General features: G+C 72.4%; 158 protein-coding genes and 3 pseudogenes. 86 read left to right on the forward strand and 75 right to left on the reverse strand.

What is annotated here, in order from left to right:
• Positions 1–564 precede the first annotated feature (564 nt).
• The 7 genes from AB0J88_RS31285 (at position 565) to AB0J88_RS31315 (ending at position 5,675) form a co-directional block, all read left to right on the forward strand.
• Positions 565–1,593 carry a hypothetical protein gene (locus AB0J88_RS31285; RefSeq protein WP_364348195.1) on the forward strand — a complete coding sequence of 343 codons (1,029 nt, stop codon included), beginning with the start codon at positions 565–567 and terminating at the stop codon, positions 1,591–1,593.
• Positions 1,594–1,665: 72 nt separating this feature from the next.
• Positions 1,666–1,962, forward strand: coding sequence for a DUF3303 family protein (locus tag AB0J88_RS31290; RefSeq protein ID WP_364348198.1), 297 nt, complete (start codon positions 1,666–1,668; stop codon positions 1,960–1,962).
• Between the two features lie 21 nt (positions 1,963–1,983).
• Positions 1,984–2,487 carry a DUF2199 domain-containing protein gene (locus AB0J88_RS31295; protein ID WP_364348201.1) on the forward strand — a complete coding sequence of 168 codons (504 nt, stop codon included), beginning with the start codon at positions 1,984–1,986 and terminating at the stop codon, positions 2,485–2,487.
• Between the two features lie 15 nt (positions 2,488–2,502).
• Positions 2,503–3,081 (forward strand): tetratricopeptide repeat protein, encoded by a 579-nt coding sequence (locus AB0J88_RS31300; RefSeq protein ID WP_364348204.1) that lies wholly within the window; start codon positions 2,503–2,505, stop codon positions 3,079–3,081.
• A 39-nt stretch (positions 3,082–3,120) separates the two neighbouring features.
• Entirely contained in the window at positions 3,121–3,363 is a 243-nt protein-coding gene (locus tag AB0J88_RS31305; RefSeq protein WP_364348207.1) for a hypothetical protein, read from the forward strand.
• A 166-nt stretch (positions 3,364–3,529) separates the two neighbouring features.
• Complete coding sequence (locus tag AB0J88_RS31310) at positions 3,530–4,579, forward strand: tetratricopeptide repeat protein (RefSeq protein WP_364348210.1); 1,050 nt, start codon at positions 3,530–3,532, stop codon at positions 4,577–4,579.
• Positions 4,542–5,675, forward strand: coding sequence for a tetratricopeptide repeat protein (locus AB0J88_RS31315; RefSeq protein WP_364348213.1), 1,134 nt, complete (start codon positions 4,542–4,544; stop codon positions 5,673–5,675). The genes AB0J88_RS31310 and AB0J88_RS31315 overlap by 38 nt, the downstream gene beginning before the upstream one ends.
• On the opposite strand, the gene lipA is transcribed toward AB0J88_RS31315, so the two are convergent.
• Positions 5,672–6,604 (reverse strand): lipoyl synthase, encoded by a 933-nt coding sequence (lipA, locus tag AB0J88_RS31320; RefSeq protein WP_364348216.1) that lies wholly within the window; start codon positions 6,602–6,604, stop codon positions 5,672–5,674. The two genes, AB0J88_RS31315 and lipA, sit on opposite strands and share 4 nt — an antisense overlap.
• 341 nt (positions 6,605–6,945) lie before the next feature.
• Between lipA and aspS the strand changes: the two genes are divergently transcribed.
• Positions 6,946–8,205, forward strand: coding sequence for an aspartate--tRNA(Asn) ligase (aspS, locus tag AB0J88_RS31325; protein ID WP_364348219.1), 1,260 nt, complete (start codon positions 6,946–6,948; stop codon positions 8,203–8,205).
• Positions 8,206–8,265: 60 nt separating this feature from the next.
• Here the strand turns inward: aspS and lipB are convergent, their stop codons facing one another.
• Complete coding sequence (lipB, locus tag AB0J88_RS31330; protein WP_364348222.1) at positions 8,266–8,904, reverse strand: lipoyl(octanoyl) transferase LipB; 639 nt, start codon at positions 8,902–8,904, stop codon at positions 8,266–8,268.
• A gap of 136 nt (positions 8,905–9,040) precedes the next feature.
• Positions 9,041–9,487 (reverse strand): MarR family transcriptional regulator, encoded by a 447-nt coding sequence (locus tag AB0J88_RS31335; RefSeq protein ID WP_364348225.1) that lies wholly within the window; start codon positions 9,485–9,487, stop codon positions 9,041–9,043.
• A gap of 76 nt (positions 9,488–9,563) precedes the next feature.
• Here AB0J88_RS31335 and AB0J88_RS31340 point away from each other — a divergent pair, with 76 nt between their 5' ends.
• On the forward strand, positions 9,564–10,160 hold the full coding sequence (locus AB0J88_RS31340; RefSeq protein WP_364348228.1) for a maleylpyruvate isomerase family mycothiol-dependent enzyme: 597 nt from the start codon (positions 9,564–9,566) through the stop codon (positions 10,158–10,160).
• Here AB0J88_RS31340 and AB0J88_RS31345 read toward each other — a convergent pair.
• Positions 10,153–11,937 (reverse strand): DUF2079 domain-containing protein, encoded by a 1,785-nt coding sequence (locus AB0J88_RS31345; protein ID WP_364349352.1) that lies wholly within the window; start codon positions 11,935–11,937, stop codon positions 10,153–10,155. The two genes, AB0J88_RS31340 and AB0J88_RS31345, sit on opposite strands and share 8 nt — an antisense overlap.
• An 89-nt stretch (positions 11,938–12,026) precedes the next feature.
• Between AB0J88_RS31345 and AB0J88_RS31350 the strand changes: the two genes are divergently transcribed.
• The 3 genes from AB0J88_RS31350 (at position 12,027) to AB0J88_RS31360 (ending at position 14,671) form a co-directional block, all read left to right on the forward strand.
• Positions 12,027–12,989: an ATP-binding protein gene (locus AB0J88_RS31350; protein WP_364348231.1), complete on the forward strand. Its 963-nt coding sequence runs from the start codon at positions 12,027–12,029 to the stop codon at positions 12,987–12,989.
• 10 nt (positions 12,990–12,999) lie between these two features.
• A complete protein-coding gene (locus tag AB0J88_RS31355) occupies positions 13,000–13,383 on the forward strand; it encodes an SCO5389 family protein (RefSeq protein WP_364348234.1) in 384 nt (127 codons plus the stop codon).
• Positions 13,384–13,525: 142 nt separating this feature from the next.
• Positions 13,526–14,671 carry a PHB depolymerase family esterase gene (locus tag AB0J88_RS31360; RefSeq protein WP_364349355.1) on the forward strand — a complete coding sequence of 382 codons (1,146 nt, stop codon included), beginning with the start codon at positions 13,526–13,528 and terminating at the stop codon, positions 14,669–14,671.
• Positions 14,672–14,679: 8 nt separating this feature from the next.
• Here AB0J88_RS31360 and AB0J88_RS31365 read toward each other — a convergent pair whose 3' ends face one another.
• Positions 14,680–16,368 carry a hypothetical protein gene (locus AB0J88_RS31365; protein ID WP_364348237.1) on the reverse strand — a complete coding sequence of 563 codons (1,689 nt, stop codon included), beginning with the start codon at positions 16,366–16,368 and terminating at the stop codon, positions 14,680–14,682.
• Between the two features lie 47 nt (positions 16,369–16,415).
• Complete coding sequence (locus AB0J88_RS31370; protein ID WP_364348240.1) at positions 16,416–17,309, reverse strand: TIGR01777 family oxidoreductase; 894 nt, start codon at positions 17,307–17,309, stop codon at positions 16,416–16,418.
• A 64-nt stretch (positions 17,310–17,373) separates the two neighbouring features.
• Here AB0J88_RS31370 and AB0J88_RS31375 point away from each other — a divergent pair, with 64 nt between their 5' ends.
• Entirely contained in the window at positions 17,374–20,109 is a 2,736-nt protein-coding gene (locus AB0J88_RS31375; RefSeq protein ID WP_364348243.1) for an AAA family ATPase, read from the forward strand.
• On the opposite strand, the gene AB0J88_RS31380 is transcribed toward AB0J88_RS31375, so the two are convergent.
• The 6 genes from AB0J88_RS31380 to lpdA form a co-directional block, all read right to left on the reverse strand.
• On the reverse strand, positions 20,074–23,385 hold the full coding sequence (locus tag AB0J88_RS31380; protein ID WP_364348246.1) for a hypothetical protein: 3,312 nt from the start codon (positions 23,383–23,385) through the stop codon (positions 20,074–20,076). The genes AB0J88_RS31375 and AB0J88_RS31380 overlap by 36 nt on opposite strands.
• A 7-nt stretch (positions 23,386–23,392) precedes the next feature.
• Complete coding sequence (locus tag AB0J88_RS31385) at positions 23,393–24,565, reverse strand: MFS transporter (protein ID WP_364348249.1); 1,173 nt, start codon at positions 24,563–24,565, stop codon at positions 23,393–23,395.
• Entirely contained in the window at positions 24,565–25,755 is a 1,191-nt protein-coding gene (locus tag AB0J88_RS31390) for an MFS transporter (protein WP_364348252.1), read from the reverse strand. Before AB0J88_RS31390 ends, AB0J88_RS31385 begins: the two co-directional genes overlap by 1 nt.
• A 38-nt stretch (positions 25,756–25,793) precedes the next feature.
• A complete protein-coding gene (locus tag AB0J88_RS31395; RefSeq protein WP_364348255.1) occupies positions 25,794–26,969 on the reverse strand; it encodes an MFS transporter in 1,176 nt (391 codons plus the stop codon).
• 70 nt (positions 26,970–27,039) lie between these two features.
• Positions 27,040–28,869, reverse strand: a complete 1,830-nt coding sequence (gene sucB / locus AB0J88_RS31400; RefSeq protein ID WP_364348258.1) for a 2-oxoglutarate dehydrogenase, E2 component, dihydrolipoamide succinyltransferase — start codon at positions 28,867–28,869, stop codon at positions 27,040–27,042.
• A 36-nt stretch (positions 28,870–28,905) separates the two neighbouring features.
• Positions 28,906–30,333 carry a dihydrolipoyl dehydrogenase gene (lpdA, locus tag AB0J88_RS31405; RefSeq protein ID WP_364348261.1) on the reverse strand — a complete coding sequence of 476 codons (1,428 nt, stop codon included), beginning with the start codon at positions 30,331–30,333 and terminating at the stop codon, positions 28,906–28,908.
• A gap of 104 nt (positions 30,334–30,437) precedes the next feature.
• On the opposite strand from lpdA, the gene AB0J88_RS31410 reads away from it, so the two are divergent.
• Positions 30,438–30,761, forward strand: coding sequence for a hypothetical protein (locus tag AB0J88_RS31410; RefSeq protein ID WP_364348264.1), 324 nt, complete (start codon positions 30,438–30,440; stop codon positions 30,759–30,761).
• Between the two features lie 51 nt (positions 30,762–30,812).
• Here AB0J88_RS31410 and AB0J88_RS31415 read toward each other — a convergent pair whose 3' ends face one another.
• On the reverse strand, positions 30,813–32,381 hold the full coding sequence (locus AB0J88_RS31415) for a leucyl aminopeptidase (RefSeq protein WP_364348267.1): 1,569 nt from the start codon (positions 32,379–32,381) through the stop codon (positions 30,813–30,815).
• Between the two features lie 147 nt (positions 32,382–32,528).
• On the opposite strand from AB0J88_RS31415, the gene gcvT reads away from it, so the two are divergent.
• Positions 32,529–33,638: a glycine cleavage system aminomethyltransferase GcvT gene (gene gcvT / locus AB0J88_RS31420; protein WP_364348270.1), complete on the forward strand. Its 1,110-nt coding sequence runs from the start codon at positions 32,529–32,531 to the stop codon at positions 33,636–33,638.
• Here gcvT and AB0J88_RS31425 read toward each other — a convergent pair.
• Complete coding sequence (locus AB0J88_RS31425; protein ID WP_364348273.1) at positions 33,635–34,381, reverse strand: adenosylcobinamide-GDP ribazoletransferase; 747 nt, start codon at positions 34,379–34,381, stop codon at positions 33,635–33,637. The two genes, gcvT and AB0J88_RS31425, sit on opposite strands and share 4 nt — an antisense overlap.
• A gap of 385 nt (positions 34,382–34,766) precedes the next feature.
• A pseudogene (locus AB0J88_RS31430) lies at positions 34,767–36,530 on the reverse strand (bifunctional adenosylcobinamide kinase/adenosylcobinamide-phosphate guanylyltransferase); the annotation flags it as partial.
• Positions 36,531–36,624: 94 nt separating this feature from the next.
• On the opposite strand from AB0J88_RS31430, the gene AB0J88_RS31435 reads away from it, so the two are divergent.
• Positions 36,625–36,825, forward strand: a complete 201-nt coding sequence (locus AB0J88_RS31435) for a hypothetical protein (protein WP_089251232.1) — start codon at positions 36,625–36,627, stop codon at positions 36,823–36,825.
• Positions 36,822–37,616 carry a site-2 protease family protein gene (locus tag AB0J88_RS31440; protein WP_364348276.1) on the forward strand — a complete coding sequence of 265 codons (795 nt, stop codon included), beginning with the start codon at positions 36,822–36,824 and terminating at the stop codon, positions 37,614–37,616. Before AB0J88_RS31435 ends, AB0J88_RS31440 begins: the two co-directional genes overlap by 4 nt.
• Positions 37,617–37,655: 39 nt before the next feature.
• Here the strand turns inward: AB0J88_RS31440 and AB0J88_RS31445 are convergent, their stop codons facing one another.
• Positions 37,656–38,684, reverse strand: a complete 1,029-nt coding sequence (locus AB0J88_RS31445; protein WP_364348279.1) for an aldo/keto reductase family protein — start codon at positions 38,682–38,684, stop codon at positions 37,656–37,658.
• A gap of 53 nt (positions 38,685–38,737) precedes the next feature.
• A complete protein-coding gene (locus tag AB0J88_RS31450) occupies positions 38,738–43,363 on the reverse strand; it encodes a WG repeat-containing protein (RefSeq protein WP_364348282.1) in 4,626 nt (1,541 codons plus the stop codon).
• A 250-nt stretch (positions 43,364–43,613) separates the two neighbouring features.
• Between AB0J88_RS31450 and AB0J88_RS31455 the strand changes: the two genes are divergently transcribed.
• Genes AB0J88_RS31455 through AB0J88_RS31465 form a run of 3 tightly spaced genes read left to right on the forward strand, consistent with a single transcriptional unit; the run spans position 43,614 to position 46,157 of the window.
• Entirely contained in the window at positions 43,614–44,393 is a 780-nt protein-coding gene (locus AB0J88_RS31455) for an ABC-2 family transporter protein (protein ID WP_364348285.1), read from the forward strand.
• 10 nt (positions 44,394–44,403) lie between these two features.
• Positions 44,404–45,195 (forward strand): ABC-2 family transporter protein, encoded by a 792-nt coding sequence (locus AB0J88_RS31460; protein WP_364349358.1) that lies wholly within the window; start codon positions 44,404–44,406, stop codon positions 45,193–45,195.
• Positions 45,195–46,157: an ATP-binding cassette domain-containing protein gene (locus tag AB0J88_RS31465; RefSeq protein ID WP_364349361.1), complete on the forward strand. Its 963-nt coding sequence runs from the start codon at positions 45,195–45,197 to the stop codon at positions 46,155–46,157. Before AB0J88_RS31460 ends, AB0J88_RS31465 begins: the two co-directional genes overlap by 1 nt.
• On the opposite strand, the gene AB0J88_RS31470 is transcribed toward AB0J88_RS31465, so the two are convergent.
• On the reverse strand, positions 46,141–46,707 hold the full coding sequence (locus AB0J88_RS31470) for an XRE family transcriptional regulator (RefSeq protein ID WP_364348288.1): 567 nt from the start codon (positions 46,705–46,707) through the stop codon (positions 46,141–46,143). The genes AB0J88_RS31465 and AB0J88_RS31470 overlap by 17 nt on opposite strands.
• A gap of 55 nt (positions 46,708–46,762) precedes the next feature.
• On the opposite strand from AB0J88_RS31470, the gene AB0J88_RS31475 reads away from it, so the two are divergent.
• Together AB0J88_RS31475 and AB0J88_RS31480 are read left to right on the forward strand one after the other, a co-directional pair.
• Entirely contained in the window at positions 46,763–47,449 is a 687-nt protein-coding gene (locus AB0J88_RS31475; RefSeq protein WP_364348291.1) for an AzlC family ABC transporter permease, read from the forward strand.
• Positions 47,446–47,754, forward strand: coding sequence for an AzlD domain-containing protein (locus tag AB0J88_RS31480; protein ID WP_364348294.1), 309 nt, complete (start codon positions 47,446–47,448; stop codon positions 47,752–47,754). The genes AB0J88_RS31475 and AB0J88_RS31480 overlap by 4 nt, the downstream gene beginning before the upstream one ends.
• A 274-nt stretch (positions 47,755–48,028) precedes the next feature.
• Here the strand turns inward: AB0J88_RS31480 and AB0J88_RS31485 are convergent, their stop codons facing one another.
• The 3 genes from AB0J88_RS31485 to nadA all read right to left on the reverse strand — a co-directional run bounded on the left by AB0J88_RS31485 (position 48,029) and on the right by nadA (position 51,445).
• A complete protein-coding gene (locus AB0J88_RS31485) occupies positions 48,029–48,619 on the reverse strand; it encodes a DUF3043 domain-containing protein (protein ID WP_364348297.1) in 591 nt (196 codons plus the stop codon).
• 102 nt (positions 48,620–48,721) lie between these two features.
• Positions 48,722–50,077, reverse strand: a complete 1,356-nt coding sequence (murA, locus tag AB0J88_RS31490; protein WP_364348300.1) for a UDP-N-acetylglucosamine 1-carboxyvinyltransferase — start codon at positions 50,075–50,077, stop codon at positions 48,722–48,724.
• A 198-nt stretch (positions 50,078–50,275) separates the two neighbouring features.
• Entirely contained in the window at positions 50,276–51,445 is a 1,170-nt protein-coding gene (gene nadA, locus AB0J88_RS31495) for a quinolinate synthase NadA (RefSeq protein WP_364348303.1), read from the reverse strand.
• A gap of 68 nt (positions 51,446–51,513) precedes the next feature.
• Here nadA and AB0J88_RS31500 point away from each other — a divergent pair, with 68 nt between their 5' ends.
• The 4 genes from AB0J88_RS31500 (at position 51,514) to AB0J88_RS31515 (ending at position 54,778) form a co-directional block, all read left to right on the forward strand.
• Positions 51,514–52,638, forward strand: coding sequence for a glycerate kinase (locus tag AB0J88_RS31500; RefSeq protein ID WP_364348306.1), 1,125 nt, complete (start codon positions 51,514–51,516; stop codon positions 52,636–52,638).
• Positions 52,639–52,799: 161 nt separating this feature from the next.
• Complete coding sequence (gene erpA / locus AB0J88_RS31505) at positions 52,800–53,165, forward strand: iron-sulfur cluster insertion protein ErpA (RefSeq protein ID WP_364348309.1); 366 nt, start codon at positions 52,800–52,802, stop codon at positions 53,163–53,165.
• 132 nt (positions 53,166–53,297) lie between these two features.
• Positions 53,298–54,275, forward strand: coding sequence for a carbohydrate kinase family protein (locus AB0J88_RS31510; protein ID WP_364348312.1), 978 nt, complete (start codon positions 53,298–53,300; stop codon positions 54,273–54,275).
• Positions 54,272–54,778: an AAA family ATPase gene (locus AB0J88_RS31515; protein WP_364348315.1), complete on the forward strand. Its 507-nt coding sequence runs from the start codon at positions 54,272–54,274 to the stop codon at positions 54,776–54,778. Before AB0J88_RS31510 ends, AB0J88_RS31515 begins: the two co-directional genes overlap by 4 nt.
• Here the strand turns inward: AB0J88_RS31515 and AB0J88_RS31520 are convergent.
• Together AB0J88_RS31520 and AB0J88_RS31525 are read right to left on the reverse strand one after the other, a co-directional pair.
• Positions 54,775–54,990: a sulfurtransferase TusA family protein gene (locus tag AB0J88_RS31520; RefSeq protein WP_364348318.1), complete on the reverse strand. Its 216-nt coding sequence runs from the start codon at positions 54,988–54,990 to the stop codon at positions 54,775–54,777. The two genes, AB0J88_RS31515 and AB0J88_RS31520, sit on opposite strands and share 4 nt — an antisense overlap.
• Positions 54,987–56,126, reverse strand: coding sequence for an aminotransferase class V-fold PLP-dependent enzyme (locus tag AB0J88_RS31525; RefSeq protein WP_364348321.1), 1,140 nt, complete (start codon positions 56,124–56,126; stop codon positions 54,987–54,989). Before AB0J88_RS31525 ends, AB0J88_RS31520 begins: the two co-directional genes overlap by 4 nt.
• 121 nt (positions 56,127–56,247) lie before the next feature.
• On the opposite strand from AB0J88_RS31525, the gene coxB reads away from it, so the two are divergent.
• Both coxB and AB0J88_RS31535 read left to right on the forward strand, forming a co-directional pair.
• A complete protein-coding gene (coxB, locus tag AB0J88_RS31530; RefSeq protein WP_364348324.1) occupies positions 56,248–57,162 on the forward strand; it encodes a cytochrome c oxidase subunit II in 915 nt (304 codons plus the stop codon).
• Between the two features lie 10 nt (positions 57,163–57,172).
• Positions 57,173–57,598, forward strand: coding sequence for a cytochrome c oxidase subunit 4 (locus AB0J88_RS31535; RefSeq protein WP_364348327.1), 426 nt, complete (start codon positions 57,173–57,175; stop codon positions 57,596–57,598).
• Between the two features lie 418 nt (positions 57,599–58,016).
• On the opposite strand, the gene trpD is transcribed toward AB0J88_RS31535, so the two are convergent.
• From trpD to AB0J88_RS31550, 3 genes are read right to left on the reverse strand one after another with little or no spacing between them, the layout of a single operon-like run.
• Entirely contained in the window at positions 58,017–59,078 is a 1,062-nt protein-coding gene (gene trpD, locus AB0J88_RS31540) for an anthranilate phosphoribosyltransferase (RefSeq protein WP_364348330.1), read from the reverse strand.
• Positions 59,079–59,117: 39 nt separating this feature from the next.
• Positions 59,118–59,534 (reverse strand): hypothetical protein, encoded by a 417-nt coding sequence (locus AB0J88_RS31545; protein WP_364348333.1) that lies wholly within the window; start codon positions 59,532–59,534, stop codon positions 59,118–59,120.
• Positions 59,535–59,552: 18 nt separating this feature from the next.
• Positions 59,553–60,479 (reverse strand): cytochrome c oxidase assembly protein, encoded by a 927-nt coding sequence (locus tag AB0J88_RS31550; protein ID WP_364348336.1) that lies wholly within the window; start codon positions 60,477–60,479, stop codon positions 59,553–59,555.
• A gap of 103 nt (positions 60,480–60,582) precedes the next feature.
• Between AB0J88_RS31550 and AB0J88_RS31555 the strand changes: the two genes are divergently transcribed.
• The 5 genes from AB0J88_RS31555 to AB0J88_RS31575 all read left to right on the forward strand — a co-directional run bounded on the left by AB0J88_RS31555 (position 60,583) and on the right by AB0J88_RS31575 (position 65,174).
• Positions 60,583–61,182, forward strand: a complete 600-nt coding sequence (locus tag AB0J88_RS31555) for a heme-copper oxidase subunit III (RefSeq protein WP_364348339.1) — start codon at positions 60,583–60,585, stop codon at positions 61,180–61,182.
• A gap of 73 nt (positions 61,183–61,255) precedes the next feature.
• Positions 61,256–62,086 (forward strand): c-type cytochrome, encoded by an 831-nt coding sequence (locus tag AB0J88_RS31560; protein WP_364348341.1) that lies wholly within the window; start codon positions 61,256–61,258, stop codon positions 62,084–62,086.
• Positions 62,083–63,219 (forward strand): Rieske 2Fe-2S domain-containing protein, encoded by a 1,137-nt coding sequence (locus tag AB0J88_RS31565; protein WP_364348344.1) that lies wholly within the window; start codon positions 62,083–62,085, stop codon positions 63,217–63,219. Before AB0J88_RS31560 ends, AB0J88_RS31565 begins: the two co-directional genes overlap by 4 nt.
• Positions 63,216–64,820, forward strand: a complete 1,605-nt coding sequence (locus AB0J88_RS31570; RefSeq protein ID WP_364348347.1) for a ubiquinol-cytochrome c reductase cytochrome b subunit — start codon at positions 63,216–63,218, stop codon at positions 64,818–64,820. The genes AB0J88_RS31565 and AB0J88_RS31570 overlap by 4 nt, the downstream gene beginning before the upstream one ends.
• 168 nt (positions 64,821–64,988) lie before the next feature.
• Positions 64,989–65,174: a hypothetical protein gene (locus tag AB0J88_RS31575; protein ID WP_364348350.1), complete on the forward strand. Its 186-nt coding sequence runs from the start codon at positions 64,989–64,991 to the stop codon at positions 65,172–65,174.
• Positions 65,175–65,282: 108 nt separating this feature from the next.
• Here the strand turns inward: AB0J88_RS31575 and AB0J88_RS31580 are convergent, their stop codons facing one another.
• The 7 genes from AB0J88_RS31580 to AB0J88_RS31610 all read right to left on the reverse strand — a co-directional run bounded on the left by AB0J88_RS31580 (position 65,283) and on the right by AB0J88_RS31610 (position 71,875).
• On the reverse strand, positions 65,283–65,708 hold the full coding sequence (locus AB0J88_RS31580) for a hypothetical protein (protein WP_364348353.1): 426 nt from the start codon (positions 65,706–65,708) through the stop codon (positions 65,283–65,285).
• Positions 65,705–66,487 carry an alpha/beta fold hydrolase gene (locus AB0J88_RS31585; protein WP_364349364.1) on the reverse strand — a complete coding sequence of 261 codons (783 nt, stop codon included), beginning with the start codon at positions 66,485–66,487 and terminating at the stop codon, positions 65,705–65,707. Before AB0J88_RS31585 ends, AB0J88_RS31580 begins: the two co-directional genes overlap by 4 nt.
• Before the next feature lie 37 nt (positions 66,488–66,524).
• Complete coding sequence (locus AB0J88_RS31590; RefSeq protein WP_364348356.1) at positions 66,525–66,812, reverse strand: Lrp/AsnC ligand binding domain-containing protein; 288 nt, start codon at positions 66,810–66,812, stop codon at positions 66,525–66,527.
• A 33-nt stretch (positions 66,813–66,845) separates the two neighbouring features.
• A complete protein-coding gene (locus AB0J88_RS31595) occupies positions 66,846–67,658 on the reverse strand; it encodes a sugar phosphate nucleotidyltransferase (protein ID WP_364348359.1) in 813 nt (270 codons plus the stop codon).
• Positions 67,651–68,196: an NUDIX domain-containing protein gene (locus AB0J88_RS31600; protein WP_364349367.1), complete on the reverse strand. Its 546-nt coding sequence runs from the start codon at positions 68,194–68,196 to the stop codon at positions 67,651–67,653. The genes AB0J88_RS31595 and AB0J88_RS31600 overlap by 8 nt, the downstream gene beginning before the upstream one ends.
• A 68-nt stretch (positions 68,197–68,264) precedes the next feature.
• The gene (locus AB0J88_RS31605) at positions 68,265–70,046 is read right to left on the reverse strand and encodes a RelA/SpoT family protein (RefSeq protein WP_364348361.1); all 1,782 of its coding nucleotides are present in this window, start codon (positions 70,044–70,046) and stop codon (positions 68,265–68,267) included.
• 155 nt (positions 70,047–70,201) lie between these two features.
• On the reverse strand, positions 70,202–71,875 hold the full coding sequence (locus AB0J88_RS31610; RefSeq protein WP_364349370.1) for a DEDD exonuclease domain-containing protein: 1,674 nt from the start codon (positions 71,873–71,875) through the stop codon (positions 70,202–70,204).
• 167 nt (positions 71,876–72,042) lie between these two features.
• On the opposite strand from AB0J88_RS31610, the gene AB0J88_RS31615 reads away from it, so the two are divergent.
• The 4 genes from AB0J88_RS31615 (at position 72,043) to AB0J88_RS31630 (ending at position 76,149) form a co-directional block, all read left to right on the forward strand.
• Entirely contained in the window at positions 72,043–73,419 is a 1,377-nt protein-coding gene (locus AB0J88_RS31615) for an NYN domain-containing protein (protein WP_364348364.1), read from the forward strand.
• Positions 73,420–73,491: 72 nt separating this feature from the next.
• Positions 73,492–73,725, forward strand: coding sequence for a hypothetical protein (locus AB0J88_RS31620; protein ID WP_364348367.1), 234 nt, complete (start codon positions 73,492–73,494; stop codon positions 73,723–73,725).
• Between the two features lie 35 nt (positions 73,726–73,760).
• Entirely contained in the window at positions 73,761–75,020 is a 1,260-nt protein-coding gene (locus AB0J88_RS31625; RefSeq protein ID WP_364348370.1) for a M48 family metallopeptidase, read from the forward strand.
• Between the two features lie 4 nt (positions 75,021–75,024).
• Positions 75,025–76,149: a glycosyltransferase family 4 protein gene (locus AB0J88_RS31630; protein ID WP_364348373.1), complete on the forward strand. Its 1,125-nt coding sequence runs from the start codon at positions 75,025–75,027 to the stop codon at positions 76,147–76,149.
• Between the two features lie 300 nt (positions 76,150–76,449).
• Here the strand turns inward: AB0J88_RS31630 and AB0J88_RS31635 are convergent, their stop codons facing one another.
• A complete protein-coding gene (locus tag AB0J88_RS31635; RefSeq protein WP_364348376.1) occupies positions 76,450–77,103 on the reverse strand; it encodes a methyltransferase domain-containing protein in 654 nt (217 codons plus the stop codon).
• 72 nt (positions 77,104–77,175) lie between these two features.
• Here AB0J88_RS31635 and AB0J88_RS31640 point away from each other — a divergent pair, with 72 nt between their 5' ends.
• Together AB0J88_RS31640 and AB0J88_RS31645 are read left to right on the forward strand one after the other, a co-directional pair.
• Complete coding sequence (locus AB0J88_RS31640) at positions 77,176–77,775, forward strand: thioredoxin family protein (protein WP_364348379.1); 600 nt, start codon at positions 77,176–77,178, stop codon at positions 77,773–77,775.
• Positions 77,776–77,897: 122 nt separating this feature from the next.
• On the forward strand, positions 77,898–78,335 hold the full coding sequence (locus tag AB0J88_RS31645) for a DUF4395 domain-containing protein (RefSeq protein WP_364348382.1): 438 nt from the start codon (positions 77,898–77,900) through the stop codon (positions 78,333–78,335).
• Here the strand turns inward: AB0J88_RS31645 and AB0J88_RS31650 are convergent.
• From AB0J88_RS31650 to AB0J88_RS31660, 3 genes are read right to left on the reverse strand one after another with little or no spacing between them, the layout of a single operon-like run.
• Positions 78,332–79,000, reverse strand: a complete 669-nt coding sequence (locus AB0J88_RS31650) for a response regulator transcription factor (RefSeq protein WP_089251312.1) — start codon at positions 78,998–79,000, stop codon at positions 78,332–78,334. The two genes, AB0J88_RS31645 and AB0J88_RS31650, sit on opposite strands and share 4 nt — an antisense overlap.
• A 7-nt stretch (positions 79,001–79,007) precedes the next feature.
• Positions 79,008–80,711, reverse strand: coding sequence for a GAF domain-containing sensor histidine kinase (locus tag AB0J88_RS31655; RefSeq protein WP_364348386.1), 1,704 nt, complete (start codon positions 80,709–80,711; stop codon positions 79,008–79,010).
• Positions 80,708–82,501: an AMP-dependent synthetase/ligase gene (locus AB0J88_RS31660; protein WP_364348389.1), complete on the reverse strand. Its 1,794-nt coding sequence runs from the start codon at positions 82,499–82,501 to the stop codon at positions 80,708–80,710. The genes AB0J88_RS31655 and AB0J88_RS31660 overlap by 4 nt, the downstream gene beginning before the upstream one ends.
• Before the next feature lie 121 nt (positions 82,502–82,622).
• Here AB0J88_RS31660 and AB0J88_RS31665 point away from each other — a divergent pair, with 121 nt between their 5' ends.
• Genes AB0J88_RS31665 through AB0J88_RS31690 form a run of 6 tightly spaced genes read left to right on the forward strand, consistent with a single transcriptional unit; the run spans position 82,623 to position 87,659 of the window.
• Positions 82,623–83,078 carry an SRPBCC family protein gene (locus tag AB0J88_RS31665; RefSeq protein WP_364348392.1) on the forward strand — a complete coding sequence of 152 codons (456 nt, stop codon included), beginning with the start codon at positions 82,623–82,625 and terminating at the stop codon, positions 83,076–83,078.
• Positions 83,079–83,106: 28 nt separating this feature from the next.
• Entirely contained in the window at positions 83,107–83,745 is a 639-nt protein-coding gene (locus AB0J88_RS31670; RefSeq protein ID WP_364348395.1) for a hypothetical protein, read from the forward strand.
• Positions 83,746–83,792: 47 nt separating this feature from the next.
• Positions 83,793–84,740 (forward strand): ROK family glucokinase, encoded by a 948-nt coding sequence (locus tag AB0J88_RS31675; RefSeq protein WP_364348398.1) that lies wholly within the window; start codon positions 83,793–83,795, stop codon positions 84,738–84,740.
• The gene (locus AB0J88_RS31680) at positions 84,737–85,405 is read left to right on the forward strand and encodes an endonuclease/exonuclease/phosphatase family protein (RefSeq protein WP_364348401.1); all 669 of its coding nucleotides are present in this window, start codon (positions 84,737–84,739) and stop codon (positions 85,403–85,405) included. Before AB0J88_RS31675 ends, AB0J88_RS31680 begins: the two co-directional genes overlap by 4 nt.
• Positions 85,406–85,437: 32 nt before the next feature.
• Positions 85,438–86,853, forward strand: coding sequence for an NAD(P)-binding domain-containing protein (locus AB0J88_RS31685; RefSeq protein ID WP_364348404.1), 1,416 nt, complete (start codon positions 85,438–85,440; stop codon positions 86,851–86,853).
• Entirely contained in the window at positions 86,850–87,659 is an 810-nt protein-coding gene (locus AB0J88_RS31690; protein WP_364348407.1) for an alpha/beta fold hydrolase, read from the forward strand. The genes AB0J88_RS31685 and AB0J88_RS31690 overlap by 4 nt, the downstream gene beginning before the upstream one ends.
• A gap of 1 nt (position 87,660) precedes the next feature.
• On the opposite strand, the gene AB0J88_RS31695 is transcribed toward AB0J88_RS31690, so the two are convergent.
• Together AB0J88_RS31695 and AB0J88_RS31700 are read right to left on the reverse strand one after the other, a co-directional pair.
• Complete coding sequence (locus AB0J88_RS31695; RefSeq protein WP_364348410.1) at positions 87,661–88,701, reverse strand: LacI family DNA-binding transcriptional regulator; 1,041 nt, start codon at positions 88,699–88,701, stop codon at positions 87,661–87,663.
• 114 nt (positions 88,702–88,815) lie between these two features.
• Positions 88,816–92,205 carry a discoidin domain-containing protein gene (locus AB0J88_RS31700; protein WP_364348413.1) on the reverse strand — a complete coding sequence of 1,130 codons (3,390 nt, stop codon included), beginning with the start codon at positions 92,203–92,205 and terminating at the stop codon, positions 88,816–88,818.
• A gap of 170 nt (positions 92,206–92,375) precedes the next feature.
• On the opposite strand from AB0J88_RS31700, the gene AB0J88_RS31705 reads away from it, so the two are divergent.
• Complete coding sequence (locus AB0J88_RS31705) at positions 92,376–93,692, forward strand: GH1 family beta-glucosidase (protein WP_364348416.1); 1,317 nt, start codon at positions 92,376–92,378, stop codon at positions 93,690–93,692.
• On the opposite strand, the gene AB0J88_RS31710 is transcribed toward AB0J88_RS31705, so the two are convergent.
• Entirely contained in the window at positions 93,679–95,094 is a 1,416-nt protein-coding gene (locus AB0J88_RS31710; RefSeq protein ID WP_364348419.1) for a trehalose-6-phosphate synthase, read from the reverse strand. The two genes, AB0J88_RS31705 and AB0J88_RS31710, sit on opposite strands and share 14 nt — an antisense overlap.
• 601 nt (positions 95,095–95,695) lie before the next feature.
• Positions 95,696–96,541, reverse strand: a complete 846-nt coding sequence (locus AB0J88_RS31715) for a DUF308 domain-containing protein (RefSeq protein WP_364349373.1) — start codon at positions 96,539–96,541, stop codon at positions 95,696–95,698.
• Positions 96,542–96,712: 171 nt separating this feature from the next.
• Between AB0J88_RS31715 and AB0J88_RS31720 the strand changes: the two genes are divergently transcribed.
• On the forward strand, positions 96,713–97,441 hold the full coding sequence (locus AB0J88_RS31720; protein WP_364348422.1) for a lysophospholipid acyltransferase family protein: 729 nt from the start codon (positions 96,713–96,715) through the stop codon (positions 97,439–97,441).
• Here the strand turns inward: AB0J88_RS31720 and AB0J88_RS31725 are convergent.
• A complete protein-coding gene (locus AB0J88_RS31725) occupies positions 97,438–100,968 on the reverse strand; it encodes an adenylate/guanylate cyclase domain-containing protein (protein WP_364349376.1) in 3,531 nt (1,176 codons plus the stop codon). The genes AB0J88_RS31720 and AB0J88_RS31725 overlap by 4 nt on opposite strands.
• Positions 100,969–101,127: 159 nt before the next feature.
• On the opposite strand from AB0J88_RS31725, the gene AB0J88_RS31730 reads away from it, so the two are divergent.
• On the forward strand, positions 101,128–101,394 hold the full coding sequence (locus AB0J88_RS31730) for a hypothetical protein (protein ID WP_364348425.1): 267 nt from the start codon (positions 101,128–101,130) through the stop codon (positions 101,392–101,394).
• Between the two features lie 47 nt (positions 101,395–101,441).
• On the opposite strand, the gene AB0J88_RS31735 is transcribed toward AB0J88_RS31730, so the two are convergent.
• Positions 101,442–102,134 (reverse strand): Crp/Fnr family transcriptional regulator, encoded by a 693-nt coding sequence (locus AB0J88_RS31735; protein ID WP_089251346.1) that lies wholly within the window; start codon positions 102,132–102,134, stop codon positions 101,442–101,444.
• 299 nt (positions 102,135–102,433) lie between these two features.
• Between AB0J88_RS31735 and AB0J88_RS31740 the strand changes: the two genes are divergently transcribed.
• Positions 102,434–103,309 (forward strand): phosphotransferase, encoded by an 876-nt coding sequence (locus AB0J88_RS31740; RefSeq protein ID WP_364348429.1) that lies wholly within the window; start codon positions 102,434–102,436, stop codon positions 103,307–103,309.
• Here AB0J88_RS31740 and AB0J88_RS31745 read toward each other — a convergent pair.
• Positions 103,306–104,133, reverse strand: coding sequence for a DUF1028 domain-containing protein (locus AB0J88_RS31745; RefSeq protein ID WP_364348432.1), 828 nt, complete (start codon positions 104,131–104,133; stop codon positions 103,306–103,308). The two genes, AB0J88_RS31740 and AB0J88_RS31745, sit on opposite strands and share 4 nt — an antisense overlap.
• 50 nt (positions 104,134–104,183) lie before the next feature.
• Between AB0J88_RS31745 and AB0J88_RS31750 the strand changes: the two genes are divergently transcribed.
• From AB0J88_RS31750 to AB0J88_RS31765, 4 genes are all read left to right on the forward strand, one after another.
• Positions 104,184–104,702 carry a polyadenylate-specific 3'-exoribonuclease AS gene (locus AB0J88_RS31750; RefSeq protein WP_364348435.1) on the forward strand — a complete coding sequence of 173 codons (519 nt, stop codon included), beginning with the start codon at positions 104,184–104,186 and terminating at the stop codon, positions 104,700–104,702.
• A 154-nt stretch (positions 104,703–104,856) separates the two neighbouring features.
• On the forward strand, positions 104,857–105,885 hold the full coding sequence (locus tag AB0J88_RS31755) for a 6-phosphofructokinase (RefSeq protein ID WP_364348438.1): 1,029 nt from the start codon (positions 104,857–104,859) through the stop codon (positions 105,883–105,885).
• Positions 105,886–105,912: 27 nt separating this feature from the next.
• Positions 105,913–106,725 carry a pyrroline-5-carboxylate reductase gene (proC, locus tag AB0J88_RS31760; RefSeq protein ID WP_364348441.1) on the forward strand — a complete coding sequence of 271 codons (813 nt, stop codon included), beginning with the start codon at positions 105,913–105,915 and terminating at the stop codon, positions 106,723–106,725.
• A gap of 108 nt (positions 106,726–106,833) precedes the next feature.
• Positions 106,834–107,217 (forward strand): hypothetical protein, encoded by a 384-nt coding sequence (locus AB0J88_RS31765; RefSeq protein WP_364348444.1) that lies wholly within the window; start codon positions 106,834–106,836, stop codon positions 107,215–107,217.
• An 83-nt stretch (positions 107,218–107,300) separates the two neighbouring features.
• Here the strand turns inward: AB0J88_RS31765 and AB0J88_RS31770 are convergent, their stop codons facing one another.
• The 4 genes from AB0J88_RS31770 to AB0J88_RS31785 form a co-directional block, all read right to left on the reverse strand.
• Positions 107,301–107,612 (reverse strand): hypothetical protein, encoded by a 312-nt coding sequence (locus tag AB0J88_RS31770; protein ID WP_364348447.1) that lies wholly within the window; start codon positions 107,610–107,612, stop codon positions 107,301–107,303.
• A 24-nt stretch (positions 107,613–107,636) separates the two neighbouring features.
• Complete coding sequence (locus AB0J88_RS31775; protein ID WP_364348450.1) at positions 107,637–108,368, reverse strand: class F sortase; 732 nt, start codon at positions 108,366–108,368, stop codon at positions 107,637–107,639.
• 7 nt (positions 108,369–108,375) lie between these two features.
• The gene (locus AB0J88_RS31780) at positions 108,376–109,245 is read right to left on the reverse strand and encodes a DUF4397 domain-containing protein (RefSeq protein ID WP_364348453.1); all 870 of its coding nucleotides are present in this window, start codon (positions 109,243–109,245) and stop codon (positions 108,376–108,378) included.
• 215 nt (positions 109,246–109,460) lie between these two features.
• Positions 109,461–109,946 carry a glutathione peroxidase gene (locus tag AB0J88_RS31785; protein ID WP_364348456.1) on the reverse strand — a complete coding sequence of 162 codons (486 nt, stop codon included), beginning with the start codon at positions 109,944–109,946 and terminating at the stop codon, positions 109,461–109,463.
• 122 nt (positions 109,947–110,068) lie between these two features.
• On the opposite strand from AB0J88_RS31785, the gene AB0J88_RS31790 reads away from it, so the two are divergent.
• From AB0J88_RS31790 to tuf, 4 genes are all read left to right on the forward strand, one after another.
• The gene (locus AB0J88_RS31790) at positions 110,069–111,694 is read left to right on the forward strand and encodes a glycosyl hydrolase family 18 protein (RefSeq protein WP_364348459.1); all 1,626 of its coding nucleotides are present in this window, start codon (positions 110,069–110,071) and stop codon (positions 111,692–111,694) included.
• A gap of 156 nt (positions 111,695–111,850) precedes the next feature.
• Positions 111,851–112,264, forward strand: a complete 414-nt coding sequence (locus AB0J88_RS31795; RefSeq protein ID WP_364348462.1) for a YciI family protein — start codon at positions 111,851–111,853, stop codon at positions 112,262–112,264.
• Positions 112,264–113,484: a DUF6596 domain-containing protein gene (locus AB0J88_RS31800; RefSeq protein ID WP_364348465.1), complete on the forward strand. Its 1,221-nt coding sequence runs from the start codon at positions 112,264–112,266 to the stop codon at positions 113,482–113,484. Before AB0J88_RS31795 ends, AB0J88_RS31800 begins: the two co-directional genes overlap by 1 nt.
• A 262-nt stretch (positions 113,485–113,746) precedes the next feature.
• Positions 113,747–114,934 (forward strand): elongation factor Tu, encoded by a 1,188-nt coding sequence (gene tuf, locus AB0J88_RS31805; RefSeq protein ID WP_364348468.1) that lies wholly within the window; start codon positions 113,747–113,749, stop codon positions 114,932–114,934.
• 220 nt (positions 114,935–115,154) lie between these two features.
• Here the strand turns inward: tuf and AB0J88_RS31810 are convergent, their stop codons facing one another.
• Positions 115,155–115,820 carry a DUF4389 domain-containing protein gene (locus tag AB0J88_RS31810; protein WP_364348471.1) on the reverse strand — a complete coding sequence of 222 codons (666 nt, stop codon included), beginning with the start codon at positions 115,818–115,820 and terminating at the stop codon, positions 115,155–115,157.
• A gap of 138 nt (positions 115,821–115,958) precedes the next feature.
• Here AB0J88_RS31810 and AB0J88_RS31815 point away from each other — a divergent pair, with 138 nt between their 5' ends.
• From AB0J88_RS31815 to AB0J88_RS31830, 4 genes are read left to right on the forward strand one after another with little or no spacing between them, the layout of a single operon-like run.
• Positions 115,959–116,450 carry a hypothetical protein gene (locus AB0J88_RS31815; RefSeq protein WP_364348474.1) on the forward strand — a complete coding sequence of 164 codons (492 nt, stop codon included), beginning with the start codon at positions 115,959–115,961 and terminating at the stop codon, positions 116,448–116,450.
• Between the two features lie 24 nt (positions 116,451–116,474).
• On the forward strand, positions 116,475–117,881 hold the full coding sequence (locus AB0J88_RS31820) for a class II 3-deoxy-7-phosphoheptulonate synthase (protein ID WP_364348477.1): 1,407 nt from the start codon (positions 116,475–116,477) through the stop codon (positions 117,879–117,881).
• On the forward strand, positions 117,874–118,902 hold the full coding sequence (locus AB0J88_RS31825; protein ID WP_364348480.1) for a GntG family PLP-dependent aldolase: 1,029 nt from the start codon (positions 117,874–117,876) through the stop codon (positions 118,900–118,902). Before AB0J88_RS31820 ends, AB0J88_RS31825 begins: the two co-directional genes overlap by 8 nt.
• 53 nt (positions 118,903–118,955) lie before the next feature.
• Complete coding sequence (locus AB0J88_RS31830) at positions 118,956–120,476, forward strand: GGDEF domain-containing protein (protein ID WP_364348483.1); 1,521 nt, start codon at positions 118,956–118,958, stop codon at positions 120,474–120,476.
• Here AB0J88_RS31830 and AB0J88_RS31835 read toward each other — a convergent pair.
• Positions 120,453–121,427 carry a helix-turn-helix domain-containing protein gene (locus AB0J88_RS31835; RefSeq protein ID WP_364348486.1) on the reverse strand — a complete coding sequence of 325 codons (975 nt, stop codon included), beginning with the start codon at positions 121,425–121,427 and terminating at the stop codon, positions 120,453–120,455. The two genes, AB0J88_RS31830 and AB0J88_RS31835, sit on opposite strands and share 24 nt — an antisense overlap.
• A gap of 59 nt (positions 121,428–121,486) precedes the next feature.
• Between AB0J88_RS31835 and AB0J88_RS31840 the strand changes: the two genes are divergently transcribed.
• Positions 121,487–122,671, forward strand: a complete 1,185-nt coding sequence (locus AB0J88_RS31840; RefSeq protein WP_364348489.1) for an MFS transporter — start codon at positions 121,487–121,489, stop codon at positions 122,669–122,671.
• A 49-nt stretch (positions 122,672–122,720) separates the two neighbouring features.
• Here the strand turns inward: AB0J88_RS31840 and AB0J88_RS31845 are convergent, their stop codons facing one another.
• From AB0J88_RS31845 to AB0J88_RS31855, 3 genes are all read right to left on the reverse strand, one after another.
• Positions 122,721–123,554, reverse strand: coding sequence for a deoxyribonuclease IV (locus AB0J88_RS31845; protein WP_364349379.1), 834 nt, complete (start codon positions 123,552–123,554; stop codon positions 122,721–122,723).
• Positions 123,554–125,551, reverse strand: a complete 1,998-nt coding sequence (pknB, locus tag AB0J88_RS31850; RefSeq protein WP_364348492.1) for a Stk1 family PASTA domain-containing Ser/Thr kinase — start codon at positions 125,549–125,551, stop codon at positions 123,554–123,556. Before pknB ends, AB0J88_RS31845 begins: the two co-directional genes overlap by 1 nt.
• Before the next feature lie 73 nt (positions 125,552–125,624).
• Positions 125,625–126,314 carry a hypothetical protein gene (locus AB0J88_RS31855; protein ID WP_364348495.1) on the reverse strand — a complete coding sequence of 230 codons (690 nt, stop codon included), beginning with the start codon at positions 126,312–126,314 and terminating at the stop codon, positions 125,625–125,627.
• A 92-nt stretch (positions 126,315–126,406) separates the two neighbouring features.
• On the opposite strand from AB0J88_RS31855, the gene AB0J88_RS31860 reads away from it, so the two are divergent.
• The 3 genes from AB0J88_RS31860 to AB0J88_RS31870 are packed head-to-tail and all read left to right on the forward strand — an operon-like array spanning position 126,407 to position 127,428.
• Positions 126,407–126,748 carry an Rv2175c family DNA-binding protein gene (locus AB0J88_RS31860; RefSeq protein ID WP_364348498.1) on the forward strand — a complete coding sequence of 114 codons (342 nt, stop codon included), beginning with the start codon at positions 126,407–126,409 and terminating at the stop codon, positions 126,746–126,748.
• A gap of 3 nt (positions 126,749–126,751) precedes the next feature.
• A complete protein-coding gene (locus AB0J88_RS31865; RefSeq protein ID WP_364348501.1) occupies positions 126,752–127,075 on the forward strand; it encodes a lycopene cyclase domain-containing protein in 324 nt (107 codons plus the stop codon).
• Complete coding sequence (locus AB0J88_RS31870) at positions 127,072–127,428, forward strand: lycopene cyclase domain-containing protein (RefSeq protein WP_364348504.1); 357 nt, start codon at positions 127,072–127,074, stop codon at positions 127,426–127,428. The genes AB0J88_RS31865 and AB0J88_RS31870 overlap by 4 nt, the downstream gene beginning before the upstream one ends.
• Here AB0J88_RS31870 and mptB read toward each other — a convergent pair.
• The 3 genes from mptB to AB0J88_RS31885 form a co-directional block, all read right to left on the reverse strand.
• Positions 127,365–129,221, reverse strand: a complete 1,857-nt coding sequence (mptB, locus tag AB0J88_RS31875; RefSeq protein WP_364348507.1) for a polyprenol phosphomannose-dependent alpha 1,6 mannosyltransferase MptB — start codon at positions 129,219–129,221, stop codon at positions 127,365–127,367. The genes AB0J88_RS31870 and mptB overlap by 64 nt on opposite strands.
• 122 nt (positions 129,222–129,343) lie before the next feature.
• Positions 129,344–130,429 carry a polyprenyl synthetase family protein gene (locus tag AB0J88_RS31880; protein ID WP_364349382.1) on the reverse strand — a complete coding sequence of 362 codons (1,086 nt, stop codon included), beginning with the start codon at positions 130,427–130,429 and terminating at the stop codon, positions 129,344–129,346.
• A gap of 233 nt (positions 130,430–130,662) precedes the next feature.
• Positions 130,663–132,048 carry a helix-turn-helix transcriptional regulator gene (locus AB0J88_RS31885; protein WP_364348510.1) on the reverse strand — a complete coding sequence of 462 codons (1,386 nt, stop codon included), beginning with the start codon at positions 132,046–132,048 and terminating at the stop codon, positions 130,663–130,665.
• Between the two features lie 239 nt (positions 132,049–132,287).
• On the opposite strand from AB0J88_RS31885, the gene metF reads away from it, so the two are divergent.
• Together metF and AB0J88_RS31895 are read left to right on the forward strand one after the other, a co-directional pair.
• The gene (gene metF / locus AB0J88_RS31890) at positions 132,288–133,205 is read left to right on the forward strand and encodes a methylenetetrahydrofolate reductase [NAD(P)H] (RefSeq protein ID WP_364348512.1); all 918 of its coding nucleotides are present in this window, start codon (positions 132,288–132,290) and stop codon (positions 133,203–133,205) included.
• A gap of 30 nt (positions 133,206–133,235) precedes the next feature.
• On the forward strand, positions 133,236–133,913 hold the full coding sequence (locus tag AB0J88_RS31895) for a CDP-alcohol phosphatidyltransferase family protein (RefSeq protein WP_364348514.1): 678 nt from the start codon (positions 133,236–133,238) through the stop codon (positions 133,911–133,913).
• Between the two features lie 154 nt (positions 133,914–134,067).
• On the opposite strand, the gene AB0J88_RS31900 is transcribed toward AB0J88_RS31895, so the two are convergent.
• From AB0J88_RS31900 to AB0J88_RS31930, 7 genes are read right to left on the reverse strand one after another with little or no spacing between them, the layout of a single operon-like run.
• Positions 134,068–134,655: a GrpB family protein gene (locus tag AB0J88_RS31900; protein WP_364348516.1), complete on the reverse strand. Its 588-nt coding sequence runs from the start codon at positions 134,653–134,655 to the stop codon at positions 134,068–134,070.
• A 9-nt stretch (positions 134,656–134,664) separates the two neighbouring features.
• Positions 134,665–136,116, reverse strand: a complete 1,452-nt coding sequence (gene crtI / locus AB0J88_RS31905; RefSeq protein ID WP_364348518.1) for a phytoene desaturase family protein — start codon at positions 136,114–136,116, stop codon at positions 134,665–134,667.
• A gap of 15 nt (positions 136,117–136,131) precedes the next feature.
• Positions 136,132–137,256 (reverse strand): glycosyltransferase, encoded by a 1,125-nt coding sequence (locus AB0J88_RS31910; protein ID WP_364348520.1) that lies wholly within the window; start codon positions 137,254–137,256, stop codon positions 136,132–136,134.
• The gene (locus AB0J88_RS31915; RefSeq protein WP_364348523.1) at positions 137,253–138,002 is read right to left on the reverse strand and encodes a carotenoid biosynthesis protein; all 750 of its coding nucleotides are present in this window, start codon (positions 138,000–138,002) and stop codon (positions 137,253–137,255) included. Before AB0J88_RS31915 ends, AB0J88_RS31910 begins: the two co-directional genes overlap by 4 nt.
• Complete coding sequence (locus tag AB0J88_RS31920; RefSeq protein WP_364348525.1) at positions 137,999–138,553, reverse strand: GNAT family N-acetyltransferase; 555 nt, start codon at positions 138,551–138,553, stop codon at positions 137,999–138,001. The genes AB0J88_RS31915 and AB0J88_RS31920 overlap by 4 nt, the downstream gene beginning before the upstream one ends.
• Complete coding sequence (locus AB0J88_RS31925) at positions 138,550–139,245, reverse strand: monooxygenase (protein ID WP_364348528.1); 696 nt, start codon at positions 139,243–139,245, stop codon at positions 138,550–138,552. Before AB0J88_RS31925 ends, AB0J88_RS31920 begins: the two co-directional genes overlap by 4 nt.
• 48 nt (positions 139,246–139,293) lie before the next feature.
• On the reverse strand, positions 139,294–139,785 hold the full coding sequence (locus AB0J88_RS31930) for a YbaK/EbsC family protein (protein ID WP_364348531.1): 492 nt from the start codon (positions 139,783–139,785) through the stop codon (positions 139,294–139,296).
• Between the two features lie 472 nt (positions 139,786–140,257).
• Between AB0J88_RS31930 and AB0J88_RS31935 the strand changes: the two genes are divergently transcribed.
• From AB0J88_RS31935 to AB0J88_RS31950, 4 genes and pseudogenes are all read left to right on the forward strand, one after another.
• Positions 140,258–140,707, forward strand: a complete 450-nt coding sequence (locus AB0J88_RS31935) for an SAV_6107 family HEPN domain-containing protein (RefSeq protein WP_116074896.1) — start codon at positions 140,258–140,260, stop codon at positions 140,705–140,707.
• Positions 140,708–140,771: 64 nt separating this feature from the next.
• A pseudogene (locus tag AB0J88_RS31940) lies at positions 140,772–141,413 on the forward strand (hypothetical protein); the annotation flags it as partial.
• A gap of 452 nt (positions 141,414–141,865) precedes the next feature.
• A complete protein-coding gene (locus tag AB0J88_RS31945) occupies positions 141,866–143,515 on the forward strand; it encodes a DNA polymerase Y family protein (protein WP_364348534.1) in 1,650 nt (549 codons plus the stop codon).
• 170 nt (positions 143,516–143,685) lie between these two features.
• On the forward strand, positions 143,686–147,042 hold the full coding sequence (locus tag AB0J88_RS31950) for an error-prone DNA polymerase (RefSeq protein WP_364348537.1): 3,357 nt from the start codon (positions 143,686–143,688) through the stop codon (positions 147,040–147,042).
• A 489-nt stretch (positions 147,043–147,531) separates the two neighbouring features.
• On the opposite strand, the gene AB0J88_RS31955 is transcribed toward AB0J88_RS31950, so the two are convergent.
• Positions 147,532–148,272 carry an SDR family oxidoreductase gene (locus AB0J88_RS31955; RefSeq protein ID WP_364348540.1) on the reverse strand — a complete coding sequence of 247 codons (741 nt, stop codon included), beginning with the start codon at positions 148,270–148,272 and terminating at the stop codon, positions 147,532–147,534.
• 82 nt (positions 148,273–148,354) lie between these two features.
• Between AB0J88_RS31955 and AB0J88_RS31960 the strand changes: the two genes are divergently transcribed.
• Positions 148,355–148,966 (forward strand): TetR/AcrR family transcriptional regulator, encoded by a 612-nt coding sequence (locus AB0J88_RS31960; RefSeq protein ID WP_364348543.1) that lies wholly within the window; start codon positions 148,355–148,357, stop codon positions 148,964–148,966.
• A 195-nt stretch (positions 148,967–149,161) separates the two neighbouring features.
• Here the strand turns inward: AB0J88_RS31960 and AB0J88_RS31965 are convergent, their stop codons facing one another.
• Positions 149,162–149,839, reverse strand: a complete 678-nt coding sequence (locus AB0J88_RS31965) for a helix-turn-helix domain-containing protein (RefSeq protein WP_364348546.1) — start codon at positions 149,837–149,839, stop codon at positions 149,162–149,164.
• A 4-nt stretch (positions 149,840–149,843) separates the two neighbouring features.
• Positions 149,844–150,299 carry an ester cyclase gene (locus AB0J88_RS31970; protein WP_364348549.1) on the reverse strand — a complete coding sequence of 152 codons (456 nt, stop codon included), beginning with the start codon at positions 150,297–150,299 and terminating at the stop codon, positions 149,844–149,846.
• 160 nt (positions 150,300–150,459) lie between these two features.
• Here AB0J88_RS31970 and AB0J88_RS31975 point away from each other — a divergent pair, with 160 nt between their 5' ends.
• From AB0J88_RS31975 to AB0J88_RS31995, 5 genes are all read left to right on the forward strand, one after another.
• Entirely contained in the window at positions 150,460–151,203 is a 744-nt protein-coding gene (locus tag AB0J88_RS31975; RefSeq protein WP_364348552.1) for a methyltransferase domain-containing protein, read from the forward strand.
• Positions 151,200–152,345: a nucleotide pyrophosphatase/phosphodiesterase family protein gene (locus AB0J88_RS31980; RefSeq protein ID WP_364348555.1), complete on the forward strand. Its 1,146-nt coding sequence runs from the start codon at positions 151,200–151,202 to the stop codon at positions 152,343–152,345. Before AB0J88_RS31975 ends, AB0J88_RS31980 begins: the two co-directional genes overlap by 4 nt.
• Before the next feature lie 495 nt (positions 152,346–152,840).
• A complete protein-coding gene (gene dinB / locus AB0J88_RS31985) occupies positions 152,841–154,127 on the forward strand; it encodes a DNA polymerase IV (RefSeq protein ID WP_364348557.1) in 1,287 nt (428 codons plus the stop codon).
• Positions 154,128–154,205: 78 nt separating this feature from the next.
• Positions 154,206–154,589, forward strand: coding sequence for a DUF3040 domain-containing protein (locus AB0J88_RS31990; protein ID WP_089251441.1), 384 nt, complete (start codon positions 154,206–154,208; stop codon positions 154,587–154,589).
• Positions 154,590–154,693: 104 nt separating this feature from the next.
• Complete coding sequence (locus AB0J88_RS31995; RefSeq protein WP_364348560.1) at positions 154,694–155,317, forward strand: GNAT family N-acetyltransferase; 624 nt, start codon at positions 154,694–154,696, stop codon at positions 155,315–155,317.
• Between the two features lie 76 nt (positions 155,318–155,393).
• On the opposite strand, the gene AB0J88_RS32000 is transcribed toward AB0J88_RS31995, so the two are convergent.
• Genes AB0J88_RS32000 through AB0J88_RS32010 form a run of 3 tightly spaced genes read right to left on the reverse strand, consistent with a single transcriptional unit; the run spans position 155,394 to position 160,172 of the window.
• Entirely contained in the window at positions 155,394–157,820 is a 2,427-nt protein-coding gene (locus AB0J88_RS32000; protein ID WP_364348563.1) for a DUF3488 and transglutaminase-like domain-containing protein, read from the reverse strand.
• Positions 157,817–159,124, reverse strand: a complete 1,308-nt coding sequence (locus AB0J88_RS32005) for a DUF58 domain-containing protein (RefSeq protein ID WP_364348566.1) — start codon at positions 159,122–159,124, stop codon at positions 157,817–157,819. The genes AB0J88_RS32000 and AB0J88_RS32005 overlap by 4 nt, the downstream gene beginning before the upstream one ends.
• Before the next feature lies 1 nt (position 159,125).
• Complete coding sequence (locus AB0J88_RS32010; RefSeq protein WP_364348569.1) at positions 159,126–160,172, reverse strand: MoxR family ATPase; 1,047 nt, start codon at positions 160,170–160,172, stop codon at positions 159,126–159,128.
• Positions 160,173–160,579: 407 nt separating this feature from the next.
• On the opposite strand from AB0J88_RS32010, the gene AB0J88_RS32015 reads away from it, so the two are divergent.
• From AB0J88_RS32015 to AB0J88_RS32035, 5 genes are all read left to right on the forward strand, one after another.
• Positions 160,580–161,935, forward strand: coding sequence for an APC family permease (locus AB0J88_RS32015; RefSeq protein ID WP_364349385.1), 1,356 nt, complete (start codon positions 160,580–160,582; stop codon positions 161,933–161,935).
• 34 nt (positions 161,936–161,969) lie between these two features.
• Positions 161,970–162,983: an acetamidase/formamidase family protein gene (locus AB0J88_RS32020; RefSeq protein ID WP_364348572.1), complete on the forward strand. Its 1,014-nt coding sequence runs from the start codon at positions 161,970–161,972 to the stop codon at positions 162,981–162,983.
• Positions 162,984–163,001: 18 nt separating this feature from the next.
• Positions 163,002–163,628: a GPP34 family phosphoprotein gene (locus AB0J88_RS32025; protein ID WP_364348575.1), complete on the forward strand. Its 627-nt coding sequence runs from the start codon at positions 163,002–163,004 to the stop codon at positions 163,626–163,628.
• A 199-nt stretch (positions 163,629–163,827) separates the two neighbouring features.
• Positions 163,828–166,689 (forward strand): leucine--tRNA ligase, encoded by a 2,862-nt coding sequence (gene leuS / locus AB0J88_RS32030; protein WP_364348578.1) that lies wholly within the window; start codon positions 163,828–163,830, stop codon positions 166,687–166,689.
• 386 nt (positions 166,690–167,075) lie between these two features.
• Positions 167,076–167,291 (forward strand): hypothetical protein, encoded by a 216-nt coding sequence (locus tag AB0J88_RS32035; protein WP_364348581.1) that lies wholly within the window; start codon positions 167,076–167,078, stop codon positions 167,289–167,291.
• Positions 167,292–167,358: 67 nt separating this feature from the next.
• Here the strand turns inward: AB0J88_RS32035 and AB0J88_RS32040 are convergent, their stop codons facing one another.
• Complete coding sequence (locus tag AB0J88_RS32040) at positions 167,359–167,793, reverse strand: VOC family protein (protein WP_364738090.1); 435 nt, start codon at positions 167,791–167,793, stop codon at positions 167,359–167,361.
• 104 nt (positions 167,794–167,897) lie between these two features.
• On the opposite strand from AB0J88_RS32040, the gene AB0J88_RS32045 reads away from it, so the two are divergent.
• Positions 167,898–168,761, forward strand: coding sequence for a helix-turn-helix transcriptional regulator (locus AB0J88_RS32045; RefSeq protein WP_364348587.1), 864 nt, complete (start codon positions 167,898–167,900; stop codon positions 168,759–168,761).
• A 231-nt stretch (positions 168,762–168,992) separates the two neighbouring features.
• Here AB0J88_RS32045 and AB0J88_RS32050 read toward each other — a convergent pair whose 3' ends face one another.
• A complete protein-coding gene (locus AB0J88_RS32050; RefSeq protein ID WP_364348590.1) occupies positions 168,993–169,658 on the reverse strand; it encodes a VOC family protein in 666 nt (221 codons plus the stop codon).
• Positions 169,659–169,765: 107 nt separating this feature from the next.
• Here AB0J88_RS32050 and AB0J88_RS32055 point away from each other — a divergent pair, with 107 nt between their 5' ends.
• Complete coding sequence (locus AB0J88_RS32055) at positions 169,766–170,521, forward strand: SDR family NAD(P)-dependent oxidoreductase (protein WP_364348593.1); 756 nt, start codon at positions 169,766–169,768, stop codon at positions 170,519–170,521.
• Entirely contained in the window at positions 170,518–170,967 is a 450-nt protein-coding gene (locus AB0J88_RS32060) for a GNAT family N-acetyltransferase (RefSeq protein WP_364348596.1), read from the forward strand. The genes AB0J88_RS32055 and AB0J88_RS32060 overlap by 4 nt, the downstream gene beginning before the upstream one ends.
• Here AB0J88_RS32060 and AB0J88_RS32065 read toward each other — a convergent pair.
• The 3 genes from AB0J88_RS32065 to AB0J88_RS32075 form a co-directional block, all read right to left on the reverse strand.
• Positions 170,900–171,529 carry a VTT domain-containing protein gene (locus AB0J88_RS32065; RefSeq protein ID WP_364349388.1) on the reverse strand — a complete coding sequence of 210 codons (630 nt, stop codon included), beginning with the start codon at positions 171,527–171,529 and terminating at the stop codon, positions 170,900–170,902. The two genes, AB0J88_RS32060 and AB0J88_RS32065, sit on opposite strands and share 68 nt — an antisense overlap.
• Before the next feature lie 134 nt (positions 171,530–171,663).
• The gene (locus AB0J88_RS32070) at positions 171,664–172,374 is read right to left on the reverse strand and encodes a glutamine amidotransferase (protein WP_364348599.1); all 711 of its coding nucleotides are present in this window, start codon (positions 172,372–172,374) and stop codon (positions 171,664–171,666) included.
• Positions 172,364–173,584, reverse strand: coding sequence for a MurT ligase domain-containing protein (locus AB0J88_RS32075; RefSeq protein ID WP_364349391.1), 1,221 nt, complete (start codon positions 173,582–173,584; stop codon positions 172,364–172,366). Before AB0J88_RS32075 ends, AB0J88_RS32070 begins: the two co-directional genes overlap by 11 nt.
• Before the next feature lie 524 nt (positions 173,585–174,108).
• Here AB0J88_RS32075 and AB0J88_RS32080 point away from each other — a divergent pair.
• Positions 174,109–174,900 (forward strand): NlpC/P60 family protein, encoded by a 792-nt coding sequence (locus tag AB0J88_RS32080; protein ID WP_364348602.1) that lies wholly within the window; start codon positions 174,109–174,111, stop codon positions 174,898–174,900.
• A gap of 38 nt (positions 174,901–174,938) precedes the next feature.
• Here the strand turns inward: AB0J88_RS32080 and AB0J88_RS32085 are convergent.
• Positions 174,939–175,032 (reverse strand): annotated as a pseudogene (locus tag AB0J88_RS32085) (CDP-alcohol phosphatidyltransferase); the annotation flags it as partial.

A 175,032-nucleotide genomic window follows, 5' to 3' on the forward strand; every position in this document is an offset into this window, starting at 1 on the left:
AGGGAGCTTGCGCGGTAAGGGCGGCGGTGGCGATTACACGCATGCTCTTGACGCGAGCACTGTGGGTGACAGCGGCGGTACGCCCTAGGCGGACCCAAACGCACACCGCTGGAGGGAGAAATCTGGGAGACGATCTTCCTACCCGACGCCACGCCAGCCGTCTGAGGCCGACGACCACCCAGACCACGAGCAGCGCGTATAGGCAAGAGTCCATGTCGCGCAGGCGGATTGACCTAGTTGACACGGAAGGGGTCGCCGGTTCACGGCCAGCCGTGATCCACGGGCACAACGCCGGTACAAGTCGCGCTCGAAACCACCGGAAACTGATGACAATTGATGCGTAGCGTCTGCCCAGCTCAAGGGCCATTCCCGACAGAGCGAACCAGCTCCCGGCACCCGCGCCATTAGAACTACGACGTCTGATCCACGCAGCGACCGGCGAGCCGCCGACCAAGCCCCGGAGGGGGCGGTCGGCGGCTCGCCGCTTTCGCGCGCCGATCCGCTGTCGCCATTGGACCGACCGGCCACTACCGCCGATTTGTCGGGCTCTGCGACCGTGGGATCGTGACCGACAAACGCACCGACTGGCCGGCCCGGCTCGCCACCGTGCTGCTCGGTGGGGCCGGCGGCATGGCGGTCAACCTGCTCAGCGACGAGACGGGCTACCGCGGTCTCGCCGTCGCCCTGGCGACCGCGGGGTTGCTGACGGCCGCGGTGTGGCTGCGTGGGAGGCGGCGCGCGCCGATCGTCCGTTACAGCAGCCGCGGGCTGCTGACCGTGAGCCTGGTGTCGGTCGTGGTCTCCGCGATGAGCCCGGCTTCCGTCGTCCCGTACGCGGTTTTCGTGGCGGTGGCGTGCACCGCCGCGGTCCTGCTGATCACCAGCGACCGCACGTGGTGGCAGGTGCTCGGCGGGCTGGCGCCCGTCGGCGGTGGCGTGGCGTTGATCGGTGGCGGGGCGACGTTGGTCGTCGACGGACACCGGCTGGCCGGGATCGGGCTGATGGGGATCGGCGTCGGGTTGCTCGGGGTCGGCGTCGGCGTGGCGGCGGCTCGGGAAGGGTGGCTGGGCGTGGCCGGGATCGCCGTCGGGGTCCCGATGATCGGCATGGGGGTGGCCTTCCTCGTCGACGACTACGGCCTGCTCGGGATCGGCGCCCTCGGCGGCGGGCTGGCGTTGATCGGTGTCGGGCTGGCTGTCATCCTCCGCCGCGAGATGTTGCTGAGCGCCGCGTTCGTCGGGGCTGGCGTGGCGGTGGCCGGCGTGGGGGTGGCCGCCATCACCGCAGGGTTCGTGCTGCTCGGCATCGGAGGCATCGGCGTCGGCCTGTCGCTGAGCTGCGCGTGGGTGGCGTACTCCGCGGACCGGCCGTTGCTCCTGGGGTCGGCGTACATCGGACTGGGTGTGTCCGGGATCGCTGTCGGGGCCGCGTTCATCGCCGGCGGCCTGCTGCTGCTCGGGATCGGGACCATCGCGTTGGGCGCGTCGTCCATCGGCCTGGGCGCGGTGGACGTCACCGGCGATCCGCGGTGGGCGCGCGTCCGCACGAGGCTGGCGTCGGTGACGCGGGAGCCCGGCCGAGAGGAAAGCTGACAAATCACAACGCATCCCCGGGCGTACGCGGGAGACTGGTCTGGATTTTGGTGGCTGGACGGGGGAACCGCGATGCGCATGGTCATGACGATGCAGATGGACACCGAGGCGGCCAACGACGCCATCGCCGACGGCAGCATGGCCACGGTGATGGACTCCACGATGGACCGGTTCAACCCCGAGGCCGTCTACTTCACGACCCGCGACGGCCTGCGCACCATGTACATGTTCTTCGAGCTCGACGAGCCCGCCCGGATGATCGACGTCGCCGAGCCCTTCTTCGCCGGCCTCAAGGCCAGGATCGACTTCGCTCCCGCCATGACGGCCGACGACGTACGCCAAGGGCTGAGCAGGCTGTCGAAGCGCTGAGTCGCGCTGTACTGTGCCGCAGTGATCGAGACGAGTTTTCGTTGTGGTTCCTGTGCGCAGGACCACGCCGGGCCGCCGTTCTCCTACGGCTCGGACGCGCCCGCGGTCTGGAGCGACCAGTTCGCCGCCGACGACGACAGCGAGCTCGGCGACGAGCGGTGCGTCATCCGCGGCGAGCATTTCTTCGTGCGCGCCCGCATCCTGATCCCGGTCGTCGACGCGGACACCACCTTCGACTGGGGTGTGTGGACGACGCTCAGCGAGCCGAACTACCGGCGCATGACCGAGCTGTGGACCACGGAAGGCCGCGAGCGGGAGCCGCACTACTTCGGTTGGCTGTCGACGGACCTGCCCGGCTACGAACCCTCGACGCTCTGGCTCAAGACCCACGTGGTCACCCAGCCGGTCGGCGAGCGCCCGATCCTGCGGCTCGAGCCGACCGACCACCCGCTGGCCGTGGAGCAGCGCGAGGGAATCACCACCGCCCGGGTACGGGAGTTCGCCGAGCTGCTTCTGCACGTGTGAGCGAGGATGGGGAGCATGGCGGGTGCGGAGCGGTGGCTGCGACGGGCCGCCGAGGGTGGGGACGCTGACGCGATGGCCGCCGTCGGGCAGATCATGCAGGACCGGTGGGACCTGGCGGAGGCCGAGGAGTGGTACCAGCGGGCCGCCGACGCCGGGCACGCCGGCGCGATGGTCAACCTCGGCGTCCTGCTCACGATGCGCGGCGAGCTGGCCGAGGCCGAACGCTGGTACCGGCAGTCGGCCGAGACCGCCGACACCGACGCGATGATCAACCTGGCCGGGCTCCTGGCGGACCGCGACGACCGGGCCGGCGCCGAGCAGTGGCTGCACCGCGCGGCCGAGGCGGGCGAGACCGACGCGTTGGTCAACCTCGGCATCCTCGCCGGCACGGGCGGCGACGTCGACGAGGCCCGGCGGTGGTTCGGCCTGGCCGCCGACGCGGGCAACGCCAGCGGCATGTTCAACCTCGGCGTCCTGGCCGAGGAACGCCGCGACCTGGCGGCGGCGGAGGAGTGGTACGAACGCGCCGCCGCGGCCGGCAACCACCACGCGAAGGTCAACCTCGGCAGCCTGCGCGCGTCCCGCGACGACTGACTCTCGCGCACGCGGCACGCGGAGGTCTAACCTGCGACGATGGCGGACGAGTTCGCGCGGGCCCTGCTTCTGATGCGACGCCGTGACCCGCAGCTGGCCGAGGACGGTTTCCGGCGGCTGCGCGCCCTGGCGGCCGAGCACGTCGACCGGCTGATCGACGCGTTCCGGGCCGAGACCGACCACGACGTCCGCAGCCGGTTGTTGGAGCTCATCGCCGAGACCCGTGCACCGCGCGCGCTCGACCTGCTGGCCACGCGGGCCGGCGAAGAGAGCCATCCATAGCCGGTCCCGGGTCCGTCGTGGGCGCGACCGTCGCTCCCGCCGGAGACCGCTCCGCTGCGCTGCGCTGCCACGTCCGCGCCGGGTCGCGGTCACGGCACGAGCGGTCCGGAAAGTCGAGCCGGTCGGCGGCTCGTCCCGGCTGGACCGGATGGCCGACCATGTGGCCATGCGTCGACGATGGCTGATGTGGGCGACAGCCGGCGCCGGCCTCATCGTGGTGGTCAGCTACCTCGCCCGTGACCTGAGCGGCGGCGAGGCCGAGGACTGGCTCGGCGCACTCGGCGGGCTGCTCGTCGTCGGCGGGCTGGTCGGCGCACTGGCCTGGCCCGACGAGGGCCGGAGCGACCCGACCGCGTCCACTGCGGACAGTGGGGTGCCCGCCCAGGAAGAGGATCCGGCCGAGACCGCCCGCCGGATCGAGCGGGCCGCGGACGCGGGCGACACCGGCGCGATGGCCAAGCTCGCCATCCTCCTCGAACGCCGGGGCGACCGGGCCGGCGCCCTGCGCTGGGGCCGCCAGGGCGCCGACGCCGGTGACACCGACGCGATGGTGGTGCTCGGCCAGCTGCTGCGCGCGACCGGCGACGTCGCCAGGGCGCGAAAGTGGCTCCGGCGCGCCGCGGACGACGGGGACTCCGTCGCCATGCACTACCTCGGCGAGATGGGCGAGGAGCACGGCGACCCGGCCGAGGCCGAGCGGTGGCATCGACTCGCCGCGGATGCCGGCGACCCGGACTCGGTCGTCTGGCTGGGAAGCACGCTGGAGCAACGAGGTGAGCCGGCCGAGGCCGAACGGTGGTACCGCCGCGGCGCCTCGGACGGCCAGCCCGAGGCCATGACCCGTCTCGCTCGCGCCCTCCTCGACCGCGGCCGGCAGGACGAGGCCGTGCGGTGGTTCCGCCGCGGTGCCGAGGCCGGCGACACCGACGCCATGGTCCGCCTCGCGAACCTGCTCGACGAGCGCGCCGACCCCGCCGGTGCCGAGCACTGGTACCGGACCGCGGCCGAGGCCGGCGATGTCGAGGGGATGGTCAACCTCGGCGTCGTGCTCGACCATCGCGGGGACCACGCCGAAGCCGCACGGTGGTTCCGCCGTGGCGCCGACGAGGACGACCCCGACGCGATGTTCCACCTGGGCCGGCTGATCCGCCAGGACGACGCCGCGAGCGCAGTACGCCATGCTCCAGCTGGGCCACCTGATGGCGGGTCGTGGTGAGCCGGCCGAGCCGTGGTTCCAGCGGGCCGCCGACGCCGGCAGCATGTGGGGGATGTGCGAGCTCGGCGCCCTGCTCCAGGAGCGGGGCGAACGCGACGAGGCCGAGCGGCTGTTCCGCCGTGCGGCCGAGTCGGCGCACCCGACCGCGCTGTTCAACCTCGCCGCCTTCTACGACCGCCAGGACGAGCGGACGGACGCCGAGCGCTGGTTCCTGAAGGCGGCCGAGGCGGGTGACACCGACGCGATGAGCCGGCTGGGCGACTTCTGCCGGGAGCGCGGCGACACGAAGACGGCCGAGCGCTGGTACCGGCACGGCGCCGAAGCCGGGAACGCCACGGCGATGGGGAACCTGGGTCGCTTCCGATGGGAAAGCGGCGACCGCGCGGACGCGGAACGGTGGTGGCTACAGGGCATCGAGGCCGGCGACGCGATGTCGCTCTACGGCCTCGTCGAGTTGACGACGCGCACGGTCGACGAGGAGGCGGTCGAGCGCTGGTTCCGCCGCGGAGCGGCTGAGGGCGACGCGGACGCGATGCACATCGTCGGTTGGTCGCTGCGTGAGCGGGATCCGGCGGACGCCGAGCGGTGGTTCCGGCGTGCGGCCGAGGCCGGCAGCGACCGGGGGATGCAGGCCCTGGCCGTCCTGTGCAAGACCAGGGGCGACCGCGCGGAGGCCCGGCGCTGGTTCCACGCCGCGGCCGAGGCCGGCCACCACAACGCGATGTTCAGCGTCGGGCTCTTCCACCAGGAGGAGGGCGACCTGGACAGCGCCCGGCTCTGGTACGAGCGCTCCGCCGACGCCGGGAACGTCTTCGCCGGCTACAACCTGGGCCGGTTGTACGAGAGGGCCGGCGAACTGACGGAGGCCGAACGCTGGTACGGGCACGGCGCCGAGGCCGGCGACCCGCTGGCGATGAACGGCCTCGGCATCCTCGCGCAGCGGCAGGGCGCGCAGCGGCGGGCGAACCGGTGGTACCGCCGCGCGGAGCGGGCCGCCACCGCCGACCAGCTGGTCGAGCTCGCTGACGACGCCGACGAACGTGGTGACCGGTCGGCGGCCCAGCGCTGGCGCGCCCGGGCCACCGAACAGAGCTAGACGGCCGGCGTACGCGCGGCCAGGGCCTGCTGGTAGAGCCGACCAGCCCGGTAGCTGGAGCGCACCAGCGGGCCGCTCATCACGCCGGCGAAGCCGATCTGCTCGGCCTCCTGGGCCAGCTCGACGAACTCCTCCGGCTTGACCCAGCGCTCGACCGGGTGGTGCCGCGGCGACGGGCGCAGGTACTGCGTGATCGTCACCAGCTCGGTCCCGGCGGCGTGCAGGTCGCGCAGCGCCTGCGAGACCTCGGAGCGCTCCTCGCCCATGCCCAGGATCAGGTTGGACTTCGTCACGAGGCCGAACTCGCGGGCCTGGGTGATCACGTCGAGCGACCGCTCGTAGCGGAAGCCCGGCCGGATCCGCTTGAAGATCCGCGGGACCGTCTCGACGTTGTGGGCCAGCACCTCGGGCCGCGACTCGAAGACCTCGCGCAGCAGCGCGGGCGTGCCGTTGAAGTCCGGGATGAGCAGCTCGACGCCGCAGCCCTCCTGGAGGGCGTGGATCTGGCGGACCGTCTCCGCGTAGAGCCAGGCACCGCCGTCCGGCAGGTCGTCGCGGGCCACGCCGGTGACCGTCGCGTAGCGCAGGCCCATCGTGGCGACCGACTCGGCGACCCGGCGGGGCTCGTCGGCGTCGAACTCGGCGGGCTTGCCCGTGTCGATCTGGCAGAAGTCGCAGCGGCGGGTGCACTGGTCGCCGCCGATCAGGAAGGTGGCCTCGCGATCTTCCCAACACTCGTAGATGTTGGGACAGCCAGCCTCCTGGCACACGGTGTGCAAGCCTTCGCGCTGAACCAGACCGTGGAGCGAGGTGAACTCGGGGCCCATCTTGGCCTTGACCTTGATCCACGGTGGCTTGCGCTCGATAGGCGTCTCGGCGTTCCGCGCCTCGATGCGCAGGAGCCGGCGGCCTTCTGGAGCGATCGTCACGAATCCGAGCGTATCCCGGTGTTCATCCTTCCCGCATACAGGGCGACACGGAACACATGTGCAACCAGAGCTGTGACGGCGGTCACGCGTCGAACAGTTTGCCGGCATCCGGTAATCTCTGCCGCAACGGCGCAGACGGAACCAAGTAGCGATCGACCACGCCGGCAGAGAGAGCCACCAGCTGCTGTGACGGTGGCCCGGCGCCGGTCGCGAAGACACTCCCGAGCCAGCAAGGAAAACGAGGCCCCGGAACACCTGGGGCGAAGGTGTGGTGGCACCGCGAGGAACCCGCTCGCCCACACCTCCCGGGGATCGCGTTGCGACCGACGAGGAGGCCCACCATGCAACGCATCCTGTCCAGCGAACTTCCCGCCCACGCCGGCAGAACCGTCACCGTAGCCGGCTGGGTCCACCGCCGCCGCGTGCTGAAGGCGGTCGCCTTCCTTATTCTGCGCGACCGGGCCGGCCTGGTGCAGATCGTCGTCAGCGACGAGAAGACCCGCGAGCAGCTCGACGGGCTGACCGAGGAGACGGTCGTCGAGGTCACCGGTGTGGTCACGATCAACAGCGCCGCGCCGTTGGGGGTCGAGCTCACCCAACCGGTGGTACGCGCGTTGAGCGCCGCCGCCGCCCCGCCCCCGTTCGACCTGTACCGGCCCCTGCTCACGGCGAACCTGCCCACCCAGCTCGACCACGCGTCCGTGGCCCTGCGGCACGCGACCCGACGCCGAGCGGTCACCGCCGCCGCGGCCGCCGCCGAGGGGTTCCGTGCCACCCTCGACGCCCGCGGCTTCACCGAGATCTTCACGCCGAAGATCGTCGCCTCGGCCACGGAGAGCGGGGCCAACGTCTTCGGCATCGACTACTTCGGCAGCCGGGCCTACCTGGCCCAGAGCCCGCAGTTCTACAAGCAGCTCATGGTCGGCGTGTTCGAGCAGGTCTACGAGGTCGGCCCGGTGTTCCGCGCCGAGCCGCACGACACCGCCCGGCACCTGGCCCAGTACACGTCCCTCGACGTCGAGCTCGGCTTCATCGACGACCACCGGGACGTGATGGCGGTGCTGCGCGACGTCGTGGCCGGCATGACGGACGCGGTCTCCGACCGGCTGCCCGGTGTGAAGATGCCGGACGTGCCGGCCGAGATCCCGGCCGTCCACTTCACGACCGCGCTGGAGATCGCCGGTGCGCCGGAGGACGAGCCGGACCTGGCCCCCGCGCACGAGCGGGCGCTGGGGGAGTGGGCGCTCCGCGAGCACGGCTCGGACTTCCTGTTCGTGACCGGCTACCCGATGCGCAAGAGGCCGTTCTACACGCATCCCGAGCCGGGCCGCCCGACCCACTCGAACTCGTTCGACCTGCTGTTCCGCGGCCTGGAGATGGTCACCGGCGGGCAGCGGCTGCACGAGTACGCCGACTACGTCGCGGCGCTCAAGGGCGACCTGACCGGCGTCGAGACCTACGTCGAGGCGTTCCGGCACGGCATGCCGCCGCACGGCGGTTTCGCGATCGGCCTGGAGCGCTTCGTGGCCCGCCTGCTCGGCGCGACCAACGTGCGTGAGGTCGCGGTCTTCCCGCGCGACCTGCACCGCCTGACGCCGTAGACGACGCGGAGAGCCGGCGCTCCTCGCTCAGCCGGGCGGCAGCGGAAGCCGCCGCACCGTTCAGCCGAGGAGCGTCGGCAGGCGCCGCTCGACGATCGGCAGCACCTCGTCGACCGTGACCTGACGGCCGAGCTCCGCGGTCAGCGAGGTCGTGGTGGCGTCGCGGATGCCGCAGGCCACGATGTGGTCGTACGCGGCCAGGTCGCAGTCGGCGTTGATCGAGAACCCGTGCTGGGTGACGCCCCGTGAGACCCGGATGCCGATGGCGGCGACCTTGCGGGCCGGCCCTCGGTCGTCCTCGGCCACCCAGACGCCGCTGCGGCCCTCGATGCGGGTGGTGGCCAGGCCCAGCTCGGCGCACGTGTCGATGAGCAGCTGCTCGGTGCGCCGGACGTAGGCGACCACGTCGATCGGGGCGGGCAGGCGCAGGATCGGGTAGCCGACCAGCTGACCCGGCCCGTGCCAGGTGATCTTGCCGCCGCGGTCGACGTCGATCACCGGGCTGCCGTCGGTCGGCCGGTCCCAGGGCTCGGTGCGCTTGCCTGCGGTGTAGACGAACGGGTGCTCCAGGAGCAGCACGGTGTCGGGAGTGACACCGTCGGCCACCTCGTCGTGGAGGCGACGCTGCTCGTCCCAGGCGACCTGGTAGTCGACGGTGCCGAGGCGGCGGGCCTGGAGCTTGGGAAGCACGCTGGTCACGCCCCAAAGCGTAGCCCTCGCCCGGCCGGGGGACCGCCTGACATGATTCGCGTCATGGTGACCCGGGCGCTGGTCCTCGTCCATGCGGGGGTCGCCGCGCTGGCGATGTTCGCCTTGGTCGGCACCGCCTTCGCGATCAGCTATCTGCGGTGAACGGGTCGGTGATCTCCCGTAGCCGGGTGAGCGTGCCGCGGAGCCGCTCGGTGGCCTCGACCCCCAGGTGGGCCACCCACTCCTCCTCCACCTCGGCGACCGCCGCGGCGGCGATCGGGATCGCAGCGGCACCCCGCGCGGCGATCCGCACCAGCCGGGCGCGCGCGTCGGCCGGGTCGGGGACCCGCGCGACGTAGCCCGCCTTCTCGAGCTGGTCGACCAGGAAGCCGGCGGTCTGCTTGGTCACCTGAGCCCGCTCGGCGAGGTCCGTCAACCGTGTTCCGCCCGGGGCGATGCGCTGGAACACCCGCGCCTGCGCCGGGGTGAAGTCCGCGAAGCCCTGGGCGCGCAACGCGGCGAAGACCCGGTTCTCCAGCGCCCGGTACGGGATGAACAGCAGCAGTCCCAGGTTGAGCGAGTCGTCGGCCACCCAGCGCTCCTTGACGATAGTCAGAGAGTCTGACTTAATTGGTAAGATACTCTGACTAAGTTAGCGGGTGCGGGCGATGGATCGCGAGACGAGCTGGCAGGTGATCACCGCGCAGCGGCTGGCCCTGGTCGACCTGCTGACCGGTTTGACCCCTGAGCAGTGGGAGACGCCGTCGCTGTGCGCCGGATGGCGCGTGCGGGATGTGGCCGCCCATGTGGCGATGGCGCCGAACCCGCCCGGCCCGTCGGCGATGGTTCGGGCGGCCATCGCGGCCCGCGGCAGCTTCGACCGGCTCAACCACGACGTGGCCGTCGCGCACGCCGCAAAGAGCGACACCGATGCGCTCGTCGAGGAGCTCCGCACCCACGCCGCCTCGCGGAGACTGCCGGCGGTCACCAACTACCGCAACGCCCTCTTCGACACCTTGATCCACGTGCAGGACGTGGCGATCCCGCTGGGTCTGTGCCGACCGATGCCCGTCGACGCGGCCTGTGCCGCCGCGACCCGGATCTGGGAGATGGGCTGGCCGTTCCACGCCCGCCGCAGGCTGGCGGGCCACCGCTTCGAGGCCACCGATGCCGACTGGTCGGTGGGCAGCGGCACCGTGGTCAGCGGCCCGATCGAAGCCCTCGTGCTGCACCTGTCCGGGCGCCGGGACGGCCGGCTTACGTGAACCGCCACACCCAGACGTCGTCGATCCGCTCGCCCGGGCCGAACAGCGCCCTGGTCGCGGTCAGCAGCGCGTCGTGCTGGACCGGCCACTTCGAGCCGTGGATCCGGTCGGCCAGCACCAGGGCGTCGAGTCGCCAGTAGGCCACGTCCGCCCGCGCCTGGGCCTGCTCGGCCGGCCCGATCGCCGGGACCACGCCCGTCCGCGCCACCTCGTAGAGCATCCCGTCGGTGTAGCGCGGCACCGGCCCGATCCGCCCACGCCCGTCGGGGCCGCCTGGGCCGAGATAGAAGCCGGACGCGAGCGAGAACTCACCCTGACCGTGCGTCCACGCGTACGCCTGCCAGCGTTGCCCGTCCGGCACGGTGTCGAGGGTGAACGGCACGGTCGCGATCACCCCGTCAGGAGGGACGACCGAGGTCCACGCACCCGACGTGATGAAGGTCGGAATCGGCTCGCGGGCGACCGTCAGCAGGTTGACCGGCAGGATCGGCACCAGCGCCACCGCGAAGGCCGCCAGCCAGGCCCGGCCCCGCGGCCGCGCGTCGACGAGCAGGGCGAGCAGCAGCCCGACGATCGGCGTGACCACCAGGGCCAGCCGTTGCGGCAACGCGGCGTTGAAGACCGGGAGCGGGTTCAGCAGCGCGTACGGCAGCGGGATGTCGGTGTAGTTCTTGAAGATCTTCACCGCCGGTCCCCAGGACAGCACGGCGAAGACCAGCGCGGTCACCCCGAGCGCGCGCAGCGTGGCGCGGCGGCCCGGCTCGGCGACCCGCCAGAGGTACCAGAACGCTCCCACCGCCAGCAGCACCAGCGGCAGGCCGAAGAACGAGTTCTCCTCGGTCTCGTTCGGGGCCAGCGAGGTGTCGAGGCCGAGGACGCCGGCCAGCGAGCGTTGCGGGAACGCGAAGTACCCCGCGATGTCCTCGCTGTGCACGCGCGCGTCGAAACCGGTGCCGTGGAACCGCTGCGGACCCAGGAAATGCATCCAGATGGGGTACGCGAGCAGGGCGAAACCCACGACCGCGGTGACGCCGAGGCCGCGCAGCATCGACGGCAGAGCGGCGCGCGCCTCGGCCCGGGTGGCCTTCGACAGTGACCAGACGCCGAGGAAGACCAGGCAGGCCAGGGCGATGAAGAACAGGCCCTCGGCCGCGATCGAGAACGCGATGGCGACCAGCACGCCGAGGATCGCGCCGTCGCGCAGCCAGTGCCCGTCGCGCAGCCGCAGCACCCGCCAGACCACGATCGGCACGAGCCAGCCGGCTGTCCAGTTCAGGTGGGCGTTGGCGTGCGAGACCATGCTCGGCGCGAAGGCGATGAACAGGGCGCCGGTCGCCGCCGCCGGCCTCGAGGTGACCAGGTGGCGGGAGAGCAGCCAGAACCAGGCGTACGCCGTCGCGACCAGGTTGAGGGTCAGGACCACCAGGAAGGTCGCCGGGGCGCCGAGCAGGAACGTCAGCGGCGCGAACAGCACCGCGTACACGGTGATCGACGTGTTGACGGCCAGGTTGGCGCCGTCCGGGAATCCGATCAGGTGGGTGAAGAACGGGTTCTCCCCGTGCGTGATCGCCCGCGCGCCGTAGGAGAGCAGCCACTCGAACAGGGCCTGGTCACTGGAGTTGACCTTGATCGCGCGGCCGTTCGGGTCGATCCACAGGCCGCTCGTCACCCACACCGCGAGGACCAGCGCTATGCCGGTGACCAGCAGGTCTGCCCGCCGGCGGGAGGTGCGTGCGGGTGCCGCCTCTGCGACGTCTGGGGGAGCGGGGGACGCGATCGACACGGGCGGAGGCTACCAATCGGGACGACACGCCCAGGAAGCGCCCGTTGTTTGCGATCTTATTGAAAATGACTTCCAATGTCACCATGAAGATCGCCTTTGTCGGAAAGGGCGGGAGCGGGAAGACCACACTGGCCGCTCTGCTCGCCCGCCACCTGGCCGCGGCGCCGGACCGCCCACCGCTTCTGGCCGTCGACGCCGACATCAACCAGCACCTGGCCGCCGCACTCGGCGGGGGTGAGGACGCCGTGCTCCCGGCGCTGGGTGACCACCTGGCGGAGATCAAGGAGTACCTGCGCGGCGACAACCCGCGGATCGCGTCCGCCGCCGCGATGGTCAAGACCACGCCGCCGGGTCGCGGCTCGCGGCTGCTCACCGTCGGCGGCACCAATCCGGTGTACGACGCCACGGTCCGCGAGGTCGACGGGGTGCGGCTCGCGGTCACCGGGCCGTTCGGCGAGCAGGACCTCGGCGTCGCCTGCTACCACAGCAAGGTCGGCGCGGTCGAGCTCCTGCTCAACCACCTGGTCGACGGCCCGGGCGAGTACGTCGTGGTCGACATGACCGCCGGCGCCGACTCGTTCGCGTCCGGCCTGTTCACCCGCTTCGACGCGACGTTCCTGGTCTGCGAGCCGACCCTGCGCAGCGTCGGGGTCTACCGGCAGTACCTCGGCTACGCCCGGGACCACGACGTGCGCGTCCACGTGGTCGGCAACAAGGTGACCGACGCGTCGGACGTGGAGTTCCTCCGCACGCACGCCGGCGCCGACCTGCTGACCTGGTTCGGCCGCTCCGACTGGGTCCGGGCCGCGGAGCGCGGTGAGGTGCGGCCGCTGGACGCCCTCGAACCGGACAACCACGCCGCCCTCCACCTGCTGCGGCGCGCGGCTGACGCCGCGGAGAAGGACTGGCCGCGCTACGCCCGCCAGGCCGCCGAGTTCCATCGCCGCAACGCGACCGCCTGGGCCAACGACCGGGCCGGAGCGGACCTGACCGACCAGATCGACCCGGACTTCGTGCTGGGTGACCACCACCTGCTCGTCCACTGAGGAGAGAGACATGTCCCTGACCGTTCCCGCCGACCTGCTCGACCGCGCCGAAGCCGGCCCCGTCGACGACGCCGACTTCGTCGAATGCGTGCGCACCTCCCTGCCGTACGCCTGGGAGGTCGTCTCCGACGTCGCCTCCCGGGCCGGAGCCGACGTGGCCGAGCACGCGGTGCCGCCGCCGAGCGAGGCCGAGCGTGGCCAGTTGCTGCGCGCGCTGGCCAGCGACGCGATCCGGGGCGCGCTGGAGCGCCACTTCAGCGTCAAGCTGGCCTTCCAGAACTGCCACCGCGTCGCCGCGTTCCCGCCGGGCGCGGTCGACGGCGCGGTCTACCGGGACTTCGTCTCGCCGCGCGCCCAGCTCCGCAACCAGTCTCCCGAGCTCCGGGACTGTTAACTCCGCCACATCGATGACCGGCGAAGTGTGGGCTCGTCGACCATGTCAGATCGATGGTCGCGAATCGTAGCCTCCCTGAAACACCTCCAGGGAGGTCGCCGTGACGAAACGAATCCTGTCCCTCTGTGCCGCCGGCGCGGCGCTGGTCGTCGCGGCTGTGCTCGCGCTGGCCGCGCCCGCGCAGGCGGCACAGCTCTCCCAGGTCAGCGGCTTCGGGTCCAACCCCGGAAACCTGGCCATGTACGCGTACCGACCGGACGGCCTGCCCAGCGGCGCTCCGGCCGTGGTGCTGCTGCACGGCTGCGGCCAGGACGCCAACGGCTACTTCACCAACAGCGGCTGGCGTACGTTCGCCGACCGGTGGCGGTTCGCGCTCGTCATCCCGCAGCAGAACAGCGGCAACAACTCGTCGTCGTGCTTCAACTGGTTCGAGACGGGCGACACCGCGCGGGGGCAGGGCGAGGCGGCCTCGATCCGCAACATGGTCGCGTACGCGGTGAGCACCTGGGGCACGGCGGCCAACCGCGTCTACGTCAGCGGGCTGTCGGCCGGGGGAGCGATGAGCGCGGTCATGCTCGCCACCTACCCGGACGTGTTCGCGGCGGGCTCGGTGATCGCGGGCATCCCGTACCGCTGCGCCACCAGCATGGTCAACGCGTTCAGCTGCATGAACCCGGGCGTCGACAAGACACCGGCGCAGTGGGGCGACCTCGTCCGCGGCGCGTACTCCGGCTACACCGGTCCACGGCCGAAGGTGGCCGTCTGGCACGGCAGCTCGGACTTCACCGTCGCGACCGCGAACGCCAACGAGTCGCGGGACCAGTGGACCAACGTGCTCGGCATCTCGGCCAGCCCGACCAGCACGTCCTCGCTGACCGGTGGGACCACGGTGGAGCGTTACGGCAACGACCAGGTGCGGGTCTACCGGGTGTCCGGGATGGGGCACGGGACGCCGGTCGACCCGGGCGGCGCGGCCGACCAGTGCGGCACGGCGGCGGCCTACTTCCTCGACACCATCTGCTCGGCGTACCACGACGCGACGTTCTTCGGGTTGAACACCGGCGGGCCGACCACGCCGCCGACTTCCGGGCCGCCGACGACCCCGCCACCGACGTCGGGTCCCTGCGTCACCGCGACCAACTACGCGCACGTCTCCGCCGGACGGGCCTACCAGCAGCTCGGGTACGTATACGCCCGAGGCTCCAACCAGGCGATGGGCCTCTACAACGTGTTCCAGACGAACGCACTTCGCCAGACGGGCCCGGACTTCTGGGTGGTCGGCTGCTGATCCGCTTTCTAGGCCGCGCGGTCCCGGTCTCTGGTGCCGGGGCCGCCGAAGCGGCTGCCGTAGGGGCGGCCCGTCCGGTCCGGGGCGTGCACGATGCCGCCGAGCAGGGCGGACTCGAGACCCTCGAGCTCGGGAGCTGACCAGCGTTCGACGTCGGCCCGGGCCGCGGCCAGCGACTGGTTCGCCAGCGACTCGGCCGCGCGGGCGGCGGCCAGCGCCTCCACCGGCTCGGCCTCGGTGGCCACGGCCGCCTGGCCGAGCTCACAGCGGGCGGCGAAGAGCCGCGTGCGCGCCCGCGCCCCGACCGCGCCGCGCCGGGTCACCAGGAAGCCGGCCGCCGCGTCGATCGTCGCGCGGGCCGCGAACATGGCCTGGTCGAGCTGCTCGCGGGCGTGCGCGACCCGGGACGAAGGGTCGCGGACCGCGCCCAGCGACTCGCCCAGCGGTCCGGAGACCGCCTCCAGCCGCCGCAGGCCGGCCACCGGGTCCGGTCGGGCCTCGGCGAGCTCGGTGGCCAGCGCGCTGGCGGCCTCGTCGGCCCGGGTCACGTCGGCGGCCAGGCCGACCTTGTCACCCCGCGCGTTGCCGGGCGGGCGGCCGGCCATCGCGAGCACGGCCTTGCCGGCCGCGACCTCCGCGTGCAGGTCGGCGAGCAGCTCGGCGGCGGCGTCCTCGGCCGTGGCCAGGTCGGCGGCGTACGTGTCCAGCGCGTCCAACAACGCCTCGGCCTGGCCGAGCGCCTGCTGGGCGGTCCGCAGGCCGGTCCGGCGGCCGTCCTGCTCGATCTCCGCGCTGGCGAAGTCGATCCTGGCGGCCGCCTGCGTCAGGTTGTCCGCGATCGGGCGCAGCGCGCTCTCGGCGTACGCGGCGGTCAGCTCCTTCCAGGTCGTCCCCGCGACCGTGAGCCGTGCCCTGGCCTCGTCGCGGCGGACCGTCAGCCGGCCGCCGAGGCGCGCCTCCTCGCTGGACCGGAGCAGCTCGAACGGCTCGGCCCGGGCGTCCAGGCGCTGGCTGGCGGCGGCGCAGTGCTCGACGATCGCCCGCAGCACCCGCCGCCGGCTGAACTCGTCCTCGGGCTCGTGGTCGTCGAGGTGCTGCCGGATCCGGAACGCCTCCGCGACGTCGGCCCGCGCGGCCGTGACCGCCTCGACGAACGCCACCGTCGCGTCCCGGCCGTGCTGGGCCTGCGCGAACGCCAGCTCCTGCTCGCTTGTGCACAGGGCGTTGTCGGCGGCGACCAGTGCCGCGTCCGCCTGCGCGAGCAGGCGGGCCGTGGGCAGGTCGCCGCCGAGGTCGAGGGTGTCGGCGTCGTCGCGCGGACCGGCGCGTTCGGCCGGACCGGCGGGACCCGCCGGCCGCGTCGTGCCGCCGGTCTCGTCGCTCGGTGCCCAACCGCCCTGGTCCGGGGGCGCCCACGCCGAGGCGGGCGGCTCGTCGAAGACGCGCACCGGCTCGGGCGCCGGCGGCGCCGGCTCAGCCTTGGCTGCTTTCTCCGCCCGCTCCCGCTCGCGCCGGAAGAGGTTCCTGCGGCGGCGGTGACTGGTGTGACCGGAGTCCCGATCGAGGCGGTGTCGGGGCTTGGCGCGGTCGCCCGCGCGACGGCGGGCCACCGCCAACGCGACTATCACCAGTCCCAGGACGAACAACACGCACGCCAACAGCGAAAGCGCGTTGTTGTCGCCCGATGCCGCCGACATGCGGTCAGGCTATTCGGGCGCGGATGCGCAGTCTGCCGAATCGGCAGTCACCGATCCGCGAGGGCCTCGCTGAGCGCGGAACGGACGTCCCGGTGACGGAAGGCGAACCCGGCCCGGCTCAACACGCCCGGCACGGCACGCGTGCTCATGACAGCTAGTTCGGCCACCCCGCCGACCACCAGCCGCACGCCGAACTCGGGCACCGGCAGCACCGCGGGCCTCTTGAGCGCGGCGCCGAACGCTTTGGTGAACTCGGCGTTGGTGACCGGCACCGGAGAGCAGACGTTGACCGGGCCGGCGATGTCGGTGCGCTCCTCCAGGACGAAGCCCACGGCGCGCAGCCAGTCGTCCAACGAGATCCACGGCACCCACTGCCGACCACCTGCGATCGGGCCGCCGATGCCGAGCCGGAACGGGAGCATCTGCGGCTTGAGGAAGCCCTCGTCCTTCTCCAGGGGTACGCCGCTGCGCAGCAGGACCACCCGCACGCCCGCCTCCTCGGCGGGCCGGGTCGACGCCTCCCAGACGCGGCAGAGGTCGGGGAAGAAGCCCTCGCCGGGCGTGGCGGTCTCGTCGACGACCCGGTCGCCGGTGTCGCCGTAGATGTTGATGCCGCTGGAGCTGATGAAGGTCTTCGGGCGGCTGTTCTTCGCAATGGCTTCCGCGAGCGTCCGGGTCGGCTCGACGCGGCTGTCGCGCAGCAGCCGCCGGTAGGCCGGGGTCCAGCGCTGGTCGCCGATGTTGGCCCCGGACAGGTTGATCACCGCGTCGACGCCGTCCAGGACGGCCGGGTCGAGCTGGCCGGAGGCCGGGGTCCAGCGGATCTCGTCAGCGCCGCGCGGCGCCCGCCGCACCAGCCGGACGATCTCGTGGCCGCGCAGCGGGCCGGTGATGAGCCGGTTGCCGAGAAAGCCGGACGCGCCGGCCATGAGAATCCGCATGCCCGCATTCTCCCTGGTTTTCGGGCGCTGCGGAGTTGTCGGTGGTCACGGGTAGCCTGTCCGCGTGCGGACGACGCGGGGAGGCGCCAGCCCGGTGATGATCGGGCGCGATCGCGAGCTGCGCCAGCTACGCAAGCTGGTCGCGGCCCGCCGCTCCGGCGTGGCCATGATCGCCGGCGAGCCGGGCGTCGGCAAGACGCGGCTCGTCCGCGAGCTGCTGTCCACTCTCGACGCCGACACCGTGGTGCTGGTCGGCCAGGCCGAGCCGGGTTCGCTGTCGCGGCCCTACGAGGTGCTGATGGACGCGCTCGACGGCCGCGACGGAGTCGACCCCGTGCTGCTCGGCGAGCTGGGCGACTCCGCCCGCAGCCCCGTCGAGCGCCTGCACAGCGGCGTCCGCCTGGTGACCGAGCTGATCGCCGGGCGCCCGGCGGTGATCGTCTTCGAAGACCTGCACTGGGCCGACTCCGAGAGCGCGGCGCTGTTCGAGCGCATCGCCGACCTCGAGGGTCCGCTGGTGTTGATCGGCTCCTTCCGGCCCGCCGAGGTGACCGGTCGCGACCCGGTGACCGCGCTGTTGGCCCGGCTCGGCCGCCGCCACGCGCTGACCCGGCTCGACCTGCATCCGTTCGACGAGGCCGACACCGCCACCCTGCTCGCCGCCGTCACGGGCCGCCCCGCACCGCCGCGCGCCGTCGCCGCGCTGCACCAGCGCACCGGCGGCAACCCGTTCTTCCTCGAAGAGCTGCTCCGCGGCCACGAGGGCGACGACCTCGAAGCCGTCTACGAGCAGCCCCTGCCGTGGAGCCTGGCCGAGGTGCTCCGCCGCCAGGTCGACGACCTGGAGCCCGAGCAGCGCCGCATCGTCGAGGCCGCCTCCGTGCTCGGCCACCGGGTGCACTTCGACCTGCTGGCCGCGGTGACCGGTGCCGGCGAAGACGAGCTGATCCGCGCGCTGGGCGCCCTGGTCGCCCGCGACGTGCTGGTCGAGACCGGCGACGACGAGTTCAGCTTCCGGCATGCCCTGCTCCGCGAGGCGATCGCCGGCCACCTGATCGGCCGGCAGCGTCGTCGGCTGCACGAGGCGGCCCTGGAGGCCCTGCTCGCCGACACCGAGGGCCGGCTCCCGCACGACCCGGCGATGCTCGCGCACCACGCCCAGGCGGCCGGGCGCTACGACGACATGCTGGCGGCGGCCCGGCGCGGGGTCGCGCTCTACCTGTCGATCGGCTCGGCCTACCAGGCGCTGGAGCTGGCCGAGATGGGCCTGGCCGAAGACGCCGAAGACCCGTCGCTGCTGGCCGGCGCCGCGCGCGCGGCCTGGCTGGCCGGCCTGCTGCCCGACGCGATCGGCTACGCCCGCCGTTGGCGCGACCGCGCCCGCTCGGCCACCGACCGCAACGACGCGCTCTACCTCATGATCCGGCTCGCCTGGGAGGCCGACGAGGTCGCCGAGATGGACGAGCTGACCCACGAGGTCGAGCTGCTGATCGCCGAGCTGCCACCGGGCGCCGACCAGGCGCTCGCGATGACCGCCGTGGCCCAGTCTTCGATGCTGCGCGACGAGACCGCCGAGGCCATCGCCTGGGCCGACCGCGCGCTGGCGCTGGCGTCCGAGCTCGACCTGCCCCGGGTCCGCCTGGCCGCCCTGGTCGAAAAGGGCCTGGCGATGACCGAGTGGCCGTCCACGGCGGCCGAGGGCCAGGCCATCCTGGCGGGCCTGGTCGACGAGGCCGAGAAGGCGGGCGAGTGGGTGCTGGCCGCCCGCGCGCTGAACGAGCTGGTCCAGGGCGTGCCGCCCAACTCTCCGGCCGAGCACGCCGAGCTCCTGGAGCGCATGCGGGTCGACGCGGAGCGAGCGGGCTTCGAGTCGCTGGCGGTGGCGGCCTACTACCAGGGCCAGGCGCGGATCGCGGTCCGCGAGGGCGATCTGGGGCGCGCGATCGCCGCGCTGGAGCAGGGTCGCGAGCGCGACCGGAGCTATCTGCGCCGTGGGCGCTGGGCCGACTACCACGCGGTCTTCCTGGCGGGCCTCTATCTGGAGTCCGGCGCCCACGACGGCGTCGCGACCATCATCGAGTCGCTGCGCTCGGGGCCGACGGTCGAGCCGCTGACGGTGCCGGGACTGGCCTTCCACCTGGCCTGCCGGAGCGACGGGGACACGTCCGCCTTGTTCGACGAGGTGCTGGCGGCGGTGGCCGAACAGAGCTGGCGCAGCGGCTCCCAGGCCCACGACCTGCTGGCCGCGGCCATCGAGGGCGGGCTGCCGGAGGAGCGCTTGGCGCAGCTGACCCACGCCCTCCTGGACGACAGCGTCTGGGACGATTACCGCACGCTCGTCGACGCCCAGCTCGCCGAGGTGGCCGGGCGGCTGCCCGAGGCCCTGGCCGGCTATCAGGCCGTCTGCGGGTCGTTGATCCTGCCACCGTCCGTGCGGGGGACCGCGGCGGTGGGTGCGGCCCGGTGCGCGCTCGCGCTCGACCGCCCGGCGGAGGCCGCGACCGAGGCGGCTCGGGCCGGCGAGCTGCTGGCGCGCTGGGGCGGATGGCGGGTGGCGGCGCTCGAGCGGGTACGCGACCAACTGGGCCTGACCCCGCGCGACAAGGGCGTCACGGGAGCGGCCGCGTTGACGCCGCGCGAGCGCGAGGTCGCACTGCTGATCGCCGACGGCCTGACCAACGCGGAGCTGGCGAAGCGCCTCTACATCTCACCCAAGACGGCCGCGGTCCACGTCAGCAACATCCTGCACAAGCTCGGCGTCACCTCACGCACCCAGGTCGGCGACGCCGTCGGCCGTTAACGCTTCGAGCCGCCGTGCCAGGTCCGGACGGCCGGCCAGCGTCTCGTCCCAGTCTTTCCGCCGCGCGTTGCCGAGGAGCTGCTCGTCCGCGAAGCCCAGCTCGTGGAACCGCAGCACGGCTTCGATGATGAGGTGGTCCGCGGGCGGGCTCAGGACGTAGGCGTAGCTCCGCACGTAGCGGGTGAGGATGTCGAAGAGGATCGGGTCGGTGTCGCCGTCCCTGCCGGTCAACGCGAGCAGGCATCTCACGAAGGGGTTCGGCAGGGACTGCTCGAGGTCGAGATCCAGGTCGGCGGCAAGCCTTTCCACCACCTTCGCCGCCAGCGGAGTCGGCACCTCGTCGTCGGTCGTGAGGCGGTCGAGGAGAAGCCTGGCGACGTTCGACCGTTGTTGGTCGCCCCACATCGGCCAGTCGTAGGTCGCCGCCGTGGCAACCCGTTCGTAGACCGCTTCCCGCTCGCCCGTGGTGAGCTCCCGCGTCGGGATCAGCCAGGCGTCCAGCAGCAGGTGGGCGGCCGATGCCAAGCTGTCCGGCCGCTGGGCGGCGAAGCTGTGGATGCTCGCGCCGAGGGGGAGCAGCAGTGGTTCGATCGCGTGGCCGATGACGTCGTCGATGCGATCGCACTCGAACCGTGCCCGGTCCAGGAACGCGTCCGGACCGTCGTTCCAGTGCGTGAAGGCGTGGTGTTCGCCGGCGTCGCCGGGTGGGAGATCGTAGGTCCAATATGGATCAATGCGGTCGGCGCTCAGCTCGGCGGCCCACGTGAGGCGGATCTCGCGGCGGCCCTCGCTCCAGAGGCGTTCCACCCGGACGACCGCGACCAGGCTGCCCCACGGGTCGGCCGGGAGCTGGGAACGCCACAGCAGTGCCTGGCGGCGCCAGGTCTCGACCACGTCCGCACCGGCAGGGCAGAGCTGCGAGTACCAGATCTCGCGGACCGCGCAGAGCTGCAGCAGCAGGAGGTTGGCGCTGTAGGCGGCGAACCGGGCCGCGTCCGGCAGGCGTTGAGGGCGGTAGTCGCCGTAACGACGCGCGGCGGGAGCGGTCCCGGCCGCCAGGTACAGGCGGGTCGTGAGGCCGGCCAGCCCCTCGTCCGAGGCGAGCCTCTCCTCGATGAACCCGGGAATGGCGGTCGAGAACGTCAGCGGCGTGTACGAGAGCAGGGCGTGCAGCAGGTCGTCGTCGACGGGAGCCGCGGCCAGCGACATCATCGTCGCCCTCTCCTGCGCCGCCATGTTCTGGAGTACCTGGCAGGTGAGGCGGGCGACCAGGAACTCGCCGAAGGTCGCGTGCAGGAACTCGTAGGTCTCGCGGCGGTCCTCACCACCGGCCTCCGCCCGCGCACGGTGGACGAAGAAGAACCGGCCGACCATCAGCTCCGCGGCGCGCAGCGGCACCCGCAGGTCGGTGCCGGCCGTTGGGACCCGGGGGATGCCGAACAACGCCGGCAGGTCGGACTGCAGCTCCTCCTCGGTGACCCAGAGGTTGCCCCTGTTGTGCATCGCGAAGGCCACCACCGACAGCGTGCGCAGCTCCTCCTCGACGGCCCGGTGGAGCTCGGCTTGCGACAGACCCGCGCGGTGCTTCTCGACCTCGCGGCGGGCGAACGTGGTGAGCAGAGCCTCGTAGAGCTCGTACCGGCCGATGTCGGGACCGAGCTGCTGCAACGCGTTGGCGTCCGCGTCGTAGATCGCGAGCATCAGCAGGAGCAGCGGCTGCTCCGCCAGCTCGCGCTGGGCCAGGACCGCGGAGGCCGACAGCGGTGCGACGCCCGTCGCCCGGTAGGAAGCCGCGTTCAGCTCGTTCCAGATGTCCAGCCACGCTTCGATCCTCGGCTGGTCGAACGGCTCCAACCGCAGGACGACCGTTCCCGCCGGCACGTAGGCGCGGTCGGCCACCGCGGTGCGGCTGGTGACCAGCACCGCGACCGGACGGCCCTGCACGGCCTCGCGGCGTTGGAACTCGGCCACCTTGCGCAGGTAGTCCGTGTGACTGACGCCGACCGCCTGAAGCAACTCGTCGAAACCGTCGAGCATCACGACCGGGAGGGCGCCCTCGGCCGACGCGGTGAAGGCGGGCCACTCCAGGCGTTCGCCGGTCTCCTTGCGAATCGCCTGTTCCAGCTGCTCCTGGAGGTCGGCAGCCGCGTGTACCTCACGGAGCGGGACCCTGACCGGCATGAAGTCAGCCGGTGGCAGGCGGGCGGCGAGCACTTTCGTGAGAACCGACTTGCCCGAGCCCGGTTGGCCGAGCACCAGAAGGGGAGCGGAGAGGGCGACGTTCGAGGTGAGGTGGCCGACCAGGAACTCGTCGAAGTCGTCGCGAACCTCGTGCCCGTCCCACCAGCCTTCCTCGTTCGGCTTGTCCGCGGTGCCGCCATCACTGACCCGAAACCGCGGGGCGAGGTAGGCGGCGCCGAGCACGGGCACCCGAAGGTTGTCGGGCACCTCTCCACCGCTCACCACCGGCTTGTCCAGCTCGTCTCGGTATGCGCGGGCCAGCGCGCCTCTGCGTGTGCGGGGGGAGTGCCCCGTGGAGCTTCGGGTGAGCGCGTCTTCGAGCCGCGCGAGCCCGGCGCGCAACGCGCGCACCTCGGTGCGGGTCTCCGCGTGCTGACCCAGGTTGATCCAGAAACTGACCTCGGGAAAGTCTGCGGCCAGTTGCCGCAACAGCTCGGCGTAGCGGTCGACGGCCGCGTCGGGCAGCGCCTCGAGCCGCGTGACGAAAGCCGTCCGGCCGTGCTCGGGTAACCGCTCCCAGATCGCGAGCTGACCGACGAACTGGCTCAGGCGCTGGCCCATGTCCCGATAGAACCCGTTCACGGCGGCGAGGTTGACGTCGTGGCCGTAGTGGGCCAACGGAACGGGCGGCGCGCTCGTCAGCAGGCCGCGCAGCTCGTCCGTCACGGTGGTGCCCGTGGCGATGGTCACCTGTTCGCCCGCGGTCAGTTCGAGATCGGCGAGGCGGAACGGGAGGTCGTCGTCCCGCAGCGCCTCGAAGAAGGCCGCGATGACGATGACCGTGTGAGCCGCCTCGAAGCGTTGGGTGCGATCGTAGCGGGACAGGCCGCTGCGGTGTTCCGATGCCTTGCGCACCAGTTCGTGCGACAGGCGGATGAACTCGGACTTCGCGTCGAACAGGCTCAGCACCCCGGGCACGGGGCCGGACAGGCCGAGCAGCAGGCCGCCGGTCGCCGCGTCGAGGGCCTTCACCAGCCTGCTCTCGCCGCCGCCGAGGAGGCGCGCCGCGTACGCGTAGCTCAGCTTCTCCGCCATCCGTCGACTATGGACCAGTCAGCGCGGCCCGAGAAGCCCCCTGTCCGATCGCCCAGACGGTCAGGGCCGCGCCGCTCAGCAGCAGGCCCGCCGTCGTGATGGCGGACCAGCCGCCCGCCGGCCAGAGCGTGGTGGCGAGGGTCGAGCCGGCCGCGCCGCCGGCGAAGCAGGCGACGACGTACGCCGTGTTCAGGCGGCTGCGGGCCGTCGCCGAGGCCGCGAGGATCCGGATCTGATTGAGGATCGACGCACTCTGGAAGGCCACGTCCAGCGCCACGATCGCCACGACCAGCAGGACGGCCGAGCCGCCAGCGAAGGCGGCCACTCCGAAGGCGACCAGGATGACCAGCCACGCGGCCCCGGTCGCCGGGACCGAGCGGCCCGCGTCGTGCAGGCGGCCGGCGTTGCGGGCGGCAAGAGCGCCTGCCAGTCCCGCCAGCCCGAACAGGCCGATCACCGAGACCGGGTAGTCGAACGGCGGGGAGGAGAGCAGGAACGTCAGCGCCGTCCAGAACATCACGAAGGCGGCGAAACCCAGCGCGGTCAGGGTCAGCGTCCACCGGACCGTGCGGTCGCGCAGTGCCACCCTGGGGATCGACGCGATCAGTGCCGGGTACCCGATGGACAGCTTCGGCGGCAGGGGTGGCAGGGCGCGGTGCAGGACCACCCCCAGGGCCGCCGCGACCACGGCGGCCAGAGCGAAGACCGAGCGCCAGCCTGCGACCGCGGCCAGCAGGCCGCTGATCGTGCGGGCCGCGAGAATGCCGGCGAGCACACCCGACACGACCGTGCCGACCGCCCGACCGCGGCGGTCCGGATCAGCCAGATCGCCGGCGAGCGGAATCAAGACGGGCGCGGCCATCGTCGTCAGACCGAGCAGCGTCGTGGCGACCAGCAGGACGCCGATGCTCGGCGCGACCGCGCACAGCAGCAGCGCGCCCGCACAGCCGAACAGCAGAGCAGGCAGCAGCCGGCGGCGGTCGCGCACGTCGCCGAGCGGGACGATCAGCAGCACCGCCACCGCGTAGCCGAGTTGGGTGGTGGTGACGAGCCACCCGGCGGTCGCGGTGGAGACGGAGAAGTCGTCGGCGATCAGGTCGAGCAGCGGCTGCGCCCAGTAGAGGTTGCCGACCGCGACGCCGGCCGTGACGGCGAAAAGGACAGTCAGCCGGCGGGTCATCAGCGGGTCGCCACGACGAGGGCGCCGCGGCGTCCGACCGCCCAGACGGTCAGGGCAAAGACGCTCAGCACGACGCCGGTGGTGGTCACCGCGGACCAGCCGCCGGCTGTCCACAGGATTGTCGCGGCCGCCGAGCCGATGGCGGCTCCGACGAAGTTGCTGACGACATACGCCGTGTTGATCCGGCTGCGGGCCTCGTGGGAGACGGCGAAGACCCTGGTCTGGTTGAGGATCTGGAGTGACTGCAGCGCGACGTCGAGGACGACGACCACGACCAGGACGAGCGTGACGGATCGGCCGGCGAATCCGGCCGCCACGAACGCGACCAGCACGAGCAGCCAGGCGGCGCCGGTGGCGGGCAACGACCAGCCCCGGTCGTGCAGGCGTCCGGCGCGCTGCGCGGCGAGCACGCTGGCCAACCCCGCGAGTCCGAAGAGGCCGATGACCGATACCGGGTAGCCGAAGGGCGGTGCGGACAGTAGGAACGTCAGCGACGTCCAGAACATCGAGAAGGCCGCGAAACCGGTCGCCCCGAGGACCAGCGTCCAGCGGACCGTGCGCTCGCGGAGGGCGACCGTCGCCACCGAGGCGATCAGGGCGGGGTAGGGCAGGTGGGCCTTCGGGGCCAGCGGCGGCAGGGAACGGTAGAGCAGAAGAGCGAAGAGGACCGCGACCGCCGCGGCGAGGGCGAAGATGGCGCGCCAGCCGGCGGCGTCGGCGATCAGGCCGCTCACCGTACGCGAGGCCAGAATGCCCGTGAGGATGCCGGACGCGACGACGCCGACCACCTGGCCGCGGCGCTCAGGGCGAGCCAGGTCGCTGGCCAGCGGGGTCAGGATCTGGCCCGACACGGTGGTCAGCCCGACCAGGGTGACCGCGGCCAGCAACAGGCCGATGGTCGGCGCCAGGGCGCAGAGCAGCAGCGCGGCCGCGGAGCAGAGCAGCATCGCCGGCACCAGCCGGCGGCGGTCGAGGATGTCGCCGAGCGGCACGACGAACAGGACGCCGGTGGCGTAGCCGACCTGGCCGGCGGTGACCAGCCAGCCCGCGCTGGTCGTGGACGCGCCAAGGTCGTCGGCGATCGCGTCGAGCAGGGGCTGTGCCCAGTAGAGGTTGGCGACGGCGGCGCCGGCGGCCACGGCGAACAGGAACGTCAGGCGGCGGTCCATGACCGGCGGCGGCGGTTGCACCCCGCCATGCTCGCGTGTCCGCGCCCAACGCGAAAGTTTCACGCCGGAGACGGCTCCACCACGAGCGCACCGCGACGGCCGGCCGCCCAGACCGCCAGGGCCAGGCACGAGAGCACCACCCCGGCCGTCGTGATCGCGGGCCAGCCACCGGAGGACCACAGCATCGTCGCCGCCGCCGATCCGAGGCCGCCGCCGATGAAGTTGCTGACGACGAAGGCCGTGTTGATGCGGCTGCGGGCCTCGTGGGAGACGTCGAAGAGGCGGGCTCGGTTGAGCAGCGAGGCCGTCTGCAGGGCCGCGTCCAGGGTGATGATCCCCGCCACCAGCAGGACGACCGAGCGGCCCGAAAAACCGACGAGGACGAACGACAGCAGGGCCAGCAGCCATGCCGCGCCCTGGGCCGGGAGGGACCAGCCACGGTCGTGCAGGCGTCCGCCCCGCTGGCCGGCGATCACCCCCGACAGGCCGGCCAGGCCGAAGAGGCCGATGACCGGTGCGGAATAGAGAAACGGTGGCGAGCTCAGCCGGAACGTCAGCGCCGTCCAGAACATCGCGAACACCGCGAAGCCGATCGCGCCCAGCACGAGGGTCCAGCGGACCGCACGCTCCCGCAGGGCGACGGTGGCCACCGAGGCGATCAGGGCCGGGTAGGGCAGCGCCGTCTTCGGCACCAGCGGGGGGAGGGCGCGGTGGAGAAGAAAAGCGAGCAGCACCACGACGACCGCGGCGCCGGCGTAGATGGTGCGCCAGCCCGCGGTGCCGGCCACCAGCCCGCTGACCGTGCGCGCCGCCAGGATCCCGGTCAGGATGCCGGCACCCACCTTGCCCACCACCTCGCCGCGCCGTGCGGGATCGGCCAGGTCGGCCGCCAGCGGGGTGAGGATCTGGCCCGCGACCGTGGTCAGGCCGAGCAGGGTGGTCGCCGCCAGCAGCGCGCCGGCCGTGGGTGCGACCGCGCAGAGCAGCAACGCCACGGAGGAGCAGAGCAGCATCCCGGGTACGAGCCGGCGCCGGTCGACCACGTCGCCGAGCGGTGCGATCAGCAGGACGCCGAGGGCGTAGCCGACCTGGGTCGAGGTGATGAGCCAGCCGGCGCCGGACGGCGACGCGTGCAGGTCGTCGGCGATGAGGTCGAGCAGGGGCTGCGCCCAGTAGAGGTTGCCGATCGCGACGCCGGCCGCCACGGCGAACAGGAACGTCAGTCGCCGGGACACCCGCACATGCTCGCGCGTACTCCGGAAAAGCGAAAGGCCCGGCCGAAGCCGGGCCTTTCGCGCGAACAGGTCAGGCGAGACCGAGGTCCGCCTCGAAGTTGCCGGCCTCCAGCCGCTCCTTGATCGCGGTCAGGAAGCGGGCCGCGTCGGCGCCGTCGACGATCCGGTGGTCGTAGGACAGCGACAGGTAGACCATCGAGCGCGGCACGATGACCTCGCCCAGGTCTGGGTCGTTGATGACGGCCGCCCGCTTCACCACCGCACCGGTGCCCAGGATGGCGACCTGGGGCTGGTTGATGATCGGGGTGTCGATCAGCGCGCCGCGGCTGCCCGTGTTGGTCAGCGTGAACGTGCCGCCGGACAGCTCGTCCGGGCTGATCTTGTTGCTGCGGGTGCGGTCGGCCACGTCGGCGATCCGCTTGGCCAGGCCAGCCAGGTTGAGGTCGCCGGCGTCCTTGATGACCGGGACGACCAGGCCCTTCTCGGTGTCGACCGCGATCGCCAGGTGCTCGGCGTCGTAGTAGGTGACCTCGCCTGCCTCCATGTCGATCTTCGAGTTGACCGACGGGTGGGTGCGCAGAGCCTCCACCGACGCGAGCGCGAAGAACGGCAGGAACGACAGCTTGACGCCGTGCTGCTGCAGGAAGTCGTTCTTGGCCCGCTGGCGCAGCTGCGCGATGCGGGTCACGTCGACCTCGACGACCGTGGTCAGCTGGGCCGAGACCTGCAGCGACTCGACCATGCGGGTCGCGATCGTGCGGCGGATCCGGCTCAGCTTCTCGACCCGGCCGCGCAGCGGGCTCGGCGCCGCCTTCGGGGCCGGGGCCGCGGTCGGCTTGGCTGCCGCGGCGGGAGCGGGTGCGGGTGCGGCCGCGCGGGCCTCCGCCTCGGCCTTGGCCCTGGCCGCGGCGTCGAGCACGTCCTGCTTGCGGATGCGGCCACCGACGCCGGTGCCGCTCAGCGTCGACAGGTCGACGCCCTGGTCGCTGGCGAGCTTGCGGACCAGCGGGGTCACGTAGCCGTTGCTCTCGTCGCCGCTGGGCGCGGCGGACGGGGCCGGACGGGCCGGAGCGGCCGCGGCCGGAGCGGGCTCGCGGGCGGGCGCCTGACGCGGTGCCGGAGCCTTCGCCTGCGCGGGCTCGGGGGCCTTCGCGGGCTCGGGGGCCTTCGCGGGAGCCGGCTCGGCCTTGGGCTCCTCCTTCGGCTTCGCCTCGGGCTGCACGGTCTCGGCCGGCGCGGAAGCGCTGGCACCGGCCGCACCGATCACCGCGAGCGCGGCGCCGACGTCGGCGGTCTCGTCCTGCGGGACCTTGATCTCGAGCAGCGTGCCGGCGACCGGCGACGGGATCTCGGTGTCGACCTTGTCGGTCGAGACCTCGAGCAGGGGCTCGTCGACCTCGACGGTGTCGCCGACCTCCTTGAGCCAGCGGGTGACCGTGCCCTCGGTGACGCTCTCGCCCAGCGCGGGCATCGTCAGCGTGGTGGACTCGCCACCGCCGGAACCGGAGTCGCCGGACGCGGACGCCGAGGCGGCGGCGGGCTGCGGCTCGCTCTCCTCGGCCGGCTCGGCCTCGGGCTCGACGCCCTCAGGCTCGGCCGCGGCGGCGGGTGCCGCCTCTTCCGCCGGAGCCGACTCCTGCGCCGGGGCACCGCCACCGGAGCCGTCGCCGTCGATCACCGCGAGCTCGCTGCCGACCTCCGCGGTCTCGTCCTCGCGGACGACGATCCGACTGAGCACGCCGGCGGCCGGCGACGGGATCTCGGTGTCGACCTTGTCGGTGGAGACCTCCAGCAACGGCTCATCGACCTCGACGGTGTCACCCTCCTGCTTCAACCAGCGGGTGACCGTGCCCTCGGTGACGCTCTCGCCGAGGCGAGGCATGGTGACCGATACCGGCATCTCTCTCAGGACTCCTTTGTCGTGCGACCGAGGTCGTCAGGCGTGCGCGTGCAGCGGCTTGCCGGCCAGGGCCAGGTGGGCCTCGCCGAGTGCCTCCGACTGCGTCGGGTGCGGATGGATGAGCTGGGCGACCTCGGCCGGGTAGGCCTCCCAGTTGTAGATCAGCTGCGCCTCGGCGATCAACTCGCCGACCCGTGCGCCGACCATGTGAATACCCACAACGGGCCCGTCGTCCACCCGGACGACCTTGATGAAGCCCTGGGTCTTGAGGATCGCGCTGCGGCCGTTGCCACCGAGGTTGTAGTTGTAGGCGGTGACCTTGTCGTCGCCGTAGCGCTCCTTGGCCTTCGCCTCGGTCAGCCCGACGGACGCGAGCTCCGGGTCGGAGTAGGTGACCCGGGGGATGCCGGCCTCGTCGATGACCGGTGGGTGCAGGCCGGCGATCTCCTCGGCCACGAAGATGCCCTGCTGGAAGCCGCGGTGGGCGAGCTGCAGGCCGGGCACGATGTCGCCGACCGCGTAGACGTTGGGGACGCTGGTGCGCAGGCGCTCGTCGGTGGTGACGAAGCCACGGTCGAGCGTGACGCCCTGCTCCTCGTAGCCGAGGTTGGCGGTCGTCGGGCCGCGGCCGACGGCGACCAGCATGATCTCGGCCTCGACGGTCTCGCCGCCGGCCAGCGTCGCGCGTACGCCGTTCTCGGTGTGCTCGACCTTCTCGAACGGCTTGCCGACCTTGAAGTTGATGCCGCGCTTGCGGTAGGCCCGCTCCAGCGCCTTGGACAGGTCCTCGTCCTCTGCGGCGACCAGGCGGGGCAGCGCCTCGAGGATCGTCACCTCGGCGCCGAACGACTTCCAGGCACTGGCGAACTCGACGCCGATGACGCCACCACCGAGCACGATCGCGGAGGTGGGCACCCGGTCGAGGGTGAGCGCGTGCTCGCTGGAGATGACCCGCTTGCCGTCGAGCTCGAGGCCCGGCAGGCTCCGCGAGTAGGAGCCGGTCGCGAGAATGACGTTGCGGCCGGTGTAGCGGGTGCCGTCGACCTCGACGGCGTTCGGCGCCACGAGCGTGCCGTGACCCTCGACGTACGTGATCAGCTTGGAGCCCTTGACCAGGCCCTGGAGGCCCTTGTAGAGGCGGCCGACGACGCCGTCCTTGTAGGTGTTGACGCCGGCCATGTCGACGCCGAGCAGCTCGGCCTTGACGCCGAACGCCTCGGACTCGCGGGTCTGGTCGGCGATCTCGCCGGCGTGCAGGAGCGCCTTGGTCGGGATGCAGCCACGGTGCAGGCAGGTGCCGCCGAGCTTGTCCTTCTCGATCAGCACCACGGACAGGTCGAGTTGTGCGGCACGCAGCGCGGCCGCGTAGCCGCCGCTGCCACCTCCGAGGATCACGACGTCGAAGGTTGCGTCGTTCGGCTGGCTCACAGTCATCTCCCAGGTCGCGCGGGCTACCTCGGCCATCTTGTCACTTGTGGAGCCAGGCCGCGTAACGAGGTACCCGCCGATGTTGCCTTGGGACGTACGCTTGCCGCAGTCTTCGATGTCCGTTTCGTAGGGGAGGGTCGGTGTCCTGGTTCCGGCGCCGGAAAGGAACACCCGGTCGGCAGGCGGAAAGACCGGCCGCACGAGCCGATCTCGACCATCTTGAGAACTTTGTCCGCTCACGTCGCGGCGTCGAGGCGTTCATCGAGCCGAAGACGACGGTCACGGAGACCACAGTGATGCTGATCGCACACGACGGCGAGTGGACCCGCCGCCGCGTCGACAGCCCCGAGGGCGCTCGTCGCTTCGCGCACCGGATGGCGATCCCGGTCTACGACGTGCGTCTGGTCGGATACCCGCAGCGCATGCGTGACTACAACGAGCGACGCAAGCGCGCCGCCAACTGAACCGGGAAAACGACAGGCCCCACCGCGTACGCGATGGGGCCTGAACTCGTCTTATTCGGCGGCGATGCGGTCGACCAGTTCCAGCAGGGTGCGGACCGGCACACCGGTGCCGCCCTTCGACCAGTGCCCGGTCGGCTCGCCGGAGTGGTAGCTGGGGCCGGCGATGTCGATGTGCGCCCACGGCACGCCCTCGGCCACGAACTCGCGCAGGAACACGCCGCCCTGGAGCATGTGCCCGGCGCGGTCCATCACGGCGTTGACCTGCGAGATGTCGGCCACGTCGGAGTCCATGCCGGTGCGCACGTCGTCGGGCAGCGGCATCGGCCAGGCGGCCTCGCCGACCGCGTCGCCGGCGTCGCGGACCCGCTCGCACATCTCCTGGGTGCCCATCACGCCGGAGACCCGCTTGCCGAGCGCGATCACCTGGCCGCCGGTCAGCGTCGAGGTCTCGAACAGGTAGTCGCAGCCGTCGGCGCAGGCCCGGGCGATCGCGTCGCCGAGGATCATCCGGCCCTCGGCGTCGGTGTTGAGCACCTCGACGTTCTTGCCGTTGAACATCGTCACGACGTCGCCGGGCCGGTAGGACGTGGCCGACGGCATGTTCTCCGCCATCGGCAGGTAGCCGGTGACCTCGACGTCGGGCTTGAGCTCCGCGACGGCGAGCAGCGTCGCGGCGACGGCGGCCGCGCCGGCCATGTCGCTCTTCATCTCCCACATACCCTGCGCGGGCTTGATCGAGACGCCGCCGCTGTCGAAGGTGATGCCCTTGCCGACCAACGCGACCCGCTTGCGGGCACCGTCGCCGACCGGCTTGTAGGTCAGCTTGACCAGCCGCGGCGGGGCCGACGAGCCCAGGCCGACGGCCAGGATGCCGCCGTAGCCGCCCGCCTTGAGCTGCTCCTCGTCGAGCACCTCGACCTCGAGGCCGGCGGCGCTCGCGGCCGCGTCGACCGCGTCGGCGAACTGCGGCGGCCGCAGCTCGTTGGGGGCGCTGTTGACCCAGTCGCGGCAGAGCCCGACGACGCCGGCCACCACCTGGGCGCGGGTGATCTCGTCCTGCGCGGTCTTGTCGGCGGCGTCCGGCACGTGCACGGCGATGTCACCGACCGGGCCGCGCGGCGCCGGCTTGGTCTTGTAGCCGGCGAACTTGTAGGCGCCCAGCAGCGCGCCCTCGGCGACCGCGCGCAGCGCGGCCGGCCCGTCCTCGTCGTCCGGCAGCGGCAGGGAGACCGCGACCGACGCGTTGCCGGCCAGGGAGCGGATCGCGGCGGCGGCGCCGCGCCGCAGCGTCTCGGGCGCGGGGGCCGCCCCGGTCGGCTCCGGGCCGAGCCCGACGACCGCGACCACGGGAGCGGCGACGGTGCCGAGGGTGGCGACCTTGGTCACCTCGCCCGCCGAGCCGGACGCGCCTAGCCGGGCCAGCGTCTCCGTGAGCTTGCCGTCGAACGCCGCGGCGATGCTCTCCGCGCCGCTGGCCAGCAGCAGCGTGCCGGCCAGACCCGGCGGGCCGTCGCCACCCGCGTCGGCGACGCTGTGCACGCCGATCACGATCGCGTCGGTGGTGAGCTCGGCGGGGTCGGTGTCGACGAGGCGAAGTTCGGTGGTCAAGGGCGCGGTCACGCGGCGGCTCCGGGCTGGGCTGCGGGGCGGCCGCTCATGACGGCCGGCCGGTCGAGGGACGGTCTCCGCTGCCGAAACCTACCGACCCGGAGCCGTCTTGTCCCGCCGATGCTAACCATCCGGACCGATCCCGGTAAGTTGCCACCCATGACCGACGCCGTACCGCTCCTTTCACCCGTCCACGACCGGCACGTCGCGCTCGGCGCGAAGTTCGCGCCGTTCGGCGGCTGGGAGATGCCACTGGAGTACCCGGGCGGCGGCGTGATCCGCGAGCACACGGCGGTGCGCACGGGCGTCGGCATCTTCGATGTGTCACACCTGGGCAAGGCCCGGGTACGCGGCGCGGGCGCGGCGGCGTTCGTCAACAGCTGCCTCGCCAACGACCTCGACCGGATCGGCGCGGGCCAGGCGCAGTACACGTTGTGCTGCGAGCCGTCGACCGGCGGCGTGGTCGACGACATCATCGCCTACCGCTACGCCGACGACCACGTCTTCCTCATCCCCAACGCGGCCAACACGGCCGAGGTCGTCCGCCGCCTGGCCGCGGCCGCTCCGGCCGGGCTGACCGTGACGGACGAGCACACCTGGCACGCGATCTTCGCGGTGCAGGGTCCGTCGTCGGCGGCGGTGCTGGGGGCGCTGGGCCTGCCGACCGAGCACGACTACATGAGCTTCGAGCCGGCCACCCTCGACGGCGTCGACCTCGTCGTCTGCCGCACCGGCTACACCGGCGAGCACGGCTACGAGCTCGTGGTGCCGGCCGACGGCGCCGGCGCGGTCTGGGACGCGGTGCTCGCCGCCGGCGACTCGTTCGGCATCCTGCCGTGCGGTCTCGGCGCCCGGGACACGCTGCGCACCGAGATGGGGTACGCGCTGCACGGCCAGGACCTCGGCCCGGACATCACGCCGCTGCAGGGCCGGGTCGGCTGGGCCGTCGGCTGGAGCAAGCCCGAGTTCTGGGGCCGCGAGCCGCTGCTGGCCGAGAAGGCCGCCGGGCCGCGCCGCACGCTGCGCGGTCTGGAGGCGGTCGGCCGGGCGATTCCCCGCCCGCACATGACCGTGTACGTGGGTGACCAGGCGGTCGGCGAGATCACCAGCGGGACGTTCTCGCCCACCAAGAAGGTCGGCGTCGCGCTGGCCCTGCTCGACACGGCCGCCGGGCTCAAGGACGGCGACACGGTGGAGGTCGACATCCGGGGCCGCCGGGCCGAGATGAAGGTCGTCAAGCCGCCGTTCGTCACGCCCTCGGTGCGTTAGCGCAACACCAGCACCACGAGGGCCACGCTGGTGGCCGTTTCGACGGCCGCGCCGAGCACGTCGCCGGTGATCCCGCCGAAGCGGCGCACCGCGTGCCGCACCAGCAGCAGGCTCGCCGCCAGCCCGGCGGCCACCGCGAGCGGACCCTGCCACGGGCGGCCGGGCACCGCGGGCAGCGCGACCGCGGCGGTCAGCAGGGTTCCGAGGGCCAGCGCCGGCGTGCCGACCGTGCCGGCGACGAGGGCGCCCAGCCCGTCCGGCCGGGCCGCCGGCACACCCCGGCGGCAGGCCCAGCTCACCGCGAGCCGGCCGGTGGCGAACGCCGCCGTGCCGGCCAGCACGGCCGCCGCTCCGGACAGTCCGCCCAGGGCGCCCGCCTGCAGCAGCACGGCCACGACCAGGGCGACGACCCCGAACGGGCCGATGTCCGGGCGCTTCATGATCTCCAGCGCGGCCGGGCCGGACCGGTAGGAGCCGAGGCCGTCGACGGTGTCGGCGAGGCCGTCGAGGTGCAGGCCACGCGTCAGCAGGGCGGCCAGCCCGACTCCGGCCGCGCCCGCGACCAGCCCGGGTGCGCCCCCGGCGTGCAGCAGGGCGGCCGTGCCGCCGGCGGCGGCGCCGAGTCCGACGCCGACCAGCGGGGCCAGCCCCATCGCGGTCGCTGCGGCGGACCGGTCGACCCGGCCGGCGCGGACCGGCAGGACGGTGAAGGTGGTCAGCGCGAGCCGCAGGCCGTCAGGCACCGCGGGTCGGCTGGTCCGTTTCGGTGTCGGCGGGCTTGAACCAGGTGTCCAGCGCCGACGGCCTCGGCTCCGGCTCGGCCGCCGCGGTGCCGTTGCCGGCCGCGTGGTCGTCGCCGGCGTCGCGCGGCGCGGGCACCGGGTCGGCCGCCTGGGTGGGCCAGGTCGTGGCGGGCTCGGCGTCCGGGTCAGAGCCACCCGGCCAGGTCGTGGCGGACTCCGCGGCAGGGGTGGCCGGCCAGGCCGACGTCGGCTCCGCGGCCGGGGCCGACCAGGTGGCGGGCGAGGGGTCGACCGGGTCGGGGTCCGGGTGGCCCTGCCAGGCCGACGCCGGCAGCTCGGCCGGGTCGGCCGGCTCGTCGAAGGAGTCCGCGGCGGCCAGCGTCTCGTCGTCGGGCGCCACGGCCGGGTGCACCGGCAGGCCGGCGGCCAGCGCGAGCGCGGAGACCAGCAGGGGCAGCGCGGCCAGCGACGTGGCGCCCTCGCCGAGGCCGAGCCGCAGGTCCAGCACCGGCTGGAGGCCGAGCACGTCGGCGCCGAGCTTGACGGCCGGGTCGTTGCCGTGGTCGGGCAGCAGGCACCAGTGCCGGGCCTGGCCGGCCAGGTCGCGGGTGACCAGGCCGGCGGCGACACCCACCGGCCCGTCGAGCAGCACCGGGACGCGTCGTGCGGCGGCGCCGAGGATCAGGCCGGTGGCCACCGCGATGTCACCACCGCCGACGTCGACCAGCACCTGCTTGGCGCTGCGGGCGCTGCGCCGCACGCGGTGCATGGCGTCGCGGACCGCCGCGCAGCGGATCATCCAGGCGTCGTCGTCGATCTCGGCACCGGGCACGACGACCCGGCCGAGGACGGCGGCGGGCTCTGCGCCGGTGGTCGCGGCCAGGACGGCCGCGGCGGCCGTCTCGGAGCCGCTGCCCAGGGCGCCCAGCACCAGCACGTCGACGCCGTCGTCCGAGGCCTCCTCGGCCAGCCGCCAGCCGTAGCGCAGCGCCGAGTCGACCTCTTCCAGCGTCAGGACCTCGCGCTCCTCCATGGCTGCGCAGGTGGGCGCGTCGACGACCTGGAGGGTGGCGCCCGCGGCGGCGGCCAGCCGGGCCACCGGGCCTTCGCCGGCCCGGGCCTGGTCGGCGCGCCGGCGGGACTCGCCGGGCAGCGTGCCGGCGGCGGCGCCACCGTTGTGGTCGCCGCGGATCAGCACCACGCGGGGCTTCCGCCACGGCTGTGGCGTGCCGCGGCCCTGGGTCGCGGCGGCGAACTCCACGACCCGCTGGAGGCCGCCGAAGCCGGCGCCGCCCAGGTCGAGGGTGCCGAGGCGCTCGCGGGCCAGCGGCGGCGTGTACTCGTCGGGCATCGGCAGGGACATGCCCTGCTGGATGACCAGCCCGGTGGCCAGCGCGGGCAGCGTCATGGTCGGCTGCGACCAGGCGGGCTGCCCGTCGGCGCCGGAGCCGTTGACCTCGGCCGCCGGGGTGGGCGTGGGAGTGAGCACGGCCGGCGAGGTCGCGGGCACGACCGGGCCGGCCGGTGCGGCGGCGGGCTCGGGCGAAGCCGGTGCGGCGGTCGGGGCGGCGGTCGGGGCAGCGGCGGCGGCCTGCTTGAGCCAGGCGACCTGACCGGCGACCACGAGCGCCACGGCGTCGGCCGCGTCGGCGACCGCCTGGTTCGTCGCGCCCAGCGCGTCGGTGTAGGCCCGCCCGACCGGGGTCAGCGGCACCAGGGACAGGCCGACCTCGGAGCTGACCAGGATCAGTCGCGCCTTGCTGTCGCGTACCGCCGTGGCCAGGTCGGTGATCGTCGCCACGTCGTCGGCCGGCTGCCGCTCCGGGTCGATCAGCCCCGTCACCCAGCCGCCGAGGTCGTCGACCAGCAGCGTCTCGCCGTCCTCGGCGCCGGAGATGATCTCCAGCAGGCGGGTCGGGTCGGCGCCGGTCTCCTCGGTCGGCCACGAGGCGGGCCGCCGCTCGCGGTGCGCGGTGACCCGGGCGTCCCAGTCGGGGTCGTCGGTGCCGTCGGCACGCGGGCCGGCGGGGGAGCCGGTCGCGACATAACGGACAGGGCCGCCCTCGCCGACCAAGGACTCAGCGAACTCTGACTTACCGGACCGGATCCCGCCGAGGACGAGAACGGAGCGCCAGCCGACTACGGACATGCCCCGTACCTTACGGGCGCGCGCTATGCCTCGGGGTAGCGGTGGTCGCCCGACTAGGCTGTGTGCTGTCCAGATCACGAGGGGAGTCGACACGATGCCGTGGAGCTGGCGGTACGAGGGAGCGGACGGCAAGCCGGTCACCGGTCCTGCCGAGACGTTCGGGAGCCAGGCCGATGCCGAGTCCTGGATCGGTCAGACCTGGCGCGACCTCGCCGGCGCCGGTGTGGCGACCGTCGCGCTCGCCGAGGACGACCGGGTCGAATACCGGATGCCGTTGGCACCGGCGGGCGAATGAGCGATTGGCGGCGGGGCGACCCGTTGGTGCTCGGCCTGCCCCGTGCGGCGTTCCGGCCGAGCGGCATCTTCCTGGCGCTGGTGGCGATCTTCGCGGTCAGCGGGTTCATGGCGTGGCACCAGGTCACCCCGCGCTTCGCGGTGTTCCTGTTCGTCATCTCGGGCTGGCTGGTCTCGCTGTGCCTGCACGAATACGCGCACGCCCTGGTCGCCTACCGCTCCGGTGACACCGACGTGGCCCACCGCGGCTACCTGACGCTCAACCCGCTCAAGTACAGCAACGTCCTGCTGTCGATCATCCTGCCGTTGCTGGTGGTGCTGCTCGGCGGCATCGGCCTGCCCGGCGGCGCGGTCTGGGTCGACCACGCGGCGATCCGGGGCCGGCTGCGCAAGTCTTTGATCAGCCTGTCCGGCCCGGCGGTCAACCTGGCCTTCACGCTGGTCCTGCTGATCCCGTTCGCGTTCGACCCGGACGTCTTCCTGCACTACGAGTTCTGGTCCGGCGTCGCGCTGCTGGCCTTCCTGCAGCTCACCGCGACCGTGCTCAACCTGCTTCCGGTGCCCGGGCTCGACGGCGGCAACGCCCTCACGCCGTGGCTCAAGCCGAACACCCAGCGGATGTACAACATCCTGGCGCCGTACGGCTTCATCCTGCTGTTCGTGCTGCTCTGGCAGCCGGAGATCAACCGCTACTTCTTCGACTTCGTGTTCTTCGTCGGCGACGGCCTCGGCCTGCCCGACCAGCTCTACGCGCTGGGCCGCGAGCTGATCCGGTTCTGGCAGCCCTCGTGACAGCGGCGCGGCCCGTGGTGGGCCGCGCCGCCGCGAGGGTCACGCGCGGATGTTGCGGGGCGACTCGGTCTTGGCCGGGTCGCGCTCGACCAGGCCGCCGAGCGCCTCGTCGATCTGCTTGAGGATGCCCTCCTCCAGCTTCACGCCGGCCGCCTTGACGTTGTCGTGCACCTGCTCGGGGCGGGTCGCGCCGACGATCGCCGACGCCACGTTGGGGTTCTGGAGCACCCACGCGACCGCGAGCTGGGCCATGGTCAGCCCGGCCTGCTCGGCCAGCGGCTTGAGCTTCTGCACCGCGGTCAGCACCTCGTCGGACATGAACCGGGAGATGAACCCGGCGCCCGACTTCTCGTCGGTCGCCCGCGAGCCGGCCGGCGGGGGCTGGCCGGGCAGGTACTTGCCGGTCAGCACGCCCTGGGCGATCGGCGACCAGACGATCTGGCTGATGCCGAGCTCCTCGGAGGTCGGCACGACCTCGGTCTCGATGACCCGCCAGAGCATCGAATATTGCGGCTGGTTGGAGACGAGCGGGATGCGCAGCTCACGGGCCAGCTCGTGGGCCGCCCGCAGCTCCTCCGCCCGCCACTCGGAGACGCCGATGTAGTGCGCCTTGCCGGAGTGCACGACGTCGGCGAACGCCGACATGGTCTCCTCCAGCGGCGTTCCGTAGTCGAACCGGTGCGCCTGGTAAAGGTCGACGTAGTCGGTCTGCAGTCGGCGCAGCGACCCGTCGATCGAGGCCATGATGTGCTTTCGCGACAGGCCGCGGTCGTTGTGTCCGGGGGTGGCGGTGTCGTCCGGCCCGGAGGGGACGGCCGGCCAGTACACCTTGGTGAAGATCTCGAGGCCCTCACGGCGCTGGCCCTTGAGGGCGCGGCCGAGCACGGCCTCGGCACGGGTGCCGGCGTACACGTCGGCGGTGTCGAACGTCGTGATGCCCGCGTCGAGTGCGGCACGGACGCAGGCGGCCGCGGCGTCCTCCTCGACCTGGGAGCCGTGGGTGATCCAGTTGCCGTACGAGATCGCGCTGACCTGAAGGCCCGATCGGCCTAGGTGACGGAATTCCATGTGGCACACATTAACCCCGCGCGAAGTTTGTAACCCACGCGGATGATCTTGTCCTAGAGAACGGGCTTGGTGTCCGCCAACAGCCGGTCGATCTCCTCGGTCACCGCGGCCCGGCTGCCGTGGACGATGTCGATCAGCGGCTCGCCGCGCCGGTCGAGTGCGCCCCACAGCCCTTGGCCGCCCCCGACCAGGAACGCGACCGGGTGGATGACCAGCGCCGGAAAGCGCGGCGGCACCAGCACGCGGCCGTTGCGGTCGACCACGCCCTTGCGCCCGCCGGAGTCCACGACCGCCAGTCCCTCGTCGGTGAAACCGTCCACATAGCGGCCATCGGTCAACGCGGTCGCGAACCCGGTGTACTGGGGTGGCAACACCGTGCGACCACCCTTGTCGATCGCTCCCCAGGCGCCCCGTTTGACCGCCGCGACACCGCCGCGGAACGGGCGTACGTCCTCGAAGCCGATGTTGATGACGACCTCGCCGGACTTCTCGATCGCCAGCCAGTTGCCCCGGCCGTTGTGCGAGACCCAGGCGAGCCCGTCGTGGAACGAGCCGACCCCGAGATAGCCCAGCGACGCGAAGAGGCGCACCTCGCCCGACTCGTCGATGAGCTCCCACGGCTCGGTCTCGGGCCGGCGCACCCAGGCGACACCCTCCCGGAACGGCTGCACCTCGGCGTAGCTCGGCGCGATCGCCCACTCACCGTCCGCGTCCACGTAGCCCCAGCTCTGCACCTTCTCGCTGAACCTGGGCTTGGGCGGCTTGTGGATCTGGAGGATCTCGTCCTCGTCGCGCGGATAGGGGCCGAGGCCGTTCGTCGCCACCTTGGCCAGCACCGCGTCGAGGGCCTGCTCGGTGCGGGCGATCAGCTCCGGATCGTCCACCTTGCGCAGGTCCAAGGCCTTCTCGAAGTGGTTGCAGGCTTCGATGTAGCGGCCCTGGTCGTAGCAGGAGCGGCCCGCGTGCTCGTGCATGGTCGCCCGCAGCCGGTCCGGCAGCTCGGGGGAGTTGGCCAGCGCGTTGAGCCGGTCCGCCTCCGCGTAGTCACCGCGCCACTGGAGCACGTGCGCGAGGCGGGCCTGCGCGATCGAGATCCGGCGCAGCTCGCCGGTCGCCTCGGCGTGCGCGAGGGCCAGCTTGCCGTCGGCGAGCGCCTTGCCGAGGTCGCCGAGGATCCGCGAGACGACCGCCCGAAGGCTGAGCAGTCTCGCCCGCGAGGCGTTGTCGGTCGCGGCGTCGACCTTGACGGTGAGCTGGTCGCGGATCGTCCGCAGCTCGTCGGGGTCCTCGACCAGCTCGCGCAGGGTCTCGTGGTGGAACCGCCACTGATAGGCCGCGAGCACCTGTTCCGGATCCTTCGGCTGGTCCGGCTCGGGCTCGTCGGCGGTGTCCTCGTCCTTGTCCGCGTCGGAGGTGACGACCGGATGCAGCATCGTCGGCGCCCGTAGGGCGGTCGCCGCGCCGGCCGCGGTGCCTTCCGGCACCGGCAGCACGGTATCCGCGGAAGCCTTCTGCTCGGCCTCCGGCGCGGTCTTCCCTTCCAGTTCGAGGATGGGTTCCGGGTCGGTTTCTGGTTCCGGTTCGCGGGTCGGTGCCGGGTCGGTCCTCGGTTCCAACTCGGGGGTCGGTGCCGGGTCCGCGGCTGCTTCCGGCTCTTCCGGGGATACGGGGGACGGTGCCGGACCGGTGTCCTCGGTCGTGCTGTCGTCCGGTGCTGAATCCGCCTCGCCCTCGCCGGACTCGGTGGTCTCGTCCGCCCTCGTGGTTGGCACCTCGTCGGCCTCTTCGGGGGCGTCCTCCACCGCGGCTGGTTCGTCCGTGCCCGCGTCCGCCCGGGTCGCCGTCTCGATGACGGTGCCGCCGTCCGCCGGCGCGGCGTCCGGGGGTTCCGCGGTCGGCTCGTCCACCGGGGCCGGGGTAGCCGGCGGGGCGGACACCGGTCGGGTTGCCTCCTGCAGGTCCAGCCGGAGGCCGTCGATGACGGGCGGCTTCGGCGCCTCGACCGGCGCGATGGCGTCGGGTTCGCTCTCTTCCGTCGCCGCGACCGGCTCGGGTCGAGTCTCTTCGGCCGGCTCCGCCGGTTCTGCCGTCGCTGTCGCCTCGACCGGCTCCGTCTGAGGGGTCGGGGCGGCCTCGATCGGCCCGGGCTCCGCGACCGGCTCGGCCTTCGCGACCGGCTCGGCCTTCGCGACCGGTTCGGGCTCTGCGACGGGTTCGGGCGCTGCGACGGGTTCGGGCTCTGCGACGGGTTCGGCCTTCGCGACGGGTTCGGGCTCTGCGACGGGTTCGGGCTCTGCGACTAGTTCGGCCTTCGCGACCGGCTCGGCCTCCGCGACGGGTTCGGCCTTCGCGACCGGCTCGGCCTCCGCGACTAGTTCGGCCTTCGCGACCGGCTCGGCCTCCGCGACGGGTTCGGGCTTTGCGATCGGTTCCGGCTCTGCGATCGGCTCGGTGGGGGTTGCCGGTTCGGCTTGGGCCGCCGCGAACCAGCCGCGGTCGCGGCGTGGCTCGGCCGGGGCCGGGGCCGGGGCCGGCTCCGGTGTCTCGTCCGTCGGTGCGGCGTGGAGCTCGGCGTCCGAGATCCGCCGCGGGTAGGCGGGTGCGGAGTCTCCCGTGCGCGGTGCCGGCACGCGGACGGACGCGGCGGCCTCGGCCGCCGGTGGCACCTCGGCCACCGGCAGCCCGACAACCGGCGTCTCCGCGACCGGCGCCTGGACCGGCACCTCGACCGGCGGCGGCACCTCGGCCACCGGGGCCGGCTCGGCGGCGGGCGGCTGCTCGGCGGGCCGGGACTCGCCGAACTCGGGCACGAACGGCGCCGGCGGCGCCACGAGCCACGGCTCGGGCGTGCCACCGTCGCGGTCGGACCGCGTCGGTGCCTCGCCCAGCCGCTCGGGCTGGCGCGGCGGGGGCGGCGACAGCGGCGCGGTCGGCAGGTCGTCGACCACCGGCGGACGCGGAGCGACGCGCTCGTCGTGACGGGCGGCGGGCCGCCGGTCGACCTGGGGATCGTGGGTGAACGGCGCCGGCTCGCGCAACGCGGCCGGGCGCTCGTCGCGACGCGGCGGCTCGGCGTGCGGCGGCACCGGCTCGCGCCGCGGCGGCGGCTCGTGCCGAGCGGCGGGCCGTTCGTCGCGGCGCCGCTCGTCGGGCTCGCGGAACGGCACGACGCGCTCGTCGCGCCCTGGCGCGTGCCGTGGCGGCGCCTGGTCGCGGTAGGCGGCGGGCCGCTCGTCGCGACGCGGACCGTCGGGCGCGTCCGAGTACGGCGGCGGTGGCGGCCCCGGTTGACGGAACGCGGCCGGGCGCTCGTCGCGGTACGGCCGGCGGTCCGGCTCGCCCCGACGGACGGGCTCGTCCGGGTAGGCGGGCGAGATCGGCTCGACCGGCCGGTCCCGGTAGCCCGGAGGCGGCCCACCGCGCCGCTCGTCCCAACCACCCGGGCGGTCGGCACGGCGCGGCCCGTCACGGTCGTCGAACGGCGGGCGCTCGTCGTAGGGGCGCCCGCGCCGGGTCTCGTCGTGCAGCGCCGCCGGCCGGTCCACCTGGCGCGGCGGACCCGCCGGGCGCCGGCCGGGCGGCCGCTCGTCCGGGAACTGCTCGTGCGGGTAGCCCGGCGACACCGGTCCCGCCGGCCCGCGCCGGCCGCCGTCGACCGGCGGCCGACCACCGCGGTCCCACGGCTCGGCTCCGCGCTCGTCGTGGAAGGCGGCCTCGCGTCCGGGTGGCGCACCACGCCGGCCCGGACGCCGGTCGTCCCGCTCCGGTCCGGCGGGCGACTGCGGTCGGCCGGCCCAGCCGGGTCCGGCGGGGGACTGGGGCCGGTCGGCCCAGCCGGGTCCGGCGGGGGACTGGGGCCGGTCGGCCCGGTCCGGTCCGTCCGGCGACTGCGGTCGCCCGGCCCACCCGGGGCCGGCGGGAGACTGCGGCCGGTCGGCCCATCCGGGAGCGGGAGCGCGGCGGTCGCCTCGCGGCGGGGCGAGCCGGTCGTCGTGCGCCGGGCCGCGCCCGCGCTCGTCGTGGAGGGCGGCCTCGCGCCCGGCGGGTGCGCCGCGCCGCGCCGGTGGGCCGTCGAGGTCGGCACCGCGGCCGCGCCGTCCGGCGCCGTCGACCGGTGAGATCGGATGCGGCGCACGAGGGTCCGGCATGTGCGGGTCGGTGGCGCTCGGGTCGGCCAGCCGCGGGTCCGCGTTGTAGCTCTCGGCGACCGGATCCGGCGCCGCACCGGCCCGGCCGCGCACCACGGCGCGCCCGGACGAGCGCCCGGAACGCTGCTGCGGCTGGTCGCCGGGGTAGCGCTCACCGGCGGAGGCCGCCCATTCGTCGGTGCGCTCACTCACCCACGACGGCTCGGCGGACGCGACCCGCCGGGGTCCGGGGCCGAACGCCTGGCCGGGCTGCTGTCCGGGGCCGTCGTCCCAGCCGGGTCCGCCGGGACCGGCTGGTACACCGGTCGGTTCCCAGCCGGGCGCCGGTGGGCGGTCCTTGGCCCAGGCCCACGGGTCGTTGGGGTCCTTGTATCCGCCGCCGGTGGAGCCGGTGTCGCTGCGGCCGAGCTCGCGGAGCCAGCCGTCCTCGTCGCCCCAGCCGCTGTCTAGTCGGTCGTCGTCGGCGCGCCGGTCGCGGTCGCGTCCCCGGCCGCCGTCGCGGCGCCGCCGATCTGCCCGTTCGTTGCTCATCCGGGCACGCCGATCCGCCGTTCGTTCCCCGCGCGCGAGCCGCTGGAGCGCGGTTCGCGTCGATCGTTCACGGCGGGTCACCTCGTCGGAATTTGTGTCGCGCGGCATCCGCCGGCACCCGATACTGTCATGCGGCCCGATACGGCGTATGTCGCGGATGGAGGGTAACGGCGTGGACTTGGTCACCGCCACTGTCCCCCGCCCGCGTTCTGCGAATGTCGCCAGCGATATCAGGACATTCTTGGCGCTAATGGGCGCGGGATTCCGCCGATACTCGACCTATCGGCAGGCAACCGTCGCGGGCGCGTTCACCAACACCGTTTTCGGCTTCCTGCGCTGCTACGTGCTGCTGGCCGTGGCGGCCGGCGCGGGCACGGCCACGGTCGCGGGCTACGACGCCGCCCGCCTCGCCACGTTCGTATGGTTCGGACAGGGTTTGCTGGCTGTCGTCCTGCTGTGGGGCTGGACCGAGCTCGCCGACCGGATCCGCACCGGCGACGTCGTCGCCGACCTGCTGCGCCCGGTCGACCCGGTGACCCGTTATCTGGCCACGGATCTGGGCCGGGCCGGTCACGCCCTGGTGACGCGACTCGTACCCCCGGTGCTCACCGGTCCGTTGTTCTTCCCGTTCTATGTCCCGCATCGCTGGACGACCGTGCCGCTGTTCGTGGTCTCCGTGCTGCTGGCCACCGTGCTCTGCTTCGGCTGCCGCTACCTGGTCAACGCCACCGGCTACTGGCTGCTCGACATCCGCGGGCCGATGATCCTGTGGGCGCTCGTCTCCGGCGTACTCGGTGGGCTCTATTTCCCGTTGCGCTTCCTGCCGGACGCTCTCGTCGTGCCGCTGTGGTTGCTCACGCCCCTGCCCAGCCTGTTCCAGACGCCGCTGGACGTGCTGGTCGAGATCGACCCGACGCCGCGCCAACTCTGGCTCGTGGCCCTGCAAGCCGGCTGGGTCGTGCTGGTGCTCGTGCTCTGCCGCGTGGTGCAACGCCGGGCCGAGCGCCGGTTGGTGGTGCAGGGTGGCTGAGCCCGGCGCCATGCGCGCCTACTGGGCACTGTTCCGCGGCCAGGCCCGCAGCCAGACCTCGTACCGGCTGTCCTTCGCCATCGACGTCGTCTCCAACGTCTGGGCCACGGTGCTCGACGTGTTCACGGTGTTCGTGCTGTTCGGCGTGACCCGCACGCTCGGCGGCCTCGACCTGCGCGAGGCGCTGGTGGTCACCGGCATGTCGGCGTGCGCGTTCGCGACGGGCGACATGCTGGTCGGCAACATCGAGCGGATCACCTTGTACGTGCGCACGGGCCGCTTCGACGCCGTGCTGGTGCGCCCGCTGCGGGCGCTGCCCCAGCTCGTGCTGATGGACCTGCCGCTGCACAAGCTGTCCCGGGCCGGCTTCGGTGCCACCGTCTACCTCGTCGCGCTCGGCGCGGCCGACATCACCTGGACGCCGGGCCGGGTGCTGCTGGCCGTCCTCGCCCCGGTCGGCGGCATCGTGTTCTTCGGCGCGGTCTTCGTCATCACCGCGTCGGTCGCGTTCTGGTGGACCGAGTCCGGCGAGTTCGGCAACGCCTTCACCTACGGAGGTCGGGACTTCACCAGCTATCCGGTCAGCGTCTACAGTGGATGGTTTCGGAACGCCTTCGCGTACGGGCTGGGATTCGCCTTCGTCTCCTACTACCCGGCGCTGGCGCTGCTGGGCAAGCGCGACCCGATCGGCCTGCCCGACTGGGTCGGCTGGGTCGCGCCGTTGGTCGCCCTGCCGGCCACCGCCGCGGCGGCGTTGATCTGGCGGGCCGGTCTGCGGCGCTACACGAGCACGGGGTCATGATGACGGTCATCGCGGCGCGCGGGTTGCGCAAGGAGTTCACGGTCCGGGTCAAGGTCGGGCGGCTGCGGCGCGACCGCCGCACGGTGGCCGCGGTCGACGGCGTCGACCTCGCGATCGAGCGGGGCGAGATGGTCGGCTACATCGGCCCCAACGGCGCCGGCAAGTCGACCACGCTCAAGATGCTCACGGGCGTGCTGACCCCCACGGCCGGCGACGTCAGCGTCTGCGGGCTCTCGCCGGTGCGGCAGCGTACGCGGCTCGCCCGCCGGATCGGTGTGGTCTTCGGCCAGCGCAGCCAGCTCTGGTGGGATCTGCCCCTGCGCGAGTCGTTCGACCTGCTGCGCCACATCTACCGGGTGCCGCCGGCCGAGCACGCCGCCCGGCTGTTCCGTTGCCGTTCGCTGCTCGACCTCGACGCGTTCGTAGACACCCCGGTCCGCCAGCTCTCGCTGGGCCAGCGGATGCGCGGCGAGTTGACCGCGGCGTTGCTGCACGGTCCCGAGGTGCTCTTCCTGGACGAGCCGACGATCGGGCTCGACGTGGTCAGCAAGCAGGCGGTCCGCGGCTTCCTGGCGGAGCTCGGCGCGACCGGCGACGTGACGCTGATGCTGACCACCCACGACCTGGCCGACATCGAGAAGCTGTGCCGGCGGCTGCTGGTCATCGACCACGGCCGGGTGGTGCACGACGGCACGATCGAGGCGCTGCACGCGCGCTACGGCTCGCGCCGCCGGGTGGTGGTCGAGCTCGAGTCGCCTTCGTCGCCGCCTGAGGTGCCGGGCGCGACGCTGAGCGCGGTCAGTCCACTGCGTTTCGAGTACGACCTGACCGGTGCGACCGCCGGTGAGCTGTTGGTCCGGTTGGCCGGCCTGGCGATCCGTGACGTGTCCATCGTGGAGCCCGACATCGAGGACGTGGTGGCTCGGCTCTACACCGGTGTGCCGGTCACGGATGCTCCATGACGAGCACGGCGAAGGTGCCCGGTTCGATCGCCTCGTACGTGTGCGGGACGTCTCCGGCGAAGGTCGCGTAGTCGCCGGGGTCGAGGTCGACGGTCTCGCCGGCCGGCCCGGTGCGCAGGCGGCCCGCGGCCACCACGATGTGCTCGACACTGCGGGGGGTGTGCGCCTCGGCGTGGCGCACGGCGCCGGGCTCGATCGTCATGACGTAGATGTCCCGGCGTGCCGCGCGCGACCCGGCGGCGACCAGGGTGCCCGTGTAGTCGAGCTGGTCCGACTTGATCCGCGGCCCGTCGCCGGCCCGGATCACCCGCAGCGCGGGCGCGGGCGGCTCGACGAGCCGGCTGAACGGCACGTCGAGGGCGACGCCGAGGGACCAGAGGGTCTCGACGCTCGGGTTGCCGACGCCGCTCTCGAGCTGGGAGAGCGTCGACTTGGCGATGCCGGCGCGGCGGGCCAGCTCGGTCAGCGAGATCCCGGCCCGCTCCCGCTCGTGCCGCAAAGCCGCGGCGATGGTGGCGGCGATGGTCGGCTGGGTCACTGTTCGCTCCATCGGTCTACTTGTTCGCCTTGACGAACGCTACCCCGTGCGGGCACGATCGGTAACCATGACTGTCGGGTCCATCCTTGGCGATCGCTCCCTGGTACGCGACGTCGGGGCGCTGGGCCTGGCGGTGTTCGCGGTGAGCATCTCGTTCGGCGCGATCGCGGTGGCGGCGGGGATTCGCCCGGGGCTGACCATCCTGATGTCGCTGGTGGTCTTCGCCGGCGGCTCGCAGTTCCTGGCGGTCGGCCTGATCGCGGCCGGCAACCCGTTCGCGGCGATCTTCGCGGGCCTCCTGCTCAACGCCCGCCACCTCCCGTTCGGCCTGGCGATCGGCGAGGTGATCGGCACCCGCTGGTGGCAACGCCTGGTCGGCGCCCACCTGCTGATCGACGAGTCGGTCGCGTTCGCCCTGGCCCAACCGGACCCCGCCCGCCGGCGCCGCGCCTATTGGGCGACGGGCTGCACGCTCTTCGTCCTGTGGAACATCGGTGCGGCGCTGGGTGTCCTGCTCGGCAACGTGGGCGACCCGTCCCGCCTCGGCCTCGACGCGGCGTTCCCGGCGGGCCTGTTCGCACTGCTGCTGCCGACGCTACGGGACCCGACGATCCGGTTGGTCGCGTTGACAGGGGCGTTGGTCGCCCTGATCACCACCCCGATCCTGCCCGCCGGCCTGCCGGTCCTCCTGGCCCTGACAGGCCTGCTCATGGTGGCGTTGCGGCGCCGTACCCGGTCGGAGAAATCGTCATGATCCTCGCGGTGATCGTCGGCCTGGCGATCGGCACCTACGCGTTCCGGCTGGCCGGTGTCATCCTGCGCGAGCGGGTCGCGCTGCCCGACCGCGTCCAGGTCCTGCTCCCGATGGCCGCGGCCGCCCTGCTCGCGGCTCTGGCCGCAACGGCGACCTTCTACGACTCAGGCGTCTTCGCGGGCGTGGCAAGACCCACCGGCGTCGCCGTAGGCGCCGTTCTGGCCTGGCGTCGGGCCCCGTTCGTCGTCGTGGTGGTCGCGGCCGCCGCCACAGCCGCGTTGCTCCGCCTCGCCGGCGTCGCCTGATGCGACGGCGGCGGCCACGGCCACCCTGCGCCGGGCCTGATGCCATGTCCCCGGCCAAGGCCGCCCTGCGCCGCTTGGCCGGCTTCGCCTGATGCGACGGCGGCGGGCATGGCCGCCCGGGTGGCTTCGGCTGACGCCAGGGGGAGGCCACGGCCGCCCTGCCCGCTGGCCGGCTTCGACTGCTGCCGTGACGGCAGCCAGGCCGGCCTGGCTGCCGTCGACTGATACGGAAAAGGCCCCTCGAACGAGGGGCCTTACCGCACAACGGAGAGATTTAGACCTTTTCGCCCAGTTTCACCGCCGGGCCGGGGACGCGCATGCGGCGGAAGGTGAGCGACCGCATGATCGCGTACATGTAGAGCGACCCCATCCGCTGCTCGGTCTTGGGATACCGCTCCTGCACCAGTCGCTTGATCTTGCGGGCGATCAGGACCGCGTCGACGATCACGGCGAGCAGTAGGACGCCCCAGAGCGACGTGGCGACCGTCCGGACAAGATCGGGCATGGCGCCGTTCGAGCCGATCAGCACGATCAGCGCGCCGCCGAAGAAGTAGGTGCCTGCCGTGCGGCGGGAGTCGACCACGTTGCGGGCGAGTTGGCGCTCCGGGCCGCGGTCGCGCGGGCCGCCCTCGCGGCGGTATTCGGCGGCGGCCTCCTGGCGCAGCGTGCGCTTGCGCTCCTTGGCCTCTTCCTTGGTCAGCGCCTTGGCGTTGCCGGCCGGCTGGCGCCCCGCGTTCGGGCGCTTCGGGGTCTCCCGGCCCTTGGCGGGCGTGTAGCCCTTGGGACGGGCGGACTCCAGCGTCTCGGGAGCCTCAGGGGTCTCCTCGACCACATCGGATGACTTGCGGCGAAACAGCGACTGCACGGGATGCCCTTCTGCGGCGCGGCGCTTACCAGAAGGTTAACCGGCCCGGACACGCCGAGACGAGCCGACCCCAAGATCAGCTCGCCTCGGCATCGACAGAGGTCAGGGACGTTCGACGTGTGCGCCCAGCGCGGAGAGCTTGCTCTCGAAGTCCTCGTAGCCACGGTTGATCAGGTCGACACCGTAGACGCGCGAGGTGCCTTCCGCGGCCAGCGCGGCGATCAGGTGGCTGAACCCGGCCCGCAGGTCGGGAATGACCAGGTCGGCCGCGTGCAGCTTGGACGGGCCGGCGATCACCGCGGAGTGCTTGAAGTTGCGACGGCCGAACCGGCACGGGGTGCCACCGAGGCAGTCCCGGTAGACCTGGATCGTCGCGCCCATCGTGTTCAGGGCCTCGGTGTAGCCCAGGCGCTGCTCGTACACCGTCTCGTGGACGATCGACAGCCCGCGCGCCTGGGTCAGGGCGACCACCAGCGGCTGCTGCCAGTCGGTCATGAAGCCCGGGTGCACGTCGGTCTCCAGCGCCACGGCACGAAGCTCGCCGCCTGGGTGCCAGAACCGGATGCCGCCCTCGGTGCCGGCGGACGAGCCCCGCGGCGGGAGGGTGTCGGTGACCTTGTATTCACCACCGATGGAGCGGAACACGTTCAGGAAGGTCATCATGTCGACCTGCTGCGCGCCCAGGACCTCGATCTCGCCCCGGGTGGCCAGCGCCGCGGCCGCCCAGGAGGCCGCCTCGATGCGGTCGGGGATCGGCCGGTGGGTGTAGCCGCCGAGGCGCGGGACGCCCTCGATCTCGATCACGCGGTCGGTGTGCACCGTGATGATCGCGCCCATCTTCTGGAGCACGCAGATGAGGTCGATGATCTCCGGCTCGACGGCCGCGTTGCGCAGCTCCGTCACGCCGTTGGCCAGCACCGCGGTCAGCAGCACCTGCTCGGTCGCGCCGACGCTCGGGTACGGCAGCTCGAACTTGGTGCCGTGCAGGCCCGCGGGCGCGGTCAGGTGCATGCCCTCGGGGGTCTTGTCGACCACCGCGCCGAACTCGCGCAGCGCCTGGATGTGGAAGTCGATCGGGCGCGGGCCGATGTGGCAGCCGCCCAGGTCCGGGATGAACGCGTGGCCGAGCCGGTGCAGCAGCGGGCCGCACAGCAGGATCGGGATCCGGCTGGAGCCGGCGTGCACGTTGATCTCGTCGGTCGACGCCCGCTCGACGTTGGCCGGGTCGAGGATCAGCTCGCCGTCCTCGGCGCCGTCGGTGACCTTGACGCCGTGCAGGCCGAGCAGGCCGCGGACGACCTCGACGTCACGGATCCGGGGCACGTCGTACAGCCGGCTGGGCTCGTCACCGAGCAGGGCCGCGACCATTGCCTTGGAGACGAGGTTCTTGGCTCCGCGGACCCGGATCTGACCATGCAGGGGCGTGCCGCCGTGTACGACCAGGACGTCATCGGGCAAGGCAACCTCCGGGGCGGGCAGCGATTCGACACGTAGGCCGTAACCAATGCGCTGAATCGCGGGTTGATCGGGAGTGGCGCCCGGGCAGCATAGCGCTCGGTGATGGGCGTGGGGCCACACACACCGGGTTGTCTGGCACGAAATCAGGACGACTGTGGCACCCGGTAATGCCGGGCGCCACGAAGAGTCACGGGAAGATCAGGGCAGGGCGAGCATCTGGTCCAATGCGGACCGAGCCTCCGCCGAGGTCTTCGGATCGACCGTGATCTGGTTCACCAGCCGGCCCTCGGCGAGCTCCTCGAGCGCCCACACGAGGTGCGGCAGATCGATCCGGTTCATCGTCGAGCAGTAGCAGACCTGCCGGTCGAGGAACATGACCTGCTTATCGGGGTGGGCCAGGGCGAGCCGCCGCACCAGGTTGAGCTCGGTGCCGACCGCCCAGGCCGAGCCGGCCGGCGCGTTCTCGATGGTCTTGATGATGTATTCCGTCGAACCGACGTAGTCGGCCGCGGTCACCACGTCGTAGCGGCACTCGGGGTGGACCAGGACGTTGACGCCCGGCACCCGCATCCGCACCTCGTCGACGGCCGACTTGGTGAACCGGCCGTGCACCGAGCAGTGCCCGCGCCAGAGCAGCATCTTGGCCTGCCCGAGCTGCGCCTGGGTCAACCCGCCCTGGGGCTTGTGCGGGTCGTAGAGGAGGCAGTCGTCGGCGTCGAAGCCCATCTCCAGCACGGCGGTGTTGCGGCCCAGGTGCTGGTCGGGCAGGAACAGCACGCGCTGCCCCCGCTCGAACGCCCAGCGCAGCGCCCGCTCGGCGTTGGAGGACGTGCAGACCACGCCGCCGTGGCGGCCGACGAAGCCCTTGATGTCGGCCGAGGAGTTCATGTAGGTGACCGGGACGGTCGAGTCGGCGACACCGGCGTCGACCAGCGCGTCCCAGGCGGCCTCGACCTGCTGGAGCTGCGCCATGTCGGCCATCGAGCAGCCGGCGGCCAGGTCGGGGAGCACCACCTTCTGCGCGTCGGTGGTCAGGATGTCCGCGGACTCGGCCATGAAGTGCACACCGCAGAAGACGATGTACTCGGCGTCCGGGCGGGCCGCCGCCTCGCGCGCCAGCTTGAACGAGTCACCAGTCACGTCCGCGAACTGGATGACCTCGTCGCGCTGGTAGTGGTGGCCGAGCACGAACACCTTCGAGCCGAGTTTGGCCTTCGCGGCGGTGGCGCGGGCCACGAGATCGGGGTCGCTCGGCGCGGGCAGGTCACCCGGGCAGTCGACACCCTTCTCCGACGACGGGTCGGCGCCACGCCCGAGCAGCAGCAGGGCGGTCGCCGTGTTGGCGGGTTCGGTCCAGGTCGACGTCACAGGTCAATCTTCCCACCGTGACGCCCGCCCCCAGCGGCCTGGTGACTGTGGGCTGTCACACTGCCGCTATGCGGATTCTGGTCTGCCCCGACAAGTTCGCCGGCACGATCTCGGCGCCGGACGTGGCGGAGGCGGTCGCCGAGGGCTGGCGCCAGCGCGCGCCCGGCGACGAGCTCACGTTGCGGCCGCTCTCGGACGGCGGCCCGGGCTTCGTCGAGGTGCTGGCGGCGCCCGTTCAAGGGAGCAGGCTGCACGTGCGCACCACTGACCCGCTCGGCCGGCCCGTCGACGCCGAGGTGCTGCTCAGCCCCGACCGGGCCACCGCCTACGTCGAGAGCGCCCAGGCCTGCGGCCTCCACCTGCTGAAAAGCGACGAACGGGACCCCAAGGCGACCACGTCGTACGGCCTGGGCGTGCTGGTCCTCGCCGCCGTCGAGGCCGGCGCCCGCACCGTGGTGATCGGCCTGGGCGGCTCCGCGACCAACGACGGCGGCGCCGGCATGCTGGCCGCGCTGGGTGCCGCGCCCCTGGACGAGCACGGCGCCGCGCTGCCCTACGGCGGTGCGGCGCTGGCCCACGTGGCCGGGCTCGGCGGCCTGCCGATGACCCGCGGCGCCACCCTCGTCGCAGCCACCGACGTCGACAACCCGCTGACCGGCCTGCACGGCGCCTCCAACGTCTACGGCCCGCAGAAGGGTGCCGACCGCGCCGACGTCCTCCTGCTGGACGCCGCGCTCGAGCGGTTCGCCGGCGTACTCGTGAAGGACCTTCCGACCTGTCCTCCCGACGTGGCGGCGCTCCCGGGCGCGGGTGCCGCCGGTGGGCTCGGCGCGGCCGTCCTCGCGCTCGGCGGGCGTTGCGAATCGGGCATCGGGCTCGTTACCCGGATGATCGGGCTGGAAGCGGCCCTGGACGCCGCCGACCTGGTGATCACGGGGGAGGGCTCGTTCGACCATCAGTCGCTGCGCGGCAAGGTGGTCGCGGGGGTCGCCGGCGGCGCTCGGGACCGGGGCGTGCCCTGCGTGGTGCTGGCCGGACGGGTCAGCACCGGTCGTCGCGAGGCGGCCAACGCCGGCGTGACGGAGACGTACAGCCTCGTGGACCATTTCGGCGACGAGGCCCAGGCGCTCGCGCGGCCGGCTGCTGGCCTGCGGGAACTCGCGACGCGACTCGCGGGGCAGTGGTCGCGGTAGCGCCGACCGGTGAGATTCGCCTCAACAGTCCCGTTGTCCGGGACCGGGGTAGAATTTGGCGGCGACCCTGATGGGGAATGCCCGGCCGACGGGCTAGCGTTGGCCCGAGAGACCACGTTGGTCCCAGGGGCCGGCGATCGCAGCGAGCAGGGAGATCCCACGTGACCACTTCAGCGCAGACCGGGTCGGCCGAGACCGCGGCTACGACCGTTGTCCTCACCGACGTCGCGGCGGTGAAGGTGAAGGCCCTGATCGAGCAGGAAGGCCGCGACGACCTGCGGCTGCGGGTGGCCGTCCAGCCGGGTGGCTGCTCGGGCCTGCGTTACCAGCTCTTCTTCGACGAGCGCTCGCTCGACGGCGACATCGTCAACGAGTTCGGCGGCGTCGAGGTCGTCATCGACCGGATGAGCGCGCCTTACCTGACCGGCGCCACGATCGACTTCGCCGACCGGATCGACGCTCAGGGCTTCACGATCGACAACCCCAACGCGCAGAACTCCTGCGCCTGCGGCGACTCGTTCCACTAAGCCGCACACACACCGTCTGACGAACGGGGCCGCCTCCTCCGGCGGTCCCGTTCGTCGTGTCTGACCGGCCGGTAAGCTTCCCCGCGCACCGCAGCCAGGTGCCGCCACTGTCCACCGACCCCGAGGGCCGAAATGAAGATCGCCGTTAGCGGCTCGATCGCCACCGACCACCTGATGCACTTCCCCGGTCGGTTCGCCGACCAGCTGATCGCCGACCAGCTCCACAAGGTGTCGCTCTCGTTCCTGATCGACGACCTGGTGGTCCGGCGCGGCGGGGTGGCCGCCAACATCGCCTTCGGGATGGCCCGGCTCGGGCTGCGGCCGGTGCTGATCGGCGCCGTCGGCACGGACTTCGACGACTACCGGTCCTGGCTGGAGCGCCACGGCGTCGACTGCGACTCGGTGCACGTCTCCGAGGTGCTGCACACCGCGCGCTTCGTCTGCACCACCGACGAGGACATGTGCCAGATCGCCTCGTTCTACGCGGGTGCGATGAGCGAGGCCCGCAACATCGAGCTCGCCCCGGCCAACGACCGGGTGGGCGGCTTCGACCTGGTGCTGATCAGCGCCGACGACCCGCAGGGCATGGTGCGCCACTCGCAGGAGTGCCGGGAGCGCGGCTACCGCTTCGCGGCCGACCCGTCGCAGCAGCTGGCCCGGATGGGCGGCGAGGACATCGTCCAGCTCATCGACGGCGCCGCGTACCTGCTCACCAACGACTACGAGAAGTCGCTGCTGGAGAGCAAGACCGGCCTCTCCGACGCCGAGGTGATCGAGAAGGTGGCCGTGCGGGTCACCACGCTCGGCAAGAACGGCGTCGAGATCACCGGCAAGGACATCGAGCGCATCCACGTGCCGATCGCCGCCGACGTGCGGCCGATCGACCCGACCGGCGTCGGCGACGGCTTCCGCGCCGGCTTCTTCGCCGGCCTGTCCTGGGGTCTCGACCTCGAGCGCTCCGCGCAGATCGGCTCGCTGCTCGCCGGGCTGGTCCTCGAGGGTGCCGGTGGCCAGGAGTACGACCTGCGGGCCGACACGTTCCTCAAGCGGCTCGGCGACTCGTACGGGCAGGAAGCGGCCGACGAGGTGCGGCCGCATCTGAAGGGGTGACTCCCCGCCTGGTCGTCTTCGCCGGCCTGCCCGGGGTCGGCAAGAGCACCCTGGCCGCCAAGGTGGGCACCGCGCTGGCCGTGCCCGTGCTCACCGTGGACCACGTCGACCGGGTGCTGCGCGCGCACGAGGTGGTCGAGACGGCGCCGGGCGTCACCGCGTACGACGTCGTCGCCGCCCTGGCCGAGGCCCAGCTCGCGATGGGGCTGACCGTCGTGGTCGACGCTGTCAACGCGGTGGCCGCGGCCCGGGCGACCTGGCCGGCGATCTGCGAGCGCAGCGGGGCGGCGCTGCGCGTCGTCGAGGTCTGGTGCGGCGACATGACCGAGCACCGGCGCCGGGTCGAGACGCGCCACGCCGCCGCACCCGAGGGCAACCCGACCTGGGAGGCGACGGTGCTGCGGATGGCCGAGTACGAGCCGTACGTCGGCCGCCGCCTGGTCGTCGACACCTCGGTGCCCGGCGACCCGCTGCCTGGCACCCTCTCCTGGATCACCGACTAGAGGTCGCGCCGCACGTCGAAGGCGTCCGGCGACGGGGAGCCCAGGTAGTGCTGCCCGCGCATCCGGCACCACGCCGGGATGTCGGTCGCCGCGGCCGGGTCGTCGGCCAGCACCCGCAGCGTCGCGCCGACCGGCAGGTCCGGGAGGCGACGGGCCAGCGCGATGACCGGCAGCGGGCAGCGCTGGCCCCGGCAGTCGAGGACCTCGGTCATAGGTCGACCACCCCCGCCTCGGCACGCAGGTCGGCCACGATGCCGGGCAGCTCCGCCAGGAACCGGTCGACGTCCTCCTCCGTGCTGTCGCGGTGCAGCGACACCCGCACGTTGCCGTGCGACAGCACACCCATCGCGACCAGCACGTGGCTCGGGGTCAGCGTCGACGAGGTGCACGACGAGCCGGACGAGACCGCGAACCCGCGCCGGTCGAGCGCGTGCAGCAGCGCCTCGCCGTCGACGTAGAGGCACGAGAACGTCACCAGGTGCGGCAGCCGGTCGGCCGGGTCGCCGACCACCTCGACGTCGGGAACGGTCGCGGCCACCGTGGCCCGGATCCGGTCGACCAGCGCGCGGTGCCGTTCGGCCAGCGTCGCCGCCTCGGCCGCCGCCGCCCGCAGCGACGCCGCGGCCGCCACGATCGCCGGCAGGTCGGTGGACCGGTCCGTGCGCTCCTCGGACGGCCCCGGCGCCAGGAAGCGGGTGCCCTTGCGCACCACCAACAGTCCGACACCGGGCGGTCCGCCCCATTTGTGGGCACTGGCGGTGAGCAGTGACCAGCCGTCCGGCAACGGCACGCGTCCGACCGACTGCGCCGCGTCCACATAGAGCGGCACGCCGTGCTCGGCGCACAGCGTGCCGGCCGCCGCGACAGGCTGCACCGTGCCGACCTCGTGGCTGGCGCTGATCAGCGCGGCCAACGCCGTGCCCGGCGCGGCGACCGCCTCCGCGAACGCCGCCAGGTCGACCCGGCCGAGCCGGTCCACACCCACCTCACGCACGGTGCCACCGGCCGCGACGTGCCGTTCCGCCGTGTGCAGCACGGCGGAGTGCTCGATCGCCGAGTGCACGAGACCACGGCCGACGCGTTCCCGGCCCGCGAGCCCGCCCAGCACGGCCGTGTGGGCCGCCGCGGTGCCGCCCGCAGTGAACGACAGCTCGTCCGGACGCACCCCGAGCACCTCGGCCGTGGCGCCGCGAGCGGCGTCCAACAGCTGGCGTGCCCGCCGCGCCCGCGAGTAGAGCCGGGCCGGGTCGGCCCAGCCGTCGTCCAGGGCCGCGGCCAGCGCCTGCTTGGCCGCCGGATGCAACGGTGCGGCGCTCGCCGTGTCGAAATAGGCTTCTGAAACCCCCACGATCAAACGTTATCCCCGGGCGGCGCGCCGACCCCCGGAGCGGTGTGAGGACCTTGGTCGAGTAATGTGCGACCGTCGGTGACGGCAGGTGCGAGAGGGGCAGGACCACAACGTGTCCGCAGTGCGTTCGAAAGCGCGGTCGACGGCCGTCCGGTTGGCCGGTGTCGGCGTCGGCGGTGCGCTGCTGTTGCTGCTCTCCGGTTGTGACGTCGGCAGTCACGTCGACGGCTTCGGTTGGCCGCAGAACGGCATCACCGAGCAGTCCAAGCGGATGTACGACCTGTGGATCGGGTCGACCGTCGCGGCGCTGATCGTCGGCGTCTTCGTCTGGGGCTTGATCTTCTGGTGCGTCATCCGCTACCGGAAGCGGGGCGACAAGCTCCCCGTGCAGACCCGGTTCAACATGCCGATGGAGTTCCTCTACACCATCGCGCCGGTCCTGGTCGTCTCGGTGCTCTTCTACTACACGGCCATCGTGCAGACCGACGTGAACAAGGTGACCGCCGACCCGGCCGTGACGGTCGAGGTCGAGGCGTTCAAGTGGAACTGGCAGTTCAACTACCAGTCCGGCCCGACCGAGGGCGGCAAGGTCGGTGAGACGGTGGCGTCCACCCTGGGCACCACCGAGATCATCCCGGTCCTGGTGCTGCCGACCGGCCGCACGATCCGGTTCGAGGAGACCAGCCGCGACGTCATCCACTCGTTCTGGGTGCCGGAGCTCCTGTTCAAGCGCGACGTCTTCCCGGGCAACGTGCGCAACGTCTTCGAGGTCACCATCGACCAGGAGGGCGCGTACGTCGGCCGCTGTGCCGAGCTCTGCGGCACGTACCACTCGATGATGAACTTCGAGCTGCGCGCCGTCTCGGGCGACAAGTACGACCAGTTCCTGGCCGCGAAGCGCGGCGGGCAGAGCACGCAGCAGGCGCTCGAGGCGATCGGTGAGGACCCGCTGGCGTCCACCACGTCGCCGTTCCCGACGCGGCGTGACGACTCGAACTTCAACCCGGGCGGCACCGCCGCCGGCACGGGCAACTGAGAGGCCGGCCATGCGCACCGAATGGAAACTGTTCAGCGTCATCTCCGCCTTCCTGTTCGTCGCGACGTTCGTCTACGCCTTCTGGACCAACGCGCAGACCCAGGGCATCGACTGGGTCGGCACGGTCGCGCTCGCACTGAGCTTCCTGCTCACCACGATGTGCGGCGGCTTCTTCTGGTTCGTCAGCCGGCGCATCGAGCCGCGCCCGGAGGACCGCTCCGACGGCGAGATCGCCGACGGCGCGGGCGAGATCGGCTTCTTCAGCCCGGGCAGCTACTGGCCGTTCGGCATCGCCCTGGCCGCCACGATCGCCGGCCTCGGCATGGTGTTCTGGCAGGTCTGGCTGCTGGCCATCGGCCTGGTCTGCGTCGTCCTCGCGGCCTGCGGCCTGCTCTTCGAGTACTACACCGGAACCCGCCGCACCGCGGAACACTAGATTCTCTTCGTCGAAAGGCCGGCCCGGCGGGTCGGCCTTTCGCTTTTCCCGAGCTCCGGATCTTCTTTTGTCGCTGCGCGTTTTCTCTTGCCCGGGTTCGCGGTGGTCCGGACCGTGGTTGCTGCTGTCGGTTCCTGCTTTGTTTGTCCCGGGTTCGCACTGGTCCGGACCGTCGCTCCCGCCGGGGACCGCTCCGCTTCGCTGCGCTGCCAGGTCCGCGGTGGGTCGCCCCTTCGAGATCTGGGTAAAGATTGCTGCTGGAGCAGCATCCATTTACCTAGGTCTGGCGTAGGGCAGGCGAGCGCCGGCGTGTCACCGCCTGTCGGCGGCCTGGGTGGGCTTGCGGGTCGTGCGACGGGGCCTGTAGCGGAATGGCCGGCTTGTGTGGCGGTCTTCTGGCGGTCGCCTGTCGGCGGGCTTACAGGCCGTCGGCCTTGGCTGCCTGGGCGACGGTGATCCAGCGGTCCAGGAGGGCTGCCGCGGCGCCGCTGTCGACGGCGTTGGCCGCCCGTTCCAGGGCCGTGGCCAGGGCCGGCAGCAGGTCGTCCGCGCCGCCCGCGTGGGCCACCAGGGCCGCCGCGGCGTTGACCAGGGTGGCGTCGCGGACCGGGCCGCGCTCGCCGGCCAGGACGCGGCGGGCCGCGTCGGCGTTGAAGGACGCGTCGCCGCCGCGCAGGTCGCCCGGGGCGGAGCGGGGGAGGCCCAGGTCGACCGTGTCGAGGCGGGTCTCGCGGACCGCTCCGTCGTGGGCCAGCCAGACCCGGGTCGGCGCGGCGGTGCTGATCTCGTCGAGGCCGTCCTCGCCGCGGACCACGAGCACCGAGTCGCCGCGGCCGGCGAACACGGCCGCCACCACCGGGGCCATCCGCTCGTCGAAGCAGCCGACCAGGCCCGAGCGCGGACGGGCCGGGTTGCTGAGCGGCCCCAGGAAGTTGAACGCGGTCGGCACGCCGATCTCGCGTCGGGTCGGGCCGGCGTGCCGCATGCCCGGGTGGAACCGGGCCGCGAAGCAGAAGCCGATGCCCGCCTCGGCCACGGTGCGGGCCACCCCGGCCGGGCCGAGCTCCAGCGGGATGCCGAAGTGCTCCAGCAGGTCCGCGGTGCCGCACAGCGACGACGCGGCGCGGTTGCCGTGCTTGACCACCCGGACGCCGCAGGCGGCGACCACCATCGCGGCCATCGTCGAGATGTTGACCGTGTGCGCCCGGTCGCCGCCGGTGCCGACGACGTCGACCGCGTCGGCCCGCACGGACTCCGGCAGGTCGACGGTGACCGCGGCGGTGAGCATCGCCTCGACGAGGCCGCCGAGCTCCGCCGGCGTCTCACCCTTGGCCCGCAGCGCCATCATGAACGCGGCGATCTGGGCGGGTGTGGCCGAGCCGGCCATGATCTCGCCCATCGCCCACGCCGTGTCCGGGGTGGCGAGGTCCTCGTCGCGCAGCAGCGCGGCGAGCAGGTTGGGCCAGGTCCGATCGCCCATGCCGGGCCTCCCGTGTCGGGCCGGAGGTATCAGGGGAACTCAGGCGGTGGTGACCGGCCCGCCGGAGGCGTACGAGCGGAGCATGGCCGCGACGGTGCGGCCGGTCTCGATCGGGTCGAGCGGGAACATCAGGGTGCCCTCGACCTGCGCGTAGGCGGCCAGCCAACGGTCGGCGGCGCGGGCCAGCACGAGGCAGACCGGCGGCGCGGCGTTGGGGCGGTCGTCCTTGATCTGCCGGGCCAGGCCCACGCCGCCGGCCGGGGTCGCCTCGCCGTCGAGCAGCATCAGGTCGATCTCGTAGTCGTCGACCAGGCGCACGCAGGCGTCGTAGTCGTCGGCCTCGACGAACTCGACCTGCAGGTCGGCGGCCGGCCGGGTGCCCACGGCCAGGCGCATCCGGTCGCGCACCTTCGGGTCGTCGCTGTAGAGCAGGACGGTGTACGTGCGGTCGGTCATTGAAAGGCTCCCACGTGGTTAGTCGTGCGCCGCCGATCGTACCGTCGCGTCGTTTTGATCTTGAGCCCGCTCCCGGGCCTCCTGCCGGTCGAGCTCGCGGTCGATCCGGCGGGCCTCCCGCTCGGAGGCGCGGATCCACTGCACCACCAGCACCGCGATCATCGTCACACTGACGAACTCGCCGCCCGCCCAGAGGATGCCGCCGGCCGCTCGCTGGTCGTCGAAGGGGTTGGCCCAGGACAGGTGCAGCGACGGGTACCAGTCACCGCCGAGCAGCGTCGTGCTCTGCATGATGGTCAGCCCCAGCACCGTGTGGAACGGCACGGACAGCAGCATCAGCAGCGCCCGGGCCGGGTACGGCCAGCGCCCCGGCAACGGGTCGAGGCCCAGCAGTGGCCAGAAGAACAGGCAGCCGACCAGGATGAAGTGCGCGTGGGTGAGCTCGTGCAGCCACTCGTGCCGCAGCGTCTGCTCGTAGAGGCCGGTGAAGTAGAGCGCGAACGGCGTGGCCACGAACAGGCCGAACGCCACGAGCGGGAAGGTGAACAGCTTCGCCACGTGGCTGTGCACCACCGCGAGCAGCCGGGCGCGGGGAGCGCCGTGCAGCGTGCGTAGGGCCAACGTCATCGGTGCGCCGAGCGCGAGGAAGATCGGCGCGCCCATGGACAACACCATGTGTTGCACCATGTGGACCGAGAGCAACGTCGTGTCGTACGCGTGCAGGCCACTGACCGTAACCGAGGCGATACCGCCGAGGCCGGGCACGAGGAAGAACACCGTGCGGGAGACCGGCCACCTGTCGCCGCGTACCCGGAGCCGGTGCACGCCGTAGAGGTAGAGGCCGGCCGCCACCACGAGGAGCACCGTCAGCCAGCTGTCGAGCCGGATCTCGGTGAACACCGACGCGATGGTGAACGGCGGGGGCGTCGCTTCTGCCAGGACCACGCAGCCAGGTTAGTCCCGGGTGGGTTGGTGGCATTTGCCGGGCCACGGCGCGCCGGACGCACCCCCGCGATCGTCTTCGGTGGTGGAGCGCAATAATGACCGCGTGACTGCGGCCCCAGCGATCGACAAGAGCCGGATCCATTCCCTGACGAGACCAAACATGGTCTCGGTGGGAACGATCGTCTGGCTCTCCAGTGAACTGATGTTCTTCGCGGCTTTGTTCGCGATGTACTTCTCCATTCGCGCTGCGGCGCCTGAGCTCTGGGCGGAACACACGCCAGAGCTCAACATCCCGTACGCGACGACGTTCACGGTCATCCTGGTGCTGTCGTCGATCACCTGCCAGATGGGCGTGTTCGCCGCGGAGCGCGGTGACGTCTACAAGCTGCGGCAGTGGTTCACGCTGACGTTCCTGATGGGTCTGACGTTCCTGTGCGGCCAGCTCTTCGAGTACCACACGCTGGTCGGCGAGGGCATCAAGATCAACACTGACGGTTACGGCTCGATGTTCTACCTGACCACCGGCTTCCACGGCCTGCACGTGGCCGGCGGTCTGCTCGCCTTCATCATCTACATGATCCGGACGACGATGGGGCGCTTCACCCCGGCGCAGGCGACGTCGGCGATCGTCGTGTCGTACTACTGGCACTTCGTCGACGTCGTGTGGATCGGTCTGTTCCTCATGATCTACGGTCTCCAGTGATCATGAGCGTCACGTTTCCGACCGCCGCATCGTCGTACGGACAAGGTCGCACACCCGTGAAGGACAAAGCCTGATGACATCTCCGCACCGGTCCGGCGGTCTGCTCGCCCGGATGCGCAGGAGGCGCGCCGTGCCGCGGAGCCGGGCCCGTCGCCGAGTCGCTTCGGCGCTCCGGCTGATCGCGGCCCTCGTCTTCGCCGGTGGCCTCTACACAGCGTTCGCGCCGGCCATCTCCGCCCAGGACGCACCCCTGTCCGCGGCCGCCATGGAAGGCAAGGCGCTCTTCGACACGAGCTGCATCAGCTGCCATGGCATGAACGGCCAGGGCATCGAGGGTCGCGGCCCGAGCCTGATCGGCGTCGGCGCCGCCTCGGTCGAGTTCCAGGTCGGCACCGGCCGCATGCCCCTCGGCTCGCAGGGCGCGCAGGCGCTGCCGAAGCCGCCCGTGTTCAACGAGGAGCAGACCCGCCAGCTCGCGCAGTACGTGCAGGAGCTCGGCGGCGGTCCGCAACTGCCGGAGGGCAACGACCTGCACTCGGGCGGCGACGTCGCGGCCGGCGGCCAGATCTTCCGCCTCAACTGCTCGTCCTGCCACGCCTTCGGCGGTGGCGGCGGTGCGCTCTCCTCGGGCAAGTTCGCCCCGCGGATCAGCGACACCGACGACCGGGTCATCTGGGCCGCGATGCTCTCCGGCCCGCAGAACATGCCCGTGTTCGGTGACAACCAGCTCACCCCGGACCAGAAGCGCGACGTGATCGCCTACATCCAGGAGACGCTGAAGGACCGCGACCCGGGCGGCTTCAACCTCGGCCGGCTCGGCCCGACGACCGAAGGCCTCGCGGTCTTCGTGGTGGGCATCACCGCGCTGATCTTCACGGCACTGTGGATTGCGGGGAAGTCATGACCGTCCAGACCACCGGATCCAACGGCAACGGCCACGGGTCGCCCGTTCCGGAGGAGATCGACTACGACGACCCGCGTACGACCCGGTTCGAGAAGGTCAAGGCCGCCGCCCGGCAGGACGGCGTCGACATCGTGCACTACGAGCCGCAGTTCCCCGAGCGGGGCTCGCGGCTCGAGAAGCGGATGTCTCGCAACGTCTCCTTCATGTTCCTGCTCGTCGGCCTGTTCGGCACGGCGTTCGTCGTGCTCTACATCGTCTGGCCCTGGCGCTACAAGCAGGGCGACGTGATGATGAAGTACTACACGCCGCTGCTCGGCATCACGCTCGGCCTGGCGCTGCTGTTCCTCGCCTTCGCGATCCTCACCTGGGGCAAGAAGCTGCTGCCCAAGGAGGTCTCGATCCAGGACCGGCACGACGGCGGGGCGCCCGAGGGCGACCGCCGGGCGGTCGGCCAGACCCTGGCCTACATGGTCGAGGAGCTCGGCGTGAAGCGCCGGCCCCTGCTCGGACTCGCGGCCGCGGCCGGCCTCGCACCGGTGGCCGTGGTCGTGGCGGCACCGCTGGTCGGTGGGTTGATCAAGAACCCGCACGCCGACAACCAGATGTTCACCACCGGCTGGTCTCCGATCAAGGAGCCCAACGGCGGCACCAAGCTGATCCGGCTCACCCGCGACGACGGCACGCCGATCCGGCCCGCCGACGTCAGCGCCGGTGGCCAGATGACGGTGTTCCCCGGCATCCCCGGTGGCGCCACCAACCAGCACGCCGACTCGCCGACGCTGCTGATCCACCTGCGGCCCGACGACGCGGCCGTGGCACGGGCCAACAACGTCAAGGGCACCGGGCACGACAAGTTCGACCGCAGCGACTTCATGTACGGCGACTACATCGCGTACTCGAAGATCTGCACGCACGCGGGCTGCCCGGCGAGCCTCTACGAGCAGCAGACCAACCGGCTGCTCTGCCCCTGCCACCAGTCGCAGTTCCTCATCACCGACAACGCCAAGCCCGTCTTCGGTCCCGCGAGCCGCAGCCTGCCGCAGCTTCCGCTGGACGTCGACGACGAGGGATACTTCGTGGCGAGGTCGGACTACCAGGCCACCGTCGGACCTGACTTCTGGGAGCGGCCGTGAAGCGCCGAAAGATTGACCTGAAGACCCTGCCGGCCAAGGCGGGCAACGAGGTCGAGGACCGGCTCGGCGTAGCCACCCCGCTGCGCAGCATCATCAACAAGGTCTTCCCCGACCACTGGTCGTTCCTGCTGGGCGAGATCGCGCTGTTCTCGTTCATCGTGCTGCTGCTGACCGGCACGTTCCTGACCCTCTTCTTCGAGCCTTCGCTCAAGGAGGTCACGTACGACGGCAGCTACACCCCGCTGCGGGGTGTGCACATGTCGGCGGCGTACGCGTCGTCGCTGGACCTGTCGTTCGACGTCCGCGGTGGTCTGGTCATGCGCCAGATGCACCACTGGTCGGCGCTGGTCTTCATGGCCGCGATCATCGTGCACATGCTGCGCATCTTCTTCACGGGTGCGTTCCGCAAGCCGCGCGAGGTCAACTGGATCATCGGCTCGCTGCTGTTCTGGGTCGGCTTCCTCGCGGGCTTCACCGGCTACTCGCTGCCGGACGACGCGCTCTCCGGCACGGGCCTGCGGATCGCCTCGGCGATCATGCTGTCCATCCCGGTGATCGGCACCTGGCTCACGTCGTCGATCTTCAACGGCGAGTTCCCGGGCGAGATCATCATCAGCCGGTTCTTCATCGCGCACGTGCTGCTGATCCCGGCGTTGCTGGTCGCGCTGATCTCCGTGCACCTCGCGCTGGTGTTCAAGCAGAAGCACACCCAGTGGCCCGGCCCCGGCCGGACCAACACGAACGTCGTCGGCGAGCGGTTCTTCCCCCGCTACACGATCAAGCAGGCCGGCTTCTTCATGGCCGTGGCCGGCGTGATCGCGGTGCTGGCCGGTGCGCTCCAGATCAACCCGATCTGGCTGTTCGGCCCGTACGAGGCCGGTGTCGTGTCGGCGGCGTCGCAGCCCGACTGGTACGTCATGTTCCTCGACGGCTCGACCCGTTTGATGCCCGCCTGGCAGATCAACATCGGCATAGGCAACGGGTACGTCATCCCGCCGATCTTCTGGCCGACGGTGGTGCTGCCCGGGCTCCTGACGACACTGCCGCTGCTCTATCCGTTCATCGAGGCGCGGCTCAACAAGGACAACAAGATCCACAACCTGCTCCAGCGTCCGCGTGACGTGCCCCAGCGCACCGCGCTCGGCGCGATGGCGGTGGCGTTCTTCCTGGTGCTGACGCTGTCCGGCGGCAACGACGTGATCGCCGACAAGTTCAACATCAGCCTGAACGCGATGACCTGGGCCGGCCGGATCGGGTTGCTGATCGTGCCGCCGCTGGCCTACTGGGTCGCCTTCCGGATCTGCCTGGGCCTCCAGCAGCACGACCGCGAGGTGCTCGCACACGGCGTCGAGACCGGCATCATCCGGCGCTCGCCGGACGGCCGCTTCTACGAGGTCCACCAGCCGCTCGGCCACGACCACGAGGCTCTTCCCTATGCAGGTTGGGTCGTCCCGAAGAAGATGAACCGCCTGGGCGCGCTCGGCCCGGCGCTGAAGGGCTTCTTCCGGCCGCTCGAACGCCCCGCCGAGGCTCCGGTCTCGCCCGGCCACCCGCCGGTCGAGGCAGCGCCCGAACGGCGCGAGATCGAGTCCAAGCACTGAGGTCAGCTCGTCCGAAGGGCGAGGATCCCACTGGGATCCTCGCCCTTCGTGCGTACGGCGACACGCCGACCCACTTCCCACGGTGCGACCACGGAGCGTGGCAGCGTGGCCCGTGAGTGGTGACGACGGCCGCTCGCGTTCGGGTTCCGCTCTTCGAAAGGAGACGCCATGCGTGGCGAAGAGGAACTCACCTGCTCCGTCTGTGGCACAGAGCTGCCGGCCGGGCACCCGGCCGACGGCCCCGAGCTCATGTGCGAAGGCTGCGGCGCGGCCGTGGTGGTCGCACCGATCACGGTCTGGCTGCGTTCGAGCCGCAAGGGCGGGGTCGCTCCGGTGCAACGCACGGCGGCCTGATCCGGCGTCTCCGCGTCTGGTCGGCGGTCGGGCGGTTGCCGCGCCCGTCGGCTCAGGTCGGCGTCTCCGCGTCTCGTCGCCGGTCGGGCGGTTGCGGCGCCTGTGGGCTCAGGCCGGCGCGATCGTCCGGGCCAGCGGGTCGGTCTCCGCTTGCACCGTGGGGTTGCCCACCGGCTCGACCGTGTCGTCGGTGCGGGCGTAGCGCTGGCTGAGGAGCACGCTCCTGGCCAGGCCGACCTGGTGCGCCTCGACGAACACCGCCTCGACGCGGTCGCCGTCGACCCTCAGGTAGCCGTCCCAGGCCAGGGCGACCGCGGTCGTACCGGTGGGGACGGTGGCCAGCGCCGCGCGGCCGGCGCCGACGCTGTCTTCGCCGGCCACGAACCGGGTCAGGCCGCGAGTGCCGTCGGCCCGGTCGAGAAAGGCGAACGGCACGAAGCCTTCCGGGGCGATGGCGGCGTTCTCCAGCGCGTAGTCGAGGGCGGCGAAGAGCAGGTCCTTGCTCGCCTCCGACATCTCGTCCCAGACCCTCATGCCTTTTCCGAGCCGTCGCGAGCGGCGAACCAGTCCCGGATCAGGGTGGTGACGGGTTCGGGTGCCCGTACCCAGGCGAAGTGGGCCGGCCGTCCCTCCGCCTCGATCCGTGCGACGCGCTCGCGCCGGACCGGTGCCCGGCGCAGCTTGGCGGCCGTGTGGTCGACGGCCTCGTGCGGCGTGTAGAAGTCGCCGTCGATGCTGATCGCGAGCACGGGCGTGGTGACGTCGGCCATCGCGGCGTCGGCGCCGGGGAACCGGCCCGTGCGCGCGGTCCGCGCCCAGTCGGTCATCACCCCGCGGGCCTGCCGGCCGCCGAACGTCCAGCCGGGCCAGAAGCGGAGCACGGTCGCGACCGCGCCGATCGCCTGCGTGTACGCCCAGACGACCCGGCCGTGCCTCGGGTAGCTCCGCCAGTAGGGGATCGCGGCCGCGACCAGGGCGATGCCGTCGACCGGGGCGTCCGGCGTGGTCGCCAGGTGCAGCAGGCCGGCCTGGCCGCCGAGCGAGTGGCCGACCAGCAGGACCCGGTGGTCGTCGGCCTTGAGTTCGGCGAGCACGGCGCCGACGTCGTCGGCCAGGTCGGCGTAGCCGTAGCGGGACGCGCGGCCCGGAGGCGGGGTGCTGTCGCCGGTGCCGCGCAGGTCCGCGACGACCACCGCGAAGCCCGCCGCGACCAGCGACTCGGCCAGCGGACGGTAGAAGCGGGCGGCGGCGCCCATCGCGGGCAGCACCAGGGCGACCGGGGCGGTCGGCGAGGGCGACGGGTAGTGGTGCAGTGCGACCCGGTCGGACCCGCGGTCGACGTGCCGCCGGTCAGTCGGACTCACGGAGACCGATCGAGAACGCCTCTTCGAGGTCGTGCTGCGAATAGGCCCGGAACGCGATGTGGCTGTCGGTGCTGATCACACCGTCGACCTTGGAGATGCCGCCCGCGATGACGTCGGCGATCTGGTCGAACTCCCGGACCCGGACGATCGCGATCAGGTCGACGCCGCCCGCGACGGAGTAGACCTCGCTGACCCCGTTGATGTCGGCCAGCTTCTCGGCCACCTCGGGGATCGAGTCGGCGGCGCAGTCGATCAGGACGATCGCGGTGATCACCGATGGGCTCCTCTCGTCGTGCCTGGGGGCATGCTATCGGCCCGCGACGGTCAGCTGCCGGCCCGCCCGGATCACGTGGTCGAGCCGTTCGCCCGCGACGACTTCGGCGTTCGGCCAGACGACGCTGTCGGTGACATCGCCGGCGACGACGGCACCCGGGCCGACGACGGACCGCGTGCAGCGCCCGGTGACCGTGCCGGCGATCAGGTTGGCGCCACCCGCGGCGTGCAGGTTGGCGGCCAGGTAGTCGCGCGGCGTACCCGTGTCGAAGAAGACCCCGTCGAAGGGAACCACCTCGAGCTCACCGTCGGCCTCGGCCGGTCGCCAGACCGTGCGGACCAACTCTGCCGGGGTGGTGTCGAGGTCGCGCACCCGGCGCCAGGGCAGCAGCGAGAAGCCGACGAACCGGTGCCCGCTGAACAGGCCCGGCTTCTTGTCTCGCTCGGGTTGGCCGAGCAGCCTCACGGTCTCGCCGTCCCAGCCGTCGAGCAGCGCGCCCGGGTCACCGCCGGCGAGGTAGGCGTCGGCGTTGCCGACGAGGACGCCGCGGCCGCCGATCCAGTCTCGCAGGTTGCCGACGCCGCCGGACGTGCCGAGTGGCCGGTCGGGCTCCACCGAGAGGTGCGCGCGGTCGCCGGTGTGCGCGACGACCTGGTCGCCGAGGTAGCTCGCGTTGACGGCGACGTCGGCCGGCCCGCCGAGCCCGAACCCGGCGATGCGGGCCAGGGCGAGATCGAGCAGGGGTACGTTGCCGACCGGGCAGAGCGCCTTGGGCACCGTGTCGGTGAGGGGCCGCAGCCGTTGGCCCTCGCCGGCCGCCAGCACGACGGCGCAGAGGTCACCCATCGCGGTCGCCGGCGTCGGGCGCGGCCGGCCGCGCCATGCTGGTCGGGTCGTCGGGCGCCACGAGCGGGCCGATGCCGTAGTAGGCGAGCAGGCGCGCGGTCGCGAGGGTCAGCCGCGGCAGGTCGTCGATGGGGTGGAAGACGGCCTCGTAGACCTCGGCGCCGTCGACCTCCAGCTTCGTCGTCGACGCGGGCACGGACAGCTCGAAGACCATGTCGACCCAACCCTTGGCGTGCACGACAGCGTTGGGCACGGCCGGCGTCAGCGCCCGAGGGTCCACAGTGATGCCGGACTCCTCGGCGAGCTCGCGCGCCGCACCGACGATCGGCGCCTCACCGCGGCGCAGCAGCCCGGCGGGCAGCCCCCAGCCTTTACCGGGCGGCTGGCGGAGCAGCAGCAACCGGCCGGGCGCGGGCGCCTCCGAGTCGCGGACGAGCGTCACACCGCCGACGATGTACTTGGGCACGAACGTCCGCACGATCCGCCTGCGCACCGGATGCGGAAGCCGGTAGAACACTCCGTAGACGAAAGCGCGCATCGCGCGGCGGCGGGGATCCACAGAGCAAGGCTAGTTGCAGCGAGCTTGGTCACCCGGGCGGGTCGGTGCTATTCCCGGCGGTCGACGAGGGCGACCAGGCGGTCGACGACGGACTCCGGGGTGATGGCGCGGTCGAAGACCGCGACCAGCAGCGTTTCCAGGTCGGGATAGCCCATCTCGTCGGCGAGCTGCCGCAGTGGCTGGTCGTTGGCCAGGCCGCGGTCGTGGCGGCGCAGGGCCAGGCCGATCGTGGCCCGGCCGAGGCGGACCTTGTCGGGGATGCTGATGCCGGGCTCGTCGTGGTCGGCGAACCAGCGGTTGATCTGCATCTGGGCCTGCGGCGACTTGACGAAGCCGAGCCACTCCTTGCGGGGGCCGGCCGGCACCGCGGCGCTCTCGGTCGAGTCGGCCTCGGTGAAGATCTCGACGACGTCGCCGTCGCTGAGCTCTGAGGACAGCGGGGCCAGGCGGCCGTTGATCGTGGCGGCCAGGCAGTGGTCGCCGCGTTCGGTGGACAGCTCGTAGGCCAGGTCGACCGGGGTCGAGCCCGACGGCAGGACGATCTGGCGGCTCTCGGCGAAGACCTGGATCTGCGACTCGGCGAGGTCGCAGCGCAGCGACTCGAGGAACTGCGCGGCGTCGGAGGTGGCCTGCTCCCAGTCGAGCACGCGGCGCAGCCAGGCCAGCTGCTCGACCCGGGCCTCGGCCATCGCCGCCGGGGTCTTCGGGTAGCGGAAGTGCGCGGCGATGCCGTATTCGGCGAGCTGGTGCATCGCCTCTGTGCGGATCAGGACCTCGACCGAGCGGTCGTCGGGGCCGATCACCGTGGTGTGCAGCGAGCGGTAGAGGTTGTTCTTCGGCGACGCGATGAAGTCTTTGAACCGCCCGGGGACCGGCCGCCAACTGCCGTGGATCGCGCCGAGGGCGGCGTAGCAGTCGGTGTCGGTGCCGTCGACCACGACCGCGATGCGCGGCAGGTCGTGCGGCACCGCGTAGCCGGCCTCGACCGTGTCCTTCCAGATCGAGTAGTAGTGCCTCGGCCGGGGCGTGACGGCGGCGGTCACCCGGCCGCGGCGCAGGGCGGCCTTGGCCCGCAGGGCGACCTCGGTCAGGTATTCGTCCCAGCCGGTGCGTGCCTGCACGTGCTCGTCGATCGAGGCGTAGCCGTCGGGCTCGAGGTGGAAGAGCACCACGTCGTCGAGCTCGCGCTTGAGGAGCTGGATGCCGAGCCGGTCGCAGAGGGGCACCAGCACGTCGAGGGTCGCCTTGGCGATCCGGGCGCGCGAGGCGGGGGAGCGGGCGTCGAGGGTGCGCATGTTGTGCAGCCGGTCGGCCAGCTTGATGATCAGCACGCGTACGTCTTTGCCCGCCGCGACCAGCATCTTGCGGATCGTCTCGGCCTCGGCGGCCTTGCCGTAGAAGGCCTTGTCGAACTTGGTCACGCCGTCGACCAGGTGGGCCACCTCGGGACCGAAGTCGCCGTCGAGCGCCTGGAGCGTGTAGCGCGTGTCTTCGACCGTGTCGTGCAACAGGGCCGCGACCAGCGTGGTGGTGTCCATGCCCAGCTCCGCCAGGATCTGCGCGACCGCGAGCGGGTGGGTGATGAACGGCTCGCCGCTCTTGCGGAACTGGCCGCGGTGCATGCTCTCGGCTATGCCGTATGCCCGGCGGAGGACACCGGCGTCGCCCGCGTGCACCTCGCGGTGGGTGCGGACCAGCCGCCCGACCGGATCGTCGTCGGACGCGGGCCAGGACAGGAACGTCCGTAGCCGGCGGGAGATGGGCAGGTCGCTGGACTGGACAGGCACCACACGACCCAGCGCGGCGCCGTGACCGGCGTCGACATCCACGCCCGCACACCTCCTGACGAGGCTGGCACCCGCGAATCGTGCCTTCGCCCGGGAAATCGGGCGAGACAGTCACGAGTGCATTTCTCTACCAGACTAAGTCACGCACCGTAGTCCAAATGGTCAGTTGCTTCTGTGCGAACGGGTGAGTCTGCGAATTAGGCCAGGGCTTCCGCCTTTCGGAGCAACTCCCGGTAGCGGGCCGCTCCACGGACGGGCGACGCCCAGCCGGTGGACGCCTCCACCAGTCGGGTGTCGGGTTTCTCCAACCAGGACAAAATTCGCTCGGTCTCCTCGGCGGTCGCGCTCGGCACCGGGCCGTGGCCGGGCAGCACCGTCTCGGCCGTCGCACGGAGCATCTCGATCGTCGCGCGTGGATGGACCCGCGGCGGCGAGTTGCCCGCCGCCGCCAGCCGGCCCTGCCGCACGATCGCCAGCTCCCAGCCGCCGTCGCCGGCCCGCCGTGCCGCGACGAGCTCGGTGATCGTGGTCAGCCCGAACAGCCGCTGCATCCGGACGGCCGCCCGTAGCACCGCGGCCAGCCGGCCGCGGATCACCGCCGCGTCTTCGTAGCGCCGCGCCTCGGACAGCACCGAGATGCGGCTCAGCAGCGCTTCGACGACCGTCCTCGGGTCGCCGGTCGTCGCCGCCCGGAACGGCTCGGCCGCGGCCTCCTCGTAGGCCTCCCTGCTGATCTTGTGCTCGCAGGGCGCCGCGCACTTGCCCAGCTCGGCCAGCGCGCAGGCGGGCGTCGTGGTCTTGGTCGAGAGGCGCAGCGTGCACTGCCGGAGCGGGATCGCGTCGTGCACCGCCGCCGCGGCCAGGTCGGCGGCGCGCTTGGAGGTGAACGGCCCGAGGTAGGCGGTGTCGCCTTCGGCCAGCGCGCGCACCACCGACAGCCGGGGGTAGGGCTCGTCGGTGAGCTTGAGCCAGACCACCCGCTCCGGGAACTTCGAGCGTCGGTTGTAGGGCGGCGCGTGCGCCGCGATCAGCCGTAGCTCGCGGATCTCGGCCTCCAGCCCGTGGGCGCACTCGACCGCGTCGACCCGCTCGGCGGCGCCCAGCATCTCGGAGATCCGCGCGCGCTTCTCGGCCGCCGTGAAGTAGCTGCGTACCCGGGTCGCGATGTCGACCGACGTGCCCACGTAGAGCGGGCGGTCGTCGGCGGCCCGGAAGATGTAGACCCCCGGCCCGTGCGGCAGGCCGTCGGCCAGGTGCCGCTTGCGCCGCTGCGTCGGGGTGACCGCCTTCTGGAACTCGATCGCGTCGCCGACCGTGGTGACGTTGTGGCTGCCCAGCCGGCCGATCATGGCGTGCAGCACGTCGACGGTGGCCTTGGCGTCGTCGAGCGCTCGGTGGGTCGGCTGGTTCGGCGTGCGGAAGTGCGCGGCCAGCGTGCCGAGCTTGCGGTTGGGCACCTCGTCGCGGATCAGCACCCGGCGGGCCAGCGCGGCCGTGTCGAGGACCCGCGGGTTGGGCCAGGTGTAGCCGAATTTGGCACACGCCGCCTTGAGGAAGCCGACGTCGTAGGGCGCGTTGTGGGCCACCAGCACGGCGCCCTGGACGAACTCGAGGAAGGGCGGCAGCACCTCCTCGATCGGCGGCGCGGGCAGCACCATCGCCTCGGTGATGCCGGTCAGCACCGTGATGAACGGCGGGATCGGCTGGCCCGGGTTGACCAGCGTGGCCAGCACGCCCAGCTCCTCACCGCCGCGCACCTTGACCGCGCCGATCTCGGTGATGCCGCCGCCGTCGGGCGCGCCGCCGGTGGTCTCGAGGTCGACCACCACGAAGGTCGTGTCGCGCAGGCTGGTCGCGGCAGCGGTCAGCACGCCGTCGAGCGTGCCCTGGACGAAGAGCGGTTCCACCACGGACAGGACGTTAGAACGCCGGTACGACACTTCTGTCGCACGGGCCTCAGGCGTTTCGCGTACCCGTGGCTGAAAAGATCGACTACATCGACGGGCGCGCGGGTGGCCGCGGGTGGGAGACTTGCTCCATGTCCGACCCCGAACCGCGCGACGGCCGCCTTCCCGAGGAAGCGGTCGCGCCGTCGCACGCCGGTCCGGAGCCGGAAGTCGAGCCCCTCCTCCCGGAGCCGGTCCGCCAGCGCGTGGTCGCGCTGGCGGCGTCCGCTTTGCCCGGTTTGCCCTTCGACGAGCAGCCCGTGCCGCTGCGCCGGGTGGCCAAGTTCGCGCCCAACCGACGGGCCCGGCTGGGTGGTCCGGCGATCGCCGCGCAGCTCTCCTCCGACTCGCTGTTCCGGCAGCGGATCTCCACCCGGGTGATCGCCGAGGTCGGTGACCTGGGAGCCGCCGTCCTCGAGGGCATCTGCCCGGCCGCCGCCGATCCGGTCGAGGTCGCCGCCCTGGCCTATCTCGCCCGGCCGACCGGCTGGCGCGAGCTCGTCGAGGCGGCCGGCGAGGCGGTCCGCGCCGAGGCCGACAGCGCCGCCATAGCCGGCCTGGTCCGCGAGGCCGAGCAGCGCACCGCGCGGGCCGAGCACGACCGTGCCGTGGCCCGCAGCGAGGCCGACAAGCTGCGTGACGAGCTGGCCCGGGTCAGCGCCGAGCTCGGCCAGCTCCGCGAGGAGCTGCGGGTCCAGGCGCGGACGCTGCGCGAGCTGCAGACCCGCGAGCGCAAGGCGACCGAGATGCTCGCCACGGAGAAGGGCCGCGCCGCCCGCGCCGCCGCCGACCACGACGCCGAGCTGCGCCGCGTGCGTGCCCGCCTGGCCGAGGCGGAGACCGTGGCCGGCAGCGCGCGGCAGAGCGCCAAGGAGGCGCGCTCGGTCGACGACGCGCGGCTGTGGCTCCTGCTGGAGACGATCGGGCAGGCCGCGGTCGGGCTGCGCCGTGAGCTCGCCCTCGAACCCACCGACCGGCGCCCGGCCGACTACGTCGCCGAGGCGCACGGCGACCAGCCCGGCACCCCCGCCTCCGCGGCCCGCGCGCTCGACACCGACGACCCCGCGCGCCTCGACCAGCTGCTCGCCCTGCCGCGCGCTCATCTCGTGGTCGACGGATACAACGTCACCAAACGGGGGTACGGCGAGATGTCGCTCGAGCAGCAGCGCAAGCGGCTGATCACCGGCCTGGGCGGGATCGCGGCACAGACCGGCGACGAGGTGACGGTGGTCTTCGACGGCGCCGAGCGCGTGCACGGGCTGCCGCCGGCGCCGCGTGGCGTCCGGGTGCTCTTCTCCCGCAAGGGGGAGACCGCCGACGAGCTGATCCGCCGGTTGGTCCGGGCCGAGCCGGCCGGGCGGCCGGTCGTGGTCGTGAGTTCGGACCGTGAGGTCGCCGACGGTGTACGCCGGCACGGCGCCTATCCGCTCGGCGCGGATGCCCTGGTCAGACGCTTGTCCCGGAGCTGACCCCACATTTTTGTCGGACCCGCTCGCTAGCGTTTACGTCACAGACGGTGTCTTCCTAGACAGGAGCCTGTGATGCTCATCGACTGCTCCAGCTGCGCGGTGCGCGGCGATGCGTGCCGAGGGTGCCTCGTCACCGCGCTGCTCGACGCTCCGGCCGAGATCGAGGGCCTCGACGCCGACGAGCTACGCGCGATCGAGGTGTTCGCGCGGGCCGGCTTCGAGGTGGAGGTGGTCAGCGCACAGCCGGCCGCGTTGCGGATGGTGCGCCCCCGCCCTGGCTCGCGATCCGGGTTCAGAGTCGCCTGACCTTACTATGATCCGATGCTCGCAGGAGGCACGTGATGACGCCACGGATGTGGGCGGTGGTCACCTTCTGCGTGCTCGCTGTCGCGCTGGCCGTCGTGGTCCTCGTGCTGGTGCCCTGGCACCGGCCGCCGGCGCCCCGGGCCGACCAGGTCGCGGCGCTGCGCTCGCTGCCGGCCGACCAGGTCGCGGCGGGCAAGGCCTTCCACTCGGCACTGCGCCCGGCGGGCTACGCCAGCCTGCTGGTCGGCCTGGCGGTCGCGCTGGTGCTCGGCCTGACCCCGCTCGGCGCGCGGCTCATCGAGGCGATCGGCCGGCCGTTCGGTGACCACTGGGTCGCGCAGGCGGTGCTCGGCGCCTTCGCCGTGCTCCTGGTCGCCGACCTGCTCACCCTGCCGTTCGCGGCCTGGCGGCACGTGGTGGTCTCGCGCTACGGCCTGTCCACCCAGGGCTGGGGCGGCTGGACGGTCGACCTGCTCAAGGGCTACGCCGTGTCCGCCGTGATCGGTGTGGTGGCACTGCTCGGCTTCTACGCGATCACCCACTTCGCACCGCGCTGGTGGTGGGCGTGGGGCGCGGCCGGCGCCGCGACGCTGGCCGTGCTGATGTCGTTCGTGCTGCCGGTGCTGGTCGAGCCGGTGTTCAACAAGTTCACCCCGATGGCCGCCGGCCCGCTGCGCACCGAGCTGATGCGGCTGGCCGAGACCGACGGGGTCCCGGTCCGCGACGTGCTGGTGGCCGACGCGTCCCGGCGCACCCGCGCGGTCAACGCCTACGTCTCCGGCCTGGGGCCGACCCGGCGCATCGTCGTCTACGACACGCTGCTGCGCGAGGCTGAGCCGGCCGAGGTGGTCAGCGTGGTCGCGCACGAGCTAGGGCACGCGAAGGACAACGACGTGCGCACCGGCACGCTGGTCGGCGCCCTGGGCGCGGCGCTCGCGGTGGTCACGCTCTTCCTGCTGGGCGGCTGGACGGGCCTGCTGCGCGCCGCCGGCGTCACGTCGATCGCCTCGCCCACGGCTTTCGCGCTGTTGGTCGCGGTCGTCGCGGTCGCCGGCCTGGTCTCGTCCCCGGCTCAGGCCCTGATCTCCCGCCGGGTCGAGGCCCGCGCCGACGCCCACGCCCTCGCGTTGACCAACGACCCGACGATTTTCGAGGCGATGCAGAGCCGGCTGTCGTCGGTCAACCTCGGCGACCCCGACCCCCCGCGCTGGGAATACCTGTTCGGTGCGTCCCATCCATCCACCGTGGAGCGCATGGCCGCGGCCCGCGCCTACGCCCGCGGCGAAAGGCCCTAGACCGGTGAGTCGCACCCTGCTCGTCACCAACGACTTCCCACCGCGACCCGGCGGCATCCAGAAGTTCGTGCACCAGCTCGCGGTCCGGCAGCCGGCCGGTTCGGTGGTCGTCTACGCGTCGACGTGGCGAGGCGCCGAGAAGTTCGACGCCGAGCAGCCGTTCGAGGTCGTCCGCGAGTCGACCGGGGTGCTGCTGCCGACCCCGGCGGTCGGCCGTCGCGCCGCCGAGCTCGCGCGGGCACACGACTGCGACACGGTCTGGTTCGGCGCGGCCGCGCCGCTGGGCCTCCTGGCCGACGGCCTGCGCCGCCGTGCGGGCATCTCCCGGGTCGTCGCCCTGACGCACGGCCACGAGATCGGCTGGGCGGCCCTGCCCGGCGCCCGCGGCCTGCTGCGCCGCATCGCCCGCGGCGCCGACGTGGTCACCTACCTGACCGACTACCAGCGCACCCGCCTGGAGCGCGCCCTGCACGGCCTGACCGACCTGCGCCGCCTGGCGCCGGGAGTCGACGTCGACCTGTTCCACCCGACGGTCGACGGCAGCGCGATCAGAGCCCGACACGGCATCGAGGACCGCCCGGTCGTGGTCTGCGTCTCCCGCCTGGTGCCCCGCAAGGGCCAGGACGCCCTGATCCGGGCAATGCCGGAGATCGTCAAGTCCGTCCCGGACGCGGTCCTGCTGCTCGTAGGCGGCGGCCCCGAGCACGACCGCCTCCGCCGCCTGGCGACCTCCCTGAAGGTGACCGACCACGTGGTCATCACCCGCGGCGTCCCCTGGGAGGAGCTACCGGCGCATTACGCGGCGGGCGACGTCTTCGCGATGCCGTGCCGCACCCGCAATCGCGGCCTCGACGTCGAGGGCCTGGGCATCGTCTACCTGGAGGCCTCGGCCACCGGCCTCCCGGTAGTGGCCGGCGACTCCGGCGGCGCCCCGGACGCGGTCCGCGAGGGCGAAACGGGCTACGTGGTCGACGGCCGGGACATCACCCAGATCGCCGACCGAGTCACCACCCTGCTGTCCGACCCGGACCTGGCCAACCGCATGGGCCAGGCAGGCCGAGCCTGGGTAGAACGCGATTGGCGCTGGCAAACCCAGGCCACCCGCATGCGCGCCCTGCTAACCCGCTAGCGCCGGCGCGGTCCGCACGGCGCGGTCCGCACGGCGCGCCCGCACGGCGTGGTCGTCAGCCCTGTCCGGCGCCAGACCCGCAGGGTCCGACCGAGCACGCCCGCGGGGGCCGCGGGCGTGGTCCGTAGACAGGCGGGCTCAGGCCGGGCGGTGGTGTTCCAGCCGCGGCGTTGGCGTGGGCGAGTTGCTTTCGTCGTGCCGCTCGCGGCATCGGTGGCCGTGCCCGGCTTGTGCCGCACCTCTGGCGCAGGTGGTGCGCCTGGGTGCGAGGCGTTCCGCCGGCCGGCGGCTGGCCGTGGGTTACAGGAGGTCGGAGGCCGGGCGTTTGTGGGCCACCAGGATGGCGTGCGGGGTCAGTTCGCCGTTCACCGGCTCGCGGACCACGCGGACCTGGATGTCGAAGCCCGCCTTGTCCAGGAGGACAGCCACCTGGTCAGGCTGCCGGCGGCGGAAGAGCAGGTCGACCTCGTGGCCGAAGGCCTCCGTGTAGTGATGGGGCTGGTCACCGACCTGGAAGGCCACCCACAGGTAGCCGCCGGGCCGCAGTACGCGGTGGAACCCGGCGAGGACCTCCGGGAGCACCTCGTCCGGCAGGTGGATCAGCGAGTAGTTGGCCAGGAGGCCCGCCAGGCTCTCCGGCTCCTGGTCGAGCGAGAGCATCGAGCCCTCGGTGAACCGGATGCCGGGGTTCTCGGCCCGGGCGATGGCCAGGAAGCCCGGGGTGAGGTCGATCCCGGCGATGTCGACGCCCTGGGAGTGGAGGAAGCCGGTGGTCCGGCCCGGTCCGCAGCCGACGTCCAGGACCGGTCCGTCGCCGACGATCTCGGCGAACCAGGTCAACAGAGCGCGATGCAGCGGCCAGCGCCGCAGTTCGTCCTCGAACTGGCTCGCGTACGCGGTGGCGATGGTGTCGTAGGACGTCCGGGTCTTGGTCACGAAGTCGGGTTCCAACACGATCACGGAGCCTACGCGCAGACGTGGGCCACGTCATGGCGCCGGAGGCCGCGATCGTGGCACCTTGGATCCGTGGGCTCCTCCGCCGTCACCGGCCTCGTGGTGGCCGCCGCCGTTCTCGTGGTGGCGACCGCTTTCGGCCTGTGGCGCAAGCGGCACGACGGCCGCCTACGGCCCGTCGCCGTGGGACCCGCCGCGCGCAGTGCCGACACGCCCGGCGGCACGGACGGACCGAACACCGCAAGCCGATCCGCAGCCCCGCGAGCTGCCGACGACGCGAGGAGCGACACGGCGTTGCCCAGCGACGACAGCTCCGCGACCCTGGCCGCGGACGACGCGCATGCCGCCTTCGGGCAGACCCTGCTCGACCTCGGCGTCGATCCCGCGACCCCCGTGACGCTGCTCCAGTTCTCGTCCGCCTTCTGCGCACCCTGTCGGACCACCCGCCGCGTTCTCGCCGACGTCGCCACGATGCTCGACGGGGTCGCCCACGTCGAGGTCGACGCGGAGAGCCACCTCGAGGCCGTGCGGGCGCTCGACATCTGGCGCACGCCGACCACCTTGATCGTCACCGGTGGCCGGATCGTGCAGCGGGCCGGTGGCGTGCCGGCCAAGGCCCAGGTGGTCGTCGCGATCGCGCCGATGATCGAGCGGTCGGCGTCGGCGTCATGAACGACAAGCTCACCCGCCGCCGCACCGTCGACCTCGGACGTCTCTCCGCCAGTCTCTGTCGCTGAACGCCAGCACGACGCGCAACGGACCTGGCCCGACGAGACCCCCCGAAGGTGCGACCGATGTTGCTCGACCCCCGTGGCCCGCGCTTCGCCGCCGGCCTCACCGCGATCGTGTTCGTCCTGATCCTGGTGACCGGCGCCTGGTGGCTAGCCCTCGCGCAGGCCGTCGTCTTCGCCCTCACCGCGATCGACCCCCGCAAAGGCCCTTACTCACTGCTCTATCGCACGGTGGTGGCGCCCCGACTGGCCCCACCCTCGGAGCGGGAGCCCGCCGAGCCCGTGCGGTTCGCGCAGGCGCTCGGGGGAGTGTTCGCGGTCGCCGCGGCCATCGGCTACGGCACCGGCGGCACGGCGGTCGGGATCGTGGCGGCAGCGTTCGGCCTCGCCGCCGCGTTCCTCAACAGCGTCTTCGGGCTGTGCCTGGGATGCGAGCTCTACCTCGCCACACGCCGGATGCGCGGACGGCCCATGGCCGCCCGCGTCATCACGGAGGACTAGAACTTCGGTGCGTCCGGTGCTTCGAGCAGGCCGAGCCGTAGCGCGGTCATCAGGGCCTGCGCCCGGTTGGCGGCGCCGAGCTTCTCGTAGAGCTTCGAGATGTGCGTCTTGGCCGTCGACTCGCTGACGAAGAGCTGCTTGGCGATGCCGGCCACCGACATGCCGTCGGCGAGCAGGCGCAGCACCTGTCCCTCGCGCGGGGACAGCTGCGGGCCGGACGGGGCCAGCCGGCGCTTCATCGCCTCGGCCAGATCGGCGGCGGTGAAGGCCGACGGCGACGACGCGGCGTGCCGGGCGGCCGCGACGACCTCGTCGGCGGGGGCGGTCTTCGGGACGAACGCGCTGGCGCCCGCCTCGAGCGCGCCGAACAGCTGGTCGTCGCCCGCGTACATGGTCAGCACCACGATGCCCATCGTCGCGCTCGACTTGCGCAGCGCGCGGGTCGCCTCGAGGCCGCTGCCGTCGGGAAGGCGCAGGTCCATGATCACGACATCGGGCTGCAGAGCACCGGCCTGGCGTACGCCCTCGGCTGCGGTGGCGGCCTCGCCCACGACCTCGAACTGACGGTCGCGCTCGAACGCGTGCCGCAGGCCCTTGCGGATCAGGTCGTGATCGTCGACCAGGAGGACCTTGGTGCGAGTGGCCGGCGATGGGCTGGTCGTCATGCTCGGGTTACTCCCCTTCTGATGCGGTGACGCTATCGCGCACGCTACCGCGCCGCGGTGGCGTGCCGACTACCACCGCCACGGTCGTGCCGGACGGGCTTCGCGGACTGATCTCCAACCGGCCTCGGATACGTTCCGCTCTCTCCGCCATGATCGCAAGACCGTAGCGCCCGTCTGGACGCTGGTCAGCGATCCCCTGACCGTCATCCGACACTTCGATCTGTGCGTACGGCGGATCGATGGAACACGAGACCCACAGGTTAGTGGCTCCGGCGTGTTTTCGGGCGTTCGTGATCGCTTCCTGTGCGATCCGGAGGAGCTCGGCCTCCGTGGCCGCGGGCAGCCGGGCGGTCGACTCGTCGAGCGTCACGTGCACGCGCAGCCCACCGGAGGCGCCGACGGTGCGCGCGTACTCGGAGATCGCCGCGGCCAGACCACCTTGCCGGTCGACCTCGGAGCGCAGCTCGAACAGCGACAGCCGCAACTCGGTGATCACGCGTGTCACCTCGCCGCGCAGCGTCCGCAGCTCCTCGGCGGTCTCCTTGGCGTCGTCGGGCAGGGTGGCGAGCGCGTTGTCGATCCCGTAGCCGACCATGACCAGCTCCTGCGCGACCCCGTCGTGGATCTCGCGCGCGAGCCGCTGCCGTTCCTCGTTGGTGGCCAGCGAGCGGACCTCGTCGAACAGCAGCGCCGCCTCCAGCCGCAGCGCGGCGGGACCGGTCAGGGCGGTCACCTGCTGCACCACGACCGGCGGATAGGCACCCGGGACGTCGGCCTCGATGATCACCAATCCGACGGTACGGAGGCCGGCCACCAGCGGCACCACCAGCGCGGAGACGTCACCCCGGCGGTGGGAACGGGCCTGCGACCGGTTGGCCGTGTACGGCTGCTGGCTGGCCCACGCCTCGGCGATCGCGGAGTCCGCGTCGAGGCTGGTCTCCCAGTCGACGCGGTCGACGCCCGCCTGGGCGAGCACCACCAACCGGCCGCCGCCGCTCGCGGAGAGCACCGCGGCCCGGTCGGCCCGGGCCACCCCGCGCAGCTCCTCGACCAGGTGCTCGGAGATGCCACCCGGGTCGAGCGTGGCGCCGGGCAGCTGCCGCGCGACGCTGCGGAGCTGGGTCAGGAGCCGGGTCGCCTCCGCGTACGGCTGGGGTCGTCCGGCCTTCTCCCGCTGCTGCATGATCCGCTGGAGGGTCGACGCGGCCAGCGTGCCGAGCGACGCCAGGATCAGCCACTGCGCCGCGACCACCAGGTAGCCGGGCTTGGCGATCAGCGGTTCGTCGCCGGTCGAGCTGATCGCGCCACCGACGACCAGCGCCAGGGTGGCCGTGCCGAGCAGGGCGGCACTCTCCCCGGAGCGCCGGCGCAGCGCGGTCACGGTCAGCGGCACCGACAGGTAGGGGAGCAGGGCCGCCGCCCCGATGCCCTGCCCGAGCGCGTTGCTCGCCGTGTGCTCGGCGACCTGGCTGGCACCGATGCCCACCACGATCACCTCGGCGAAACGTCCGAGCGGGGCGAGCACCGGGTGCCGGGGCGCGATCACGGCCGGCAGCCCGGCGACGATCAGCAGCGCCACCCACCACAGCTGTTCCAGCTGTTGCGTCGTGAGCAGCACGAGGACAGCGACGAGCGCGAGCATGACGATCCGCGCGGCCACGGCGAGCGGGTGGGCGCGGATCGGCGTCGGTGCGGGCGCCTCGGCGGTCATCGGCGATAGATCTCGTCAATCACGGCCTGGTGCGTCTTCATCACGACGCCCCGCTTGACCTTGAGCGACGGCGTCAGCTCACCGGTCGCTTCGGTGAAGTCCTCCGCCAGGATGCGGAACTCCTTGATCGCCTCGGCGCGGGAGACCGCCTTGTTGGCCTCGTCGATCGCGCTCTGGATCTCGGCCCGCAGCTTCTCGTCGGAGCGCAGGTCCGCCACGGCGGTGTCGGCGGGCAGGCCCATCGACTCCAGCCAGCGGGGCAGCGACTCCGGGTCGACGGTGACCAGCGCGGCGATGAACGGCTGCCGGTCGCCGACCACCATCGCCTGGCTGACCAGGTAGTGCGCCCGGATCCGGTCCTCGAGCACGGCCGGCGCGACGTTCTTGCCGGCGGCGGTGACGATGATCTCCTTCTTCCGACCCGTGATGCTGAGGAAACCGTCGTCGTCGAGCTCGCCGAGGTCTCCGGTCGCGAACCAGCCGTCCTCGTCCAGCACCTCGGCGGTCGCGGTCGGGTTGCGCCAGTATTCCTTGAAGACGATCGGGCCCTTCACCATGATCTCGCCGTCGTCGGCGACCCGGACGGTCACACCGGGCAGCGGGCGGCCGACGGTGCCGATGCGGGTGGCACTCTCCAGGTTGGCGGCGATCGCCGGGGAGGTCTCGGTGAGGCCGTAGCCCTCGTACACGGTGACGCCGATGCCGCGGAAGAAGTGCGCCAGGCGGGCACCGAGCGGAGCGCCGCCGGAGATCGCCCGGGTGCACCGGCCGCCCATCGCGGCCCGGAGCTTGCCGTAGACCAGCTTGTCGTAGAGGGCGTGCTGCATCCGCAGGGCCAGCCCGGGGCCGGAGCCCTCCATCGCGGTCGAGTACGCGATCGCGACCTGCTCGGCCTTGTCGAAGACGGCGCCCTTGCCGGAGGCGGCCGCGCGCTGTTTGGCGCCGGTGTGCACCTTCTCGAACACCCGCGGCACGGAGAGCAGGAACGAGGGCTGGAAGTCCTGGAGGTCCTCGACCAGCGTCTTGGTGTCCGGCAGGTGCCCCATCGTGGCCCGGGCCTGCACCATGCCGATCTGGATCAGCCGGGCGAACGAGTGCGCCAGCGGCAGGAAGAGCAGCGTCGAGCCGCCCTGGTGGAACAGGTCCGGCAGCACCGGCACCGCGTTGGCGATGTCGGAGAGCAGGTTGCGGTGGGTCAGCACGCAGCCCTTGGGCCGGCCGGTCGTACCGCTGGTGTAGATGATCGTGGCGATGTCGTCGGCGGTCGACGTGCGCCGCTGCTCGTCGATGACCGCGGCGTCGACCGTCGCGCCGCGCTCGCGGAGCAGGTCGAGGTCGTCGGACTCGATCCGCCACACCTCGGTGAGGTCGGGCAGGTCGGCGCGGATCTCGGAGACCGTCGCGGCGTGTGCGGAGGTCTCGACGAAGATCGCGACCGCGCCGGAGTCCTCCAGCATCCAGCGGACCTGCTCGGCGCTCGACGTCTCGTAGACCGGGACGGTGACCGCGCCGACCGACCAGATCGCGTAGTCGACGAGCGTCCACTCGTAGCGCGTGCGACTCATCAGCCCCACCCGCTGGCCAGGCTGGATGCCGGCCGCGACCAGCCCGCGGGCCAGTGCGACGACCTCGTCCCGGAACTGGCCGCAGGTGACGTCGAGCCACCGGCCGTCGCGGCGCCGGCGGAACTGCACCGCGTCGGGTGCCGCCGCGGCGTTGTCCCAGACCGGATCGGTCAGGTTCGCCGCGTCCCCGATCGTCACGACGGGGGGAACGGAGAATTCGCGCACCTGGCCTCCTACAGAACGCGATCAGCTAAATGCAACCTACCCGTATCGACAAACAGTCCGATCCGGGGGACCAGCGAGCCGACAGCCGGCGGACACGGTGGAAAGAGGTAGCCTGCCCCACATGGCGGACTCCTCCACCCAGTCGATCGGCATCGACGCCACCCCTGACCAGGTCGCGGCGGTGATTTGCGACTTCGTGCGCTACCCGGAGTGGACCACGGCGATGAAGTCGGTCGAGGTGGTCGAGGAATACGAAGACGGCTATGCGAGCCAGGTGCGGTTCGTGATCGATGCCGGCGTGCTGGTGGACGAATACACCCTCCAATACGAGTACGCCGAGGACATCTCGCGCATCGAATGGCATCTGGTCGAGCCGTCGAAGATGCAGAAGACGCAGAACGGCTCCTACGACATCGAACCGGTCGGCGAGCGTGGGAGCGAGGTCACGTACACGCTCGAAGTCGACCTGGCGGTGGGCATGCTTGGCATGTTCCGCAAGAAAGCCGAGAAGATGATCATGGATGCCGCGCTGAAGCAGCTCAAGGGCCGGGTGGAGTCCCTCTACCCGCGCGCCTGACCGAGCCCGCACTACCTGAGGAACGACGATGGCACCGCAACCCGACCCCACGTCCGCCCGCGGCGAGGCCGAGCGCCTCGTCGCCGCAGCGCTCGCCATGGCGCGCCGCGCCGGTGACGGCCCTGGCCTCGCGGCGGGCATTAGCGCGCTCGGCTCGCTGACCGACGTGCTCGGCAGCGCCTTCGGCGGCGACCATCACCCGTCCGGGGGTACGCGGTCGGGGCCGAAGATCGCGACCGGCACTGAGCCAAAGATCGCCACTGGCGATGCGGAATGCTGTGTCTGCCCGATCTGCCGAGTGATCGTGGCCCTGCGCGACCCGAGCCCCGAGTTCGCCGAGCGGCTCGCGACGGGAGCCGGTGACTTCGCGGCCGGGGTGGCCAGCCTGCTCCGGGCGGTCAACAGCTCCTCCGCCGTGCGGGACCCGCAGCCGCCGCCACCGCCCGCCCCCCGGTTCTCCGACGACGAGATCTGGCGCGCGGCCACCCGTACCCGCGATGATGTTGGACCGGGCCCCGCGGCCGGTGACGTCTGGGCGGCGGCCACCGCTGCTGGGCGCGCGGCCGACGACGAGGTCGAGCCGCAGCGCAAGCCAGCGAAACCGATGGCCCGCAAGGCCGTCAAGCGAACGGCGCCACCGGCGCCACGGTCGGACGACGACGCCTGAGTGGCGGCCGTCGACCGACGACAGCACAGCAGAGGGGAGCGGCAGCGGTGACGCTGACCATCGGAGTCGACGTGGGTGGCACCAAGGTCGCCGGTGGGGTGGTCGACGAGAACGGGACGGTCGTCACGACCGTCCGGCGGGACACTCCCGCGGACGACGTCGCCCGCACCCGAGACACGATCGTCGAGGTCGCCGCCGAGCTCGCCGCGGCCTACCCGGCCACCGCCGTCGGCATCGGCGCGGCCGGCTGGATCGACGCCACGCGCTCGACCGTGCTGTTCGCACCCAACATCGCCTGGCGCGACGAGCCGCTGCGCGACTACGTCAGTGACAAGGTCGGCCTGCCGGTCATCGTCGAGAACGACGGCAACGCCGCCGCCTGGGCGGAGTTCCGCTACGGCGCCGCGCACGACGCCGAGGACTCGATGGTGATGTTCACCATCGGCACCGGGGTCGGCGGCGCCATCGTGCTCGGCGGAGAGCTGGTCCGCGGCACCAACGGCATCGCGGCCGAGCTGGGCCACATGGGCCTGGTGCCCGGCGGGCACAAGTGCGGCTGCGGCCGGCTCGGCTGCATCGAGCAGTACGCCAGTGGCAACGCACTGGTCCGCTTCGCCCGCGCCGGCGCCCGGCAGGAGCCGCACCGCGCGGAGCGGCTGCTCGGCCTGGCCGGCGGCGACCCCGACCGGGTCAACGGCCCGATGGTGACCGCCGCCGCCCGCGACGGCGACGAGGTGTCCCGCGAGGCGTTCGCGCAGATCGGCACCTGGCTCGGCATGGGCCTGGCCGACATGGTCCAGGTGCTCGACCCGCAGGTGCTGGTGGTCGGCGGCGGCGTGGTCGACGCCGGCGAGCTGCTGATGGGTCCGGCCCGCGAGTCCTACCAGGAGTCCCTGGCCCAGCGCGGCCGCTGGCCGGTGGCTGACCTGCGCGTCGCCAAGCTCGGCAACGGTGCGGGCCTCGTGGGCGCGGCCGACCTGGCCCGGCGCCGATGACAGCCCGCGTCAGGGTCGTCTCGTACAACATCCACAGTTTCAAGGACGACCTCGGCGCGCTCGCTGCCGTCGTCGCGGACCTCGCGCCCGACGTGCTGGTCGTGCAGGAGGGCGCCCGGCGGTTCCGGTGGCGGCAGAAGAACGCGGCCCTCGCGGACCGGCTGCGGATGGTGGTCGGCGGTGGCGGCCTCTGGTCGCTCGGCAACCTGGTGTTGACCACGCTGCGGGTACGCGTGCTGGAGACCCGTGACGTCCGCTTCCCGCTGGTGCCGGGCCACCATCTGCGCGGGGCGGTGTTCGCCACCTGCGCGGTGCCGGGCGCCCGGTTCGTGGTGACCGGCTCGCACCTGTCCACCGACCCCGCGGTGCGCCCGCTGCAGGCGGCGGCCTGGCGGGCCGAGATGCGCGGCGGAGACCTGCCCGTCGTGGCGGCCGGCGACCTCAACGCCGAGCCCGGCGACCCGACCTGGGCCGCCGTCGCCGACGGCCTGCACATCGCGGGCACGGCACCGACCCATCCGGCGTCCGGCCCGCGCCGCGCGATCGACGGCGTCTTCGTCGACAAGCGCATCGAGGTGGCCAACTTCCGGGTCGTCGATTCCGAGCAGGCGCGCCGGGCCAGTGACCATCTACCGATCGCCGTAGATCTGGTGATACCCGACTAGACACGGACGGCGGCAGTCGGAAGGATCGGGCGGTGTCCACCGCCAACGACAGCTTCGACCCTTCCACCACCCTCTGGCGCGACGGCCGCCCGGTCTACGACCGGCGCGACACGGTCTGCGTCGTCGGTGCCGGCGCCAGCGGCCTCGCCGCGGTCAAGAACCTGCGCGAGCACGGGTTCGGCGTCGACTGCTACGAGCGGGAGACCAGCGTCGGTGGCGCCTGGAACTGGCGGCACGACCGCAGCCCGGTCTACGCCAACACGCACCTGATCTCGTCGAAGCCGTTCACCCAGTTCCCGGACTTCCCGATGCCGGACACCTGGCCGGACTACCCGCACCACAGCCAGCTGCTGTCCTATCTGGAGCACTACGCCGAGCACTTCGACCTCAACCCGCACGTCTGGTTCGGCACCGAGGTGGTCAAGGTCGAGCCGGCCGACGACACGAGCTGGGACGTGACCACCCGCAGCGCCGGCGGGGTCGGCTCCGAGCGGACCCACCGCTACCTGGCCGTCGTGCTGGCCAACGGGCACAACTGGGCGCCGAAGCAACCGGCCTACGAGGGAATCGACGAGTTCCGCGGCCAGACCATGCACGCGTCGTCCTACAAGGACCCCAAGGAGCTGCGCGGCCGCCGGGTGCTGGTGGTCGGCGGCGGCAACACCGGCTGCGACATCGCGGTCGAGGCGGCCACGTCGGCGAGCCAGACCTGGCACTCCACCCGGCGCGGCTACTGGTACCTGCCGAAGTATCTCCTCGGCCGCCCCGCCGACCAGGTCAACGACCAGATGCAGGCCGCCCGGCTGCCGCTCGGGATGCGGCAGTGGCTGGCCGCCCGCACGCTGCGGCTGACCGTCGGCGACCAGAGCCGGTTCGGGCTGCCCAAGCCCGACCACAAGGTCTTCGAGACCCACCCCATCTCCAACAGCCAGCTGATCTACCACCTGGGCCACGGCACGATCTCGCCCGTGCCCGACGTGCGGCGGTTCCACCGGAACGCGGTCGAGCTGACCGACGGGCGGCAGATCGAGCCCGACGTGGTCGTCTTCGCCACCGGCTACCTGCCCCGGTTCGAGTTCCTGGCGCCGGAGATCCTCGGCGCCGACGAGCACGGCCGGCCCACGCTCTACCTGCACGCGTTCCCGCGCACGTACCCGACACTCGCCGTCGCCGGCCTGCTGCAGCCCGATTCCGGGCTGTTCCCGCTGGTGCACTGGCAGACCGTGCTGATCGCGCGGTGGCTGCGGCTGCGCGACCGCGACCTGGAACGGGCGGCCGCCTTCTGGTCGCGCGCCTCGGCCGACGTGGGCAAGCGCTGGAACCGGGCGGGGGTCAAGGACTCGACGCGGCACTGGTTCGAGGTCAACCACGTCGACTACCTGCGGGCCGTCCAGGTCGCCCTGGACGAGCTCTCCCCGGCCACCGCGACGGCAAGGAGCACGCGATGACCTCCGTGCGGATCATGCGTTCCCGCGACTGGGCGCACCCGGTGCCGCCCGCCCGCCGCGAGGTGCTCACCGCGACCCCCGAGCTGCCCGACGACAGCAAGCCGCCGGTGCTGTTCGTGCCGGGTTTCGGGCACGGCGCCTGGGCGTACGCGGAGCACTGGCTGGAGCACGCCGCCGGGCGCGGCTTCGCCGCCCACGCGGTCAGCCCGCGCGGCCACGGCAACAGCGAGCCGGCGCCGAAGGCGGAGCTGCGCGCGTACGCGCACGACGTCGTGCAGGCCGCCGCCGGCCTCCCGCGCCAGGCGGTGCTGGTCGGCCACGGCGCCGGTGCGCTCGTGGTGGCGCACGCGCTGGCCCGCTATCCGGCCCGCGCCGGCGTGCTGGCCGCACCGGTGTTCGGCGGCTGGGCGACGCTCGGGCTCGCCTTGCGGCACAACCTGTTCGGCACCCTGCCGGCCGCGTTCGGCGGGAGGCTGCGGCTCGCCCGGCGGCAGCTGTTCAGCCGCGACCTGCCGGAGCCCGCCGCCCGGGAGTACGCACGGCGGATCGGCCACGCGTCGTCCCGTGCCCAGTGGGAGCTGTTGCGGTCGCGCGCGCCCGAGGAGCCGGTCGGCGCCCCGCCGGTGCTGGTGGTCGGCACCCCCGACGACCGGGTGGTGCCCCGGTCCGCGCTCGACAAGGTGGCCCGCCGCTACGGCGGCGCACCGCTGCTGTTCCCGGGCATGGGCCACGACCTGATGCTCGACGCCCGCTGGCAGGAGCCCCTCGACGCGATCCTGGACTGGCTGGAGAAGGGCGAGCACTAGGCTAAGAGGACGCCCGCACCACCAGCGTCGGCTCGAAGACGATCGCGGTGGTCTCGCGTCGCGGGTCGTCGATGATGGCCATCAGCAGCCGGGCCGCCTCGGCCGCCATGTCCTCCAAGGGCTGGCGGACCGTGGTGAGCTGCGGGCGGGCGGCCAGGGCGGCGCTGCTGTCGTCGAAGCCGACGACCGCGATCTCGTCGGGCACCCGGCGGCCGAGCTCGTGCAGCGCACCCAGCCCGCCCTGGGCCATCAGGTCGTTGGCGACGAAGACGGCGTCGAGGTCCGGATATTCCGACAGCAGCTCGCGCATGCCGCGGTCGCCGCTCTCGTAGGTGAAGTTGCCGGTGACCGACGGCACGAAGGATCGGCCGTGCCGGGCCATCGCCGCCCGGAAGCCGCTGCTGCGGTCGACGCTCGCTGGCACGTCGACCGGCCCGGTGATCATGCCGATCCGGCGCCGGCCCCGCGCCACCAGGTGGTCGGCGGCGAGGGCGGCACCGCGGTCGTTGGCCACGTCGACGTGGCTGATCGGCACGGGACGGGCCGGTCGACCGATCACCACGCCGGCGAGCCCGGCGTCCGCGAGGAGTTGGGGGAGGGTGTCGCCGGGGTGCAGCGAGAGCACCACCGAGCCGTCGGCCTGGCCTTGGCGCAGGTCCCCGACGAGCTGGCCACGGGCCTGGTCGGCGCCCACGAGCTGGAGCGCGAGCTGGACGCCGGCCGGGCGCAGCGCGCTCATCAGGCCGCCGACGACCCGGCCGAAGAACGGGTCGCTGAAGAACCGGCTCATGAACGGGTCGTCGTCGTGGCTCTCCGAGTCGGAGACGACCAGTGCGATCGTGCCGGTGCGCCGGGTGACCAGTGAGCGGGCCGCGCGGTTGGCCACGTATCCGGTCGCGTGCACCGCGTTCCACACGACCTCGTGCAGCTCGGGGTTGACGTTGCGGATGCCGTTGATGACCCGGGACACGGTGGCCCGGGAAACCCCCGCGAGCCGGGCCACGTCCTCCAGGGTCGGCAGGCGTGCGTTGTCAGTGGTCACGTCGCGCGTCGGCCCTCTCGTGTCGAACCGGCGAGCGGAGAGCGCTCTCCGCCGCCTGGTGGCGCCAACGCTAGCAGGGCGGCGGACGCCGGAGCGCCCGCCGCCCGGGCGAGCTCACCGATACACGCCGAACTCCCACAGCGAATAGCCGTACGCGGTGGCCCGGGTCTGTCCGTTCATCCGGACGTAGCGGCCCGTGCCGTTGATCGCGAGGCTGTCGAAGCCCCCGTTGCCCGACGTCGTCGCGTACACGGTGGTCCAGGTGTTGCCGTCGTTCGAGGTCTGCACCTGGTACGCGGTCGCGTAGGCGGCCTCCCACGCGAGCTGCACGTGGTTGAAGGACTGCACCGAGCCGAGGTCCACCTGCACCCACGCGGTCGGCACCCACTCGCTGGCCCAGCGGGTGGCATAGTCGCCGTCGACGGCGTACGCCGGGAGCTGTGGGCCGTTGGTCCCGGTCGGCTGGTAGGTCGACGCGGTCACCGGCCGACCCCGGGCGAGGTTGGTGCCGGCCATGGTCGGCGGCACGACCTTGAACGAGCGCTGCTCGATGCCCACGTTGCCCTGGCCGTCGAACGCGTAGACGTAGACCTTCCACACGCCGAGCTGCTCGGGCGCCCGCACGGAGAACGTGCCGTTTGCGGTCTCCGTGAACGTGACGTTCGAGAAGCCGGTGGCGCCCGTGATGTGCTTGTCGCTGAACATCAGGTTGTAGCGGACCAGGTCGCCCTGCGGGTCGGTGGCGGCGACGGACACCGGGAACGTGCCGCCCGCCGGCACCGCGGTCTGCGAGCCGACGGTCATGCTGGTGATCTCCGGTGGCGTGTTGGGAGCGGCCTGGCCCGTGTACGCCTGTCGCAGCGCGTGGTAACCCAGCCGGCGCCAGCCGCCCGTGGTCACGTTGAGCCAGACGCCGCCGAAGTCGTTCTCGAGGCCGTAGTGGAACTCGGTGGCACCGAGCGCGACGCCCGGGTGCGACTTGATCGCCGCCCAGCTCGCCTGGTAGCCGGCCCGCTTCTCGAGGTCCGACGGCTCGTCCGGCACGCCGTTGACGTCGTTCGGGACCTCCCACTCGCCGTCGGGCCCGGCCTCGGTGACGATGTACGGCTTGGTGTAGCCGCCCGCGATCCAGTCGTTCTTGACCCCGCCGATCGCGCCGTACGAGTTGACCGCCAACAGGTCGAGCGCCGGCGAGTACGGCTTGTAGTACGTCCACGCGTGGGTGTACGCGTCGGTCGAGGTGACGGGGTGGTTCGGATCGGCGGCATGGATCGCCACCGCCACCTCGTTGACGAACTGGGCGTACGCCACCCGCCGCGCCTCGACCACGTCGGCCGCGAGCCCGTGGTCCTGCATGGTCAGGATGACCTCGTTGCCGACGTCCCACATGAGCACGCCCTGGCGGCCCTTGAGCGCGTTGACCCGGGCCACGATCTCCGCCTTGACGCTGTTCTTGTACGCCGTGTCGTTGACGTAGTCCGCGCCCTGGTTGAGCCAGTGCCCGACGATCACCTTGATCCCGTGCCGGGCGGCGGTGTCCAGCAGCACCGGGGTCTGCGCGTCGTCGACGCCCCAGGTGCGGATGGTGTTGACGCCCATGTTCTTGAGGTCTCGCAGATAACCGTCGGCGGCGCCCTGCGGCGGGCCGTAGGTCAGCCCGCGGACCTCCCACGGCGCCCCATTGACCTGGAGCTGCCAGTTGCCCTGCGTGCCGGTGACCCGCACGACGCTGGGACCGGCCGGCACCGCCGGGTCGGTCATCGCGGCCGGCGTCGTGCCGACCGAGCGGGCGACCGAGACCGAGTCGACGCTGAGCACGCCACCCGACGTGGTGTCCGTCGTCGGGACGGTGAAGCCGGCGATGCCGCTCGGGTAGAGGCCACCGATGGCCAGGTCGAAACGCAGGTAGAAGCCGTGGTGCACGGCCGCCTGCCAGGCGGCGACGCCGACCTGGCTCTCGCGGACCACCCAGGTCTGCCGCCCGTCGAGGTAGAACCGGATCTCCTCGTCGGTCTTCGTGCGGTCGATAACCTGGCTGTACTCGTGGTAGCCGGTCTGGCAGCCGGTGCAGGACGCGAGCCCGCTGGTCCGGCCGTTGTACTCGCCGCACGGCCCGTCCGGCGCGGTGCCGCAGTGCAGCGTCTGCGACAGCTGGTTGCGCCCGTTGACGCCGCTCATGATGTCGGTCTCGCCGATGCCCGGCCAGTTGGTGAAGTTGCCGCGGAACGCGGCGCCGGTGGCCCGGAACGCCGGCCAGTAGCCGAGGCCGTTGGCGACGTCCGGCTGCTTCAGCACCGCGCTGAACCGGGTGAGCTGGCCGGCCTGCGGAGCGAAGTCGGCGCGCTGGGTCTCGACGCGACCCGAGGTCCAGGTGCCGGCGCCGTCGCGGGTGGCCCGGATCGACAACCGCCCGGCACCGTCCAGGGTGGCGTTGGCGACGCTGGCGGTCTCGACCGAGCCGGTGCCCCAGTTGGCCGCGCCGCCGGGGTACTGCGTGCCGGTGCGGACCAGCCAGTTGGCGGCGTTCGGAGCGGAGTTCGCGGCGCCGGTGAAGTCGTCGCTCCAGACGGTCTGCCAGGTGCCGGGGTCAGGGTCGGGGTTCGTGCTGCCGCCGCTCGTGAAGACCTGGAGCTCCCACAGGGAGTAGCCGTAGCCGGATCCGCGGACGGTGCCGTACATCCGGACGTAGCGGCCGGAGCCGGTGACGTTCAGCGTCTGCGTGCCGCCGCTGCCCGTCGTGGTCGCGTACACCTCGGTCCAGCTGGTGCCGTTGGTCGAGGTCTGGATCTGGAACGCGCGCCCGTAGGCGCCTTCCCACTGCAGGACGACCCGGCAGACGGCTTGGCTGGAGCCCAGGTCGACCTGGATCCACTGTGGATCGGCGAAGGCGCTCGACCAGCGCGTGCCGGGGTTGCCGTCGACGGCCATGGCCGCGTCGACGCCGGCGCCTTCGGCGGAGGAAGCGGTGGCGGGGCGCCCCTGCGCGGCGTTCGTGGTGCCACAGGTGCTGGGGTTCCCGGTGCCGCCGCCGATCGTGCCGTGCACCTGGAACTCCCACAACGAGTAGCCGTAGCCGCTGTTGCGGACCGTGCCGTACATCCGGACGTAGCGGCCCGAGCCGGTGACCGCGAGGGTCTGCACGCCGCCCGGGCCGGTCGTGGTCGAGTAGATGTCGGTCCAGGTCGTGCCGTTCGCCGACGTCTGGATCTGGAACGCGCGGGCGGAGGCGCCCTCCCAGTTGAGCGTGACCTGGGTGATGGACGCGGTGGCGCCGAGGTCGACCTGGATCCACTGCGGGTCCGACCAGGCCGAGCCCCAACGCGTGGTGGGGTTGCCGTCGACGGCGGCGGAGGCGGGCAGGTCCGCGCCTTGCGCGGAGGACGCGGTCGCGGGCTTGCCCTGGGAGATGACGGCGTCGGCGGCGCTGGCCGCGGGTGCGGCCACCACCACGGCGGTGATGGTGAGAAGGGCCGCGAGCGCGGCCGTGAGCACGCGAGGTTTCACCGGGAACTGCCTTTCCGGAGAGGGGACGGAGCTCCTTGGAGAGCGCTCTCCAGTGTTGGCAGTGTTGCGCTCGGCATTCATCGATGTCAAGGCATGTGGGGTTGACAGGAGCTCGGCCGGTGCCGGACGCTGGGAGCGATTCGGAGAGCGCTCTCCAAGGGAGTGATCAGATGGCTTTCCCGTCCACCTTCTGGTGGGGAGCGGCCACGGCCGCCTACCAGGTCGAGGGCGCCGTGGCGGAGGACGGCCGGGTGCCGTCCATCTGGGACACGTTCGCGGCGACACCGGGCGCGGTCGCGGGCGGCGACACCGGTGCGGGGGCTGCCGACCACTACCGGCGCTTCGCCTCCGACGTCGACCTGATGGCCTCGCTCGGTCTGACCGCGTACCGGTTCTCCGTCTCCTGGCCCCGCGCCGCCGACCTCGGCTTCTACGACCGGCTGTGCGACGCGCTGCTGGCCCGCGGCATCCGCCCGGTCGCGACGCTCTACCACTTCGACCTGCCGCAGTGGGTCGAGGACGCGGGCGGCTGGCTCAACCGTGACACGGCGTACCTCTTCGCCGAACACGCCGCGGCGGTCGCCAAGCGGATCGGCGACCGGGTCGCGATGTGGCACACCCTCAACGAGCCGTGGTGCTCGGCCTTCCTCGGCTACGGCACCGGCGTGCACGCACCCGGCCGGCGCGCCGACCCGTTCGCCGCCGCCCACCACCTGCTGCTCGCGCACGGGCTCGCCGTGCCGGTGTTGCGGTCGGGGTCACCCGGCTCGATCGTCAGCATCGCGCTCAACGGGGGGACCGTGCGGGCGGTCTCCGACTCGCCGGAGGACCTGGACGCCGCCCGGCGGATCGACGGCCTGCTCAACCGGATCTTCTTCGACCCGGTGCTGCGCGGTGCTTATCCGGCGGACGTGCTCGCCGACACCGAGGGGGTCACCGACTGGGCGTTCGTGCGGCCGGGGGACCTCGCCACGATCGGCGCGCCGCTCGACGCGCTGGGGGTCAACTACTACCAGCCCGACCTGGTCGGCGCGGCCGCGTCCCCCGTCGCGGACGGCAGTCCCTATCCGACCGGCGGGCGGGTCGTGCACCACCAGGTGCCCGGACCCGTGACCGAGATGGGCTGGCCCATCGACCCGACGGGATTGCGGGACATGCTGCTGCGGGTCACCGCCGACTACGGCCCGATCCCGCTCTACGTCACGGAGAACGGGGCCGCCTTCGCGGACACGGTGGTCGACGGGCGGGTGCACGATGTCGAGCGGATCGACTACCTGCGGACCCACCTGGCGGCCGCGGGCGAGGCGATGGCGGCGGGGGTCGACCTGCGGGGTTACTTCGCCTGGTCGCTGCTCGACAACTTCGAGTGGGCGCTGGGCTACGGCAAGCGGTTCGGCCTGGTGCACGTCGACTACTCGACGTTCACGCGTACGCCCAAGGACAGCGCCCTCTGGTATCGCGACCTGATCCGCGCTAGCCGGTCGTGAGCCGCTCGGCCAGGCTGCCGGTGCGGTCGAGGGCGGTGAGGTAGGAGCGCGCCCAGGCCCGGATGTCGTGGGCCCGCAGGTGTTCGCGCATCGCCCGCATCCGGTCCTCGACGTCCTCGGGGCCGGCCCGCATCGCGTGCATCAACACGGCTTTGAGCCCGTCGAGGTCGTGCGGGTTGCAGAGGTAGGCCTGGGTGAACTCGGCCGCCGCCCCGGCGAACTCGCTGAGCACGAGCGCGCCACTGTCGTCCGCCCTGGATGCCACATATTCCTTGGCCACCAGGTTCATCCCGTCGCGCAGCGGGGTGACCGCCATGATGTCGGCGACCCGGTAGAGCGCGGCGAGCTCCGCCCGGTCGAACGGCTGGTTGAGGTAGTGGATGGCCGGCTCGCCGACCCGCCCGTACTCACCGTTGATCCGCCCGACCTCCCGCTCCACCCGCTCGCGCAGCGCCCGGTTGTGCTCGACCCGCTCCCGGTTGGGCACGACGACCTGGACGACGACGGTGTCGCGCACCTTGACCTGCCCGCTGTCGAGCAGCTCGCTGTAGGCCTTGAGCCGTTGCTCGATGCCTTTCGTGTAGTCCATCCGGTCGACCGACAGGATCACGTGCCGCGGGTCACCGAGGTCGGACCGCAACCGCCGTGCCCGCGCGACCACGGAAGCGCTGCTGGCCAACGACCCCATGTCGGCGGTGTCGATCGAGACGGGAAACGCGCCGACCCGCACGATCCGGTCGCCGACCGCGATGCGCCGGTCGCTGGCCTGCAACCCGAGCACCTTGACGGAGAGCTGGGCGAAGTTGTGCGCGGCCTGGGCACGCTGGAACCCGACGAGGTCGGCGCCGAGAATCCCGCGCAGGAGCTCGGCCCGGCGGGGAAGCTGCATGAACAGCTCGGGCGGCGGGAACGGCACGTGCATGAAGAACCCGATGGTCAGGTCGGGCCGCAGCTCACGCAGGATCCCGGGCACGAGCTGCAGGTGGTAGTCCTGCACCCAGACCACGGCCCCGGGCTCGGCCAGCGCGGCGGCGGCCTCGGCGTAGCGCTGGTTGATCCGCTGATAGGCCTCCCACCAGCGGCGGTGATAGACAGGCTGCTCGACGGCGTCGTGATAGAGCGGCCAGAGCGTGGAGTTGGCGAACCCCTCGTAGTGCTCGGCGATGTCGTCGGCACTGAGCGGCACGGAGTGCATGTGGACGCCGTCGAGGTCGGGCACCTGGCGGGCGGGCCCGGTCTGACCGGCGAACCCGACCCAGGTGGCGGGACTCTTACGCAGGATGGGATGCAACGCACTGACCAGCCCACCCGGAGACCGCCGCCACTCACAGGCGCCATCGGGCGCGACACTGTCATCGACGGGCAAGCGATGTGCGACGACCACGAGGGCGCTTCTTCGCATGGGGCAGCAGGCTCCGCTCAAGCGCTGACGACGGGGGCAGTCGTCATTCCTACTGACGCCACGTTACGCGACAATTACCACCCGGTGCGCAATGGAGTGACGCACTGTCCTATTTCTACAGATTAGAAATATTTGCTCGGGCCCGTCTGGGGCACGACCGTCGCTCCCGCCAGACACCGCTCCGCTGCCAGATTCGCAGGTGGTCGCTCTTCGATCTCTGCTGAACCCATCGACTGCCTCCGGCAGCGAGAATTCATCAAGATCTAGCAATGCGCCGCGCGCGAGCGGCATCGCGCCTCCCGGAATGCCGCTCCGCGGCGAGCGACGCAAGAGATCTACGTAATTCATTGCTGCTCCAACAACAACGAATTACCTAGATCGACCGACACACCGCGCAAACCGCACCGACACCCCGACCCGTGTTCGGCGGAGCGGGCATGCGCGCGGGAGGCGGCCGGCATGTCACGCGGAGAGCGGAAGCTGCGGCGTGGGTCTTGTTACCGCGGAGGTGGCAGCGGAGCGAAGCGGAGCGGTCTCTGGCGGGAGCGACGGTCGTGCCCCCGGCGGACCCGAGTAGAAGACGATCTGTTGTAGATCAGGTCTAGACCTTTGCGCCTTGGTCGGGGTCGTAGTCGTCGTCTTCGCCGCCGTGGCGGAGGCGGGAGATCAGGGTGACGAAGCCCGCGAGGATGGCCAGGAACGCCACGACCGTCACGATCGAGCGGTCGATCGGGACCACGCCCGGGAACATGAAGAGCAGGAAGCCCAGGACGATGCCGAGGACGCCGGCTACCGCGTATTTCGAGATGCGGGGGAGTGGCGGCGGGGGCGGCGGGGTGTAGCCCTCGTCGTCCGTCGGCTCCCCGGGCAGGTCGTTGCCGAACGTGTCCAGGCCGTCGAGCAGGCTCGGGCCGTCGTCCGTGCGGGGGCCGAGCGCCACGCCGGAGAAGTCGGCGGCCGACGGGCGGCGGGCCGGTGAGGAGCTCGGCGGCGGGTCGGCCGGGCGGGTCGGGTCGCTCGCCGCGGCGAGGGTGCCGGCGGTCGCGTCCGGCGGCGGGAGGTTCTCCGAGGCCGGCCAGGTCGCGGCGGCGGGTTCCTTGTCCCAGCCTTCGACGATCTTCGCCCACGCGGCTTCGACGTCCGGATCGTGCCCGTTCGTGCGCGGTGGCTGGTCTTCGTCGGAGCCCAGCTTGGCCAGGTAGCCGCGGGCCGTCTCCACGTGGGCGCTGTCGACGTAGAGCCGGTCGACCGGCCGCGCCGGGACCGTGGTGGTGCGGGTCACCGGGTTGAGGTCGGATGAGGGCTGGAGATAGGCGGCGATGCCGCCCGCACCGAGCACGTCCAGAATGTGCTCGCCGACCCGTGGGTCGACGTCGCCGGCCACGGCGAAGTCGGCCGCGTCGAGACCGTTGTCCCGCCGGCCACGGCGGGCACCACCCGCAGACACCATGTCCTCCTGCCTGGCGCCGGGGTTCGCCCGCGCCGTGCCGCCAATCGTGACACGTACGCTGCCCCTTCCAGTAGTCCGTTGTGGCATGGCGTACGCGCTTCGTAGGCTCAATGTCGTAGCGTCAGCTCGCAGGACGCGAGGCGGGCCGGGTTGGCGGAAGGACATCGGTTGCTGTACTGGCTGCTGAAGTACGTGATCCTCGGCCCCTGGGTGCGCCTCATCTTCCGGCCCATCGTCGAGGGCCGCGAGAACGTGCCCGAGCACGGCCCGGCGATCATCGCGAGCAACCACCTGTCCTTCTCCGATTCGATCTTCATGCCGTTGGAAGTACGGCGAAAAGTCACCTTCGTGGCGAAAGCCGAGTACTTCACCGGTAAAGGGATCAAGGGCTGGCTGGTGAAGATGTTCTTCATCGGCACGGGCACGATTCCGGTCGACCGGTCCGGTGGGCGCGCGGCCCAGGCCGCCCTCGACACCCAGCTCCGCGTGCTGCGCGCCGGCAACCTGGCGGGCATCTACCCCGAGGGCACCCGGTCGCCCGACGGCCGGCTCTACCGGGGCAAGACCGGTGTGGCGCGGCTCGCACTGCTCAGCGGCGCCCCCGTCGTGCCGGTCGTGATGCTCAACGCCGACGAGATCCAGCCGCCGGGCAAGGTCATCCCGAAGATCAAGCGCGTCCGGATCCGGTTCGGCAAGCCGATCGACTTCGCCCGGTACGCGGGCATGTCCGGCGACCGGTTCGTCGAGCGGGCGGTCACCGACGAGATCATGTACGAGCTGATGGAGCTCTCGGGCCGCGAGTACGTCGACATCTACGCGCAGAAGGCGAAGAACGCCGCCGCGCGCGTACCCGGCCCGGCCAAGGCCAGCGAGCCACCCACAGCCGTCGCGGCCTAGCTCGCCAGCGTGGCCTCGGGCGCGGTGGTGCCGGTGAGGCGCAGCAGGCCCGGTGCCCGGTTGCGCGTCGCGAACGCCCGCACCTCGGTCAGCGCCACCTCCGCCGCGGCCGCCTCCTCGGCCCGGGTGAAGCTGCCCGCGGCCAGGGCGAGCGCCATCATCCGGTCCGTCACGGCGGGGATCTGCCCGTAGATGCCGGCCGCCGCCGCGTAGAGCTGGCCCGCCCGGGCCTCGTCGCCGGCGGACGCGGCCAGCGCCGCGCTCACGGTCCGCAGCGCCGCCTCCGCCCACGGCGTGCGGTGGCTGACCCGGTCGAGCATGCCGCGCACCCGCACCGCGGCGTCGCGGCCGGCCAGCGCCGCCGCGAAGGCGGCCGCCGAGACCCACTCGCCGCTGGCCAGCGCCGGCACGGCCGACCAGGACTCGGCGAGCTCGTCGAGCAGGGCGGCGGCCGTGCCGAGCTCGCCCTGCAGCGCGCGGACCTGGGCGGCCAGCCCGAGCGTCGTCCAGCGCGGCCGGTAGAAGCCGCTGTCGCGGGCGAGCTCCAGCGCGTCGGTCATGTCGTCGGTGTCGCCGACGGCCGGCACCGGCTGGTCGCGCAGCACCCGCAGGCAGGCCCGCAGGCCTCGGACCTGCATGTCCCAGCGCCCGTCCGGGGTGTCGACGAACGCGTCGGCGGCGCTCAGCAGGCGGTCGAACTCACCCGCGAAGTACGCCCGCATCACGTCGCCGGAGTAGTTGGTGTTCAGCGAGTGCCCGTCCTGGAGGGCCGAATCGGCCTGGGAGACCAGCTCCTTGGAGCCGACCCAGTCGCCTTCCTCGCTGAGCGCGTACGCCAGGTTCTGGATCGCCCGGGTCAGCGCCAGCAGCCCGTGCGTGCGGCAGAAGTCGGTCACCGCGTGGAGCTCGGCCAGCGCGCCGCGGTCGCCGGCCTGGTAGCGGGCCATCGCGACGGTGATGCGGGCGTTGGTCTGGGTCTCCACGTTGCCCAGCCGCTCGGCGATGTCACCGGCCGCCTCGGCCGCTGCGATCGCCGGCTCGCGCTCGTAGTTGAGCATGTGCAGCCGGCCCAGCTCGGCGTACGCGTCGGCCTTCTCGCTCGAGTCGGGCACTCCGTCGAACAGCTCGACGGCCCGGTCCAGGCAGGACAGCGCGGCCCGCCGGTCGGCGCGCAGCCACGCGGCCTGGCCGAGCAGGGTCCAGGCGCGGGCCGCGCTGGCCGCGTCGTCGTGCGCGGTGAGCCGGTCGGCGAGGGCGACGAGCTGGTCGGGGCCGCCGCCGCTGAGGAACTCGGTGCGGTCGCGGTAGAACGAGATCTCGGTGCGCAGCAGCTCGAGCTGGAGTCGGCCGGTCGGGTCGGACTGGTCGGCCAGCGCGATCGCTCGCTCGACGTGGTTGGCCGCCGCGTCGAGGGCGTGCAGGGCGTACGCCCGCCGCGCCGCCCGGTGCAACGCTTCGCGGGCCGCGGGGGCGAACGGGGTCGGGTCGACGCCCAGAGTCCGGGCGATCTCGTGGGCCGCCCAGCGGTGGTGGGAGAGCACCTCGGCCAGGTCGGTGTCGCGGCCGCGGGACAGCGCGTCGATCCAGTCGGCCGTGCGCTCGTGCCGGGCCACCCGCTCGGTGCGCGGCAGCCGCTGGTAGCAGACGTCGCGGACCAGCACGTGCCCGAAGCGGTATTCGGGCTGGCCGGCCATCGTGGACGTGACCTGCTCGTGCACGAAGTCCCGTTGCTCCAGCCGGCGCAGCGAGCGTTCGACCGACTCGACGTTGCGGCCCAGCGCCGCGGCGACCGCGCCCGGCCAGAACACCATGCCGACGACGGACGCGGCGAACAGCACCGTGCGGTCCTTGGGGTCGAGCAGGTCGACCCGGTTGGCGATGACCGCGTGCACGCTGTCGGGCATCGGCAGGTCGAGGCGCTTCTCCAGCGACCAGCCCCGGCCCGACTGCCGCAGGGCGCCCTGCTCGATCAGCATCCGCACGTACTCGTGCGCGTAGAGCGGGTTGCCGTCGGCCAGCTCGACCAGCGGGCTGAGCATGTCGGCGGAGAACGCGGCCTGGCCGAACATGTGCGCGTAGAGCGTGGCGATGCCGGTGGCCCGCAGCGGTGGCAGCGTGATCGTGAGAGAGCCGGTCAGCGAGCCCGCCCAGCCCGGGTCGCGGTCGATCAGCTCCGGCCGGGCGGTGCAGAGCAGCAGCAGGGGTACGTCCCGGGCGGACGCGCCGAGCAGCTCGACGAACCGCAGCATGCTCTCGTCGGCCCAGTGCAGGTCTTCGAAGACCAGCACGGTCGGCCGGCGCGCGGCCAGCGCCACCAGGAAGCGGCGCCAGGCGGACTCGGCGTCCTCCGCGGCGAGCCGGCTCGCCGGCAGGCCGACCAGGGGGCGCAGCGCGTCGATCAACCGATCGGCCTCGCCCGGACCGACCAGATCGGACACGGCGGTGGTGAGCCGTTGCGCGGCGGCCGCCGCCGGGTCGGTGTCGAGGATGCCGGCCTCGGCCTTGACGATGTCGGCGAGCGCCGCGAAGGCCACGTTCTCGCCGAACGGCGGGCAGCGCCCGGTGCGCCAGGTGACCGGCTCGTCGAGCAGCCGTTCGGCGTGCTTGAGCAGCTCGCGGACGAGCCGGCTCTTGCCGATGCCGGCCCGGCCGAACACGGTGACCACCTGCGGCACCCGGTCGTGCATGGACCGGTGCAGCGCGTTGACCAGCAGGCCGAGCTCGTGCTCGCGGTCGACCAGCGGGGTGCTGTCGGGCTCCTTCTCGACGTGCGTGCGGCGCCGCGGTGCGACCGCGAGCCAGACCTCGGTCGGCGTCGAGCGGCCGCGCAGGGTGACCGCCGGCTGGTCCTGGTAGCGGACCGTGTCCTTGGTCAGCGCATAGGTGTTGCCGCAGACCAGCACGCCGCCGGGCGGGGCCGACGACTGGAGGCGGGACGCGGTGTTGACCACGTCGCCGGCCACGATCGCCTGGCCGCCGTCGCGGGCCGCGGCCACGTCGACCAGCGCCTCGCCGGTCGCGACGCCGACCCGGAACCGCATGCCGGCGGCGTCCGCACCGTCCGGTGCGAAGCGGGACAGCACCCGCTGCAGCTCGAGGCCGGCGCGCACGCAGCGCAGCGGGTCGGTCTCGGTGGCGACGGGCGCGCCGAACAGGGCCATCACCGCGTCGCCGATGTATTTCTCGACGACGCCGCCGTACTGCCCGACGACCCGGCGGGCGGCCGAGAAGAAGCCGTGCTGCATGGCCCGGACCTGCTCCGGGTCGGCCCGCTCCGCGTAAGGAGTGAAGTCGATCAGGTCGACGAACAGCACGCTGACCCGCCGCCGGTCCTCGCTGTTGTCGCTGCTCACCTCGGTGCGCGCGCCGCCTTCGCGGGCCGTGCCGCAACTCGTGCAGAACGCGGCGTCGGCGGGGATCGGGCGACCACACTGACGGCAGGGTGGAGCCAGCTCGGCACCACAACCGCCACAGAACCTGTCGTTCTCGGCGGGGGTCCGGCCGCACCGCGCGCAGGCAGCGGAGATGGCGCACTCCTAGCGACGTATCACCCGGTCAAGGGCTCGCAGCCTACCTACGTACACCCGCTGTCAGGAACTGTCCTGTTGGCTAGTGGACAGTCCATTTCGGCGGACGGTCGGTAGAGTCGGCCGCGGCCGAGATCCACTCATGACAGGAGAGCATCGATGGTTCATGCACGTCTGGAGCAGGACTGGACCGACCCGGCCGGCGTCGCGCACGCCGCGGGGGCGAGCGTCGACGTCGACGCCGCCACCCTCGCGGACCTGCAGGCCAAGGGCATCGTGGCCGACGACGTCGAGGCACAGGGCTGGATCGGACCCACCTCGACCGGTGGTGACGTGAAGGCGCAGGGCTGGATCGGCCCGACGTCCGAGCCGAAGCAGCCGAAGGCGGATGGCTGGATCGGACCCACGTCCCCGCCGGCGAACTGACTGAGCTTCAGATCACGGGCCCTCGGCGCGAGCCGGGGGCCTCTCGTCTACCTGTCGGGCATCCCGGCGCGGCGGCGCAGGGCGGCGACGTCGGTGACGACGATCCGCCGGCCCTCGGTGCGCAGCCAGCCCCGGCTGGCGAACGAGCCGATCGCCTGGTTGACGCTCTGCCGCGAGCCGCCGGCCATCTCCGCGAGCTGGCTCTGGTTGAGCTCGATCGTGATCATCGGCGCCTGGCTCTCACCGGCCAGCCGGACCAGCGTCTTGGCCACCCGACCGGGCAGGTCGAGGAAGACGTGGTCGGCGTTCTGCTCGGTGAGCCGGCGGATCAGCGCGCCCAGCGAGCGCATCACGGCGTCGAGGATCCGCGGGTTGGAGTGCACGAGCTCCATGAACGCCGAACGGGACAGCGCGAGCGCGGTGCAGTCTTCGATCGCCTCGGCGGACGTCGACCGGGTCGACGCGTCGAGCAGCGACACCTCGCCGAGTGTGCCGGGTGGACGGACGACCGAGAGCACGGCCCGCTCGCCGGTCGGCGCGGTGACGAACACCGCGACAGCGCCGCGGCGCAGCACGATCAGCGACTCGCCCGGGTCGTTCTCGACGAAGAGCAGCTGGCCCTTGCGATAGGTGCGGGGCACGGCGGCGGCGATCACGCGCTGCCGCACCTCGGGCTCCAGCCCGGCGAACAACTCGACCCCGGTCAGAGCGTCGCCAGGATCTGGCAGGCGACCCTCCACAGCCCGACCCCTCCCTAGGACACATCCCACTGACCGACCCTTTGGCCGGCAACACATCAGATCATGTCGTTCCTGTCGCGTGCTGTACACCCCTGAAATCGCTTCCGTGACAGTCCCGTGTTGTCCGTTCGGGCAGGCTGACTGCCAGACCCGCTGCTGGTGGGGGCCATACGGGGGAACGGCGGGCCCTCAGGGGGGCGCGGGGCGGACCGGTCGGGAGAGATCACTGGGGGGTGTCTCTTCCGGCCGTTCGCCCATTCTCCGGCCCGAGCACCCACCGGCGGCGGATAATCCCCGCCGTGGCAGACGAGGAGGTCGCACTCGCGGCCCTGCGTGGCGGATGGCAGCACGTGCCCGGCCGCCTCGACCCGGTGTCGCTCGAAGGCACCGCGGCCACCATCTGGGTGGCGAGCATCGGCGACACGTGTCATCTGGTCACCCGGGTGGCGCTGGGCAAACGGCTGCGGCTGGAGGCGGGGCTGACCGCGGCCTGCCATCTCGCCGAGCGGGGCGTGGCCGCCGGCGAGCCGGTGCGCACCCTGTCCGGCGCCCTGGTCGCCGAGCACGACGGCTGGGCGTACGCCCTGGTCCGATGCCCACCTGGCCGCCCGCTGGCGGCCGGCGACCCGCTCGACCAGCAGTGGTGGGGCGACGCCCTGGGCCGGCTGCACTCCGGAATGGACGGTTTCGCCCATTCGGGCCTCGCGCCGTGGCACCGGGTCCGCCCGGAGGCGCCGCACCTCGACGTGCGGCCGTGGCTGCGCGCCGCCGTCGCCTCGGCCTGCGCCGCGGTGACCCGGCTGACCGTCACCGACCGGCTCACCTACGGGGTGCTGCACGGCCAGCCGGGGCCGGCCGCGTTCCGGCTCGACCCGGCGACCGGCCGCACGGCGGTGGTCTGCTGGGGTTCGGCGGCGACCGGCCCGCTGGTCGCCGACCTCGCCGCGGCCGTGTGGCACGCGGACGGCGCGGGCACCGAGGAGCTGGTCGACGGCTACGCGGCGGCGGGTGCGGTGCACCGCGACGAGATCGAGTCGGCGCTGCCGGTGCTGGTGCGCTTCCACTGGGCCGCCCGGGCCGACGCCGCCGCCCGCCGCCTCGCGTCCACCCCGGACGACGACGCGGCGCGGGCGACGCTGTCCGCCGCCCACACCGTGTTGGTCGAAGCCGGCTAGGCGCCGCGCAGGTGCGCCAGCACCAGGGGGTCGATCTTGCCCGGCACGATCCGCTCCTCGAGGTTCTCCACGCCGGCCCAGCTGGCCAGGGCGTCGTCCAGCGAGGGGCCGTCGTGGCCCGCGGCGACCAGGCGGCCGCGCACCTCGGCGGCCAGCGCGCCGTCGAGGGCCAGCAGGGTGGCCGGGTCCGGCTTGCCGAACAGCAGCTCGTGCATGTCGAGCAGGCGGGCCAGCTCGGGCACCGGCTCGGTGTGGTCGTCCACCCGCAGGTCCGCCACCACGTCGCTGGTGCCGCCGTAGCCCTGGCCGCGGGCGACCACGAGCAGCGCCGCGCTCTGCCGGCCACGCTTGTCGCCGCCCGCCTCGTCGCCGGCACGCAGCGCGGCCAGCAGGCGGAAGGCGAGCGGCGCGTCCGGGTCCGACGCGAGCCAGGCGGTCCGCATCGCCTCGACCACCTCGGGGCCGACCAGGATGTTGCCCTGGATCGCGAACCCGTCACCGGCGACGCCGCCGGCCCAGTCGTGGCAGTCGGCCCCGGTGTACGTGGCTCCGTCGCCGGTGGGGCCGACCACGCCGACCTGGCGCGACGCCCGCCCGTCGTCGGCGGCGGTCAGGCCCGCGACGACGCCGGCCGCGTCGACGCCGGTGCGCAGCAGGGCCAACCCCTGTGGCCGGTAGGCCAGGTTGGCGTAGGACTGCGTCGCGACGGCGCCGGTCCGCGCCTCGGCGGCCGGCACGGCGGACCCGACCGCGAGGAACTTGCTGGCGACGGCGATGCCGTGGGAGTGCCCGTCGGCCGACCGTGCCACGATCGAAAACGTCATGACCGGGCACGGTAACGAATGTCCGGGTCGATGGGCCAGGATGGAACTCGATGACCTACCGCTACTTCTACGACTGTGAGTTCATCGAGGACGGCCGCACGGTCGACCTCGTCTCGATCGGCGTGGTCGACGAGCACGGCAGGGAGTTCTATGCCGTGTCGACCGAGTTCGACGACTCACGGGCCGTGCCCTGGGTACGCCGCAACGTGCTCGACAAACTGCCGTCGCCCAGCGACAAGGCCTGGCGATCACGCGAGCGGATCCGTGACGACCTCTACGAGTTCCTGGTCGCGCCCCTGCGCGGCAACGGCACGAACGACAGTCTCGAGCTCTGGGCCTGGTTCGCCGCGTACGACCACGTGGTGCTCGCCCAGCTCTGGGGCGCGATGCCGGCGCTGCCACGGGTGATTCCGCGGTACACCAAGGAGCTCCGGCAGCTCTGGGACGATCTTGGCAAACCGCCGCTTCCGCCGGCCGGGGCCGACCAGCACGACGCGCTCGCCGACGCCCGGCACAACCTGGCCAGGTGGAACGCCATGCGGGCCACCCGAGAGTTCACCGACCGGTAGGTGGGTCGCGCTGGTCGCCGTTTTGACCGGCGACTACAGTGCGCAGTTGTGCGGCCCGCCCCGGGCCGGCAACGACGCCGATCATCGATCCTGGGGCTTTCTGGCCATGTGTGCCCTTTGGGGCGAGGATCGCAATCAGGAGGATGAGCAGATCATGCGAATCGGCGTGCTTACCGGCGGCGGAGACTGTCCCGGTCTGAACGCGGTGATCCGGGCGGTCGTCCGCAAGGGCGTCTCCACCTACGGGCACGACTTCGTCGGCTTCCGTGACGGCTGGCGTGGTCCCCTCGAGGGCCTGACCATGCCGCTGGGCATCCCCGAGGTCCGCGGCATCCTGCCCCGTGGCGGCACCATCCTGGGCTCGTCCCGCACCAACCCGTTCAAGATCGAGAACGGCGTCGAGCAGATCAAGAGCAACCTGGGTGCGATGGGCGTCGACGCGCTGGTCGCGATCGGCGGCGAGGACACCCTCGGCGTCGCCACCAAGCTCAACGACCTCGGCGTGCAGGTCGTCGGCGTCCCGAAGACGATCGACAACGACCTGAACGCCACCGACTACACGTTCGGCTTCGACACCGCGGTCAACATCGCGATGGAGGCGATCGACCGCCTGCACACCACTGCGGAGAGTCACCACCGCACGCTGGTCGTCGAGGTCATGGGCCGGCACGCCGGCTGGATCGCCCTGCACGCCGGCCTCGCCGGTGGCGCCAACGTGATCCTGCTCCCGGAGCGCAACTTCGACGTCGAGCAGGTCGCCGGCTACGTGGAGAAGCGGTTCCAGCACCAGTACGCGCCGATCGTCGTGGTCGCCGAGGGCGCGCAGCCGCTCGACGGCCAGATGGTGCTGCACAACCAGGAGCTCGACTCCTTCGGCCACGTCCGGCTCGGTGGCATCGGCCAGTGGCTGGCCGAGCAGCTCGAGGCGAAGACCGGCAAGGAGGCCCGCACGGTCGTCCTCGGTCACATCCAGCGCGGTGGCACCCCGACCGCGTTCGACCGGGTCCTCGCCACCCGCCTGGGCCTGCACGCGATCGACGCGGTCAACGACGGCGACTGGGGCAAGATGGTCGCCCTCCAGGGCACCGACGTCGTCCGGGTCCCGCTGGTCGAGGCGACCCGCGAGCTGAAGACGGTCCCGCTGGAGCGCTACACCGAGGCCGAGGTCTTCTTCGGCAGCTAGGCAACGTCGACGAGGGGGCGGGCAGCCATGACGAACAAGACGGTAGCCGTGATCGGCGCGGGCAAGATCGGCGAGCTGATGCTCTCCGGGCTCCTGCGCGCGGGATGGCCCGTCGACCGGCTGCTCGCCACCTCGCGCCGCGCGGAACGCGCCGAAGAGCTCCGCCAGCGGTACGGCGTCCGGGTGGTCGACAACCTCACCGCGGTGGCCGAGGCCGACGTGCTGGCGATCTCGGTGAAGCCCCAGGACGCGGCCTCCCTGCTGGCCGACATCGGCCCGAAGGTGCCCGGCGACAAGCTGGTCATCTCGCTCTGCGCCGGCCTGCCGACCAGCTTCTTCGCCAAGCGGCTCCAGGACGGCGTGCCCATCGTCCGGGTGATGACCAACACCCCGGCGCTGGTCGACGAGGCGATGACGGCGATCTCGGCCGGCCCGCACGTGACCGCCGCGCACCTGACCCTCGCCGAGGAGATGTTCAAGCCGCTCGGCGCGACCATCCGGGTGCCCGAGTCGCAGCAGGACGCGGTGACCGCGCTGTCCGGCTCCGGCCCGGCCTACTTCTACCTGCTGGTCGAGGCGATGGTCGACGCCGGCATCCTGCTCGGCCTGCCCCGGCAGGTGGCCCACGACCTGATCGTGCAGACCGCGATCGGCTCGGCGGTGATGCTCCGCGACTCCGGCGAGCACCCCGTAAAGCTGCGCGAGGCGGTCACGTCGCCGGCCGGCACGACCATCTCCGCGATCCGCGAGCTCGAGAACCACGGCGTCCGTGCGGCACTGCTCGCGGCCCTCGAGGCGGCCCGCGACCGGGCCCGTGAACTGGCTGAACAGAACTCCTGAACACCCATTCGTGGTGATTCACTCACGCTGCCGAGACTTTCGCGCCGCCGTCCCGGGGCCTTACCTTCATTACAGATGGTGAAGCCCTGATTGCACGGAGGTACGACCATGCGACGTCTCGCCACCGTAGTCGCCGCCACCGCCGCGGCCCTCTGGATCGCCGCGCCGGCCTCCGCCTTCGCACACGCGAACGTCGTCAACCCGTACCTGCACGCCGCGCTCGACGTGCTGACCGTCGGCGTCGTGACGGCTCCGCTCTGGACCGCCTACTTCTGGGCCGGTCGCCGGCTCCCGCTCGTGGCGCTGGTCGCGATCGTCCAACTCCCGGTGGCCGTGCTCGGCTTCGCGCAGATCCTGAACCCGGTCTGGCACGCCGTCGCCCTGGTCACCGCGCTCACCCTGACCTTGTTCTCGCTCGTCACCGTGCGGCGGCTCGCCACCGCCCACGCGGGCACGGCCGTCGCGGCACCCGCCACCGCGCCGACCGACTAGCCCGGGCCCGGGACCGGTGCCCCACCCGGGGAACGCTGGAGCCATGACCGGGGATTCGCGGTCCCTGGTGCCGACACGTGGTTTCAGTGGGGAGTGGGCACCGGCCCCAGGGTGGCCAACAGGTCGCGCACCGCGTCGACGGAGGGGCAGCCCCGGCGCGGTGCGCCCCACCCGTTCGGGCCCGCGTACGCGGTGAACCGGCAGTGCGGTTCGTCCGCGTACCCCCAGGCCATGAAGATCTCGACCCCCGCGTAGCGGTAGACGCCGACGGACTCGACCCTGGAGCCGGCCGCCCGCCGGTGGAAGGTCGCGGAGAGTCCCGGCAGCACGGTCCCGTCGAGGTCGACGTCAGCCGCCTCCCGGTGTCGCTCGAAGTGCGTCAGATCGGGTAGCACGTCATGGTCAACGAGCCGGCGGCCTCACTGCCACTCGGTCGGTCCGTGACCCTTGGACCTGGGCAGCGCCGGCACCCGCGCGTCGACCGCGTAGACCACGACGTTGTCGCGGTAGGAGCGCTTGTCCCGGTCGAACTCGCCACCGCAGGTGATCAGTCGCAGCTCCGCGCCGGGGGTGGCGCCGTACACGCGCGACGTGGGGAACTTGTCCTTCGGGTAGTGGCCGGTCGCGACCACCCGGAACGGCAGCCACTGCCCACCGCGGCGCACCTCGACGGTGTCGCCGGGGCGCAGCTCACCGAGCCGGAAGAAGACGGCCGGGCCGCGGTACGAGTCGACGTGGCCGGCGATCACCGCGGGTCCGGGCTCGCCGGGGCGCGTGCCCTGCTCGTACCAGCCGGCCTTGGCGAAGTCGACCGGGGCTTCGAGCTCGCCCTTGCTGTCGAGCTCGAGGCCGACCAGCGCGGACCGGATGTCGACGCGCGGGATGCGCACCTCGGACGGCGGTGGCAGCGCCGCCGTCGGGTCGGCGACCACGGCCGCCTCGACCGGCCGCGCGCAGCAGCCGACGTGCCAGCGCGCGGTCGGCGGCGGCGCGGTCGAGTCGCCGGCCGCCAGGCCGAGCGAGGCGCCGGCCGCGGCGCAGAGCGCGAGCGCCGTGGCCGTGAGGCCGAGGACGCCGAACCGGCCGGCGGGCACCGGCCAGCCCCCGCGGTGCCTGATGACTGCGGGGGACGACCGGTCGACTGTGCTCATCCGGCGCTTACCAGGTGCGGGCGGTCCTGCGCCGCAGACCGACCGCGGCCACCCCGACGACCGCGGCCAGCAGGACCAGGCCCAGGCCGGCGATCAGCGCGATCGTGCCGGCACTGCTGGTGCCACCCGCGCCGGTCTCCACGCCACCGACGGGAGTGATCTCGCCGGCCTTGGCGTCGACCTTGAGGTCGGTGGTGAGCCCGTTCTTGCCGTCGAGCACGAGCAGCGAGTACGTCGTGCCGCCGGCCAGGCTGCAGGTCGCCTTGGCGGCCGAACCGCCCTGCGGCTGGAGGTCGAGCGTCCAGTTGCCGGGCTTGACGTCGCGGTAGTCGCTCGTCGTGGCGAACTGGAGGCCCATGCCGACCTCCTGGCCGCCCGTGGTCCTGATGTCCAGCGACGGCGCCTTGACCGATGCCTGCAGCACGCGGATCTTCGCCTGGTCGGCCGGTGGTGCGCTGATGTCGTCGTCGATGACCGACAGGCCGAGCTCGGCGAAGCGCCCGGTGCCGGCGACGGTGTGCGCGCTGCCTTCGGTGACCTTGACGTCCTCGGTCAGCACCGGAGGCGACTTCGGGTCGGCGGCAACCTTGCGCATGGACACCGCGTAGGTGCCGGGCGGCACCGACAGGTAGTCGGACATGACTCCGTAGGCCACGGCGTCGAACTTGAGTCCCTTGACCTTGCCGGACAGGTCGTCGACGTAGACGTCGACCGGCGGCGTGTCGGGGGAGAGGTGGGCGAGACGCACGTAGCCCACGCCGGCCTCGGCCGACGCGGGGGCGGCGATCGCGGCGGACAGGCCGGCGCCGAGTAGGACGGCACCGGCGGCGGCGGTCAGCCGGCGCAGCGCGTGGGTGGCGGGACGCGCAGAGGTCATCAGATCTCCTCCTGCGGACGAGAATCGCAGCACGCGAAACAGAGTCCCGTCAGTCGGACCGGACCGCAAGTCCTGAAAGGTGGAAAAATCTGACAATGCACGGATCATGTCCGGTCGGTCGACCGGGTGGGCCGAACGGCGTCCCCCGAGCGGATCTCATGACTTGATCTCGCGAATGGGACTTGCGGCCCTACCCTCGCAGGCTGTGCCCGCCGTCAGGGCAGCTGGCGCTCGACGGCCTCGACGAGCTCCGGCGCCTCGGGCGCGACCTGCGGGCCGAACCGCGCGACGACCGTGCCGTCCGTCCCGACGAGGAACTTCTCGAAGTTCCACCGGACGTCGCCGCGGTGCCCGTCGGCGTCAGCGGTGTCCACCATGGCCGCGTAGAGGGGGTGGCGGTCGGCGCCGTTGACGTCGACCTTCGCGGTCAGCGGGAAGGTGACGCCGTAGTTGACCGAGCAGAACTCGGCGATCTCCTCCGAGGTGCCGGGCTCCTGGCCGTTGAACTGGTTGCACGGCACGCCGAGCACGACCAGGCCGCGCTGGGCGTACGTGTCGTAGAGCCGCTGGAGGCCCTCGTACTGGGGGGTGAGGCCGCACTTCGAGGCGACGTTGACGACGAGCACGGCCTTGCCCGCGTACTGCTTGAGGTTCGCCGGGCCACCGCTGAGGGCGTCCATATCGGTATCGAGCACTGTCATGGCCGGGATGCTACTAGATCAACTGTGACATCGATGTATGCGCATCTTGACGAGGTGTGGTCGGCTGGGTAGCTTCTCATCAATATCTATTTGGAAACTTTCCTAATTAAAGGAGACGTCCTATGAGAACCTCGGTGCGCCGGGCCCTCTGGGCCGGCGTCGCGGCGGTGGTGGTCGCCGCCGCCGTGCCGGTCGCCTCCGCGTTCGGCGCCGGCACCGTCACCGCCACCTTCGCCGTCGCCTCCGACTGGGGCAGCGGCCACGAGGCGCGGGTGACCGTGTCCAACGGGTCCTCGGCGGCGCTGTCGACGTGGCGGATCGAGTTCGACCTGCCGTCCGGCACCACGATCGGCAGCTTCTGGGACGCCGACGTGACCCGCAGCGGCAACCACTACGTCGCGGTGAAGAAGAGCTGGATGGGTCCGCTCAACCCCGGCGCTTCGGTGAGCTGGGGCTACAACGGCACGGGCGCCTACCGCGCGCCGCTCAACTGCACCATCAACGGCGCGTCCTGCTCGACCGGCACGACGCCGACCAACCCGCCGACGGGCAACCCCACGAACCCGCCGACCAGCAACCCGACCAACCCGCCCACCAGCAACCCCACCAACCCGCCGACCAACCCGCCGAGCGGCGGCAAGAAGCTGATCGGCTACTTCGCCGAGTGGGGCGTCTACGCCCGGAACTACCACGTCAAGAACATCCACACGAGCGGGTCGGCGGCCAAGCTGACGCACATCCTCTACGCGTTCGGCAACACGACCGGCGGGCGCTGCTCGATCGGCGACTCCTACGCCGACTACGAGAAGGCCTACACGGCGGCGGACAGCGTCGACGGCGTCGCGGACACCTGGGACCAGCCGCTGCGCGGCAACTTCAACCAGCTCCGCAAGCTCAAGCGGATGTACCCGAACCTCAAGGTGATCTACTCGATCGGCGGCTGGACCTGGTCGGGCGGCTTCACCCAGGCCGCGCAGAACCCGGCGGCGTTCGCCGAGTCCTGCTACCAGATGGTCGAGGACGCGCGCTGGGCCGACGTGTTCGACGGCATCGACATCGACTGGGAGTACCCGAACGCCTGCGGCCTCTCCTGCGACGCCAGCGGACCCAACGCGTTCAAGAACGTGATGGCCGCGCTGCGGTCGCGGTTCGGCTCGTCCGCGCTGGTCACCGCCGCGATCACGGCCGACGGCTCGAACGGCGGCAAGATCGACGCGACCGACTACGCGGGCGCGGCGAACTCGGTCAACTGGTTCATGCCGATGACGTACGACTACTTCGGCGCGTTCAACCCGCAGGGCCCCACGGCCCCGCACTCACCGCTGACGTCGTACACCGGGATCCCGCAGGCGGGCTTCAACTCCGACGCGGCGATCCAGAAGCTGAAGAGCAAGGGCATCCCGGCCAGCAAGCTGCTGCTCGGGGTGGGCTTCTACGGCCGCGGCTGGAGCGGGGTGACCCAGGAGGCGCCCGGCGGCACCGCGACGGGTCCCGCGCCCGGCACCTACGAACAGGGCATCGAGGACTACAAGGTGCTCAAGAACAGCTGCCCGGCGAACAGGACGATCGGCGGGACGGCGTACGCCAAGTGCGGCAGCAACTGGTGGAGCTACGACACCCCCAGCACCATCGGCGGCAAGATGTCGTACGCGAACAGCCAGGGCCTCGGCGGCGGCTTCTTCTGGGAGCTGTCCGGCGACACCACCAACGGCGAGCTGATCTCGGCGATGAAGAACGGCCTGGGGTAATCCTCTAGGTCAACGCAACACCCACGGGGAGCGGAGGGTCGGTCGACGGCCCTCCGCTCTCTCTTTCGGTGCGGGAGGATGTCCGGAGCGGGCGGCCGGCGCCGACGTCCCGGGTGTAGGCGCCACACGGGCGCCGCCGGCACCGAGGAGACGACGATGAAATACATGATCATGCTGACCGGCTCGCAGCGCGACTTCGACATGATCACGGGGGCCGGGGGCTCCGGCTGGACGCCCGAGGACCTCGCCGCCCTGCACGAGTTCATGACCAAGTGGAACAACGAGCTCGTCGAGTCGGGTGAGTTCGTCGACGGCCAGGGGCTGGCCGCGCCGGTGCACACCCGCCGGGTCTCGCTGCGCGACGGGGTCCCGGTGGTCACCGACGGCCCGTACGCGGAGACCCAGGAGGTCCTGGCCGGCTACACGATCGTCGAGTGCGCGAGCTTCGACCGGGCTACCGAGATCGCGGCCAAGCTGGCCGACACCCCGCACCCGCAGAGCGCCCAGCTCGCCAACGAGTGGTACGTCGACGTGCGTCCCATCGCCGGTGCGCCGGAGTTCGGCGACTGATGCTCGACCCGTCGGGCGAGGACCTGCTGCGCGAACTGGCGCCGCAGGTCCTCGGGGCGCTCGTGCGCCGCTACGGCCACTTCGACACGGCCGAGGACGCGGTGCAGGAGGCGTTGCTGGCCGCCGCCCGGCAGTGGCCGGCCGACGGGGTCCCCGACAACCCGCGCGCCTGGCTGATCCGGGTCGCGGCCCGCCGCCTCACCGACCTGCTCCGCGCCGACCAGGCCCGCCGCGGCCGCGAGGACACGGTGGCCGCCTGGCCGGTCCCGGCGCCCGGCCCGGCCACCGACGACTCGCTGGTGCTGCTGTTCATGTGCTGCCACCCGGCGCTGTCGCCGGCGTCGCAGATCGCGCTGACCCTGCGCGCGGTCGGCGGCCTCACCACCGCCGAGGTCGCCCGGGCGTTCCTGGTGCCCGAGGACACCATGACCAGGCGGATCACCAGGGCCAAGAAGTCCATCAAGGACAGTGGGGTGCCGTTCGGGCTGCCACCGGCCGACGAGCGGTCCGCCCGACTGGCCGCCGTGCTGCGCGTGCTCTACCTGATCTTCAACGAGGGCTACGTCGGCACCACCGGGCCGACCCTGGCGCGGGTCGAGCTGTCCGCCGAGGCCATCCGGCTCGCCCGGCTGGTGCACCGCCTGCTTCCCGGCGACGCCGAGGCGACGGGCCTGCTGGCCCTGATGGTGCTGACGGACGCGCGGCGGGCGGCGCGTACCGCCCCGGACGGCACGCCGGTGCCGATGGCGGAGCAGGACCGCTCGCGGTGGAACAGGTCCCAGATCGCCGAAGGGGTCGCCCTCGTGTCCGCCGCTTTGCCGAGCGGCGACCCCGGGCCGTACCAGATCCAGGCCGCGATCGCGGCACTGCACGACGAGGCGGAGCGCGCCGAGGACACCGACTGGCCCCAGATCGCGCTGCTGTACGAGGTGCTGCTCGACCACTCCGACAACCCGGTGGTGGCGCTGAACCACGCGGTCGCGGTGGCCATGGTCCGCGGGCCGGAAGCCGGTCTGGCCCTGTTGGACCCGCTCGGTGCCGACGACCGCCTGGCCGCCGACCACCGCTGGCACACCGCCCGCGCGCACCTGCTGGAGCGCTCCGGCGACCTCGACGCGGCGCGGGCCGCCTACCTGACCGCCGCCGCGAAGACCATGAGCCCGCCGCAGCAGCGCTACCTCCACACCCGAGCGGAATACGTTCGACGCGCGCGCAATTGATCCGTACCGTGACGGTCATGTTCTTCAGCAGCACCGCGCGGCCCGCAGGTTTCTTCCTGCGGTGTGCCGCCGACGGCGCTGATCTCTGACCCTTTCTCGCAGCAGCAGAACCCGCGGGGAGGGGTTGGTCCCGGCCCGGTTCTGGCGCGGAGTCTTTTCTGTCATCGAACGGCCCTCATGCGGCCCCGACGCGGGGTGGCGCCCGCCCGCGCTTTCCTTTCCCTGCCCTCCTTTCATCCAGTTCAGGAGGACTGAACCGACCATGGCGAAGAGCCAGTACCTACGCACCAAGCCGCACCTCAACATCGGCACGATGGGGCACGTCGACCACGGCAAGACGACCCTGACCGCCGCGATCACGAAGGTCCTGTCCGAGGCCGACCCGGCAACCAACCGGTTCGTGGCGTTCGACGGGATCGACCGGGCTCCGGAGGAGACCGCGCGGGGCATCACGATCAACATCGCCCACGTCGAGTACGAGACCGCGACGCGGCACTACGCGCACGTGGACATGCCCGGCCACGCCGACTACGTGAAGAACATGATCACGGGTGCGGCGCAGGTGGACGGCGCGATCCTCGTCGTGTCGGCGCTCGACGGCGCGATGCCGCAGACCCGGGAGCACGTGCTGCTCGCCCGCCGGGTCGGGGTGCCGCACCTGGTGGTGGCGCTCAACAAGTCCGACGCGGTCGAGGACGCCGAGCTGCTCGACCTGGTCGAGCTCGAGGTCCGGGAGCTGCTGTCCGAGTACGGCTTCCCGGGCGACGAGGTGCCGGTCGTGCGGGTGTCCGCACTGCGGGCGCTCGAGGGCGACCCGGTGTGGACCAGGTCCGTCGTGGACCTGCTCGACGCGGTCGACCGGTACGTGCCGGTGCCCCCGAGGGCGGTCGACGAGCCGTTCCTGATGCCGATCGAGAACACGCTCACGATCTCCGGCCGGGGGACCGTGGTGACGGGCGCGATCGAGCGCGGAACGCTGCGCGTCGGCGACCAGGTCGAGGTCGTCGGCCTCGGCGACACGCTGACGACGGTGGCGACCGGGCTCGAGACGTTCGGCAAGTCGCTGGCCACGGCCGAGGCCGGCGACAACGCGGCGATCCTGCTGCGCGGGGTCAAGCGCGACCAGGTGCAGCGCGGCCAGGTCGTGGCGGCGCCGGGCTCGGTCACGCCGCACCGCCGGTTCGCCGCGCGGCTGCACGCGCTGACCGCGGCCGAGGGGGGACGGCACACGCCGTTCCTCGCCAACTACCGGCCCCAGTTCTACTTCCGGACCACCGACGTGGCCGGGGCGATCGAGCTGGGGGAGGGGATCACCATGGTCATGCCCGGCGACACGGTCGACCTGACCGTCGAGCTGAGCCGGCCGGTGGCCATGCACGTCGGGCTGGGCTTCGCGGTGCGCGAGGGCGGCCGGACGGTCGCGGCGGGCACGGTCACTGAGATCCTGTAAAAAACGAACGCTCGTTCCGTTTGGCCCTCTGGGGACAGCCCCAGGGGGCCAGGCGGCATCGTCCGCTTCGTAAAGCGAGCGTTCGTTCATCGAAGGGTGTTGCGGGCGGAGTTCTTCAAAAAGCGAACGTTCGTTCATTGACGAACGCTCGCGGGAGTTTCCTTCCGAAAACGAGCGTTCGTTCAGTTAGGGGGTCGGCCCGTCGTGCGTGGGCCAACCCCTACGGCGCCAGGCGGAACGGCGGGTACCGGTCGGTGGCCAGCGTTAAGGCGTACGCCGTGACCCGGTTCTGCCAGCGCAGCAACCCCTCGACATAGGTGAACAGCCCCCGCGGGTACCGGCCCGTGAACAGGATCGCGAACCACGCGATGACCACCGCGACCACGCCGCCGATGTGCAGGAAGAACAGCACGATGTAGTGCGGGATCGCGAGCAGCCACTTGACGATCGGCAGGAACCGGTTGAGCGTCCCGCCCGGGTACTCGTAGTCCAGTCGCACCGACTGGTGGTCGTCCGTGGCCGGGTAGCGGTCGTCCATCAGCGCGAAGTAGACGGTCACCCGGTTGGCGAAGCGCTGGAGCTCGAGGTTCCAGTCGAACCACCAGCGCGGGTACTTCTTCCGGAACAGGATCATCAGCAGTGGCCCGAAGAACAGCACGCCGCCGAAGCCGTAGGCGACGTTCTGCGCTCCGCTGCCGTCGTCGCCGCCCCACTGGCCCCACTCGGCGCCGCCGCTGTAGACGGTGCCGAGCAGGATCACGATCGGGATGACCATGAACAGGCGGAAGAAGCTCGTCAGCCGGTTGAGCGGCCGGTCCGGATAGGCGACGGCGAAGTTCACCGGGTACGCCGCCGGCGCCGGATACGTCGGATCGGTCGGTTGCATCGGCTCGTCCCCTTCGTACCCGCGAAAATATCCCTTATGTCCATCCTGCGGGGTTTGGGGGCTGTCGGGGCCGGAATCCAGAACGGCCGTCGATCCCGTACAGCTACGCGACAGGAATGTGTGCGAGACTCACGAACCGTGTCGTCCCGACGTCGTGCCCTGGCCGTGGTGGCGCTGAGTCTCGCGCTCGCGGCCCCGCTCGGCGGCTGCTCGGTCGCCAAACAGATCGTCGGCGCTGATCCGAAGCCGATCGACGAGAGCCCGCAGAAGGCCCGCGAGAAGGTGGAGGCCTACCTCGCGGCGATGGCCAAGCGGGACGTGGCCGCCGGCCGCAAGCAGCTCTGCCCGACGCTGGCCGGCACGTTCGACAAGACCGCCCAGGCCGAGGGCGGCGACTTCAGCAAGCGGACCAAGGTGTCGGGCGGGATCGTGACCGACGTCCGGGCCGAGGGCAACGGCCAGAAGGTGACGACCGCGATGCTGGTCACTCCGTCCGGCGGCGAGGCCACCCCGGTCGGGGTCGTCTTCCTCGTGACCAACATCGATACAGGCTGGTGCATCGCGGGTGAGGACCCGGGCGTAGTGCTTCCGTCGATGCCCTCGGCGCCCGGCCCAACGCCTTCCCAGTGAGCGGGCAGCCGTAGTCTTGCTGGCATGCGCCAAGAGTGGCATCAGCTGAGCTACCCCGGGGTGGCCAGCCTCGGTCCGCAGACCTCCCGCCCGGCCGCCGACTCCGCCGAGGACCAGGCACTCGGCCTCGACCGGTGGCGTGAGCTACCCCGCGACCAGATGCCGCCGTGGCCCGACCCGAAGGTCGTCGCCGAGGTCTGCCAGGTCCTCGACAACGTGCCCTCGGTGGTGGCGCCCTACGAGGTCGACCAGCTCCGCGAGCGGCTCGCACAGGTCTGCGAGGGCCAGGCGTTCCTGCTCCAGGGCGGAGACTGTGCCGAGACCTTCGACGCCAACACCGAGAGCCACCTGCTGGCCAACGCCCGCACGCTGCTCCAGATGGCGGTCGTCCTGACGTACGGCGCCTCGCTGCCGGTGGTCAAGGTGGCCCGGGTCGCCGGTCAGTACACGAAGCCCCGCTCGTCGGCGACGGACGCGCTCGGCCTGCCGGCCTACCGCGGCGACATGATCAACTCGCTGGAGACGACGCCAGGTGCGCGGGTGGCCGACCCGCAGCGGATGATCCGGGCGTACGCGAACTCGGCCGCCGCGATGAACATGCTGCGCGCCTATCTCTCCGGCGGGCTGGCCGACCTGCACGCCGTGCACGACTGGAACAAGGGCTTCGTCCGTGACTCGCCCGCCGGCGAGCGCTACGAGGCGATCGCCCGCGAGATCGACCGGGCGCTGGCGTTCATCCGGGCCTGCGGGATGACCGACGACGAGGCGCTGCGCACCGTCACCCTCTACTGCTCCCACGAGGCGCTGGCGTTGGAATACGACCGGGCGTTGACCCGGGTCTCCGACAGCAAGGCGTACGGGCTGTCCGGGCACTTCCTGTGGATCGGCGAGCGGACCCGGCGGATCGACGGCGCGCACGTCGACTTCCTGTCGCGGCTGGTCAACCCGATCGGCGTCAAGCTCGGCCCGACCACCAGCCCCGAGCAGGCGATCGAGCTGTGCGAGAAGCTCAATCCCGAGAACATCCCGGGTCGGCTCACCCTGGTCGCCCGGATGGGCAATCACCGCGTACGCGACGCGCTCGCCCCGATCGTCGAGAAGGTCACCGCGGCCGGCGCCAAGGTGGTCTGGCAGTGCGACCCGATGCACGGCAACACCCACGAGTCGTCCAACGGCTACAAGACCCGCCACTTCGACCGGATCGTCGACGAGGTGCTGGGCTACTTCGAGGTGCACCGCGGGCTTGGCACCCACCCCGGTGGCCTGCACGTCGAGCTGACCGGCGAAGACGTGACCGAGTGCCTGGGCGGTGCCCAGGGCATCGAGGACCTCGACCTGCCCGGCCGGTACGAAACGGCATGTGACCCCCGGCTCAACACCCAGCAGTCGCTGGAGTTGGCCTTCCTCGTTGCGGAGATGCTGCGTGGCTGAGCTCGTGGACCTGCGGTCCGACACCGTCACCCAACCGTCGCAGGGCATGCGCGCCGCGATGGCGTCCGCCCTGGTCGGCGACGACGTCTACGGCGAGGACCCGACGGTCAACGCCTTGGAGGCGTCGGTCGCCGCGCTGTTCGGGCACGAGGCGGCACTGTTCGCGCCGACCGGATCGATGGCCAACCAGATCGCCATCCAGCTCTCCGTGCCGCCCGGCGAGGAGCTGCTCTGCGACGGCGACGCGCACGTGGTGACGTACGAGATCGGCGCGGCGTCCGCGATCGGCGGCGTGTCGACCCGCACCTGGACGCCGGTCGGCGGCGACATCGACCCGGACGTGGTCATCGACATGATCCGCCCGGCCGGCTACCACGCCGTGCCGACGCGGGCGATCGCCGTCGAGCAGACGCACAACCGGGGCGGCGGCGGGGTCATCCCGCTGTCCACGTTGGAGACCCTGCGGGCCGCCACCACGGCTGCCGGGGTCGCGCTGCACTGCGACGGCGCCCGGATCTGGCACGCGCACGTCGTCGACGGGGTTCCGCTGAGCACGTACGGCGCGCTGTTCGACACCCTGTCGGTCTGCCTCTCCAAGGGCCTCGGCGCGCCGGTCGGCTCGCTGGTCGTCTCGTCGGCGGCCAACATCGAGCGCGCCCGGGTGATCCGCAAGCGGATGGGTGGCGGCATGCGCCAGGCGGGCGTGCTGGCCGCGGCCGGCGCGTACGCGCTGGAGCACAACATCGACCGGCTGGCCGAGGACCACGCGAAGGCGGCCCGGCTCGCCGAGGCGCTGGCCCCGTTCGGCGTGGTGGCCGGTGCGGTGCGCACCAACCTGGTCCCGCTCGACCTGCGCAAGTCGCCGCTCGACGCGCACGCCCTGGCCGCGGCGGCCCGTGAGCGCGGCGTGCTGGTCTCGGTGCTCGGTCCGAAGGTCGCCCGGCTCGTGACACACATGGACGTCGACGACGCCGCGATCGACCACGCCGTCGATGTCCTCCCAAAGATCTTTCGCGGTTGACAGGTTCGCGTGCTTTGCTGAGAAGTTGACGACTCAGCTCAGCGGGGGTTGGCATGGCCAACACCGGCCTGTGGCGGTGGTCCGCCTGGGCCTTTCTGGCGGTGGCGGGCGCTCTGGTGCTCGCGACGCTGGCCGGGGCTGCCCCCGTGCTGAGCGCGGCGGCCGCGGCGGCCTCCTTCCTGGTGGCCGGAGTGGCCCTGGTCGTCCGCCGACCGCCCCGCGTCGCGGCCTGGGCCTCGCTGACGGTGGCGTCGGGATCGGTGGTGTTCTCGCGGCTCTACGCGACGGTCACCGGCCCGGTGATGGTCAGTGGTCGCGGCGGCGGCCTGGCGGGCGGGGACATCCGTGCCCTGGTGCTCTACCCTGCGCTCGCGGTCGGGCTCGTCCTGCTGGGTGGGACGGGCGCCGCGGCCGATCTGACCGACAGTCTCGACGCCTCGGTGGTCACCCTCGGGGTGTTCGTGCTGCTGTGGCTGTTTCTGCTGCACGGCCAGATCGTCCCGACCGGCGCCCGGCTGGTGGTGTCCGGGCTGCGTCCCGTGGGGATCTCGGTCGCCCTCGGCACCCTGGTCCGGCTGCTGTTCGTCGTGCGACCCCGTGCTCCCGCGGTCAGGCTCGTGGCGATCGGGGTCGTCCTGGCCCTGGCCGGCGCGCTGGGGCTGGTGGCGCGCCAGGCCGGCTACGCCGTCGACGGCCGGCTCTTCGGTGGCGGGGCCTTCGCCGTCCTGTTCGCCGTCCTGATCGCCACGGCCCTGCTGCATCCCTCGACCGCCACGGTCCCCGAGCGGCGTGGCGAGGGCGTTCCGGCCGCCCGGCTCAGCCGCGGGCGGGCCGCGCTGTTCGTCGTGCTGACCCTGCTCGGCCCGCTGGCCTGGCTGCTCGCCGTCGCCTTCGGCCAGTTCGACCCCGGGTCCCCGGAGGACTTCGGGCCGCCGGTGCTGGCCGCCGCGCTGATCGCGCTGCTGCTCCTGTGGCGGCTGTCGCTGCTCGCGCGGGTCGCCGACCGGCGGGCCGAGGAACTCGGCGTGGCCGTCGGTGAGCTGCAGGGGCTCCAGACGGAGCTCGCCTACCGGGCCGCGCACGACCCGCTCACCGGGCTGGCCAACCGGTCCGTGCTCACCGAACAGCTCACCGGTCTCCCGCCCGATCGGCCGCACGCGCTGCTGCTCGTCGACCTGGACGGCTTCAAGGAGATCAACGACTCGCTGGGCCACCCGACCGGCGACGAGGTGCTGGTCGGCGTCGGCCGCCGGCTGACCGCGCTGGCCCCACCGGGCTCCACCCTGGTCCGGCTCGGCGGCGACGAGTTCGCCGCGCTGCTGGCTGACGTCGACGAGCCGGCCGCGCTGGCGTTCGGCGTGGCGATCTGCGCCCGGCTGCGGGTGCCGTACCCGTCGGCCGACGGCGAGCTGCGGGTCAGCGCCAGTGTCGGCGTGACGGCCGGGGCGCTGGCCGCGCGTTCGCCCGGTGACCTGCTGCGCGAGGCTGACCTCGCCCTGTACGCGGCCAAGGCGGCCGGCAAGGACCGGGTGGCGGCGTACCGGCCGGGCTTAGGCGTCCAGGGTCGCCAGTAGGTCCGTGCCGCGCTCGGTGAGCCGGTAGACGACCGCTCGGCCGACCCGGGCGCCGGCCACCACGCCCGCGTCGCGGAGCACGGCCAGGTGCGTGCTCACCGTGCCCAACGAGACGTCCAACGTGTACGCGAGCTGCGTGCTGGTGGCCTCCCGGCGCAGCTCGCGGAGCACCCGGGCGCGGCCCGGCCCCAATAGGGTCGTCAGCGGGTCGCCGGCCGGGCCGGTCACCTCGGCCGCCGGGCCGCGTGCCGGGTAGACCAGCGCGTAGAGCGGCGGGCGCTCGCAGGTCCACGAGCCGACGCCGGCCGTCTTCGGCACGAACACGAGCCCCTCGTCGGTGATCCAGCGGTCGGGGTAGTCCTGCTCGCTGAACCGGATCGCGTCGTCTCCTACCCAGACGGAGTGCCGGGTCATGTTCCGGACCGCTTCTTTCCAGCCGTACGCGGCGAGCAGGCCGGCGCGGTGCATGATGTCGCGCTCGAGCAGCGCGCGGCGGCGCGGCCAGTCCGGCGCGACGTGCCGCCGCCAGCCCTCGGCCAGCACGGCGGCCGTCCTGCGCCCGAGGTCCGCTCCGGTGAGCCAGCCGGTGTCCTGCGGTTCCCAGCTCGCGGCGACGGACGTCGCGACGGTCGCGCGGATCTCCTCGTCGGTGAACGCGGCGACGTCGCGGAGCTCGTCTCGGAGGCGTGTCCCGGTGCCGCCGGTGGGCGGGACGGCGACCATGTCCGGCAGCCACTTGGTGGCCGAGACCAGCGCGAGCAGCCCGGCCGCGAACGGGTCGGCGGCCAGCCAGGCCTGGAAGCGGGGCCGGTTCACGGTGTGCCAATGGGCGAGCCACGGCTCCGGCGCCGGCCGGTGCAGCGCGATCAGCGAGCCCAGCGTCTCGGCGAGCGGGGACAGCGCGAAGCGGCAGCGGGCCAGCGCGGTGGGGGAGAGTCTCAGGAGGGTCATGGTTACGCCTTTCGCCGCAAGGTTAGCGGCCGGGCGAGTGCGGCCGGAATGCTCCCCGGGTGCTGTTCACCCCGCCGTTCCGCGCCTTCTTCCTCGGCCGCCTCGTGTCGCTCGCCGGCGGCGCGATGACCCCGGTCGCCCTCGCCTTCGCCGTGCTCGACGCCAGCGGCCGGCCGGGCCACCTGGGCATCGTGCTGGCGTGCCAGCTGGTGCCACACCTGACCCTGCTGCTGGTCGGTGGCGTGGTCGCCGACCGGCTGCCGCGCCGCGCGGTGCTGGTCGCGGCCAACCTGGGCGCCGGCCTGACCCAGGGCGCGATCGCGCTGGTGCTGATCACCGGCTCCTACCGGCTCTGGCTGGTGGCCGGACTGGCGCTGCTGGCCGGAGCGTGGGAGGCGTTCACCTCACCCGCGCTGCGCGGCATCGTGCCGGAGCTCGTCGGCCCCGACCAGCTCCAGCGGGCCAACTCGCTGCTGTCGGCGACCCGCAGCGCGGTGCTGATCGTCGGTCCCACGGTTGCCGGCCTGGTGGTCGTCGCGGCCGGCGGCGGCTGGGCCATCGCGGTCGACGCGGTCAGCTTCGTCGCGGCGGCCGCGTTCCTGGCCCGGTTGCCCCGGGTCGCCCCGGCCACGGCGGCGCGGGCCGGACTGCTCCACGACATCCGGGACGGCTGGCGGGCCTTCGCCGCGATCCCGTGGGTCTGGCCGGTGGCGCTCGCGTACGCGGTGATCAATCTGGTGAACGTGGGACCCTGGCAGATCCTCGGGCCGGCGCTGACCCAGCAACGTTCCGGCGAGGCCGCCTGGGGCGTGGTGCTCAGCGTCCGCGCGGTCGGCCTGCTGGTGATGAGCGTCGTGATGTACAAGCTGGCGCCGCGTCGTCCGCTGCGCTTCGGCCGGCTGGCTGGTGCGCTCGGCGCCTGCTCGCTGATCGCGCTGGGTCTCGGCCTGCACCCGGTCGGGCTGGCCGCCTGTGCGTTCCTCGGCGGGGTCGGCTTCGCGGCGTCAGGAATCACGTGGGAGAGCGCGGTGCAGCAGCATGTGCCGTCGGCCCAGCTCGGGCGCGTCTCGTCGATCGACGACCTGCTGTCGTTCGCGGCGATCCCGGCCGGTCAGCTCCTGGTCGGCCCGGCCGCGGCTCTCTGGGGCGGCGCCCGGGTGGCGTTGGTCTGCGGCGTGGTGTTCGCGGCGGCGGCGCTGGCGCCGCTCGGTGTGCGGGCGGTCCGCACGTTGGCCGCGGCGTGAGCCTCGTAGCGCGGCCCGGCCTGAGCAGGCGTCGTTCGCCGCCCGGCGATTACGGCATCAGGCCGCGCAGGGTGGCGATGTCCGCGGCGTGGCCCTCGTGGGCCTTGCCGGACGGGGTCTCGACGATGACCGGGAGGCCGGCGGTCGACGGATGCCGGAGCAGCTCGGCGAAGGCCGCCGTGCCGATCGTGCCCTGGCCGATCGTCTCGTGCCGGTCCCGCAGCGAGCCGCAGGTGTCCTTCGAGTCGTTGGCGTGCACCAGCTTGAGCCGGCCCGCTCCGACGGTCGCGGTCAGCAGGTCCAGCGTCTCCGTCATGCCGCCGGGCTTGGCCAGGTCGTGACCCGCGGCCCAGGCGTGGCAGGTGTCGAAGCACACCCCGAGCCGGGGGTGGTGGTCGACGGCGTCGAAGTACTCCGCGAGATGCTCGACCCGCGACGCCAACGACCGGCCGCCGCCGGCGCTCGGCTCGACCAGCAGCAGGGGCCCGTCCTGGTCGAGCAACGGCAGCAGGGCCTCGCGGACCTGCTTGAGCGCGGCGTCGTAGTGGGCCGGGTCGACCGAGCTGCCGGCGTGGAAGACCACCGCGTTCGCGCCGATCGCCGTGCCCCGGGCCAGCGCGTGGGCCAGCGTCGCGGTGGACCGCTCGACCGTCTCCGGCGTCGGCGAGCCGAGGTTGACCAGCAGCGACGCGTGCACGTAGACCGGCACGCCGCGGTCCGCACAGCCGGCTCGGAACAGCGCGTCCTGCTCGGGGTTGCCGGGCGGCAGCGCCCAGCCGCGCGAGTTGGACACGTAGACCTGCGCGGCCCGCGAGCCGGCCGCGTCGAGGTAGGGCAGCGCGGTCTTCGCGATGCCCCCGCCCGTCGGTGTGTGGGAGCCGATCACTGACAAAAGAGTACGACCTGGCTCTGCGGCTCGACCGGCGTGTTCTCGTTGGGCTGCTGCGCGAACACCGTGCCGTTGGGGTTGAGCTGCGGGTTGGGGGTCAGGCCCATCCCTTGCAGCTGCTGCACCGCCTGCTGGCAGGGCAGGCCGATCAGCCGGGGCACGAGCACCTGCGGCGGCCCCTCGCTGACCTCCAGCTCGATCTTCGCGCCCGGCTCGACCCCGGCGCCGTCGCTCGGCGTCTGCTTCGTGACGGTGTCGCGGGGCTGGTCGGACTTCTTGTACGAGATCAGCGGCTCCAGGCCGAGCGCGATGAGCTCGTTGCGGGCGTCGTTGACGTTCTTGCCCACCACGCGCGGCACCGACAGCGGCGCCTTGCCCTTGCTGACGAACACCGTGACCTTGTCGCCGGGCTTGGTCTCGGTGTCGACCGGCGGGTCGGTCGCGACGACGGTGCCCTTGGGCAGGTTGTCGTCGTAGCGGTCGGGTCCCTTGACGATCTGGAGCTTGCGCTCCTCGAGCTCGGAGGTGGCCAGCTGGAGCGTCATGCCTTCCACGTCCGGGACGGTGTAGCGCTCGGCGCCCAGCGAGAGGACCAGCGTGATCGTGCCGCCCTTGAGGATCCGGCCGGCCGCCGCGGGCTGCTGGCTGAGGACGACGTCCTTCTCGACCTTCTCGTCGAACTGGGGCTCGCCGTAGGCGATCGTGAAGCCGCCCCGGGTGGCCTGCTGCTCGGCCTCCGCCTTGGTCATCGAGGCGAGCTGCGGCGCGACCGTGTAGCGGCCCATGCCCCACCACCAGCCGCTGATCGCGAAGATCAGACCGACCAGCACGATCGAGGCGGCCACCGCCATCCGGCCGCGCGGGTTCGCCATGACCATGCGGTAGCGCTCGCCGAGCTTGGTTTTGAGGCCCGGGCCGCTGTCGTCGTCGTAGTCGTCGTAGGCGGGCTCGGGCGCCCGCCGCCGACCGGTGGGCGGTGGCGGCGGCTCGGCCTGGCCGGGCAGGCGCGCCCAGGACGGCCGCGCGGGCTCCGCGGTGGTCGCGGTGACCCGGGGGATCGTCACGGTACGCGCGGAGACCTGCGGCAGCACGGAGGTGTTGGCGTTGGCCGTGCCGAAGTCGTCGCGGGCGGTCTGCACCTCGGAGAGGAACGCGCCGGCGTCGGTCGGCCGGGCCTGCGCGTCCCGCCGGGTGGCCCGGGCGACCAGCTCGTCGACGACGGGCGGGATGCCGGGCACCAGCGTCGAGGGCGCCGGGACGTCGCGGTCGACGTGCTGCCAGGCGACCTCGACCGGCTGGGCGCCGTCGTAGGGGACCCGGCCGGTCAGCATCTCGAACAGCACGATGCCGGCGGAGTAGACGTCGCTGCGCGGGTCGGCGCGGCCGTCGGTGACGAGCTCGGGGGCGACGTAGGCCACGGTGGCCATCAGCTGGCCGCCGTCGCCGTCGGTGGCGCTGGCCTCGACGGCACGGGCCAGGCCGAAGTCGGCCACCTTGACCACGCTGTCGATCAGGTTCCCCGGCCCGCCGCTGGGTGCCTCGGCGACGAGCACGTTCTCCGGCTTCACGTCACGGTGCACGAGGCCGGCGCGGTGGGCGGCGGAGATCGCGGCGAGCATCTGCTCGAGGATCGCCAGCGCCTCACCCGGGTTGAGGCGCCGCCGCTGGGCCAGCACCTCACGCAGGGTGTGGCCGCGCACGTACTCCATGACCAGGTAGGGAAGCCCGGCGTGGCGACCCTGGTCGTAGACCGCGACCACGTTCGGGTGGGTGAGCCGGGCGATCGTCTTGGCCTCGTCGGTGAACCGTTCGAGGAACTCGGGATCGCGCGCCTGCGCCGGATGAATGATCTTCAGGGCGACCGTGCGCTCGAGGCGCTCGTCGGTCGCGGTGTAGACGGTCGCCATGCCCCCACGGGCCACCCGCCCACGGATGCGGTAACGCCCGTCGACCAGTGTGCCCAAGAGCGAGTCAGCGACCTGGATGTCCATCGGCAGGGAGTCTATGTGCCCGTCCCGGCCGCGCGACACAGCCGTGCCGGCAAAGTCACCGGTAACCCCGCATTCAGGGGTTTTCGTCCTGGTCATGGCGGTGGTGCCGGTGACGTTTCCGACCCTCGTCGGTGGGTTCGTCGCTGGGGTCGCCGGCGCTCGGTGACGGGCTGGGCGTCACGTCCGGGCTGACGGTCGGGTCCGGCGTCGCGGTCGGCGACGGTGTCGGGTCCGGCGGGTCGACCTGTGGCGGGGCGTCGTCGGAGTCCTCGGGCAGTGGGCCGCCCCGCGGCAGCCCCGGCTTCTTGGCGGGTCCGCCGCCGCCCGGGACACCGTCGTGCGTATCCCATGAACCAGCGCCACCGGCCGAGGCCTGGCGGCCGGCGACGGTGAGCGGGCCACCCTGGCGGGCGATCCGGACGGTCTGGTCCGGGCGGGCCTGCGCGGCGGGCGGGCGTTGTCCGGTGCCGTCGGCGCCGGCCACGACGGACGCGGGTCTTTCGCCCTCGGCGGTGGGTCCGGTCTCCAGCAGGGTGCCGAGGCCGTTGACGACGGCGAAGTACGTGCCGACCGCGCCGACCAGGCTGACCAGGACGAAGCCGCCGGTGGCCCGCAGTCGCCGGGGTGGGCGGGCATGCTCGGGGAAGATCAGCTCCGTGGTCTCCTCGCCGTCCTTGCGGCGCGACCGTGCCCTGGCCACGTCGTACTGGATCGACCGCCACGCGCCCTCGAGCTCCTTGCGCACGCCCCGCCAGGTCGTCACGGGAGTTCCCTCCGAGATGATCGGCCGGCACGGGATACCCGTACCGGGTGGTTCGGTGGTGTCACGCCACGTGGACGTGGCAATGTGAGCGGGTGACCGAAACCGTTCCCGCTCAGTGGCTGCCCTTGCCCGACGTGGCGGAGCGCCTCGACGTGTCGATCAGCAAGGTGCACCAGATGGTCCGCGACGGCTCGCTGCTCGCGGTCCGGCGCGACGGCGTCCTGCGGGTGCCGGCCGAGCTGGTGGCCAACCGCACCGTGCTCAAGCACCTGCCAGGCGTCATCACGTTGCTGCACGACGCTGGGTACAACGACGAAGAGTGCCTACGGTGGCTCTACGCGCCCGACGAGACGCTGCCGGGCTATCCGGCGGCCGCCCTTGGCGGTGACAAGGCGACCGAGGTGAAGCGCCGAGCCCAGGCATTGGGCTTCTAGAAGTTGCGCTTCGTCTACCTGGCGGTCCTGGTGGGCTGCCTGGCCGGTGCACTGTGGCTGGAGCCGGCCCTGCGGGTCAACGTCCTGCGCCGCTGGCGCCGCCTGCTGTTGACCCTGGTGCCGGTGATGGCGGTGTTCGCGGCCTGGGACATAGCGGCGATCGCCGCCGGCCACTGGTCGTTCGACCCGCGCCAGACGACCGGCGTCCTGCTGCCCGGCGGGCTGCCGCTGGACGAGCTGCTCTTCTTCCTGGTCGTGCCCCTGTGCGCGATCCTGGGCTTCGAGGCCGTCCGGGCCGTCCTCCGGCTGCCGGCGGGTGACGAATGACCTACACGACGGCGGCGCTGCTGGGGGCACTGTGCGCACTGGTCCTGGACCTGGCGGTGCTGCGAACGCGCCTGGTCCGCCGGCGGGTGTTCTGGGCCACGTACCCGATCATCGTGTTCTTCCAGCTCCTGTCGAACGGGGTGCTGACGGGTCGCGACATCGTCCGCTACGACCCGTCGGCGATCGTGGGGGTGCGCCTCGTGTACGCGCCCGTCGAGGATCTGGTCTTCGGCTTCGCGTTGGTGTTGTCGACGTTGTCGCTGTGGGTGTGGTGGGGGCGCCAGGGTGTTCAGCGGACGCCGTCGGCGGGCAGCGGGACGTCCTGGTTGTTGCGGTGGCTGCGGAAGCGGTAGACCAGGGCGGCGACGATCGCGACGTCGAGGATTGCTCCTGGGAGTTTGGTCAGGACCGGCAGTCCTAGGCCGTTGGGGAGAGTTAACGCGGTGACCGCGATGGCTGCTGTCGCTAGGGCTGTTCGGGTTTTGCCTGGTGGGGTGGCGCAGGCGAGGACGGTCAGCGGGACCAGCGCGTACCAGGGGTAGAACACCGGCAGCAACAGGGCGGCGGCGGCCAAGGCCCATCCGCAGGCGGCAACGACCTCACGGCGGCGCTCGGTGTCGGCGGTGTCTGGTTGGGCGGGCGGGGAGTCCGCGGCGGACTCTGTGTTGGCGCCGCCTGGAGGCGCGGGTGTCGTGGTCGGGCGAAGTGCCAGCGTGGCGCGGAGCGCGCGCCAGCAGAGGGCGAGGCCGATGACGGCGAGCGCGACGACGCCGCAGGCGCGCGCGACGGCGATGGCCGTGTCGACGGCGCCCGGGTAGCCGGCCGCGCGAAACACGTAGCCGGCCGCCATGCCGATGCCCGTGGGCAACGAGGTCCACTGCACAAGGCTGCCGGTGTCGGACAGCGCGCCGACCCAGCCGAGATCGAGCCCGGCGGCCGCACTCGCGGCGGCGAACACCAGCGCTCCGGTTCCGGTCACGGTGAGGCCCGCCAGGGCGATGGTGGCCCACGCGGGTTTGCCCTGGCGCAGTCGCCAGCCGGCGACGAGCAGGATGACGAAGGGAAGGGCGAGGATCGCGGTGACCTTGACGCCGACCGCGAGCCCGAGGAACGCACCGGCCCCCACGGCCGATCCCCACGACACACGCCGACTGTCCGGGATCGCGGCCGTCTTTCCTCCGGTCGCGGCCTCGGCCGGGATGCCGGTCTCGGCTTCCGGTGCGAACCCGGTTCGGATCGCAGCCGTGGCAGCGCCCTGCCGCGACGCGGATGCCTGCGGGGAGTGCTCCCCAATTTCCGGAACAGAAGCGTTTGACCAGGTGACGGCCGTTCCGGTGCCGGCGTCGTTCGCGCCGCGGGCGGACGTGGCGAGGACCACGTCGCCCCGCCGTCTGGACGCGACCGCCGGCACGGCAACCGCCAGCGCAGCGACGATCAGGCCGGCCATGAGGGCGTCGTTGTGCGCGCCGGAGACGAGATGGACCGCCACGAGCGGAGACAGCAGCCCCAGCCAACGTGCGGATGCCGGCGGGACGCCGACGGCGTTGGCGAGCCGGCCCGCGTACACGGCGATCAACACACCACCGACCAGCGCGACAACCCGGAGCAGAGCGACCGCCACGAGCAGTTGGTGGTCGCCCGATCCCCCCACGGCACGGGCTACGGCAGCGGCCGCGCCGGACAGGGCGATGCCGACCGGTCCGTACGGTGCCGGCGTGTGCTGCCAAAGGTCCGGCACCGCGCCGGACCAGAGGCATCCGCCGTCGGCCGCACCGACCGAGTACGGGTCCAGCCCGGATCGCCAGATCTCGCCCTGGCAGGCGTACGAGTAGACGTCCCGGCTCGCCAGCGGCGGCGCGAGCAGCAACGGCAGCGCCCAGAGCGCCCCCGTGGTGACCACCCAGCGGCTGCTGACACCGTCGAGCCGCGAGCCGAGCCGCCACCAGGCGCCGGACAGGATCGCCAGCCCGACCACCCAGGCGGCGAGCCCCCACCAGAACCCGGCTCCGGGCGTGCCAGGACCGCGCAGGCCCAGACCGGGGTCCCGCCCCGGCAATGCCCCCGCTCCGTATGCCCCGGCGGCGACAACGGCGACCCCGACAAGCCCGGTGACGCGCAGACCCCACGGGCTGTCCAGGCCACGCACGCCATCGATGATCCCACGCCGGTCCGCGACCGCAACGGCGCTGGCCTCCCCGGACGCGAGCGCGGACCCTCGAACGCCTCGTCCATGACTCGGCGTCGTGGGTCGGCGGCGTGGCCTGTGGGTCAGTCGGTGCGGGTGGTGGCGGCGTGGGCGAGGTCGATCAAGGCCGCCTTCGCCTCAACCTCGATCGGGGCCGACTCGATCGCCGTGAGGGCGGCTTCGAGCAGCGCGCTGATCCGCTGCTCGGTCCGCTCGGCGGCGCCGCTGGTCACGATCACCTCGCGGAGGTGGGCGATGCCGTCAGCGTCGAGGTCCGGGGAGCCGAGCAGGCGACGCAGGTCGCTTCGGCCCGCCTCGTCGGCCGTCTCGAGGGTGGCCGCCACCAGGAAGGTGCGCTTGCCCTCGCGGAGGTCGTCGCCGGCGGGTTTGCCGGTCTGGGCCGGGTCGCCGAACACGCCCAGGAGGTCGTCGCGAAGCTGGAAGGCCTCGCCGAGCGGCAGCCCGTAGCTCGAGTAGGCCGCCGCGACCTCTTCGGGCGCCGCGGCCAGCGCCGCGCCGAGCAGCAGTGGACGCTCGACCGTGTACTTCGCCGACTTCAGCCGCGCGACCTTGCCGGCGCGCTCGACGGACGTGTCGCCGGTCGCCTGCGTCAGGACGTCCAGGTACTGGCCGATCGTCACCTCCGTGCGCATCTCGTCGAAGACCGGACGGGCGCGGGACAGCGCCGCCGGGTCGAGGCCGCCCGCGTGCAGCAGCTCGTCGGACCACACCAGGCAGAGGTCGCCGAGCAGCACGGCGGCGGAGTCGCCGAAGCCGTCGGCGTCGCCGGTCCAGCCCTGCGCCCGATGCCGGGACGCGAAGCGGCGGTGCACGGCCGGCTCGCCACGGCGCGTGTCGGAGCGGTCGATCAGGTCGTCGTGGATCAACGCGCTGGCCTGGACCAGCTCCAGCGCCGCCAGGGCCGTGACGACCTGGTCGGAGTCGTTGCCGCCGGCACCGCGGAACCCCCAGTAGCCGAATGCCGGCCGCAGCCGCTTGCCCCCGCGCAGCACGAACCCCTCGATCGCGTCGGCGACGGGCGCCAACGCGCTGTCGACCTCGGCCATCCAGGCCCGCCGGTCGGCCAGGAACCAGGCCAACGACTTGTCGACCCGCTGCCGCAGGCCGACGCGGTCGGTCGCGGGAAGGCTCGGGGCGGCAGTCGGCAAGCCTGGATCGGCGGGAACCGCGCCGGCGGCGTCGGATGGGCTTGTCGGCTCGGTCACGCCACGACGCTAGGGTCAATCTGCCTGAACGACAACCGGACTGGCCTTCGGCCATCAGTGGATCACCGTCGTGGCTGGTCGGGGGACCGCGAGCCCACCCGGCGCCCGGCCGAGCCCGGCGCCGCGCCGGACCGGCTCCGAGGTCACCCAGCGCCACGGCCGGACAGCGGGACGCGCTAGTCATCGCCGGCCACCCGAGGAGCACCGACCGGATCGTCGCGCAGCGGCCGTGGCAGGTAGGGCCGCGCCGCCACCATCAGGTCGGCGTAGTCACGCGCGGCGGGCAGCCGGGCATGCGGAGCGATCCGATCGCCGAAAGCCGTGAGCAGGTCGAGCGCCCGCGTCGAACCCGAGCGGATCGTGTCGAGCACCGCCGCACCGGCCATCAGCAACGCGCCCTCGGCCTCACCCGCGTCGAGCCGCGCCCGGGCCAGCCAGGCCTTGTCGAGCGCGGCGGTGCGCGGCTGACCGGAGCGCGCCACGGCCCTCGACAGCAGCGGGAGCGCGCGGACGGGCCGCCCGAGCGCGACCAGGCACCGACCGGCCAGCGCGTCGAGCTCGCCCTCGTCGAGCCAGTAGAGCCAGGGTGGGTCGTGCTCCGCCGCCCGCCGCTCGGTGGCCCGTTGTGCCGCGGCCAGCGCGGCCTCGGCGGCACCGCGCAACCCGGCCGCCGCCGCCGCGAACGCGATGCGGTGCAGGAGCAGCGCCCGCCCCGATGCCGACAGCGCCCGCCGCGACCCGGCGTAGGCGGTGCGCGCCAACAGCAACGCCGGCGCCGGGTCGCCGGAACCGGCCAACAGATGGCTGGCCGAGCCGAGCACGTGGCCGGCGAGCGGCCGATCGCCGGCGGCCGCCGCGGCGCCCAGCGCCGCCCGATAGGCGGACAGCGCGCCCACCGGATCGCCCGAGTCTGCCAGCGTCCAGCCCCGGAGCTGCGCGACCTCGGCTCGCAGCCGCGCCGCCCGGCGGGTGAGGGTCGCACCGACCGGCGGCGTCGTGGCCCGGGCGGTGGCGGCCGCGAGCCGGTGCACCGCGGCGGCCAGGTCGGCGCCGCCGAGCACGTCGTCGAGCCGACGCGCCGCGACCAGTCGGGCGGTCACCTCGGTGACGGTCGGCGGCTCGCCCCACGCGGCGGTCGGGGGAGCGGACCGCGGCGGACCGATCATCGGCGGCGGGTCGCCGGCCAGCCACGTGTGCGCGAGCCCGAGCAGGTCGAGACCCAGCCGGTCGCGGGTCTCCGGCGGCTCGGGGCCGGCGCGCCCGGGTGCGACCAGGCGGTGGCGTAGCCGGCTGCGCTCCGCCGCGGCCGCCAGGCCGTCGACCGGCGTGTCGAGCACGGCGGCGAGCCAACCGAGCCAGAAGTCGGCCGGCAGCCGATCCTCGCGTTCCCAGCGGCTGACCTCGTGCCGGGTCACGGTCGGGCTGCCGGAGGCGGCGCAGAGCTGCTCGGCCAGCCGGAGCTGGCTCCAGCCCCGGCGCAACCGCAGCTGAGCCAGGTAGGGACCGAACGGCGGACGCGGATCGGCCGCGTCGAACGGGTGCGGTGGCGATGCGGACATCATGGACCCTCCCCGAAGCAAGCGGTGCACGCCTGTGGCCCCGAGATGCCGCGAACGGCACCCCACGCGCCGACCAATGGACCGTAGGGACGACCCGCGGCGCGTAGAACATATGTACCCCTCGGGTGCGACGTTTTCCCGTCCCCATCCCGCCGGCAGTGCCGTCACCAGCGCCGACGCGCGTTATCCACAGGCGCCCGGTGCGGCGACCCGCCACACCGCCCAGCCGGTACGCTCGACCCGTGGCGCTCGGACTTCCCTCGATCCTTCCGGGATCGCAACCATCGATCGGTGACCTGATCCGCGAGGCAGGCCCGACCTTCTCGTTCGAGTTCTTCCCGCCCAAAACACCCGAGGGCGAGGTGCAGCTGTGGCGGGCGATCCGTGAGCTCGAGCCGCTACACCCGTCCTTCGTCTCGATCACCTACGGCGCGGGCGGCACCACCCGTGACACCACCGTGTCGGTCACGGAGCGGGTCGCGACCGAGACCACGCTGCTGCCGATGGCCCACCTGACCGCGGTCAACCACTCGGTCGCCGAGCTACGCAACGTGATCGGCCGGCTAGCCGAGGCCGGCATCCGCAACATCCTCGCCGTGCGCGGCGATCCGCCCGGCAACCCCAACGGCGAGTGGGTGCGCCACCCGGAGGGCGTCGACTACGCCGAAGACCTGGTGAGGGTCATCCGCGAGTCCGGTGACTTCTGCGTGGGTGTCGCGGCCTTCCCTTACAAGCACCCGCGTTCGGCCGACATCGCCAGCGACACCGACCACTTCATCCGCAAGTGCCGCGCCGGCGCCGACTTCGCCATCACCCAGATGTTCTTCGACGGCGACGACTACCTACGCCTCCGCGACCGCGTGGCGGCCGCCGGCTGCGACACCCCGATCCTGCCCGGCGTCATGCCGGTGACCCGGATGAGCACGATCGCCCGCTCCGAGCAGCTGTCCGGTGCGCCGTTCCCGCCGGCGCTGGCCGAGCAGTTCGCCCGGGTCGCCGACGATCCCGACGCGGTGCGCAAGCTCGGCATCGAGCAGGCCAGCGAGATGTGCGCCCGACTGCTCGACGAGGGCGTGCCGGGCATCCACTTCATCACCCTCAACCGGTCTACGGCGACCCGCGAGGTATGGCAGCACCTACGGGTCAACGCCGGCGTGTGACCTCGACCGCCGATGGACGGTTGAGCTGACGTGGGCACACGGCTGGGTTGGCATGACTACGCGTCCCGATGGGCGGCACTGCACGGCGGCTTCGACCCGAGACAGGCGGGCGCGGTCGTCCGAGGCTGGATCCGTCTCTCCTACGAGATAGGTTCCCGCCTCGGCCGACTACGGATCTCCCCGACGGCGGTCACGGCGGTCGGCCTGGGCCTCTGCGCGGCCACCCCGATCGCCGCGACCAGAGCCCCCGAGGGCCTGTTCACAGCGGCGATCCTGGTCCTGCTGGCAGCCGTCGCCGACAGCGTCGACGGAGCGGTCGCGGTGGCCACCGACCGCACGACCCGCCTGGGCTACGTCTACGACTCGGTGGCCGACCGCCTGGGCGAGATCTGCTGGCTGACCGCCTTCTGGGTAGCCGGTGCCCCCGCACCCGTCGTCTTCACGGCCGGCGCGCTCTCCTGGCTGCACGAATACATTCGGGCGCGCGCCACGGCGGCCGGCATGACCGAGATCGGCACGGTCACGGTCGGCGAACGCCCGAGCCGCGTCAGCGTCACCGCGGTCGCCTTCCTGGTCGCAGCCGCCGCGGGCGGTCTCGACCGAGACCTGACCCCGGGCACCCTGACCGTCTTCCTGGCGATCTGGATCCTCCTGGCGACCTTCGGTCTGGCCCAACTCCTGCGAGCGGTCCGCCGCCTCCTGCGCTGACACCCGAAGAGCGCAATCAGATCCAAGATGGACTCGGGTCCGCCGGCGGCACGACCGTCGCTCCCGCCAGAGACCGCTCGCTCCGCGTCGCTGCCACGTCCGCGCCACGCACCCGATTGACCGACCGACGCAGGGCTGCGGCTGGCGGGGAACGTCAGGTTAGGCCCGCGCGGCGGAGAAGCTCGATGATGATGGTCGACTTCTGGTTCGCGTACTCGGCCATGTAGGTCACGCCGGACGTCGCTATGCGGCGTTTCTCCGCCGCGTAGCGGGCTCGGTCTTCCGGGTGGGTACGCAGCCAGTCGCGCAGGATCAGGTGGCGTAGGTGTTCGTCGCAGTCCGGCGGGAAGACGTGCACGTTGCACGGCGGGTCGAAGCCGTGCAGGCAGCGGTGCTCGTACCACTCCGGCTCGCGGATCCGCAGCACGTAGCCGGCCGCCGTGAGGGCCGGCAGGTACGCGTCCTCCAGTCGCGGGTCCGCGACGACCACGTCCACGTCGATGCGGAACTTGGCCGCCAGGCCGGGCACCGCCGTCGAGCCGACATGCTCCACCGCCAACGCCGTCGGACCCAGCGCGGCGCGGATCCGGGCCGCGTGGCGGGCATAGAGCGCGGGCCACTCCGGGTCGTACGCCACGACGGAGATCGGCTCGGTCAGCCGCGGCGGATCGCCCACGTTCCGCGCGCGCAGCCACTCCTCGGTGACCGGAGGTGCCGGTGCGGGCAGTGGCGGCAGGCGCATCACGCGAACCTACGCCGGGCCGATCTGCTCCGCGACGATGCCCGCCGACAGCGCCACCATCGGCAGGCCGCCGCCCGGGTGGGTCGAGCCGCCGACCAGGAACAGTCCCGGCACCGGGCCGCGGTTGGCCGGGCGCAGCAACCCGCCAGCGGTCCCGTAGATCGCCCCGCCCGGCGCCGCGGTCGAGGCCTCCAGCGACGCCGGCGTCAGCACCTCGCGGAACAGCACCCGGTCGCGGACGTCGACGCCGCGCGCGGCGAGGACCGCCAGCACCCGGTCGGCGTACGCGGACGCCAGCCCCGGCCGCTCCCAGTCGACCGCACCCGGGCCGACCCCGTGCCGTGGCGCGTTGACCAGCACGAACCACGCCTCGTGGCCGGCCGGACGAACCAACGGATCGTCGGCGACCGTCACGAACACCGCCGGGTCCGCGGCGGGCCGCCCCCCGAACACCGCGTCGAACTCGGCGTCGTAGTCCGGCGGGAAGAACACCGTGTGGTGCGCCAACTCCGGCGTGCGGCCCGCGACCCCCAGCAGCAGCACGAAACCCGCCAGGCTCCGGTCGCCCAGCCGGGCCAACCGGCGCGGCGTCGGCAGCAGGTCCCGATAGAGCGTCAACGCGTCCACGTTGGACACCACCACGTCGGCCGGCTCGAAGGTCTCCCCGAGCCGCACCCCGGTCACCTGGCCCCCGCCGCCCGTCGCGATCCCGGTCACCGTCGCGCCGGTGTGCACCGACACGCCCAGCGCGACACACCGCTCGAGCAGCGCGTCGGCCAGCGTCCCGAGCCCGCCCGGCACGTACCAACCCCCGAACGACAGCTCCGCGTACGGCACCGCCGCCAGCGCGGCCGGCGCCCGGCGTGGGTCCGCCCCGGTGTAGGTCGCGTAGCGGTCCAGCAACATCCGCAGCCGGGGATCCCGCAGCCGCCGCCGGCCCAGGCCGCGCAACGACTGGCCCGGCGCGACCGCCGCGAGGTCGCCGAACCGCCACGCCAGCCCGGCCAGCGCGGTCGGCGAGTCGACCGGGCGGCGCAGGATGTCCCGCCACGACGCGTCCCAGACCCGCCCGGCCCGGCGCCACAACCCCCGCCAGTCCGCCGCGGCGGCCGGGCCGAGCGCGGCGGCGATGCGGTCGGCGAACTCGGCCGGGTCCGCGCACGAGTCGAGCACCGTGCCGTCCGGAAACACGTGCCTGACCAGCGGGTCCAGCGGCACCAACGGTGGAGTGACGCCGCCGACGCCGCCGAACAGCTCGTCGAACACCTGCGGCAGCGTCAGCAGGCTCGGCCCGGTGTCGAACCGGTAGGTGCCCTCCGGCCGCTCCACCACCCGGCGCCCGAGCTTGCCACCGACGACCGTCGACCGCTCGTAGACGGTGACCCGGTGTCCGGTCGCGGCCAGCCGCGCCGCGCAGGCCAGCCCGCCCACGCCGGCACCGACCACGACGACCTCAGCCATGCACGCCTCCCAGGCTCACAGCGCCACCGGCCGGTCACGCCACCGCAGCGTGCCGGCCCGCCGCAGGCGGAAGGAACGCACCACCAACCAGCCGAACAGCAGCACCGACACCGGCTGCGAGAGCGCGTCCGGCCACCACCGCCCGCCCGTGGCGGCCGCGCTCGCCACCCGACCCAGCACCCCCAGCGCATATCCGACACAACCGGCCAGCACCACCGGCAACGACCACGCCGCCAACCCGGCCACAGTCAACAGCACGGGTACGACATAAACGAGCAGCAGCAGCCCCACCACAGCCGAAGCACCCAACGCCGACCCGAACGAGGCCCACAACGACTTCGTGTAGCCGGCCACGAGCGAGCCCCACGACTCGTACATCCGACAACTGGCGACCCGTGACCCGTCAGCCAACGCGATCCGCCCGCCCGACCGTTTGACGGCCCGGGCCAGCTCGATGTCCTCCAGCACCGACGACCGCACGGCAGCGTGCCCGCCGGCCGCCAGATAAGCCGACCGGTCCACCACCAGGAACTGCCCACCGGCCGCGGCCAGCGACGGCCGGGGGGAACGCTCCAGAGCCCGCAGCGGCAGGAACGTCAGCCACGACCACTGCAACAACGGCTGCACGAGCCGCTCACCCCACGACCCCACGACGATCCGGGGGTACGGCGACAGCAGCCCGACACCGGCCGAGCGCAGCAACGCCGCCGCGCCCGCCACCGCCGAAGGCGACAGCACCACGTCGGCGTCGACGAACGCCAGCACCGAGGCCGAGGTCGCGGCGGCGAGCTGCTGGCAGGCGTGCGGCTTGCCGAGCCAGCCCGGCGGCAGCGCCGCCCCGGTGAGCAGCCGGACCCGCGGGTCGTCGCCGGCCACGGCGCGCACCACGTCGGCGGTGCCGTCCGTCGACCCGTCGTCGAGGACCACGATGGACAGTCCGGGTACGCCCCGCTGGCCGAGCAGCGACCGCAGGCACGGCTCGACCCGGGCCGCCTCGTCGCGCACCGGGAGCAGCACCGCGACCGGCTCCGGAAAGGACGTCTCGACCGGCCGGCGCAGCAGGCGAGCGTTCACCACGGCGTGCAGCGCCAGTACCCCGGCCAACACGGCCGGCAGCCAGGAGAGCGCGAGCGCGCTCATGCGCGTACCCGAAGAGACATGGCAAGCGGCACAGCGACCAGCCCCATGCCCAGCGCGCCCCAGCCGGCCGACGCGGGCAACCCGAGGAAGGCGGCGTGAGCCAGGATGCTGGAGAAATAGGTCCAGAGATAGAGCGCGTACATCGGCGCGTCCCGGCCTTCGACGGCTGCGGCCGGGCCGGCGAGCCCGCTGAGCACGGTCATCATCAGGACCGCGACGACCAGCCAGCCGGCGTAGTTGCCCAGCGGCACGTCCGGCACCCCCGGCAGGCTCGGCGACGGGTTCGACCAGGTCCAGTAGCCCTCGCCGACCATCTGGGGGTCGAGGAACAGGTCCCACGCGGCGAGGCCGACGCCGGCCACCCCGACCCGCAGCGCCGGCTGCCGAACCAGGCGGACCGCCGCGAGCCAGGCCGGCCACGCCATCCACGTCCAGGCCAACGGGATCACCCACGGCACGCCGGCGATCTTCGGACCGAGCGCGCCCGAGTACGTGTATTCGCCGAACGGCGCCCCGCTCGCCACTCCCGCCGCCTCCACGAACAGCCCGCCGCCCGTGGTGACCACCACCAGCACGGCCGCCACCCGTGGGCCGCGGGTCAGCGCGGCGTGCCCGACCGACAGCACGTAGCCGACGACGACCGTGGTGACGGTCACCGCGGCGCGGGCGCCACCATCGGTCAGCGGATAGCAGATCTGGGCGAGGATCAGCAGGCCCAGCCCGTACCAGGGCAGCCTGCGTGTCATTCCCCGGACGGCGCGCGCACCGGCAGGTCTCGGCCGAGCACCGCGAACGCCCGCTCGTCACCGGGAAAGCGGAAGTCGCGGAGCACGTCGACGAAGTCGAAGCTGCGGTAGAGCCGCCAGGCGCGGGACCGCTGTTCGTCGGCCTCCGGTGTGGACAGCAACGTGGTCGCGCCCGGCGCCATCCCCAGCAGGGCGCGCAGCTGGCGGGCGCCGACGCCGTGACCCTGCGCGGCCGGGCGGACGTGCAGCTCGACGACCTCGAAGCAGTCCGTCAGCCAGCGCTTGCGGTGCTCCTCACTGAGCGCGGAGCGCACCTGGTCGTGCCACCACTGCCCGGCCCCGGAGACATAGCCGTAGCCGAAACCGGCGAGGTGTCCGTCGGTGGTCAGCGTGGCGACGGCACGAAACCCGGAACGGCGCACGTGCGTGGCGATGATCCCGCGCCGGGCCTCCATCAGCTCCGGCCGGTAACCCATCGCCTCTCCGTAGACGGCCACCACGTCGTCGAGCCGACGTGCCAGGTCGTCCGGCTTCCACGGCACCAGCCTCATGCCGGATCGCTCCTTGTCATCTGTTCCCAGCCGAGCACCCCGCGGTCACCCATGATGCCGCATATCGCGAACCGGGCAAAAAGCTCCTCGGCGTACCAGCCGGTCTGCTCCGTGCGCGCGATGGCGGCACGATGCTCCGGCTGACGGTACGCGAAGCCGACCAGATCCGTTGTGCTCCGCCACACGGTGACCGTGCCCTGCCAGCCGATCGGTGCCTCGCCGATGCCGAACCGGGCGAGCAGTCCCGGCGCGTCGCGCAGGGTTGCGGCCACCGGGGGGATGGCGCGCCAGAAGGTCGCGGCCCGCGACGGCTTCAGGCGGGCGCGGGTCAGAGCCAGGACCATTCCGTCGGTACGGATGGTTTTGTTCGCTTCGAAGGGCTGGCTGCCGCTCCAGGTGCCGCGACTGGCGATAGGGGCAAGGTCGATTCGGGCGTGTCCGGTGCTGAGGTCGGTCCAGCTCTCGATCGCTCGGGGTGTTTTGTCTTTTTCGTGTACGAGCAGGGCGGCCCAGCGGGTGACGTCGACGTCGCCCGGACCGAAGCCGGTGCCGGTACCCGTGCCGAGCAGCTTGGCGAAGCGGACGCCGGGGTGACGGCGGAGGCGGGCACGGTCGGTCGCCATCCGGGCGAGCACCTGGGGGAGTGCCCGTTTGGGCATCCGCCAGACGTGCAGGGTGACGACCGTGTCCATCGCGCCCAGTCTCCACCGTCGGTGGCCGGACCGTTTCGCGGGCCTCGGTCAGGCGACGTCGGTGACGGTGCCGCCGGTTAGTCGTTCGAGCTCGGCCGGGGTGATGGGGAAGACGGCGTGCGCGATGCCGCCGGCGGCCCAGACCTCGGGGAACGCGAACAGGGCGGTGTCGATGAGGGTACGCATCGCGGGCCGGCCCGGGTGAACGGGCGCGACGCCGCCGATCACCTGGCCGCTGTGCTCGCGGACGAAGTCGGGGTTGGCCCGGCGGACCTTCTCGATGCCGTGTTCCTTGGCCACTCGCGCGGTGTCGACCCGGTGCGCGCCGCTGGTCAGCACCAGCAGCGGCGCGCCGTCGGCGTCGAAGACGAGCGAGTTGGCGATCTGGCCGACCTCGACGCCGAGCTGTTCCGCGGCCGCCGCGGCGGTGGGTGCGGCGGCCGGGAGGATCCGGACCTGGCTGGGCCGGCCGGCGGCGTCGCGGGCACCGGCGGCGTCGAGCGCGTCCTGGACGGCGCGGACGTTGGGATGCGGTTGCATCGGGACACGTTCTCATGCCGCGCGGCCTGCGCGCGCCTGGTTTCCGTCTGGCGGTGTTCGCGCTGGTGGGCGGCGTGTTGTGGCCGGGCGGCGGCTGCCGGGGAACATCAGCCGACATCAGCGCGCGGCACGTTGCGTTTTTGTCGGACCCAAGGTGTACTCTTCTTGTAGTTAGAACGCGTGTTCGATTAGCTCGCACACTCGCTCTGACGGTCCGGGAGGCGCGATTCGCGGCGCGGCTTCCGGAACGTGCGGCTTCGCGGGCCGCACATCAGGCAGGACCGTCGCCGCCGCCCTCGACCCCCGGGCGGTGGGCGACGGACCAGCCGACCTGCCGGTCGGGTGTGGTGTGGGGAAGCGTCACGCCCGACCGGCAACTAGAACGACCGCTGCGCCTTCCTCCGCTGCGGGGCACGTCCGCGGGTCCTTCCGGGGCCCGTGCACAGGCTGCAGACGCGGAGGAGACAGGTTCATGACGACCAGCCCGGCCCAGGCGCCGACCGTGCCGGCACACGTGCTGCCACACCGCACGCCGGCCCAGCTGCTCGCGATCGCCCGCCACGGCCTAGCCGAGGCCGCGCAGACCCGTCCCGACGGCCTGCGCTACGCCGCCGCACACCTAGCCGCCCTACGCGCGGCCGCGGCGATGCTCGCGGCCCGCGCCCGCCCGTCGCCGACCCGGCGCAACCGGATCACCAGCGTGTGGGCGCTGCTCGTGATGGTCGCGCCCGAGCTCGACGAGTGGGCGACCTACTTCGCCGCCGGCGCGACCAAGCGCGCCGCCGCCGAGGCCGGCATCCCCCGGGTGGTCACCGCCCGCGAGGCCGACGACCTGCTCCGCGCCGCCGAGCAGTTCGTGGCCGTGGTCGAGGTCGCGCTCGGCATCGCACACCAGCCCTCGCTCGACGGCCTGGCCGCCTGACGCGGCGGGCCTGACCACCGCAACACAGCACAACCAGCACAACCAGCACGACGGGGGTGAGCGCATGGCGGGGCAGATGACGCTGGGATCAGCGGCGTTGTCGGGTCTGGTACGGCCCGCCAGCGCCGCACCCGACGACGCGCACCGCACGCTGCCGGTGCCGGCCGAGCTGCGCGGGCTGCTGCCCGGGCGCGGCCTGCGCCGGGGCAGCACCGTGGCGGTGGGCGCCGGCCCGCGCTCACCCAGCGGCAGCACCTCGCTGGTCCACGCGCTGATCGCCGAGGCGTCCCGGGCCGGCTCCTGGTGTGCGGTGGTGGGCGTGCCGGCGTTCGGCGCGGTCGCGGCCGCCGACGGCGGTGTCGCCCTCGAGCGGTTGGCGCTGGTGCCCAACCCCGGCCCCGAGTGGGCCACGGTGGTGGCCGCCCTGATCGACGGGGTCGACGTCGTCGTGCTCGCCGTACCGACCCAGAGCGCCGTCGCGAGCTCGGTCACCGCCCGACTGGCCGCCCGCGCGCGGCAACGTGGCAGCGTCCTGGTGCCCTACGGCCACTGGGACGGCGCCGACCTCACGCTCCGCGTCACCCGCGGCCGCTGGGAGGGCCTGTCCGCCGGCCGAGGCCGCCTCCGCCGCCGCGAGGTCACGATCGTCGCCCGCGGCCGGGGCGCCGCCACCCAACCCCGCGAGATCACCGTCTGGATGCCGGGCTACCGCCCCCTGACCGGCACGGTCGCGATCGCACCGCTCGAGCCCATCGCCCTGCCGACCCTGCACGCGGTCCCCGACCCGCCGCCCCCACCCGCCGACGATCAGGCGACGGCCGTGCGCGGCCGGGCGGAGTCCCGGTCCGCCGGCGGCGATCAGGCCACGGCCGCGCGCGGCGCGACGGCTTCGTCGGGGTCCCGGTCCGCCGGCGGCGACCCTGCGGACCCGCCGGGCGGCACGGACCGGTCGGTCGGAAGCGGTCCGTCGGGCTCGGACGCGGCGTGGAGTCCGTCGTTGTTCGACCTGGTCGCGGACGGTGACCCGGCCGGGTCACCGGACGACGCTGAATCGCCGGCTCCGGCTGTCACCATCGGCGGGTCGGGGCAGGCCACGGACGACGACCCGGCCGAGCCGGGGGAGCGGCCGCGGCTCAAGCTGGTCTCGGGTGGGGTCTGATGACCGGGCGGCGGGCCGCCGCCGGCCGCCCAGGTGCCGCCGGCGAGTCGGGTGTGGACGCTGGACGGCCGGCGAGGGACGGCGGCGCGGTCGCGCGTACCGCGGTGCTGTGGTGTCCGGACTGGCCCGTCATCGCGGCCGAGATCGTCGACGGGGTTCCGGCGACCGGTGCGGTCGCGGTGCTGCACGCCAACCGGGTGGTGGCGGCGTCCGAGGCGGCGCGCGGCGAGGGCGTGCGGCGGGGGCTGCGCAAGCGCGAGGCGCAGAGCCGGTGTCCCGGCCTGGTCGTGGTCGACCACGACCCGGCGCGGGACGCGCGGGCGTTCGAGCCCGTCGTCGCCGCCGTCGAGGAGATGGTCGCGGGGGTCGAGGTGGTCCGGCCCGGGTTGTGCGGGTTCGCGGCGCGCGGGCCGGCCCGCTACTTCGGCGGGGAGGAGCCCGCCGCCGAGCGGATCGTCGAGCACGTCGCGCAGGCGTGCGGGGTGGAGAGCCAGATCGGGGTCGCCGACGGCGGGTTCGCGGCCGGGCTCGCGGCCCGGGAGGGGCTGATCGTCGCGAGCGGGGAGACCGTGGCATTCCTGGCGGCCCGGCCGGTCGAAGCGCTCGCCCGCCCGGCACTCACCGAACTGCTCCGGCGACTCGGGATCACCACCCTCGGCGCGTTCGCCGGGCTGGGCCGGGGTGACGTGCTGGCGCGGTTCGGGTTCGACGCCGCGTTGGCGCACCGGCTCGCCTCGGGCGGTGACGAGCGGCCCCTCGCGGTCCGGCGGCCGCCACCTGACCTGGAGGTCAGCGAGGACTACGGCGACGACCCGCTGGAACGGGTCGACGTGGCCGCGTTCGCCGCGCGGGTGCTCGCCGAGCGGCTGCACGAGCGGCTGGCCGGCTACGGGCTGGCCTGCACCCGGCTGTCCATCGGGGCGGTCACCGCGCACGGCCAGGAGCTGCACCGGGTCTGGCGGCACGACGGCCTGCTGACCACGGCCGCGATCGCCGACCGGGTGCGCTGGCAGCTCGACGGGTGGCTGTCCGGCACCACCCGGCGCGGGGGAGGTGCCCGGACCGCGCCGGCCCGGCCGACCGCCGGCATCATCCGACTGCGTCTCGCGCCCGAAGGGGTGCTGCCGCACGCCGGGCTCCAGCCGGGCCTGTGGGGCGAGACGGGAGAGGAGAAGGAGCGGGCGCACCGTTCGTTCAACCGGATCCAGGGCATCCTCGGCCCCGAGTCGGTGGTCACCGCCGTGCTCGGTGGCGGTCGTTCCCCGGCCGACCAGGTGCGGCTGGTGCCCTGGGGCGACGAGCTGGCACCGGCCCGACCCGCCGCGCCCTGGCCGGGCCGGCTGCCACCGCCGGCGCCCGCGCTGGTCCTGCCCGCACCGCTGCCGGCCACGGTCCGCGACGCGGCCGGCGAGCCGGTGGGCGTGTCCGCCCGGCTGATGGTCACCGCCGCACCGGCCCGCCTCGCGATCGGCAACGGCCCGCCGGCCGAGATCATCGGCTGGGCCGGCCCCTGGCCGGTCGACGAACGCTGGTGGGCACCGACCGAGGCCCGCCGCCGCGCCCGGTTCCAGGTCGCCCTGGCCGACGGCAGCGCCTTCCTGCTCTCTCTGGCCGCCGGCCAATGGTCCGTGGAGGCCATCTATGACTGACCAAAGAATCATGAACCGCTTCGCAAGGTCATCTCGATGTGATGGTTATGAAGACGCGGACCTGGCAGCGAAGCGGAGCGAGCGGTCCCCGGCGGGAGCGACGGTCGTGCCCACCGCGGACCCGGGACAGGCTCTTGAGCTCTTCGCTCCTGAAGCCAGGTGGTGTGCCCGTGGGCTTCAATAACCCCGGCATCTCGTGGTCGCAGCTGGAGGGGACGCTCTCCGGTCGGCACCTGCACGTCGTCGACCCGCTGGCGGTCGACGCCGACGGTGGCGACTCGCCGGCGTGGACCCGCAAGCGCCCCCGCTACGAGCCGCCTCCGGAGTCACCGCCCGAGCAGGACACGGTGCCCTATGCCGAGCTGCACTGCCACTCCAACTTCAGCTTCCTCGACGGGGCCAGCCATCCCGAGGAGCTGGCCGAGGAGGCGCGGCGGCTCGGGCTGACCGCGCTCGCCATGACCGACCATGACGGCTTCTACGGCGTGGTGCGGTTCTCCGAGGCGGCTCGGGCGCTCGGGCTGCCGACCATCTTCGGTGCGGAGCTGTCACTGTCCGAAGGGGTACGCGGCAAGGACACGGTGATCCGGTCGGGCGAGCCCGACCCGCACGGGCGGCATCTGTTGGCGCTGGCCCACGGCCACGAGGGCTACGCGCGGCTGTCGTCGGTCATCGGGCAGGCCCAGCTCGACGGCGGTGAGAAGGGCCGGCCCGAATACGGCTCGTTGGAAGACGTCGCCGAGCAGCTGCGTGACCACGTGCTGGTGCTGACCGGGTGTCGCAAGGGGACGGTGCCGGCGGCGCTGCTCACCGAGGGGGTCGACGCGGCGGCGCGGGAGCTCGACCGGCTGGCCAGGCTGTTCGGCGAGGACAACGTCGCGGTCGAGCTGACCGACCACGGCGATCCGACCGACGGCGACCGCAACGACGCGCTGGCCGCGCTCGCCGCCCAGCGGGGGTTGCCGACCGTCGCCACCAACAACGTGCACTACGCCACGCCGGCGCGGCGACGGCTGGCGACCGCGGTGGCGGCGGTGCGGGCGCGGCGCAGCCTCGACGAGATCGACCCGTGGCTGCCCGCCGCGGCGACCGCGCACCTGCGCACGGGTGCCGAGATGGAGCAGCGGTTCGCGGCCTATCCGGGTGCGGTGGCGCGGGCCGCCGAATACGGGCGTGACCTGGCCTTCGACATCCAGCTGGTGGCGCCGAAGCTGCCGGACTACCCCGTGCCCGACGGGCGCAGCGAGATGGAGCACCTGCGCAGGCTGACCATGGAGGGCGCGTTGGTCCGCTACGGGCCGCGCGCGGCTCACCCGGACGCCTACCGCCAGCTCGACTACGAGCTGAACATGATCGAGCAGCTCGGCTTCCCGGGCTACTTCCTGGTCGTCTACGACATCGTCAAGTTCTGCCGCGACAACAAGATCTACTGCCAGGGGCGGGGGTCGGCCGCCAACTCCGCGGTCTGCTACGCGCTGTGGATCACCAATGTCGACGCCGTCCAGCACGGGCTGCTGTTCGAGCGCTTCCTCGCGCCGGAGCGCGACGGGCCGCCCGACATCGACGTCGACATCGAGTCCGACCAGCGGGAAAAGGTCATCCAGCACGTCTACGAGAAATACGGCCGGCGGCACACGGCCCAGGTCGCCAATGTGATCTCCTACCGGCCGCGGTCGGCGGTGCGCGACATCGCCAAGGCGTTCGGGTTCTCGCCCGGCCAGCAGGACGCGTGGAGCAAGCAGATCGACCGGTGGGGCTCGGTGGCCAAGGTCGACGTCGACGACATCCCGGAGCACGTCGTCGACTTCGCCAACGAGCTGCAGACCTTTCCCCGGCACCTGGGCATCCACTCCGGCGGCATGGTGATCTGCGACCGGCCGATCATCGAGGTCTGCCCGGTCGAGTGGGGGCGGATGCCGGGCCGCACCGTGCTCCAGTGGGACAAGGACGACTGCGCCGTCATCGAGCTGGTCAAGTTCGACCTGCTGGGGCTGGGCATGCTGTCCGCGCTGCGCTACGCGTACGACATGATCGAGGACGAGCTCGACATCAGCACGATGCCGCTCGACGACCCCGAGATCTACGACATGCTGTGCCGGGCCGACTCGGTCGGGGTGTTCCAGGTGGAGAGCCGGGCCCAGATGGCGACGCTGCCCCGGCTGAAGCCCCGGGTGTTCTACGACCTGGTGGTCGAGGTCGCGCTGATCCGGCCGGGGCCGATCCAGGGCGGCTCGGTGCACCCGTACATCCGCCGCAAGAACGGCCAGGAGACGTGGGAGCACGACCATCCGCTGATGGCGAAGGCGCTCGACAAGACGCTCGGCGTGCCGCTGTTCCAGGAGCAGCTGATGCAGCTCGCCATCGACGTCGCCGGCTTCGACGCGTCCGGCGCCGACCAGCTGCGCCGGGCCATGGGCTCCAAGCGGTCCGCCGAGCGGATGGCCGAGATCCGCGACCGGCTCTACGCGGGCATGGCCGAGCGGGGCATCACCGGCGCGCTGGCCGACGACATCTTCCTCAAGCTGTCGGCGTTCGCGAGCTACGGCTTCCCCGAGAGCCACGCGATGAGCTTCGCCTACCTGGTCTACGCCAGCTCCTGGCTCAAGCGCTACCACCCGGCCGCCTTCCTAGCCGCGCTGCTCAACGCCCAGCCGATGGGCTTCTACTCGCCGCAGACCCTGACCGACGACGCCCGCCGGCACGGCGTCGAGGTGCGCCGCCCCGACATCAACGCCAGCAACGCCCAGGCGATCCTGGAGTCCACGAAGGACACCCGCTGGGGCAGCGGGCCGGGCGAGCCGCCGCACCAGTGGGGCCTGGGCGGTCCGGCGGTCCGGGTGGGGCTGGCCGGCGTACGCACGATCGGCGCGGAGCTGGCCGAGAAGATCGAGCAGGAACGGCTGGCAGCCGGCCCCTACCGCGACATGTCCGACCTGGCCCGCCGGGTCGGCCTCACCACCGCCAACATGGAGGCCCTGGCCACCGCCGACGCCTTCGCCTGCTTCGGCCTGACCCGCCGCGAGGCCCTGTGGGCGGCCGGCGCCGCGGCCCAGGAACGTCCGGGCCGACTACCCGGCACGACCGCCGCGACCCAGGCACCGGTGCTGCCGGGCATGGGCGAGGTCGACCGCCTGGTCGCCGACGTCTGGGCCACCGGCCTGTCGCCCGACAGCCACCCGGCCCAGTTCATCCGCCCGCAGCTGGCGGCGGTCGGCGCGATCCCGATCGCCCGCCTGGGCCGCTACGAACACGGCCAACGCGTACGCGTCGGCGGCATCGTCACCCACCGCCAACGCCCAGCCACCGCCGGCGGCGTCACCTTCATCAACCTCGAAGACGAGACGGGCATGCTCAACGTCACCTGCTCGCAGGGGCTCTGGCAGCGTTACCAGCGGGTCGCTCGGCGCAGTGCGGCCTTGATCGTCCGCGGCCGCCTGGAGATGGCAGAGGGGGTGGTCAACCTGCGCGCGGACCGGCTGGACGCCATCACACCCCCGGTCACCCCGGCCTCCCGCGACTTCCGCTGACGGCACCCGCCGACCGTCTCCGCGACCGTTGGGTGGTCGCTCTGCGCGGTCGCTGGCTGGCTGGCCGGTGGGCGGTCGCTCTGCGCGGGCGAGCCGCCGACCGGATTGCATTCTCGTTCGATACGGCCAGAGCCCGGCATGCCGAGCGCCTTGAGACCAAGGCCAATCCTCCGAGGAACGTGTCGCTGAGAGGCGCAGGCGTCCGCCCCTCGCGTCAGGCGACCACTCGGTGTCGGGGCCGGACATCGACAGCGGTTGCCCGGGCGGCAACCGCTATCGAGCCTCCGGCGCGTGGCGCGTCACCGGCCCGCACCGAACGGGCCGCCAAGGTTCGAGGGCCGGCTGCAACGGGCCCAAGCGCCGCCCGCTGTCACCCAAATACCGGTGTTGCATCTGGGTGAGCCGCCGCCCCAACGCCGGACTCCACGCCGCCTCGACCCAGATCGAAAACGGCGCCAAGCCGAGCCTTCTCATAAGCGACGGGGTCGCTTATCGGCCGGTCGCCAGATGGGCGCCACCGTCGACGGGCACCACCACGCCGGTGACGAACTCCGCCTGCGCCAACGCCGTGACCACATGGGCGATGTCTTCCGGGCGACCTACCCTGCCCAACGGCAGAGCCTGTGCGGTCCCCGTGAAGAAACCCTGCCGTGCCTCGTCGGACATCCGCGCATGCCACCAAGGCGTGTCGACGACACCGGGGCTGACCGCGTTGACCCGGCGGGGCGCCAACTCCGCGGCCAGGGGACCCACCGCCGACTCCAAAGCGCCGTTGATCGCCGCCAGACCAGCAGTCCCCGGTAGTGCTGCCCGCGCACTGACCGCCGTGACGAAGGTGATCGACGCGCGTTCGTCGAGGTGCGGCAGCACGGACCGCAATGCCGCCCACTGGGCCAGGGTCTTGGCTTCCAACCCCTCCCGGACCGCCTCGATCCCGACCTGGGCGAACGGACCCGCGCCGCTGCCCCCGCTGGCTGCCAGCACCAGATGCTTCACCACGACACCACGGTCGGCCAGAAGGTCGCCCAGCAGCGGGTCCCGCGCGTCCACCGCTGTCCCGTCGACCACGGCGTCCGGCGACGAAGCGCGCAACTCCGCGAGAGCCCGTCCAAGCCGTCGCGCGTCCCTGCCGGTGATGAGCACCGAGTATCCCTCTGCGGCGAACCGCGCGGCCGTGGCCAGGCCGATCCCGGACGAGCCGCCCACTACGACCACCACACCCTGCGTCATGCCTCTACCTCTTTTCGAAACGATCCGTACCGACGAGAGCATTGCCGGTACGGATCGTTTCAACAAGCGATAGAGTGACGACGTGAGCAGCATCTCCCCCCGCGACTCGTCCCATCGGCCGCACACCGGCCGTCGCCGGAACGAGGAATCTCGACGCGCGATCCTGGCGGCCACCCGCGACCTCGTGCACACCCGTCCGTACCGCGAGGTCACCATCGAGGCCATCGTCGCCGCCGCACGTGTCGGCAAACGCACCGTCTACCAGTGGTGGCCGTCCCGTGCGTCGTTGCTGCTCGACGCCCTTGTCGAAGACGCCCTCGTGCGTGTCCCGCCCACCGACCCGCAAGCGCCTTTCTCCGAGAGGCTCCAGGACTTCCTGACGAACACCATCGAGGGCATCGTGGGTCCCGAGGGGAGCGGACCTGTCCTGCGGGCACTGCTCGCCGAAGCGCAAAGCGACCCTGACGCTCGTGCCGCCTTCCGTGAGGGCTTTATCCAGCACCGCCGGGCCGCGTTGAGACAGCTTCTCGCCGAAGGGCAGGACGCCGGACTCATCTCCGAGCGGTCCGATTTGGACACTCTGGTCGATTTCACTTACGGCGCGATCTGGTACCGCCTGCTGACCGAGCACGCACCCCTCGACGAAGCCTTTGCCCGCTCCATCGCCGCGCACCTCACGGTTCAGCGTTCCTGAAGCCCCGGCGGTGGCGTTCCTTCACGGTGGCCGGTCGACGTGCGCCCGCGCTGGCGGTTTCAGCCAGCCGACGCATCCTCCGCGCGTTCGAGGCCCATTCCTATCGGCCGGAAACCGTCGCGGACCGCGGCGCCGCCCTGCGCGCGTGACGCCGGGACGCACCGCGCGCAAGATCCAGGATCGACGTGGACCACGTCACCGCGAAATGCCGCGCCTGACCTGACCCGCTTCCGGCTGCTGCCCGAGCAGCGAGTCGGCCATCGTCTCGCCCAGCCACCGCTCGAAGCGGTCGAGCGACCACCGCCGCCGGCGCACCAGCCGGTAGAGCACATCCGGGGAGGTCAGCGTCCACAGGATGTCGGCGGCGTCCTCGACCGACAATCCGGCCCGCAACCCGAACCGCTCTGCCACGTGCCGCGCGATGTTGGCGGTGCCGAGCGCGCGCTCGTTCTCGATCGTGTCGATGAAGCCGCGGACCTCGCGGTCGCCGGCCGCGCCCTCGGTCAGCAGGATCGGCACCAGCGGGCCGATCCGCTCGTAGATCTCGCGGCTCATCCGGGCGTACAAGGCCAGGCATTCGCGCCCGTCGGTCGCGGCCCGCAAGGCCCGGCCGGTCTCCCGGTCGATCATCGGGATCGGATCCGCGTCGCCGGCGATGGTCACGTCGTAGACGGCCTTCAGCACAGCCGCCTTGCCACCGACCGTGTTGTAGACGGTCTGCACGCTCACCTGAGCCCGACCCGCGATCGCCTCGACCGTCGTGCCGGCGTAACCCCGGCGCACGAACAGCGCCCGCGCCGCGTCGAGCACCCGCTGCCTGGTGGCGCGGGACTGCTCGGCGCGGACCGCGCTCCGGTAGCGCCGGGTGGTCACCCCACTAGTCTCCCAGCGGCCGCGCCGGAAGGCCGAAACCGGCGGGGCGTGGCCGAGGCAGCGCGCCCACCTGCCACAGCATGCCGAGCTCGTCGCGGATTCCCCAGTGCTCGACCAGCAACCCGCCGTCGGCGCGGTAAAGGTGCATGGTGGGCATCGCGTACGGCTTGCCGGTCGGTGCGAAACCCAGCATGTCCACCTCGTTGACGCCGTGGGCGGTGGCCCGGATCGCCACCTTGTCGCCGGAGGCATCCGCCACCACGTCGTGCACCTCGTAGCGGATCCGCAGCGCCTGCGTCACGTACCCGAGGATCTCCAGATAGCCCGTCCGCCCCTGCGGCGCCCACGGCGGCGCGCCGTGGTCGACGAAATCCTCCGCGACGAGCGGACCGACGGCGGCGATGTCACCGGCGTTCATCGCGGCGAGCACCCCTCGGGCGAGCTTCTCGGCGAGCGTCATCCGAACCACCTTTCAGTGGAAGCAGCACCAAATCATTGGAATGACGATCCATCGAAAACGCCGGCCGCGGCAATGAAACTGGAGTGATCCGTGATCGGGTTCCAGCGAACCCGGATCGGCACGCCACGCCCGCCAGGCACGCGACCGTTAGGCTCGGCGCGTGGAGCGAACAACGGTCCGTCCCGGCCCCCGCACCGCGGTCGTCTGGCAGGTGCTGCGCCGCGAGCTCGACCGTGCCCCCGAGGGCGGCCTGACCATCCTCGACGTCGGAGGCGGCACCGGCGGCTTCGCGGTGCCACTGGCCGAGGCCGGCCACCGCGTGACCGTCGTCGACGCGAGCCCGGACGCGCTCGCGGCGCTCAACCGCCGCGCCGTCGAGGCGGGTGTGGCGCCCCGGGTGCGCGCCGTGCAGGGTGACGGTGACGCGCTGACCGGCCTCGTCTCCCCGGGCTCCGTCGACCTCGTGCTCTGCCACGCCGTGCTGGAGGTGGTCGACGACCCGCGCGGAGTGGTCGCCGCGATCGCCGCCGCGCTGCGCCCCGGTGGTGCCGCGTCGGTGCTGGTGGCCTCCCGGGCCGCGGCCGTGCTGGCCCGCGCGACCGGCGGCCATCTCGCGGCGGCGGCCGCGCTGCTCGCCGACCCGGACGGCCACGCCGGCCCCCGCGACACGCTGCGGCGCCGGTACGACGCGGAGGGGGCGGCGGACCTGCTCCGCGACGCCGGGCTCGCGGTCGAGGACATCCACGGCGTACGCGTGCTCGCCGATCTCGTCCCCGCCGCCGCGGCCGACGAAGACCCGCGGAACCTGCTCGACCTCGAGCTGGCGGCCGCGGCCCAGCCGCCGTACCGGGACATCGCCGCCCAGCTCCACCTGCTCGCCCGCCGCCCCGCCGATCCGGTATGAGCGAGTTCGACCAGGTCGTCCCGAGGTACGGCGCCGACAGCCTGATGGACGTGCTGCCGAGCGCGCTCGCGCACCTCGGCGTGCCGGGCTTCCAGGACATCCTGGGGCTGGAGCTGGCGGGCGTACGTCGGATCGCGGTCCTGCTCGTCGACGGCCTCGGCTGGCACCAGATCCCGACGGCGGCCCCGTTCGCGCCGACCCTCGCCGACCTCGCCGCCCGCGCCCCGCGCATGATCACGACCGGCTTCCCGTCGACGACGCCCACCAGCCTGGTCTCGCTGGGCACGGGTGTCAGCCCGGGCACCCACGGCGTGCTCGGGTTCCGCGTCGCGATCCCCGGCACCGACACGGTCCTCACGCACACCCACTGGCGCACCGACCCGGACCCCGCCGCCTGGCAGCCGGTGCCGACGCTGTTCGAGCGCGCCGAGGCCACCGGCCTCGCGGTCAGCGTCGCGAACCGTCCCGAGTTCGCGGACAGCGGCCTGACGATGGCGGCCAACCGCGGCGCCGCGTACCGCCCCGCGTCCGACGCCGACGAGCTCGCCGCGGCGATGCTGGCCGGTCTCGGCGACGCCGGGTCGCCACCGGCGCTGTCGTACGGCTACTACCCGGACCTCGACCGCTACGGCCACGTCTTCGGCGTCGACTCGGAGCCGTGGCGCGAGGCGGCGGCCCAGGTCGACCGCCTGCTCGACCGGGTGCTGCACGGCCTGCCCCCGGACGCCGCGCTGCTGGTCACCGCCGACCACGGCCAGCTCGACGTGCCGCCACACCACCGCTTCGACTTCGACGGCGACCCGCGCCTCCAGGCGGGCGTACGCGTGGTGGCCGGCGAGCCCCGGGTCCGCTACCTGCACACGCTGCCCGGCGCCACGGACGACGTGCTGGCCACCTGGACCGAGATCCTCGGCGACGCGGCCTGGGTCGCCCACCGCGAGGACGTGATCGCCCAGGGCTGGTTCGGCCCGGTCCCGGCCCGCAACCTCGCGCGCATCGGCGACGTGGTCGCGATCTGCCACGGCACCCACGCGGTCGTGGCGCCCCAGTCCGAGCACGCGATCAAGGCGATGCTGATCGCCTACCACGGCGCGTACTCGGCAGTCGAAATGGAAATCCCGCTCCTCGTCGCCAGACCCTAGAGGCGGAATCACCAGGCCGTAGGAGCGCAGACACCAGGGCTCGTGTTCGACGGTGGAGATGTAGGTCCGCTGTTCGGCGCCAAGCCCTTAGGAGCGCAGACACTGGTCCCGGGTCCGTCGTGGTCCGGACCGTCGCTCCCGCCGGAGACCGCTCCGCTTCGCTGCGCTGCCAGGTCCGCGACAGCGCATCCTCAAAGAGAATCAACCCAGGCCGCCCTCCCGGCCCGCCGGCACATGTCCGAACCCGCCGCCGGCTCTAGTCCCTGACCTTGCCCGCAGCGGCGCACCCTGTGCGGTTGTCCGGGGTTCGGGTCCTCGCCCGTGCCGCCGCACCGTGCGCGGTCGTCCAGGCCGGGGTCCCCGCCCGCGGCACCGCACCGTGTGCGGTTGTTCGCGGCGGCGGGCGATGTCCGAATGCGCGAATGCCGGAGGTGCGAATTGATCATGCGACGCGGCCTCCGGGATTTCGTCGTACCCCCTGGTTAGCCTCTTCTCGTGGGACGCAGTCAGGTGGTGCCGCGCGGGGGCGACCCGCGGTTCGGGGCCGGTGCCGATGACACCGGGTGCCCGATCCTGCATGTCGACATGGACGCGTTCTACGCGTCGGTCGAGGTGCGCAAGCGGCCTGACCTGGCCGGGCGGCCCGTGGTGGTCGGTGGCATCGGGGCGCGCGGGGTGGTGAGCTCGGCCAGCTACGAGGCACGGGCCTATGGCGTGCGCAGCGCCATGCCGACCGCGCGGGCGCGGGCGCTCTGCCCGGGTGCGGTGTTCCTGCCGGTCGACTTCGCGGCCTACGGGGCGGCCTCGCGAGCGGTCATGGCGATCTTCCACGACGTCACGCCCCTGGTCGAGCCGCTCTCCGTCGACGAGGCGTTCCTCGACGTGGGTGGCGCGACGCGACTACTCGGCTCGCCGGCCGTGATCGCCGCCCTGATCCGCCGGCGGGTGTCCGACGAGCTCGGGCTGAGCTGCTCCGTCGGGGTGGCGTCGACCAAGTTCGTGGCCAAGCTGGGCTCGGCCCGCGCCAAGCCCGACGGCGTGGTGGTCGTGCCCCGTGACCAGGTGCTCGACTTCCTCCACCCGCTGCCCGTCGACGCCTTGTGGGGCGTGGGGGAGAAGGCCGCGGAGACCCTGCGCCGCCTCGGGCTCGCGACCGTGGGCGCGGTGGCCGAGGCGCCGGTCGGGCTGTTGCGGTCGGCGCTCGGTGACGCTGCCGCCGCGCACCTGCACGAGCTGTCCTGGGGGCGTGACCCTCGACGGGTCTCGACCGAGCACGTCGAAAAATCGATTGGAGCCGAAGTTACCTTCGACACTGACGTCGCCGACCCCGAAGTGATCAAGCGGGCGCTGCTGGAGTTGTCGACGAAGGTCGGTGTCCGACTACGCCAGGCCGACCAGGCCGGCCGCACGGTGTCCATCAAGGTCCGACTAGCCGACTTCCGCACCGTCAACCGCTCCCGCACCGTGGGCACCCCGACCGACGTGGCGCGCGAGATCTTCGAGACCGCGTGGGCGCTCTACCAGGCGCTTCGACCCGGCGACCGGATCCGGTTGGTGGGGGTGCGGGTGGAGGGGCTGGCGGTCGCCTCGGGTGCCGCGCGACAGCCTGAGCTGGGTGCTCCCGAACGCGGATGGCGAGAGGCTGAAGCGGCCGCTGATGCGGCAGCTGCCCGATTCGGGCGGTCTGTCGTCCGGCCGGCCAGCCTCCTCACGGGCGAACGGATGGAAATTCGACCCCGGCCGTCGGTCGTCCCGCTTTCCGACCCGCGAAGCCCCTCGTAGACTTGCGGGTAAGCAGTCGCTTGACTGTCACGGTCTGTCGGCCCGCCCGGGTCGACCTCGCGACCGGGGAGGAGTGCCGTGCCGCTCTCTGAGCACGAGCAGCGGCTGTTCGAGCAAATCGAGCGGTCGCTTGCCGAGGACCCAAAGTTCGCCTCGGCCGTGCGCGCCAGCGACCCGCGTTTCCACGCGCGGCGTCGTCTGCTGTTGGCCGCCGTCGTGATCATCGCTGGCCTGGCCCTGGTTGTCTTCGGCACGGTGAACAAGACACCGCTGCTCGGCGTGGCGGGTTTCGTCATCATGCTGGGTGCCGCGGCGTTCGCCATGCAGTCGCACCGCAAGGCACAGCAGCCTGACCTGCACGTCGTGGGCGGCACCGCCAGCCGCCGCACGCGCGTGCGGCGTTCGGGCCTGATCGACCGTCTCGAAGAGCGCTGGCGGCAGCGCCCGGAGGGACACCGCTGACGACCCGCTGAGGCGGCGTTCTGGCCGCCACACCGGGGGCACCTCTCTGGTGGCGTCGGACCATGCGTCCGACGCCTTTTTCCGGCTTCGGAAGGCCACCCCCGATGCGCTTCCGCACCGCCACGAGCACCGACATCGAGGCTGTCGCGGCCCTGCACGCCGACAGCTGGAGCCGGTTCTACCGGGGCGCCTACAGCGACGAGTATCTCGACGGCGCCATGCCCGCCGAGCGCCTGACCGCCTGGACGGCCCGACTCACGGCACCCGAGCCGCGGCACGTGACGATCGTGGCCGAGCCCGAACCCGCCGGCCCTGCCCACCCGGAAGTGGCCCCCACCGGCGCGCCGCACACCGGCGCGGCGGAAGCGTCCGGAAGCCGACAGGAGCTGGCCGGCTTCGTCCATCTCGTCGTCGACGAGGACCCGCGCTGGGGTTCGCTGGTCGACAACCTCCACGTCACCAACACCCGCCGCCGGGGCGGCCTCGGCTCGGCACTGCTCGCCCGGGCGGCCCGCGCGGCCGCGGAACGCGGGACCACCGCGGCCCTCTACCTGTGGGTGCAGGAGCAGAACGCGGCCGCACAAGCCTTCTACACCGCCCACGGCGGCCAGGTGGTCGAACGAGCCCGGGTCTCGGACCCAGGAGGCATCCCAGGCCGCCTGAACGGCAACCCCCTGAAACTTCGCGTCACCTGGCCCGACGCGGCCCTGGTCGCCCGCCGACACTGACGGGACCGCCCACCCAAAGACAACGGCGAAGACCGCGCCGCCGAGAGAACCTCGGCAGCGCGGCCTTCGGGAAACCTCAGCGAGCCCGGTTGGCGAGCAGCCGGCGTGGGCTGAGCCGGCCGATCCGGTCGCGGACCCGGGACATCGCCGTCACGACCGCCGTCGAGGCGTCGACCACCGCGCCCCGCCAGCGCCCCAGCACGGAAGGCGGGAAGACGGCCGCGACCAGACGAGTACGGCGGCTCGCCCGGTCAGCCAACCCCCGGCGCACCGACCGGACCGCCTCGGGCAGGCCCGGACCCGACAGCGGGCTGCGGGCGTAGCGCGCCCGTTCCTCCGCCTGGCCCAGCAGCCGCGCCCCGTCGCCGCCGGTGGAGTCACCGCGGAGCTCCGCCGTCGCCAGCCGTTCCGCGGTGGCCCGCGGCGTCTCCGTGCGGTCGATCGGGATCCGGAAGTCGACCAGCGTGTCCATCAGCTCGTCCCACGCCGCGTGCGCATGTGCCCGCGTGCGCCGGGCCGCCTCCGTCGTCGGCAGCACCGTCGGGGCGTCCGGGGACGTACTGGCCTCGGTCGCCGCGCGGCGGCGGCGGCGCAGGGCGCCCCGGCGGAACGCCGGCAGGCCGAGCAGCAGCACGGCCAGCAGGACCGCGCCCGCCGTGTAGAACGGCCACTTCGGCATCGTCGGGGCCGGGCCGCTCGGGAGCGCCTCGTTGCCACCCGGGTCTTCCTTGCCCGGCAGGTCGTCGGCGTTGTTGCCACCGGCGCCGGGTGACGACGACGGGACCACTGACGGGGTGACGACCGGCGCGTCCGGGTCCGGGGCGTAGTCCGGGCGCACCGCTCCCGGCACACCGGTGCGTGGCGTCGCGTCGAACGGCACCCAGCCGTACTCCGGACCGAAGTAGACCTCTGTCCACGCGTGCAGGTTGAGGTTCGTCAGGACCATCGCGTCGCCGTCGCGGGAGGTGCCGTTCGTGAAGCCGAACGCCACCCGGGCCGGGATGCCGGCGGCCCGGACCATCCAGGCCATCGTCGCCGCGTACTGCTGGCAATAGCCCTTCTTGTTGTTCAGGAAGTTGAGGATGTCCTCACCGGAGGTGCCGCCCTCGGTCTGGAGCTCGTAGCTGAAGCCGTTGGTCGCCGAGAAGAACCGGTAGATCGCCATCACCTGGTCGTAGGTGGTGGTCTTGCCACCGACCAGCTCGTCGACCTTGTTCTGCACCTGGCGCACCGACGGCACCTGGGTGAACCGCTTGACCTCGAGGCTGTCCGGGTCGGGCGAGGGGGCGGCGCGCAGGGCCTCTCCGGTGTAGTTGCCACGTACGAAGTCGAACCGGTAGTCCTTGCCGTTGGACTGCGCCTTGTTGGAGAAGACGACCTGCTGGTTCGTGTCGTACAGCCACTGGTTGTCGAGCCCGTCGGTGGCGATCGGGATGCCGTACGTCGGGGCGAAGTTCATCTGGAAATCGGACGACATCTCGACCTCGGCCGAGTACTGCTCGTAGGTGACCCCCGCGCGCGGCTCCTCCCGCGGGTCCTTGAGCTGCAACAGGCTGCGGCCCTGCGGCGAACGGCTGCGGAAGCCCTCGGAGCTGATGTCGTCGGCCACCGCGAACCGCAGGTAGAACGGATCTGGGTCGGTCGTCGTCACGCGTGCGAAGGTGACCAGGTCGGACTTGCGCAGCTGACCCGAGAGCGCGGCGAACAGGTTGACCCGGCCGGGGCGGCCGGAGCCGTCGCCGAGCCCGACGCCGTCACCGGAGCCGCCGTTGAAGCGGGTCAACAGACCGGAGGTCATCCCGGGTACGGCGACCGGCAGCGCGACCGCCGCCAGGACGCCGACGATCGCGAGCCGGCGACCGGCGGCCGCGAGTGGCGACGGCTCCCACACGTCCACGTCGCGGCCGTCGCCGGTGAACCGGCGGCCGAACCGGCGCACTCCGTCGACCTTGTCGGCGACCAGCAGCCAGAGGAAGCCCATCGCACCGATCACGAACGGCAGGAACGAGACGCTCGTCGGGTAGACCGCGACCGGCACCGAGTAGATGGCCAGCATCGGCAGCCCGGCCAGTGCCGGCCGGCGTAGGCCGACCACCGCCAGGTCGACCATCACCGCGACCGCGCCGATGCCCAGCACGGTGACGAACAGCAGCGGGTCGCGGTCGGGCACCGGGACCGCGAACGTGCGCATGTCGTCGCCGGACTGGGTGATCAGCCCGCCGAAGTGCTCGAGCGTGCCGGTCCACGGCAGGAGGCCGGCGAACTCCTCGCCGCTCGGGAAGAGCCAGGTCAGCGCCAGCAGCAGGGTCACGACCATGGTGACGAACTGCGCCCAGACCGGCGCCCGCGCGGTGCGGGCGAGGGTGGCCGCGCCGGCGATCAGGGCGACCGCGATCGTGCACTGGATCAGCCAGGTCCACTGCTCGAAGATCGTGCTCAGGGGCGCCGAGGCCATCAGCGTGGCGATCGCCGCCACGAGCCCCATGTGCCGCCGGCTCCTCATCGCGCCACTCCCAACGTGCCGGCAACCGTTTCGGCCATGGTGGCCCGGTAGGCGAAGCCCTGCGAACCGCGCGCCGCCTGCGGCCAGAGCGCCGGCAGCTTGTCGCCGTGCGCCGCCCCGACGACCCGCCAGCCGCTGCTGAGCAGGCCGAGCGCGGCCGCCTCGCGGGCGGCGTCGGCCTCGACCCGCGCCTCGGGGGCGAGGTTGAGCCAGGTCGAGGTGTCGACCAAGACGGCGATGCAGGTCGCATTGTTGCCACGCAGCGCGGCCAGCAACTCGGTCTCGCCGGGCTCCAGCCCGCCCAGCACGGCGATCACCAGACCGCCGTCGGAGCGTCGCCGGACCCGCTCGACCAGCAGCCCGATGTCGCCGCGCGGGGACAGCTTGACCTCGGCCAGGTGGTCGAGGAGCGCGCCCTCGCCGCCCGCCTCGGAGGCGTCGACGTCGACGCTGCCGTCGGTCACGAGCCGCAGCTTGTAGCCGGCGGCACGCAGGTGCACGGCGATCGAGGCGGCGGCCGAGACCGCCCACTCGAAGCTGGACGTCGGTCCTTCGCCGCGGTGCCCGTGCTGCCGGGTGTCGAGCACGACCGTGGCGCGGCTCTCCCAGGGCTGTTCCTCGCGGCGCACCATGAGCTCGCCGACGCGGGCGGTCGACTTCCAGTGGACCCGGCGCAGGTCGTCGCCGCGTCGGTATTCGCGGGTCGCGGCGTCGTCCTCGCCGTGCACGGCCACCGACCGGGCGCGGCTGTCGCCGGTGCCGGCGAACTCGCCGACCAGCCGGACCGGCGGGAGCGGCACCACCTGCGGGATTACGGTGAGCCGGTCGACCGACGGGAACGAGCGGGACAGCTCGCACAGCCCGAACGGGTCGGTGAGCCGGACGACCAGCGGGCCGACCTCGTAACGGCCGCGGACGTCGGCGCGCACCGTGTAGGCCACCGAGCTGGCCTGGTGCGCGCCGAGCCGTTCCAGCACGACCCGGGGCCGGCTGCCCAGGGCGTACGGCAGCCGGTCCTCCAGCAGGAGCGTGCCGGTGGGCAGCCGGGACAGGTTCTGCAGTCGCAGGATCACCCGGGAGCTGGCGCCGACCTGCACGCGGTGCGGTTCGAGCGACCGGCTGCAGGCCAGCTTGTAGCGGCTGCGCCCGACGTAGGCCGCCGCGAGCAGCGGCAGGATCGCCAGCAGCACGGCCACCCTGAGCAGATCCTTCTCACCGAGGATCAGCGCCGAGAGGGCGGCCGCGCCGCCGGCGGCGAGGAACGAGCGACCGCGCGTGGTCAGCCCGCGCAGCGCTTCGCGCACGTCACATCCTCCGGTAGTCGCCGCGTCCGTCGGTGGACTGTGGGCGGGTGTCGTATGGGGACTGGCTGCGGTGGTGGGGGAGCGGCAGCCGGTGCACGATGTCGGCGACGATCGCGTCGGTCGTGCGGCGGGCGAGCTGGGCGTCGGCCGTCGGGATGATCCGGTGCGCGAGCACCGGCACGGCCAGCGCCTGCAGGTCGTCGGGGAGCACGTAGTCGCGGCTCTCGAGGGCGGCGACCGCGCGGGCGGTGCGGATCAGGTGCAGCGCCGCGCGTGGGGACGACCCGAGCCGCAGGTCGGGCGCCTCGCGGGTGGCGGTGACCAGATCGACCGCGTACTGCTTCACCGCGTCGGCCACGTGCACGTCGCGAACCGTGGCGATCAGCCGCCGCACGGTGGCGGCGTCGGCGACGGGCCGCAGCGCCTGCAGGGGGTCGTGCGCGCCGTGCGCGTCGAGCATCGCGAGCTCGGCGGCGGGGTCGGGGTAACCCATCGCGATGCGGGCGGTGAACCGGTCGCGCTGCGCCTCGGGCAGCGGGTAGGTGCCCTCCATCTCGATCGGGTTCTGCGTCGCGATCACCATGAACGGCGTCTGCAGCTCGTACGTGGTGCCGTCGACCGTGACCTGATGCTCTTCCATGCACTCGAGCAGCGCCGACTGCGTCTTCGGCGAGGCCCGGTTGATCTCGTCGCCGACCACCAGGTTGGCGAACACGGCACCCGGCTTGAACTCGAAGTCGTGGTTCTCCTGGTTGTAGACGCTGACCCCGGTGACGTCGCTGGGCAGCAGGTCAGGGGTGAACTGGATGCGTCGCACGGAGCAGTCGATCGACCGCGCCAGCGCCTTGGCCAGCTTGGTCTTGCCGACGCCGGGAACGTCTTCGATCAGCAGGTGGCCCTCCGCCAGGAGGACGGCCAGCGCTAGCCGCACCGTTGCCGTCTTGCCCTCGATGACCTGCTCGATGTTGGTCACGATGGCGTCACTGGCAGCGCGGAACTCGGGACCGGGCAGTGGTCCGCCCAGGTCGTCCCAGGTCTGCTGTGTCACGGGCCTCCTCCTCGGGGGTGTTGCGGCTTCATACTCAAGAGCGTTTGGGCCCGTGGTTTGGTTCACCCGGTGCGGGCAGAATTCGGCAGGCCGCCGCAACACCGCCGGCCCCACCCGTCCCATCAGGCTATCTGGATTTTTCGGGGCCGCCGACCCGGCGGTACCCCGCTGTCCAGGATGGGTGTTTTGACCGTGCGAGAGGGCGTTGGTCGGATAACCGGAAACAACGACAAACCGCACGGTGAATTGGCGGATTGATATCTTTCACAAACGATCATCGACCACTATCGTGATTCGCCATGGCTTCCCCTCAGGCGGGCGTGAGTCCGCAACCGGCAGAGGGATCCGCATCCCTCGAGAACTTCGGTTACCGCCAGGAGTTACGGCGAGAGCTCCGTTTCGTCGACATGCTGGCCTACGGCCTCGTGTTCATGGTGCCGATCGCACCCTTCGCGATCTTCGGTTCGGTCTTCCAGGTCTCGGGCGGCATGGTCGCCCTCACCTATCTGGTCGCGCTCGTGGCGATGCTGTTCACGGCGAACTCGTACGCGCAGATGGTGAAGGCCTTCCCGATGGCCGGTTCCGTCTACAACTACGCGAGCCGCGGAATCGCGCCGCCGGTCGGATTCGTCGCGGGTTGGGCGATTCTGCTCGACTACATCCTCGTACCGAGCCTTCTCTACGTGGTCGCGGCATTCTCGATGAACGCGATCGTGACCTCGATTCCGACCGCGGTGTGGCTGGTCGTCTTCGTCCTCGTCAACACCGTCGTCAACTACCTCGGCATCAAAATCACCGCGACCGTGACCCGCTGGTTCCTGATCGCCCAGCTGATCGTGCTCGCGCTGGTGGTCGTCGTCTTCCTCATCGCGCTCGGCCAGGGCAAGGGCAACGGCCTGTCCGCCGGCACCGCGCTGTTCAACGGTGACCTGTTCGGCTGGTCGCTGATCTTCGCCGCGGTCGGCGTCGCGATGCTCTCCTTCCTGGGCTTCGACGGCATCTCGATGCTGGCGGAGGAGAACCGCGAGGAAGCCAGCAAGATCGGTCGCGCGATGGCCGGCGCGCTGATCGTCGCGGGCGTGCTGTTCGTCCTCCAGACCTGGCTCGGCTCGATGCTCGTGCCCAACCCGGACGCGCTGCTCAACGGCGGCCCGGTGGCCGGCGACGAGTTCGCCGCGGCGGCCGAGTCGGCCAGCGGGCACTGGATGTACGTGCTGACCTCGCTCGCCACCGCGCTGGCCTGGGGCATCGCCAACGCCATGGTCGCGCAGGGCGCCACCTCGCGGCTGCTCTTCGCGATGGCCCGCGACAAGCAGCTCCCGTCGTTCCTCGCCCGGGTCTCGCCGAAGCACGCGGTGCCGACCAACGCGGTGTTCCTGGTCGCCGGCCTGTCGCTGGTGCTCGGCCTGACGCTCTGGTTCACCCGGGAGGCCGACGCGATCGCCGACCTCGGTCGCCTGGTCAACTTCGGCGCCCTGGTCGCGTTCATCGTGCTGCACGTGACGGTCTTCTGGTGGTACGTGGTCCGCAACGGCAGCCGCGACTGGCTGCGCCACGCGATCCTGCCCGCGGTCGGCCTGGCCATGCTCGTCTACGTGGTGGTCAACCAGAAGATCTTCGCCCAGCTGATCGGCGGGATCTGGGTGCTGCTCGGCATCGCGGTGGTCGCCTTCCTGGTCGCCACCAAGCGCACGCCGATGCTGGCCGGCATGTCGGAGGAGACCACGGTGGACCCCGACGACAACCTGACGCCCGCTCCCTAAGATCACGCACACAGCACACACGGAAGGCGGAAGCGTGACCGACGTTCTCCGCTACCGGCCGACGGCCGCCGAACTGAGCTACACCTTCGGCGGCCGTGAGCCGGTGGCCCGCATCAGGTCCGGGGACATCCTGGACACGTACACCGAGGACTGTTTCGGTGGTGTCGTCCGGGGTGTCGGCGACCTGCCCTCGCAGGTCTGCGAGTTCCCCTACCTCAACCCGGTCACCGGACCGTTCCACGTGGAGGGTGCGGAGCCCGGCGACACGCTCGCGCTGCACTTCGTCTCGATCACGCCGGCCCGCGACTGGGCCGTCTCGTCGACGTTCCCGCACTTCGGGGCGCTCACCGCCACGCACGCCACGGCGATGCTGCACGAGCCGCTGGAGGAGCGGGTCTGGGTCTACGAGATCGACAAGGCCAACGGACTGGTCCGTTACACCGCCCGCAACAGCGACTTCACCGTCGACCTGCCGCTGGACCCGATGCACGGCACGGTCGGGCTGGCACCGGGCGCCTTCGAGGCCCGGATGACCATCGTCCCGGACGTGCACGGCGGCAACATGGACACTCCGGAGCTGCGCGCGGGCAGCACCGTCTACTTCGGCGTCAACGTGCCGGGTGCGCTGTTCGCGCTCGGTGACGGGCATGCCCGCCAAGGCCAGGGCGAGGTCAGCGGTGTCGCGGTCGAGGCGGCGATGAACACCGTCGTCGCGGTCGAGCTCATCAAGGGCGTGGCCACGCCGACCCCGCGGCTGGAGACGGACGACCACCTGATGTCGGCCGGCTCGGCGCGACCGTTGGAGGACGCGTTCCGGATGAGCCAGCACGACCTGGTCACCTGGGTCGCCGACGCCGGCAAGCTGGACGTCCTCGACTCGTATCAACTGATCAGCCAGGCGGGCGAGGCACCCGTGGGCAATGTGTGTGACGCCAACTACACGATGGTCGCCAAGGTGGCCAAGCGCTATCTTCCCTCCGTCGACATGTATCAGGGCGCCCACGCCCGACTGCGCGCCCTCGCCGAGAGCTACCGCGCAAGACCGTGAGGGGGAGGGACGGATTCGGTGCGGCTGCGCGAAGAGCTGTTCGTGCTCGGCTTCGACAATGGAGGCAAGCCGGCCGTCCATCCGGAGAGCCTCGACATCGGAGTCGCCGGTGCCCGGCTGGTCGAGCTCGTGCTCGCCGGCCGGGTCGGCGTCTCCGGCGGTCGGCTCGGTGTGATCGAGGCGTTGGCCACCGGCGACGCCGGGACCGACGCCCTGCTGGCGGCGATCGTGCGCGCGACCAAGCCGCCACCGCTGGCGGGGGCGCTGAGCCAGCTCCGCTCCGGGGCCGGCGACGCCGTTCGGGCCGACCTGCTGGCCGAGGGCGTGGTCACCAAGGTCGCCCAGCGCCGGCTCGGCCTGGTGCCCGTGACCCGCTACCCGGTCGACGAGACCGTGGTGCGGTCGATCACGGTCCGGATGTGGTACGCGGCACACGGCCGGTCGCAGCCCGACGAGCCGACCGCCGCCCTGTGCGGTCTGGTGCACGCGGTGCTGCTGCACGACCACGTCTTCACCGCCATGCCGCTGGCCGGGCTCGACCAGCGCCTGCGGGAGATCCGGGCCAAGCTGTCGGACCCGGTGCGCGAGATCGTCGATGCCGTCGGCGCCATGGTGGCGAGTGCGGCGTTCGCGATCTATCGCTGACCGGGGTATCATGCCCCCATGGCCAGGGCCTTCCTGCTCCTTATCGAGCCGTGCTGACGCGCTGACGCGACCGGCACGGCTACCCCTCCTGTGTGAGGGGCTTTTTTATGCCCTCCTGTGCTTGATCAAAACCAGCCGTTTCCTTCACCCCGCGCGACGCGGTGCTGGCCCTGACGATGAAAATACCGAGGTGGCGAACATGAGCGAGGCAGCCGAGCGTTCCGACCAGGACGTCCCTCCGTTCCGATACACGGCCGCGCTGGCCGGCGACATCGAGCAGCGGTGGCAGGACTACTGGGAGGCCAGGGGCACGTTCCGGGCGCCCAACCCCGTCGGTGAGCTGGCCGACCCCGAGCACCCCCGGGCCGGCGCTCCCAAGATGTACGTGCACGACATGTTCCCGTACCCGTCGGGCGACGGCCTGCACGTCGGTCACCCGCTGGGCTACATCGGCACGGACGTCTACACCCGCTACAAGCGGATGACCGGCTTCAACGTGCTGCACCCGATGGGCTTCGACGCGTTCGGGCTGCCCGCCGAGCAGTACGCGGTGCAGACCGGCACCCACCCGCGGATCACCACCGAGCGCAACATGGTCCGGTTCTGGGCGCAGCTGCGCCGGCTGGGCATGGGCTACGACGACCGCCGGCGGATCGCGACCAGCGAGCCGGAGTTCTTCCGCTGGACCCAGTGGATCTTCCTGCAGATCTTCAACTCCTGGTACGACGCCGCCGCCGGTAAGGCCAGGCCGATCGACGACCTGATCGCGGAGTACGCGGCCGGTACCCGTCCCACCCCGGGCGACAAGCCGTGGGCCTCGCTGTCGGGCGTCGAGCGACGGGCGCTGCTGGACGAGCACCGGCTGGCCTATGTCTCGGAGGCGCCGGTCAACTGGTGTCCGGGGCTGGGCACCGTGCTGGCCAACGAGGAGGTCACGCCGGACGGCCGCAGTGAGCGGGGCAACTACCCCGTCTTCAAGCGCCGCCTGAAGCAGTGGATGATGCGGATCACCGCGTACGCGGATCGCCTGGTCGACGACCTGGAGACGCTGGACTGGCCCGAGCCGGTCAAGATGATGCAGCGCAACTGGATCGGCCGCTCGACCGGTGCGCACGTCGACTTCCCGTTCGAGACCGCGGCCGGCGCCTCGGGTGAGATCACCGTCTTCACCACGCGGCCCGACACCCTGTTCGGCGCCACCTACATGGTCGTCGCGCCGGAGCACCCGATCGTCGACACGCTGACCGCCCGGCACTGGCCGGAGGGCACCCACGCGCCGTGGACGGGCGGGCACGAGACGCCGGTGCAGGCGGTGGCTGAATACCGGCGGGCCGCCGCGCGCAAGACCGAGGTCGAGCGGGCCGCCGAGGCGCGCGACAAGACCGGCGTCTTCACCGGCACCTATGCGGTCAACCCGGTCAACGGCGCGCGGGTCCCGGTGTTCATCGCCGACTACGTGCTGGCCGGCTACGGCACCGGCGCGATCATGGCGGTGCCCGGCCAGGACGAGCGGGACTGGGAGTTCGCGGAGGTCTTCGAGCTGCCGATCATCCGCACGGTGCGGCCGTCCGACGGCTTCGACGGCAGGGCGTTCACCGGCGACGGCCCGGCCATCAACTCGGCCGCACCCGACCGCGGCCTGGTGCTGGACGGCCTGGGCGTCACCGAGGCCAAGGCGACCATGATCGCGTGGCTGGAGGCGAACGGGGCCGGCGTCGGCGCGACCACCTACCGCCTGCGCGACTGGCTGTTCAGCCGCCAGCGCTACTGGGGCGAGCCGTTCCCCATCGTCTACGACGAGACCGGGCTGCCGGTCGCACTGCCCGACTCGATGCTGCCGGTCTCACTGCCGGAGGTCGACGACTTCGCGCCGCGCACGTTCGACCCGGACGACGCCAGCAGCAACCCGGAGACGCCGCTGTCCCGGGCGCGCGAGTGGGTCGAGGTCGAGCTGGACCTGGGCGACGGCCCGAAGCGCTACGTCCGCGACACGAACACGATGCCGAACTGGGCCGGCTCGTGCTGGTACGAGCTGCGCTACCTGGACCCGCGCAACGACAAGCAGGCCGTCGATCCTGAGAACGAGGCCTACTGGATGGGCCCGCGGCACGAGGGCGACCCCGGCGGCGTCGACCTGTACGTCGGTGGCGTCGAACATGCAGTCCTGCACCTGCTGTACGCGCGGTTCTGGCACAAGGTCCTGTTCGACCTGGGCCACGTCTCGTCGTTCGAGCCGTTCCGCCGCCTGTTCAACCAGGGCTACATCCAGGCGTACGCGTTCCGCGACGACCGCGGCATGGTCGTGCCGGCCGAAGAGGTCGAGGACGTCGACGGCCGCTGGTTCCACGAGGGCGTCGAGGTGCGGCGTGAGTACGGCAAGATGGGCAAGTCGCTGAAGAACGTCGTCACGCCGGACGAGATGTGTGAGGCCTACGGTGCCGACACGTTCCGGGTCTACGAGATGGCGATGGGCCCGCTGGACGTCTCCCGCCCCTGGGAGACCCGCGCCGTGGTCGGTGCGCAGCGCTTCCTGCAGCGCGTCTGGCGCCTGGTGGTCGACGAGGAGACCGGCGCGACCCGGGTCGGCTCCGCGCCCGCCGACGAGCAGACCCGCCGCCTGCTGCACCGCATCATCGACGGCGTCCGCGGCGACCTGGACGACCTGCGCTTCAACACCGGCGTGGCCAAGCTGATCGAACTGACCAACGGCCTGACCTCCCTGGGCGGCCCGGCCCCGCGCGAGGTGGTCGAGCCGCTGGTCCTGATGACGGCACCGTTCGCGCCGCACGTGGCCGAGGAGCTGTGGCAGCGGCTGGGTCACACGACGTCGCTGGCTTATGCCGACTTCCCGGTCGCGGATCCGGCGCTGCTGGTGGCGGAGGAGGTCACCTACCCGGTCCAGGTCAACGGCAAGGTCCGGGGGCGCGTGTCGGTGGCCGCGGACGCGGCCGAGGACGACGTCCGTGCGGCGGCCCTGTCGGCGGTCGACGAGGCTCTGGGCGGCAAGGCGCCGAAGAAGGTCATCGTCATCAAGGGCCGCATGGTCAGCGTCGTCGTTTAACTCGGCTTCATGTCCCGGGTCCGTCGGGGGCGCGACCGTCGCTCCCGCCGGACCCGGTCTTCGTCGTTGGTCGATCTGACGGCGTCTGTCCTTGCGGTCCGTCCCACGATCGGTCCGGCGCCGTGTTACGGGGGCTTTCGCCGTTGTCGGTCGCGGCCCTGACCCACCCACCGACCGCGGTGACGATCGCGGTCGTGGATCACAGTCCATTGGTCGCGCTTCGCTGTGCGTCTTTCTCGGTGGTGGGCCTTCGTGGGCCCCCACCACCACGATGCGGCCGCACGACCTCGGTGGGGCGTGCGTCATTGGGTCGTTGTGGGAGTTCGTGACTGTTCGTCGGTTGATCTCTGATGAACTGTCGGCGCGGGTGGAGCCGCATCCGCCCGATGGGCCGATCACCGCGGTGTGGCCACCGCTGTTGTCACCCGTACGGGCAGCCGCGCGAGGCTCGCCAGACCACGACCGCTGCCGCTCGTCGATGCGACGAGCCGCCGTTACGGCTGTTCCTCGGCAGCTACCGGGACGCCATCGCCGAGACGGTGCACGGGCAGCGGCTGCGGACCTGGGGGCAGTGGCGCGACCTCGCGGAGTCGGCCGGCTGATGAGCCGGGGGGCCGCGTCCTGATCGAGTATCGGAAGGCCGGGGTATCACTCGGATCGTCGCCGTGCTCAGTTGTCGCGCCCAGTGCGCCAGGTCCCGGGCTCGGCGAGTTCGATGATGTTGCCGAGGTTGTCGGTGATGAATGCGAGCCGCTGACCGATTTCGGCTACCTGCATGGGACCGCCGATCAGCTCCACGTCACGGTCACGCAACTGGGAGACGGTCCCGTCGAGGTCCTCCACGGCCACGCAGAAGTGGTGCAGCCGCGACGGATCCATGCTCGTCAGGATGTTTGTCGTCGTCTCGCTGTTGCGGTCAGACGCGCCGGCGAGCAGCTCGATCCTGACGTCGCCGGCGACCATGAAGACGAACGTCGTGCCGTGTGAGTCGAACCGTCGCTCCATGGTGAAGCCGAGCTTGCTCGAGTACCACGCGATGGTGGCCTCGAGATCATCAGGAGTCACGCTGATACCGACGTGGTCGTGGGAGAAGGAATTACTCATGCCACCGAGGCTCGCCGACGATCGAGCCGGCAACCAGGGATGGGTCTACGGTAGGAATACCTTTACCACCCTAGGATTGACCTGCACGAGCGAGAATCTGCATTGTGACCACCTCCGACACGACGCTGGGCGCGACGTTGCGCGCATGGCGCGACCGCCTGTCGCCGGCGACGGCGGGGCTGCCGAGTCGGCATGCGCGCCGCGCGAAGGGACTGCGCCGGGAGGAGCTTGCGGAGCTCGCGGGCATCTCGGTCGACTACGTCGTTCGACTGGAGCAGGGGCGCACGACGACCCCCTCCGGACAGGTGGTCGGCGCGCTCGCTCGCGCGCTACAGCTGACCGACGCCGAGCGTGATCATCTTTATCGGCTGGCCGGCTTGACCCCACCGGCCGACGGGGAGATCTCCGACCACGTCCCGCCGGGTGTGCTTCGACTGCTCAACCGGCTGGGCGATGCGGCCGCCGCGGTCTTCGCCGCCGACTGGCAGCTGATCTGGTGGAACCGCAGCTGGGCGGCGCTCCTCGGAGATCCGGCCGCAACGCCGCAGCGGCTGCGCAATTTCGCCCGCGACACTTTCCCGGTCGACGGCGGGGGTCCGCGCCTGTCGCACTGGCCGGTGACCTCCTTGGCCCAGGACAGCATCGAGTCCGCCATCGTGTCCGACCTGCGCCGCGCCACGGGATGCTTCCCCACCAGCCGCCGTCTCAACGACCTGATCCACGCCCTCATCGCGGGCAATCAACGGTTTGCCACGTTGTGGGCCTCGGGCGCGGTCGGGACACATGAAGAAGACCACAAGATCATTGGACACCCACTGGTCGGACCAATCGCAGTGGATTGCGATGTCATGACCGATGGCGACGGGGAACGGAAGATCGTCATCTTGACCGCGGCCCCGGACACAGAGGACGAGACGAAACTGCGCTTGGCGGTGCTGTCGGGCGTCCCCAGCCCTCTTGCGACCTGAGGCGACGTCTGCCCGCCCGCTGCGACCGTGCAGCCGGCCTTGGCCTACCGGTCATCCGCGCCGCCGGCCCGGGCCGGGTTGCCGCGTGACTGCCCGCATCGCGGCCGATTCCCGGGGGAAGCCGACGTGGCTGGCGAGCAGGGTCAGCCAGGCTGCCAGCGCGTCGTCGTCCATCCCGTTCCGGCGGGCGAGGACCTCGCCGCGGCACCACCCCGATCCACGAGACACCGCCTAGTCGAGTCGGCCCTGCCAGGTGGTGATGCAGGCCTCGTTGCCCTCCGGGTCGGACAGGACCCAGAAGGCCGGGGCGTCCGCTGCTGAGAGCAGGTGGCCGCCGGCGGCCAGGGCCGCGTTCAGGCGGCCGGAAGCCTCGTCGTGGGGGACGCACAGGTCCACGTGGATGCGGTTGCGTTGGGGGCGGGGCTCGTCCATTTGCTGGAACCAGATGGCGGGGCCTTGGCGGTGGGGGTCGACCAGCGCTATCTCACTGTCCACGTCGGGCACATAGCCGAGCAGCGCCGCCCAGAACGGGCGGATCAGGGGGATGTCCAGCGCGTCGATGGCAAGCTCCAGGATTTGGACCGAGCCCGTGCCGAGCTCCGGGGTCGTCCGTAGTCCCCGGGTGGCCAGGGCGGCCGTGAGGCGATGGGCCAGGTCGACGTCGTGGGGCGTCACCGCGGCGTGCTCGGGTGACTGGAGGGTCAGGATCACCCGCTCCTGGCGTAGGTCGATGCGCAGGTGGTCGTCGCCGCACGTCGCGACCGCGTGGGTCGCCACCAGGGCCGCCTCGGTCAGGGAATTGACCGGCACGCCGGTGCGCAGTGTGCCGAGCAGCAGGCGCCAGCCCAGGTGGCTGACCGCGTCGGAGGCCTCCTGGCGGCGCAACGACTCTTCCACGCCCAGGATCGTCGCATGGACCACCGACAATTCCGTCCGCGAGACGAGGCTCACCGCGGCGGCGATCGGTGGCGGGCGCCTCCGCGACGGCCAGTAGGAATAGGGCCATGAGATTCGACGGGCGGGTCGTCCTGATCACCGGCGGTGCGGGCGTGATCGCCGGTGCCACCGCACAGGCCTTCGCCGAGCGGGGTGCGACCGTCGTGCTGGCGGGACGTGACGGCAGGAAGCTCGCCAGAGCGACCGAGCGGATCGACGAGGGCGACGGCGAGGTCGACTGGATCGCCGCCGACGTCACCGACAGCGGCCAGTTGGCGGCCTTGGTCGCCGAGGTGGTGCGGCGGCACGGTGGGCTGCACATCGCGTTCAACAGCGCCGGTGTCTTCACCCCACCCGCGCCGCTCGCCGATGTGGACGAAGACGACTGGGCGCGGCACGTCGACGTCAACCTGACCGGCGTCTTCCTCGCGATGAAGCACGAGATCAGGCACATGCGCGCCAACGGCGGCGGGGTCATCGTCAACATGGCGTCCAACATCGGGGCGCACGGACGCCGCGCCGGGATTGCGGCCTACGCGGCGACCAAGGCCGCCGTCAGCGTGTTGACCCGCGCCGCGGCGCGTGACCACATCGGTGACGGCATCCGGATCAACGCGGTCAGCCCCGGGGCCAGCGACACTCCGATGTCGTTCCGTCCGGGCGAGAGCCGGGAGGACCGCGACGCCCGCATCCGCACCACCGTCCCCGTGGGGCGGGTCAGCGAGCCCCGCGAGGTCGCGCAGGCCGTGCTCTGGCTGGCGTCCGACGATTCCAGCTTCGTGGTCGGCCACGACGTGGTCGTCGACGGCGGCACCACCGCATGACCACGTCGGACTGGGCGTTGCGGCCGGCGACGAGCGCGGACGTCGAGCCCATCGCCGAGCTCAGGGCGGTCGTGCTGCGCCCCGACCTGGAGCGGCTGGGCCGCTTCGACCCGCACCGCGTGCGCCAGCGGCTCAGGGACGGGTTCGAGCCCCAGCACACGTCGATCATCGAGGTCGACGGGGCGTTCGCGGGCTGCGTCGCGATGCGCCCCACCGACGACGGCCGGTGGCTGGAGCACTTCTATCTGAGTACCGAGGTGCAGGGCCGGGGGCTCGGCTCGGCGGTCCTCCGCACGTTGCTGGCAGCGGAGCCGGACCACGTCCGCCTCAACGTGCTCAACGGCAGCAAGGCCCGCCGGCTGTACGAACGCCACGGCTTCACGGTGGAGCGGGAGGACCCGATCGACGTGTGGATGGTCCGCTGGAGCGACGCCACCGCCAGATGATGATCGCCGTGGCGAACAAGCCGAACGACGCCGGCGCCACCGCGAACCAGTTGATCGAACCCGGGGACACCACCGCGGACCCGATGGCCGCGTAGCCGAACGCGGACGGCGCCGAGGCGACCACACTGCCCACGAGGTACGGCAGCAGCCGCGCACCGGTCGTCCCGTAGCCGTAGCTCACCAACCCAAACCCGCCGATCGGCAGGAGCCGCACGGTGATCACGCCGAACACCGACTGGCGAGAGAACCAGCCGTCGAGCCGGGCCAGCCGGCCGCGTACCCGTTCGGCGACGAAGTCGCGGCCCAGCCAGCGTCCGACCCCGAAACCGAGCAGCGCGGCCAGGAAAGCGGCCGCCAGCGTGTAGCCGGCGCCGCCCAGCGGACCGAACAACGCACCCCAGGCCACTGTGATCAGCGTGCGCGGCACCAGCACGATCAGCAGCGCCGCGCCGACGCCGACCGCCGCCACCGGCGCGAAGGGCCCGAGCCGGTCGACCGCGTCCGGGATGGCCCGCAGGTCGGGCGGCGCCACCAACAAGAGCAGGCCGAACCCGCCGAGCATGGCGACCAGGACGGCGAACCGCACGACGGAGCGCTGCCGGGCGCCGGGCTGGAGGGCCAGCCTGACCCGGCCCGGCGGGGGCACGGGCCGGGCCGGCGCCGCCTCGATCGCCGGCCGCTGCTCCGGCGGCTCGGTCACGACGCGACGGCGGCCTGGCGCTCCTGGCGCAGCCGGTCGGTCCAGGTGTCGTCGAGCGGTGGCAGGTAGCCCGCTCCGGTCGCCCAGCGCAGCAGCAGATCAGCCAGTGCCGGGTTGCGTGAGAGAGCCGGGCCGTGCGAGTACGTGCCGATCAGGTTGCCCCGCCACGCGCCCTCGCTGGTGCCGTCGTTGCCGATGCCGGTCGTCACCTGGGCCAGCGGCGAAACGCCGGGGCCGAGGTGCGTACGCCCGCCGTGGTTCTCGAATCCCGACAGCGGCGGCAGGCCCAGCCGCGGGTCGATCACCCCGTGCAGCTCACCGACGGCCCGGGTGGCGCCGCGGTCCGACTGGAGGTCCAGCAGCGACAGGCCGGGGTAGGAGGCGCCCTTGGCGAAGAAGGAGGTGCCGAGCAGCTGGTAGCCGGCGCAGACCGCGAACACCACCGAGCCTCGCGCCACCGCCCGGTGCAGGCCGCCGTCGGCGTTGAGCCGCTGGGCGGCCAGCGCCTGGGGGCCGTCCTCGCCGCCGCCGAGCAGGTAGAGGTCGGCGGAGTCGGGCAGTGGCTGGTCGGATCGGATCTCGATGGTCTCCACCGGGATGCCGCGCGCCCGCGCCCGAGCGGCGAGGATCAGCATGTTGCCGCGGTCGCCGTAGGTGGACAGCAGGTCCGGGTAGATCCAGACGATCCGCAGGTCTTCAGTTGACACGGTCCAGCTCCGCTCGGATGTCCTGGAAGGCGGTGTAGTTGGCGATCACTTCGAGCCGGCCGGGCGGCACCGCCGCGAGCGCGTCGGGGAACGAGGTGACGTGCTCGAACGGGATGCCGTTGACCTGGAGGCGCACCGCCAGGTCGTACGCGCGGTCGCCCGTGATCAGCACGCGGCGGCCGTACAACGGGGAGAAGTCCACGTCGAACAGCCACGACGTGTCGAGGCCGTCGGGGTCCCGGGCGTTGATGGACAGCAGGGTGGGCGCCGCCTCGGCCATGTCGAAGGCCTCGAGCCAGCTCGCCGGGTTCTTCGCGAGCAGCAGCCGGATCAGCCGGCCGTCGCGCTCGACCTGGGCGTAGCGGCCGGCGACCGAGGTGACCGAGCTCAGCCGCATCACCGCGTCGGCGGGACGCACGCCGAACTGGGCCGCGACGGCGAGCGCGGTGGCCGCGTTGCCGATGTTGACCGTGCCGGGGAGCTGGAGCTTCACCTGGTGCCACGCGCCGGTCGGGTCGACGACGCCGTCCTCCTCGACGACCCAGTGCGGCCGGGGCCGGCGCAGCGGGCAGGTCGTGCACCGCCAGTCGCCGCCCGCCCGCTGGATCGCGCCGCCGCACTCGGGGCAGACCCAGGAGTCGTCGTGCCAGCGCTGGCCGGCGCTGAACCAGGTCACCGAGGGGGAGCCGAGCGCCGCCCAGGTGACCATCGGGTCGTCGGCGTTGGCGACGATCTGCACGTCGGGGTGGGAGGCCAGCGCGGCCTTCCACATCTGCGCCATCATCGCCACCTCCTTGGCCCGGTCGAGCTGGTCGCGGGAGAGGTTGAGCAGCGCGACGGCCCGCGGCTTGGTCTCCTCGAGGACGCGGGCCAGGTAGTGCTCGTCGACCTCGAGCACCGCGTAGGGCGTGGCGCCGGCCTTGGCCAGCGCCGAGGTGTGGCCCGTCGGCATGTTGGCGCCGAACGCGTTGGTGGCCACCCGGCCAGCGGTCTCGAGCGCGGCCACGGTGAGCTTGGTGGTCGTGGTCTTGCCGTTGGTGCCGGAGATCAGCGCCACCGACCGCCCGGCGGCGAGGTGCTTGAGCAGCTCAGGGTCGATCTTGAGCCCGATCCAGCCGCCGATCACGGAACCGTCGCCGCGGCCGGCGGCGCGGGAGAGTGCCGCCGCGGTGCGCGACACCGAGCTGGCCACCTTCGCCCGCAGGGGCATTTTCGCGTCCGTCACGCGAGCGAGGTTACCGGACAGGACATAGCACGCGGCTGGTCGCGCGCAGACGTCGGGGCCGGGAAAATGTCCGGTTTATCCCCGCGTACCCGAACGAGTCGTGTGCCCATAGTCACTGATCGTTATCACGGACTGCGGATCGGACAGTAACCCGCTGTCGGTGACGAATCGGGCACCGAATGTCTATCGGGGCGAGACGTCGCGTGCCAACTTCGCTGTGTAGTGAGGCCGTTTCAAAGCGTATAACTCCCGATCGGCTACAAACTGAGGGCCGGTCACGTTAACCGCGTGGCCACCGTGCCGCATGGGGACACGCTTAACCCCGCTCATCCCCGCGGCGCAGTCGTTGACCTCGAGCACACGGCATTCCAGAGCGGGGATGGGGGGAACCAGCGTCGCCACTCCGCCGCCAGCGGACGGGGCGGACGCCGGGGGTCGACCGGTGCGGCAACCGCCGTGCCCGTGCACCCGGCGGCGCCTTCCGTACGCGTGCCGGAGGGATCTCGTTCGTGCTAGAGCTCCGATCACGCCGTCCGGGACGGTCCGCCGCCCGAGCCGGCAGGTTCGTCGCTACCACCGCCGCCGCCTGTCTGTGCGCCGGCCAACTGATCGCCACGTCGCCGGCACACGCCGCCGCCGAGGCCGCGTCCCGGCCGGCGATCGCCGCGAGCAATACGCGGCCGAAGCTCCCCTGGGGCAGCACCGCCACGTTGCGGATCACCGTGAAGGACCCGAAGACCGGCAAGCCCGCGGGCGCCGGCACGGTGGTGACGCTCGAGCAATGGGCGTCCGGAACCTGGAAGGGACGAGGAACCAAGAGGTTGTACGCCAACGGCTACAACTGGTTCTCCGTCAAGCCGCTGGCCACCACCTCGTACCGCATCGTGTTCAAAGGTGGTGGCGGCTACGCCCGCTACTGGTCGCCGACCATGCGCGTCACCGTCACGCCGAGCGGCGCGAAGGTGCTCGCGGAGGCCAAGAAGCACGTCGGCAAGCCGTACCGGTACGCGGCCTCCGGGCCGTCGGCGTTCGACTGCTCCGGCTACACGATGTACGTCTACCGCAAGTCGGCGGGCAAGAAGCTGCCGCACAAGGCGAACAGCCAGCAGCGGTACGGCCGGGCGGTGTCGAAGTCGGCCGCCCGTCCCGGTGACCTGATCGTCGTCCGCAGCGGCTCGTACGGCACGCACGCCGGTGTCTACGCGGGCGGCGGCTACATGTACGACTCGCCGCACGCCGGCAGCCGGGTGGGAAAGCACAAGATCTGGACGCGGAACTACGTGGTGCGCCGGCTCGTCTGACGCTCTTCGTAAGCGGTTCCCGGTGGGGGCATGGCGGCGCTGCCGCTGTTCGGGCCGGCCTGCATCACCGACGTCACGAGGTTGACCATCCACGTGCCGGCGAACAGTGCGACCACCCATGAGGCGGTCGAC

It is taken from the genome of Asanoa sp. NPDC049475 (assembly GCF_040676915.1).
Lineage (GTDB): Bacteria > Actinomycetota > Actinomycetes > Mycobacteriales > Micromonosporaceae > Asanoa.

Coding starts and splice junctions, on each gene's coding strand:
- crtI (WP_364348518.1), bottom strand. CDS start 136,116: ATGGCTGAGGTCGTCGTGGTCGGTGCCGGCGTGGGCGGGCTGGCCTGC.
- AB0J88_RS31615 (WP_364348364.1), top strand. CDS start 72,043: ATGTCCGACCCCGAACCGCGCGACGGCCGCCTTCCCGAGGAAGCGGTC.
- gcvT (WP_364348270.1), top strand. CDS start 32,529: ATGACCGACGCCGTACCGCTCCTTTCACCCGTCCACGACCGGCACGTC.
- AB0J88_RS31650 (WP_089251312.1), bottom strand. CDS start 79,000: ATGACGACCAGCCCATCGCCGGCCACTCGCACCAAGGTCCTCCTGGTC.
- AB0J88_RS31970 (WP_364348549.1), bottom strand. CDS start 150,299: ATGACGCTCGCCGAGAAGCTCGCCCGAGGGGTGCTCGCCGCGATGAAC.
- AB0J88_RS31600 (WP_364349367.1), bottom strand. CDS start 68,196: ATGCGCGCTTTCGTCTACGGAGTGTTCTACCGGCTTCCGCATCCGGTG.
- AB0J88_RS31435 (WP_089251232.1), top strand. CDS start 36,625: ATGCCGTGGAGCTGGCGGTACGAGGGAGCGGACGGCAAGCCGGTCACC.
- aspS (WP_364348219.1), top strand. CDS start 6,946: ATGCAACGCATCCTGTCCAGCGAACTTCCCGCCCACGCCGGCAGAACC.
- AB0J88_RS31680 (WP_364348401.1), top strand. CDS start 84,737: ATGACAGCCCGCGTCAGGGTCGTCTCGTACAACATCCACAGTTTCAAG.
- AB0J88_RS31915 (WP_364348523.1), bottom strand. CDS start 138,002: ATGACACGCAGGCTGCCCTGGTACGGGCTGGGCCTGCTGATCCTCGCC.
- AB0J88_RS32060 (WP_364348596.1), top strand. CDS start 170,518: ATGACCACGTCGGACTGGGCGTTGCGGCCGGCGACGAGCGCGGACGTC.
- AB0J88_RS31780 (WP_364348453.1), bottom strand. CDS start 109,245: ATGACCTCTGCGCGTCCCGCCACCCACGCGCTGCGCCGGCTGACCGCC.
- AB0J88_RS31955 (WP_364348540.1), bottom strand. CDS start 148,272: ATGACGCAGGGTGTGGTGGTCGTAGTGGGCGGCTCGTCCGGGATCGGC.
- AB0J88_RS31690 (WP_364348407.1), top strand. CDS start 86,850: ATGACCTCCGTGCGGATCATGCGTTCCCGCGACTGGGCGCACCCGGTG.
- AB0J88_RS32015 (WP_364349385.1), top strand. CDS start 160,580: ATGCTGGCCTACGGCCTCGTGTTCATGGTGCCGATCGCACCCTTCGCG.
- AB0J88_RS31440 (WP_364348276.1), top strand. CDS start 36,822: ATGAGCGATTGGCGGCGGGGCGACCCGTTGGTGCTCGGCCTGCCCCGT.
- AB0J88_RS31655 (WP_364348386.1), bottom strand. CDS start 80,711: ATGACCGCCGAGGCGCCCGCACCGACGCCGATCCGCGCCCACCCGCTC.
- AB0J88_RS31565 (WP_364348344.1), top strand. CDS start 62,083: ATGACCGTCCAGACCACCGGATCCAACGGCAACGGCCACGGGTCGCCC.
- AB0J88_RS31310 (WP_364348210.1), top strand. CDS start 3,530: ATGCGTCGACGATGGCTGATGTGGGCGACAGCCGGCGCCGGCCTCATC.
- AB0J88_RS31755 (WP_364348438.1), top strand. CDS start 104,857: ATGCGAATCGGCGTGCTTACCGGCGGCGGAGACTGTCCCGGTCTGAAC.
- AB0J88_RS31645 (WP_364348382.1), top strand. CDS start 77,898: ATGTTGCTCGACCCCCGTGGCCCGCGCTTCGCCGCCGGCCTCACCGCG.
- pknB (WP_364348492.1), bottom strand. CDS start 125,551: ATGGACATCCAGGTCGCTGACTCGCTCTTGGGCACACTGGTCGACGGG.
- AB0J88_RS31450 (WP_364348282.1), bottom strand. CDS start 43,363: ATGAGCAACGAACGGGCAGATCGGCGGCGCCGCGACGGCGGCCGGGGA.
- AB0J88_RS31445 (WP_364348279.1), bottom strand. CDS start 38,684: ATGGAATTCCGTCACCTAGGCCGATCGGGCCTTCAGGTCAGCGCGATC.
- AB0J88_RS32000 (WP_364348563.1), bottom strand. CDS start 157,820: ATGAGGAGCCGGCGGCACATGGGGCTCGTGGCGGCGATCGCCACGCTG.
- AB0J88_RS31560 (WP_364348341.1), top strand. CDS start 61,256: ATGACATCTCCGCACCGGTCCGGCGGTCTGCTCGCCCGGATGCGCAGG.
- AB0J88_RS31900 (WP_364348516.1), bottom strand. CDS start 134,655: ATGCGCCTGCCGCCACTGCCCGCACCGGCACCTCCGGTCACCGAGGAG.
- AB0J88_RS31835 (WP_364348486.1), bottom strand. CDS start 121,427: ATGACCCTCCTGAGACTCTCCCCCACCGCGCTGGCCCGCTGCCGCTTC.
- AB0J88_RS31920 (WP_364348525.1), bottom strand. CDS start 138,553: ATGAGGCTGGTGCCGTGGAAGCCGGACGACCTGGCACGTCGGCTCGAC.
- AB0J88_RS31790 (WP_364348459.1), top strand. CDS start 110,069: ATGAGAACCTCGGTGCGCCGGGCCCTCTGGGCCGGCGTCGCGGCGGTG.
- proC (WP_364348441.1), top strand. CDS start 105,913: ATGACGAACAAGACGGTAGCCGTGATCGGCGCGGGCAAGATCGGCGAG.
- AB0J88_RS31535 (WP_364348327.1), top strand. CDS start 57,173: ATGCGCACCGAATGGAAACTGTTCAGCGTCATCTCCGCCTTCCTGTTC.
- AB0J88_RS31365 (WP_364348237.1), bottom strand. CDS start 16,368: ATGTCGGCGGCATCGGGCGACAACAACGCGCTTTCGCTGTTGGCGTGC.
- AB0J88_RS31385 (WP_364348249.1), bottom strand. CDS start 24,565: ATGACCCGCCGGCTGACTGTCCTTTTCGCCGTCACGGCCGGCGTCGCG.
- AB0J88_RS31885 (WP_364348510.1), bottom strand. CDS start 132,048: ATGATGTCCGCATCGCCACCGCACCCGTTCGACGCGGCCGATCCGCGT.
- AB0J88_RS31810 (WP_364348471.1), bottom strand. CDS start 115,820: ATGCAACCGACCGATCCGACGTATCCGGCGCCGGCGGCGTACCCGGTG.
- AB0J88_RS31315 (WP_364348213.1), top strand. CDS start 4,542: ATGCTCCAGCTGGGCCACCTGATGGCGGGTCGTGGTGAGCCGGCCGAG.
- AB0J88_RS31820 (WP_364348477.1), top strand. CDS start 116,475: ATGCGCCAAGAGTGGCATCAGCTGAGCTACCCCGGGGTGGCCAGCCTC.
- AB0J88_RS31670 (WP_364348395.1), top strand. CDS start 83,107: ATGGCACCGCAACCCGACCCCACGTCCGCCCGCGGCGAGGCCGAGCGC.
- AB0J88_RS31340 (WP_364348228.1), top strand. CDS start 9,564: ATGGATCGCGAGACGAGCTGGCAGGTGATCACCGCGCAGCGGCTGGCC.
- AB0J88_RS31300 (WP_364348204.1), top strand. CDS start 2,503: ATGGCGGGTGCGGAGCGGTGGCTGCGACGGGCCGCCGAGGGTGGGGAC.
- AB0J88_RS31480 (WP_364348294.1), top strand. CDS start 47,446: ATGATCCTCGCGGTGATCGTCGGCCTGGCGATCGGCACCTACGCGTTC.
- AB0J88_RS31510 (WP_364348312.1), top strand. CDS start 53,298: ATGAAGATCGCCGTTAGCGGCTCGATCGCCACCGACCACCTGATGCAC.
- AB0J88_RS31305 (WP_364348207.1), top strand. CDS start 3,121: ATGGCGGACGAGTTCGCGCGGGCCCTGCTTCTGATGCGACGCCGTGAC.
- AB0J88_RS31620 (WP_364348367.1), top strand. CDS start 73,492: ATGCTCATCGACTGCTCCAGCTGCGCGGTGCGCGGCGATGCGTGCCGA.
- tuf (WP_364348468.1), top strand. CDS start 113,747: ATGGCGAAGAGCCAGTACCTACGCACCAAGCCGCACCTCAACATCGGC.
- AB0J88_RS31665 (WP_364348392.1), top strand. CDS start 82,623: ATGGCGGACTCCTCCACCCAGTCGATCGGCATCGACGCCACCCCTGAC.
- AB0J88_RS31945 (WP_364348534.1), top strand. CDS start 141,866: ATGACCGGGCGGCGGGCCGCCGCCGGCCGCCCAGGTGCCGCCGGCGAG.
- AB0J88_RS31290 (WP_364348198.1), top strand. CDS start 1,666: ATGCGCATGGTCATGACGATGCAGATGGACACCGAGGCGGCCAACGAC.
- AB0J88_RS31795 (WP_364348462.1), top strand. CDS start 111,851: ATGAAATACATGATCATGCTGACCGGCTCGCAGCGCGACTTCGACATG.
- AB0J88_RS31575 (WP_364348350.1), top strand. CDS start 64,989: ATGCGTGGCGAAGAGGAACTCACCTGCTCCGTCTGTGGCACAGAGCTG.
- AB0J88_RS31775 (WP_364348450.1), bottom strand. CDS start 108,368: ATGAGCACAGTCGACCGGTCGTCCCCCGCAGTCATCAGGCACCGCGGG.
- AB0J88_RS31500 (WP_364348306.1), top strand. CDS start 51,514: ATGCGGATTCTGGTCTGCCCCGACAAGTTCGCCGGCACGATCTCGGCG.
- sucB (WP_364348258.1), bottom strand. CDS start 28,869: ATGCCGGTATCGGTCACCATGCCTCGCCTCGGCGAGAGCGTCACCGAG.
- AB0J88_RS31595 (WP_364348359.1), bottom strand. CDS start 67,658: ATGGGTGACCTCTGCGCCGTCGTGCTGGCGGCCGGCGAGGGCCAACGG.
- AB0J88_RS31830 (WP_364348483.1), top strand. CDS start 118,956: ATGGCCAACACCGGCCTGTGGCGGTGGTCCGCCTGGGCCTTTCTGGCG.
- AB0J88_RS31710 (WP_364348419.1), bottom strand. CDS start 95,094: ATGCGAAGAAGCGCCCTCGTGGTCGTCGCACATCGCTTGCCCGTCGAT.
- AB0J88_RS31520 (WP_364348318.1), bottom strand. CDS start 54,990: ATGACCGAGGTCCTCGACTGCCGGGGCCAGCGCTGCCCGCTGCCGGTC.
- AB0J88_RS31935 (WP_116074896.1), top strand. CDS start 140,258: ATGACGACCAGCCCGGCCCAGGCGCCGACCGTGCCGGCACACGTGCTG.
- AB0J88_RS31750 (WP_364348435.1), top strand. CDS start 104,184: ATGACCTACCGCTACTTCTACGACTGTGAGTTCATCGAGGACGGCCGC.
- AB0J88_RS31350 (WP_364348231.1), top strand. CDS start 12,027: ATGAAGATCGCCTTTGTCGGAAAGGGCGGGAGCGGGAAGACCACACTG.
- AB0J88_RS31625 (WP_364348370.1), top strand. CDS start 73,761: ATGACGCCACGGATGTGGGCGGTGGTCACCTTCTGCGTGCTCGCTGTC.
- leuS (WP_364348578.1), top strand. CDS start 163,828: ATGAGCGAGGCAGCCGAGCGTTCCGACCAGGACGTCCCTCCGTTCCGA.
- AB0J88_RS32055 (WP_364348593.1), top strand. CDS start 169,766: ATGAGATTCGACGGGCGGGTCGTCCTGATCACCGGCGGTGCGGGCGTG.
- AB0J88_RS31995 (WP_364348560.1), top strand. CDS start 154,694: ATGCGCTTCCGCACCGCCACGAGCACCGACATCGAGGCTGTCGCGGCC.
- AB0J88_RS31455 (WP_364348285.1), top strand. CDS start 43,614: ATGGGCGCGGGATTCCGCCGATACTCGACCTATCGGCAGGCAACCGTC.
- AB0J88_RS31745 (WP_364348432.1), bottom strand. CDS start 104,133: ATGACGTTTTCGATCGTGGCACGGTCGGCCGACGGGCACTCCCACGGC.
- AB0J88_RS31545 (WP_364348333.1), bottom strand. CDS start 59,534: ATGACCGACCGCACGTACACCGTCCTGCTCTACAGCGACGACCCGAAG.
- AB0J88_RS31465 (WP_364349361.1), top strand. CDS start 45,195: ATGACGGTCATCGCGGCGCGCGGGTTGCGCAAGGAGTTCACGGTCCGG.
- AB0J88_RS31705 (WP_364348416.1), top strand. CDS start 92,376: ATGGCTTTCCCGTCCACCTTCTGGTGGGGAGCGGCCACGGCCGCCTAC.
- AB0J88_RS31470 (WP_364348288.1), bottom strand. CDS start 46,707: ATGGAGCGAACAGTGACCCAGCCGACCATCGCCGCCACCATCGCCGCG.
- AB0J88_RS32065 (WP_364349388.1), bottom strand. CDS start 171,529: ATGCTCGGCGGGTTCGGCCTGCTCTTGTTGGTGGCGCCGCCCGACCTG.
- AB0J88_RS31370 (WP_364348240.1), bottom strand. CDS start 17,309: ATGCGGATTCTCATGGCCGGCGCGTCCGGCTTTCTCGGCAACCGGCTC.
- AB0J88_RS31870 (WP_364348504.1), top strand. CDS start 127,072: ATGACCTACACGACGGCGGCGCTGCTGGGGGCACTGTGCGCACTGGTC.
- AB0J88_RS31910 (WP_364348520.1), bottom strand. CDS start 137,256: ATGAGCGCGCTCGCGCTCTCCTGGCTGCCGGCCGTGTTGGCCGGGGTA.
- AB0J88_RS32040 (WP_364738090.1), bottom strand. CDS start 167,793: ATGAGTAATTCCTTCTCCCACGACCACGTCGGTATCAGCGTGACTCCT.
- AB0J88_RS31980 (WP_364348555.1), top strand. CDS start 151,200: ATGAGCGAGTTCGACCAGGTCGTCCCGAGGTACGGCGCCGACAGCCTG.
- AB0J88_RS31930 (WP_364348531.1), bottom strand. CDS start 139,785: ATGCAACCGCATCCCAACGTCCGCGCCGTCCAGGACGCGCTCGACGCC.
- AB0J88_RS32035 (WP_364348581.1), top strand. CDS start 167,076: ATGGGCCGATCACCGCGGTGTGGCCACCGCTGTTGTCACCCGTACGGG.
- AB0J88_RS31460 (WP_364349358.1), top strand. CDS start 44,404: ATGCGCGCCTACTGGGCACTGTTCCGCGGCCAGGCCCGCAGCCAGACC.
- lpdA (WP_364348261.1), bottom strand. CDS start 30,333: ATGGCCGAGGTAGCCCGCGCGACCTGGGAGATGACTGTGAGCCAGCCG.
- trpD (WP_364348330.1), bottom strand. CDS start 59,078: ATGGGCGATCGGACCTGGCCCAACCTGCTCGCCGCGCTGCTGCGCGAC.
- AB0J88_RS31785 (WP_364348456.1), bottom strand. CDS start 109,946: ATGACAGTGCTCGATACCGATATGGACGCCCTCAGCGGTGGCCCGGCG.
- AB0J88_RS31355 (WP_364348234.1), top strand. CDS start 13,000: ATGTCCCTGACCGTTCCCGCCGACCTGCTCGACCGCGCCGAAGCCGGC.
- AB0J88_RS32075 (WP_364349391.1), bottom strand. CDS start 173,584: ATGCCCCTGCGGGCGAAGGTGGCCAGCTCGGTGTCGCGCACCGCGGCG.
- AB0J88_RS31380 (WP_364348246.1), bottom strand. CDS start 23,385: ATGGCGGAGAAGCTGAGCTACGCGTACGCGGCGCGCCTCCTCGGCGGC.
- AB0J88_RS31800 (WP_364348465.1), top strand. CDS start 112,264: ATGCTCGACCCGTCGGGCGAGGACCTGCTGCGCGAACTGGCGCCGCAG.
- AB0J88_RS31925 (WP_364348528.1), bottom strand. CDS start 139,245: ATGGACACGGTCGTCACCCTGCACGTCTGGCGGATGCCCAAACGGGCA.
- AB0J88_RS31730 (WP_364348425.1), top strand. CDS start 101,128: ATGGTTCATGCACGTCTGGAGCAGGACTGGACCGACCCGGCCGGCGTC.
- AB0J88_RS31765 (WP_364348444.1), top strand. CDS start 106,834: ATGCGACGTCTCGCCACCGTAGTCGCCGCCACCGCCGCGGCCCTCTGG.
- AB0J88_RS31475 (WP_364348291.1), top strand. CDS start 46,763: ATGACTGTCGGGTCCATCCTTGGCGATCGCTCCCTGGTACGCGACGTC.
- AB0J88_RS31580 (WP_364348353.1), bottom strand. CDS start 65,708: ATGAGGGTCTGGGACGAGATGTCGGAGGCGAGCAAGGACCTGCTCTTC.